This is a genomic window from Sphingopyxis sp. QXT-31, assembly GCF_001984035.1.
Lineage (GTDB): Bacteria > Pseudomonadota > Alphaproteobacteria > Sphingomonadales > Sphingomonadaceae > Sphingopyxis.
The window spans coordinates 3,787,501-4,009,590 of sequence record NZ_CP019449.1; the positions used below are offsets into that span (position 1 = coordinate 3,787,501).

Here is a 222,090-nt window from a genome sequence, read left to right on the forward strand (position 1 = left end):
CCCGTATGCGAAAGTGATGTCGAAGGATTTGAGTAGGGCGGGGCACGTGAAACCCTGTCTGAACGTAGGGGGACCACCCTCTAAGCCTAAGTACTCCTGCATGACCGATAGTGAACTAGTACCGTGAGGGAAAGGTGAAAAGCACCCCGATGAGGGGAGTGAAACAGTACCTGAAACCGAACGCCTACAAGCAGTAGGAGGGCCCTTGAGGCCTGACTGCGTACCTCTTGCATAATGGGTCAGTGACTTAGTGTAACAAGCAAGCTTAAGCCGTTAGGTGTAGGCGCAGCGAAAGCGAGTCTGAATAGGGCGACTGAGTTTGTTGCATTAGACCCGAAACCCGGTGATCTAGGCATGACCAGGCTGAAGGTGCGGTAACACGCACTGGAGGGCCGAACCGTTCAATGTTGAAAAATTGTCGGATGAGTTGTGTTTAGGGGTGAAAGGCCAATCAAACCGGGAAATAGCTGGTTCTCCGCGAAATCTATTGAGGTAGAGCGTCGGATGAATACCATGGGGGGTAGAGCACTGGATGGATGCGGGGGTCGCGAGATCTACCAATTCTAACCAAACTCCGAATACCCATGAGTAATATCCGGCAGACAGACGGCGGGTGCTAAGGTCCGTCGTCAAAAGGGAAACAGCCCTGACCTACAGCTAAGGTCCCCAAGTCATCACTAAGTGGTAAAGCATGTGGGAATCCCAAAACAACCAGGAGGTTGGCTTAGAAGCAGCCATCCTTTAAAGAAAGCGTAACAGCTCACTGGTCTAAATAAGGGTTCCTGCGGCGAAAATGTAACGGGGCTAAAGTGATGCACCGAAGCTTAGGGTGTGTAGTTTACTACACGCGGTAGCGGAGCGTTCCGTAGGCTGATGAAGCGATCTGGTAATGGGTCGTGGAGGTATCGGAAGTGCGAATGCTGACATGAGTAGCGATAAAGAGGGTGAGATGCCCTCTCGCCGAAATCCCAAGGGTTCCTGCTTAAAGCTAATCTGAGCAGGGTAAGCCGGCCCCTAAGACGAGCCCGAAGGGGGTAGTCGATGGGAACCACGTTAATATTCGTGGGCCTGGAGGTGTGTGACGGATCTCGTAAATTGTCTGCTCTTATTGGATTGAGCAGGCTTTGAAGAGGTTCCAGGAAATAGCCCCTCCATTATAGACCGTACCCTAAACCGACACAGGTGGGATGGTAGAGTATACCAAGGCGCTTGAGAGAAGTCTCCTGAAGGAACTCGGCAAATTGCCTCCGTACCTTCGGAAGAAGGAGGCCCTCATTCCGGGCAACCGGTTTGAGGGGGCACAGGCCAGGGGGTAGCGACTGTTTAGCAAAAACACAGGGCTCTGCTAAGTCGGCTTCAAGACGACGTATAGGGCCTGACGCCTGCCCGGTGCCTGAAGGTTAAGTGGAGGGGTGCAAGCTCCGAAATGAAGCCCAGGTAAACGGCGGCCGTAACTATAACGGTCCTAAGGTAGCGAAATTCCTTGTCGGGTAAGTTCCGACCTGCACGAATGGCGTAACGACTTCCCCACTGTCTCCAGGAGATGCTCAGCGAAATTGAATTCTCCGTGAAGATGCGGAGTACCCGCGGTTAGACGGAAAGACCCCGTGCACCTTTACTGCAGCTTCAGAGTGGCATTAGGAAAGAACTGTGTAGCATAGGTGGGAGGCTTTGAAGCGACGGCGCCAGCTGTCGTGGAGCCATAGGTGAAATACCACCCTGTTGTTTTCTGATGTCTAACCTCGATCCATGAAACTGGATCAGGGACCCTCTGTGGCGGGTAGTTTGACTGGGGCGGTCGCCTCCTAAAGAGTAACGGAGGCGCGCGATGGTAGGCTCAGGACGGTTGGAAACCGTCTGTTAGAGTGCAATGGCATAAGCCTGCCTGACTGCGAGACTGACGAGTCGAGCAGAGACGAAAGTCGGTCATAGTGATCCGGTGGTCCCGAGTGGAAGGGCCATCGCTCAACGGATAAAAGGTACGCCGGGGATAACAGGCTGATGATTCCCAAGAGCTCATATCGACGGAATCGTTTGGCACCTCGATGTCGGCTCATCACATCCTGGGGCTGGAGCAGGTCCCAAGGGTTTGGCTGTTCGCCAATTAAAGTGGTACGTGAGCTGGGTTCAGAACGTCGTGAGACAGTTTGGTCCCTATCTGCCGTGGGCGTCGAAATTTGAGAGGAGTTGACCCTAGTACGAGAGGACCGGGTTGAACATACCTCTGGTGTACCTGTCGTGGCGCCAGCCGCGCAGCAGGGTAGCTATGTATGGACGGGATAACCGCTGAAAGCATCTAAGCGGGAAGCCTCCCTCAAGATAAGATTTCACAGAGCCGTGGAAGACCACCACGTTGATAGATCGGATGTAGAAGCGCGGTAACGTGTGGAGCTAACCGATACTAATTGCTCTATTCGCACTTAAGAGTCCCGCCATCAACGACAGTCCTGAGAGATTGTCCGCGAGGTGGATGATTGAAGATCAGTCCATATTGCACGGGCATCGATTGAAACCCTTTTTGACCCTACGCCGGCTTCATTGCTTGGTGACCATGGCGTCAGTGACCCACCCGATCCCATCTCGAACTCGGCCGTGAAACCTGACAGCGCCGATGGTACTACCGCTTAAGCGTTGGAAGAGTAGGACGTCGCCAGGCATTGCAGCCGGCGTAAGGTCGAAAAAGCGAAAAACCCATTCACAAAGTTAGAGGCCGGCAGAAATGCCGGCCTTTTGCTGTTTAACGGCCTACGGCCGTACATTGGTGGCGCGGGATGGAGCAGCCCGGTAGCTCGTCAGGCTCATAACCTGAAGGTCGTAGGTTCAAATCCTACTCCCGCAACCAACAAAAAGCCCGCCTTTCGGCGGGCTTTTTTGTGCCCGAAAACCGGACGCTGCGGCCTTCGCCGCTGGATAAGCGGCCGCAAAGGACCTATCTTTCACCCATGAACCTCTATGTCGACCTCACCCCCGCCACGCCGCGCACGCGCACCGGCGCGATCAAGCTGCACGGGCCAGAGGCCTTCGCCGGCATGCGCCGCGCGGGGCGGGTCGCGGCCGAGGCGCTCGACGCGCTCGTGCCGCTGGTCAAGGCCGGGGTCAGCACCGGCGAGCTTGACGATTTTGCCCGCGACGCGATCGTCGCCGCGGGCGCGGTGCCGATCAACATCGGCTACAACGGCTATCGCCACGCGAGCTGCATCTCGGTCAACCATGTCGTGTGCCACGGCATCCCCGGCACCAAGCTCTTGAGCGAAGGCGATATTCTCAACATCGACCTGACCGCGGTGGTCGACGGCTGGCACGGCGACACCAGCCGGATGTTCCTCGTCGGCGACGTACCGATCAAGGCGAAAAGGCTGGTCGACGTCACCTATGAGTGCCTGATGCTCGGCATCGAGGCCGCAGTGCCGGGCAATCGTCTGGGCGACATCGGCCATGCGATCCAGCGCCATGCCGAGAAGCATCGCTATTCGGTCGTCCGCGATTTCGTCGGCCACGGCGTCGGCCTCGTCTATCACGACGAGCCCGATGTGCATCATTATGGCCGCCCGGGAACGGGCCCCGAGCTGCGTCCGGGGATGATTTTCACGGTCGAGCCGATGATCAACATCGGCAAGCCGGGGGTGAAGATTCTCGACGACGACTGGACCGCGGTGACGCGCGACCGGTCGCTGTCGGCGCAGTTCGAACATTCGATCGGCATCACCGAAAGCGGCGCCGAGATCTTCACGCAAAGTCCCAAGGGGCTGCACCGCCCGCCCTATCGCTGATCCGCCCTATTTGGCGAACAGTTGGCCGAGATCGGCAAAAGCCTTGAATTCCAGCGCATTGCCCGACGGGTCGTGGAAGAACATCGTCGACTGTTCGCCGGGCTGGCCGGGAAAGCGCGTGTGCGGCTCGATCACGAACTCGACGCCATGGCCCTGCAACCGCTCGGCGAGCGCTTGCCATTCGGCGGGGGGCAGCACGACGCCGAAATGCGGCACCGGCACCGCATGGCCGTCGACCGGATTATGCCCCGCGACCGCGCCGCGCTTGTCGCCGACGCAGTGCGCGACGATCTGGTGGCCGTAGAGGTTGAAGTCGATCCAGTCGGTGTCGCTACGCCCCTCGGGACAGCCGAGCACCGTGCCATAGAAATGGCGCGCCGCGGCGAGATCGTCGACGGGAAAGGCGAAATGGAAGGGGGCAAGGTCGGACATGTCAGCGCTCCTGCAGGATATCGGCGCGAAGGGCGAGAGGGCGCATGATCGCCCCGGCGCGGAAGCACCACCTCATGGCTCGACCGCCAGCGCGCCGGGGCGGCGCGGGTCGGCGGCGCCGAGGAAGAGGCCGTTCTCGATCATGATCGACTGCGCGCTGCCCATCGTCTCGTCGCTGGTCACCGGATGGCCCATCGCCTCCAGCGCCGCAACGGTGTCGGGGCTGAAATTGGGCTCGACGCGCAGCGTGTCGACACTGCCCTGGTAGATGCGCGGCTGGTGGGTGGCTTCGGCGACGTTCAGGCCGTGGTCGATCGTGTTGACGATCACCTGCACGACCGAGGTGATGATCGTGCTGCCGCCCGGCGTGCCGGTGACCAGCCAGGGCTTGCCGTCCTTCATCACGATCGTCGGCATCATCGTGGAAAGCATACGTTTTCCGGGCGCAAGGGCGTTCGAGGGCGGCGGCGTGCCGTCGCGCTGCGCCTCCCACGCCTGTTCGTGGCTGTAATTGTTCATCTGGTTGTTGAGCAACACGCCGGTCCCCGCGGCCATCACCCCCGAGCCGAAATCGGATCCGAGCGTGTAGGTGGTCGAGACGACATTGCCGTCCTTGTCGGCAACCGAGAAATGCGTCGTCGAGGGACTTTCATAGGCGAGCGGGTCGCCGACGGGCATCTCGCGCATCGGCTTGGCCTTCTTCGGGTCGATCAATTTCACGCGCTCGGCGGCATAGGGTTTCGAGGTGAAGCCCTTCACCGGCGCGGTGACGAAGCCGGGGTCGCCGAGCGCGCGGTAGCGGTCGGCGTAACCGAGCTTCATCGCCTCGGCCATGATGTGCAGCGACGCGGCGCTGTTCGGCCCCATCGCCTTGAGGTCGAAATGCTCGAGCTGGTTCAGGATGTTGAGCAGGGTCGCGCCGCCTGCGCTCGCAGGGGGCATGGTGTAGATCGTGTGGCCGCGATAGCTGCCGACGAGCGGTGCGCGCTCGATCGCCTTGTACGCCGCGAGGTCGGCCTCGGTGATCAGCCCGCCATGCGCCCTCATGTCGGCGGCGATGCGCTTCGCGACCGCGCCCTTATAGAAGCCGTCGGCGCGGTGCTTCGCAATCTCGCCGAGCGTCCAGGCGAGGTCGGGCTGCTTCAACAGTTCGTCCTTGGCGTAGAGCGTGCCGCCAGGCTTGTAGAAGACCGCCTGTCCGCTCTTGCTCTTCGACAGCCGTTCCTTGCCCCAGCTGAACACGAAGGCTTCGTCGGCGGTCAATTTGACGCCCTCGCCCGCGAGCTTGATCGCCGGCGCGACGAGCCGTTCCCACGGCAGCTTGCCCCATTTCCGGTGCGCCATGTCGAGCCCCGCGACGGTGCCAGGGACCGAGGGCGCGAGATAGCCATAGCTCGCCTCGGCGCGTTCCTTGCCCTTGTTATCGACGAACATCGCGGGGGTCGCCGCGGCGGGCGCTACGCCGCGGAAATCGAGCGTGTGGACCTGCCCCGATTTCGCGTCATAGACTGTCATGAAGCCGTCGCCGCCGAGATTGCCCGCGCGGGGCAGCGTCACCGCGAGCGCGAAGCCCATCGCGATCGCCGCATCGACCGCATTCCCGCCGTCGCGCAAGACCTGCGCCCCGACCTCGCTGGCGATCGCATTCTGGCTGACCACCATGCCGCGCGTGCCGACGGTCGGCGAATGGATCGACGGATATTCGAGCAGGTGGCGGCTCTGCGCCGCCAGCGGCGCGGGCAGCAGCAGCGCGAGCGACAGCGTCGCGGCGACGAAACGGCGGAAGATCATAGGCGAGAGATCATATTGGGAGGCCTCATATATCCTTGACGGACTTATAAACATCGACGTTCATCTCGCCCTCCCAGCGCGCGACCGCGGTCGCGATGGCGAGGTCGCAGGTGACGTTGGGGACGGTGCGGATCATGTCGAGGATGCGGTCGAAAGGCAGGATGAAGCCGACGATGATCGCCGTCTGCGCGGGCGTGATGCCGATCGCATTCAGCACCGCGGCGAGCACGAAGAGCGAGCCCGACGGCACCGGTGCGACCCCCATGGCGACGGTCGTCGTCGTCCCCGCGATCACCAGATAGTCGGCGAAGCTGAGCTCGACGCCGAAGGCCTGCGCCGCGAACAAGGTGAGCATCGCGACATACATCGCCGCGCCGTCCATGCCGATCGTCGCGCCCAGCGGCAGCACGGTCGAGGCAACGGGCGAGGAAACGCCGAGGTTGCGCTCGGCGACGCGGATCGCGACGGGCAAGGTCGCGCTCGACGAGGAGGTCGAGAAACCGACCATGATCGCATCGGCGATACCGCGGAAGAAGGGCAAGGGCGGCAGCCAAGCGAGCAGCCGCACGACGATCAGCCCGTGGATCACCAGCGTGACGAAGGTCGCCCCCGCGAGCACGCAGATCGCGAGCTTGAGCACCGCGAGGAAGCTTGCCGGACCGCTGGTACCCATCACCACCGCGATCAGCGCAAAGACGCCGAAGGGAGCGGTTTCCATCACGAAGCCGACGATGCGCAGCATGATCTCGGAGCCGCTGGCGAGCAGGCGGCGCACCGGCTCGCCCTCCTTGCCCGCTGCGATCACCCCGGCGCCGACCAATATGGCGAAGAAGATCACCGACAGGGTCGCGCCGCTCGCCATCGCGCCGATCGGATTGTCGGGGATGATCTCGATGAACATCCGCGCCGGATCCTTGGGTTCGGCGACCGCGCGCGGCACGGCGTCGGCGAAACTCGCGCCCTCGCCGGGGCCGATCAGCGTCGCGGCGATCAACCCCGTCGTCACCGCGAGCGCGGTGGTGAAGACATACATGGCGAGCGTCTTCACCCCGATGCTGCCGAGCCGTTTCGGATCGGCGAGCGCCGCGACCCCCGATGCGATGGTCAGGAAGACCAAAGGCACGACGAGCATGCGGATGAGCCGCACGAAGATTTCGCCGATCCAGCCGATCGCCGTCGCGCCCTCGCCCCAGAGCAGCCCGACGACCGCGCCGACGACGAGCGCCGCGAGGATGCGTTTCCACAGCGCGATCCCGAACCAGACGCCGAAGGCGCGGCCCACAGGGCCGGGCGCCGAGGTGGCGGGTTCGGGGGCGGCGGGTTTCGGCGCGGCGTCGGTCATAATGTCCTCTCGTGCCGTCGGACGTCAGAAACGCTTGCTGATCGAGGCGTAGAACTGACGGCCGCGGTTGCTGTACAGATCCCCGATATACCCATAGGTCTGATCGGCGAGCGGCGCCAGTTCGTTGAAAAGATTGCGAACCCCGACACGGAAGCGCGTGTCCTCGAGCAGGCCTTCCTCGGCCTCATATTGTACATAGACGCTGTGCGACAGGAAGTCGTCGACGCGGAAGCGCGTGCCGTCGGCGAGCGAGGCCGAGGTGTCGCTGACCGGGCCCACGTAAGAAGCGAACCAGCCCGCGCCCCAGCCCTTGTAGCGCCAGCTGAGGCTCGCCGAACCGCGCCATTTCGGGCGGCCATTCTCCTCGATCAGGTCGGCGGCGCCGGTGACGTTGATCGTCGGATCGATCTCGCCCGAGGCCTGCGCGTCGAGCAGGCTCTGCTGCAATGCGCCCGGCACCTGGAAGAATTCGAGCAGCCGCGCGGCGTTGAGGCGCAGGCTGAAATCGCCGAACCCGGTGTCGCGGACATTGTAATAGAGGCCGAAATCGATCCCGCGGACGTTGCGCGGGCTAAGGTTGGTGTAGTTGTCGATCACCTGGATCACGTCGCCGACCGGGTCGAGCCCGGTGCCGTCGAAGAGCAGGATCTGCTCGGGGGTCGGGTCGGCGCGCTCGACGAACGGGTTCGACGAGCCTTGGAGGCGGAGCAGATAGTCGAGGATCAGCGCGTTCGAATCGCCGAACAGGCCGATAACGTTCTTCTGGCGGATTTCCCAATAGTCGGTGGTGAAGGTCAGCCGCCCCGCCGCGCCCAGGTCGAGCTGGAAGGTCGCGCCGAGCGAGAGATTCTCGGCGGTCTCGGGCTCGAGGTCGCGGCTGCCCGAGCGGTTGCTGACGATGCCCTGGCTGCGCGTGCAGGCGTCGAAATTGGCTATGCGCCCGGCGCGCGCGTCGGCCTCGCAGCGGATCCAGTCGGTGCGCGTGTTCGACCGCTGGATGCCGTTCTCGAACAGCTGCGGCAGGTTCGGGGCGCGGAAGCTCTGCGACCATGAGCCGCGCAGCTGCAGGTTGGGCACCGGATACCAGCTGAGCGCGACCTTGGGCTTCGCAACCGAGCCGAAGCCCTGATAGGATTCGGCGCGCCCCGCGAGCTGCAGGTCGAGCGAGTGGATCAGCGGCACATCCATCTCGGGCGACACCAGCGGTACCGCGAATTCGAGATAGCCCGAAAAGACGTCGCGCGATCCTTGGCTGTCGGGGGTCGGGCTGGCGCCGAGCGTGTCGCTGCCGTTCGACGAGCCGTCGAGCGCGGTGAAGAAGAGCGTGCCGTCGAGCCGGTCGTCGCGATCGTCCCTGAAGGTCTCATGGCGGAACTCGACCCCCGCAGCGAGTCCGACGCGGCCGCCGGGCAGGGTGAAGAGGTCGTTCTTGCTGATCTTGAAATCGGCGAGATAGAGTTCGGTCGAACTGGTGCGGCCGATATCGACCATGAAGCCGTCGATCACGCTCTGCGGATTGGGGGTCGAATCCAGCGTCCCCGGATTGGCCGGATCGCCGCCGTTGAAGGGGTTGTACGCGCTCGAGTCGGTGCGCGACAGCGCCTCCTGGAACAGGGTCAGCGACACGGTGCGCATGCTGTCGGTCGTCTTCGCCTTCGAATAGAGCGCCGCGGTGTCGAAATCGAAGCCGAGCAATTCGCCGCGGAAGCCCGCAAGGAAGCGCGTCGTGTCGTTCTTGACGTCGACGACCAGCGGCCCCGCATCGACCGGGCGATAGTCGATTAGCTCGATCGGCACGCCGCTGGTCGCCACGCCGGTCAGGCCGGGGATGCGGTTGGGGCTGCCGACGGGGCCGAAGGGGTTCCAATAGCCGTTGGCGGGGACGATCAGCCGCTGGCTGGCGAGGTTGGTTTCCTGCTCGCGCACCGAGCGAAACTTGGCGTGGTACCAGCCCGCCTCGGCATAGAATTCGAGCCCCGAGTCGAACTCGTGGTTGAGGAAACCGAACAGGTTGAAGCGGTTGTTGCGCCCGAGCACGGTGCGCGGGTCGTTGATGTCGTATTTCAGATTATTGTCGGTCGACGCGGTCGACAGCGAGCTGTTGTCCCAGCAGGTGCCGGCATATTGGGTCGCCGCGATGCAGCCTTCGTTGGTGTCGGGCTGGATGTGGAAAATGCCGCTGGTGGTCAGCGTCACGCCGTTGATCTGCGCCGCGGTGGTCGAGCGCGCGAAGCTGTTCGTCAGCCGCTGGAACTCGCCCCAGATGCTGTCGACCGATGTGTTGTCGAAATCTGTATCGCCCTCGAACGGGGTGCCGACGACGAGCGGGCGGAGGTCGGCCGAGCGCGAATTGGGCCGCTCGCGCGCGTAGAGCGGGTCGCGGTGGTTGAACGATCCGAACAGCGAGATGTTGGTCTTGCCGTCGTTGAAGCTGTGTCCGGCCTCGAACGACAGCTCATATTCCTGCTGGTCGCTGTCGTCGGTCATGCTGTATTCGCCGCTGACGCGCAGGCCTTTGAAATTATCCTTGAGCACGGTGTTGATCACGCCCGCGACCGCATCCGAGCCATAGATGGCGGCGGCACCGTCGAGCAGCACCTCGACCCGGCGCACCCCGAGCACGGGGATGGCGTTGGTGTTGACGCTCTGCACCGGCACCAGATTCTCGGCCTGCGTGCCCGGATGGAGCACCATGCGGCGGCCGTTCAGCAGCACCAGCGTGTTGCCGGTGCCCAGCGCGCGCAGGTTGATCGACGCGACGTCGCCGCGCGCGTCGTTGATCCCGCCGGCGTCGCGGCTTTCGTTGAAGGCGACGTCGCCCGCCTGCGGGATCGCGCGGAACAATTCGTCGCCGCTGGTCGCGGCGATCGCGTCTATATCCTGCTCGCCGAGCACGGTGACGGGCAGCGAGCCCGCGACGTCGGCGCCCTTGATCTGCGAGCCGATGACGACGATGTCCTCGCCGCCCTGCGTCTCGACCTGCGGTGCTGTTTCCTGCGCCATCGCGGCGCCGGCGCTGGCGATGAGCGAAATGCCGCCCATCAGGCTGGTGAAACGAAAACCCCTTTTCATTACTGCGACCCCTTCCCTGGGTTGAATCGAAACGCGGCGGCGATCGAATCGCCGTTCATCGGCCGATGCCGCGCGCTGGCTGTCGATGTCGATTGCAGCCGCGCCCTCCGCACGGCGCCGCCGAGGCGTCCTGTTGCCCGCATATGTCGACCCGATCCCCTGAGGTCGGAGCCGGCCTTGCGCCGGTATCCGCCTCTTTGCAGGGGAGAATATCGCGCGGACCCCGGACGCGAAGCCCTCATTGCTTGGCCGGCCCATAGGCCATGGTTATGGGATCAGCGAAAATCCTTGGGGTTGATGGCGTGGCGCGCGAGCTTGTCGTAGAGCGTCTTGCGGGGGACGCCGAGCAGCGCCATCGCCGCGGGAATGTCGCCCTTCGCCGCGGCGAGCGTATCGCGCAGGATCGTCGCCTCGAAGCGCGCCATACGCTCGGCGAGGCTCATGTCGGGGGCGAGCGCGCTGCGGCCGGGGTCCGAGGGCAGGTCGAGCACGACGCTGTAGGCGAAATTCTTGAGCTCGCGGACATTGCCCGGCCAATCGTGTTCGACGAGATGGCGGCGCACCGCATCGTCGATGCGGAAACCCTGTGCCCCCATCTTCGCTGCCGCCTCGTCGAGGAAATAGGCGAAGGTCTGCGGAATGTCCGAGCGGCGTTCGCGCAGCGGGGGGATGCGCAGCTTCACGACGTGGAGGCGGTAATAGAGGTCTTCGCGGAAATCGCCCGCGCGCACCGCGTCCATCAGGTCGGTCTTGGTCGCCGCGACGACGCGGAGATCGACGGGCTCGGGCGCCGATGCGCCGACCGGCTGGACCTCGCGCTCCTCGATCACGCGCAGCAGCTTGGCCTGCACCGCGGGGTGCATCGTGTCGATCTCGTCGAGGAACAGCGTGCCGCGATGTGCGCTGCGGATGCGCCCCGCCTGGCCGAGCTTGCCGCTCGTGCGGTCGATCAGGTCGCTGCCGAACAGCTCGGCCTCGCCGAGCTCGTGCGGCAGCGCGGCGCAATTGACCGCGACGAGCGAGGCGGCGCTGCGCCGGCTCTGGCGGTGGAGCATATGCGCGACCAGCTCCTTGCCGGTCCCCGTCTCGCCCTCGACCAGCACGTCGATGTCGGCTTGGGCCAATTGGGCGATCGTCTCGCGCAGCCGCTCCATCGCCGGGCTTTCACCGATCAGCGGGCTGTCGATCGCGGCGGCGGCGGCGCTGAGGCGGCGGTTGTCGAGGATCAGCGCGCGGTGCGCGAGCGCGCGGCGGACGACGCCGACGAGATGGTCGGCGGCGAAGGGCTTGGCGAGGAAGTCGAATGCGCCGTCGTGGAGCGCGCGCACCGCCATCGTCACATCGGCGTGGCCGGTGATCAGCACCACCGGGATGTCGGGATCGATGGCGTGGATCGCGGCGCGCAGCTCGAGCCCGTCCATGCCCGGCATGCGGATGTCGGTGACGACGATGCCGGGGAAGTCGGGCGCGATGCGCGGCAGCACGCTCGCGGCGTCGGCGAAGGCCTCGACCGCCAGCCCCGCGAGGTCGAGCGTCTGGACGTTCGCCGCGCGCAGGCTGGCATCGTCGTCGACGAAGAGGATCGTCTGGCTGTCGGTGAAGAAGCTCATGCCGCGCGCAACGTCAGGCGGAAACCGGCGCCGCCGAGCGGCGACGGGATGAGGGTCAGCGACCCGCCGAATTCGGCCATGATGTCGCTTGCGATCGCGAGGCCGAGCCCGAGCCCGTCGGGTCGGCCGGTGACGAAGGGGGTGAAGAGCTGGGGCACCAGTTCGGCGGCGACGCCGGGGCCGTTGTCGATGACGTCGATGAGGATCGGGCCCTCGCCATGCGCGTGGAGCACGACGCGGGGTTCGGCGGCGCCCTGCACCGCGTCGGCGGCATTTTGCAACAGGTTGACGAGCACCTGTTCGAGCCGGACGCGGTCGGCGTGGACGCTGGCAGCCGGGTTCTCGGCGGTGACGTCGAGCGCGATCCCCGCGGCGCGAAGGCGGTCGCCGATAAGCAGCAGGGTGCCGTCGATCGCCGACTGCAGCGGCACCGGGCCAAGCGGCGCGGGCGCGCGGCGCGCGAAATTGCGGAGCTCGCCGGTGATCGCGCCGACGCGCGCGGTGAGCTCGACGATATGGCCGAGGTTGCCACGCGCCGCGTCGCCCTGTTCGCGGTCGAGATAGGCGAGGGCGTTTTCGGCGAAGCTGCGGATCGCGGCGACCGGCTGGTTGATCTCGTGCGCGACCCCCGCGGTGATCTGGCCGATCGAACCGAGCCGGCTCGCCTGCGCCAGCTCCTCGCGCGCGGCGCGGTAGCGGCGGTCGGCCTCGGCCTGGCGTTCGGACGCCTGCTGGAGCCCGGCATTGGCCTCGCGCAATTCCTGCGTGCGCGCGGCAACCTCATGCTCGAGCGCCTCATGCGCGGCCTGGCGCAGCGCCTGCCGCTCGACGATGCGCAGCAGCATGACGATCGCCGCGCCGACGAGGATCAGCAGGATCAGGAAGATCACGCGCGCGGTCGCATTGGCGCTGCTGCGCGCGGGCGCGGTCGGCTGGAGGATGCGCAGCCGGCTGCCGGGCAGCGACACCGCTTCGCTCGCGCGCGCATAATCGCCGCCGATCGCGAGCGGCGCCAGCGCCGCGTCTCCATAGCTGCGCGTCGCCTGCAGCTCCTTCTGCGTCGCCGGCGAAATCGGGCCGAAGGAACGGAAGCGCAAGCCGGGGCGGCTGGTCATGACGACGATCCCCGCCGGGTCGGTGACGAGCGTGGTCGCGGGCGAGTCGGCCCATTTGGCCTCGAGCTTGTCGAACTCGACCTTGACTACGATCACCCCGAGCGCGCGCCCGCCGGCGTCGACGCGCCGTGCGAGGAAGAGGCCCGGGCGCCCGCTGACGGTGCCGAGCGCGAACAGCTCGGCCTCGCCCTTCGCCATCGCGCCGCGGAAATAGGGCCGGAAGCGATAGTCCTGCCCGACGAAGCTGGTCGCCGCGCGCCAGTTACTCGCGGCGATCGTCCGGCCGCCGGCGTCGATGACATAGATCACCGCGGCGTCGGTGCGCGCCGCAAGCTGTTCGAGTTCGCGGTCGAGCCGCCGCGACGCGGCGTCGCTCTTGTCGGCGAGCCCCGCGCGTACGTCGGGAAATTCGCTGAGCACGCGTGGCAGCAGGCGGAATTTCTGCAGCTCGCTTTCGAGCAGGCTGGCGTGCGCGCGGGCGTTCTGCCGTGCCTCGCCCTCGGCTGCGGTGCCTGCGCTCTGTGCTGCCCAGCCCGACAGGCCGAGCGCCGCGGCGAGCAGGATCAGCGCGCCGACGACACACGCGAGGATCAGCCGCCGCCGGTCCAGCCGGTGCCCTACGGGGCGCGAATCACCATCGTCGGTCATGTGCGGATTATCGCACAAGTTCTTAAGAATGCATGCGGAAAATCGCACAAAATCGGCTAAAAGCGTCACGGTCTTCTGAATTTACCAATCAAAAACAGAAATTTAACTCGTTTATCATCGACGCTTGGCCCGGCAATGGTGCCGGACCTAAACTTGGGAAAGCAACGGCGAAAGGCCGTGCTCGGGAGGAAGTCTAAGTGGCTGTCATTGCAATCGACAGGGCCGAACCGGCGCCGGCGGGGCCGAAGCCCTTCTATGCACAGCTCTATGTCCAGGTGCTCGCCGCGATCCTGCTCGGCGTGATCATCGGCCATGTCTGGCCCGAGACCGGCGAGGCACTGAAGCCGCTCGGCGACGCCTTCATCAAGCTGGTGAAGATGATCATCGCCCCGGTGATCTTCCTGACCTTGGTCACCGGCATTGCGGGCATGACCGAACTCCGGTCGGTCGGCCGCGTCGCGGGCAAGGCCTTCGCCTATTTCCTCTTCTTCTCGACGCTGGCGCTGATCGTCGGGCTGATCGTCGCCAACACGGTCCAGCCGGGCGCGGGAATGAACGTCGATCCCGCCACCCTCGATACGTCGGGGGTCACCGGCTATGTCGAAAAGGCGCAGCACAGCAGCATCGTCGAATTCCTGATGGCGATCATCCCGACGACGATGGTTTCGGCGCTCGCGGGCGACTCGCTGCTCCAGGTGCTGTTCGTCTCGATCCTCTTCGGCATCGCGCTGTCGATGGTCGGCGAGCCCGCCGCGCCGGTGCGCGAACTGCTCGAAAAGGTCGGGCTGGTCGTGTTCCGGCTGGTGGGCATATTGATGCGCGCGGCGCCGGTCGGGGCCTTCGGCGCGATGGCCTTCACCATCGGCAAATATGGCATCGAATCGCTCGCCAATCTCGCGGGGCTGGTCGCGACCTTCTATCTGACCTCGTTGATATTCGTCGTCGTGGTGCTCGGTATCGCCGCGCGGCTCGCGGGCTTCTCGATCTTCAAGCTCATCCGCTACCTCAAGGCCGAACTGCTGCTCGTGCTCGGCACCTCCTCGTCCGAAAGCGCGCTGCCCAGCCTGATGGAGAAGATGGAGCGCGCGGGCTGCGAGAAATCGGTCGTCGGGCTCGTCGTGCCGACGGGCTACAGCTTCAACCTCGACGGCACCAACATCTATATGACCCTCGCCGCGCTGTTCATCGCGCAGGCGTGCAACGTCGACCTGTCGCTCGGCGACCAGATCGCGCTGCTGCTCGTCGCGATGATCAGCTCGAAGGGCGCGGCCGGGGTTACCGGCGCGGGCTTCATCACGCTCGCCGCGACCTTGTCGATCGTGCCGTCGGTGCCGGTCGCGGGCATGGCGCTGATCCTCGGCATCGACCGCTTCATGAGCGAGTGCCGCAGCCTCACCAATTTTATCGGCAACGCGGTCGCGACCGTGGTCGTCGCGCGCTGGGACAATGCGCTCGACCGCGACCGGCTGCGCGCGGCGCTCGACGGCGAGCCGCCGGCCAAGATCGCCGCGTCGCCAGTCGAACAGGACATGGATTAAGGGCCCAAAGGCCCGCGACAAGGGAGAAGGACAATGAGGGGTAGGACATCGGCCATGCTGCTGGCGGGCACGGCGATCAGCCTGTTCGTTTCGGCACCGGCGCTGGCGCAGGACGGCGAGACCGCCGCGCAGGCGGACGCCGCCGAAGAGGGCCAGGCCGAGGACGGCGCTGCCCAGCCCGAGATCGTCGTCGTCGGCACGCGCATCGAGGGTGCGCGCGTCACCGAGGCGCTGCCCGTCGTCGTCGTCGGCCAGGACCGGATCGACGCGATCGGCGCGGTCAGCGGCGACGAGCTGATCCGCAACATCCCGCAAATGGGCGACGTCAGCTTCAACCCCGGCAACAATGCGCAGACCAGCAACGCCGCGCGCGGCGACGTCGGCTCGGTGAACCTCCGCTCGCTCGGCGTCGGCAACACGCTGGTGCTGCTGAACGGCCGCCGCGTCGTCACCCACCCCGCCAGCCAGGGGCTGTCGGACACCGGCACGGTGCCGGTGCTGAGCTATAATTCGAACGCGATCCCGACCACCGGGCTCGAACGGCTCGAAGTGCTGCTCGACGGCGCCGCGGCGCTTTATGGCTCCGACGCGGTCGCGGGCGTGGTCAATACGGTGCTCAAGGACGATTACGACGGCCTCCGCCTCCAGGCGCAATATGGCGGTGCCGAGGGCACGCACCTCACCGAATTCCAGGGCAATATCCTCGCGGGCAAGAGCTTCGAGCGCGGCAATATCACCGTCTCTTTCGAATATACCGACCGCAGCGCGCTGCGCGCCGAGGACCAGGATTTCACCGCCTCGGCGAATCTGCGGCCCTTCTTCGCCGACGATCCCGATTTTGCGAGCTCGCAGGTCCCCGACGCGCGCGCGACGCGCGGGGCGTGGCCGGCGCTGATGGTCCCGGTGACCGGCGGCCGCCCGCGCCGCGGCACCACCAACCTCACCACCGCGGCGGGCGCCTTCACCGTGCGCCCCACGCGGCTCGGCGGCTGCACGCTCGCGCTCACCACCGACCTCTGCCTCGTCAACACCGCGCTCGCGACCAACAATGCGTTCCGCGAACTGCGCTACGACACCGCGGTCGGTACGACGGTGATGCCCAGCGTCAAGCGCTACAACGCCTTCGCCAACGGCCATTACGACCTGACCGACAACCTCACCTTGTTCGGCGAGTTCGGCTATTACCGCTCGGACACGGTGCGCATCCAGCCGCCGGTGATCAACCTCAACCAAATCTGGATCCCCGCGACCAACTATTACAACCCCTTCGGCCCGGTCGGCAGCCCGAACCGCCTGCCGGGGCTGACCAATGTACCGAACGAAGGCCTGCCCGTGCTGCTCACCACCTATCGCTTCGTCGATACCGGGCCGCAGACGGTCAAGGTCAGCAGCGAGCAGATCCGCGGGCTTCTGGGCGTGCGCGGCGAGGCGGCGGGGTTCAAATGGGACAGCGCCTTCGTCTATTCCGAAGCCTCGGCGGTCGATTCGAGCGTCGCGGTGCGCAGCTCGGCGCTGCAGCAGAGCCTCGCGCTCGCGACCCCCGACGCGTATAACCCGTTCAACGGCGGCTGCATCGATACGCTCAGCTTCGGCGACTGTACGCCGAGCTCGCAGGTGGCGATCGACGCGATCACCTTCGATCTCAAGCGCCGGTCGAAGACGACGCTGACGATGGGCGACTTCCGCGCCTCGCGCCCCGACCTGTTCAAGCTGCCCGGCGGCGAGGTCGGTATGGCCTTCGGCGTCGAGGTGCGGCGCGAGACGCAGCGCGACGACCGCGATGCCGCGGTCGACGGGTCGAGCCCCTTCGTCGATGCGGTCACCGGCGCGGTGACGATCAGCGATGCCGCGGCGGTCAGCGACAATCCCGACACCTATGGCAAGCGCACCGTCGCCGCGGCCTATGCCGAACTCGCGGTGCCGGTCGTGTCGGAGGAAATGGGCGTGCCGCTGATGCGCCGCTTCGACGTCCAGCTCGCGGGGCGCTACGAACATTATAGCGACTTCGGCAGCGTCGCGCGGCCCAAGGTCGCCGCCGCATGGGACATGTTCGACGGGCTGCGCCTGCGCGGCTCCTTCTCGCAGGGCTTCCGCGCGCCGAACCTCGAACAGGTGAATGCGGTCGAATATGCCCGCCTCGCGACCAGCCAGGATTTCCTGCGCTGCGAGGTCGACCTCCGCGCCGGGCGCATCGCCAATTTCAACGCCTGCGGCAACAATGTCGGCTATTCGCGCCGCGTGTCGGGCAACCCCGATCTGAAGCCCGAGAAGTCGACCAACTATAACCTCGGCGCGGTGTTCGAGCCGAGCTTCCTGCAGGGCGACCTCGGGCGCGTGACCTTCACCGTCGACTATTGGTCGATTCGGCAAAAGGGCATCGTCGGCATTCTCGGCAACGACACCGCGATCGCGCTCGACTATCTGGCGCGGCTGAACGGCTCGTCGAACCCCAATGTCATCCGCGACGCCGCCAATGCCGACGATATCGCGGCTTTCGCCGGGACCGGCATCGCCCCGGTCGGGCGGATTACCACCGTGCGCGACCAGTTCATCAACCTGCAGCCGCAGACCGTGCGCGGGCTCGACTTCGCTTTCTACTGGCAGTCGCCCAAGACCGGAATCGGCAAGTTCGACCTGGCGATCAACGCCTCGCGCCTGCTCAAATTCTCGCGCGATCCGGGCCCGGCGGTCGATGCGCTGGTCGAGGCGCGCGAGGCGGGCGACATCAACCCCGCGACCCCGCTGCCCGAAACGCAGAATCTGATCGAGGCGAACGGCCGGCCCAAATGGCGCGGCACCGCGTCGCTGACCTGGTCGCTCGGGCAGTTCCAGATCGGCGCCTTTGGCCGCTACACCGGCGCGGTCGACGAGACCGGCTTCGTCGACCTGAACGGAAATCCGTGGCGCGTGAAGTCGCAGTTCACCGCGAACCTCTATGCGCAGGTGCGCATCCGCGACGCGGCCGGGCTCGGCGGCACCATGCGCTGGCGCGTCGGGGTGCGCAATATCGCCGACAAGAAACCGCCGTTGACCTCCGAGGGCTATCTAGGGTCACTCTACAGCCCCTATGGGCGCTACTGGTACACCTCGGTCACCACGGAGTTCTGATATGCGATACGGGCACGGCATCTGGTCGATCATCGGCTCCGCCGCGCTCGTCGTCGCGCCGGCGGCAGCGGCAAAGGAGAGCGCGCCCGCGCCGACCGCCGCCGGCGCGGCGACCCCCGTCGCCGGGAAAAAGGCCGCGCCGCCGCGGATCCTGTTTATCGGCAACAGCTTCACCCAGGGCGCGCATTCGGCGGCGCGCAACTGGCGCGCGGGCAGCGTCACCGACCTCAACAAGGCGGGCTATGGCGGCGTGCCCGCGCTGTTCAAGCTCTTCGCCGAGCAGGCCGGGCTCGATTACGACGTCAGCCTCGAGACGCAGGGCGGCAAGTCGCTGGGGTTCCATTATGACGAGCGGCGCCAGCTGTTCGACCGGCCGTGGGACATCGTCGTGCTGCAGGAGTTCAGCACGCTCAATCGCGAGAAGCCGGGCGATCCCGCCGAGTATATGATGAACGTCGCGCGGCTGACCAAGCTCTTCACCGCGCAGAATCCCGCGGTCGACATCCGCCTCGCCGCGACGTGGAGCCGCGCCGACCAGGCCTATCAGCCCAAGGGGCCGTGGTACGGCAAGCCGGTGGGCGCGATGGCCGAGGATCTGCGCGCCGCCGCCGACCGCGCGCGCGCCGCCAATCCGGCGGTCAAGGGCATCATCCCCGTCGGGCAGGCGTGGAACCGCGCGATGGCGACGGGGGTCGCCGACGCGAACCCCTATGACGGCATCGCCTATGGCCAGCTCGATCTGTGGGCGTACGACCATTATCACGGCAGCGTCGCGGGCTATTATCTCTCGGCGCTGGTGACCTTCGGCGCGATCACCGGGATCGACCCGACGGTGCTGGGGTCGAAGGAGAAGGGCGCCGACGAACTCGGGCTTTCGGACGCGCAGGCCGAGGCGCTGCAGAAGGTGGCAAGCGATACGCTGAAGGCAGCGTAGGGCGGCCGGTTTCGGGCGGAAGCGGACAAACCGCGCTATAAAACCCGTTCGTGTCGAGCGAAGTCGAGACACGTGAAGGCTGGCGCGCCCCAAGCGTGTCTCGACTTCGCTCGACACGAACGGAAATAGAGGACCGCCTGGAAACCACCCCAAACCGAACCTCCACACCCCCCACCCAATCCCCATTGACCTCCGCCGAAAACGATATAAATATGATATCATCTTTATATCGAGTGATTCGGAGGGAAATATGGTCGATACGGGAACGCCCGCACTGAACCGCAGCCGCGAGGGGCGCGCGAGCACGCAGAGCGGTTATCTGATGCTCTTCATCTGGCTGCTGTTGCTTGCGGCCGCGCTCTGGGCGGGGATCAGCAACGGCAATGCCGAGGTCATGGTCGCTTGGAAATGGATCGTCGTCGTAGTCTCGGCGGTCGTCGGCACGCTGATCCTCTGCGGCTTCTATCTCATCAACCCCAATGAGGCGGCGGCGATCCAGCTGTTCGGCGCGTACAAGGGCACCGACCGCGAGGAGGGGCTGCGCTGGGTGTTGCCGTGGCTGACGCGCAAGAAGATCGCGGTGCGCGCGAACAACGTCATCTCGGAGAAGATCAAGGTCAACGATTTGCGCGGCAACCCGATCGAGATGGCGGCACAGGTGGTGTGGCGCGTCACCGATACCGCGCAGGCGCTGTTCGACGTAGACGATTACAAGGAGTTCGTGATGGCGCAGATCGAGGCCGCGGTGCGGTCGATCGGCTCGCGCTATCCCTATGACGACATCGAGCATCAGGAAGTGACGCTGCGCGGAAATCACGACGAGGTCGGGGTCGAGCTGCGCAAGGCGCTGATCGAGCGGCTCGACGTCGCGGGGATCACCGTCGACGAATGCGGCCTCACGCACCTTGCCTATGCGCAGGAGATCGCCGGCGCGATGCTCCGCCGCCAGCAGGCCGAAGCCGTCATCTCGGCGCGCAAGAAGCTGGTCGAGGGCGCGGTGACGATGGTCGAGATGGCGCTCAACCAATTGTCCGAAAAGGGCGTCGTCGAGCTCGACGACGAGCGCAAGGCGGCGATGGTGTCGAACCTTATGGTCGTGCTGTGCGGTGAACGCGACACCCAGCCCGTCGTCAACGCCGGCTCGCTCTACTGAGCCCCGGACCGGAAAACACCGATGCCTGCGTCCGCCAAAAAAGCCTTCGCGCTCCGCCTCGACCCCGCGCTCTATGCCGCGGTCGAGCGGATCGCGGCGGCCGAGCTGCGCAGCGCCAATGCGGAGATCGAGGTGCTGCTGCGCGAGGCGCTGGCGCGGCGCGGGGTGAACATCAAACCGCCGGTGCCCGCGAAACGCGGCCGCCCGCCCAAGGAGAGCTGAGATGCTGCATCTGTTGACGGACAACCGCCCCTGGTTCCGGCCCCGGAGCCGCGGCTACGTCACCGGCCTGCCGATCGCCTGGCAGGGCTGGCTGGTGATCGCGCTGCATATCGCGCTCATAACCGGGGTCGCGGTGCTCCTCGCCGAGCGGCCGCTGCCGATGACGATCTTCGTGATCCTCGCGGGGCTCGCGCCGCTGCCGATCTACCGCGCGCGGACCGAGGGCGGGTGGAAATGGCGGTAAAACACTATCGTCACCCCGGGCTTGACCCGGGGTCCCGCTGTCCAGCATCGACGAAGAAGCGGGACCCCGGATCAAGTCCGGGGTGACGAGTGAAGCGAAACAGGCTTTTCCACCGCTAGCCCCTCACCCCCGCTTGCCCCACCACGGGTAGACGGTTAAGGCCGATCCCCATGTCCGCCGAGCCAGCCCCCGTCCGCATCGCCCCCTCGATCCTCAGCGCAGACTTCGCCAGGCTCGGCGAGGAAGTGCGCGCGATCGAGGCGGCGGGGGCCGACTGGGTGCATATCGACGTGATGGACGGCCATTTTGTGCCGAACCTCACCATAGGCCCGATGGTGGTGAAGGCGCTGCGCCCGCACTCCACGCTGCCGTTCGACGTCCATCTGATGATCAGCCCCGTCGACCATTTCCTCGATGCCTTCGCCGCGGCGGGGGCCGACATCATCACCGTCCATCCCGAGGCGGGGCCGCACATCCACCGCAGCGTCCAGCACATCAAGTCGCTCGGCAAGCAGGCGGGCGTCTCGCTCAACCCCGCGACCCCGGCGAAGATGCTTGATTATCTGATCGACGACATCGACCTGGTGCTGATCATGAGCGTCAACCCCGGCTTCGGCGGTCAGAGCTTCATCTCGAGCCAGCTTCGCAAGATCGAAGCAGTCAGGAAGATGATCGACAAGTCGGGCCGCGACATCCGGCTCGAGGTCGATGGCGGCATCGACGCGGGCACCGCACCGCTCGCGATTTCGGCCGGCGCCGACGTGCTCGTCGCGGGGACGGCGACCTTCAAGGGCGGTCCGCAAGCCTATGCCGACAATATCCGGCGGCTACGCGGCGCCTGATCGGTGAAGGTGCGTCCGATGACCGCCCCGACCGACGCGCCCGACATCGGCACCGACATCGACGACACGATCGAGCCGGGCAAGAGGCTGATCCGCCTGCCCGCCGAAAAGGGCCTGTCGCTCGGCGACCGCATCGCCAACCATTTCACGCGCCTGACTTGGCGCACGCCGCTCCACGCCTTCCGGCTGAAGGGGCGCTTCCCCTTGAAGCTGCTCGGCGTGCCCGACGATCCCGTGCCCGGCGACACGCGCGCGGGCACCGCGATCCGCGCCGGCCATTTCCTTCATCGCGGGTTGAAACTGCCGCTCGGCGAATGCGATTTCGCGGAGCTCAACGTGGCGCCCGCCTTTGCCGATTATCTTCACAGTTTCGCCTGGCTGCGCGACCTTGCATCGACGGGCAGCCGCGCCGACGGCGCGCCGATCGCCGAGGCGATGGTGCGGGGTTGGCTCGCGGCGCATGGCGAGACGGTGAGCGAGCCGGCGTGGCGCGCCGACAATGCCGGCTGGCGCATCCTCTATTGGGCCTTTCACGCGCCGCTGATCCTGTCGTCGAGCGACCTCATCTACCGCTCGGCGGTGCTCAACCATCTCGCGCGCGCGGCGCGCCACCTCGACCGCGTCGCCGACAAGACGCGGCCGGGCGTCGGCCAGCTCGTCGCCTGGACCGGCATCGTCGCCGCATCGCTGCTGATGCCCGGCGGCGAGCCGCGTCAGGTGTTCGGCGAGGCGGGGCTGCGCAAGGTGCTCGAGACCAGTTTCTACGCCGACGGCGGCAATATCGCGCGCTCGCCGCAGGCACAGCTCGACGCGATCATGGCGCTGGCGATGCTCGCGCGCATTTACGACATGCGCCGCATGGAGGTGCCGCCCTTCGTGCAGGAGGTGCTGACGCGCGCGGTGCCCGCGCTGCTGGGCCTCGTCCACGCCGACGGCGGCATGGGCAGCTGGCAGGGCAGCGGCGCGACCTCGGCCGACCAGATTCGCGCGATCGTCACCGCCAGCGGCGTGCGCACCCGCCCGCTCAAGCAGGCGCGCGACTGGGGTTACCAGCGGCTCGTCGCGAACAAGGTCGTGCTGCTCGCCGACGCCGCGCCGCCCCCCATTGCAAGGGTGACCGAGGCGGGCTGCGCCTCGACCTTGGCCTTCGAACTCAGCGACGGTGCCGACCGGATCATCGTCAATTGCGGCGGCGCGGCGCTCTCCGGCGCGACGATCCCCGAGGAGCTGGCGCGCGGCCTGCGCACCACCGCGGCACATTCGACGCTGACCATTGCCGACAGCAATTCGACCGCGATTCTGGCCAGCGGCGCGCTCGGCAAGGGGGTGACCGAGGTCGAGCTCGACCGCCACGAGACGCCGCAGGGCAGCCGGCTCGAGATGAGCCACGACGGCTATGTCCGCCGCCACGGGCTGATCCACCGCCGCCTCTTGATCCTGTCGCCCAACGGCCGCGAACTGCGCGGCGAGGACCAGCTGCTCCCCGCGCCGCGCAGCCGGCGCAAGGGCGACAAGCAATTCGTGCTGCGCTTCCACCTGGGCCCCATGTTGCAGGCGAGCATGACGGCGGACAAATTGGGCGCGCTGCTTCGCATCCAGGGCGGCCCCTTGTGGCAGTTCCGCACCAGCGAAGGCGCGCTCGCGGTCGAAGAGAGCCTGTGGGTCGACGGCGACGGCCGCCCGCACCCCTGCGAGCAGCTTGTCGTCACCGGCACCGCACCCGCGGGCGGGGTGAGCGTGGGGTGGATCTTCAAGCATATCGGCTGATGGCGCTTCCTTCCCCCTCGATGGGGGAAGGATACGCAGCCTTGCCGCTGAAGCGGCTAGGCGAAGTTGGATGGGGGTGATGGTGCGTCCTCAAACCTTCATCTCAGGCCGAGAGCGCACCCCCACCGCTGCGACTAACGAACAAGTTCGTAAGTCTCGCTGCCTCCCCCATCGAGGGGGAGGGGCGTATCCGGCAGCCGGCGCCCCAGGGACTGAACGCCGGTTGCGGAAAACACTTTAGAAGGCGTAGCGTGCCATGATCTGGAATACCGGACCCGCCTTTTCGCTTTCGAGTTCATATTCGTCGAAATCGCGTTCCGCCTGATCGGCCAGATTGTCGAACTTGTTGAACGCTTCGCGCTTGGCGCCGTTCAATAGGTTCGAGCCCACCGCGCGGATCGTGAACTTCTTGCCGAAGCGTTTTTCGACGAAGATTTCGAGGTCGGCGCCATAGCTGGTGCGAATTTCCTCGCCGATTACGCGGTCGAACGCTGCGCCCTGCTTGCGGTGGGTCGCACCGAAAGCGACACCCCATGACGGAATGTCCTGGATGAAGCCGATGTTGTAGACATAGTCCGACTGGCCGTTGAAGCGGCGCTTGCCCGCGAAATCGGTAATCTCGCTGTCGAGCCAGGATATGTTGCCGAAGATGCCGGTGTCGGGCAGGCCCAGGAAGCCGAGGTCGGTCGAAAGGTCGAACTCGACACCATAGACCTTGCCGTCGCCGACATTCTGCGGCTGGTAGATGAAGGTCAGTTCGTCGTCGTCGGGATCGTTCGGATCGCCAAGGTCGGTTTCCGAACCCAGTTCGCCGGTGTTGGTGAGTTCGATCAGATCCTTCACGTCGCGGTAGAAGAAATTGACGCCCACCACGCCGGTCCGGCCGATGCGGCGTTCATATCCCACATCGACGCCCCATGCGGTTTCGGGATCGAGCTGCGGATTGCCGAGGAAGTCGTTGTCGGCAACCTCTTCCTCCAGCAGCGCCGGCGAGACGAAGTTGAAATCGGGGCGACGGTTGGTCCGCGCCACCGATGCGGTGATGCGGTCGCGCGCGGTCAAGTCGAACTTTACCGACGCCGACGGCAGCAGCTTTTCATATTTCTTGTCCTGCGCCAGGATATCGTCGGGATCGCTGAAATCGACGACGTCGAGCTTGGTCGTTTCATAGCGGACGCCGGCTTCCCATGTCAGGCCGCCCGACTTGCCCTGCACCAGCGCAAAGCCGTCGAGGCGCCGTTCCTTGAGCCGGCTGAGCGACACATCTTCGGGGTCGGCCGGAAAGGGTGCCACCAGATCGTCGGGATTGTCGACGAACTGGTCATAATCGTCCTCGAGGCCCGGAAACTCGTCGCCGTCCTCGAACGCTAGGATCGACATGTTGCGCTTCTTGTTCTGATAATAGCCGCCGACGACGAGCTGGATGTCGTTGCCGAGTTCGAACTCATGCTCGAGCTTGGTCGTGAATTCCTTGTCGGTGGCGTCGGTCGCGGTGAACGCCTGTTCGAACTCGGGATCGTCGCCCTCGTCGTTGAATGCGATCTCGTTCTCGGTTTCGCGCTGCTTGTCGTCGAAGCGGGCATAACCGACGCGCAGCGTGGTTTCGCCGAGCGACCAGCGATGCTTGATCCGCGCGTCGAGGCTGTAATTTTCCTGGTCGATATTGTTGATATTGCTGTTGTCGCTTGCCAGCAGGCCGTCCGGCAGCGGGCCGGTTTCCGCGGTTTCGTCTTCATATTCGAAGCTGCGCTCGGTCTCAGTGCGGTCGGTGCGCACATAGAAGCCGCCGATGCGGAAATCGGTGGTGTCGCCCTCGATCTCATAGGTCGCGTTGGCCGAATAATCCTTGCCGTCGCGGGTATCGCTCTGGACTTCGCGATTGTCGAACTCGTCGGCCGCGAAATTCGGGTCGTTCTCGGGCGAGTCGCCATAGCGCAGCGACAATTTCTTCTTGGGGTTGTGGCGTCCCTGAAGGTTGACGCCGACGAGCAGGCGGCCCGGGCCGACCGCGCCGCCATAGACGGCGCCCAGGCTGGGCTCGAGTTCCTCATCGTCGAAATAGAGCGCGCCCGCGCGGACATAGCCGCCATCGAGCTCGTACCCGTCACGCAGCTGGATGTTGATCGTGCCCGCGACGGCGTCGCCGGTGCGGCGCGCCGACGAGGAACGGACGATCTCGACGCGGTCGATCAGTTCGGCGGGGATGCGGTCGAGGAAGAAGCTGCGGTCGTCCTGGCCGCCCGGAACGCGCTCGCCGTCGATCAGGATCTGCGTATAGCCCGGCGGCAGGCCGCGCAGGCGCGCGCCGTCGCTTTCGATGACGTCCGACAGGAAGGTTACCGACGGCACGCGCTTCAGCGCGTCGCCCGCGGTCAGCGGCTCGAAGCGCTGGAAGAATTCGCTGTCGTAGGAGAGCACGGGCTCGGCCTCGTCGCTGCGGTTGCGGTAACCGACGCTGCCGAGGACGACGATCTCTTCCGAGGTGGTGATCGGGCCATCGCCGCGATCATCCTCGGCAACGGGGATCGGTGCGTCCTGCGCGGCGGCGGGCACCGAGATCATCGCGGTCGCGAGCGCGAATACGGCGGCGGATTGCAGGCTGAAGCTACGAATCATGATGGACAGACCCCCTTTGTGGTTGCCGGGCGTCTAGGGGCGGTCTGTGACAGTTTGCGGCGACAAGAATGACGCTTCGATGACCGTTAAATGACGGAAATATTGTGGGATTGACGCCGCGTCGCTTTGCTGGGAGGGCGCGCGGCCAATCGCGGACGGCGCGTCTGGAACGAGGGAAATCGCCATGGTCGCACGGGGCAGGAACAAGCTGTTGATTTCGCTGGCGCTCGGCGCCGCGGCGATGGCCTCGGCGTCCGCCTTCGCCGACGATCCCGCGACCACCGCCTTTCCCATCGTCACGCTCACCGAGGACGCCCAGCCCATCCCGCGTTCGGCGGGGCTGCCCTATGCGCCCCGAAATCTCGCCGACCGCATCGTGCTGACCGCGGGCGCCGACACCGCGCGCGAAATGGCGGTCGCGTTCCGCACCGACACCGCGCAGGCGACGGCGGAGGCCGAGATCGCGCTGTCGGTCGACGGACCGACGCTCGGCGAAAAGGCGAAGCGCGTCACCGGCAAATCGATGCCCGTCGACAGCAGCTATGGCCGCGCGCTCTATCACCAGGTCCGCTTCGAGGGTCTGACCCCCGACACTGTGTACAACTACCGCGTCAAGGGCGCGGCGGGCTGGAGCGAATGGTATCAGTTTCGCACCGCCGCTGCCGAGGACAAGCCCTTCCGATTCCTTTATCTGGGCGATATCCAGAACGGCATTTTGACCTATGCCAGCCGCGTGATCCGCCAGGCTTTCCACGCCAATGGCGACATCCGCCTCGTCGTCCACGCCGGCGACCTCGTCGGCCAGCGCGACGATCTCGACCATGACGATGAATGGGGCGAGTGGAACCAGGCGGGCGGCTATAATTATGCGATCGTCCCGCAGCTGCCCGCGACGGGCAACCACGAATATGTCGACACCCTCAAGCCCGACGGCAGCGAAAGCCGTCGCCTCGGCCCCTATTTTCCCGCACAGTTCGCGCTGCCCAAGAACGGCGTGAAGCCGGTCGAGGCGACCACCTATTATGTCGATTATCAGGGCGTGCGCTTCATCATCCTCGACGGCACCGCCGCGATCGACCTGGGATCGATGCAGGCGCAGACCGACTGGCTCGACAAGACGCTCGCCTCGTCGAAGGCGAACTGGAACGTCGTCCTCTTCCACCAGCCGGTCTTCACCTGCGCGCGCCCGAACGACACGCCCGAGATCAAGGCGGCATGGAAGCCGGTGTTCGAGAAGCGCAAGGTCGACCTGGTGCTGCAGGGCCACGACCATTGCTACAGCCGCCTGACCGCCGAGGCCGGCCGCGAGGCGAGCGCCAAGGCGCGCGCCGACGGCACGATCCAGGGCCCGGTCTATCTGGTGTCGGTGACGGGGTCGAAGATGTACCGCCTCAACGACCGCACGCCGTGGCAGCCCGACAAGGTCGCCGAGGCGACCGAACTCTACCAGATCGTCGACGTCGAGCCGAAGACGATCAGGTTCCGCACCTTCACCGCGTCGGGCAAGCTCTACGACGGTTTCGACCTCACACGCACCGACCAGGGCAATCGCCTGTCCGAACTCGCCGAACCCACACTTGCCACGCGCCGCTGTTCGGGTGAAATCGGCCCCGACGGCGGGGCCTGCGTCGCATCGGGGAAATGACATGACCAAGACCGTGAAACTTTTCGCCGCGCTCGGCCTCGCCACGGCGCTCGCCGGCTGCGCTGCCAAGGAGCCCGTCTTCTTCGGGCTGCCGCCGGTCCCGGTTACCGCGAGCGGCGAGACCGACCCGGTCGGCACCGGCCGCGCCGACGCCGCCGACGATCCGGCGATCTGGGTCGATCCCGCCAATCCGAACCGTGCGCTGATCATCGCGACCGACAAGAAGGCGGGCATCCACGTCTATGACCTCGCCGGCAAGGACATCGCCTTCATCAAGGGCGGGCTCGTCAACAATGTCGACGTCGTCGGCAATATTGTCGCGGCGAGCGACCGCAACGATGGCGTCAACGCGCATATCGCGCTCTTCCGCCTCGACCCCGACAAGCCGTCGCTGACCCCGATCGGCCGCGCCGCGGCGGGGACGGGCGAGGCCTATGGCTTCTGCCTCAAGAAGACCGCGCCGGGCGAGCCGCTGGTCGCGGCGCTGATCATCAAGGACGGCACGGTGCGCGTCGGCCCGCTGACGATCGACGGCGCCGCGCCGACCTTCACCACCGACTGGGAAGCCAAGGTGCCGACGCAGGCCGAAGGCTGCGTCTTCGACGGCGACACGCTGTACGTCGGCGAGGAAGACGCCGGCATCTGGAAACTGCGCCGCGACTATGCCGGACTGGTGGCCAAGGTCGACAACCAGCGCCTCGTCGCCGACGTCGAGGGCCTCGCGACGATCGACCACAAGGGCCAGCGCTACCTGCTCGCCTCGAGCCAGGGCGACAATGCCTATGCGGTCTTCAAGCTGCCCTCGATGGACTATGTCGGCCGCTTCGCGGTGACTGCTGGCGCCTTCGGCGCGACGAGCGAGACCGACGGGATCGAGGCGGTCGCGGGCAATTTCGGTCCGGTCTATCCGGACGGTATCTTCCTCGCGCAGGACGGCGACAACGCGCCCAAGGCGCAGAATTTCAAGCTGGTCCGCTGGGACCAGATCGCGGCGGCGCTGGGGCTGTAGCCTGCTCCCTCCCCCTTGATGGGGGAGGCAGCGAGACTTGGAAGCTTGCTTCCTAGTCGCAGCGGTGGGGGTGCGGTGTCGGTCTGAAACGAGGGGTGCAACGATGCGCCATCACCCCCTTCCAACTTCGCCCATCAAGGGGGAAGGCGAGCACGGCCGTGACCTTGGTTTGGCCGAGCGATGACTTGCCCTGACGTCCCTTGGCGCCTAGGGGGGGCCGCGTCTTTCCCATCCCTGCAAAGGCCGCCCCGTCCCATGACCGACCTGATTCCCGTCCGCCGTGCCCTTTTGTCCGTCAGCGACAAGGCGGGGCTGACCGAGCTTGCCGCTGCGCTCGTCAACCATGGCGTCGAGCTGGTCTCGACCGGTGGCACCGCGAAAGCATTGCGCGAAGCGGGTCACACCGTGCTCGACGTCTCCGACCTCACCGGCTTCCCCGAAATGATGGACGGCCGCGTCAAGACTTTGCACCCCACGGTCCACGGCGGCATTCTCGCGGTGCGCGACGACGCGGCGCATGTCGCCTCGATGGACGAGCATGGCATCGGTCCGATCGACCTCGTCGTCGTCAACCTCTACCCCTTCCTACAGACCGTGATGTCGGGCGCCGACCGCGACACGATCATCGAGAATATCGACATCGGCGGCCCGGCGATGGTGCGCTCCTCGGCGAAGAACCACGCCTTCGTCGGCATCGTCACCGAGCCCGAGGATTATGCCGCGCTGATCGAAGAGCTGGACGCCAATGGCGGCGCCACCACGCTGGCGCTGCGCAAACGCCTCGCCGCGACCGCCTTCGCGCACACCGCGACCTACGACAGCATGATCGCGCAATGGTTCGCCTTCGCCGACCAGGGCAAATTTTTCCCCGACACGCTGCCGCTCACCGCAAAGCTCGCGGCCGAGCTGCGCTATGGCGAGAACCCGCACCAGAAGGCCGCGCTCTACCTGCCCGCCGGCCCCGCCGGCCGCGGCATCGCGCAGGCCGAACAGGTGCAGGGCAAGGAACTCAGCTACAACAATATCAACGACGCCGACGCGGCGCTCGAACTCGTCGCCGAATTCCGCGAGGCGGGGCCGACCTGCGTCATCGTCAAGCACGCCAACCCCTGCGGCGTCGCGAGCGGCGCGACGATCGCCGAAGCCTATGACGCCGCGCTCAAATGCGACGACGTCTCGGCCTTCGGCGGGATCATCGCGGTCAACCGCCCGCTCGACGGTGCGACGGCGGAGCTGATCAGCACCATCTTCACCGAAGTCGTCTGCGCCCCCGACGCCGACGGCGACGCGCGCGCGGTGTTCGCGAAGAAGAAGAACCTCCGCCTGCTGCTCACCGGCGAACTGCCCGATCCGGCGCGCGGCGGGCTCATGCTCAAGACGATCGCCGGCGGCTGGCTCGCGCAGAGCCGCGACAATGGCCGCATCAGCCTCGGCGACCTCAAGGTCGTCACCGACCGCGAGCCGACCGAAGAGGAACTGACCGATGCCCTCTTCGCCTGGACCGTCGCCAAGCATGTGAAGTCGAACGCGATCGTCTATGCCAAGGGCGGCGCGACCGCGGGCATCGGCGCGGGGCAGATGAACCGCCGAGACAGCGCGCGCATCGCCGCGGTCAAGGCGCGCGAGGCCGCCGAGAGCCATGGCTGGGCGAGCCCGCGCACCGTCGGCAGCGCGGTCGCGAGCGACGCCTTCTTCCCCTTCGCCGACGGGCTGCTGGCGGCGGTCGAGGCCGGGGCTACCTGCGTGATCCAACCCGGAGGCTCGATCCGCGACGACGAGGTGATCGCGGCGGCGAACGAGGCGGGGCTCGCCATGGTCTTCACCGGGATGCGGCATTTCCGGCACTAAGCGCACCCAGCTCCGTTCGTGTCGAGCGAAGTCGAGACACGCTTGGAACGCGCATGCTTCGTGTGTCTCGACTTCGCTCGACACGAACGGCATAGGGAGGCCGTGGTCATCCTGACCCGGTAACAAGGACCAGCATGACCGCCACCCCGCGCAACAAGTCCATGATCCAGAACCTCTACTACTGGACCATGGAAAAATCGGCGCACCCGCACGCCGAATTCTGGCTGGCGCTTGTGTCCTTCGTCGAGGCGAGCTTCTTCCCGATTCCGCCGCATCCGATGCTCGGGCTGATGTGCCTCGCCAACCCGAAAAAGGCGGTGCGCTACGCGGTCATCTGCACGCTCGCGTCGGTCGCGGGCGGCATCTTCGGCTACGGGATCGGTTTCTTCCTCTACGAGAGCGTCGGGCTGTGGCTGCTCGGGGTGCTCGGGCTCACCGACGCCTTCCCGCCCGCCGCCTGTTACCTCCGCGAGTTCGGCGCGGAGATCATCCTGATCAAAGGCGCGACGCCGATCCCGTTCAAGCTGCTGACGATCACCGCCGGCTTCATCCACATGAACTTCTTCACTTTCCTGTGGGCGAGCCTCGCAAGCCGGGCCTTTTCCTTCCTGCTCGTCGGAATCCTGTTCCGGCTGTTCGGTGCGCCGATCAAGGCGTTCATCGACAAATATCTGGTGTGGGTGACCGGCGCGTTCCTGGTCGCGGTGGTCGCGGGCTTCCTTGTAGTCGGCGCGTTGTCGGGCAACGGCGAGAGCAGGGAAGCTGACAAGTGCAGCGGCGCGACGCTCGAGAGCATCGGGCTCGATCGGACGTAGGCCCGCTCCCCCCAACCCGTTCGTGTCGAGCGAAGTCGAGACACGCCGACTGCATACGCCAAGCCAACGTATCTCGACTTCGCTAGATACGAACGGGGGTTATGGGCTGGCGAGCCTATTCGTTCGCCATCGTGTGCAGCCAGTCCGCATGCCGCGGCGCCTTCTTCGTCTGGCTCCACTCCTCGAGCATCAGCGGCGCGACGCGTTTCAGCTCGGCATATTGCTCGTCGGTGCCGATGTCGCACGCCAGCTCGACGCGATGACCATTGGGATCGAAGAAGTAGATCGACTTGAAGATGCCGTGATGCGTCGGGCCGAGCACATCGACGCCCTCGCCTTCCAGATGCGCTTTCGCCGCGACCAGCTCGTCATAGCTGCCGACCTTGAACGCCAGATGCTGCACCCATTTCGGCGTATTCTCGTCGCGGCCCATGTCGGGCTGGTTGGGCAGCTCGAAGAAGGCGAGGATGTTGCCGTTCCCCGCGTCGAGGAAGACATGCATATAGGGGTCATATTCGCCGGTCGATGGCACATGATCCTCGGCAAAGGCGGTGATGTAGGTCATGCCGAGCATGCGCTCGTACCAGTCGACCGTCTCTTTCGCGTCCTTGCAGCGATAAGCGGCGTGGTGGACGCCGCCCAATTTGATCGGGCTGGTCATTCGGCCGGTTCCTCGACATTGAGCGCGCCGCGGCGGATCTGGTCCATTTCCATCGATTTGAACAGCGCCGTGAAATTGCCTTCGCCGAAGCCCTCGTCCTTCTTGCGCTGGATGAATTCGAAGAAGACCGGGCCGATCACCGTCTGGCCGAAAATCTGGAGCAGCAGGCGCGGGTCGCCTTCGGTGGTCGAGCCGTCGAGCAGGATGCCGCGCGACTGGAGGCCCTCGACCGATTCGCCATGCCCCGGCAGCCGATCTTCGAGCATCTCGTAATAGGTCGCGGGCGGTGCGGGCGCGAAGGGGTTGCCGAGCGCCTTGAGCTTGTCCCAAGCGGCGTAGAGATCGTCGCAGCTGAAGGCGATATGCTGGATGCCCTCGCCATTATAGGCGCGCAGATATTCCTCGATCTGGCCCTTGCCGCCCGCGCCTTCCTCGTTGAGCGGGATGCGGATCTTGCCGTCGGGGGCGGTCATCGCCTTCGAGGTCAGGCCGGTATATTCGCCCTTGATGTCGAAATAGCGGATCTCGCGGAAGCCCGCGATGCGCTCATAGAACGCCGCCCAATGTGCCATGCGGCCGCCGTAAACATTGTGGGTGAGGTGATCGATGAGTTGCATCCCCGCGCCCACCGGGTGGCGATCGACGCCTTCCTCGTAAATGAAGTCTATGTCGTAGATCGACAGGTCGTCGCCATAACGGTCGATCAGATAGATGATCGAGCCGCCGATGCCGCGGATCGCGGGCAGGCGGAGTTCCATCGGCCCCGGGGTGACCTCGACCGGCTCGGCGCCCCGTTCGATGGCTTCGCTATAGGCCTTGGCCGCATCGCGCACGCGCCAGCCCATGCCGCAGGCCGAGGGGCCGTGCTCGGCGGCGAAATAGGCCGCGGGCGATTTGGGCTCGTAATTGGCGATCAGGTTGATTCCGCCCTGGCGCCACAATTGCACGTCCTTCGACCGGTGGCGCGCGATGCGGGTGAAGCCCATGCGTTCGAACACCGGTTCGAGCATGCCCTTTTCGGGCGCCGAAAATTCGACGAATTCGAACCCGTCGAGGCCCAGCGGATTGTCGAACAGGTCGGCCATGATCATCTTCCCAATTGGTTTCAATTGAAACTATTATCGCGGGTGCGCGCCGCGCTGTCAAGCCGGACTCGGCGGCGGAGCGCAAGGGTATCACGGCTTCGCCCTGTGGTTCAAATCACTGGAGGCAGGATGCCGCGGCGCTATGATGGGATGATCGAAGGCATAGGGGGAAAAAGGGGGACAGGGGCATGCCGCAAACATCATCGCTGCGTTTCTGGCTCGCGCTCGGCTGGATGGCGCTCGTCGCGGGCTGGGCGTGGTGGGAATATAGCCATTACAGCGGCCTCTACCGCTGGCTCGCCGAATGGCAGATCGCACAGTGGGGCAGCTATGAGCAGGTCTGGACCGCGCTCGTGCCCGCCTTCGTCCTCGCGATTCCGTCGCTGCGCGTACTGCGCGAGCGCGAGCTCCTCAACCAGGCGTCGCTGATCGCCGGCGACGATCCGGTGCCGATCCTGAGCCGCGTGCGCACTGGCATGCTGGTCTGCGGCGTCATCCTGACGCTCGTCGCGGGCGGAGCCTATCTCTGGTCGCAGGCCTTGCCCGATCCGTCCGACCCGCCGGTGACGGTAGATATCGCCATGCTCGGCACCGCCGCGCCGCCGACGGGTTCGGCGATCTTCGCCGGCGCCGTGCCCGACACCGACCGCGCGCTGCAGATGGACGAGGCCTTTCGCTCGCGCTCGGCCGATATCGACCATCAAACTATCTATGTCCCGGTCGTCGCGAAGGGTGCGGCGAAGGACGCAGCCGTGCGCTTCCTCATCGATCGCGCGAGTTATGCCTTCATCGACAGCGGCGAGGCGCCGCGCACCAACATCTTCCTCGCCGACCATATGCAGGGCGTGCTGGTCGAGAACGGCCTGCCCGCCGAGGTCGTCGCGGCATTCGAAAAACAGGGGGTCAAAATCGCGTCGCCGCATTATCTGATGACGACCAATTCGGTCGGCGGACGGCAGGCCTATTATGTCGTCGCGGCGCTCGGCGGCTTTATCGCGGCGATCCTGTTCCTGATGGCGGCGATCCAGAGCGTGTCGATCGCCCGCGCGCGGCGGCGGGCCGCCTAGGCGGTTTCGCGCTCCAGCGCTTCGAGCGCCTCGCCCGCCTCGATCCAGCGCGCCTCGGCGGTCTCCTGCGCCGCGACGATCTTGCCGCGCCGCTGCGACAATTCGCTCATCGTCAGGCCCTTATATTCGTTCGCCGCCCCCGCAGGGTCGAACATGGCGCGATCGATCGCGGTCAGCACGACCTGATATTTTGCGAGATCGGCCTCGGCATCCGAAACCGCCTTCTTCGCCTTCGCCACGGCATCGCGCGCCGCGGCGGCGGCCTTGCGATCGCCCTTGCGGTCGGCCTTCGACGGCGCGCGTTCTTTCTCGGACGATTTGCCGAGGATGAAGGCGACATAATCGTCCATGCTGCCGTCGAAATCGCGCGCGGTGCCATTGTCGACCAGCACCAGCCGGTCGGCGGTGAGTTCAAGCATGTGGCGGTCGTGGCTGACCAGGATCACCGCGCCGTCGAAGCCGTTCAGCGCCTGCACCAGCGCTTCGCGCGCATCGACGTCGAGGTGGTTGGTCGGTTCGTCGAGGATCAGCAGATGCGGCGCCTCTCGCGTGATCAGCGCCAGCGCGAGCCGTGCGCGCTCGCCGCCCGACAGCTTCGCCACCTGCGTCGTCGCCTTATTGCCCGAAAAGCCGAAGCGCCCGAGTTGCGCGCGCACCGCGGCCGGTGTCTTGCCCGCCATGATCCGCGTCATATGCTCGAGCGGGGTGTCCTTTCCGTCGAGTTCCTCGACCTGATATTGGGTGAAATAGCCGACGCGCATCTTGCCCGTCGCCGCCATCGCGCCGTCCATCGGGGTCAGCTGTGCTGCGAGCAGCCGCGCGAGCGTCGTCTTGCCATTGCCGTTGCGCCCCAGCAGCGCGATGCGGTCGTCGGGGTCGATGCGCAGGTTGAGCCGCGACAGGATCGGCTGGCCCGGCGTGTAGCCGACACTCGCCAGGTCGAGCGTGATCAGCGGCGGGCGCAATTCGTCGGGGCTCGGGAAATCGAACGCCAGGCTCGGATCCTCCGCGAGCGCGGCGATCGGCTGCATCTTGGCGAGCTGCTTGGCGCGCGACTGTGCCTGTTTCGCGGTCGAGGCGCGCGCGCTGTTGCGCGCGACATAATCCTGCAGCTTGGCGCGCTGGGCATCCTGCGCGGCCTTGGCGGCAGCGAGCTGCGCCGCGCGTTCGGCGCGCTGGCGCTCGAAATCGTCGTAGCCGCCCGGATAGAGCGTCACCTTGCCGCCCTCGAGGTGCAGGATATGGTCGACGACATTGTTGAGCAGGTCGCGCTCGTGGCTGATCACGACGAGCTGGCCCGGATAGGATTTGAGGAAGCTTTCGAGCCACATCGTCGCTTCGAGGTCGAGGTGGTTCGAGGGCTCGTCGAGCAGCAGCAGGTCGGGGTTCGAGAACAAAAGCGACGCGAGCGCGACGCGCATCTTCCACCCGCCCGAGAAGCTGTCGAGCGGCTGGCCCTGCATATCCTCGTCGAAGCCGAGCCCGATCAGGATACGCGCGGCGCGCGCGGGGGCGGTATAGGCGTCGATCGCGATCAGCCGCTCGTGGATATCGCCCAGCCGGTCGGGGTCGGTCACCGTCTCCGACTGGTGCAGCAGCTCGGCGCGCTCGGTGTCGGCGGCGAGCACGGTCTCGAACGGCGTCGCGGTGCCGCTCGGCGCGTCCTGCGCGATATAGCCGATGCGCGTCTTGCGCGGCATTTCGATGCCGCCCTCGTCGGCCTCGAGGCTGCCGATCATCACCTTCATCAGCGTCGACTTGCCCGCACCATTGCGCCCGATCAGCCCCGTCCGGCTCTTGCCGGGCAGGCTCGCGGTCGCGCGGTCGAGGATGGTGCGCCCGCCGAGGCGCACGGTAAGGCCATTGATCGTCAGCATGGCGCGGGCCCCTAGCATGGCGGACGGCGAAGCCCAAGGGGGTTGGAGGCTGCTCCTTAAGATCCTCCCCATCGCGAAGCGTTGGGGAGGGGGACCGCCGCCGCAGGCTGTGGTGGAGGGGTTTAGACGGTAGTGATATTACCCCTCCGTCAGCGGCTAAAGCCGCTGCCACCTCCCCATGGCTGCGCCAAGGGGAGGATCTTTGCGGCTGCCCCGCTCAGCTCAGCGCCTTATACAACCCGAAGGTGCTCGTCGCGATCAGCACGACGCCGACCATCACCAGCATCACCTTGGGCGAGAAGCGCTTGGCCATCATCGCGCCCAGCGGCGCCGCGGCGACGCCGCCGATGATCAGGCCCAGCGTCGGGCCGAGGATTTCCTCGAAGCCGAGGTTGGCGATGAAGGCGATCGACACCGACACCGCGAGGAAGAATTCGACGCTGTTCACCGTGCCGACGACCTTGCGCGGCTCGCCGCCCTGGACGAGCAGGTTCGAGGTCACGACCGGGCCCCAGCCGCCGCCGCCCGCGGCGTCGAGGAAGCCGCCGACCACCGCGAGCGGCGCGACGACCTTGGGCTTCTCGAACTTGGGCGGATAGAGCAGGCCGCGGATCAGCAGCCACACGCCGATCAGCACCAGATAGCCGAGCACGAAGGGCTTCACGACATCGGCGTGCAGCGACGTCAGCACATAGGCACCGAGCACCCCGCCGATCACCCCGGGGATCAGCAGGCGCCAGAACAGGGGCCAGTCGATGTTGCGGTGGAAGAGGTGGCTGAGGCCCGAGGCGCCCGTGGTGAACATCTCGACGACGTGGATGCGCGCCGATGCGGTCGCGGGCGGCACGCCGAGCACCGCGACGAGCAGTGTGTTGCAGATCACGCCGAACGCCATGCCGAGCGCGCCGTCGACCAGCTGCGCGGCGAAGCCGATCAGGATGAACGGCAGCAACGCTGCGAAGTCGATGGACGCCAGATCGATCATAAATGTATCCCAACCCCTTTAGTTGACAACCCGCTGCCGCGTTTCGCGGCGAATCGCGAGTCCAATTTTTCTGCGCGCGATGAAGGGATTTGTTTGCGCGCCAGGGCGAGGGGTGTGTGCACGCGGTCAGCCAGTCACATCGTCGGGCAGATAGTCGCGCACATAATCGATGAAAGCGCGCAATTTGGGCATCACCTGCTTGCGGCTGGGATAATAGAGGAACAGGCCGGAGGTCGAGCAGGCATAGTCGCCGAGCACCAGTTCGAGCTGGCCCGCGGCGACCTGCGCCTTGACCACCGGCTCGGCGGTCATGCCCATCGCGACGCCGGCGTGGACCGCGACCATCATCGCGGTGAAGTCGTTGACGATCACCGGGCCGGTCACGCCGACTTCGAACTCGCGATTCCCTTTCTCGAAGGTCCAGGGCATCAGCGCGCCGCTGCCAAGGCGCATCCGCACGCAGCGATGGTCGCGCAGTTCGTCGGGGGTCTCCGGCCGGCCATGTTTGTCCAGATAGGCGGGAGCGGCGACCGCGACGAAGCGGAAGGGCCCCGTCAGCCGCACCGCGATGACATCGGCGTCGAGCGATTCGCCCATGCGCACCCCGGCGTCGAAGCCGTTGGCGCTGAGGTCGGTCAGCGCATCCTCGGCATAGATTTCCAGCTCGATCTCGGGATAGGTTTCGCAAAAGCCCGCGATGATCGGTTCGAACAACGGCTGCACCGCGCCGCGCATCAGGTTGATGCGCAGCCTTCCTGCGGGCCGGTTGCCCAGGTTGCGCGCCGCCTCATAGGCATCGCCGAGCCCGGCATAGGCGGGCGCCGCGCGCTCGAAGAACATCTCGCCCGCCTGCGTCAGCCCGACGCTGCGCGTCGTGCGCATGAACAAGGGCGCGCCGACGCGCGCCTCCAGGCTCTTGATCGTCTGGCTGATCGCCGAGGGCGAGACCCCCAGGTCGGCGGCGGCCGCAGAAAAGCTCCGCCGCTCCGCGACACGCAGAAACGCCTCGATCCCGTCGAGGACCCCATGGGGGATTGTTAAATCCTGCTTCAAGGCACTTGCAGATTATAGAGGATTATCTATTTGCGCAATCGCGCCTAAAAAGGTTGCACAACGAAACGAAAGGAACCTCTCCCATGGCCAATCAGCTCTCCAACTTCCGCCGCTTCCCCTCGGCTTTTGCCATCGTCGCCGCTTCGGCCCTGGCCTTCACCGGCCTCGTCGCGACGACCTCGCCGGCCTATGCCCAGTCGGGCGGCGACTATCGCTGCGCCAACCTCGCCGAACAGGCTTCAACCGCCGCCAACGGCGCCGAGGCGGGCAAGCAGGCGAATGCCAAGCGCTTCGTCTCGACCGGCAAGAAGCTCTGCGAAGCCGGCAACGAACGCGCCGCTGCCAAGCAGTTCCGCGCTGCACTCAAGCTCGCCGGGGTGAGCGAAGTGCAGGGCGACGCGCAGGTCGCGGCCGCCAACTAAGACAAGCCAGACGACACCAATCTCCGATCCGCCCTCTCCCTCTCCAAGGCGGATCCACTGACTGGGGCGGTACCTGATACAGGGCCGCCCCGTTTTGTTTGTGTCGGCTTTTCCATCGGCGGGTTTTCGAGACACCTCCTCCCTTCGCGGGGAGGGGGCGGGGTGGGTTGCGGCCGGCGCGTCTTTCCTTTCGTTCCGCGCCGTCCGGGCCCGCCCCCAATTTCCGCCATCGGTCGGGAGCTGTCGGAATAATCCTCCCTGTTGCGCAGCGATGGGGAGGGGGACCATGCGAAGCATGGTGGAGGGGCCGGCGGCCTGACACGATCGCTTGAAGCATCGGCCCCTCCATCGCCTTCGGCGGTCCCCCTCCCCACGGCTTCGCCGCAGGGAGGATTAAGAAGTCCGCTCCCCACCCCAACCCCGTCCCTCCACCGGCCGTCTTGGCCAACAGGGATTGCACCGCCGCGCCGCCCCGCTATGCCGCGATCTTCACTTAGGAGATCCCGATGACCTTGCCCCGCACCCTGTCTTTCCTCGCCGCCTTGGCGCTCGCCGCCCCCGCCGCGGCGCAGGGCGAGCCGCCGGCGCAGCAGGTGACCACCGCCTGGCTCAACCGCCAGTCGGCCGCGCTCGCCGAGCGCCATGCGGGCAATGGCTGGAACGTCATGGCCAGCGGGCTGCGCTGGCGCCGCATCGCGGGTACCGGCGCGGGGCCGCGGCCGGGCGCGGAGGATGCGGTCACCGTCCATTATGTCGGGACCTTCGTCGACGGGTCGGAGTTCGACAGTTCGGTCGCGCGCGGCGAGCCTGCCACCTTTCCGCTGAACCGCGTGATCCAGGGCTGGACCGAGGGCGTCCAATATATGGCGGTCGGCGACAAGGTCGAATTCGCCATCCCCTACGACCTTGGCTATGGCATCGCCGGCCGCGGCCCGATCCCCGGCGGCGCGACCCTGCTCTTCACCGTCGAACTGCTGTCGATCGGGGGGAAATGACGATGGATTTCTCGCGCCTCGACACCTCTAGCAAGATCGGCGACGGCTGGGTCCATCCCGCGACCCCGGCGCTCCGCACCGGTCACCTGCCGGTCGACAGCGACCCCGACCACCGCCTCTATTGGGAGGAATATGGCAATCCCGCGGGCGAGCCAGTGATGTTCCTTCACGGCGGGCCGGGCGGCGCCTGTTCGCCCGAAATGGCGCGCTTCTTCGACCCCGCACGCTACCGCGTGATCCTGTTCGACCAGCGCGGCTGCGGCAAGAGCGAGCCCACCGTCGCCTCGGCGGGTCCCGCGGTCGCGCTCGCCAAGAACACCACCGCCGACCTGATCGGCGATATCGAGAAGGTCCGCGACGCGCTCGGCATCACGGGCAGGATGCACGTCTTCGGCGGGAGCTGGGGCAGCACGCTCGCCATGGCCTATGCCATCGAACATCCGGGCCATTGCGCCAGCCTGATCCTGCGCGGCATCTTCCTCGGCGCGGCCGAGGATCTCGACTATCTCTACCAGGGCAACGCCGCGACCTGGCATCAGGCGCCCTATGCGCTTACCGCGCCCGGCGCGTATATCAGTTACCCCGAGGAATGGGGCGAGTTGCTTGCGGTGCTGACGGTCGAGGAGCGCAGCGACGTCATGGCGGCGTACAAGCGCATCTTCGACATGGTGCCGACGAGCGACGCCGAGCGCGAGAAGCAGCTTCACGCGGCGATCGTCTGGTCCTTGTGGGAAGGCGTGATCTCGAACATGATCCCCGAATCGGCGGCGACGGGCAAGTTCGGCGACGCCGACTTCGCGCTCTGCTTTGCGCAGATCGAGGCGCATTATTTCGCGAACAATCTGTTCATCGAACCCGGCCACCTGCTCGGCAGCGCCGATATCCTCGCGAAAATCCCAGTGCATATCGTCCACGGCCGCTTCGATCAGGTCTGCCCGTTGACGCAGGCCTCGCGGCTGGTCGCCGCGCTGAAGGGTGCTGGCGCCGAGCCCGCCTCTTATGTGGTGACCAACGCCGGGCACAGCGCGATGGAGCGCGAAAATGCCCTCGCGCTGACCGCGATCATGGACGGGCTGCCAAAGCTCACCGGCTGATGGCCGTCCGCTACCAGCACGTCGGCATCGCCGGATCGGGCCGCGTCGCGCGCGCCATGGCGCTGGCGCTCGCGCCGCGTTCGGCCGGGCCGGTGCTGCTGTGGGGGCGGTCGGCCGGCCATATGCAGGACGCCGCGAGCGCCGTCGGCGCCGCGGCTGCCGACTCGATCGAAGGCTTGGTTTCCAGCTGCGACCTCATCGTCATTGCGGTCGCGGATACGGCGCTCGCCGCGGTGGCGGCCCAGCTCGCCGAAGCCCTCGCGCCGGGCACCGAACCCTTCGTCTGCCACGTCAGCGGCGGCAGCGGCGCGGCGATCCTCGCGCCGTTCGCCGACCGCGGCGCTTTGACCGCGGCGGTGCATCCCGGGATGACCTTCACCGGCGATCCCGAACAGGAAGCCCTTCGTATGGCCGGCGCCCGCTTCGCGATCACCGCGCCCGACAGCGAAGCCCTCGCCGAAGCCCGCACCCTCGTCGCCCTCCTCGGCGGCATCGCGGTCGAGATCGCCGAGGATCGCCGCGCGCTCTATCACGCCGCGCTGTCGCACGCCGCGAATCATCTGGTCACGCTGATGAGCGGCGCGTCGCACGCGCTCCGCGCCGCGGGGGCCGACGAGCCAGAAGCCTTGCTCGCCCCGCTCGTCCGCGCGGCGCTCGAAAACAGCCTCGAACATGGCTTCGACGCGCTGTCCGGCCCCCTGCTGCGCGGCGACACCGGCACGATCCGCACCCATCTCGCAGCGATCGCGCACGACTGCCCCGACCTGCTCCCCGCCTATCGCGCGATGGCGCTGGCGACGCTGGACGAATTGGCGCTCGCAGGGAAGAATCCGTCGCCCGACTTGCGGACGATCCTCAACGGCTGAGGCTCAGCGCCGCCGGTAGCGGAAATACCAGACCTCATGCCCCAAGGTGCGCGCCTTGGCTTCGTAGCGCGTCTCGGGCCAGCCCGCGGGGCGGGTCAGGAAGTCCTTCGCCTCTTGCGCCAGCCACTCATACTGGTGCCGGTGGCGCCGCATCACCATCAGCGCATGTTCGAGATAGACCGGATGGTCGGTGCCGAAGCGGAACTCGCCGCCGGGCTTCAGCTTGGCCGCGATCAGGTCGAGCGGCCCGTCGTTCATCATCCGGCGCTTCGCATGGCGCGCCTTGGGCCAGGGGTCGGGATGGAGCAGATAGGCAAAGGAGAGCGCCCCATCTGGAATGCGGCGGAGCACCTCCAGCGCGTCGCCATGATGGATGCGCACATTGCCAAGCGGCAGGCTCGCGCCATGGTCGCCCGCGACACGGACCAGCGCCTGCGCGACGCCGTTGATGAAGGGCTCGGCGCCGATGAAGCCATGGTCGGGCAGCATGTCGGCGCGCCCCGCCATATGCTCGCCGCCGCCGAAGCCGATCTCGAAATGCATCGGCCGCTCCTCGCCGAATAGCCGCGCCGCGGTGACGTCGCCGTCGGCGGGCACCGCGATCTGCGGCAACAGCGTATCGACCAGATCCTGCTGGCCGGCGCGCAGCGGTTTGCCTTTGGAGCGGCCGTAGAGGCGGTTGATCGTTGTCGGATCGCCGGGCTTGTAAGCAGTCATGTCGCGCGCGTTAGCGCGGCGGGGCGGCGTGCGGAAGGCCTTTATGGCCGTCCGGACGCGGTTGCGGGTCGCGGGGGCCAAGTCGCCACCGCCGTGACCATGCGCTTCGCCTCCGCCATGTCGAGCACACGCTGCGGCGAGGGCAGGCGGTTTTGCGCGGGCATGATCGTCGCCTGGTGCGCGGTCAGGAAATTGACCGAATGATAGCGCATACGCCCGCTGCCCTGCGGCTGGACGAGGAAGGCCTTGCCGTTGTCGCCGCTCGCCAGCAGGTAGCGGTCGCGCGCGCCATCGGGGCGATAGACCGCAAAATTGCCGCGCACGACGCGCTCGAGGCACCAGAGCTTGGCCTCGATCCGCGCCGCGGGGCTCTTCACGCCCGCGGTCAGCGCGGCATCGGCGAGCATCGAACCCGCCGCTTCGGGCGCCTTGGCCAGCTTCGGCTTGCAGTCGGCGACCGGCACCGCCGCGGCCGCGCTGCCCTGCGGCAGCGTCAGCTCGGCGATCACGCCCTCCATCCAGTCGGCCATGTCGGGCGGGGTCAGCGTTGCGCTGTTGGCGCGGAGTTTCACATACCAGTCGCCGACCTCGAACAGCGCGACGCCGGTGCTCTTGATGCCCTCGACCTCGGTCGGCGCATAGACCGCCTTCAATCCGCTCGCCGCGCTCTGCCCCGGCGGGGTGAAGGCGCGCGGCGGCACCGCGAGCATCGGATTCTTGAGGTCGGCGCGCAGCAGGATCGCGCGCTGGGCCTGCGCGAACCAAAGGGGTACCGCGCCGTTGGTGTCGCGAAAGATGGAGAGCGTCAGCGACTGGCGCCCGTCCTCCGACGCGAAATTCTGGCTGATCTCGAGCTCGGGCGCGGCGAAGCTCGTCGCGCGCACGCGCGGCAGCTCGTCGAGCGTCGAGGGAACGACGATTCCGCTATGCGTATGCGTCCAGGGCTTGCCCGGCTTCACCGGCAATTTGTCCTGCGCGGCGGCGGGCGACATTGCCGCCACGACCGACGCGAGCAAGAAAATCACAAGATGCCAGCCGCTTGCCATCATGCATCCTTCGACCCGAGCGCTAGCTGTCAGATCGGTGCCGCGATGGCAAGCGCTGCCAAAAGCTTCAGGCCAGCGCGGCCTTGAGCTTGTCGACCAGGTCGGTGCGCTCCCAGGGGAAGGCGTCGCCGGTGGCCTGGCGGCCGAAATGGCCATAGGCCGCGGTCTGCTTGTAGATCGCCTTGTTAAGGCCGAGGTGGGTGCGGATGCCCTTGGGCGTCAGGCGCACGAGCTGCGGGATCGCGGCTTCGAGCGCCGCCTCGCTCACACCCTCGGCCGCGGTGCCGTGCAGGTCGACATAGATCGACAGCGGCTCGGCGACGCCGATCGCATAGCTGAGCTGGATCGTGCAGCGGCGCGCGAGGCCCGCGGCAACGATGTTCTTCGCGAGATAGCGGGTGATGTACGCCGCCGACCGGTCGACCTTGGTCGGGTCCTTGCCGCTGAACGCGCCGCCGCCGTGCGGGCTGGCGCCGCCATAGGTGTCGACGATGATCTTGCGGCCGGTGACGCCCGCGTCGCCGTCGGGCCCGCCGATCTCGAAGCGGCCCGTGGGATTGATGTGATAGACTGTGTTCGCGGTCAGCAGCTCGGCGGGCAGCACGTCGGCGATCACGCCGAGGACGTACTTGCGCAGCTCCTGATACTTGGCTTCGTCGCCTTCGCCATTGTGCCAATAATAGCCAGGCGCATGCTGGGTCGACACGACGATCGCGGTCGCCTCGACCGGGCGCTCGTTGGCGTAGCGCAGCGTGACCTGGCTCTTGGTGTCGGGCTCGAGGAAGGGCGCGGTGCCCGCCTTGCGGTCGGCGGCCATGCGCTCGAGGATCTTGTGGCTGTAGTCGAGCGTCGCGGGCATCAGGTCGGGGGTCTCGTCCGACGCATAGCCGAACATGATGCCCTGGTCGCCCGCGCCCTCGTCCTTGTCGCCGCTCTCGTCGACGCCCTGCGCGATATGCGCCGACTGCGCGTGGAGGTTGTTCTCGAAGCGGAAGGTCTCCCAGTGGAAACCGTCCTGCTCGTAACCGATCTCGCGCACCGTGTTGCGGACGGTGGTTTCGATTTCCTCGAGCGCGCCCGGCGCCCACTCGTCATTCTCGAACACGCCCTTGCAGCGGATTTCGCCCGCGAGCACGACGAGCTGGGTCGTGGTCAGCGTTTCGCACGCGACGCGCGCCTCGGGATCCTTCGACAGGAACAGGTCGACGATCGAATCGCTGATCTGGTCCGCGACCTTGTCGGGATGGCCTTCGGACACGCTTTCGGAGGTGAAGAGGAAGCTGTTGCGCATGGGAGCCTTCTTGGAACGAATATAAAGGAAGCTTTATGTGTGGCGGGTGCTGTTAACGCCCGCGCCGCCGAAAGGCAATGGCCGCCGCGAGCAGCAGCAGCGCAAAACCGACGGGCAGCACATTGCCATGGCGCGCGAAGAGCGTTGGCGCGTGCGCGGGCGGCACGACGGTGTCGATCCGTCCCGGCTGGTGCATCGGAACCGAATCGAGGATGCGCCCGTCGGCGTCGATCACCGCGCTGATCCCGGTGGGGGTCGAACGGATCACCGGCAACCCCTCCTCGATCGCGCGCAGCCGCGCCTGCGCCAGATGCTGCGGCGGTCCCCACGACCCGAACCAGGCGTCGTTCGACGGGTTGAAGATGAAATCGGGGCGATGCGCGCGGTCGACGACCTGCCCCGAAAAGATGATCTCGTAACAGACCTGCAGCCCCGCCTTGCCGAAACGGCCGAGGTCGAGCGTCTTCGGCCCCGGTCCGGGCCAGAAATCGATGTCGCCTGGGGCAAGGCGCGAAAGTCCGATCGCCGACAATATCGGCCGCATCGGCAGATATTCGCCATAAGGGACGAGGTGCGCCTTGTCGTAACGCGGGCCGAGGCTGCCGTCGGCGTGCACCGTCAGCACCGCGTTGCGCGCGCCGATGGCGTCGCCGGTCTTGTCGAACTCGAGCTTCAGCCCGCCGAGCAGCATCAGGTCGCCCGGGTTCATCAGCGCCACAAGCCGCGCGCGCGCCTCCGCGGGCGAGCGGTCGTAATAGACGAAGGGATAGCCGGTCTCGAGATAGTCCGGGATCGCCGCCTCGGGCCACAGGATCAGCCGCGGGGTGGCGTCCTTGGCCGCGGTCAGCCGCGCGAGCTTGGCGAAATTGGCGTCGGCCTTGGCGCCGACCCATTTGTCCTGCTGGCCGACATTGGGCTGGACGACGGTGATGGGGACGGGTGGGGCTGTTTGGATAACCGTTTTGGTTGCCATCTCCAAAAGCGACTGCGGTGTAAGCCAAAGCGCCATCGCAAATGACCAAGTCAATACCGTAGCAATATTACTGCTGTTGAACTTTGGATGCGAAGACTGTCTCACGTAAATCCAAAGCCGGAATGCGACGCCAAGGTTGAGCAGCAAAAGTCCCGACGCCCCGTATGTTCCGATCCATCGGATCAAAGCGGGCCCGTGAAAGTCCCGCAATATGATGACCGTCAACGGATTCCACGCAAACCCCGTGAACACCCAGCTGCGCAGCCATTCGGTCAGCGTCCACAGCGCGGCGAAGGCGAGGATGAAGGAGAGCGAAATCCTCCCCGGAACGGGGACGGGGACCGGCGAAGCCGGTGGAGGGGGCTCGCGGCTTTCCGCAGCGTCGGCCGAAGGACGCGGGTCCCCTCCGTTAGCGCTGCGCGCTGCCACCTCCCCGTTCCGGGGAGGATTTTTCTGAACGAACCACCACCCCCCCCACGCCGCCAGCGCCGGATAGACCGCCAGGTACAGCGCCAGCAGCACCACCGCGATCCACCCGAGCCACGCGGGCATCGCCGCCTGATAGGTGAAGGCGGTCGCGATCCAGTTCAGCCCGATCGTGAAATGCCCGACCCCGAAGGCCCAGCCGATGCCGAGCGCGCGCCAGCCCTTCGGAGCGCGCGCCACCAGCGCCATCCACGCCGCGAGCGCGACCAGCGTCAGCGGCCACAGGTGGAGCGGCGCAAAACCCGTCGCCGACACGGCGCCGAGCAGCAGGGCGAGAAGCTTGGGCCAGCGGTCGGCGAAAGCGGCGATGCGGGAGGAGAGCGCGGTCACGCGCGCTCTATTAGCCGCACGGCTGCGCGCCCACTAGAGCATATATTTCATCCGGATCGCCTGCTCACTGTCGCCCGTCACCGCAAAGCTCGCCGATTTGAAGCTCGGCGCGCCCACCGTGATCGTCGGGTTGCGCGAGAAGCCGAAGCCTTCGCGGGGCAGGAAGATCGCGAGGTCCATCTTGTTGTTGCTGTTCTCGTCGTGGACGACCGCGATCGCATAGGTGCCGTTCGCGGGCGCCGCGACCCTGAAATGCGCGGCGTCGACCGCCTTCACCGCCATCTTCACCGACGCCTTGTCCTTGCTGCAGTCGGGAAAGGCCTTGGCATTGGTCGTCAGGCAGACGAGCACCTGGCCATTCATGTTGCGCAGCCCGGAGATGCTGACGTCGATGCTAGGCCTGCCGGATTCAGGAGGGGGGGCGCTCGCCGCGGTCAGCGACAGCAAAGCTGCCAAGCCCCAGATCGGTGCCGCACGCCTTGTCCCAGAAACGGAAATAAAGCCCATAATTCCCCCGATAGGCGGCGTGATGCTGCTGATGGTGCGTCGCGGTTATCAGCCAGCGCCCTGCCGGTCCATGAACAAGCGCGCGCGGGAACATCTCCCACCCCATATGATTTCCGACCCCCATCACCGTCATGATCGTCAGCACCAGCCCGAGCACCGCGACATGGATCGGGATCAGAAACACCAGCGCCGGGATCACCACCGCGCCGGTGATCGCCTCGACCGGGTGGAAGCTCATCGCCGCCCAGGCCGTCGGCGGGCGGCTGTCGTGATGCACCGCATGCGCGATGCGGAACCACTTCGGCCGGTGCATCCACCGATGCGTCCAGTAGAACCATGTGTCGTGGATCAGCAGGTAGGCGAGCAGGCTCACCGGCAGATACCAGCGCGGAAAGGCGCCGACATCGGCGTAGATTCGCGTCCAGCCATGCGCCTGCCACCCCCAGGCGACGACGCCCGCGGGGATGCCGTAGATCGCCGCGCTCGCCAGGCTCCAGCCGATCTCGCGCTTCATCTGCGGCTCCAGCCCGCGATAGAGGCCGGGATGCTTGATCCGCGTTGCGAGCGCGAAGCCGCCGCTGCTGATCAGATAGCGCACCCCGACGATCGCGGTCATCGCCAGCGCCGACAGCAGGATTGCGAGCGTCGTCGTCATGCCGGCGCACTCGCCATGCCGTCACCCAGACTGCGCTGCATATAGACGGTGTCGAGCCAGCGCCCGTGCTTCCATCCCATGCCCGCAAGCCGCCCGGCGTGGGTAAAGCCGCACGCGGCGTGAAGCGCGACCGAGGCGGGCTCGGCGCCGCCGATCACCGCGACCATCGTGCGAAAACCGCTCGCTTCGGCGGCGACCAGCAGCGCGCCCAGCAACGCGCGCCCGACCCCGCGCCCCTGCGCGGCGGGTGCGACATAGATGCTGTCCTCGCACGCCCAGGCATAGGCGGCGCGCGGGCGGAACTGGCTGGCATAGGCATAGCCGAGCAGCGCGCCATCGGCATCGCGCGCCGCGAGGAAGGGCCAGCCCCTGGCAATATAATCGGCGATCATCGCCTCGGTCGCGGCGATGCTGCGCGGCTCGGTGTCGTAGCTCGCGGTGCCGTGCGCGACATGATGCGCATAGATCGCGGCGATCGCGGCCGCGTCGTCGGTCGTGGCGGGCTGGATGCGCGGGTCGGCCATGGATTCGCGATAGCGCGTACACGCCATGGCGCAATCGCTTTGCGCCCGGCAGCAAGCGCGGCTAGGGCGGGAGGATGACCAGCCGCTCCTCCTCGTGCGACATCGCCATCGTCGGCGGCGGACTCGCGGGCGGGCTCGCGGCGCTGGCGCTCGCGACGAAGCGGCCCGACCTCGACATACGGCTGGTCGAGCCCGAGGCGATCGGCGGCAATCATATCTGGTCCTTCTTCGACAGCGACATCGCCGCGCAGGACCGTTGGCTCGTCGCGCCGCTCGTCCGCCACCATTGGCACGGCTACGACGTGCGCTTCCCGCACCACGCGCGCACCCTGCGCATGGGCTACAAGAGCATCACCGGCGAGGCACTGGCCGAGGCGGTGGCCGCGGCGCTGCCCAAGGGGCGCATCGTCGCCGACCGCGCCAAGCACGTCGCGGCGGACCATATCCTATTCGGCCGCGGCGGGCGGCTCGATGCGAAGCATGTCATCGACGCGCGCGGGGCGGGCAATCTGTCGGCGCTCACCTGCGGCTGGCAGAAATTCGTCGGCCAGGCGCTGACCGTGAAGGGCGGCCACGGGCTCGCGCACCCGGTGGTGATGGACGCGCGCGTCGCACAGCTCGACGGCTATCGTTTCATCTATCTGCTGCCGCTCGACGAAGCGACGATCTTCGTCGAGGACACCTATTACAGCGACAGTCCCGATCTCGACGCCGACCTGGTCCGCGAACGCATCGGCGCCTATGCCGCGTGGCGCGAGTGGGAGGTCACCGGCGTGTCGCGCGAGGAAACGGGGGTGCTGCCGGTTGTGATCGCGGGCGACTTCGACCGTTTCTGGCCCGCGGGCGACAAGGTCGGACGGATCGGCACGCGCGCCGGCGCCTTCCACGCGACCACCGGCTATTCCTTGCCCGATGCGGTGCGCACCGCGGTCGCGCTGCCCGGGCTGGTCGATCGCGCCGATCTGCCCGCAAAGCTGCGCGCTCGCGCGGCGCGTGGCTGGCGGCGCCAGCGTTTCTACCGCCTGCTCGACACGATGCTGTTTCGCGCCGCCGAGCCCGCCGAGCGCGTGCGCATCTTCGAGCGTTTCTATCGCCTGTCGCCGCGGCTGATCGCGCGCTTCTACGCCGGGCAGTCGACAAGCGGCGACAAGCTCCGTCTCCTGTCGGGCAAGCCGCCCGTTCCCATCGGGCGCGCGCTGGGCGCGGTGCGAAATCTGGACTGGAAATAATGAAAAAAGCCATCGTCATCGGCGCCGGTTTCGGCGGCCTCGCGCTCGCGATCCGGCTGCAGTCGGCGGGGGTCGCGACGACGATCGTCGAGGCGCGCGACAAGCCCGGCGGGCGCGCCTATCATTGGAAACAGGACGGCTTCACCTTCGACGCCGGGCCGACCGTGATCACCGATCCGCCGTGCCTGCACGAGCTGTGGGCCTTGAGCGGGCACGACATGGCGGCCGACGTCGATCTGATGCCGGTCATGCCATTCTATCGCCTGAACTGGCCCGACGGCACGAATTTCGACTATTCGAACGACGCGGCCGCGCTCGCCGCCGAGATCGCCAGGCTCAACCCCGCCGACGTTGCGGGATATGAGAAATTCCTGACCTATTCGAAGGGCGTCTACGAACAGGGCTATGTAAAACTCGGTTCGGTGGCCTTCCTCGACTTCGCCTCGATGATCAAGGCGGCCCCGGCGCTGATGAAATATCAGGCGTGGCGCAGCGTATATTCGATCGTTTGCTCTTATGTGCAGGACGAAAGGCTACGGCAGGCCTTGTCCTTCCATACGCTGCTGGTGGGCGGCAATCCGATGACGACCAGCAGCATCTATGCGCTGATCCACACGATCGAGAAGGACGGCGGTGTGTGGTTCGCGCGCGGCGGCACCAATGCGCTGGTCGCCGGCATGGTGCGGTTGTTCGAGCGGCTCGGCGGCACGCTACGGCTCGGCGACCCGGTGACGAAAATCGAAACGCAGGGCGACCGCGCGACCGGCGTGACGACCGCGAGCGGCTGGCACGCCGCCGCCGATATGGTCGCGTGCAACGGCGACCTGATGCACAGCTACCGCGACCTGCTCGGTCACAAGCGCGGGCCCAAGGTCGCGAAGAGCCTCGCGCGCAAGCGCTGGTCGCCGTCGCTGTTCGTCGTGCATTTAGGGGTCAAAGGCGACTATCCCGATATCGCGCACCACAGCATCCTCTTCGGTCCCCGCTACAAGGGCTTGCTCGACGACATCTACAAGAACGGCGTCGTGCCGGGCGACTTCTCGCTCTATCTTCACCATCCCAGCATCACCGACCCGGGTATGGCGCCACCCGGCCATGCCAGCTTCTACGCGCTCGCCCCGGTCGCGCATCTCGGCAAGGCACAGGCCGACTGGGACGGAGATTTCGGACGCCAGTTCGCCGACGCGATCCTCGACGAGGTCGAGGCGCGCGTTTTGCCCGGTCTCCGCGACAATCTCGTCACCAGCTTCCACTACACTCCGGCCGATTTCGGCCGCGACCTGTCGGCGCATCTGGGCAGCGCGTTCAGCCTCGAACCCGTGCTCTGGCAAAGCGCATATTTCCGCGCCCACAACCGCGATGATGTTATCGACAATCTCTATTTTGTGGGAGCGGGCACGCATCCGGGCGCAGGCATCCCGGGCGTTGTCGGAAGCGCGAAAGCGACGGCTGCGCTTATGCTCGAATCCCAAACCCGTTCGCCCTGAGCTTGTCGAAGGGCCGTTCTTCCTTCAAAGCCGCAGGAAGAAGTACAGGGCTTCGACAAGCTCAGCCCGAACGGAATTTTTGAAAGCACCCACGCGATGAAACGCCTCGCCGTCTATTGTGGCTCCGCCACCCCCGCCGACCCGATCTACATCGACACCGCGCGCCATGTCGGGCGCACCCTCGCCGAAAAGGGCATCGGCGTCGTCTACGGCGGCGGGCGGCTCGGGCTGATGGGCGCGGTCGCCGACAGCGCGCTCGAAGCCGGCGGCGAAGTCATTGGCGTGATCCCCGACGCGCTCGTCGGCAGCGAGGTCGCGCACCGCGGCTGCACCGAACTCCACGTCGTGTCGGGCATGCACGAGCGCAAGCGCATGTTCACCGACCTCAGCGACGGCTTCCTCACCATCCCCGGCGGCGTCGGCACGATGGACGAACTCTGGGAAGCGATCAGCTGGGCGCAGCTCGGCTATCACGCCAAGCCCGTCGGGCTGCTCAACGCCGCGGGTTTCTACAACGACCTGATCGCCTTCAACCAGCATATGATTTCGGTCGGCTTCATCCGTCCCGCGCACGCCGGGATCATGGTCGTCGATGCCAGCCTCGAGCCCTTGCTCGGCAAGATGGCGGCGTATCAGCCGCACGCGCCGATCTTCGCGATGAAGGCCGACGACCTCTAGATGGAGCGCGCGGGGGGCTATGACGCGCACGACCTGCACGGCTTCGCGCACGACAGCATCGCGCAGGGCTCGAAAAGCTTCGCACTCGCCAGCCGGTTGTTCGACCGCGAAACGCGCGAGCGCGTGTGGCTGCTCTACGCCTGGTGCCGCGCCGCCGACGATCTGACCGATGGGCAGGATCATGGCGGCGCGATGACCGCGGGCCATGACGCCAGGGCCGCGGTCGCGCGCATCCGCGAGCTCACCGACCGGGCCTATAAGGGCGAGCCGACGGGCGAGTCCGCCTTCGACGCCTTGGGTTACCTGCTCACCGAAGTCGCCATCCCGCGCGCGGTGATCGACGACATCGTCGCGGGTTTCGAGCTCGACGCTGCCGACTGGCGTCCGCGCAGCGAGGCCGACCTGCTGCGCTATTGCTATCATGTCGCGGGCGCGGTCGGGGTGGCGATGGCGCTGGTGATGGGCATCGACCCCAAGGACGAGACGACGCTCGACCGCGCCTGCGACCTCGGCATCGCCTTCCAGCTTGCCAATATCGCGCGCGACGTGGCCGAGGATGCCGCCGCCGACCGCTGTTACCTGCCCGTCGAATGGATGGTCGAACTCGACATCCCGCCCGGCCAGCACATGCACCCCGCCTTTCGCCCGCGGCTTTCGATCATGGCCAAATGGCTCTCCGAAATGGCCGAGGAATATGAGGCGTCGGCGCGCTGGGGCGCACGCAAATTGCCCCCGCGCAGCCGCTGGGCGGTACTCGCCGCCGCGGGCATCTATGGCGACATCGCGCGCGAGGTGCGGGCGCGCGGCGACCATGCGTGGGACCACCGCGCGGGCACCTCGCTCGTCGCCAAGCTCGGCTGGGTCGCGCGCGCCGGCTGGTCGGTGCTGCGCCGCCCGCCGCAGCGGCGGATCGACCGCGACGGCCTGTGGACGCGGCCGCGGAGCGGCACCGCGGCATGAGCGAATGGGAATGGGTGGCGGTCGTGCTCGGCCTGCTCAACGTAGCGCTCGTCGTCGCGCGCAGCGTCTGGAACTATCCCTTCGGGCTCGCAATGGTCTGCATCTACGCGCTGATCTTCTATGAGACGCGGCTCTACAGCGACGCGCTGCTCCAGCTCTTTTTCTTCGTCGTGCAGATCTACGGCTGGATCGCGTGGCGCGCGGCGAGCGCGGCGGCGCAAGTGCCGGTGCGTTGGATGGCGCCCAAAAGCCGCGCCCTCTGGGCCGCGGGGATCGTCGCGGCGTGGCTGGTGTGGAGCGCGGGCATGGCGCGCTTTACCGACGCCGCCGCGCCGTGGGTCGACGGCGCCATAGCGATGATGAGCGTCGCGGCGCAAATATTGATGGCGCGCCGGATGGTCGAAAATTGGTGGCTGTGGATCGGGGTCGACCTGCTCGCCATCCCGCTTTTCGCCTCGCGCGGGCTGGTGCTGACAGCGGGGCTCTATGCCCTGTTTCTGCTGATGTCGCTCGTCGGCCTGATCCAGTGGCGCCGGGCGGCAGCGGATGGAAAGGCGGCGGCATGACCACGGGTTTCCTGCTGGGAAAATTCCTGCCGCTTCACGCCGGGCACCAGCTGCTCATCGAAACCGCGCGCGCGATGGTCGACCGGCTGACGATCCTCGTCTGCTGGTTGCCCAATGACCCGATCCCGGGCGAAAAGCGGCTCGCTTGGGTCCGGGCGCTTTATCCCGACTGCGAGGTGATCGGCCACGGCGCGGTGGTGCCGCAGGAGCCCGCCGAGGATCCCGGTTTCTGGGCGATCTGGACCGATATCGTGCGCGTGGCGCACCCCGCACCGATCGACCTCGTCTTCGCTTCCGAGCCCTATGGCGAGGAACTCGCCGCGCGGGTCGGTGCGCGCTTCGTACCCGTCGATATCGACCGCACCGCCATCCCCGTCTCGGGCACCGGGGTGCGGGGCGATCCCGCCACCGAATGGCGCTGGCTCGCCGAGCCGGTGCGCGCCCACTTCCGCCGCCGTATCGTACTCCACGGCCCCGAAAGCGTCGGCAAATCGACGCTCGGCACGCGGCTCGCGCGCCATTTCGATACCGTGCTGATGCCCGAATATGGCCGCACCTATTGCGAGGTCTTCGGTACCGCGCTCGACGCCGAGGATTTGCTGCGCATCTTCGTGGGCCATGTCGCGATGGACGCCGCGCTGCGCCGCCACGCCGGGCTGCTGATGATCGCCGATACCGACCCGCTGATGACGCAGGCGTGGGCGATCATGCTGCTCGGCGCGCGCCTGCCCGAAATCGACGCGTGGGACGATCTCGCCGATCTTTACCTCGTCCCCGCGCTCGACCTGCCGTGGTGCGACGACGGCACGCGGCTGTTCGGCAGCGACCTTGCGCGGCGCCAGTTCATGGACGCCGCCATCACCGAGCTCGACCGGCGCGGCGCACGCTGGGCGTGGGTCGAGGGCGAAGGCGAGGCGCGCGTCCAGAGCGCGCTCGCAACGATTCAGGCGGCGGGGCTCGGCGCGTAACGGTCGCGCAGCTCGCGCTTCAGCACCTTGCCGATCGGACTGCGCGGCAGTTCGTCCACCACCGTGACCGCGCTCAGCCGCTGGGTCTTGCCGACCTTCGCGTTGCAGTCGGCCCGCACGCTCTCCGCATCGGCGCCATCTTTCAGCACCACGAAGGCGACCGGCGTCTCGCCCCATTCCTCGCTCGGCATGCCGACCACCGCCGCCTCGACGACGCGGTCGTCGGCGAGCAAAATGCCTTCGAGGTCGCTCGGAAAGATGTTGAACCCGCCCGAGATGATCATGTCCTTCGCGCGGTCCATCAGCGTCAGGAAGCCGTCCTCGTCGATCCGCCCGATGTCGCCGTGGCGATAGAAAAGGCGGCCGTCGGCGTCGTACCAGTGCATCGCCTTGGTCGCGTCGGGGCGGTTGTTGTATCCGGTCATCATTGCGGGGCTGCTGCCGACGACTTCGCCGACCGATCCCTGCGGCAGCTCGTTGCCCTCTTCGTCGATCACCTTCGCGATATGGCCCGGCGCCGGGCGGCCGACGGTGTGGAGCTTGTCGGGGAATTGATGCGCCTCGAGGATGAACGCTGCACCGCCCTCGGTCATGCCATAGATTTCGACGAGCCCGCCCGGCCAGCGGTTGAGCACGTCGGCTTTGAGCGACGCGGCGAAAGGCGCCGAGGTGCAATATTTCATGACGAAGCTTGTGAGGTCGAAGCTGTCGAAATCCTTGAGCGCCATGATCCGCCGATATTGCACCGGCACCAGCATCGTGTTGGTCGCGCGCTCGCGCTCGGCGAGCTCCAGGAATCCGCGCGCGTCGAATTTCTTCATCAGCACGACCTGCCCGCCCGACCCCACGGTCGGCATGAAGCTCGCCATCGTCGTGTTCGAATAGAGCGGGGTCGAGAGGATCGTCACCGCATTCGGGCCATAGGCGGGCGCGCCGCGGACGATATGCTGCCAGCGCATCGCATGGCTGTGGACGATGCCCTTGGGCGTGCCCGTCGTCCCCGACGAATAGATGATGTTGAAGCCGTCGCCGGGCAGGATATCGACCGGCGCCGGCTTCGCGCCCGCCAGCGACAGCCAGGCATCGAGCGGGGTGCCGACGTCGCTGCCGTCCATCGCGATGCGGTCGCTCGCGGTGACGATCTGCCCCTCCAGGCTCGCCGACGCCGCGGCGTCGAGGAACAAATGCCGCGCGCCGGTGTCGGCGATCATCGCCGCCATCTGCTCGCCCGTCGCGCTGTTGGTGATCAGCCCCGCGACCCCGCCCGCGCGCAGCGTGCCGAGGATGGTCGCCATCTGCTCGACGCTGTTGAGCCCCGCGATCGCGGTGCTGTCGCCCTTGGCAAAACCGTCCTGCTGCAACCGCGCGGCGATGCGATCGACCAATGCGTCCAGTTCGGACCAGCTCAGCCGCCGCGCGGGATCGGCCGCGGCTATGGCGTCGGGACGCTCGGCGGCGTGGGTGCGGATCAGGTCGGGCAGGGTGGCGAAGTCGCCGGCTAGCAGGTCGGAAGCGGTCATGGACGATTCGTTAGCACAGCGGGCGTAGCGTGCAACGCATCGAAGGGACCGGCCGCAAAGGAGTGGGGCAAAGGGTGCGTTGAGTGGGTAGGGCGATGGAGCCAATCGACGCCCGTGCCGCGACCGGGGCCCTGCCGCTCGTCGGCATCAGACACGCGCTGGCGGAGCGGAGCATCCGTCTGGCCGACGCGCTCGCCGCCGCTGGCTTCCGCACCGTCGAGCTGCCGCCGATCGCAGGCGCGGCGCGGCTGTGGCGCGAGACCGGCTTCGACCTGTTCGCGATCGATCCCTTTCACGACGGCTCCGACCCCGCCGCGATCGTCACGCTGGCACGCGGGATTGCCGAGCGGCGGCCGCTGCTGGTGCTGACCGATCGTGACCGCCGCGCCGACCGCCTGCTCGCGCTCGCGGCGGGGGCCGACGATGCGGTCGGCTGGGCCGCCGACCCGGCGGAGGTCGTCGCGCGGATCGCGGCGCTGCTGCGGCGCAGCCGCATGGCGAAGGGGCAACTCGGGGAGGGCGAGCTGCGCATCGACCTGATCGACCGCCGTGTCGAGCGCGCGGGGCAGCTCATCGCGATGCCGCTGCGCGAATTCGACCTGCTCGCCAACCTCGCACGCATCCCCGACCGCCCGGTGTCGCGCGCCGCTTTGCTCAAGGCGGTGTGGCGGATCGACTTCGACCCCGGCACCAACCGCGTCGAGGTGCATATGTCGCGGCTGCGCGCCAAGGTCGACCGCGGTTTCGCCTGGCCGATGCTACGCACGGTCAAGGGGCAGGGCTATGCGCTGCGCTCGCGGCCGGAGGGCGCGGGGTGAGGGGGAAGGCGGCGGTTTTGGGGTGAGCTGCCCTTAAGATCCTCCCCTTGGCGCAGCCATGGGGAGGGGGACCGCCGCGAAGCGGTGGTGGAGGGGTCTGGCCTTGCGCTGACCTTTGACGGCGTCGAACCCCTCCGTCAGCCCTGCGGGCTGCCACCTCCCCATCGCTGCGCGTGGGGAGGATCTGAGCGCCCGTGCCCTCCCCCAATCTTGCCCCGCCATTTCACATATCCTGCCCTTCTCCCGCCCTCGCTTGACCAAAAGTTTCAGCTTGCTACTGACTTCGGACATAAAGAAACCAATGACCCCTGTTGGAGAGAAGCCCCGATGCATCCGTCCGTCCACGCGCGCACCCATCCCGACAAGCCCGCGATCATCGTCGCCGAAACGGGGGAGGCGATCAGCTATGGCGATCTCGACGCCGCATCGAATCAGGTCGCACAGCTGTTCCGCGCGCACGGGCTTGGCCATGACGATGTCGTCGCCTTCATGCTCGACAACACCCCGCATTATTACGGCCTCACCTGGGGCGCACAGCGCGCGGGGCTGCGCTATGTGTGCATCTCGTCGCGGCTGACGCAGGACGAGACCGACTATATTCTCGAAAATTCGGGCGCGACGCTGCTCGTCGTCTCGGCGAGCCTCGCCGACGCCGCGCAGGCGCTGACCACGACGATCGAACGCTTCGCGATGGGCGGCACCATCGCGGGCTATGGCAATTGGGAGGATGTCGTCGCCGCGATGCCCGCCACCCCGGTCGCCGACGAGCGCGCAGGGGTCGACATGCTCTATTCGTCGGGCACCACCGGGCGGCCCAAGGGGGTGCGCGTCCCGCTGCCCGAGGATCCGGCGATCGACGCGACCAACAGCCTCGTGATGCTCGCCTCGGCGGTCTTCCAGATCGACGCGAACAGCGTCTATCTCTCGCCCGCGCCGCTCTATCACGCCGCGCCTTTGCGCTGGTCGATGACGATCCACCGCCTCGGCGGCACCGTCGTGCTGATGAAGAAATTCGATCCCGAGGCCGCGCTCGCGCATATCGAAAAGTATCGCGTGAATTCCAGCCAGTGGGTGCCGACGCATTTCGTGCGCATGCTCAAGCTGCCCGAAGACGTCCGCGCGCGCTACGACGTCTCGTCGATGAAGGTCGCGATCCACGCCGCCGCGCCGTGCCCGGTCCCGGTCAAGCAGGCGATGATCGACTGGTGGGGGCCGGTGCTCTTCGAATATTATGCCGGCTCCGAAGGCAATGGCATGACTTTCATCTCCAGCGCCGACTGGCTGACCCACAAGGGCAGCGTCGGCCGCCCGATCCTCGGCACCGTGCACATCATGGGCGAGGACAACGAGACCGAGCTCGGGCCGAATGAGGAAGGCACGGTCTTTTTCGAAAGCGAGAATGTCTTCGAATATCATGGCGACGACGAAAAGACCGCGTCGAGCCGCAATTCGAAGGGCTGGTCGACATTGGGCGACGTCGGCAAGCTCGACGATGAGGGTTTCCTCTATCTCACCGACCGCAAGAGCTTCATGATCATCACCGGCGGGGTGAACGTCTATCCGCAGGAGATCGAGAATCATCTCGTCACCCACCCCGCGGTCGCCGACGTCGCGGTCGTCGGCGGCCCGCACGACGATTTCGGCGAGGAAGTGATCGCGGTGATCCAGCCCGCGAACATGGCCGATGCCGGCGACGCGCTGCGCGACGAACTCATTGCTTATGCGCGCGAAAAACTGTCGGGCGTAAAAATCCCCCGCCGCATCGATTTCATGGAAGCGCTGCCGCGCCACGACACCGGCAAGCTATACAAGCGCCTGCTCCGCGACCAATATTGGGCGCGGACGAATTGACCGCGCGAGTCGGCGGCGGACCGACGAACCGCCGCCCCAAATTGGAGGCAGGCATATGAACAAGGCGATGATGACGGCGGCGATCGCGCTGGCCGTGGGACTGGCGGGCTGCGGCAAAAAGGAAACGCCGCCGCCCACCGAAACCGCCGCCGCCGATACGGCCGCGACCCCGGGCACGCCCGCTCCGGCTGCTGCTCCGGCGCAGACGCCGATCCCGATCGATCCGGCGAAACCCAACGCCTGCGACAAGCTGACCGACGTCAAGCTGGCGGCGACCATCGATACGGCGACCAAGACGCTCAAGATCAGCGGCACCGCCAACGCCCCGGTCGCGGGCTATGCGACCGCGCTGCAGGCCGGGCCGCTCGACAGGATGAACCCGCCGAACCAGGTCGTGCTGCTGCGCGCCAACGCCCCCGACGGCGCGACGCCGCAGGTGGTGACGCCGGTGACGCTCAGCCTCGACATTCCGAACGCGCTGCCTGCGTACAAGTCGGTGCGCATCGCCTGTCCGAACGCGCCCGACATCGAACTCAAGGTCGGCTGATCAGGGAGGTCCGGGGTGAACGACCGCGTCGAATTTTTCTTTGACCTGTCCTCGCCCTGGACCTGTCTCGCTTTCCACAATCTGCCCGCGGTGCTGGAACAGGCCGGGGCAAGCGCGCGCTACCGCCCGATCCTCGTCGGCGGGGTGTTCAACGCGGTCAATCCCGCGGTCTATGCAGCGCGCGAACAGGCCGACAACCGGCGGCTGCTGCACAGCTGGAAGGTGCTCAAGGACTGGGCGGCGCTCGCGGGCGTGCCGATGAACTTCCCGTCGCAGTGGCATCCGGCGAAGAGCATCGCCGCGATGCGCTTCTGCTGCGCGCTCGAGGACGACCAGGCGGCGCTCGTCAGTTTTGCGCGCGGCGCCTTCGCCAGCTATTTCGACCGGCAGGAAAATCTCGACGATCCCGCGGTGCTGGCGGCGGTCGCCGATGCGGAGGGGCTCGACGGCGCCGCGCTCGCGGTCGCCGCGGGCAGCGACCCGGTCAAGGCGCGGCTGCGCGCCAATACCGAGGAGTTTATCGCGCGCGGCGGCTACGGATCTCCGTCCATTTTCGTCGACCGCGACGACATGTATTTCGGAAACGACCAACTGCCGCTCGTCGCAGCGGCGCTCGCAAGGAACGCTGCATGAAAGACCGCATCTCCATCACCATGCTGGAAAACGGCATCGCCGACGTCCGGCTGATCCGCACCGACAAGATGAACGCGCTCGACGCGGCGATGTGGGCGGCGCTGGCGGAGGCGATCGACCAATTGAAAGCCACTGCGGGGCTGCGCGTAGTCGTGCTGTCGGGCGAGGGGCGCGCCTTCTGCGCCGGGCTCGACCTGTCGAGCCTCAGCGCCGACCGCGACCCGGGCGCGAGCAGCGCGGGCGGCACCCTCTCCGACCGCACGCGCGGGGTGTCGAACAACGCCCAATATGCGGCGTGGGGCTGGCGCGAGCTGCCGGTGCCGGTGATCGCGGCGGTGCACGGCGTCGCCTTCGGCGCGGGCAGCCAGATCATGGCGGCCGCCGACATCCGTATCGTCCACCCCGACACGCGCATCGCGATCATGGAGATGCGCTGGGGCCTCGTTCCCGATGTCGCGGGCATGGCGCTGTGGCGCACGCAGGTCGCCGACGACGTGCTGCGCGAGATGATCTATACCAACCGCGAATTCAATGGCTCGGAGGCGAAGCTGCTCGGCTTCGCGACGCATGTCTCGGACGATCCGCTGGCCCGCGCGATGGAACTCGCCGAGACGATCGCGAACAAGAACCCCCACGCGATCCGCGGCGCCAAGCGCCTCTGCAACATGCTCACCGACGCGAGCGATGCCGAAATCCTGCAGGCCGAGAGCGACGAGCAGGTCAAGGTGATCCGCACCCCCAACCAGATCGAGGCGGTGATGGCGGGGATGGAAAAGCGCGCGCCGAAGTTCGTGGACTAAAGATCCTCCCCATCGCGAAGCGTTGGGGAGGGGGACCGCCGCGAAGCGGTGGTGGAGGGGTTTAGACGGCAGTGATACTACCCCTCCGTCAGCGCTTCGCGCTGCCACCTCCCCATCGCTTCGCGTGGGGAGGATCTGGTCAGAGCAACCCCAGAAACCGCACCGCATTGTCCCAGTCGGCCTGCTTCTTCTCGCGCGCCGTAATCGCCAGATCGTCGGCACCCCAGCGGCGCTCCTGATAGAGCTCGTCGAGGCTCACCGCCTGCCACAAAGCACCGGCGTCATGCGCGCCCTCGATCAGCGCCAGCCCCGCGACCAGCGACCCGCCGATCGTCGTCAGCGGCGTCAGCGCGGTCAGCCGCCACGCGTCGAGCGTCAGCACTGCGCCGCGCAAGGCCGCGACGGTCGCGGGCGGCTGGTCGATCGGCAGAATCCCCTGCGTAATCGCAAATTCGACCCCGTAACGCGCCTCGGCCCACGCCAGCAGCGGGTTCCACAGCGCCGCCTGCTCGCCCATCAGCACGGCGTCGCGATCCTCGCGATAACAGAAGAGCTCGCTCGTCGCATAAGCCGCCACCGGTTCGGCAAAAGCCGCAAGGTCGGGCGCCGCAATATCGATCGCGGCATTGCTCAACCCCGTCATCGGCATCGCCGCAGGGTCGATCTTCTCACCGACCGCGGCCCATTCACCCGCGATCGCTTCGGCCAGCGCGGGGCTCGCCACCGCCAGCGGCGCTCGCTGCGGCGTGCGCACGGGGCGCCCGTCGAGCGCGATGCCCCACCCGCCGTCCTCGGGGACGACGGCGACCTCAGTCCAGAAACGCTTCATAAATCGCGCGGCGAACGCCAGCGCCGCGCGAGCAGCATCGGGAAGACCGCGAAGTCGAAGGCCCCGATCAGCACCAGCCCGACGCCGATATAACGGTCGGTCGGCTGCCCCGCGAGCTCCCAGCGCCCGGCGATCAGGATGAAACCCGCCATCAGGAAGGCGATCCCCATCACGCGCATCAGGTTGATCGCAAAAAAGCGCTTCCTCGCCAGCGCCTCGTTGGTCGGGTTCATCCTCTGCCTCCCAATTGCTCCATCAGATGCGCGAGCGCGCCATGGCCCTGCGCCTTCAGCCCCTCGATCACCCGCGCGCGTTCGTCCGCGGGTTTGTTCTGCGACAATTTCAGCGTCGGGCGCCACGCGCTGATCGCCAGTTCGAACCCGATGATCGCATCGGCCATCTTGCCGAAGATCGCCGCGCTCATCTTGGCGCGTGTCCACGGCGGATCGATGCCCGCGCGCGTTTCATGGCTTTCCGACAGCGCGTCGAGCTGTCCGACGAGTTCCTCGCGGTCGAGCTTGCGGACACGGCCTTCCATCTCGACCGCGACATAATTCCACGTCGGCACCTGGTCGGCCGCCGTGTACCAGCTCGCGCTGACATAGGCGTCGGGGCCCTGCACCACCGCGATCGCCTGCGCGCCGCCCAGATGCTTCGTCAGCCCGTTGCCGCGCGACAGGTGGAATTGCAGCGTGCGCGCGTCCGCGCCGAGCACCACCGGCGCGTGCGCGACGCGCGGCCCGTCGGGGGTGCTCGCGAAGATCGCCGCAAAACCGATCTCGCGCACCAGCAGCGCGGCGAGGTCGGCATCCTTGGGCCGAAAGGACGGATCGGGGTGCATCAGCGCGGCTTGGCGGGCCGCGCCGGATGTTTTTTCGCGGACGGCTTCCTGCCCGCCGGCTTGGCCGGCGCCGGCTTGCCGGGCTTGCCCGCCTTGGGCTTGGGTTTCGGCTTGCCGACGAAGTCGGTCGGCTTGCTGTCGGCCGTGCGTCCGCGCCGCTCGCCGCGCCGCGCCTTGCGGATCTGCTTGCTGTGCGCCTTCGCCTGCGCCTTCAGCGCCGATTTCGGCGGCGGACCCTTTTCCTGCCCATCGGTCCCGACCTCGCCGAGCAGCGGGTCGAACCCCAGCGCGTCGAGGCTCGCGGCAAAATGCTCGGGCACGTCGGCGCTGATATCGATCGCGCCGCCGTCGGGGTGGTCGATGCGCAAGCGGCGGCTGTGCAGATGCATCTTGCGGCTGATCGTCCCGGTCAGGAACGCGCCCTTGCCGCCATATTTGCCGTCGCCGACGATCGGATGGCCGATCGCCGCCATATGCACGCGCAGCTGGTGCGTGCGCCCGGTCAGCGGCTGCAGCTCGACCCACGCCGCGCTGTTGCCCGCGCGCTCGATCACGCGGTAGCGCGTCTTCGACGGCAGGCCCTTGTCGTCGACATGCATCTTCTCGCCGCCCGATCCGGGCTGTTTGGCGAGCGGCAGGTCGATCTCGCCCTGCTGGATGTCGGGCACGCCGACGATCAGCGCCCAATAGGTCTTCTTGGCGCTGCGGTTCGAAAAGCTTTTGGCGAAATAGGCCGCGGCGCGCGGGGTGCGCGCGATCAGCAGCGCGCCCGACGTGTCCTTGTCGAGCCGGTGGACGAGCTTGGGCCGCACCGGCCCGTCGAATTTCAGCGCGTCAAGCAGCCCGTCGACGTGGCTCTCGGTCTTGGTCCCGCCTTGGGTGGCGAGCCCCGGCAGCTTGTTGAGCACGATCGCGCTGGCGTCGCGGTGGATCACCATCCCCGTCGCGAGCGCGACATCGGCGTCGGTCAGCGGCCGCCCCTTGCGCGCCGGCCGCGCCTCGGCCTCGACCGGCGGGGTCGGCATCACGAGCTTCTGCCCCGTCGCGATGCGGTCGGAGACATCGGCCTTCTTGCCGTCGAGCGTCAGCTGCCCCGACCGCGCCCAGCGCGCGAGCAGCGCATGCGGCGTGCCCTCGCGGTGGCGCTTGAACCAGCGGTCGAGCCTGATGCCATCATCCTCCTCGGCGATCGTCGCCCCATCCATTTTGGCAGCGTCCATTTTCGCTTTCTCGCTCATGCCGGCACCTGCCGCATCAAAAGCAGGCCGATGCCGCAGGCGGCGATTGCGCCGGCCACGGACGCCGCGACATAAACAAAGGCCTGCGCCGACTGCCCGCGCTCGAACAAAGTCCAGAATTCCATGCTAAACGCCGAAAAGGTGGTGAAACCGCCGAGCACGCCGACCCCGAAAAACAGCCGCGCCGCCTCGCCGCCGCCGCTGCGCGCGAGCCAGCCGACCAGCAGGCCCATCGCCAGGCTACCCACGATATTGATCGACAGCGTCCACCAGGGGAAGCCGGGGCCGAGCCGCGCGAGCATCGCGCCGCCGACGAGGTGCCGCGCGCCGGCGCCGAGCGCGCCGCCGATCATCACAGGGAAAAGGCCGTTCATCCGCCCGCCCTAGCCGCAAATGCGCGGCGCGAAAAGCAAGAGCGGTCGAAAACCGCTCTAATGGTCAGCGAGGACCGCCGCCGAACGGACATGCGCCGCGCGCCAGTCGGCGGGGCGCGCGAAATCGCCCGCCCAGATCCCGCGCCGCGCGCGCTCGGCTTCGCCCTCTTCGGACAGCAGCGCATCGTCGGTCGCGACCGCCCAGCCCAGCCGGACCATCTCGCCCGCCAGGTCGACGCCTTCGGGTTCGGCCCGCGTGCGGCACGCCGCGAGCGTGCGGCCATATTTGTCCTTCGCCGCGAAGCTGCAGAAGAGCGGCCCGTGCTCCGCGAGCCCCACCAGCGCCGTCCGCGCCGCCTGCCCGCACGCCCAGCCGCTGCCGTCGGGGCGCGTGCAGCGCTGACGATATTCGACCGCGTCGAGGCCGCTCAGCCGGATCTTGCGCACTGCGCCGCCCTGTCGCACCGACAGGCTGTCGCCGTCGATCACCTGCACCAGCGGCACCGCCTCGGCCGGCGCCGGCCGCGCCAGCCACAGTGCCGCGGCCATCGCCGCGAGCAGCAGCAGCGCCCCGAGCGAGCGGAGCCGCCGCCGCCAGCGCAGCCGGGTCGACAGGGAAGGGCGCGGCGCCATGGCGCCGACCATCGGCGGGCGGCGTCAGGCTGGCAAGCGCGAAAGGGGATTGACGGCGAGAACAAACCATGTCCAAAATGGAGGCAAATTCCATCCCTACCGTCCGGTCGAACGTTGGCCTCTTGGCATCAATGTCCGGATCGGCGGCAGTTTGGAACGAACAAAACGTGAATATCGCCATTCTGACGGCATAAAGACGCCAGGGTGGCGCGGCGGCGAGGAAAGGGCGGCACGATGGACCAGTTGATCGATACGAACCTGCGGACCGGAGCTTTACCGACGCCGCGCTTCGATGCAGCCGCGCCGTGGCAGGCCGCCACGGGTGCCGGCGAACGCACGGCGTCGGTCCTGTTCACGGGCCCGCGCGCGATCGGTGCCGAGCTGGCGCGCGCCGGCCGTGCCCGCGTGATCGACCAGGTCGCGCCGGCGCGCGTCGCGGCGCATCTGCGCAACATGACGCTGCCCGACATCGTCTGGCTGTTCGACGCCGAAACGATCGAGGAGGCGAGCTTCGCCGACATCTGCGACGCGGTCGCCGCGATGGAATGCGGCCTTGTCTGCGAAACCTCGCTCGGCGCGCTTGACCGCGTCGCCGCTTTGGTTCCCGAGACGATCCGCACCGAATGGCTGGTCGACCCCGATCCCGCCGACCGCATCGTCGCGCTCGCGTCGGCATCGTGCGCGCTGGGGCATGTCGTCCACGACGCCGCGCGCGACGAGACGATGGAGCGCATCGACCGGCTGCAGGACGAGGTCGCGCGCATCTCGCGGCTGCTCGGCGATCTCGCGGGCCAGCGCGCGCTGCCGGGGACGCCGACCGCCTATGCGCCGCCGGGCGAGAGCGGCGTCGATGGCATGGGCCAGGTCCGCTCGCCGATCCGCGATTTTTCGTCGGCGCCGCGCAGTTTCGAGCCCGAGGAACGCACGATCCAGCGCCTGCGTGCCAAGGCGGTGCGGCGGATGCTGCGCCAGCGGCGGATGCGCGAACAATATTTCCCCGCCGACCTCTTCGCCGATCCCGCATGGGACATGCTGCTCGATCTTTATGCCGCGCGGCTCGAACGCCAGCCGGTTTCGGTCTCCAGCCTGTGCATCGCCGCCGCGGTCCCCGCGACGACGGCGCTGCGCTGGATCAAGACGATGACCGATGCCGGGCTTTTCCTGCGCGAGGCCGACCCGCACGACGGCCGCCGCATCTTCATCGGCCTCGCCGAATCGGCGCACGACGCGATGGGCCGCTATTTCGAGGCGCTCGAGGAATAGGCGCCGAGGGTCCTGCGACCCGAAAGCTTGCCCCCGCCACGAAGCTGTGGCAGGGGCGCGCTTCTCCGCATATGGCGACATCGCGGAGGGCGCTTAGCTCAGTTGGTAGAGCATCTCGTTTACACCGAGAGGGTCGGCGGTTCGAGCCCGTCAGCGCCCACCAGAGACCACCGGCCTCAGTCGCCGCCGGCCATGGCGGCGGGATCCATCCACACCGCTTCCCACACATGCCCGTCGGGATCGGCGAGGTTGCGGTTGTATAGGAAGCCCAGATCCTGCTTCGGGTTGATGTCGGCCGTGCCGCCGTGCGCTGCCGCGGCCTCGTTCATCCGGTCGACCTCTTCGCGGCTGTCGCACGACAGCGCGATCATCATCTCGCTCGCCGTCGCGGGCGGGATCGGGCGATCGGTGAAACCGCGCCACTTGGCGTGGGTCAGCAGCATCACATGGATCGTCTCGCTGACCACCATGCACGCGGTGCCGTCGTCGCTGAACTGCGGGTTGTTGGTAAAGCCCAGCGCCTCGTAAAAGCTCGTGGCGCGCGCCAGTTCGGTCACGGGCAGGTTCACGAAAATCATCTTCGACATCGTCGGTCTCCTCTAATCGGAAGCCCCGCCATGACCGTCACGGCGGCTGCTTGCCCGCTGAGTAGAGGGAGCGGTCCGCCGACGAATTGATATTTGGTAGGAAATCGCCTCAGCGCTGGTCGGGCCGGGTCATCGCGATCGTTCGCCTGAGGCGGCTCAGGCTTTCGGGGGTGATGCCGAGCCAGGCGGCGATGTGATGCTGCTTCAGCCTCTTGTGCAGTTCGGGCTCGGCGCGGATGAAGTCGACATAGCGCTGCATCGCGTCGTCGTGGCGGAAGGCGACCTCGCTCGGCTCTTTTTCGATGATCCAGTGCCGTTCCATATAGGCGATATAGATCGCGGCGAGGTCCGGAAAGCGGCCGACGAGCGCCTTGAACGCCGGAAAATCATATTCGAGGACATGGCTCTTCTCGATCGCGGTGATAGAAAAAGCGCTCGGCGTCCCCGTCAAGGTCGCGCTCACCGACGCCGCGATGCGGTTCTCGGGGAAAAAATGCTTGGCGATCAGGTCGCCCTCGGGACCGATATAATGCTGGTAGAACAGCCCTTCGACGACGAAGGCATAATGCGTCGGCACATCTCCCGCGCGGATGAAGGGCTCGTCCCTGGCATAATGGCGCGGCCGCAACAGCGCCGCCCACGCCCGCTCGCCCTCGGCCGACAGGTCGCCATAGTTCCGGATCTTCGTAAAAAATTCCGCCGTGTCCATGGGGGTGATTCGCCTGTCGCCGGTGGTTCCCGTTCATCCCGGCTTCGGCGCCTTGGGGCAACCGGTACGCGTTCGCGGAAAAAAAAATGCCGGCGGCCCAAGGGGAAAGCCGCCGGCATTATTGTAAAGCGCGCAAACGCGCTCTCGGGTCGGGCTAGAGCGTGCGTCGCCCGCGGCCGAACACAAAGGCCACGACGAACAGGATCACGCCGATGACCAGCAGGATCTTGGCGAAATCGGCCGATAGGCCGGCGACCCCACCAAAGCCGAGCAGCGCGGCGATCAGCGCGATGACGGCGAAGATGATGGCATATCTGAACATGGTCTTCTCCTTCCCGAACGCACGACCCCGTACGCTCCCGCACGCGCCATGCGCCGGGCCAGTCTCGCTTCGTCATGCATCGATGAGCCGTTAACGCCCTCTTGCGGATAAAGGTTCCGGCCTCCGCAATCGGTGCCCCGGCGCGGGTCGAAGCCCTAGGGCAAGGCCTCGCGCGCGACCTGCCGCGCGCGCCACACGCTCCACAGGGTGAACAGCCCCATCGCCGCCCAGATCACGTTGAGCACCGCCGATGGCAGCGCGCCATTATAGCCCGAATTGATCACGAAGCCGCCCGCGCCGATCACGTTCATCCACTGATAGGCATAGCCGCGCGCCTCGAGCTTGCCGAGCGAGAGCAATATATAAGCCGCGAGGATGAGCACCGCCGCCGTCCAGCCGGTGGCTTCGATCGCGATGGTGAAAGCGTCCATATCCGTCCCTTCGCACGGGGAGCACCCCCATTGCCGCGACGGCGGCTCAGCGCATCGCGTCTTCCATCGCCTCGACTGCATCCTTCGCCTCGGCGAGGCCGAGCCCGGTCTTCTGGCGCATCAGCTTGATTGCGTCGATCTTGCGGTTCTGGCGGATGAGCTCGCGGATTTCCTCGTCGTCGATCCGCTCGTCGCCGACGCGCCGCAGCGGCGGGCGCGCGGGCGGCGGCGCGGTGAGGTCGCGCCGCCCGCCGCCGCCGCGTAGGAACCGCGCAAGCAGCAACCCGATCAGCAGGCCGACGGCGAGGAAGAGCAATTTGCCGATCATCGCCGCCGCCTCTTGGTGCTTACGCCGCCAGCTTGCGCAGCACGTAGTGCAGGATGCCGCCGTTCATATAATATTCGACCTCGTTCGCGGTATCGATGCGGCAGAGCGTGTCGAAGCTGAAGGTCGAACCATCCGGCCGTGTGACGTTCACGGTGACCGTCTGGCGCGGCTTCAGCTCCGCGACGCCGGTGATGGTGAACTGGTCGTCGCCGGTCAGCCCCAGCGTCTCGCGCGTGTCGCCGCCCTGGAACTGCAGCGGCAGCACGCCCATGCCGACGAGGTTCGAGCGGTGGATACGCTCAAAGCTCTCGACGATCACCGCGCGCACGCCGAGCAGATTGGTGCCCTTCGCCGCCCAGTCGCGCGACGAGCCGGTGCCATATTCCTTGCCCGCGATCACGACCAGCGGCGTGCCGTCGGCCTTGTGGCGCATCGCCGCGTCATAGATCGGCATGACCTCGGCGCCATAGCGCGACATGCCGCCTTCGATGCCGGGGACCATCTCGTTCTTGATGCGGATGTTGGCAAAGGTGCCGCGCATCATCACCTCGTGGTGGCCGCGGCGCGCGCCATAGCTGTTGAAGTCGGCCTTACTGACCTGATGCTCCATCAGCCACTTGCCGGCAGGGCTATCCGCCTTGATCGAGCCCGCGGGGCTGATGTGGTCGGTCGTGATCGAGTCGCCCAGGATCGCGAGCGGCTTCGCGTTCACGATGTCCGACACCGGCGCCGGGGTCATCGACATGCCCTCGAAATAGGGCGGGTTCGCGACATAGGTCGAGCCCGCGCGCCACTGATAGGTGTCGCTGCCCTCGACCTCGATCTTCTGCCAATGCTCGTCGCCCTTGTAGACATGGGCGTAGCGCGCGACGAACATCTCGCGGTCGACCGCGCCCGCCACCGCCTCGGCGACTTCCAGATTGGTCGGCCAGATGTCGGCAAGGAACACGTCGCTGCCGTCCTGCGCCTGCCCGATCGGCGTGGTGGTGAAATCCTCGATCACCGTGCCCTTCAGCGCATAGGCGACCACCAGCGGCGGCGAGGCGAGGAAGTTCGCGCGCACGTCGGGCGACACGCGGCCTTCGAAGTTGCGGTTGCCCGAGATCACCGCCGCGGCGACCAGCCCATTCTCGTTGATCGCCTTCGAAATCGGCTCGGCGAGCGGCCCCGAATTGCCGATGCAGGTGGTGCAGCCATAGCCGACGAGGTTGAAGCCGATATTGTCGAGATGCTTCTGCAAGCCCGCCTTGACCAGATAGTCGGTCACCACCTGCGACCCCGGGGCGAGCGACGTCTTGACCCACGGCTTCGGCTTCAGCCCGAAGGCGTCGGCCTTTTTCGCGACGAGACCCGCGGCGACGAGCACCCCGGGGTTCGAGGTGTTGGTGCAGCTGGTGATCGCGGCGATGGTGACGTCGCCGTCGCCGATGTCGAAATCCTTGCCCTCGACCGGCACGCGCGTCTGTGCCTTTTTATAGGTGTTCGCCATGTCGGCGTTGAACACATCGTCGACGTCGGGAAGCGAGACGCGGTCCTGCGGACGCTTCGGCCCCGCGAGCGACGGCACGACGGTGCCGAGGTCGAGTTCGAGCGTATCGGTGAAAATCGGGTCCGCGGCGCCCTCGACGATCCACAGCCCCTGCGCCTTGGCATAGGCCTCGACCAGCGCGATAGTCTCGTCGCTGCGCCCGGTCAGGCGCATATAATCGAGCGTCTTGTCGTCGACGCCGAAGAAGCCGCACGTGGCGCCATATTCGGGCGCCATATTGGCGAGCGTCGCGCGGTCGGCGAGCGACAGCGAGGCGAGGCCGGGGCCGAAATATTCGACGAAGCGGCCGACGACGCCCTTGGCGCGCAGCATCTGCGTCGCGGTGAGCACCAGGTCGGTCGCGGTCACGCCTTCCTTCAGCGCGCCGGTGAATTTGAAGCCGACGACTTCGGGGATCAGCATCGACACCGGCTGGCCCAGCATCGCGGCTTCCGCCTCGATCCCGCCGACGCCCCAGCCGAGCACGCCCAGCCCGTTGATCATCGTCGTGTGGCTGTCGGTGCCGACGCAGGTGTCGGGATAGGCGACGGTCGCGCCGTCCGCATCGACGCTCGACCACACCGCCTGCGCGATATGCTCCAGATTGACCTGGTGGCAAATGCCCGTGCCCGGGGGCACCGCCTTGAAATTGTCGAGGCTCTTCGATCCCCATTTCAGGAAGTCGTAACGCTCCCCGTTGCGATAATATTCGATCTCGACGTTCTGTTCGAACGCCTTGGGATGGCCGAATTCATCGACCATGACACTGTGGTCGATGACGAGGTGGACGGGGACCAGCGGGTTGATCTTCGACGTGTCGCCGCCCAGCGTCGCGATCGCATCGCGCATCGCGGCGAGGTCGACGACGCAGGGAACGCCGGTGAAATCCTGCAACAGCACGCGCGCCGGGCGATACTGGATTTCCTGGTTCGAATGCGGGTTCTTCTGCCAGTCGACCAGCGCCTTCACATCATCGGTCGACACGGTGAAGCCGCCATCCTCGAAGCGCAGCAGGTTCTCGAGCAGCACCTTCATGCTGAACGGCAGCCGCGACACGTCGCCGAACTTCGCCGCGGCCTTGTCGAGCGAATAGTAAGCGTACTTCTTATCGCCGACGTCGAGCGTCGAGCGGGTTCCCAGCGTGTCGTGGCCGGTGGTGGTCATAGGCTTGCAGTCCCCTGTTTGGGCGCGGCGGGGAAATGACGCCCGAGGCCCGTCCGGGAGAGCGGGGCAAACGGGAGTCGCACGCGCGGTTTTGTTGGGGACGCCTTACGCCGGGGCGGGGGAATTGCAAGGGGGTGGGGGAGGTTGGTTGGCGCAGCGACGCCGTGCGGCCGGCGAGGGCGCGAAGATTTTTTCGCACAAAGCCACGAAGCCACAAAGAGCGACGGCTCTTCCCTTAGTCGTCACCCCGGACTTGATCCGGGGTCCCGCTTTCCAACGTCGCTGAGCGGGACCCCGGATCAAGTCCGGGGTGACGTGGAAGGACAGGCCCGCTTGTTCGCCGCTCCCACAAATGCTATCTTACCGGTATGACCAAGGAAACCAGAGTCTCTGCCAAGGGCCAGGTCGTCATCCCCAAGGACGTCCGCGACCGGCTGCACTGGGACGTCGGCACGGTGCTCGAAGTCGTCGACGGCCCCGCCGGCGTGATGCTGCGCGCCAAGCCCAAGGCCAAACCCGCGCTAAGCTTCGAAGAGGCAATGGCGAAGCTGCGCAAGACGGTGAACTACAAGGGCCCCCGGATCAGCGACGAGGACGCGCACGCCGCGATCGACCGAATGTTCCGCGAGGATAAAAGCTGGGACCCGCCGAATTGAAGGCGGTCGCTACCAACATCCTCGCGCGCTTCATGCTGGACGACGATCCGGTGCAATCGCCGTTGGCGCGCGATCTGGTGAAGGCAGGCGTGTTCGTCCCCCTGACCGTGCTGCTCGAACTCGGATGGCTGCTGCAATCGCGTTACGGTTTGGCACGCGAACATCTCGCGGCTTCCCTGAACGACCTGTTCGACGTCCCAGGAATCGTGCTGGAGGATGATCAGGCTGTGCGCGCGGCGGTGGCGGCGTATGCTAAAGGCGGCGACTTCGCCGACCATCTCCATCTAGTCGCGGCGAAGGGTGTCGAGGCGTTTGTGACATTCGACCGGGGCTTGGTGGCGAATGAAGCAGTCGGGGTGAGGGTCAGGTCGAGCGGATGAACCGCACCATCAAGGAAGCGACCGTTAAACGCTTCCATTACGAGAGCCATGAGCAGCTACGGACACACCTCACCGACTTTATCGCCACCTATACTTCGCCCGTCGGCTCAAGACGCTCAGCGGCCTCACCCCCTACGAATACATCGCCAAGATCTGGACGGCTGAGCCAGAACGGTTCATTGTCAATCCGATCCACCAAATGACCAGACTAAATACTTAGCGCACTAAGCTATATGTTTCCGAATAGAGACGGCATTGAAAAACAGTCCGTTTAATCGCGCGGTGCTGCCGATTACGGCGAGAGATCAAAAAACCAGCTTAGGTCAATTGCAATCGCTGCCAAATTGATGCTTAATGTGGAGGTAACTTGCATCGAAAACAGACATGAACCCTTAGGACGACAGCCGCATGGGGGGATGCGATGCCAATAGAGAAGGACCGCGAGGACGCGGGGGGCGAAGACGACAGCGCGCGACCGAGGGAAGCCGCGCAATTGGCGGCTATTCGCCTTGAGGTCCAACGGCTTGCTGAAATGATGAATGCACTGGTCGGCGACGACCCGAGCAAGGCAAACGAGATCGAGACTGCAAGTCCTATCTCATTCGACCAAGGGCGAGCCGCCGAGGCCGCCCGGATGTATAAAGAGCGCCGTTTGCGCGACCATTTCCTACCATCCGATCTTTTTACCGAGCCAGCTTGGGACATGCTGCTGGACCTTTACAGGGCGCACTATCGAAAAATCGAAGTCGGCATATCGAGCCTATGCCTCGCGGCGTGCGTTCCCATCACAACCGCTCATCGCTGGATTGAAACGATGGAGGAGGCGGGGCTGTTCAAGCGGAGATGCGATCAGAGAGATCGCCGCCGCATCTTTGTAGAGCTAACGGAAAGCGCCCGGCTTGCGATGGACAGATATTTTGACCGGTTGGCGGTGATCAGAAGCCAAGGCGCCTAGGGACTCGTCTCGCCAGTAATAGAAGCATTAGAGCCGATCGCGCCGCGTCCGTCGTTGAGTAGGTCGATAGCGTGACTCAGGGCATTGGCGGCGAGGTTCTGACCAAGGCGATCCAGCACGCGCAGTTCGGATCGCAAGCGATCTCGCACCGCGCGGATATCGTCCGCATTCGTCGAAGCGTTGTCCATGCGACCCGTTCCCCGATGAAGCCTCCGGCCTGATAGGCTCTGTGAGGACGCGGGGACATATCAAACTAGGTTGCGAATTGAAACATCAAACCGCGACCACGGTTGGGATCTATTCGTCCAGAGCTTCGAAGTAGCGCTCCATCCCCTCGAAGGTGGCATCTGCAAGGCCGATGAAGATACGGCGCCCATCCAGCGGATCGGCTTTGCGCAGGCATAGTCCGGCATCGGTCATCGTCTTGATCCAGCGCAGCGCCGTCGTCGCGGGAACCGCTGCGGCGATGCATAGGCTGGAGACTGACACCGGGTGGCGTTCGAGCTGTGCGGCATAGAGGTCGAGCAGCATGTCCCACGCCGGATCGGCGAAGAGGTCGGCGGGGAAATGTTGCTCACGCATCCGCCGCTGGCGCAGCATCCGGCGCACCGCCTTTGCGCGGTGGCGTCGCATGATCCGCTGGTCCAGTTCATAGTCACGCGGACCAACTGAAAAACTGTGCGAAGCGGCGGGAGGCGGCAGTGCGCGTTGTTCTTCGGCTGCTTTGTCTGGAGGATCGAATGGGGCGCGCACCGAACCGCCTTGCCTCATCAGATCGGCCAACATGCGCCCGATTCGCGCGACTTCATCCTGCAAGCGGTCGAGCCGTTCCGCATCGTCCGCCCCGGCGCCAATATGGAAACTGCGTCCATCGATTTCTTGCCCCATTGCTACCCCCTGTTGCAAGGACGTTCGCAATATGATCCAGAACGACACGATATTCACGACAATATCTGTCCGTTTCGGGATCAGATACTGCCAATCTGGTAGGAAGATTACTGTGACAGGTGCAACGATCCCCAAACACACCGCCGATCAGTCCGCCAATCCCAACTCCTGCGCGGCACGGAATATCCGCAACACCTCGACCGCCGCTTCAACCCGATAGGCAATAGCCGTCCGACCCCGAAAGTTCGGCGTGCGGACGCCCGGTGCGATGTCGTCGCGTGGGGTGTCGCGGGAGGGGTCAGTGGCGGGGTCGGCCGTATGGGCTTCGATGGCGCTGGTGCAGGCAAAGGCCGTGTCGGGATCGGCGCGGGCGGCGATCCGGTCGTAGAGGCGGGTGAGGTCGTCGTTGGCGGTCCGGCGCCGGGCGACGCGGACTTTTGTCGTCAAGCGCCTTGGCCCGTCCGTTTCGCATGGCGGGCGGCAAGGCCGCTGCGGACCTCTTCGGCGGGCTGGGCCGGGCGGGGGTCGGCGAGGGCTTCGGCGAGGCGGGCCTTGAGCAGCTCGTCGAGCAAAGCTTCCTCACGATCGAGCGCGCGCAGGCCGGCGCGCACGACCTCGCTGACCGAGGCGGTGCGGCCCGCTTCGACGCGATCCCGCGCAGCGGCGGTGAGCGGGCCGAGCGAGCCGCGCGTCCCGATCGCGGGTGAGGAAAAATGGCTCTTTCCAAAAATATCCAAATAGGTTATAAATGGCGCCGCTTCATTCCAGATGATGCGGGCGGTGGATTATGCGGCCGATGGCGGCGAGGATTTTGCGGGGGAGATCGGCGATCATGTCGGGCGGCGGCGCATACCGGAACGCGCGCTTTCCGAACCCTCGCTTGCCGAGGGGCGCAAGCCGCTCGACCGCACCCGACCAACACATCGACGCTTTGCGTGAAGTTAAAGCAAAAGCGCGTCCCCGGCATCGTCATTGGGCTGAACTTTACTGAACTTTGGCCACGGGAGCCGACGCGGCCCGCGGCATCGCGATGAAACGGACCGCCCCGCATGGCGCGAAGCTTGCGCCCGCGCGCGCCCCCTGTCACCTTTCGCCCCGAGGACACGAAGAGGGGAGATGATCATGCGAAGCCCATATGCCGCGCTGGCCGCCGCCGCGCTGGCCCTGCCGTTCGCGGCGCCCGCCGCGGCGCGTGAAGCGGCCGATGTGATCATGCCGGTCGATCCCAAGGCGCGCGCCTTTCAGGAGGAGGTCGGCTTTGCCGATGCGGTGATCGCGGGCGATACCATCTATCTCTCGGGCGTCGTCGCCGCGCCGCGTGCGGGCGAGACGGGGCTCGAGCCCGCCTTCGAACGCGTCTTCGTTCGCATCGCCGACGTGCTGGCGCGCGCGGGGGTGGGCTGGGACGATGTCGTCGACATGACGACCTTTCACACCGACCTGCCCGCGCAGATCGACGCCTTCGTCGCGGTCAAGAACCGCCATGTGAAGGGTCCGCCGCCGGCGTGGACCGCGATCGGCATCGCGCGCCTCTACGAGCCGACCGCGATCGTCGAGGTCAAGGTGATCGCGCGCAAACCCAAGGGCTGATCGTCCCGAAACGCTTGCGCCGCGCCGCGCGGTCGGCGAAAGTCTGCGCCGAAACGGGGAGGGAAACGCGTGCAGGCGGTCGACGACGACAAGGCGCTGGGGATGAAGGTGATGAAGCTGTCGCGGATGCTGCGGCTGCGCTTCGACCGGCGCGTCGTGCCGCTGGGGCTGACGCGCGCGCAGTGGCAGACGATCGCCTGTATCCGGCGGCGCCCCGGCGCGACGCAGCGCGAGGTCGCGGGGCTGCTCGAGGTCGGCGAGGTCACCGTCGGGCGCTCGATCGACAAGCTCGTCGAGGCGGGCTGGGTCGAGCGGCGCGCCGACCCCGCCGACCGCCGCGCACACCGCATCTGGCTGACCCCCGCGATCGAGCCGCTTATCGACGAACTGACGCGCATCGGCATCGAAGAGGAAGAAGCCGCGCTCGCGGGCTTCGACCCCGCCGAACGCGCCGCGCTCCACGCGATGCTCGCCCGCATCACCACGAATTTGGGCGGTGATACGGCCGAAACTGCGGCGTGCGAGCCGGAGGAGGGCTGAGGGGAGAGCCTGTCCCCCGCCCGGCGCGCGTTCCGGCTATTTCTGCTTGAGCGCTTCGCTCTTCGTCAGCGTGGTGACCAGCTTGCCGTCGACGATGCTGAGCGTGTCGGCAGGGATGCGCACGGTTTCGCGGTTGACGATCGCGAGCACCGCGCCCGACGGCTGGACCTTGTACACCTGGCCGATCTGGCGGCCGCCGGTGTCGCGAAGGACCTCGCCCTGCCGAGGCGCGCGCTCGAGCGCGGGCGCGGCGGCGGTTTCATTGGCGAAAGCGGGCGCCGCGACGAGCAGAGCGGCGGCGAAGGAGAGAGCGAGACGCATAGATGAACCCCTGTAAGACTATATACTAAGCTATATTAGTATAAGCCTGATTAGTGTGCAACGCACAATCGACGTGCCGCGCAATGAGGGATAGTCGCGATGACGATAGGTTGCGCCTCAGAGGCGACGAAGAGATGGGCGCGGGTCTATGCGCTGCCGCGCAGCGCCAGCCGAACCGGAACGCGGGTACCGTCGCGCGCGTGTTCGTCATCCTCGAGCGCCATCGCGACGAGCGCTTCGCCCGCGGCGTCGAGGTCGGGCTCGATCGTGGTGAGCGCGGGGTCGGCGAGGGTGCCGGCGCGGATACCGTCGAAGCCGATCAGCGCGACGTCGCCCGGCACGCTCCGCCCCATCTCCTTCAGCCCCTGCAGCACGCCCAAGGCGAGCATGTCGGTCGCGGCGAAGACCGCATCGACGTCGGGGTGCGCCGCGAGCAGGTCGCGCACGCCCTGAACGCCCTGCGCGTGGCGGTCGGCGGCCGAGACCGCGGGCCAGACGATCGGCGCGATGCCATGATCCGCGAGCGCGGCGGCGAGCCCCTCGCGCCGCTCGTCGAACTGGCGCTGCGCCGAATCGGCAGGGCCGAGGAAGGCGATGCGGCGGCGCCCCTGCGCGACCAGATGTTCGGCGGCGAGCCGGCCGCCCGCGTCATTGTCGCTGCGCATCCAGTGGAAGGGATCGCCCGGGCTGCCCCAGCAGACGAAGTCGAGCCCCGAGGCCTGCGCCTCGGCAAAATAGGCCCAGGCAGGGCGATTGCTGGTGGTGCCGATGACGATCATCGCGTCGGCGAGCCCCGAGGCGACGAAGTCGGCGCGGAAATTGGCCGGGCTTTCCTGGAAGCTGACGAGCAGGTTGAAGCGGCGCGCCGACGTCGCCTCCGCAATGCTGCCGAGCAAGGCGAAGTAGAAGGGATTGATCGCGCTGCGATCCTCGCGGGGGCGGCAGATGGTGACGAGCGCGATCGTCTCGCTGCTCTTCAGCCGCAGCGACGAGGCGTGGCGGTCGACGACATAGCCGAGTTCGCGCGCCGCGGCCGACACGCGCGCGCGCGTCTCGGCATTGACTCCGGGGCTGCCGCGCAGCGCGCGCGAAACGGTCGATTGCGAGACGCCCGCGCGTTCGGCGACGTCGAACGATGTCGGGCGCAGCATTTTTGCGGTCATTCCGGCCTCTTCCCCTCTGTCGCGTCTGTCGCCGCGAGGGGGACGCTTGTCAATCGGCGAGCGGCCAGCGGCGCGCGCGGACCCAGTCGACGAGCGCGACATCCCCGGGCGAGTCGGCGTGGATGCGCGCGCGCAGATCGTCGTCGAGGGCGAGGCGGCGCGCGACCACCTCGCTTTGCGAAGGGTGCGAGGCGGGGAGCGGCGCGGAATCGCCCGCGGCGCGATGATGCTGCCAGTCGGTCGGGATGCCCATCGCGTCGCAGACGAAATCGAGCCCCTCGTTCCAGCGATCGACGGTGGTCACGAACCAGCAGCGGGTCAGCATCTGCCGCGCCATGGCAAGGCGCTGCGCGCCGTCGGCGGGCAGCGCGGTACCGTAGAGCGCCTCGGCGAAAAAGCGGACCATGTAGTTGCGCTGCTCGGCGAGATAATAGTCGCGGTACCAGATGGTGAAATCGTCGGGGGCGTGGCCGCGGCTCCAGCGGAAATTATAGAGCGAGACGCAGCGCTCGGCCGGGTCGCGCAGCACAGTGAAATAGCGCGGATCGCGCGGGCCGGGGACGAGGCGGTCGATGCCGTAATAAGTCTGATGCCCAGAGAGGATTTCGGCGCTGGCGCGCTCCTCCGGCGGGCGGTCGGCGAAATCGGGGCGGCCGTGCGTCTTGCGATAGCTGCGCCCCCAGTGCGAAAATTCGACGAGCTGTTCGTCCATCACGAAATGGCGTTCGAGATGCGCCTTCAGCGTCGTGCCGCCGCATTTGGGGACGTGGAGGAAGATCCACAGCGGGCGCGCGGCGTCGGTCATGCGCCGACCCTGTCGTAGCCGAAACGGGTGAGCAAGGGGCGGTGCGCGGCGAAGACCGTATCGAGGTCGGCGATCTGCTGCGGCGTCAGGCGCGCTATCTGGTCGGCGTTCATGTCGCGCAGCGGCTCGTCGTAGCGGCCCTTGACGGGACGCGCGCGGGCGAGGTCGAGGTCGGCGAGTTCGGGGACGAGCGTCGCGATGCGCGCGGCGACGTCGGTGGGCGCGGCGCACATCTCTTCATAGGTGAAAAAGGCCGCGCGCGAACCGAGCGCGGCGCGGTTCGCCTCCTGCGCCGCGAGCGCGGCGACGATATGGCGCGCGGCGGTGGTGGCGAGGCTGTCGCCGGGAGGGACGGGACCCGCCGCCCCGCCGCGGCGGATGATGCCCTCGGCGATGGCATAGGGATTGCGGACGAGGATCAGGAACGCGGCATCGGGAAACTCCGCTGCCAACTGGTCGGCGATCAGCAGGAAGGGCGGCGAGGCCACGACGAGCGTGTCGGCGCCTGCCTGCGAAGCGCGCGCGTGGAATTCCCACGCGCGGCGGGTGCGCGTCCAGTCGTAGGCGGCGGCCTCGCGAAAGGTTGCGATCGACGCCGGGCCGGCGGCCCAGAGCAGGCGCGTGCCGGTGCCGCGCGAGCTGGGGCCTTGGAAACCCGCGACATGCTGGCCCTCGCGCGGCAGCGACCAGGCGCGGGCGCAATCGGCGAGCGCGGCGGCGAGGAAGGTCGATCCGCTGTTGTTTGGCGCGAGCAGGAAGAGGTGGCGCCGCACCGCGCCCGCGGCGCCGGTGATCATGCCCGGCTCCGGAGCCAGTCGGCGCGCGCCGCCGCCCATAGGCGGAGCGCCTCGGCATAGGCGGGGTCGCGCGCGATGGCGTCGGCGTGGCGGTCGGGGCGCCACGGTTTGGCAGCGCCGTTGAAGTGGAGCACCCGCGCGTCGGCGACCGGCACGGCTTCGTGTGCGAAGCTGGCGGCGCGGTGGCCGATCATCAGGTTGAAGCCGGTGCCGACGAGCGCGACGCGGTCGCGCAGCAGCAGGTTCCACACCGCCTGGTCGGTGTGCTGCGAGGCGATGCGCGACCATCCGGCGGGATCGAGCAAGGGCCAGAGCGCGTCGGCCATCGCAGGGTCGGGGTCGTAGACGAGCAGCCCGGCGTTGAAGCTGGCGCGCGCCTCGCCTTCCGCCGCCACCTCGGCGAGCGTGTCGGCGTCGCGCTGGTTGCCGCGCAGCATCGCGGCGTCGGGGGCAGCGACGAGTGACGCGTCGCTGGCGAACAGCGACGAGATGTCGCCGCGGAAGAGCAGGTCGCTGTCGGCGAAGATGCGCTTGCCGGGGCCGCCCAGAAGCAAAGTCTCGAGGCTGAGGAAGCGGTCACGGCGGCCGCCAAGATACGGGTGCGCGGCGACTAGGGCATCGATCGCGGCGACGAGGCGTCGGCTGGCGGTGCGGCATGAAAGACGCGGGAAGGCGTCGGCGAGCGTGGTCTGGTCGGTTTCGGACAGGCGGCTGTGGAAGACGAGGATGTCGCCGTCGAACCATGGGTTGGTCGCGCGGAAGCTCGCCAGCATGACCTCGGTCCCGATGCGAAAATCGGGCGAAGAGACGGTGACGAGCGTCGGCGCGGTCATGGCGCCGCGTCCGGATCATAGCCGAAGAGCGCGAAGTCGCGCGCGTAACGGGCGCGGATCATGTCGGCGAGTTCGGCGTCGAGGGTGGCGCCCTGGTTTTCGGGCGAGACATTGACCGGCTCGAGCGGGGCGAGCGGCGCGCCGAGCGCGGCCGAGAGGCGGGCCATGTCGGCGGCGAGATTCTCGTGGCGGAGGAGCAGGCTGGTGCGGATTCTGCCGTCGTCGTCGCAGACGAATTCGTGCTGCGGACGGAGCAGGATATGGCCGCGGTCGTCCTTGAGCGCGCGCTTCATCGTGCCGAGCGGGTCGCGTTCCATCGCGTCGCCCTTGCGCCAGGCGAAGCGCGCGAAGGAGAGAAAGCGGTCGAAGGGGGAGCGGACGACCGCGAAGCTGGTCATTGCGTCCCACTGGCTGGGGAGGAGGAAGGGCTGGACGTCGCGGTAGGAGAGGTGGCCGTGACCGATCGCCGCGAGCGGCGCCACGGGGAAATAGCGCCTGTCGAACAGGGTGCATTGTTCCCAGTCGTTCGGCGCGAGCAGTGGGCGGAGCGCGGTGCGCAGCGCATGCCCCGCGGTCTTGGGGATCGCGATAAAGGCGAAGCGGCGGCTGAACGACAGGATCATGGCCGCGCCGCCGGATCGGGAGGGATGTCGAGGAACTGGATCGCGAGGCGTAGCGCCGAATCGCGGCTGATGCCGGTGCGGCGCGCGTCGGCGAGGCGCCGGTGCACTTCGGCCATGTCGAGATAGCGCGCGCGCTTTGGCGGCGTTCCGGCGGCGTCGAGGCGGTCGGCGATGCGGATCATCGCCTCGCCCAGCGCGCGTTCGATCCACGCGACCCGCAGCGGCTCCTTCTTGCTGTTGTTGAGGCGCACGACGTCGGGGAGGAGGCCCGCGCTCGCCTGCTTGATCAGCCAGCGGCGCATCGGACCGCGGCGGAACATGCGCGGCGGCAGCGTATAGATAAATTCGAGCAGGCGGCGGTCGAGTAGCGGGAAACGATAGTCGAGGCCGTGCGCGGCGCCGCTGATCGCCCAGTCCTCTAGCCGCGCGGTGGTCGAGCTGTAGCGCAGCAGATAATGCTGGGTGTGGCGGACGCCGAATTCGCGCAGCCGCGGCACGGGGTAGAGGCGCGCACGGCGGAGGAAGCCGGGGTCGATCAGGCTGTGGCCGGTGCGCGCGCGCCAGCGCAGCGGCACGCGCGGGCGATATTCGCGGCCGAGGCGGCGGCCGGCGTGATAGATGGTGCGCAGCCCTGCGACGAGACCCGGCCGCTGCGCATCGCGGTAGAGTGCCCTCCAGCGGCCGGTCGCGAAGAGTTTCGGATGATGGCCGCGGCCGTTGAACGAGGCGCCCTCGTCGCCGCCCCAGCCCGACAGGATGACCTGGATATCGCGCGCCGCCGCCTCGCGCTGCGTCGCGCCTTCGTGGAGCAGGTTGCGGATGTCGGGACCGCGCGTCCAGTCGCGCGCGAACAACTCGGTCATCTCGTCGGCCGAGAGGGTGGGCGCGAAGAGCTCGAGCCCCAGATGCGCGCGGATCGCCTCGCTCCATCCCGGTTCGCTGTCGGGTTCGGCGTCCGGATCGACGAGGTGCCAGCTGTAGCTCGGCGGGTCGGCCAGGCCGCGGCGGCGGAGCTCGGGCACCGCGAGCGCGGCGATGAGCGAGGAATCGAGCCCGCCGCTCAAATGCACCGCGACGCGCGTCGCGCCGGCAAGGCGATCGATCACCGCTTGTTCGACGAGGAAACGGTAGCGGGCGAGGGTTTCGGCGTCGCCAGCGCGCTCGTCGACGACGATCGCCTCGGGCTGCCACCAGCGGTCGATGTGGACGGTGCCACCCGAAAGATGCAGCCGGTGGCCGGGTTCGAGGCGGCGAACGGCACGCAGGAAGCTGCGGCCGAGCGGCTGGAACTCGCGGTGGACGAGCGTGGTCGCGGCATAATCCTCGTCGAGGTCGTCGGGTACGCCGGGGAGCGCGAGCAGCGCCGCGAGATCGCTGGCGAAAGCGAAGCGCTCCGCATCGAGCGTATAGAAGAAGGGGCGTGCGCCGACATGGTCGCGTGCGGCGAAACTGTCGCCGGTCGCGGCGTCGTGCAGGACGAAGGCATAGTCGCCGTAGAGATGGAGCGGGCAATCGCTGCCCCAGCGGCGCCAGGCGGCGGCGATCAGCGCGGCGGCGGGCGCGCCTTCGGGCGGGGCTAGCGGGCCGAGCGCGGTACGGAGTTCGGCTTGGCCGTCGATGCGCGCATCGGCGACGAGGATCAGGCTGTCTGAAAAGAAAAGCGCATCGCACGAGGGTGCAGGGCGCATCGTGGCGACGGAGCCGAATGCGGCGGCGGCGCGCGTTTCGATGGCGGCTTCGGGGCCGAGCGTGGCGGCGATCGCTGCGCGATCGGCGGGTGCGCCCCGGCGGTGGATGCTACCACAAAATCGATGCATTGCGCTTGATCGATCCGTCCCGATTATGCGTCCGGTCCCGAAGAATCCCCGACCGCGCAGCCGTGCCCGAGCGGCAGACGGGCGTCAAGCGAGGGCGCCCAGGTCCAGGACACAGCAACAACGGCCGCGCGCCGCGCGGCCGTCCAACGGGTCCGAAAAGAAAATGGACGGGCGCCTCTGGGGTGCCCGGTCGCAATCAGGACGCGTCGTAGAAAGTGTCGTCCTGATCGTTGATGTCGCCGCCACCGCCGCGCGTGCGCTCGGCCGGGATCACCGAACGCAGTTCGGGCTTCTGCCAATCCTTGCGCGGCGTGCGAGTTTCTACGGTCTTGGTCATGACTTCCCCCTCTTTACGCTGATGCCGGTAGCATAGCCTTCGGCCCTTGCTACCCCAATGACAAATACCTTCTCATAGTGGGACAGAATGACCCTTGCGTCAAGGCATTAGGCCCATGTCCCAAATACTTAGGACTCCTGCAGCGTTACGAGGCCTTTTTCGGCCAGCTCCTCAATGAATCCAATTGTTTCGGTGCGGCAAACATCCGCGTCGACATCATATTCGGCGACCAGCGATTCGCAGATCACATCGAGCGTCGCGGGGGCGTCGATCAGCGCCCAGATGCGGCCGCCGACCGAATCGATGTCGAAATAATTGCCGCTGTCGATGTCCATCATCATCAGCCCGTCGTCGAAATCGTTGAAGAGTATCGACGGATTGCGTGCGACGACGGTGCTGCCCGAAATTGCGGCTGTCATGCTTTCCCCCAAAATCTCTGCCCCGCCGCGGCGATAGCGAGCGGGTGCGGGCGGCGTCAAGCGATTGAAGGCGGCAGATAATCGAGCGCCGCCATCTGCGCGCGATGGTCGGCGACGATGCGCGCGACCTGGGCTTCGCTCAGCACCGCGGTCCACTCGCCGGCGCGGCCGCTGCGGAAGAAGGCGGGCATGTTGGCGGGCTTTTCGGAAAAGCCCTCGGCCGCCTCGCGCAGCTGGAGGTTTTCGAGGCTGCTCGCGGCGACTGCGGCGGCGACGGCCTCGGGGTTCGTGTCGATGCCCACCGCGTCGGCGACGCGCTTCAGCGCCATGGCGGGGTCGGCGAGCATGTCCTCGTAGCGGAGGAGGCAGACGCGAATCGCCTGCTGCTGCGTCCAGCCGGCGACATGGTCGCTCCAGCGGCCGAGGTGGACGGGCAGGAAGTCGCTGATCCGGTCGGGCCAGACGTTGAGCGTCGCGTGCGGGTCGGCCATGCGCGCGATGGTGGCGTCGAGGTCCTGCTGGCTGTGATGCGCGAAGCTGAGCGCGACGTCGAGCGGGTTGCGCACGATATAGATCGCGGCGCGGCTGGCGTCGGCGGGGAAGAGCGCGGTGCCGTCCGGGCCAATCGCATATTGGTCGTGCGTCTTGACGAAGAAGGGGGCGGTCGCTTCGGCCGCCATCTGGCGGTGGAGCAGCGCGCGATAGGGGAGCAGCTCGGCCGCGGTCATTTCGGCCGAGGAAATGGCGCAGGCATCGTCGAGCGCGTGGCGGTCGCCCCCGGTGATACCGCCCGCCAGCGCATTGACGCTGAAGTCGTCGCCGGGCGCGTGGAGCAGGTTGGTGAGCATCGCGCGCAGCCAGGTGTTCCCCGACTTGGGGTAGGAGGCGAGCCAGACGAGCGAGCCGGGCATCGCGTGCGTCACGCCGCCGGTTCGAGCGCGGGGTCGATGCCGAAATGATCCATCACCGCCGCCGCCATCGACGCGGGGGTTGCGCCGAGCATCGGCCGGCCGATCGCGACCATGTCGACCGACTGGGCGAGACGGACGACCGCGTCGAAACCCCAGCGCTGGAGCCCGAGGCCGCGGAGGAAATTCTTGCGGTGGACGTAACGCGCGAGCGCCTCGACGCGATTCGCCATCGCGACCGGGCGCGAGGTGATGGCGGCGCCATTATGGCCCTGGAGCAGCACGACCGCGCGTACCGGCATCGGGTGGCCGTGGAAGCGGTCGACGCCGACATAATATTTCTCGATATCCTCGCGCACCTGGACTTTGTCGTCGGCGTCCTTGCCGAGCAGCGACAGGCTGTCGGTCCACAGCCGCATCGCCGGGAAGGCGGGGATCGCGGTTGCGCCCGCGTCGCCCACAACCACGCCGGTGACGTCGTCGGCGAGCATCGTGCAGCCTGCCGCCATCAGACCGCCGAGCAGGGTCGACTTGCCCGCGCCCGAGCGCCCGATGACGAGGATCGCGCCCGTGTCGCTGGCGATAGAGCAGGCGTGCATCGGCAGGATGCCGCGCTGCATCAACAGCGCCGAGACCCCGGTGCCAAGGATGATCGAGACCAGCGCGGCGTCGGTCGCGCCGGCTTCGCGCTCGACGGTGATCGACCGGCCGCCGGCGATGAGCAGACGGCAGATACCGAAGGCCTGGAAGAGGATCTCGCCCGGTTCGGCGCGCCAGTTGCGGAAATGCAGCGCCTCGTCCAGCCGGTCGGCGGCGATGGGGGCGAGGCGGATTTCGGCGTCGACCGGCGCGGCGGGATCGCCGGGCAGCAGGTGCGGCAGCGCGAGGTCCGAGCGCAGGTTGAACCCGTAATGCGAATAAAAGGGACCGGCGGTCATTTCGCGGGCGCGGTCTCGGCAGCGGCGGTGTTTTCGGTCGCGGCACGGTCGAAGACTTCGAAGATGAAATGGATACGATCGGCGTCGCCCTCGTTCACTCCGCCGTGCGGCGCGATATTATTGACCTCCCACGCGCGGCCATAGGCGAGATGGTGGCGGTTGGGGCCGCAGAGGAAAAAGGCCCCCGGATTGGTGATCAGCGGGACGTGGATCTTGTGCGTCCGAAGGTTCGATCCCGCGCCATCGCGGTGGAGGTCGATCAGCTGCCCCGCCTCGAGCCGCGCGAGCATCGCTTTCGGAAAGGCGGGGTCGACAAAAGCATAGGGCGCGATGGCAGCGTCCATCACCGGCTGGAGCAGCCCGCGCCAGACGTGCCAGCCGGGATTTTCGTAATGATCCTCTGGGTCGCGATTGCCCGGGGTGAAGCGGAAGACGATATGGCGGGGGTGGTGGAAGACCTCGAAATCATTTTCCTTGAGCGCATCTTCCTGCCCCCAGGTGCGGTCCGAAATCGCGACGACACGGTCGCGCAGCGCCGATGCGTCGACGGGCCCCAAGTCGCGGACATTGGCGGGTTTGGTGACGATCACGGCCATGGGGGGTCTTATTGGCGGGTGCGGGCTGGGGCGGCAAGGGGGAAGTGGGGTGGGGAGTTTGGCAAACCGATCCATAAGTCCCGTTCGTGTCGAGCGAAGTCGAGACACCCCGAAGGCGCGCGCTGCTGATGGGTGTCTCGACTACGCTCGACACCAACGGAAATAGAGCGCGGTTTGGCAGCCTCACCGTACCCCAACACCCCACGCGCATTGAACCGCCGCGCCGCGCTGGCTAAGACGGGGCGGGGCGGTGTTCGCCCCGGGGGAGATGCGCGTGGCGGAGCGGGACCAGGGGCAATTGAGCCGCGAAGCGGCGACGCCGGTGCTGGCCGACCTGGTCGCGCCGCTGCAGGTCGCCGATTTCCTGGCGCAATATTGGAACCGTGCCTTTCACGCCTGGCCGGGGCAGGCGGGGCGTTTTGCCGCGCTGATCGGCTGGGACGAGATCAACCATGTCCTGACCACGCAGCGGCTGGAGCCGCCGCGGCTGATCCTGGTCAAGGGCGGCAAGAATGTCGCGACCGAACGCTTCGTCCATGTCTCGGGCAACAACCGGCGGATCGACGCGGGTGCGGTGACCGCGCAGCTGGCGCAGGGCGCGACTTTGGTGCTGAGCTTCGTCGATGAGATGGTGCCGCGGATCGGGGTGCTCGCCGACCGACTGAGCGGCGAGCTCGGCGCGCGCTGCAACATCAACCTTTACGCCGGGTGGCGCGCCGACAATGGCTTCGACCTGCACTGGGACCGGCACGACGTGTTCATCCTCCAGGTTGCCGGGCGCAAGCATTGGCGCGTCCACCGCCCGACGCGCGATTTCGCGACGCGCGGCGAGGAGGCGCCGCCGCTGCCGAAGGACGACGTGCCGGTGTTCGACGGTATCCTCGAAGAAGGTGCGATCCTCTATATCCCCCGCGGCTGGTGGCACGTCGCAACCCCGGTCGAGGAGCCGAGCCTGCACCTGACGCTCGCGCTCGGACCGCCGTCGGGGCAGGATTATCTGCGCTGGCTGGTCGGCCAGGCGCTGGCCGACCCGCTGTTCCGAACCGACTGGCCGGTCGCCAGGGGCGAGGCGGCGATTACCCAATATTGGCACGAGCTGGGCGCGGCGCTGCAGGCGCTGCACGCGGCGCATCCGCCCGCCGCCTTCCTCGCCGCGCAACAAGCCGAGCGCGTCGCGCGACCGCGCTTCACCCTGCCCGAATTTGCGGCGGGCACGCTGCCGCGGCTCGACGACGAGAGCCGTTTGCGGCTGGCGAGCGCGCGCGGACTGGCGCCGGTGCACGACCCCGCGAGCGGCGGTTTCGGGCTGTGGGTCGGCGAGCGTTTCCAGGCGTGCAGCGAGGCCGTCGGCGCGGTGCTGGGGCGGCTGTCGAGCGGCAACGACATGCGCTTTGCCGCGCTCGCCGACGGGCTGGACGCGGCGGGGCGGCGCGAGCTCGCCGCTACTGTCGTGCGGCTCACCGCGGCGGGTGCGATCTTCGTCGACCTGGACGCATGAGCGGGCGGGACGTATGACCGGGCGGATCGCCCTCGCGCGGCGCAAGCTCACCAGCGCGTGGCGGCTCGGCGGGCCGCGCGTCCTGCTCGTCGCCGAGGCGAGCCTGCTCCTGCTCGCGGCGCGGATCGCGGTGGCGGTGCTGCCGTTCCGGCGCGTCGTGCGCTGGCTGGGGAGGCCGGTGTCGCCCGCGGCGCTGCCGCCGCCCCCGCGGCGCGAGCGCCCCGACGACCGCGCGACGCGGGTGAGCTGGGCGGTGCGCTTTGCAGCAAGGCGCCTTCCGGTCGAGGCGGTGTGCCTGCCGCAGGCGATCGCGGCGCGTATAATGCTGAAGCGGCGCGGGATCGCCGCGACGCTGCACCTCGGCGTGTGGCGCGACCATCGGGCGGCGGTAGAGGCCGACCCCGACACGCCGCCCGCGCATGCCTGGCTCGAGGCGTCGGGGCAGCGGGTCACCGGTTATCCCGTCGATCCAGCTTTGGTCGAGGTCGCGGCCTTTGTCTGAGCCCGCGCTGCCCGTCGAGCCCGTGGCGCTGGTCCGGGCGATGCTGGCGACGGCGGACCGCGGGCGGCTGCTCGCCGTGCTGCTGCTGATGATCGCGGCGGCGCTGACCGAGGGGGTCGGCATCATGATGCTGGTGCCGATGCTGGCGCTGGTCGACGGCGGGGGCGGCGGCGCGGCGGTGCCGGGGCGGCTCGGCGAGCTGCTCGGCGGCATCGCGGGCGGGGTGACGCTGGGGCAGGTCGTGCTGATCTTCCTCGCGCTGCTGATCGTCCGTGCGTGGGTCAAGCATGTGCAGACGATGAAGGCGCTCGAGCTGCAGCATCGCCTGGTCGATCGCATGCGCGAGGCGATATTTGCCGGGCTGGTGTCGGCCGAGTGGCGCTGGCTGGCGAGCCGGCGCGCGTCGGACCATGCGAGCCTGCTGATCACCGACATCGGGCGCATCGGCGGCGCGTTCCAGCAATTGCTGACGCTGGCGGCGACGTCGTTCACCGCCATCGCCTATCTGGCCGCGGCGTATCTGCTGTCGTGGCAGGTCGCGCTGGTCGCGACCTTGGGCGGGGCGCTGATCCTGTTCGGCTTTGCCGGGCACCGCCGCCATGCGGTGCAGCTGGGGCGCGCGCTGAGCGGCGCGAACAAGGCGCTGCAGGCCGAGGTCGCCGAGGGCTTCGACGGGGTGCGGATCACCAAGATGCTGGGCGGCGAGGCGCGACAACGCGCACGATTCGCCGCCGTGCTGCGGTCGCTGCGGACGCGGCAGGTCGACCATGCGGCGAGCGCGAGCCATGGGCGCACGGCGCTGCAGCTGGGCGGCGGGGCGCTGCTCGCTGCGCTGGTCTATGTCGGGCTGGCGGTGCTGGACCTGCCGCTCGCGGCGCTGCTGCCGATCCTACTGGTCTTTGCGCGGCTGGTCCCGATGCTGGGGGTGATGCAGCAGAGCTGGCACAGCTGGCTGCATTCGGCGGCGGCGATGGCCGAGAGCGAGGCGCTGCGGCGCGAGACCGAAGCGGCGACCGAGGCGCCCGCGCCGGAAGGGGCGACGCCGATCCGGCTGGAGCGCGCGGTGGAGCTGCGCGGCGTCGGCTTCACCTATGAGGGGCGCGAGGGCGCGGCGCTCGACGATATCGACCTGGTCCTTCCGGCGCGGACGACGACCGCAATCGTGGGGCCGTCGGGCGCGGGCAAGAGCAGCATTGCCGATATATTGATGGGGCTGCTGTCGCCCGACGCGGGCGAGATGCGCGTCGACGATCTCGTCATCGCCGGCGCGACGCGGCAATTGTGGCGGCGCTCGGTCGCCTATGTCCAGCAGCAGCCCTTCCTGCTCGGCGGCAGCATCCGCGACAATCTGCTGTGGGCCGCGCCCGATGCGGACGAGGCCGCACTATATACCGCGCTGGAGAAGGCGTCGGCCGATTTTGTCTTTGCGCTGCCGCAGGGGCTCGACACCCCGGTGGGCGACCGCGGCCAGCAACTGTCGGGCGGCGAGCGCCAGCGCATCGCGCTCGCTCGCGCGCTGCTGCTGTCGCCCCAACTGCTGGTGCTCGACGAGGCGACGAGCGCGCTCGACCCTGCGAACGAGGCGGCGATCCGGCGCGCGATCGCCGGCCTGCACGGGCAGGTGACGCTCGTGATCATCGGGCACCGCCCGACGATGCTCGACCTCGCCGACCAGCTCGTGCGGATCGAGGACGGGCGGATCGTCCCGCACGCTGAGGCCGCCGAATGACGGTGCGCGGGGCGCTGGCGGGGTTGCTGCTCGACATGCTCGCGGAGGTGCGTTTGGCCGACCGCGCGGCGCTCGCGGCGCTGTCCGAAGCCGAGTGGGACGTCATCGGCGACATGGCGAAGCAATATCGGCTGGCGCCGCTGCTGCACCACCAGCTGCAGGGACGCGGTGCCGACTGGCCGGTGCCCGAAGCGCTGCGGACGCGCTGGGCGCGTGGGTGGCGGGCGGCGAGCGAGCGAGTGCTGGCGGTGCAGCAGGCGCTGATCGCCGTGGCCGCGCTCGCCGACCGCGAGGGGTTGGCCTATGCGGCGCTCAAGGGCGCATGGCTCGCCTGGCATGCCTATCCCAATCCGGCGCTGCGCCCGATGCGCGACATCGACCTGCTGCTGAGCGAAGCCGATGCGCTGCGGCTCCATGCGGCGATGGAGGCCGCAGGCGCGGTGCCGGGGCCGGTGTCGCATACGCCGATCGACTATGCGCTCGTCCACCACAAACATCTGCCGCCGTTGCACTGGGGGCCGCAGAAGATCGCGTTCGAGCTGCACTGGCGGTTGTCGAACCCGGTGGAGGGCGAGGATCGCGGCGCGGCGGTGGCGGCGACCGAAGGGCTGCTCGCGCGGCGCGTGCGTGCGGGGTTGGGGCCGGCGGAGATATCCTATCTCGATCCCACCGATATGCTGCTGCACCTCGTCGTGCACGCGGCCTATGGGCGCCAGCCTTTCGATACGGGGCCGCAGGTGCTGAGCGACCTCGTGCGCGCGATCGACGGCGCGGCGATCGACTGGCCGCGCTTCTGGGGCGAGGCCGAGGCGGTGGGCCGCGCGGGCGGGGCGCGGCTGCTGTTCGCCTTGGTCGCCAAATATATGGGCAAGCGCGAGACCGGCGACCCCGCGACCGCGGCGGTGCCCGCGCGGCTGATCGCGGCGGCCGAGGCGCTGCTGCTGCAGGACGCCGGGCGGCGCGCCGAGCGTGGCTTTGCGACGCGCATGGCCGAGACCGGGCGGCGGCGCGGCAAGCTGGCGCTGGCGCTCACGCGGTTGTTCCCGCCGCGGCATATCGTCGCGCATTATGCCGGGGTGCCGGTGGACAGCTGGCGCGTGTGGCCCGCCTATCCGGCGCGAATGGCTCACCACGGCTGGCGCTGGGTGCGGCAGCGCGGCGATAGCGTGCTCGACGCCGAGGTCGCCGATGCGCGCGCGTTGCGTGCCTGGCTGGGGACCGAAGCCTAGAGCCCGTCGAGCGCGAGCAGCGCGAAGCTCGCGAGCCAATGTTCGCCCATATAGTCGCCGGTCACGTGCGGGAGCGCGGCGGCGAGGTGTCGCTCTGCGGCCGCCTCGGCGACCGGTGCGACGGGGTGCGCGGGACCGAGCGTCGCGGCGATCATGCGCCAGTTCCAGGCGCGGCTGAGGTTCAGGCCGTCGAGATGCGCGATCTTGCCATCGCTGCGGTCGGAGACGGTGGCGGGGGTGAAAAGGGTGACGGGCTGCTCTTTCGCGGCGCGGGGGAGGAAGGCGTCGAACCAGCGGGTGAAGTCGGTGCCGAGGACCGCGGCCATGAGATGCCCCTCGCTGAGCGCCGAGGAGAGGAATTCGTCGCCGCCGGGCTCCCACGCCTGGCAGTCGCGGTCATCGGCGAACCAGCGCCGCGCGCTCGTATCGATCAGCGTGACGAGGGCGGGGTCGCGGGTTTCGGCCCAGTGTCGCGCGAGGAGAAGCGCGAAGGCGATGTTGAAATGGGTTCCGACGCGCAGCGGATAGGTGAGCTTGGGGAGGAAGGCGTGGAAGCGTCCGGCGAAGGCGAGGGCCAGCGGTTCGAGCGCCTTCGCCCAAGGGGCTTCGTGCTCTTCTGCCTCGGCGTGGAGCGCGAGCAGCCAGGCCCACCCATAGGGGCGCTCGAAGGCGGCGGAGTAAGGGCGATCCAAGAAGGCGAGCTCGCCCGCTGCCTTTTCGGGGACGAGCATCGCGTCGGCACGCGCACGGATGTCGGCGCTGATCGGCAGGTCGGGGAAGCGGCGCGCGAGGCGCAATATCTGCCACCAGCCGTGGACGCAGCTGTGCCAGTCGAAGCTGCCGTGGAAGATCGGGTGATGCTCGCGCGGGGGCTGTGCATCCTCGGGGCCGAGGAGGACGAGGTCCATCTTGTACGGATATTCGCGGCCGAGATGCGACAAGGTGGCGGTTGCGAACCGGGCGGCGTGATCGGGGTTGAGGTGCATGGGGTACCTCTAGACGTCACGATCCTCCCTGTCGCGCAGCGATGGGGAGGTGGCAGCGCGGAGCGCTGACGGAGGGGCGATGACGCAACGTCGCTGGCCCCTCCACCACTCGCTTCGCGAGCGGTCCCCCTCCCCATGGCTTCGCCACACGTAGGATTGATTAGAAAGCAAACAGCCAGATGAAGACGATGTTCACCGCGAGCAGCGGGACCGCCGTGCCGATCTGCGCCTTGATCACGCCATAGGGGTTTTTGAGCTCGAGCAGCGCGGCGGGGACGAGGTTGAAATTCGCCGCCATCGGGGTCATCAGCGTGCCGCAGAAGCCCGCCAGCATGCCGATCGCCGCGACCACCGCGGGGTCGCCGCCGTGCTGCTTGATGAGCAAGGGCATGCCGACCGCAGCGAGCATCACCGGAAAGGCGGCGAAGGCGTTGCCCATCACCATGGTGAAGAGCGCCATGCCGAGCCCGAAGGCGAGCACCGCGCCGAACAGGCTGCCCTGCGGGATCGCGGTGCCGATGAGGCCGCCCACCACGTCGCCGACCCCGGCGAGCGCGAAGACCGCGCCGAGGCTGGCGAGCATCTGCGGCAGGATCGCCGCCCAGCCGACCGAGTCGAGCAGGCGGCGGCCCTGTTGCAGCGGGAGCAGCGCGGGCGGTTTGAGCCGCGCCATGCCGACGGCGAGCGCGATCAGCACGCCGATGGCGAGCGAGATGAGCGTCGCCTGCTTGGGGTCGGCGAGGCCGGGAATTTCCTTGAACAGGAAGGTTCCGATCAGCGCGACCGCGGGGATGATCAGCGCGACGAGGAGCAGGAAATTGCCATATCTGGCCGCGCGTTCCGCCTGCACCTCCGCAGGAACCTCGCCGCCGGGCGCGCGGCCGATCTGGCCGGTGCCGGCGATCGCGACGAGCGCGAGGACGAGCAGCCCGTTGCCGAAATCGCCGAGATAATCGCCCGCCATCATCGCGGTTGCGACGAGGCCCCAGAAGGCGGCGTTGCCGAAGCGCTTGGGGTTGCTGCGGTCATAGAGGCCGAGCAGCGCGAAGAGCGCGAAGACGATGCCCGCCAGCAGATAGACATGGCCGAGGGTGATCATGCGCCGCGCTCCCCGGTCGGGCGGATCCGCTTGTCGAGGCGGCGGAGGCGGAAGCCGTGGATCAGGAAGGCCGCGATCGCGGTCGGGATCGCCCAGAGCGAGAGGTGCAGCGGCTCGATGTCGTAACCATAGCCTTCGAGGATGCCGCGCATCAGCAGGATCGAGCCGAAGGCGAGGAAGATATCCTCGCCGAAAAAGACGCCGACATTGTCGGTCGCCGCGGCATAGGCCTTGACCTCTTCGCGCTCGTCGTCGGAGAGCGCGGGGCTCTGCGCCTCGGCGGCGGCTTCGGCCATCGGCGCGACGAGCGGGCGGACGGTCTGCGCGTGGCCCGCGACCGAAGTGAGGCCGACCGCGGCAAAGGCCTGACGCAGGAAGAGATAGCCGGTGAGCAGACGGCCGAGGGTCGCGCCGCGCATGCGGCCGATGATGTTGCGCGCATGCTGTTGCAGGCCATAGGCTTCGAGCAGTCCGATGACGGGGAGGACGATCCAGATGATCGAGACGTAGCGCGTGTCGTTGAACGCCTTGCCGAAGGCGGCGATGATCGCCGCGATGTCGAGCCCGGCGGCGAGACCGGTCGCGAGCGCCGACGCCATGATCACGAGCAAAGGATTGAAGCGGAGCAGGAAGCCCGCGATGATGATGAGAATGCCGATCAGGACGAGCATGGTTATTTCCCTCCCCCTTGATGGGGGAGGCAGCGAGACTTGGCGGCTTGCCGTCTAGTCGCAGCGGTGGGGGTGCGGTTTCGGTCTGTTTCGAAGGTGCAGGGACGTGTCCTCACCCTCATCCAACTCCGCCTAATCGCTTCGCGATAAGGCTTCGTATCCTTCTCCCATCGAGGGAGAAGGAAGATTTGCGCCGCTGCCGTCAATTGTTGTTCCCTTGGGTTTTCCCATAGCCCCCGCCACCCGGCGTTTCGATCACGAAAGCGTCGCCGGCTGCGAGGTCCGCGCTGCCCGTGGCGCCGAGCATCTCGATCGACCCGTCGGCGCGCTCGACCCAGTTGCAGCCGGGGGCGGCGTCGTTGCCGCCCGCCAGACCTGCGGGGGCGATCTTGCGCCGGTTGGCAAGGATGTTCGCGGCCATCGGCTCGCGAAAGCGGATGCGGCGGGTGGCGCCGTCGCCGCCGTGCCAACGGCCCCCGCCGCCCGAGCCTTTGCGGATCGAAAAATCCTCGACGATGACGGGGAAGCGCATTTCCATCACCTCGGGGTCCGTCATGCGGCTGTTGGTCATATGCGTCTGGATGACGCCGGTGCCGTCGAAGCCCGGGCCGGCGCCCGAGCCGCCGGCGATGGTTTCATAATATTGGTGGGCGGTGTTACCGAAGGTGAAATTGTTCATCGTCCCCTGCGAGGGGGCCATCGCGCAAAAGGCGGCGAACAGCGCGTCGGTGATGACCTGGCTGGTCTCGACATTGCCCGCGACGACCGCGGCGGGATAGCGCGGACTGAGCATCGAATCCTCGGGAATGATAAGCGTCACGGGCGCGAGGCAGCCCTCGTTCATGGGGATCGGATCGTCGAGCATCGTGCGCAGGACATAGAGGACAGCGGCGCGCACGACGGGGGCGGGGGCGTTGAAATTGTCGGGGAGCGTGGCCGACGAGCCGGTGAAATCGATGGTGACATGGCGCGCTTTGCGGTCGACTTGCACGGCAACCGCAACCTCGGCGCCATTGTCCATTGCGTAGCGGAACTGGCCATCGTCCAGGCGCGCGATGAGCTGGCGGACCGCGGCTTCGGCTTGGCGCTGGCCATGCGCCATATAGGCGGCGACGGTCTGCACGCCGTGCGTGGCCGAGAGGTCGGCGAGCGCGCTGGCGCCGCGCTGGCAGGCGGCGACCTGTGCCTTGAGGTCCGCGATGTTGAGCGCGGGGTTGCGCGCGGGCCACTCGCTTGAGGTCAGATGCGCGTGGACATTGGCGTCGAGGAAATTCCCGTTGTCGACGATCAGGACATTGTCGAAGAGGATGCCTTCGTCGGCGATGCTCTTGCTGTCGGGCGGCATCGATCCGGGGGCGATGCCGCCGAGGTCGGCGTGGTGGCCGCGCGCGGCGACGAAGAAGCTGGGCGTGTTTCCCTCCACGAACACCGGCATGATGACGGTGATGTCGGGCAAATGCGTGCCGCCATCGTAGGGGGCGTTGAGGGCGTAGGCGTCGCCGCGTTTGATGCCGCGGCCGTCGCGCGTGCGCTGGCGCAGGATGGTCCGCACGCTTTCGCCCATCGAGCCGAGGTGCACCGGCATATGTGGGGCGTTAGCGACGAGGCTGCCGGTGCCGTCGAAGAGCGCGCAGGAGAAGTCGAGCCGCTCGCGGATGTTGATCGACGAGGCGCTGTGCCGGAGCGCGCCGCCCATTTCCTCGGCGATCGCCATGAACAGGCTGTTGAAGATTTCGAGGCGGATGGGGTTGGGGGCGGCGAGGTCTTCGGATGCGGTGGCGTGCGTTGCGGCGGCGCGCGTGCGGGCGAGGAGCAAGGTGCCTTCGTGCTGGACCTCGGCGGTCCAGCCCGGTTCGACCACCGTCGTCGCGAGCGTGTCGATGACGATCGCGGGGCCGGCGATGCTGCGGCCGGGGGCAAGCGCGCGGCGCTGGTGGAGCGGGATGTCGTGCGCTGCGCCGGCGAGCCAGGCGGTGACGGTTTCGGGCGGCGCTTCTTCGGTCGCGGCGGGCGGCGGCAGCGACGCGGTTGCCTCACTCGTCTCGGTCAATTCGACGCGGATGCGGTCGACCACCAGATTGGCGTGCGGGGCGTAGCCGAAGCGTTGGCGGAAGGCGGCGGCGAAGGCCGTAGCGACCTCGGCGGGCGGAGCGAGCGGGAGTTCGATGGCATTGTCGCTGTCGGCGAGGCGGACGAAGAGCAGGGTTTCGCGGGTGGTTCCGACGCCGGGGGCGAGGTCGGTGCGGGCCTGCTCCGACAGTTCAGCTTCCGCGGCGGCGAGGGTCCCGGCGCAATGCGCGTCGAGTTTCAGCGCCAGCGTGCGTTCGCGGATCGACGACGGCTTGGCAAGGCCCATGCCGTAGGCCGAGAGCACCCCGGCAAGCGGGTGGAGCAATATCTCGTCGATCCCGAGCGCGTCGGCGACGAGGCAGACATGCTGGCCCGCGGCGCCGCCGAAGCCGACGAGGCTGTAGCCCTGGGTGAGGTCATGGCCGCGCGCAATGGTGATGCGCTTGATCGCGTTTGCCATCTGCTGGACCGCGATGGCGAGCAGACCCTCGGCGAGGGCTTTGGGGGAGATCCCAACCTCGGCGGCCATCGTTGCGAATTTGCGCACGACCACCTCGCGATCGAGCCGCTGGTCGCCGTTGGGGCCGAAGAGTTTGGGGAAGTGACCCATCTGGATCTTGCCGAGCAGGACGTTGCAGTCGGTGACGGTGAGCGGCCCGCCGCGGCCATAGGCGGCGGGGCCGGGGTTGGCGCCGGCGCTTTCGGGGCCGACGAGCAGGCGTGTCCCGTCCCAGCGGCAGATCGATCCGCCGCCCGCAGCGACGGTATGGATGCGCAGCATCGGCGCGCGGATGCGCGTGCCGGCGACGACGCCCTCGTTATCGCGTTCGAGGCGGCCGGCGTAGTGGCTGACGTCGGTCGAGGTGCCGCCCATGTCGAAGCCGATGAGGCGGGTCTTGCCGAGCGGCGCGGCGCTGCCGACCATGCCGACGATCCCGCCCGCGGGGCCCGAGAGGATCGCGTCGCGACCGTGGAAGGCGCTGGCCGAGGCGAGGCCGCCCGAGCTTTTCATGAATTGCGGGTCGATGCCGTCCCCCAACTGCGCGACGAACTGGTCGACATAATGGCGCAACACCGGCGACAGATAGGCGTCGGCGAGCGTCGTGTCGCCGCGGCCGACGAGCTTGATCAGCGCGCTGACGTCGTGGCTGGTCGAGATTTGCGTGAAGCCGAGTTCGGCGGCGATGGCGGCGAGGCGGCGTTCGTGCTCGGGGTAGCGATAGCCGTGCATCAGCACGATCGCGATGCTGGTGAGACCGCGGTCGCGGGCCGCCTGCAGTGCGGCGCGCGCCGGCGCCTCGTCGAGCGGGGTGAGTAACTCGCCTTCGGGACCGACCCGCTCGGCGATCTCGGCGACCGCGGCGTGCGGCGGGGGCGTGCGGTCGAGCTTGCGTGCAAAAAGCTCGGGGCGGTCCTGATAGCCGATGGTCAGCGCATCGCCGAACCCGCGCGTGATCGCGAGCAAAGTCGGCTCGCCCTTGCGTTCGAGCAGCGCGTTGGTCGCGACGGTCGAGCCCATGCGGATCGCGAGCGGGGGCAGCGCGCCTGCGCCCGCGCCGGTCAGGTCGCGGATCGCATTGACCGCGGCGTCGCCGGGGCGCGCGGGGTCTTCGGAGAGATATTTGGTCGTGACGACGTGACCCTCGGGCGACCGCGCCACGACATCGGTGAAGGTGCCGCCGCGGTCGATCCAGATCTGCCAGCGGGTGTCGTTATGCGCCGACATCGCGATCGGGCCAGCGGATGGTGATGGCGAGGCCGTGGTCGGTCGCGGCGCGCGACCAACTGCCCTTGAGCTGGCGCTCGATCAGCGTGCGGATGAACTGGGTGCCGAAGCTCTCGCCGTCGATCGCCGGGGTTTCGGGAAGGTTGCTCTCGATCCAGCTGAGCTCGATATCGCCCTCGACGCGGCGCCAGCCGACCTTGAGGTCGCCCTTGCCCGCGAGCGCGCCATATTTGATGCTGTTGGTCACGAATTCGTGGAGCGCGAGCGAGAGCGCCTGCGCCGCCTCGTCGTCGAGGCGGACGTCGGGGCCGCTGATGTCGTCGGAACCGCGCCCGGCAAGGTCGAGTTCGCGGCGGACGATCCGGCCGAGGTCGAACAGGTCGACCGCGCCGGTGACCAGCATCTGCTTCGCGTCGGACAGCGCGCGCATGCGGCCATCGAATTTCGCCTCGAACTCCTCGAGGTCGGCGGACTCGCGGATCGTGATCCGCGCGAGCGCGCCGATGCGCGCGAAGGCGTTCTTCATGCGGTGCGCCATCTCGCCGATCATCAGCTCGCGGTCCTCGGCGTGGCGTTTTTGCTCGTCGGCGAGCGCCTGCGCGACGTCGAGGCGGCGGTGCTGCAGGCGATGGATCTGCATCGCGAGCAAGGCGAGCGCGACGCCGAACAGGAAGATGCCGAGCGGGCGGCCGAGCCGGTCGAGGAAACGGCCGTAGGAGATGCGGATCGTCCATTCGCGGTCGGCGACGCGGAGCTTCTGCTCGTGCGCGTCCCAGCCGAGCGTGCCGTGACGGAAGACGAGCGGCGCCGACGGCCCCTCGCCCGCGCGCACCTCGACCCCGTCGAGCGTATCGAGCTGGTCGCCGAGGATCGCGCGCATCATGTCGTCGGTACGGAAGGGGGCGTAGATGAAGGCTTCGACCGGACGCTGTCCCGGCAGCGTCGCGACGACCGGGGCATCGGTCTCGGACGGCGGTCCGCCGGGCGGCAGCATGGGCGCCGCGATCGCGCGCCGCGCGTAGACGGGGATATAGATGAGGAAACCGGGCTGTTTGACCTGGGCGGCGCGTTCCTGCGCGAGCTGGACGATGCCGCTCGCGGCGGGACGGCCGGTCTGCCACGCGCGGCGCATGGCCTCGCGCCGCGTCTTTTCGCTGTACATGTCGAAGCCGAGCGCGGCGTTGCGGCGCGGGGTGTAGGGTTCGACGAGGACGACCGTGAAGCCGACCTTCTGGCTGCTCGTCCGCGGCCAAACCTCGATGTCGCGGCCGTAATTGGCGCGCAGCTGCACCTCGGCGGTCGCGGGGTCGTCGCGGCGCATCGCGGCGGCGATGCCGACCCCTTCCATCCCCGGCGCTTGTTCCTGCGGCCGGAGCGCAGCGAGATAGGCGCGGATGCCGGGGCCGCTCGCCGCGGTGTCGGACTGATACATCGCGCGCACCCCCTCGAGCACGCCGACATGGTCGCGCAGCCGCGTGTTCATCTGCAGCGCGACGCGCGCCGCCTGATCGGCCTCCTGTGCCTGATTGTAGAGGAAGCTGCCCGCCGCCCCGGCGAGCGCGGCGGCGACGATCACGAAGCCGATCACGCGCACCGACAGCGCCATCAGCCGATCTGCCCACATCGAGCCCATGTACTTCATTTTCCTGTGGCTTAATGCTGCGCCGGGCGCCCCTCTGACTGTCACATTCCCATGCGGACGGCCGGCTGGCAAGCGCTATATGGCGCGCGCCATAAGGACTGGCGACGGTTGCGGTTTGCAACCTGAGGCGTAAGACGGGACCGGAGAAATGGGAGCGGTGATATGATCATTTACGGTTCGCTGGTGTCGCCTTTCGTGCGCAAGCTGCTTGCCTATCTGGGCGAGAAGGGGCTCGATTTCGAATTGAAAGGCGTCGGCATCGGCGATCCCGACCCGGGATTCCGCGCGGCCTCGCCGCTGGGCAAGATGCCCGCGATGGACGACGACGGCTTCATGCTCGCCGATTCGAGCGCGATCGTCCAATATCTGGAAGCGAAACATCCCTCGCCCGAACTGATCCCTGCCGACCCGCAGCAACGCGGGAAAGTGATCTGGTGGGAGGAGTTCGGCGACACGGTTTTTGCGGCGTGCAGCGGCAAGATGTTCTTCAACCGCATCGTCGCGCCGAAATTCCTCGGCCGCGAGGGCGATCTGGCCGCCGCGGCGCTGGCCGAGAGCGAGGAATTGCCCAAGCTGCTGGCCTATCTCGAAAGCGCGATCCCCGCGTCGGGTTTCCTCGTCGGCGACCGGATCACGCTCGCCGATCTCGCGGTCGCGTCGCCGCTGATGAATTTCAAGCATTGCGGCGCATGCGTCGACGCGGCGACGCACCCGAAGGTCGCTGCATGGAGCGCAGCGATATTGGCGCGGCCGAGCTTTGCACCCTGGGTCGAAAAAGAAGAGCGGATGATGGCGAAGGTGCTCGCCTGATGCGCGCCTGGGTGCTGGCCGCCGCGCTGTCGATCGCGGTGCCGGCGGCCGCGCAGGCAGACACGGTCGTGGTGACCAAGACGGTCGAGGCCGATGCGACGACGACGATGAAGCACGAGGTGCTGGTCGACGCGAGCCCGGCGGAGGTATGGGCGGCCATCTCGACCGCCGAGGGCTGGATGGGCTGGGCGGTGCCGGTGGCGCGCACCGTCGGCGGCGATCCCGACCTGATCGAAAGCGGCTATGATCCCGCGGCCAAGCCCGGCGGGTCCGACACGATCCAGCAGCGTTTCGGCGCGCGCGTGCCGGGCAGGAGCCTGGCGTTCCGGACGGTCAAGGCGCCGGCGGGCTTCCCGCACTGGGACGAGTATCAAAAGGTGACGAGCGTATTCGAGATCGAGGCGGCGGGAAAGCAGACGCGCGTGCGGCTGACCTCGCGCGGCTATCCCGGCAGCGACGGCGGCCGCGCGCTGGTCGGCTTTTTCGAGGGCGGCAACGCGATGGCGCTGGGCAATTTGCGGCAGCGTTTCGCGACGGGGCCGATCGACTGGGCGGCGATGCGCTGAGGTCGTGCGCACGCGGGCGAGCATCTGCGCGCGGAAGGCGCGCTATGCGAGTTTCGACGAGGCGATGGATGCGGCGCGGGCGAGCGGGCTGGTGCTGCGGGCGTACCGCTGCGAGCGGTGCGGGCGGTATCATCTGACCAGCCGGACGAAGGGGAAGAGGGTGCCGTTTGGGGATGGGTGAGGGCATGTTTCGGGCGGTTGCGGACGTTCGCAGGGCTATGCTCTCTCCCCTTGAGGGGAGAGATACGCAGGCTTGGCAGCTTGCTGCCTAGCCGGAGTTGAGAGGGGTTTTGACCGCCAGCGTCCAAGCACCCCTCTCCAAGCTTCGCTAGCTCCTGACGGAGCAAGCTGCGCTGTCCTCTCCCCTCAAGGGGAGAGGGCTAAACGGCAACTCCCCACCCCAAAGCCGTCGTCCGCCTACAGCCACCCGATATGCTTGAAGCGCCAGAAGACCAGCGCCGAGCCGCCGAAAATCAGCCCGAGCGCATAGGGGTAGCCGAGGTCCCAGCCCAGTTCGGGCATGAAGTCGAAGTTCATCCCGTAGATCCCCGCGATCGCAGTCGGCACCGCGAGGATCGCGGCCCAGGCGGCGAGCTGGCGGGTGATCACGCCCTGGCGCTGCTGTTCAAGCAGCGAGTTGGTCTCGACCACCGAGGCGGTGATTTCGCGGAGCCCCGACAGGCGGAATTCGGCGCGCTGGACATGGTCCCAGATGTCGCGGAAATAGGGACGCACCGCTTCGTCGATCCACGGCAGATCCTCGGCATGGACGAGTCGCCAGGCGACTTCCTTCATCAGCCCGACGATGCGCTGGAAGCGGATGATCTCGTGCCGCTGGGCATAGAGATGGCGGATTTCCTTTGCGTCGAGCGGGGTGTCCATCACGCTTTCCTCGACGAGCAGCAGCCGGTCCTCGATGTCGTCAATCACCGGGAAATATCCGTCGACGATGAAGTCGAGGATCGCATAGAGGACATAATCGGGACCGTGCGACAGTTTGGCGGGCAAGGTTTCGAGCCGCGCGCGAACGTCGGTATGTGCGCGCGCCGAGCCGTGGCGGACGGTGACGATGAAGTGGCGCCCCACGAAGATCGCGGTTTCGCCCGACTGGATCGTATCGCCCTCGCGGTTGCCCGTCGCGGCGATGACGAAGAGCTGGTCGCCATAGACTTCGACCTTGGGCAGTTGCTTCGCTTTGAGCGCGTCTTCCACGGCGAGCGGGTGGAGGCCGAAGCGCTTGGCGATGCCGGCCAGTTCGCCGGCGGTGGGTTCGTAGAGGCCGAGCCAGTAGAAATCGCGGTCGTCGCAATCCTCGGGGATTATCTCGTCGGGGCCGAGATCGCGGACGAGCTTGCCATTGTTATAGTGGCGGGCGGCCATGATCGGCATTGGAGCGCTCCTATTGGCCGGCGGTCGACATCGAATAGGGCCGGGCGGTCGCCGCCTTGCCCCATTCGGCGTTGGGCGTCGACTGCATCGTGAAGCGCAGCGTACCGCCCTTGCGGATTCCGGCGTCGGCGATCCAGCCGCGGGTCAGGGCTTTTCCGTTGAGTTCGACCTTGCCGACGTAAGGATTGGCGTCCGACAGACCGAGCGTCTCGACGGTGAATTTTTTGCCGTCCGGCAGGTTCAAAACCGCGCGGTCGACGAACGGCCGGCCGATGACATATAGGTCGAGGAGCAGATGCGCCTTCTGCCCCGCGGGGAAGGTGTGGCCCTCGGGCCCGATGCCGATCGTCGGGTCCACGTAGGTGAGGACGTCGGGCGCGGGCTCTTCGGCAGAGGTGGGGATCGCGAAGGCGGCGGCGACGAGCGCGGCGGCGAAGGACAGGCGGTTCATGGCCGACCTTGTGCCGCGAAGCGGAGCGCCCGCCAATGGGAATATGGTGGCTGGTATCGGGCGGAAGTGGACGTCGATCTCCCCTCCCTGCAAGGGAGGGGCCGGGGGTGGGTGGCCGCCGAAGGCGGCGCTCTGCCTCTTGCTCGCTTCGCTCGCTACCCACCCCTAACCCCTCCCTAAAGGGGAGGGGAATGGCTTAAACCCACCCCAAAAGCCGCCTTCGCCAAGGCCTTCCGGCGCCCAAGTGTGTTATCCGAATAAAACCCCTTGCCAAGGCTGCGCTACAAATGTAGCACGCTACAAATGTAGCGCATGAGGTGATTCGGAAATGCTGACCAGTTTGCCGCCGCGGGAACGCGAGATCGTCGATATTCTCTATGAGCGCGGCGCCTCGACCGTGACCGAGATCGCCGACGCGCTCGCCGACGAATTGTCGGGCTCGGCGATCCGCGCGATGCTGAAGCGGCTCGAAGGCAAGGGCTTCGTCGCCCGCGAAGCCTCCGACCGCGGCTTCGTCTATGCGCCGAGCGTGCCCGAAAAGGCGGCGAGCAAGTCCGCGCTGAGCCAGGTGGTGCGCGTCTTCTTCAACGGATCGCCGACCAGCGCCGCCGCGGCGCTGCTCGGCATGCAGGGCGAGATGAGCAACAGCGAACTCGACGAGCTCGAGAAACTGATCGCCGATGCGCGCGAGGGGAAAGCGAAATGATGCCGGACATCCATATCACCGCAGACATGCTGCTGGGCCTCGCCTGGAAGTCCTTTGCCATCGCGGGCGTCACCCTGCTGTTGCTGCGCCTCGTCCGGCGGCGCTCGGCGGGCGAGCGCTCGATGGTCGCGCACGCCGGGCTGCTCGCGCTGCTGGCGCTGCCCGCCGCGAGCCTGATGCTGCCCGCATGGAATCCGCTGCCGGCGCACTGGTTCGCCGAAACCATGCCCCCCGCCGCCATTATCGCACACACAGGGGGATCGGCGGTCGATCCGGCCCCCGCCACGGCTTCAGTCCCTGTCGTGGTCGAACAGGCCGGATCGCCGCCGATCGTTTTTGCGGCAGGTGACCTTGCCCCCTTTCTCTATGCGATCCCGCTGGCGCTGCTGTTTGGAGTGATGCTGCTCGCGGTGGTGCGGCTGTTCGCGATGCGGAGCCGCGCCGAGATTCTGACCAATGGCTCGTGGCTGTCGGCGCTGGCCGAGGCGCAGCGGCGCATGGGTTTCAAGCATGGCACCGCGCTGCTGGTCAGCGAGGAATTGCGCTCGCCGATCAGCTGGGGCGTGCTGCGCCCGACGATCGTGCTGAGCCCCAAGGCGGTGAGTGCGACGGGCGAGGCCGAGGCGATCATCGCGCACGAACTGGCGCATGTCGCGCGGCTCGACTGGGCGAAACTGCTCGGCGCGCGCGTCGCCTGCGCGGTCTTCTGGTTCAACCCGCTCGTGTGGATGCTCGCGCGGGAGAGCCATCAACTCCGCGAGGAAGCCGCCGACGACGCGGTGCTGATGGCCGACATCGACGGCCCCGATTATGCGAGCCTGCTCGTCGGCGCGGCGCGCCACGACAACCAGGGCGCGCTGCTCGCGGCGCATGGCGTCGCGCCGGGCAAGTCGAGCCTGAAGCGCCGCATTACCCGCGTGCTCGACAGCGGGCTGAAGCGCGGCCCGGCGAGCGCGAGCTGGATGCTGATGAGCCTGTTGCTGCTCGCCGGGGTCACCGCGCCGCTCGCCGCCTTTTCGGCGACCGCGGACCGGGATGCTGCGGTCGAAATAGCCGTCGCCGAAGTGTCGCAGGCAAAAGAACTGGCCGAATCGCAGTCTGCCGACGCGGCGCGCGCCGTCGCCGAGGCCGACCGCGACGTCGCGGCGGCCGAGGCCAAGGCGCTGACCGCCGACGAGCTGGTGAGCATGCGCGCGGTCGGGGTCACCCCCGAATATGTCGCCGAGATGCGCGAGCAGGGCGGATGGATGGACCCCGACGACATCATCGCGGCCAGGGCGAGCGGGGTCGACATGGCCTATGTCGGCGAGATGCGCCGCCTGTTCCCCGGCGCCGACCTGGGCGAGTTCATCGGCGCTCACGCGGTCGGCATCGACCCGGCCTATGTCCGCGAGATGCGCACCTATTTCCCGCGCGTCGATATCGACGAGTTGACCGGCATGCGGGCGATGGGGGTCGACGGCGCCTATATCCGCGAGATGCGCAAGGCCGGCGTCCGGCTGGAGGCTCCCGACGACGCCATCGCGATGCGCGCCGTGGCCGCCGGACACGGCCCGCGCCTGTCGGTGTCGAAAGGCGGCAAGGGCGGCAAATCGGCGACGGTGCGGATGGGACCCGGGCCCGGTTCGGGGGTGGTCGAGGTCCGCGGTGCCGACGGATCGGTGGCGCGCGTCGAAGTCCCCGAGACCCCCGTGCCCCCGGCGCCGCCGGAATATTGAGCTGACGTCCGGACGTTCGTCCGCACCCACAAGCTACTGATCGAACCTGTTTTGAAAATTGTCGCTGCGGCGGCGAGCGATGGCGCTCGTCCGGCGCACGAAGGGAGGAGTGTTGCCATGAAGACCCTGAATTTCGCCTCGAGCCTGGCTGTGCTGTCGGTGCTCGCCTGCACCACGCCTAGCCAGCCCGCGACCGCCGCGGCGCAGGAGAGCGGTGCGGAGAATGGCGATATGCGCTGGAGCGTGGAGCCCGATGGCGGCAAGGACCGCGCGCCGAAACTGCGTCTCAGCCACCGGAGAACGACCAGCGACCTGTCGCTCGATGCCGATCTGGGCGTCAAGCGCCCCGAATTCGGCGCCGCGCAGAGCGCGCTCGGCGGCAGCGGGCCGGTGCGTTTTTCGGTGCGCCACGAATCGGGCACGCTCGAGTGCAGCGGCACGCTGGCGCAGAGCTACGACGGCGAGGGCCGTTGCAGCTTCACCCCCGACGCGGCGTTCGAGCGCGCGCTCGCGTCGCGGGGGCTGGCTCCCGACAAGCGTGGCGACCTATTCGCGATGCTGATCGTCGATGCGACGATCGAACTCGCCGACGGGCTGACCGCCGAGGGGGTAAAACCGGGCGACTGGGACGATCTGGTCGCCGCCGCGGCGCTCGAGGTGACGCCGGCGTTCGTACGCGGTTTCAAGGGCACGTCGCTGCAACTGAGCGACGTCCGCGACCTCAATGCGGCGGGCTTCGCCAAGCTCGGCATCGACGACGTCACGGGCATGAAGGCGCTCGGCGTCACCGGCGACTATGTCCGCGAGCTGCGCACCGCGGGCTACGACAAATTATCGGCAGAGGATGTGATCGGGATGAAGGCGATGGGGGTGACGGGCGATTATGCCCGGCGGATGAACGGCGCGGCAGGGGGCACCCGGTGAGCCATCGAAAGAGCCTGGGGACGAGCCTTGCCGCGGTCGCCGCGGTGCTGACGTCGGTCCCGGCCGCGGCGCAGGACGCCCCGACCGGCGACACCCCGCCGCCCGCTCCGACCGAGGCGCCGGTCGGCGGCCAGCAAACGCAGGGGCAGGTCTATAGCCCCGCCGACTTTGCGCGCTACGCGCCGAACAACGCGTATGACATGCTGATCCAGGTTCCGGGCTTCTCGATCCGCGACAACGAGAATCTGCGCGGGCTGGGGGTCGCGACGGGCAATGTGCTGTTCAACGGCGAGCGGCCGTCGAACAAGGCCGACGACATGTACACCCAATTGTCGCGTATCCCCGCGGGCAATGTCGAGCGGATCGAGATCGTCGATGGCGCGAGCCTCGACATCCCCGGGCTGTCGGGGCAGGTCGCGAACATCGTCTATCGCGCCGACAATTTCTCGGGGCAGTTTTCGTGGAAGCCGCAGTTTCGCGCGCATTACACCGATCCCCTGTTCACCCGCGGCGACGTGTCGGTGCGCGGGCGCAAGGGCGAGATCGAATATGAGGCGGCGCTCAGCAACGACGATTCGGCGCGCAGCGGGGCGGGCGGGCCGACGATCATCACCGACGGTGCGGGCAACATCATCGAGCGGCGTCGCGATGTCTGGAACACCCATTATGACACGCCCAAATTGTCGGGGCGCATCACCTGGGACCCCGCGGGCGACACGGTCGCGAATTTCGGCGGCCATTATCAGCGCAAATATGACCGCTATTACGAGGATGGCGTGCGCACCGGACCCGGCCTCGTCGACCGCTTCCGCACCGTGCGCGACAAGGCCGACAGCTGGAACTACGAACTCAGCGGCGATTACCAGTTCGGCTTCGGCCCCGGCAAGCTCAAGCTGATCGGGCTGCGGCGCTTCAGCCACGAGCCCTATTCGTCAGAAGTCATCTCCACCCCCGACGACGGCAGCCCCGCGACGGGCGACCGCTTTGCGCAGGTCGGCGACCTCGGCGAGACGATCGCGCGCGGCGAATATCAGTGGAAGATGTGGGGCGGCGACTGGCAATTGTCGGGCGAAGCCGCGTTCAACACGCTCGACAATATTGCCTCGACTGGCGAGCTCCAGCCCGACGGCACCTTCGACAAAACCCCCTTCGTGCCTGGAACGGGCGGGGTCAGCGAAGACCGCTACGAGGGGCTTTTGAGCTTCGGGCGCAAGATCACCGACACTTTTTCGTTCCAGCTCGTCGCGGGCGCCGAACATTCGACCATCGTCCAGGCGGGCCCCGACGGCGTCAGCCGCAGCTTCGCACGGCCGAAGGGCTCGCTGACCTTGTCATGGAAGCCCTCGGACGATTTCGACGCCTCGCTCAAGATCCGGCGGCGCGTGCTCCAGCTTTCCTTCTACGATTTCCTCGGCCGCGCCTTCCTCAACGACGGCAACCAGAACGAGACCAATTTCGACCTCCGTCCGCAGCAGGATTGGAGCTTCGAGGCCGAGATCAACAAGAAGCTGGGCGCCTGGGGGTCGACGAAGATCATCCTGATCCACCGCGACGTCGAGGACCGAGTCGACATCGTCCCCGTCGGCAATGGCGAGGCGGTGGGCAATATCCCCAAGGCGAAGGCGAGCGCGATCGACTGGACCGCGACGATCAACCTCGACCCTGCGGGGATCAAGGGCATGAAGCTCGAGCCGCGGCTGTTGCTCCAGACCAGCTCGCTGCGCGATCCCTTCACGGGCGAGAAGCGCCAGTGGAGCGGCTTCACCGATACCGTTGCCTCGATCGGCCTGCGCCACGACATCCCGGGCAGCGACATCGCCTGGGGCGCGAACGCCGAATATGCGCATTACCAGCCCAATTACCGCCGCAACCAAGTCGACAAGGTCTGGGAGGGGCCGGTGTGGGCGTCGGTCTTCGTCGAGCACAAGGATGTCATGGGACTGACGATCCGCGCGTCGATCAACAATATCGTCAACGCGCGCTCGCGGCGCGACCGTACGGTCTACACCGGGGTGCGCGGCGAAAGCCCGGTCGCCTTCGTCGAGGATCGCAACCGGCTGATCGGCCCGATCTTCTCCTTTTCGGTGCGCGGGACGTTTTGACCAGATCCTCCCCACGCGCAGCGATGGGGAGGTGGCAGCGGCTTTAGCCGCTGACGGAGGGGTCGACGCCGTCAGGCGTCGGTGCAAGGCCAGACCCCTCCACCACCGCCTGCGGCGGCGGTCCCCCTCCCCATCGCTGCGCGTGGGGAGGATCTTTCCGGATCGCGGCGGTGGGCGCTATGCTCGAGCCATGACGACCCGCCGGACCAAAATCTATTTCGACGGCGGCGCGCGGCCCAACCCCGGGGCGATGGAGATCGCCACCGTTTGCCGCGGCGTCGTTCATGTCGAGCGTGATCTCGGCGTCGGGACCAGCCTCGACGCCGAGTGGCTGGCGCTGATCGCGGCGCTGCGGCTGGCGCGCGCGCAGGGGCTGGAGGATGTGCTGCTGCTCGGCGACGCAGCGGCGGTCGTGGCGCAGGCGAACGGTGCCGCGCCCGCGCGCGGTAGAGCGGCGCAGCATTTCGCCGTCTTTCGCGCACTGGTCGGCGAGGGGACCGCGCCGCGAGTCCGCCATGTCGGGCGCGCGCAGAATCTCGCCGGCATTGCGCTCGCGCGGCTGCATCCGCGATAGTCCGCGCCTTCGGCCGGACCTGAGAAACCACCGGCCTGCCACCACGCGCGGCGCGGGCGATTGACGCGCCCCGGTGTCCGCCGCAGGCGAAAGGGAGACCAACCACAGCGCGGGCCCCTATGGCCAGCCGCGCCTCACTCACTCCCAAAGGCCCCCGCTCCATCATGCAGTTTTTCCGCCGCCTGACTTCCTCCGCGCACGACATGGCGATCGACCTCGGCACGGTGAACACCGTCGTCTATGTGCGCGACCGCGGCATCGTCCTCAACGAACCCTCGGTGGTCGCGCTCGAAACGCGCGACGGGGTGCGGCGGGTGAAGGTCGTCGGCAACGAGGCGAAGCTGATGATGGGCAAGACCCCCGACAATATCCAGGCGATCCGCCCGCTGCGCGACGGGGTGATCGCCGATATCGGCGTCGCCGAGCAGATGCTGTCGCATTTCATCGAAAAGGCGCTGGGCGGGCCCAGCCGCTTTCGTCGCCGCAGCCATGTCGTAATCTGCGTGCCCGCGGGATCGACGATGGTCGAGCGCCGCGCTATCCGCGACGCCGCCTCGAACGCCGGCGCGGTGTCGGTGCGGCTGATCGAGGAGTCGCTGGCGGCGGCGATCGGGGCCGGCCTGCCGGTGACCGCGCCGCAGGGCGCGATGGTCGTCGACATCGGCGGCGGCACGACCGAGGTCGCGGTGCTGTCGCTCGGCGGCATCGCCTACAGCACCTCGGTGCGCGTCGGCGGCGACAAGATGGACGAGATGATCGCCTCCTATATCCGCCGCAAGCACAATCTGATGATCGGCGAGATGACCGCCGAGCGCGTCAAGCTCCTGCTCGGCTGCGCGACCCCGCCCGAGGGGACGGGGCTGGTGATGGGGGTCAAGGGGCGCGATCTGGTCAACGGCCGCCCGTCGGAGGTGCAGGTCACCGAAGCCGAAGTCGCCGAGGCGCTGATCGAGCCCGTCGGGCAGATCGTCGGCGCGGTGCGCGCCGCGCTCGAGGCGACTCCCCCCGAATTGTCGGCGGACATCATCGACGGGGGCATCGTGCTGACCGGCGGCGGCGCGCTGCTGCGCCGGATGGACGAAGCGATCGCGAGCGCGACGGGGCTGCACGTCATGGTCGCCGACGACGCGCTGATGTGCGTCGCGATGGGCGCGGGGCGCGCGGCCGAAGACCCCGCCTATGAAGGCGTGCTGATCTCCGCCTGATCCGCGGCCGGTGCCGCCCCCCAGGCGCGGTAGAAGGTATCGACCGCGGCATCGACCTCGGCCGCCATGCGGCTCGTGTCGCGGCCTTCGGGCAGCCCGAGCACGGCATGCTGGTAAAGGCCCGATTGGCAGAGGCCTGCGAAGTGGCGCACCGCCTGCATCGGTTCGCCTTGGCGGAGTTCGCCGCGTTCCATCTTGGCGGCGACCCAGTCGGCGGCGCGTGCCTTGCCGCGGCGCGGGCCGCGGTCGTAGAAGGTTTCGGCGAGATGCGGAAAACGCTCGGCCTCGCCGACGACGAGGCGGAACAGCGAAAGCAGGGGCGTCGAGATCAGCGTCGTCATCAGGACATTGCCAAAGCGCGTGAGCACCTCGGTCACTGGCTGGTCGACGGGCAGGTCGACGTGCAGCGCACTGCCATATTCGCCGACGATGTCGTCGACGACCGCGGCGAACAATTCCTCCTTCGACGGGAAATAGGTCCAAAGCGTGGTCTTCGACCCGCCGACCGTGGCCGCGATGGATGACATGGTGGTGCCGCTATAGCCATTGGCAAAGAACAGGATGCGCGCGGCATCGACGAACGCCTTGCGCCGCGCGGCGGCGGCCTCGTCCAGACTCGCCGTACTGTCTGGTATCATTTCAATTGACAACGCATTCTCCGGGGTTCATTGGCGCATGATACCAGCTAGTATCGTTGGACGCCATGCTCTCCAGATTTTTTCTCTCCACCGCGCTTTTGGGCCTGCTTGCGGGCTGTGTCGGCACCCCCGACGTCGGGCCGAAGCCCGTTCCGGTCGCCGCCGAGTCGCTCGAGTCGCGCACTTCCTTTGCCGATGCGAAAGGCAGCTGGCCCGCCGAGGGCTGGTGGCGGGCGATGGGCGATGCGCAGCTGAGCGCGCTGATCGACGAGGGGCTGGCGGGATCGCCCGACGTGGCGATCGCCGCGGCACGCGTGCGCGCCGCCGATGCGCTGGCGCAGCAGGCGCGCGCCGCGCTCGGCCCGCGCGTCGGCGTCGAGGGCAGCGCGGGCGGGGTCCAGCAGAGCAAGAATCTCGGCATTCCGCCGCAGTTCGTGCCCGACGGCATCCAGGACACCGGACGCCTCGCCGCAACCTTCGGCTTCGATCTGGACCTGTGGGGCCGGAACCGTGCGGCGCTGGCGGCGGCGACCTCGGAGGCCGAGGCGGCGCGCGTCGAGGCGGCGCAGGCGCGGCTGATGCTGACCACCGCAATCGCGGCGGCCTATGTCGATCTCGCAGGCCAATATGCCGCGCTCGATGTGGCGCAGGATGCGGTCCGCGTGCGCGATGCGAGCGCCGCCCTGTCGGCCGAACGCGCCCGGGCGGGGATCGAGAATCGGTCGGCGCAGCGTCAGGGCGAGAGCCGCGCCGCCGCGGCGCGCGGCGACGTCGTCGCGCTCGAGGAAGCGATATCGCTGACCCGCAACCGGCTCGCGGCGCTGGTCGGCGCCGGGCCCGATCGCGGGCTCGCGCTGGAGCGGCCGACGCTGGCCGTGCCCGCCGCGGGTCTTCCCGCCGATGCCGGGATCGCGCTCGTCGGGCGGCGTCCCGATATCGTGGCCGCACGGCTGCGCAGCGAGGCGGCGGCCAAGCGCATCGACGTGGCGAAGGCCGATTTCTATCCGAACATCAGCCTGTCGGCGCTCGTCGGCTTGCAGTCGCTCGGCCTGTCGAACCTGTTCGATACGGGCTCCGAATATGGCAATGGCGGCGTGGCCTTCACGCTGCCGATCTTCGACAGCGGGCGGCTGCAGGGGCGCTATCGCGGCGCGCGTGCGGACTATGACGTCGCGGTCGCCAGCTACGACAAGACTTTGATCGGCGCGTTGCGCGAGGTCGCCGACGTCGTGCGCAGCCGTGAGGCGAATGTGCGCCAACTCACGGAACGCCGCGCCGCGCTGACGGCGGCGGCCGAGGCGTCGAAGCTCGCGACCCTCCGCTACCGCGCCGGCCTTTCGAACCAGATCGTGGCGCTCACCGCCGAGGACAGCGCGGTCGCGCTGGCGCGCGCGGTTGCCGACCTCGAGGCGCGCCAGCTCGCGCTCGACATTTCCCTGATCCGCGCGCTCGGCGGCGGGTACCAGATTTCAACAGGAGAGCGATGATGGCCGACGAAACGGCTGCGACCCCCGCCGAACCCTCCCCCGACTTGGGCGGCAATGGCGCCAAGCGCCGGAAGTTCCTGCGCATCCTCCTCATCGTCGTCGTGGTCGCGGCGCTGATTTGGGCCGCTTGGTATTATCTGACGCAGGCGGGACGCGTGCACACCGACAACGCCTATGTCGGCGCCGATTCCGCCGTGGTCACCGCGCTCGTCGCGGGGCCGGTGCAGGAGGTCCGCGTCGCGGGCACGCAGGCGGTGAAGAAGGGCGACATCCTCGTCATCCTCGACGACGCGGATGCGAAGCTCGCGGTCGCCGACGCGCAGGCGGCGCTGCGCCTCGCGCGTCAGCGCTACGGCCAGGCGGGCGCCAACGCCGATGCGGCGCGCGCGCGCGTCGTCGCGCGCGGCGCCGATGTGAACCAGTCGCGCGCGCGGCTGCGCGATGCCAATGCCGCGGTCGAGAAGGCGCGCGCCGAACTCGCGCGGCGCGAGAGCATCGCGGGCACCGGCGCGGTCTCGGCCGAGGAAATCACCGCCGCGCGGGCTGCGCTCCAGTCGGCGACCGCCGCGCGCGATCTCGCTTCGGCGGGCATCGCTTCGGCGCAGGCGACGCAGGGTTCCGCGAGCGGCGACCTCGGCGCGGCCGAGGCGCTGGTGCGCGGCACGACGATCTACACGGCGCCTGACGTGGCGGCGGCGCAGGCGCGGCTTGAAAAGGCCGAGCTCGACCTCGCGCGCACGGTGATCCGCGCGCCGGTCGACGGCATCGTGACGAACAAGCAGGTGCAGGTGGGACAGCGCATCGCCGCGGGCGCGCCGATCATGACGATCGTCCCGATTGCGACCGCCTATGTCGACGCGAACTACAAGGAAAGCCAGTTCCAGGACATCCGCATCGGCCAGCCGGTCGAGCTGCTGTCGGACTATTATGGCGACGATGTCGTCTTCCACGGCAAGGTCATCGGCATCGCGGGCGGCACCGGCGCGGCTTTCTCCTTGATCCCCGCGCAGAACGCCACCGGCAACTGGGTGAAGGTGGTGCAGCGCCTGCCGGTGCGCATCCAGCTGGACCCGAAGGAGCTGAAGGCGCACCCGCTCCGCGTCGGCCTGTCGATGGAAGCGACGATCGACACGCGCGGCAAGGATTGAGCTTAGCCGATGGCCAGCGCCGCCGCCACGACCATTCCGGACGAACCCGCACCGCTGACCGGGGTGCGACTGTTCGCCGCGGCTTTCGCGCTGGCGCTCGCCAACTTCGTCGTCGTGCTCGACACGACGATCGCCAATGTGTCGGTGCCGCACATCGCGGGCGGTCTCGCGGTGTCGCCGACGCAGGGGACGTGGGTCATCACCAGCTATGCGGTCGCCGACGCAATCAGCGTACCGCTCACCGGCTGGCTCGCGATGCGCTTCGGCACGGTGCGCTGGTTCCTCTATTCGATCGTCGGTTTCGGCATCTTCTCCTTCCTCTGCGGCATTTCGCAGACGCTCGACGGGCTCATCGTCTTCCGCATCCTGCAGGGGCTCTCGGGCGGGCCGCTGATGCCGCTGTCGCAGATCCTGCTGCTGCGCATCTTCCCGCGTGAAAAGGCCGGCATCGGCCTCGCGATCTGGGCGATGACGACTACCACCGCGCCGATCCTCGGTCCTATCCTCGGCGGCCTGATCAGCGACAATTGGAGCTGGCCGTGGATCTTCTTTATCAACCTGCCCGTCGTCGCGTTGTGCTTCTTCGGCGTCATGAGCATGCTCAAGCCATTCGAGACGAAGAAGGCCAAAGCACGGATCGACACCATCGGGCTGATCCTGCTCGTGCTGTCGGTCGGCGCCTTCCAGCTGATGCTCGACACCGGGCGCGAACATGACTGGTTCGAATCGACCTGGATCGTCGGCTTCGCGATCATCGCGGCGATCGCTTTCGCCGCCTTCGTGATCTGGGAACTCACCGACGAAAATCCCGTCGTCGACCTCCGCGTCTTCCGCTTCCGCGGCTTCAGCTTCGCGACGATCGCGATCTCGCTCGGCTTCGGCGCCTTCTTCGCGCAGGTCGTGCTGACGCCTCTGTGGCTGCAACAGGTCGCGGGCTATACCGCGACCGAGACCGGCTATATCGTCGCATGGATCGGGGTGTTCGCGGTGCTGCTCTCCCCCGTCGCCGCCGGACTGATCGGCAAGATCGACATCCGCATCTCGATCAGCGCGGGAATCCTCTGGATGGCCTTCATTTCGGTGCTGCGCGCCAGCTGGAACGCCGACGTCGATTATTGGACGCTCGCGCTGCCGCACCTGCTCCAGGGTATGGGCATGCCCTTCTTCTTCGTCGGGCTCACCGCGCTTGCACTGTCGAGCGTACCGCCTGAGAAACAGACCTCGGCGGCGGGGCTGATGAGCTTCCTCCGCACCTTGTCGGGCGCGATGGGCACCGCGATCGCGACGTCGGCGTGGGACAGCGAAAACCGCGTCGCGCGGTCGGAACTGGTCGGCCATATGAACGGCACCGCCGAGACGATGGACCTGCTCCAGCGCGCGGGGCTCACCCTCGAACAGGCGCGCGCGGCGATCGAGCGGCTGGTCGATGTGCAGGCGGCGACGATCGGCGTGCTTCACCTCTTCCTCGCTGCGGGCGTGGTGTTCGTGATCGCGGCGATTGCCGTATGGTGCGCGCCCTTGCCGAAGCAGGTATCGATGGGCGCCGCGCATTAGCATTGGCGTGCGCGCTCACCACTTGTTAGGGGCCCGGCGCTAGCCAGAGGGGGCGTAGCGGGAAGGGCGCGGCGTTGAAACACAGACATCCCCTGCCGATCCATCACAGCTGGCCGCTGTACGACAGCGCGCGCCATTTCGAGCTGGGGCAATTGCTGGGTTATGATTCGCTCGATGCCGAACCGTTCGCGTCACCACGCTTTCGACATATCGGGCACTGGTCGTGCGACCTCGCCGACAACAGCCTGAACTGGTCGCGCGAAGTCTATGAGATTTTCGGGCTGCCCGAGGGTGCGTCCGTGTCGCGCGGCGAGGCGGTGGCGCTTTATGCCGAGCCGTCGCGCGCGGCGATGGAGAAGCTCCGCGCCTATGCGATCCGCCACCGCCGCGGCTTCACCCTCGATGCCGAGATCAGGCCCGCGACCGGCGCGCCGCGCTGGATGCGGCTGATCGCGGCGCCGGTATGCGTCGGTGATGCAGTGGTCAAATTGCAGGGGCTGAAGTTCCTCGTCCCTCAGCGATAGGCCTTTAGTTCCTCCCCACTTGTGGGGAGGTGGCAGCCGCGTAGCGGCTGACGGAGGGGGGTGGCGTCCGTCCGCGGCGTTGCTGAAGGACGCCACCCCCCCCCTCCACCACCCTTCGGGTGATCCCCCTCTCCCGCCGGGCGGGGTGGATTTGCGGCTCTGGTCAGGCGTAGGCGTCGATCGCGGCGAGGTGCCGCGCCTTGGCGACCTCGTCCAGGAACGACCCGGTGAAGCTGTTCTGTGCGAGCGTGACGAGGTCGTCGCGCGACAGGTCGAGCGCGTCGGCGACCGCCAGATAATTGGCCCCGACATAGCCGCCGAAATAGCTCGGATCGTCGCTGTTCACCGTCGCTTTCAGCCCGGCACCCAGCATCGTCTTGAGCGGATGCGCCGCGAGGTCGCCGACGACGCAGAGCTTGAGGTTCGAGAGTGGACAGACGGTGAGCGTCATTCCCTCGGCGGCGAGCCGCGCGACGAGCGCGGGGTCCTCGAGGCTGCGGTTGCCATGGTCGATGCGGTCGACCTTCAAGAGGTCGAGCGCCTCATGGACATAGGCGGGCGGGCCCTCCTCGCCGGCGTGGGCGACGATCTTGAGCCCGAGGCCTTTCGCGCGCGCGAAGACGCGTTCGAACTTCGACGGCGGGTGGCCGACCTCGCTGCTGTCGAGGCCGACGCCGTCGATTCGGTCGAGCCAGGGCAGCGCCTCGTCGAGCGTCGCCTCGGCGTCGGCCTCGCTGAGGTGGCGCAGGAAACACATGATGAGCTTCGACGTGATGCCGTGCTGCGCCTCGGCCTCGTCCAGCGCACGGGTGATGCCCGCGATCACGGTTTCGAACGCGACCCCGCGCTCGGTGTGCCCCTGCGGGTCGAAGAAGATCTCGACGTGGCGGACATTGTCGGCGTGCGCGCGCGCGAGATAGGCGGCGGTCAGGTCGTAAAAATCCTGTTCGGTGATCAGCACGCCCATGCCTTGATAATAGATGTCGAGGAAATCTTGGAGATTCGAGAAGGCATAGGCGGCGCGCACCTCGTCGACGCTGGCGAAGGGAATCGCGACGCCGTTGCGCTGCGCCAGCTCGAACATCAGCTCGGGTTCGAGGCTGCCTTCGATGTGCAGATGCAACTCGGCCTTGGGCAGGCCCGCGATGAAGGCCGCGCGTTCCTCGCGCGATAAAAAAGCCTCAGGCATCGGGCACCTCCTCCTCGCGCAGGATGATCGCCGCCTCGGGCTTGTGGCGACGGATTTCATCGACCGAGAGCCCGTCGATCTCGTGCGGGAAAATCAGCCACTGATCGGTTTCGTGGATATAATAGTCGGGCTTCAAGTCGGTGACGTTGCGGCGCGGTTTGTACCATACGGTCGCGATGCGGATGTCGCGCGGCATATTGTGGCGACAGCGCGCCTTCAGCTCGGCGATGAAGGCGCGGATGCTGCGCCCGCTGTCGAAGACATCGTCGATGATCAGCAGCCGGTCGGTGGGGTCGAGCGTGTCAATCAGATAGCCCAGCGCGAACACCTTCACCTGCGGGTCCTGCCGGTCGATGCCGTGGTAGGAGGAGGTGCGGATCGCGATATGGTCGCAATGCTGGCCGTGATAATCGAGCAGCTCCTGCACCGCGATGCCGACCGGCGCCCCGCCGCGCCAGATGCCGACGAGATGCGTCGGTTTGAAGCCGCTGTCGATCACCTGCATGCCCAGCCGCAGCGAGTCGGCGAGCAGGTGATTCGCATCGATGAAGATTTTCTCGTCGCCCATGGACCGCACCTAATCCTGCGACCGACGCCCCGCAAGCAGGGGACTCGACATTCGAGCGATCCGCTATTATGTATGGTATTGTGTATGGCTTACTACACGGCATCATGCAGGGTATCGAAGATGAGCGGCGAACGTGAAGGGCGCGAAAAATGGCTCTGGATCTATCGGACGGGGCTGCACGGCCACTGCCCGTGCTGCGGCGAGGGCAAGATGTTCCGCCGCTGGCTCAAGGTCTCGGACCGCTGCGAGGTCTGCGGGCTGGATTATGAGTTCGCGGCGCCCGACGACGGCCCGGCCTTTTTCTCGCTCTGCTTCGTCGCCTTTCCCTTGCTCTTCCTCGTCGTGTGGTTCGAGGTCGCGGTGAACCCGCCCTGGTGGGTGCATCTTTTGACCTCGGTGCCGTTGATGATCCTGCCGTGCCTCGCGGTGCTGCACCCGATCAAGGGCTGGCTCGTCGCGTCGCAATATGTGAACAAGGCGCAGGAAGCGGGCACGGGCGCGCTATGGGCCGAGCTCAACGCGCGCGCCAAGGGGGAGGTTCGGGAGGCGGATGCCTGAAGCGTGGGTTCCCGATCTCAGCCGGATCAGCGGCGCCAAATATCTCGCGATCGCCGATGCGATGCAGGCGGCGGTCGAGAGCGGGCGACTGCGCGCGGGCGACCGGCTGCTGCCACAGCGCGACCTTGCGGCGCGGCTCGGCGTCGATCTGACCACCGTCACCAAGGCCTATGACCAGGCGCGCGGGCGCGGGCTGATCGGCGCGCGCGGGCGCGCGGGCAGCTTCATTCTGCCGCAGGATGTGATCGCCGCGGGGCCGCCGCCGCGCGACACGGGGATGAACATGCCGCCCGAGGTCGCGGACGGCTCGCTGCTCGCGACATGGGAGCGCACCGCGAGTGCGCTGCTCCGCGCCGAGGGCGCAGGCGGGCGGCTGCACTATACGCCCGCGGGTGGACGCGCCGTCGACCGCGAGGCGGGCGCGGCGCTCTTCGGACGATTGGGATTGGCGAGTGAGCCCGACCAGCTGGTCGTCGCGGCGGGCGCGCAAAATGCGCTGCACGCGATCGTGTCGGCGACGCTGAAACCCGGCGATGTCGTGGCGTGCGGGGCGCATGTCTATTCGGTCTTCCTCGCGCTCGCGCGGCGCTTCGGCCTCCGCCTCGCGCCGCTCGCCAGCGTCGATGCCGCCAGCCTCGACGCGCTGTGCCGCACGACCAAGGTCGCCGCCCTCTATCTGGTCCCGACCAACGACAACCCGACCTCGCGCACGCTTGATCTCGCCGAACGCGAGGCGCTCGCCGCGGCGCTGCGCCGCCACGACGTACGACTGATCGAGGACGACGCTTATGGCCAGCTCCCCGATCACCCGCTCGCCCCGGTGACCAGCTTCGTCCCCGACCTCGGTTTCTATGTCGCGAGCGTGTCGAAAATCCTGTCGCCCGCGCTGCGCGTCGCGCACGTCCGCGCGCCTAGCATGCGCGACGCGCTCGCGCTCGCGGCCGAAGTGCATGCTTCGACGGTGATGGCCCCGCCGCTCGACTGCGCGCTGGTGACGCGCTGGATCGAGGACGGCAGCTACGCCCGCCTGACCGCCGAAACGCGGGCCGAAGCGAAGGCGCGGCAGGCGATCGCAGCCTCGGTGTTGCCGCCCGGCAGCTATGCCGCGCACGACTGCGGCTATCATCTGTGGGTGCCGCTGCCGCCGCCGCTCGACCGCGTGCAGGTCGCGGCCGCGCTGCGCGCCGAGGGGCTGACCGCCGTCCCCTCGGACATGTTCGCCGCGGGCGAGAGCAGCGTGTCGGCGCTGCGCGTGTCGCTCGGCGGCGCGATCGACCGTACGGGCCTCGCGCGCGGGCTGACGGCGCTCGAAATGCAACTGTCGGGGAGCGGCCGCGAGGGCGTGATCTAGGCCTCAGGCATACCCCACCCAGCCGCGCCAGGTGAAGGCCGCGTAAAATTGCTCGACCCCGGCGAATCCCGCGGCGCGCAGCACATCCTCGTCGGCTTCGGGGCTCAGCATCGCGACGTGCGTGGCGACCGCCTCGCGGCCTTTGGCGACCTGCTCGGGATCGCCGCCCGAGGCGATGGCGAAGGCGGCGTAGCGGTCGAGCCACCGGTCGCGCTCGTCCGGGCCTTGCGGGAAGCTGCCGTGCGCGGCGACGAAGGGTGCGCCGGGTTTGAGGCGCTTGCGGATCGCGGCGGCGGTGCGGATGCGCTCGTCGCTCGCGAGGAAGTGCAGCGTGAGCAGGCAGATCGCGCCGTCGAAGGGGCCGGCGGGCGCGTCGTCGATATAACCCTCGACCAGATCGGCGCGGTGCGCGTGCGGGCCGAGTGTCTGCGCCGCAAGACGCAGCATCGCGCCCGCGGGATCGACCCCGGTGAAGGCCCAGCCGGGATATGCGTCGGCCAACGCTTTGAGCTCCAGCCCGCCGCCCGCGCCGAGCGCGAGGATATGCGCGTCCGCGGGCACGCGCTCGGCGAGCAGCAGCCCGGTCATGCGGTGGAGCCCGTCGAGCGCGGGGACGAAGCGGCGCGGGCCGTCGGTGTAATGCGCGACGGCTTCGGGGTCCTTGAAGCTGTCGAGGAAATGCCTAGCGCCTTCAGCCATGATGACGATCCTTTGTGTGGGGAGGGCGCGCGGCGAGGCGCGCTTGGAAATCGGCGGCGAGCGCCGCGAGCGTCACGTCGCCGAAGCGCGCCAGCAGCAGCGCCTCGGCCTCGCGAAAACCGGTGTCGAGCGCGGCGTTGACCGCCTGCTCGACGAGGCAGCCCGGCGCCTCGGTGCGGTTGCCCATCGCCATCAGCCGCGGCCGGCCGATCGCGTCATAGACGTCGCGCATCGTGATCTTCGACAGGTCGCGCGCGAGCGTCCAGCCGCCGCCATGGCCCTTTTCGCTGTGCACGAACCCCGCGTCGCGGAGGCCGCCAAGGATGCGGCGGACGACGACGGCGTTGGTCTGCATCGCCTTGGCGAGCTGCTCCGACGTCATCGGCGCATCCGCTTCGGCCATGTGGAGAAGGACGTGGAGCACGCCAGAGAGCCGGCTGTCGCGTTTCATGTAACTTTAAATAGTACGTGAAATACGATCGTCAAGACCCGGGATTGACCGGCGATCGCGGAGCGATTAGCCACACCGGCGATGACCAACGACCGATCCACCCGATTCAAGGCGTATTGGCGCTCCTTTACATAGGAGCGGCATGGCATCACCTGTGACCATCGCCGCCGTGTTCGGACAGGCGAATGGTCATCATCATATCACCCCTCCGGTCCCGGCGTGCGCATCCTGAAAGACGCGACATGACCGATGTTTTGCTTGCCCTATCGACCGACCGCTGCCGCATCGCGCCGCTGCACGCCGACGACGCGTCCGCGCTCGCGGCGATCACCGATGCGTCGGTGACCGACCAGGTCCATTTCCTGCCCGCGCCCTTCACCGAGGCCGATGCGCGCGCGCTGATCGCCGGATCGGGCGGCGGCGATGTGTTCCATGCGGTGCGCGACCGCGGCGATGGGCGGCTGCAGGGGGTGATCGGCGTCCACAGGCGCGACGCGCGCGAGGTCGAGGTCGGTTACTGGTTCGCAGCCTCGGCGCGTGGGCAGGGGCTCGCGACCGAGGCGGTCGATGCGGTGGTGCGCGAGATCGCGGCGTCGCGCCCGGGCGGCGCGATCGTCGCCGAATGCCATCCGGAGAATGACCGCTCGCGCGCGCTGCTGCGGCGGATCGGCTTTCTGGCGACGGGGAAAGTGGGGCGGCGGCCGGGACGGGTGTTGATGAAATGGCGGCCGGGATCGGGGATCGACGTGTGCTGATCGCGGCTTTGGCTCACTACTCCCTGGTCATTGGGCTGCTGATTTTGGCCAAGGATGCAATTCCCATCCTTGTCCCTGTTCGGTCATCGCGGTGAGGAACTTGTCCCAGTAGGGCTCCCAATCCTCGAGATTGTCGTCGATGCACGTCCGTTCGACCGACGCCACCCCCACGCTGGCCCCGGGGCGCCAAGTGACGCGGATCAGCAGGCTGACTTTCGGGCTCTGCAGGCCATAGATGCTGAAGTCATGGCCGACGAGGCTCCAGTCGGTCATGCCGAGCTGGGTTTCGGCGTTCGCGAGGAGCGCCTCGATCGGGCGCGTTCCCCGTTCATCGAACCGCAGACGCGCGGCGGCCTTGATCTCTGCCCGCGCAGGGTCGGAGCAGATCGTTTCGGTGGCACCGGCAAACCCGGCGCCGGGGGGTGCCAGGAGCGCGCCAGCGAAAAGCAGCGCCGCGATGCGGTGCGGCGCCTTCACGCCACCTCTTCCTGCAACGCCTTGACGATCGCCGCCACCGAGGTCGGGGCGTAGGCGAAGCCCATATGGCCGCAGTCGACCTCGACCTGGCGGTCGCTTTCGTGCGGGGCGCCGCGCGCGCTGGTCACCGCGACGACGCCGTCATAGGACGACCAGAGCGCGAAGGTCGGCATTTCGGGGCGCGGCGCCGGGTGGAAGTCGATCGGCGGGTTGTCGACCGGATGGCGCGCGATCAGATGATAGAGGCGCCACGCGCGGTTGGCGCGGCGGCTGCCCGAAAAGGGCGAACCCAAAGTGACGACGCGCGCGACCTTCCCCGGATGATGCTTGGCATATTCGCGGGCGTAGATGCCGCCGAGGCTCCAGCCGACCAGTGCGGGGGCGTGGCCGGTGCGCTCGATGATCCACTGCACGCGGCCGTCGATGCGCTCGATGATGTCAGGCGTCGCGCCGCGGTTGAAGCCGAGGCCCCAGGCGTAGCAGCGAAAGCCCGCGCGGCGCAGGTCGGCGCGCAGCGCCTTGGTCGCCCAGTCGCCCGACAGGAAACCCGGCAGCACCATCACCGGCGGATGGTCGCTGTCGGGATTGGGTTCGGCGGGCATCGGCCGGATGCGGCTCCACAAGGCCCAGAGCAGCCCGGTCACCTCGCGCCACAACAGCCGCAGCGGTGGCGGCGCGTCGGGATCGGGAATGCGCGCCGGCCATTCGGCGCGCCGGGTGAGGAAGCCGCGGATCATCGTGGGGGATATAGTCCTTACCGTTCCCCGGCGAAAGCCGGGGAACAGAAGCATAGCCCGGGTGGTGGTGGATCCCGGCTTTCGCCGGGGAACGGTTATTTCTTCGGGACCAGCTTGAGCAGCTTGCCGCCGCTGCCGTCGGTGAGCAGCCACACCGTGCCGTCCTCGCGCACCTCGACCTCGCGGATGCGGGTGCCGAAATCCCAGCGGTCGGACTTGTGGAGCGTCTCGCCGTCCACGCCCATGCGGATCAGCCCCTCGCCCGACAGCGCGCCCATCAGCAGGCTGTTCTTCCAGCCGGGATAGAGGTCGCCGTCGTACCAGGCGAGCCCGGCGGGCGAGACGGCGGGGTTCCACCACAGTTTCGGTGCGGCGAATTCGGGGCGCGTCGGGTGGTCGGGGATGTCCTTGCCGTCATAATGGTCGCCGTTCGAGACGATCGGATAGCCGTAATTCGCCTTCGCCGCGACGAGATTGACCTCGTCGCCGCCCTTGGGCCCCATTTCCTGGTTCCAGAGCTGGCCCGCGCCGTCGAAGGTCAGGCCGAGGATATTGCGGTGGCCGAGCGACCAGATCTGCGCGGTGACGCCGCCTTCGCCGACGAAGGGGTTGTCGGCGGGCACGCTGCCGTCGGGATTGAGGCGCAATATCTTGCCGAGATTGGCCTTCATGTCCTGCGCGGGGTCGAACTTCTGCCGCTCGCCCGATCCGATGAAGAGATATTTGCCGTCGGGCGAAAAGGCGAGGCGGTGCGAAAAATGGCCGCGGCCGCTGACCTTGGGCGACTGGGTCCAGATCTGCCGCAGCCCCTCGATCCTGGGCGACGCGCCCTGCACCAGCTTCGCTGTGCCGACCACCGCGCCGAAGGTGCCGCCCTCGCCAGGTTCGACCCAACTCAGGTAGATCGTGCCGCTGGTCGCAAAGTCGGGGGCGAGGATGACGTCGCCGAAACCGCCCTGTCCGCCATAAGCCACAGTCGGCGCACCCGCGACATCGAGCGTCGAGCCGCCCTCCTGCCACAATTTGAGCTTGCCCGGTTTCTCGGTGACCAGCGCCTGCTTGCCGCCGGGGAGGAAGGTCATCGCCCAGGGCTCGTTGAAGCTCGCGACGTCCTCGACCGTGAAGGGCGCCGCGCTGAGCGGGGCCGCGGGCTGTTCGCCATTGGCGTCGATGGTCGAGGTATCCGCGGGGGCGGCTTCGCTCTGCGTCGCGCCCGTCGAGCAGGCGCCGACGAGCATCGCCGCGGCGATGGCGAAATTGGGGAGGGTCTTCATGGATGTCACTCGTTTCGCTGGGGGGATCGAAGCTGCAATCTGACGCGCCCTGCCCGCAATGTCGAGAGGGTCTAGCGCTCCCCCGCACCATGCCGCGCGGCGATGGTCTCGACGCTGTCCATGATCGCGTCGATCGCCTCGCTCGCGGGCGCGGCGTCGGCGCGCTTCTGGCTGAAATGCCCGCTGCTCATGATTTCCTCGAGCGCGTGGCGCGCGCGCGACACGCGGCTCTTCATCGTGCCGAGCGCACAGCCGCAGATGCCCGCGGCTTCCTCGTACGACATGCCGCCCGCGCCGACGAGGATCAGCGCCTCGCGCTGGTCCTGCGGCAATTCCATCAGGCCGCGCTGCAGGTCGGCCATCTCGCCCGATTCCTCTTGGCTCGCCGGAGTCGACAGCGTGCGCTCGACCGCGGTCTCGTCATAGTCGCCGACAAACTTGTTGCGGCGCATCTGCGACAGGAAGGTGTTGCGCAGGATGACGAAGGTCCACGCCTTGATCGACGTGCCCGCCTCGAAACGGTCGCGCGAGGCCCACGCCTTGACCATCGTGTCCTGGGTGAGATCGTCGGCGAGGTCGGGATTGCCCGACAGGCTGCGGCCATAGGCGCGAAGATGGGGGATGACCCCCGCGAGCAGAGTCTTGAACTCCCGGTCGGAAAGCTGCCCATCCTCCCGCTGTGAAACGGCGCTTGCCTGGGTCATTCGTGTCCGGGCGCTTTCTGGTCGAGCTGGTGGAGCAGGTCGAGCATATCGTCGGGAAGCGGTTCGGCGACGACATTGCCATAAATCATCTTCAGCTTCGTGCTCACCGGCTCAGGGGCCTGCCGCCCGGTCAGCGCGCGGTGCCACTGGTCACCATTGGTGCCGGGGAAGCTGCCGTTCTGCGCCCGCCGACCGTTGGTCGCGGGGCGCGGCATTTCGCTGCCTTCCATCCTATGATCGCCGTGGGTTGCCATATCCGATGAACGAAAAACCGGCAGGCAAGTTCCCCGGCGGGTTGTTTTTTGCGACGGGTGGAGCAGCCGACCGCCATTTTGTCCCGCATAATCTAGGTTAAGCCGCCGCCGCGGCCGGGCGACTAAGGTCTACGAAAGCCTCCGCGCGTCGCGGCGGGCGGGAGGTCGCGAATGCTTTCGGTCATATATATAAGCGTGGCCGACCCCGGCCTGACGGTCGGCGACGTCGCCGCGCTGGTCGAAAGCGCGCAGCGGTGCAATGTGCGCGACGAATTGACCGGCGCGCTGATCTACAACGGTCAGAATTTCATGCAGCTACTCGAAGGACCTGTAGCGAAGGTCGAGGCGTGTCTCGCGCGCATCCGCGCCGACAGGCGGCACAACGGGCTGATCGAAATCCGGCGGCGACTTGTATCGGAGCGCGAATTTGCCGGCTTCTCGATGCTGTACAGTCCGCTCTTCCGGCATCACGGCGAAGATCTGTCGCGCCTCGCGGCACGGGGCCGTTTCGATCCGCAGGACGAACGGCTGATGACGAATTTCCTCGCGCTCGGCCGGCACGGCGGGGCGGGGTGAGCGGCGCTGCCGCCCATATGGGTTTGCATCGCCCGCCGAACGGGCTAAGCCGTCGGAAGATGATATTAATTTCGATGGAAGCGGCCCGGCGTCCGAAACGGCGCGCGCGATGACCGTGGATATAGCTCAGCCGCTCGACGACGCGACCTTCAAGCGCGAACTGGCCGCGATGCTGCCGCATCTGCGCGCCTTCGGGCGCAGCCTTTGCGGCAACGCCGACCTGGCCGACGACCTGGTCCAGGAAACGATGCTGAAGGCGTGGAAGGCGCGCGAACAATATATTCCCGGCCCGTCGAGCATGAAGAGCTGGGCCTTCGTGATCCTGCGCAATTGTTTCCTGTCGCAGATGCGGCGCAAGAAATTCACCGCCGAATATGACGAACTCGCCGCCGAACGGCTGCTCGTGGCGCCCGACGACCAGGACGACAGCCTGCACCTCGCCGACGTCCAGCGCGGGTTGTTGCTACTGCCCGTCGACCAGCGCGAGGCGCTGGTGCTGATCGGCGCGGGACAGCTGAGCTACGAGGAGGCCGCGGCGATCTGCGGCTGCGCGGTGGGCACGATGAAGAGCCGCGTGTCGCGCGCGCGCACCGCGCTGCACGCGATCCTCGAGGGCGGGCAGATGCCGCTGCGCAGCCACGATATCCTGCCCGCGAGCGAGGCCTTCCGCAGCATCATGGACGATGTCGACAGCCTGACCTCGAATGGCCCGAGCGGGGGATAAGCCCCCTGCTTGTCTGGTTCGATAGGGACTGGTCTCGGGCGCCTTCCGTCATCCCGGCGAAGTCCGGGATCTCACCCTTCGCCGGGATGACGATGCAAAATCGGATGTCTCAAATCCACCCCAAAGCCGAGGGCCGCGGTCACTTGCCGCCATCGTGCCCGGTCGTAATCCCCAGCGCAGCAAAATCGGCGGCGAACTCGGCGAGCGAAAGCATGCCCGCGCAGGCGCGGGCGCCGGGCTCGGGGGCCTGGCCGTCGCGAAAACGGCGCAGCATCGCAAGCGCCGCCAGCGTCGGCACATAAGGTCCGCGATTGCCGTCGGCGCGCAACGTCCAGCGCGCGGTCGTCGCCTTGCCGCCCGCGTCCTGCCCACCGACGCATATGTCCATCGCGCCGACATCGCTGCCGAAGGGGAGCAACAGCCGGGCGATCGCGAGCAAGGGCCGTGCCGCGGGGCGCAGGCTGCGCGGCAATCCCCAGCGCACCGGCAGCGCCAGCAGCGCGAGGCCGAGGTGGAGGATCGACAGCTCCATGCCGGCGAAAAATTCGGCGCTGTCTGCGGGGCGATAGCGCGCGACGAGCAGATCCTGTTCGGGCGTATCGCACACGCTGGCCCAGCGTTTGCCGACGCCCGGCACCGCCCAGCGCTGCGTCATCCCCCAGCCGGGGACCGCGGTCCAGCGCCCTCCGCGCCACACGCGCACCGGATGGCCGACATAGGAGAGGATCGCCTGCACCACCGCCAGCCCGCGCGGCGCGCGGTTGCCGGGAAAGATGCCCATCGCGATCCGGTCGATCCTGCTCCACCCGGCGGTCAGATCGTCGAGCACCGCGTGCGACAGCGCCGGGATCGAGCTGGCGCCGCAGGTGATACTGATCCCCGCCGCCCGCGCCGCGGCGTCGTGCGCGGCGATGCCGGCGACGAAATCGCGGCCATCGGCGAGGTCGATATAGGAGACGCGCGACGCGATCGCGGCCTCGATCACCGTCGGGGCCGAGGCCTGGAACGGCCCCGCGGCATCGACGACGACGTCGAAACCGGCGAGGTCTGCGGCGGCGATATTCGCGCGGTCGAGCGTTCGCACCGGCAGGCCGCCGAGCCGCGCCGCGAGCGCATCGAGCTTCGCCCGGTCGCGCGCGGCGAGGGTGAGCGCGATACCGTCTTCACGCGCGGCCCGTTCGGCGAGGCGGCTGCCGAAGACGCCCGTCGCGCCGATCAGCAGCACGCGAAGCTCAACCATCGCGGAATAGCCCGTGCTGGTTGACCAGTTCGCCGAGCCGCGGATGGGTGACCTTGAGGTCGAAGGCGAAGCGCGCGTGGCCTAGGTGTTGGTGCGTGACGACCGTCTCGCCCGGTGCCAGCCAGGCGGGAAGGCGCAGGCGGACGCCGCCGAGCTGCCAGAAATAATGGTCGGACGCGAAGATCAGCGCGTCGGCCTCCGCGCGCACGGTCAGCGCCATGCCGAAACCGCGGCCGATATGTTCCTCCAGCCCCGTCGGACCCGCGAAGCTCTTGGCGCTGTGGATCGCCTGCGGATGGCCGCGGCGGCGGCCGTAGAGGCGCGTCCAATATTGGCCTCCGCGGCGGCGTTCCTCGCTGACCGCGACCGCCGCGGGGGCGGGGCCGCTGGCCTCGAGCGGGAGCGGCGCGCCGATCAGGCGGCAGAGCTGCGCGAGCAGCCAGCCCGCGCGCGAGAGCCGCGTCCAGACGATCTCGCCGCTATAGGCCGCGACCGCCTGCCCCGTGAGGCGCTTGGAGAAGCGGCGGCGAACGTCCTCGGGCAGCGCATCCCAGTCGGCGCGCGGGACGAGGCGGCGGAAGCGCGTGTCTCCCTCATCCTCCCGTTCGTGTCGAGCGAAGTCGAGACACGCTGGCGCCGGCTTTTGCGTCCCTCGACTTCGCTCGGGACGAACGGATAGGGGGGCGTCGTGGCTTTCGTGCTGGCGCTGTTCCCCCATCGCCTCTCTCCTACTGCTTGCCCTTGCCGGGGCGCCAGTTGATCAGTTTCGTCACTCCGGCGCCGAGCTTGATCAGCCGCATCAGCGCGGGTTTGGGCACGCTCAGCATCTCGTCGTGCCAGCGGCTCATCGTCGTCACGAAATCGAGCATGTCGGCGAGCCGCGCCTTGGCGCCGTCGCTGAGCCCGGGGTCATGCGCCGCACGTGCGACGCAGGCCTTGAGCGCCGCCTCGGCCGGATCGACCTCGCGCGCCTTGCGCCCCGCGGCGATGCGCGTGACCATCTCCCAGATATCGGTCTCGGCGGTGAAATGGTCGCGCCGGTCGCCGAGCAAGGGCACGCGCTCGATCAGCCGCCAGCCCAGCAGTTCCTTGATCGAATTGGAGACGTTCGAGCGCGCGAGCCCGAGCAGGTCGGCGATCTCCTCGGCATGCAGCGGGCGGTCGCTGACGAACAGCAGGGCATGGATTTGCGCGACCGAACGGTTCACGCCCCATTGCCCACCGAGATTGCCCCAATGGAGGATGAACTCGGTCGCCGCGGGGGACAGTTTTGCCTCATGTTCGATAATTTCTGTCATAACAGAAATATCGGACGAAACCGGCGCCATGTCAAGCGAAACCCGCTAATCCAGCCGCCGCACCGCGGGCGCGCTCGCCGCCGTCAGCATCAGCTCGTAAAGCGCCCACACCATCGCATCGGCGCGGTCGGGCGAGGCGCCCGGCCCCTCATAGCCGCCCCCCGCGACCATCCCCGCCAATTGCTCCTCCAGTTCGGGAAAGCCGCCGCCGACGAAAAACGCCCGGCCGTTCTCGAACAGCGCCGCGACCGGCTCGGCGCGCGCCCCCTTGGACTGGGCGGCATAGCGGATCGTCAACGGCAGCAGCGGGTTCGCGGCGCGCAGCACCGAACGGATCATGTCGCCGCCCTGATTGCCCTCGGCGACGATGCGGTCGGCGCCGAAATCGGCCGCCGCGCGCACTACCGTCCGCGCCCAGCCCTCGGGCGACACCCCGCCCACCGACCGGTCGGCGATCACATGCGCGATTCCGCCGCCGCCGCCGCCACCCACCACTCCCGCCACCACGATGCCGCACGTTCCGCGCGCCGAAGCCGGCGGGTCGACCCCGATCGCGACCCGGTCATAATGCGCCGCGCGGGCGGGCAGCCGGCACCGCGCGATCAGCGCCTCGCCCCACAGGCTTCCCTGCACATCGCTCAGCATCACGCCGTCCAGTTCCTGCCGCGCCAGCCGCGTTCCGCCATATTGCGCCGCCATTGCCGCCCGATAGGCTTCGGGCAGATGCGGATTGTCGTGCGTCCCGCCGCCCGAAACCACGGTGCCGGGCGTTGCCAGCACCATCTTCATCGCCCGCGACGGCTGCGGCGTCGTGGTGACCAGGCATTGCGGCGTCTCGCCCGCGCGCAGGCCCAGCTGCAGATTGTGCCACGCCGCCTCGCCCTGCTTCCATTTCGCCAGCTCGTCGCACCACGCAAAATGATGTTCGGGCCCGCGCAGCCCCTCGCCATGCGCGCCGGAAAACAGCTGCGCCCGCGAACCGCCGCGAAAGCGCAGCAGCCCGCGCGCCGCCTGCCAATGCACCGCCTCGCCCGGCTGCTGCACCGCCAGGATGCCGCTCGGCCCGTCGACCATCACCCGCCGCGCCTCGTCGATCGTCGCGCCGACCAGCGCGATGTGCAGCGGTTCGCGCGCCGCGCGGACCAGCGACCAGATCCATTCGGCGCCGACCCGCGTCTTGCCGAACCCGCGCCCCGCCATCAGCACCCAGTTGCGCCACGCACCGCCGGGCACCGCCTGCCCGCCATGGCGATACAGCGTGAAATCCCCGGCCAGAAAGCCGCGCTCGGCCTCCGACAGACGATCGACCAGCCGCGCCCGCCCCGCCGCCCCCGCGCGCATCAGGCGCGCGCGCAGATCGCCGCCGCCCATCCGCCTTTGGCCTTGCGCGGCTTGCGCGCGCGCGCCTTGCCGCCCCCGGCCTTCCGGTCATGCGCCTCGATCACATCCAGCTTGCGCAATATTTCGGCGCGCATCGCCTCGGGATTGACCGGCTTGGTCCGCCAGTCGAACCGCTGCACCGCCCCGCCGCGCACGCCGTAGCGATGCAGCCGCAGCACCTGCAACGCCTCGCGCGCCGTCATCCCGCCAAAGGGCGCGGGCCCGCCGACCGCCGCTGCCGCGCCACCGTCGGCGCCGTCCGCGTCGGTGGCATCGGGCGCAGCGGGCGGCGGCGGCGCCAGCAAATTGGTCGCCGCGCACACCAGCGCCATCTCCAGCCGCGCGTAACCGCTTTCCAGCGCCCCCTCCCACGCCACGCGAAACGCATCGTAAGTCCGCCGCCGCCGCCGACGCCAGGACGTTGCACGTCGCCTCCAACTCGCCCAGAAACACCGCCTCGGCCTTCGCGCTCCACCGATGCCCGACCCGCCGCTCGACCTGCAATTTGCCGCGCTGATCGCGGATGACGGCCTGCTCCGCTTCCGGCACGCAACCATCCCTCCCGCGCTTGCGCGCGGTGCTCGTCCTCTCGCTCATGTGAAAAACCCCTCGTCAGGAAACCGGCGCAACGGCCCAGTTCCGCCGCGAGTACCAAAACAGCGTCACAATGTCAAGAAAATAACCTATTTGGATAAATGGGCAGCGCGCTGTGACAGGGATATTCCGTCTCCTCCCTGGAGGGGAGGGGAATGACCGCTAACGACCAATTGCGGAAGCTCAAGTTGGGCCGTAAGATGGATCATGCCTTACAGATCACCAGAATGGGCGCGCCAAGATATCCGTGAACGCGCAATAGAGGCGCTGAATCAGCTACGTGGTAATAGGCAGATGGCCGGCAAAGTGCCTTATAGCGATTATTTGGACGCGATGAACGAGCGTTTGTCGGATTTTTTGGATTCGGATGGCTATGCTTCTGATGAGCTGAAAGCGATCTCCGAGGTTCGAAACGCCTTGATCCCGCTATTGGATCTACGTTCTAAACATCCCAGCCACGATGCAATAGAAGCACTTCAAACTGTCGCCGACAGAGCGTTCTCATTAGTGGCGGGAGGCGATCGGCTTACGAACGAATGACTGCTTCCCACCCCATTTCGGCCGATCGCCGCCGGGGATGGTCGAATGACGGCAAACGACCGATTGCGGACATTTGGCGTCCGTGCGACGGTTCTGGTTATGAGCTTCTTAGCAACGCTATTTCCGATAATTATCCTGTGGTCGTCGTCGGCTCCTGACGCCTCGGAACGCGCGGGTTTGGTCAGTCCCCAAGCCGCAGCTGAGCAAATCACCCAATGTGGCGCAGGCGCTGTGAATATCCGATATGACGATCTCTTGCGGTCGTATGTCCTTGCCGTTCGTGACGCGACAGAAGCACAACTGCAATGTATCGAAACGGCTGCCGGATATCATAATGTCGAGTTGCCGCCCGAACTTCAAAAAGGATTCGATGAGATAAGGGCGGCCAAATATTCGGCCGTTTATAGAGCGCAAGCCGTTGCTTGGCTGTCTATGCGAGGCCTTCTTGATAAGGTGCCAACGTTTCGAGCCGGGGAAACGAACGAAGCGGCATTCTCCGGAGAACTGGAGGCCATTTGTGGGCCCGCCGCCAAGGGAGCCCTGCAATCAGAATACGGCCCCCGCGCCATCAATCCCGCATGGCTTCAAAAGATCCCGCTGCCACCAAGGGCTGAGGACGACGACGCGGTATCATGCTTGATGGCAGCGGCGTCCGTAGCGGGTTTTGAGCTCGGTTTTATCGGGAATGAGGCTGTACCCGAGTAAGTCCGCTTCCCACCCCATTTCCGCCGTTCGCTGTCAACCTGGATCGAATGACCGCTAACGACCGATTGCGGACACTGGCGGACGGCCGCATACACTCCAGATCATGACAATCGAACCTTGGCAAACGAGGGCGCCCGATCTGATCGCCGAGGTGCTCATTTATCCACCCGATGATGGCGGCAGATCAACTGCCATCCAGCCCGGCTATGGTTGTCCCTGCTTCACTGAAAAGCGGACCAGCAAGGGAGGGTGGGATGCCCGACTGCAATTGGCCGATCGCCCGTTAGAGCCGGGAACGAAGCGGCAAGTGGGCTTCGTCTTTCTTTCTTCCGAAGGTGCGGAGACAATGCGTCGAGCGCGTAAATTTTACCTGTGGGAGGGGCGCTTCATTGGGGAAGCGGTAGTCACGGACTGACGTCCGCTTGCCACCCCAAAGCCGACACCGGCCCACAAAAAAAGGGCGGCCATCCTCTTCCGGACGCCGCCCTTGATCTTTATCGCTGGAAGCGCGCTTACGCGGCTTCCATCTCGTCGTCATACTGATCGACCGGACCCGAATCCTGGCCCTTGGCGTCGATGTCGCGGTCGACGAATTCGATGATCGCCATCGGCGCGGCGTCCGAGGCGCGGATGCCGGCCTTGATCACGCGGGTGTAGCCGCCGGCGCGGTCGGCGTAGCGTGCCGCGATGGCGTCGAACAGCTTCTTCAGCTGGGTTTCGTCGAGCAGGCGGCTCTGCGCGAGACGGCGATTGGCAAGGCCGCCGCGCTTGGCGAGCGTGACCAGCTTTTCGACGTAAGGACGCAGTTCCTTCGCCTTGGCGACGGTGGTCGTGATCTGCTCATGCTTGATGAGCGAGGCCGACATGTTGCGGAACATCGCGGTACGATGCGCGCTGGTGCGCTGCAGCTTCCGGCCACCCGATTTATGACGCATAATCCATTCCTTCGTTTGTTAAGGGCCCGTGTGAGGTAGCCCAGACCAGGCCCGCTTGAGGGGGAGCCTTTTCCCGTTTGATCCTCCCCACTTGTGGGGAGGGGGACCGCCGCGAAGCGGTGGTGGAGGGGGGCTTCGGCCTGACACATTGCGTCGTGCCGCGAACCCCCTCCGTCAGCCCTGCGGGCTGCCACCTCCCCGCAAGCGGGGAGGATTTTTAACCCAGCAGCTCCTGTTCGAGCTTCTTGGCCATTTCCTCGATATTCTCCGGCGGCCAGCCGGGGATGTCCATGCCCAGGCGCAGGCCCATCGACGACAGCACTTCCTTGATTTCGTTCAAGGACTTGCGGCCGAAGTTCGGCGTGCGGAGCATTTCGGCTTCGGTCTTCTGAACGAGGTCACCGATGTAGATGATATTGTCGTTCTTCAGGCAGTTGGCCGAGCGGACCGACAGCTCGAGCTCGTCGACCTTCTTGAGCAGGAAGCGGTTGAGCTGGTTGACGTCGCTCTCGTCGGCGGTCGCCGGCGAGGCGGCCATGCCGATCATGCCGCTGTCGTTCATCGCTTCTTCGAAGTGGACGAAGACCTGCAGCTGGTCCTGGAGGATGCGCGCGGCGTAAGCGACGGCGTCTTCCGGGGTCACCGTGCCGTCGGTATCGACGGTCAGCGACAGCTTGTCATAGTCCAGTTCCTGGCCGATGCGGGCATTGTCGACCTTGTAGGCGACCTGGCGCACGGGCGAGAAGAGCGAGTCGACCGGGATCAGGCCGATCGGGGCGTCGGCCGGACGGTTGGCGGTCGCGGGGACATAGCCCTTGCCGGTGTCGGCGACGAGTTCCATGTTCAGCGTCGCGCCCTCGTCGAGGTGGCAGATGACATGGTTCGGGTTCATCACCTTGATGTCGCCCGACACCATGATGTCGCCGGCCTTGACGGTCGCGGGACCGGTGGCCGAAAGCTGGAGCCGCTTCGGGCCTTCGCCTTCCATCTTGAGCGCGATCTGCTTCACGTTGAGGACGATGTCGGTGACGTCCTCGCGCACGCCGGCCAGGCTCGAGAATTCGTGGAGCACGTTCTCGATCTTGATCGACGTGATGGCCGCACCCTGGAGCGACGACAGCAGCACGCGGCGCAGCGCGTTGCCGAGCGTCAGGCCGAAACCGCGCTCGAGCGGCTCGGCGACGAAGGTCGCCTTGCGCTTGCCGTCGCTGCCGGCCTTGATTTCCAGGTTGCTGGGCTTCTTCAATTCCTGCCAGTTCCGGATATTGACAGTCATGGTCTTCCCTTTGCTTTTGGCGGGACGGGGCGGGGGCGGAAACCGACCGGTCCGGCGTTAGGAGGTGGCGGATGCGGCCCCGACCGGGGCGCATCCGAAGCAGGCGTCAGACGCGGCGGCGCTTGGCCGGGCGGACGCCATTGTGCGGGATCGGGGTCACATCGCGGATAGAGGTGATGTGGAAACCGACCGCCTGCAGCGCGCGGAGCGCCGACTCGCGGCCCGCACCCGGGCCCTTGACTTCGACTTCGAGGGTGCGGACGCCGTGTTCGGCGGCCTTCTTGCCGGCGTCTTCGGCGCACACCTGGGCGGCGTACGGGGTCGACTTGCGGCTGCCCTTGAAGCCCATCATGCCGGCGCTCGACCAGGCAATCGCATTGCCCTGCGCGTCGGTGATGGTGATCATCGTGTTGTTGAAGGTCGCGTTGACGTGGGCGACGCCCGACGAAATGTTCTTGCGTTCGCGCCGACGAAGACGCTGCGGTTCACGAGCCATGATATATTCCTAACCTAATCCTGAATGGCCGGTGGCGGGCGGTGGCCGCTGCCCCGGCAGGGGAAAGAAACAAGGAAGCGCGCCCGGATGGACGCGCTCGACCTTATTTCTTCTTGCCGGCGATCGGCTTGGCCTTGCCCTTGCGGGTGCGCGCATTGGTGTGCGTGCGCTGGCCGCGGACCGGCAGGCCCTTGCGATGACGCAGGCCGCGATAGCAGGCGAGGTCCATCAGGCGCTTGATGTTCATCGCCGTGGTGCGGCGAAGATCGCCCTCGACCGTGTGGTCGGCGTCGAGCGTTTCGCGGATCTGCAGGATCTCGGCGTCGCTGAGGTCCTGGACGCGGCGCGTGTGGTCGATGCCCAGCTTGTCGGCGATGTCGACGGCGGTCTTGCGGCCGATGCCGTGGATGTAGGTGAGCGCGATGATCACGCGCTTGTTGGTGGGCAGATTGACGCCCGCGATACGTGCCATTGGGTACTTTCTCCTGCTCCACAGGGCCGCTGGCAAGGGCCCCATCTCAAAGCGTCTGATTTCCAACGCAAAAAACGGACTACGAATGCGCAGCTGCGCTTCGCCGTCCGGTCAGGCTGTCGGAATGGAAGGCGCAAGTAAGGTGAGTCGTGCAGAAAGTCAAGCGAAGCGCAGGGATGTGCGGCGAGCAGAGCCCGCGCACCGATGCGCTTTCGACGCCGGCCCGCTTTAAGGTCTCAAAGGTCACCGGTCGGGCATGCCCGGATTGTGACCTTAGTGCCCTTAGGCTGCTTGCGATGCGGGCGGGCAGGGGAAAAATGGCATGGCGGGGGAGTTTAGGAAAGCGGTTTTTTGGCGGGCTGGATGCAAGAGCGGGTTTCGGGCGGGAGCTGCCGCAGGCTATCATGATATTCGCGCAGAGGCGCAGAGGCCGCAGAGAGGATGGTCTTTCACTCTGCGGCCTCTGCGCCTCTGCGCGCATTATGCATGGAAGAAGCGGTTCGATTGCTTTCGGGCGAGTAGCAGACGAACCGCCTTATAAATCCCGTTCGTCTCGAGCGAAGTCGAGACACTCATCGGAGCGCTTGCCATCGGGGTGTCTCGACTACGCTCGACACGAACGGAAATAGAGGATGGTCTCGAAAACAACCCAAAGCCGACGCGTCGGCCCCGGTCGCCGCCGTCACGGCGCCGCCGTTAGCGCCACCGCGCGATCGTGCAGGCGCGCGACGACGGCCCGGTGGATGCCGGGGGCGCAGGCGATCACGCCGAACGCCTGCGCGCGCGGGGTGTTGAAGCGCAGCGGCTCGCCGAAAGCGTCCGACACCGCCGCGCCCGCCTCGGCCGCGATCAGCGCGGCGGCAGCAACGTCCCATTCGAACCCCCAGCGCAAGGTCGCGACCAGGTCGGCACGGTCGTCGGCGACCAGCGCCATGCGCAAAGCGATGCTGTTCGGCTTGGTGACCATGATCAGGTCGCGGTCGATCTTGGGCAGGCTGTCGGCGGGCACGCGCGACCCGTCGAAGATCATCCGGCGGCTCGCGCGCAGGCTCTCGCCGTTCAAGGTCGCGCCCCGGCCCTTTTGCGCGACCCACAATTCGTCGAGCGCGGGGGCATAGAGCACGCCGAGTTCGGGGGTTCCGTCGATGACCAGCGCGACCGACACGCACCAGCCGGGGCGGCCGCGGATGAAATCGCGCGTGCCGTCGATCGGGTCGACGCACCACATCGCGCGGCACGCCAAGCGGTCTTCGTTGTCGGCGGTCTCTTCGGACAGCCAGCCGGCTTCGGGCACCATCGCGCCCAGCACGGCTTTGAGCCGCGCATCGACCGCGAGGTCGACGTCGCTGACTGGATTGTCGTGCGACTTGTTCCAGACGGCGACCGCCTTGCCCTCGCCCCGCCAGCGCGCCATCGCCATGTCGCCGACCTCGCGGGTGGCGGCGATCACGGCTTCGAGGTTGCGACCCGGCATCGCTTAGCTTGACGCGACGGTCATGCCGTCGATGCGCAGTGTGGGGACGTTGGTCGCGTGACGGAAGGCGAGGTCGTCGGCGGGGATCAGCGCGGCGAACATGTCGATCAGATTGCCGGCGATGGTGAACTCGGCGATCGGCTCGGCGAGCCGGCCGCCGCGGATCGCGAAGCCCGACGCGCCGCGGCTGTAATCGCCGGTGACGGGGTTGACCCCCTGGCCGATCAACTCGGTGACATAGATGCCCTCGGCGACGTCCGCCATCAGCGCGGCCGGGGTGACGCTGCCCGCGGCGAGGTGGACGTTGCTGACCGCGACCCCCGACGCGCCGCCGCCGCGGCTGGCGTGGCCGGTCGGGGTCAGGCCGAGCTGCTTCGCCGAGGCGGTGTCGAGCAGCCAGCCGGTGAGCTTGCCCCCCGCGACAAGGTCGCGCGCCGCGGTCGGCAGGCCTTCGCCGTCGAAGGCGCGGCTGCGCAGGCCGCGCGGGCGGTGCGGTTCGTCGCGGATGAAAATCGCGCTGTCGAAGAGGATTTGCTCCTCCTTGCCGAGCAGGAAGCTGGTGCCGCGCGCGATCGCGGGGCCACTGATCGCGCCGAGCAGATGGCTGACCAGGCTGCTCGAGACGCGCGGGTCGAACAGGATCGGCAGCTTGCCCGTCGGCGCCTTGCCGGGGTTCAGGCGGGCGACCGCGCGCGTTCCCGCGCGCGTGCCGATCTCGGTGATGCCCTCGAGGTCGGCCAGATAATGCGCGCTGTGCCAGCCATAGTCGCGCTGCATGCTCGCGCCTTCGCCCGCGATGACGCTGGCCGAGAGGCTATGCCCGCTCGCGCCATAGCCGCCCGCGAAGCCGTGGCTGGTCGCGAGCGCGATGCGCGTGCGGCTGTGGCTCGCGGTGCCGCCCTCGCTGTTGGTGACCCCGGCGACCGCGCGCGCGGCCTCCTCGACCGCGAGCGCGGCGGCGCGTAGCGCCTGCGGGTCGGCCTCGCTGGCGTCGTCGAGGTCTAGATCGGGGATCGGGCCTTTATAGAGGAGGTCCTGGGGCGCGAGGCCGGCATAGATATCCTCGGGCGCCTCGCGCGCCATCGCGACGCAACGCTCGACCAGCTTGGCGAGTTCGCCCGCGTCCATGTCCGCGGTCGACACGCTCGCGCTGCGCTGGCCGACGAAGACGCGGAGTGCGATGTCCTGCCCTTCGGAGCTCTCGACGTCCTCGAGCGCACCGAGGCGCATCGAGACCGAGGTCGCGGCATTGCAATAATAGAGCGCGTCGGCGGCGTCGGCGCCCGCCTTGGTGGCGGCGTCGCACAGCATCTGCGCACGGTCGAGGGCTTCGGCTACGGTCAGCATGGCCGCGCCTTAGGACGCGGGCGGCGGGCCGTCAAAATCTTATCGGTGGAGAGGCCCGGCGCTGACCACTCTCTTCCGTCATCCCGGCGAAGGCCGGGATCTCACCCTATCGCCATGACGCGACAGCGGGATCCCGGCCTTCGCCGGGATGACGAACGAATGGATAAGCGGCGTCAGCCGCCGATGACCGCGAGGCCGGTGGTCGCGGCCATCGCGCCGCTGACCCAGACGAAGGGCAGCGCGAGCGCGGCGACCCACAGGCGGCGGACGTCACGGCGAAAGCGTGCGTGCAGCCCCCAGCTGGCGAGCGCCTGGCGGCTGAGATGATACCAGCGGCGCTCGGTGGTGCGCGCGATCGGCACCGCGAGGATCAGCAGCAGCGCGAGCGCGACGAAGGTCAGCGCGGTCGGCGCGCCCGCGGCGATCGCGCTCGACACGAGCCAGATCTGCAGCACGGCGAAGACGAGGAGCGCGGCGGCGGCGTGGAAGGTCATTCGGCGGCCCAAATGGCGTGCCGTGGGCACACTGCGGGTCGAGCGCCTGAACAGGCGCGGTCCGAACGTCGATGCCATTTTTTCAGCCCCCTTAGGCCGGCGATTCCCAGAAACCACACGTTTTCAGCCAATAATGACCGAGTCAAGACAGACTGCCCGCGATTCGTTAAATTTGCCTTCGATTCGCCCCCGATTTGCAACGAATCCGCGACGGAAGGCCAAAATGCTGCCAATCCGGCAGCGAATGGCGCGTAAGAACGCTGCTGCGGGGAAGTGGGGGCCGCGACTCGAAGAGGCCGCCGCGCTTCATCGACCGAAGACCGGTTTCCGTCGAAACCTTGCATCCGCCCGCATCGCTGATAGCGTCTAGATTCTGTCCGTTCGGATCCGTTCGAAAACACAGGGGAAATCATCGATGCGTCATCTCGCCCTTCTGGCCGCGCTTGCGCTGCCGCTTGCTCCCGCGCTTGCCCAGGCACCCGCCACACCCGCCACACCGGCGGCGCCCGTCGCGCCCAGGCCCGCGGCACTCGTTGCCGACGGTATGCCCGACGTCCCCGCCGAACTCGCGGCGGCGACGCGGCCCTATATGGAGAATCGCGGCGCGAGCTTCGTCGGCTGGAACCCCGTCGACAAGTCGATGCTGATCGCGACGCGTTTCGGCAACACCAGCCAGATCCACCGCGTCGCGGTGCCGATGGGCGCGCGCAAACAAATGACTTTCGAGGAAGAGCCCGTCGGCGGTGCGGCCTGGTCGCCGAAGACCGGCGACCTGATGCTGCTGCAGAAGGACATCGGCGGCAATGAATTCTACCAGATCTATGCGATGAAGGACGGGCGGCTCGACCTCCTGACCGACGGCAAGAGCCGCAACGGGCTCAATGCGTGGAGCAAGGACGGCCAGCTCGTCGCCTATACCTCGACGCGTCGCAATGGGCGCGACAGCGATATCTATCTCATCGACCCGCGCAATCCCAAGTCCGACCGGCTGGTGGCAGAGGTCGAGGGCGGCGGCTGGGGTTTGCTCGATTTCGCACCCGACAAGAGTTGGGCGCTGGTCGGCAAATATAGTTCGGTGCAGAAATCGGACTTCTTCCGCCTCGACCTCAAGACGGGCGCGATGACCCCGATCGGCGATCACACGAAGACCGTGTCGCGGGGCGGCGGCCAGTTCGCGCCCGACGGTACGATCTGGATCACCAGCGACGAGGGCGCCGAGTTCGAACGGCTCGGTACGCTCGACCCTGCGACTGGCGCCTTCACGCCCCGCGGAGCGGCCGAGAAATGGGAAGTCAGCGGCTTCGACGTGGCCGACGACGGCAGCTTCATCGCCTATACGGTCAACGAGGCGGGCATGTCGAAGCTGCGCCTGCTCGATCCCAAGACCGGCGCGGTGCGTACGGTCGAGGCGCTGCCCCCCGGGATCATCGGCGGGGTCGAGATCGCGCCCTGGGGCGAGATCGGGATCAGCTTCACCTCGGCGCGCGCGGCGGCCGACGCCTATAGCGTCGATCCGAAGACGCTGAAGGTCACGCGCTGGACCGAGAGCGAGACCGGCGGCCTCGACGTCACCAAGAATGTCGAGCCCGAACTGGTCAAGGTGAAGAGCTTCGACGGGCTCGAGGTGTCGGGCTTCCTCTATCGTCCCGACCCCGCGAAATTCCCCGGCAAGCGGCCGATGATCATGAATGTCCATGGCGGGCCCGAGGGCCAGTCGCGGCCGGGCTTCATGGGGCGCACCAATTATCTGCTCAACGAGATGGGGATCGCAGTCTTCTATCCCAACGTCCGCGGCTCGACGGGCTATGGCAAGACCTTCGTCAGCCTCGACAACGGGCCGTTCAAGCGCGAGGACAGCGTCAAGGACATGGGCGCCTTCCTCGACCATTTCGCGAAGGACAAGACGCTCGATCCCGCGCGCTTCGCGCTGACCGGGGGCAGCTATGGCGGCTATATGTGCTATGCCGCGGCGATCCATTATTCGGACAAGCTGCGCGCCAACCTTTGCGTCGTCGCGATCTCGAACTTCGTGACCTTCCTCGAAAATACGCAGGATTACCGCCGCGATCTGCGCCGCGTCGAATATGGCGACGAGCGCGTGCCCGAACAGCGCGCCAAGCTGCTCGAAATCTCGCCGCTGACGCGCGTGGCCGAGATCAAGAAGCCTTTGTTCATCGTCACCGGCGCCAACGACCCGCGCGTGCCTGCGTCGGAGGCCGACCAGATCGTGAAGGCCGTGCGCGCCAACGGCGGTACCGCATGGCACCTAGTCGGCACCAACGAGGGCCATGGCTTCGCGAAGAAGGAAAATGCCGACTATAATTTCTGGGCGTCGCTGGTGTTCTGGAAGCAATATCTGCTGAACTGAGGCGGCTTCGCGCCATTTGACTCTCCGCCCCCTCGCGCCCAGTCTTCGATGACGGGGCGCGGGGCAAAGGGGGCATCATTGCGAAAGCGGCGATAGTCTTGGGTCTGGCGGCGATGCTGGGGCTCGCCGGATGCGCGGCGGGGCCGGCGCCTTCGGGTGGCGCCCGTCCGCTGATCGCGGCGCAGGGCGGGCAGCCGGGCAGCTTCCTCACGCTCTCCGACGTCCATTACGACGGCAACAGCGCTGACATCTGGGGCCAGAATCAGGAAACGAGCGCGATCCTGTGGACGCGCGCGCAGGCCGAGGCGAAGGGGATCGTGGCCGCCGACGATCCGGGCTTCATCCTCTATCTCGGTGACCTGCCGGCGCACGGCCAGAGCGAGGCGGCGCGCGAGACGCAGTTCAAGGCGGTACTCGACGGGCTACAGGGGCTGGTCGCGGGAACGAGCAAGCGGCTGCTCTTCCTGCCGGGCAACAACGACAGCGACGGCGAGGATTATTGCGCCTTCACCACTGGCGGCGCGACGCCCTTCGACGCGGCGAGCGATCCGTCCGCCTGGCCGGTGATCAACGCGCAGCCGGGGGATATCATCGACGCCGGGCAGCTCGCGCGCGGCTTCTATTCGGCCTATCCGCTCGGCAAGTCTGCACCGCTGCGGCTGCTCGCGCTCAACACGGTGATCTTCAATCCCAATTACGGAACCTTCCAGGGCGCGAGCTGCGTCGATGCCACGACGAGGCAGGCCGACGCCAATGCGCAGATCGAATGGCTCTACGCGCAGCTGACCGACGCGGCGCTGAAAAAGGAGAAAGTGATCGTCGCGATGCACGTGCCGCCGGGGATCGACGGCTATGGCGGTGCGCCGAACTGGGATCCGGGGCGGGCCTACACGGGAAGTGCGCCGGGGCTGACGCGCTATACTGGGCGGCCGGTGCAGGGCGTCTATCTGGCGCTGGTAGCGGCTTTCTCGAAGCAGATCGTCGGGACGCTGAGCAGCCACACGCATCTGAACGACCTGCGCCGCCTGCGCGATTGCGACGGAAACGTCACCGAACTCGACCTGTCGATCCCCGCGGTGACCACCGACCATGGCAGCAACCCCGCCATGAAGCTGCTGCGCCATGACGCGCGCTACGAATGGCTGGCGGCCGAGACGCGCTACGCCAGCGAGACGACGGGCAAGGACTGGGTGCCGGCGAACCGCTTCAGCTTCGCCGACAACTACCCATGCTCGAACTGCGACGGCAGCGAGACGCTGGCCGAGCGCATCGCGAAGGTCGCCGAACAGGATTTGCTCGGCGACATGCTCGCCTATCTCATGGTCAAGCGTTCGGTCCCGTCGAACCCGCGGCATTACAAGGCGTCGATGGATGTGACCTGCGGGGGGTGAAGGGCTCGAATGTCGGCTTTGGGGTGGAAACAAGGCGATCCTCCCCACCTGTGGGGAGGTGGCAGCGCGGAGCGCTGACGGAGGGGGCTCTCGGCCTGCAGCGGCATCTTAGGCCTAGAGCCCCCTCCACCACCGCCTGCGGCGGCGGTCCCCCCCCCCGCAAGCGGGGAGGATTAAGAACGTCCGCTCCCGCCCGAAAGCAGCCAACCGGCGGCTCTAAGACGACACGTCACCTCTGCGGCGGAACCGGCAGTTCGCTCGCTTCGGGGTCGGCCTGCTCGCGCATCGGCGCGTTGCCACTGGCCTGCGCCTCGAGTTCTTCGGCCGCTTTCTGGCGCTCGGCCATCGCACGTTCCTCGGCGACCACCGCGGCCTCGACCTCGTCCGATGCGGCGTCGATGCCCGCGATACGCTTGGCGCGCTCGTCGGCGATCATCGCCTGCCAGTCGGTCTTGTCGGCGGCCTGTTCCTCGGCCCGGGCGCCCGCGACGAGCGCCTGAGTGCAGCCGGTGAAGCCGCCGAGTCCGACCGGCGAGCAGCTGTCGGTGCCGAAGCGGCCGACGCGTTCCATGGAGGTCACGCGGTTGAGCCACGCCTGGTTGCGCGGGTCAAGCGGGTCGCCGCCGCGGAACAGCTGCGGCACGCGGTAGCGGTCCTGTTCGGGCAGGCGGTTACACACGACGATCTCGTCGGCGGCGCTCGGTGCGCATTGGTCGTTGCCATAGACGATGACCTGGTTGATCTTCTCGGCGGCGCTCGTGTCGGCCTCCTGCGCGGCGGCTGGGAGCGCAAACAGGCTGGTTGCCAGGAACAGCGCGGCGAGGGGGAGGCGGGTCATCGGATCATCCTTCGTCGTTTGAAGCGGCATGGCACCGCGTCCCTGCACCCGTCATGAATGGGCAGGGCTATTGCTTATCAGATACGCTTCGACAGCGCGATGGCTGCACGGCAGCCGGCGCGGATCGCAAAGCTCAGGAGCGGATAGCCCGGCGCGCTTTCGGCGCCCGCGGCGAGCGCGGCGTCCTTGTGCTCGAGCTCCTCGGCGCGGAAATCGGCGACCGCGGCGCTGAGCTCGGGATCGCTGTCGCCGAGTTCCTCGAGCTGATGCTGGTAGTGGCGGTCGATCTCGGTCTCGACCGCGGCGGTGCACGCCATCGCGGCGCGCGGGCCTAACGCCGCGGTGACCGCGCCCAATGCGAAGCCCGCGACGTTCCACACCGGCTGCAACGCGGTCGGGCGCACGCCGCGCTTCGCGACCATCGCGTCGAAGAATTTGCGGTGGCGCTCTTCCTGCTCGGCCATATGCGCGATCTCGCGCGCCATCGGGTGGCGATCTCCCATCACCGCGAGCTGGCCGGCGTAGATGCGCGTCGCGCCATATTCGCCCGCCTGGTCGACGCGGATCATCGACGCATTTTTGTCGCTGCTGCTCATGCCGATGCTGTGGACCGGCGGCGCAGCAAGATCAAGACGAGCAGCGCGCCGCCGAAGGAGAAGATCGCGTTATACCCCGCCAGCGAAATGCCGCCGAGCGTCCATTGCGCGACGTCGCAGCGCACGATCGGCGCGGCCATGATGCTTTCGAGCGTCACCGGCCCGCCGCCGGTGGTGCTGCAGGTGGTGAGGCCTTCCCAGAAGCCATATTCGACCCCGGCGTGGAAGACGCCGATCGCGCCGCTGACCGCAATCGCGATCGCGGCGAGCAGCGTGAAGGCGCGCATCGCGCGATCATTCTTGTTCAGCAGCAGCGCGAGCAGCGCCAGCACGATCGCCGCCTGATGCGGCCAGCGCTGCCAATAGCACATCTCGCACGGGTGCAGCCCGAAGCCGAGCTGCGACACCAGCGCGCCGCCGTAGAGCAGCAGGGGCGCCGCGAGCGCGACAAGCGGCGCGGCGATACGCGAATTGAGCATCAAACCTACCTATATAGATCGTCATCCCGGCAAAGGCCGGGATCTCGCCGGTGCGATGCGACGCCAGGTCGAGATCGTGTAGAGAGTCACGTGCCTCTCAACACCCTTTGCCGGGATGACGGAGGCGAGAAAATCAGTTGCGGCGCACCGGCTTGCTGGCGGGCTTGGCGGGCGGCTTGGTCGATTGTGCCATGCGCGCCGCGGGGTTGATCCGGCCGATCGTCTGCAGCGCATAGTTCAGCTGAAAATCGTCGATTCCCTTGGCCTTCAGCTCCTCGGCGGTCGCGGTGAAGCGCGGATCGTCCTTCTCGTCCTTTTCGAGCAGGCTGTTATCGACCTTCTTCTCGTTGACGAGGTGGCGGCGCAGATCGCTCTCGCGGAAGCGCGGTCGATCCTTGTAATCTGGGTCCGACAGCTGCGGCACGCGGATGTCGGGCTCGATCCCGCCCTCCTGCACGCTGCGCCCCGACGGCGTATAATAGCGCGCGGTGGTCAGCCGCAGCGCGGTGGTGTCGGTCAGCGGCAGCACCGTCTGCACCGATCCCTTGCCGAAGCTGCGCTCGCCCATCACGACCGCGCGGTGCTGGTCTTGCAGCGCGCCCGCGACGATTTCGGAGGCAGAGGCCGACCCCGCGTCGATCAGCACGATCACCGGCGCACCGCCGGCGAGATCGCCGGGTTCGGCGAAATAGCGTTCGATGTCGCCCTTGCGGCGGCCGCGCTGCGAGACGATCTCGCCGCGTTCGAGGAACAGGTCGCTGATCCCGACGGCTTCGTCGAGCAGCCCGCCGGGGTTCGAGCGGAGATCGAGCACCCAGCCGCGCGGCTTCTTGCCCATCGATTTTTCGACCGCCAGCATCGCGGCGCGCAAATCGGTGGTCGCGTCGGCCGAGAAGCTGCTGACGGTCAGCACGCCGACGTCGCCCTTCGCTTCCCATTTGACGGGCTTGAGGTCGATGATCTCGCGCGTCAGCGACAATTCCATCGGCTTGCTCTGGCCTTCGCGCACGACGGTGATGTCGACTTTGGTGCCTGGGCGTCCCTTCATCTGTTCGACCGCCTCGTCGAGCGTCAGGCCGAAGATCAGTTCCTTGTTGATGTGGGTGATATAGTCGCCCGCCTTGATGCCCGCGCGGTCGCCGGGCGTATCGGACATCGGCGCGATGACCTTCACGACGCCGTCCTCCATCGTCACCGAGAGGCCGAGCCCGCCATATTCGCCGTCGGTCTGGGTGCGCAGGTTCGAAAAGCCGCGCGCGTCGAGATAGCCCGAATGCGGGTCGAGGCTGGCGAGCATGCCGTTGATCGCGCCCTCGATCAGTTTCGAATCGTCAACCGGCTCGACATAGTTGGAGCGGACTTCGAGGAAGACGTCCATGAAGCGCGAAATCTCGTCGGTCGTCGCGGTGTCGACGGTCGCCATCGCCCCGGTCGCGAGCGGCACCAGCGCCAGCGTGCTGAGCGCGGCGGCGCCCTGCCACAGCGCGAAACGGCGCTTGGTCGACACGGGCTTCTTGGTCGTTTCGGTCATGATCGTCTTTCAGCCATTGGCGCAAGTTTCGCCTTATATCCCCGGCGAGCCATAATCCTATGCATTGTCCGGGGCGTCAAGCGGCGCTTCCCGATAGGGGACAGCAGCGAAACGGGGGATTAACGGGCCGGGTTCAGCCCAGCATCGAGGCGATATCGACCGGGCGTCCGGCGCGGCGCAGCTCGACGGTGATGAAGGCGTCGTCGGCGCCCGCGCGGCCGATCGGCGCGCCGGCATCGACGCTGTCACCGACGCTTGCCGACAGGGCGATCATCCCGGTCAGGAGCGAGGTCCAGCCGCCGCCATGGTCGATGATGACGATCTTGCCATAGCCGCGATAGTCGCCGGCAAAGCTGACGCGGCCGGGCGCGGGGGCGACGACCTGCCCGCCGGGACGCGCGGCGATGGTGATCCCGCGCGAGCGTACCCCGCTGTCGTCGACCTCGCCCAGCCCCGCGACGATGCGCCCGACGACGGGCAGGCGATAGGCGCCTTCGGTCAACTGGGCTTCGGCGGTGGGCGGGGGAGCGGCGGCGGGGCTGCCGCTCGCCGGGCTGCGCGGGCGTGCGACCGGCCCCGCGAGTCCGGCGAGTTCGGCGCGCACCGCGCCATCGGCCTCGAGCGTGTCCATCAGCTCGACGATGTCGCGCGCCTTTTCGCCCAGCCCGAGCGCGCGGTCGGCCTCGAGCCGCGCGCTGCTCATCAGGTCGCGCGAGCGGAGGCGCCCTTCGTTTTCGAGCCGCGTCAGATCGTCTCGGCGCGTCGCGAGCTGCTTCTTACTCGCCGCGAGCGCTGCCAGCGCGACCGATTGCTGCCGCCGCGTCTCGCGCAGCGCGGCGAGTTCGCGGCGTACCCCCGCGGTACGGCGTTCGATCACCGGCATCACCGCGTCGAGCACCGCGCGCGCGTGCACCATGTCGGTCAGCGAGCCCGGCTGCGCGAGCACGCTCACCGGCGGCTGGCGCGACAATTGCTGGAGCGAGGCGGTCAGTTCGAGCAACGGCGCTTCCTGCTCGGCGAGCGCCGCGCGCTGCGCCGCGAGCCGGCGTCCGACCAGCGCGACGCGCGCCTCGCCCGCGCTGATATCGGCCTCGGCCGACTGGATGCGCGCGGCGAGCGCGGCGCTGCGTTTCCTCAGGCGGTCGGCGGCGTCGGTCGCGGCCTGCGCCTGGCGTTCGAGCGCGGCGCTGCGTTTCATCGCGGCGGCCGACTGCGCCTTGGCGGTGAGGAGTTGCTGGCGCTCGGCGGCGGCAATCGCCGCGGGGTCGAAGACGTCGCTCTGCGCGACGGCGAGCGCGCCGCCGGCGAGCGCGAGCAGCAGCACGGGCAGGGCATAGGCCAGCCTCATTGCTGCCCCTCACGGTGATAGGGGTGGCCCGCGATGATGCTGGTCGCGCGCCACAATTGTTCGGCGAGCATCGCGCGCGCCATCAGATGCGGCCAGGTCGCGCGGCCGAAGGCGATCGCCTTGTCGGCATTTTTGCGTTCGTCGGGGGTGAAGCCGTCGGCGGCGCCGAGGCAGAAGCGCGCCTCGCGGACCCCGTCGTCGCGCCAGCGTTCGAGAAGTTTGGCGAGGTCGAGCGAGGTGATCTGCTCGCCCGTTTCGTCGAGGAGGATGGTGCGGCTGCCGGGCGCCGCGGCGGGGACCTTGCCCCCGGTGTCTGGCAATTCGGTGATCTTCTGCGGCCAGGTCACGCGCTTCATATAGCGGCCGACGAGGTCGGCCTCGGGGGACCGCCCGATGCGTCCCCGCGCGATGATGTGCAGCAGCATGGACGCCGCCTAACCGCTAAGCGGTGGCGGCGTCAATTTACGGCGGTGACGGGCGGCGCGTCGCCGAACGACCACATGCGCTCGAGGTTGTAGAAGCTGCGCACCTCGGGGCGGAACAGGTGGACGATGACGTCGCCGGCATCGATCAGCACCCAGTCGGCGTTGGGCAAGCCCTCGACGCGCACGAGGCGGCCGGCTTCCTGCTTGATCCGCTGCGCCAGCTTGTCGGCGATCGCCGAGACGTGGCGCGTCGACCGGCCGCTCGCAATGACCATGTGGTCGGCGATGCTGCTCTTGCCGGCAAGCGGGATGGAGATGGTTTCCTGGGCCTGATCCTCGTCCAGCTGGTGGAGGATCAGCGCGTGGAGGGCGTCCACGCTGTCATTCGGTGCGGCGCCGGGCGCGGCATCCTTACTGGCGGCTATCAAGCTTTTTCATTCCTTTCATGCGCTGCCAGGCGCGAATGCGTCAGCGGGTCGCGCATCGCGCGGCCAGCATGGCTCTCGAACCAGCGGGGGTTGGCCTGCCGTATTGCAGTTGCGGATCGCACATCGGGCGAAAATCGCAGGAACACGAGGGCAGGCGGTCTCCAGTCCGTCCAGTGAAGTTTCTGGTCGCCGGGCCGGACGAAGCGCCGAAGCCAACCCATCGCCTCTGCAGCATGGGTGCGGCCATTGTAGCCCGGACGCGCGACGACCGCAATCGGCATGAGTCGTGCGATCCCCCGCCAGTCGCGCCAGCGGGGCAATTGGGCGAGATTGTCGGCGCCCATGATCCAGACGAAACGGCGATTGGGATATTTGCGCACCAGCTTTTTGAGCGTGTGGACGGTGTAGCGCGTGCCGAGCTCGGCCTCGATCGCGGTGGCGCGAATCGGCGAGCGGCGTGCGACGCGCTGGGCAGAACCGAGGCGGGCGGGCAGCGGCGCCATACCTTTGGCGGGCTTGAGCGGATTGCCGGGCGAGACGAGCCACCATAGCTCGTCGGGCCCCAGCGCGTCGATGGCGTTGAGGCTGATCGCGCGATGCCCGCCGTGCGCAGGGTTGAAGCTGCCGCCGAGGAGGCCGGTGGTGATCACAGGAGGCTCTGCCAGTCGCTGCGGTTGTGGACGAGCCGGAGAATTATGAGTCGATGATCGACCAGCTCATAAAGGAGTACAAACGGCTGTCCCTTGATCAGCAGCTTGCGTGTGCCTGCATGAACGGGCGATCCGACAGCCGGGAATCGGTCAAGACGGGACACCTGATCGCGAATGGCTCGAATGGATTCGGCGGCTTCCAGCGGTCGCCGATATTTTGTCAGCCAATCATTCAGCGCGACGAGATCAGCAATGGCCTTTTCCGACCAGATTATTCCGAGCATCGGGCCTCGTGACGGGCGATCATATCGTTCATCATTTTCACGACTTCGGCATGATCCGTAACTCGGCCGGCGGCCACATCATCCCGGCCTTCTTGGACGAACGCAGCGAAGCGCGCTTCCTGTTCGGCGGCGTGGCGAACGGCCTGCGCGACGAACCAGGCCCGGCTTCGCCCCTGTTCTGCGACGATCTTGTCCACCAGTTCGAGTGTTTCGGCGTCGATACGGGCGGAGATGACGGCGTGCTTGGTCATGGGCCCCGTGTATCATTTGTATACAAATGATTCAAGGGCGTGTCTGGCCACTCCCGCGCACCAGCCATTTGTACGTCGTCAGCCCCTCGAGCGCCACCGGCCCCCGCGCGTGCAGGCGCCCCGTCGCGATGCCGATCTCGGCGCCCAAGCCGAATTCGCCGCCGTCGGCGAACTGGGTCGAGGCGTTGTGCATCACGATCGCGCTGTCGACCTCGGTGAGGAAGCGTTCGGCGACGCGCTCGTCCTCGGTGACGATCGCGTCGGTGTGCCGGCTCGAATGCGCGTCGATGTGCGCGAGCGCACCTTTGAGCCCGCCGACCATCGCGACCGAGACGATCGCGTCGAGATATTCGCAGTCCCAGTCGTTGGCGCTCGCGGGGGTGACGTGCGGGCTCAGCGCGGCGACCTCCTTGTCGCCGCGCACCTCGCAGCCGGCCTTGATCAGCGCGTCTACGATGGCGAGCGGCGCCGGATAGGCGCGGTCGATCAGGATGGTCTCGGTCGCGCCGCAGACGCCGGTGCGCCGCATCTTGGCGTTGACCGCCAGCGCCGCGGCCTTCGCCGGATCGGCGGCGCCGTCGATATAGAGATGGTTGATCCCGTCGAGATGCGCGAGCACGGGCACGCGCGCCTCGTCCTGCACGCGCGCGACGAGGCTCTTGCCGCCGCGCGGGATGATGATGTCGACCAGCCCCTGCGCGCGGAGCAGCGCGCCGACCGCGGCGCGATCCTGCGTCGGGACCAGTTGCACCGCATCGGCGGCCAGGCCCACCGAAGCGAGCCCGGCTGCCAACGCGGCATGGATCGCGCGATTGCTCTGCACCGCTTCGCTGCCGCCGCGCAGGATCACCGCATTGCCCGACATCAGCCCCAAAGCAGCGGCGTCGGCGGTGACGTTGGGCCGGCTTTCGTAGATGATACCGACGACGCCGAGCGGCACGCGCACGCGGCTCAGCACCATGCCGTTGGGGCGCACCGCGCGGTCGATTTCCATGCCGACGGGGTCGGGCAGCGCCGCGACCGCCTCGACCGCGTCGGCGATGCCGCCGAGCCGCGCATCGTCGAGCCGCAGCCGGTCGAGCATCGCCGCCGACAGCCCCGCGCTCTTGCCCGCCGCCATGTCGCGCCGGTTCGCGTCGAGGATCGAGTCGGCGCGCAGCCGCAGTTGCGCCGCGGCGGCGCGGAGGCCCGCGGCCTTGTCGGCAGTCGGCACCACCGCCAGCTTTTTCGCCGCGGCGCGCGCCCGCGCGCCCATGTCGGCGATCAGTGCATCGGCGTCGGGAACGGCGGACTGATGGGCTTTGGCGGTCATGCGCGGCCCCTATCATGCTTTGCGCCGGCGGTGAAAGTCCCCGTTGCGCCTGCGGCCTGCGCTGCTACCTAGGCGGCATGACAGGGGACATCGAAGGCATCGGCGCGGCGGTGACCGCGGGGCTGGCGGCGCGCGCGGTCGAGCCGGGGCATGGGCAGGCGGCGGCGCACGAGGGCCTCCGCTGCCTCAATTGCGGCACCAGCCTGCAGGGCTCGCACTGCCACCATTGCGGCCAGCGCGCCGACGTCCACCGCAGCTTCGGTGCGATCGGGCACGATCTGGTCCATGCGATCTTCCATTTCGAGGGCAAGATCTGGAACACCTTGCCCTTGCTCACGTGGCGGCCCGGCGATCTCACGCGCCGCTATATTCACGGCGAGCGGGCGCGTTTCGTATCGCCGCTCGCGCTGTTCCTTTTCGCGGTGTTCCTGACCTATGCGGTGCTCGCGATGGTCGGCAGCGGCGGCGGGCTCGGCGAGGGAATCGCCAAGGCGGCCGACGCGCAGACGCGATCGAACGCGCTCGAGGCGAGCTTCGACGAGGAGGTCGCGCGCGTCGATGCGCGGCTCGCGGCGAAAGACGTCACCGCCGAAGAGAAGAAAAAGCTGATCGAGGAGCGCGAGACGCTGGAAAAGGGCGCCGCCTATCTGGGCGTCGAGCCCGCGATGACCGACGCCGAGCGCGCCAAGGGCCCGCCGGTGCTGGAGGATCCCAAGCAGCAGGTGATGAGCAGCGCCGATTTCCTGTCGCGGCTGAAGGTCGACACGGGGGTGCCCGCGATCGACAAGGGACTGACCAAGGCCTTCGCCAATCCGGCGCTGATCTTCTACAAGCTCCAGGCCAACGCCTATAAATTCGCCTGGGCGCTGATCCCGCTGTCGCTGCCCTTCATGTGGCTGCTCTATCCGTTCAGCCGACGCTTCCACACCTACGACCATTTCGTCTTCGTCACTTATTCGATCTCGTTCATGCTGCTCTTGTTCGTCGTCGTGCGGCTGCTCAACCTGACCGTCGTCGGCGACGTCGCGACCTTTTTGGCGATGCTCTATGTGCCCTTCCACATGTATCGCCAACTGCGCGGTGCCTATCGTTCGTCGCGCTTCGGATCGCTGGTGCGCGCGAGCCTGCTGCTCTTTTTCAGCCTGTGGGCGGTGATCACCTTCATGCTGCTGCTGCTCGCCCTGGGCACGATGGGGTAGCACCGAAACGTCACAAAGACCGGGCAGAGGACCGGCGCGTGTCAAAGGGAGAATCGCGATGCACGAGCTTTGGGGCCAGATCGACCGCCGCCTGCTGATCAAGCTCGGCACCGCAGGGCTCGGCGCGCTGGCGCTGCCCGGCGCGGCGCATGCGATGATGGCGCAGGGCTTCACCCATGGCGTCGCGAGCGGCGAGCCGGGGGCGAACAGCGTGCTCCTCTGGACGCGCTACGCCGCAGCCTCCGATGCGCGCCTGACCGCCGAGGTCGCCGAGACCCCCGATTTCACGAAAATCGTCGCGGGCGGCGCGGTGACCGCCAGCGGCGAGCGCGACCATACCGCGAAGCTCACGGTCGACGGGCTTTTGCCCGGCCGCTGGTATTTCTACCGTTTCGTCGCGCCCGACGGGAGCAAGTCGGTCACCGGGCGCACGCGCACCTTGCCGCAGGGGCCGACGGGCGCCTTCACCCTCGCGCTCTTTTCCTGTTCGAACCTGCCTTTCGGCTGGTTCAACGCCTATGCGCATGCCAATGCGCGCGGCGACATCGATCTCGTCGCGCATGTCGGCGACTATCTCTACGAATATCCGGTCGGCAATTACCCCTCGCGCGGGCAGCTCTTGCCCGGGCGCGAGATTCAGCCGGCGCACGAGATCGTCGCGCTCGCCGACTATCGCCTGCGCTACGCCGCCTATCGCGCCGACCCCGACCTCCAGCGGCTGCATCAGCTGTTCCCGATGATCGCGCAATGGGACGATCATGAGTTCACCAACGACGCGTGGAAGGGCGGCGCCGAAAACCACAATGAAGGCGAAGGCAACTGGACCGACCGTATGGCCGCCGCCGAGCGCGCCTACCGTGAATGGATGCCCGTCGCCGAGACGCGCTGGCGCGACTATCAGGTCGGCGACCTCGCGACGATCTTCCTCCCCGAAACGCGGATCACCGGCCGCGACCGCCCGTTCGAATTCGACGAGATCGTCGCGGGCGGCGGCGATGCGACCGCGAAGCTCAAGACCTTCGCCGAGACCGCCTATCGCGACCCCGCGCGCCAGATGATGGGCGCCGATCAGGAGAAATGGCTGTTCGACGGCTTCGCCGCCTCCACGAAAGCGGGCACGCGCTGGCAGGTCTGCGCGCAGCAGGTGGTGATGGGCAGCGTCTTCACCCCGCCCGAATCGGCGAACTGGTTCGGCACCGACCTGTCGGAGAATATCCGCCGCCGCGTCGCGACCGCGCAGGCGGCGGCGAAGGCGGGGCTTCCCCTCAACATGGACGCGTGGGACGGTTATCCCGCCGCGCGCGGACGGCTGCTCGCCGCGGCGCAAAAGGCCGACGCCGACCTCGTCACGCTGACCGGCGATACCCACAATGCCTGGGCCTATGACCTCAGCGAGGACGGGCGCCCCGCGGGGATCGAGATCGCGGGGCAGAGCGTCACCTCGCCGGGCTATGAAAGCTATACGCGCGGCATTTCGGACAAGACGCGCGTGCGCGCGATCCGCGGCGCCTCGCCGCAGCTCAAATGGGCGAACACGCAGGACCGCGGCTATGTCACCGTCGCGCTGACGCCCGACAAGGTCATCGCGAGCTGGCATATGCTGGAGACGATCCGCGAGCACAGGCCGACGATGAAGGCCAGCCACAGCATGACCGCGATGCGCGGCAAACGGATGTTCGAAGCGGTCTAAACTTTCTTCAATTACCGTTCGTGTCGAGCGAAGTCGAGACACGCCGAAGTGTTGCGCGTCCCAAGCGTGTCTCGACTACGCTCGACAGGAACGGATCAAATCAGGGTCGCGTCAGCCGTAGGGCGGCGCGTCTTCCCATTCGCCGAACACGGGATAGTCGTTCGCGACGCTCGCGGTGAAATTGGGCGGACGCTTTTCGAGGAAGCTCGTGACGCCTTCCATGGCGTCGGGGCTGCGCCCGCGCGCAAAGATCACGCGGCTGTCCCAGCGGTGCGCGCTCATCGGGTGCGGCGCGCCGAGCATGCGCCACATCATGTGGCGGGTGAGGGCAACCGACACCGGCGCGCTGTCGCCGGTCAGTTCGCGCGCCTTGGCGATCGCGGCATCGACCAGTTCGCCGGGGGCATGGACCGACTGGACGAGGCCCTTCTCATGCGCTTCGGCGGCGGGGATCAGCCGGCCCGAATAGCACCAGTCGAGCGCGGTCTGGATGCCGACGAGGCGCGGCAGGAACCAGCTCGACGCCGCTTCGGGTACGATGCCGCGGCGCGCGAAGACGAAGCCGTAGCGCGCGGTGTCGCTCGCCAGGCGGGCGTCCATCGACAGCGTCATCGTCGCGCCGATGCCGACCGCGGCGCCGTTGATCGCGCCGAGCACCGGCTTCTTGCTCTCGAAGATGCGCATCGACACGCGCCCGCCGCCGTCGCGGATCAGCGGGTGCGACCAGTCGATCGTGCCGTCCTCGGCGACCGGGCTGGGCGAGGTGCCGTCGGGCAGCAGCGCGGCCTTGTCGGTGCGCTTGTCATAGTCGAAGGTCGATCCGCCCGCGCTGAGGTCCGCCCCCGCGCAATAGGCGCGCTCGCCGTCGCCGGTGAACACCACCGCGCGCACGCCGTCGTCGGCGTCGCATTCGTCGAGCGCGGCGACGATCTCGGTCATCATCTGCGTGGTGAAGGCGTTCATCTTGCCGGGCCGGTACAGGGTCAGCAGCGCGATGCCCTCGTGCCGGTCGAGGCGAATCTCTTCGAAGCTCATGGCTCTCTCCTTGTCGTGGCGGCCATGGTTGCAAGCGATGCGGCGGAAGGCAAGGTCTAGTTTACGTAAGCGTAAAGGTGTAAGTGCAATTGCGCGAGGGATGCCGTATTTTTCTCTCGTCATGCTGAACTTGTTTCAGCATCCATGGCCTGCGCTCTCGTTCGACGCTGCGTAGATGGCGAGACCGGGCCATGGACCCTGAAACAAGTTCAGGGTGACAAAGGATGGGAGGCACGGCTGTCCTGTTCTGCGTTCCGAAACCCCGGGGATGACGCGCCCCCCCTTTGCCGCTATAGGCCCCCGGAACCGCCCCGGCGCCGCGTCTCGCTTGAGTCGTATTCGCCGGGGCCAGTCATTTTGACGCATAGAAAGTACGCAGCCATGGCCCGTCGCCGCCAGATCTACGAAGGCAAAGCCAAGATCCTCTACGAAGGCCCCGAACCGGGCACGCTGATCCAGTATTTCAAGGACGATGCGACCGCGTTCAACGCCCAGAAAAAGGGCACGATCAGCGGCAAGGGCGTGCTCAACAATCGGATTTCGGAGCATGTCTTCACGCTGCTCGGCAATATAGGCGTGCCGACGCACTTCATCCGCCGCCTCAACATGCGCGAGCAGCTGATCCGCCAGGTCGAGATCGTGCCGATCGAGGTGATCGTGCGCAACGTCGCCGCGGGCACGCTGTCGAAGCGGCTCGGCATCGAGGAGGGGACGCAGCTGCCCCGCACGCTGATCGAATATTGCTACAAGGACGATGCGCTCGGCGATCCGCTCGTCGCCGAGGAGCATATCGCCTGCTTCAACTGGTGCAGCCAGGACGAGCTCCACGACATCCAGGACATGGCGATCCGCATCAACGACTTCATGTCGGGGATGTTCGCGGCGGTCGGCATCCGCCTGATCGACTTCAAGCTCGAGTTCGGCCGCCTCTACGAGGGCGATTTCAGCCGCATCATCCTCGCCGACGAGATCAGCCCCGACGGCTGCCGCCTGTGGGACATGACCACCAACGAAAAGCTCGACAAGGACCGCTTCCGCCGCGACCTCGGCGGCGAAGTCGAAGCCTATCAGGAAGTCGCGCGGCGGCTGGGCCTGCTCCCCGAGGGCGGCGACCATGCGGTGCTGGACCTAGAGAGCCACCGGAAGAAGAAGGGCAGCTGAGGCTGCTCCCATAATCGTCATCCCGGCGAAGGCCGGGATCTCGCCCTCGTGTCATGTCGCACCGGCGAGATCCCGGCCTCCGCCAGGATGACGGATTATTCTCTTGGGCGCACCCTCAGATATTGATGCTCGTCGGGATCAGGCTCGGCTGCAGATAGGTGTACGGCTGCATCCGCTCGGCGTTGCGCGCGACGATCTCGGCCTCGACCGATACCAGCGCCGCCTGGAAGTTCGGCAGCGGGCCGCCTGCGGCGGTGATCGCCGGATCCTGGAACCATGCCGGATAGGGAAAGGCGTTGCTGTAATATTGGCCGAGCGGCCGGTAATAGAGCGAGCCCAGCAGCTCGAGCGTGTTGAGCTGTTCGAGCGCAAGCGCCATCGGCGGCATCGTCGCGAGCCACTCGGTCTTCGTCTGACCGGCCTGCGCCGTCGGCGCCGGCTGCCACGCCGCGCCGGTCACCGCCGGCGCGAAGGCCATGATGCTCTTTTGCGGGAAATTGACCGCGGCGTGCTGCGCGCTCGCGGTGAACATCAGCATGGTGCAGATATCGACAAGCTGCGCGCGCGTCGTGATCGCGCGGAAGCCCCGGATCTTCGCCTCGCCCGCCAGCGTCGTCGTCCACGCGGTCAGCTCGGTGTCGCCGGTCACATCGGCGTCGCTGGTGTAATAATGCTCGACATAGGCCTTGGCCCAGCCGTGGATCGCGCCCCAGACGAGCAGCGCATCGTCGCGGTACGGATAGTCGGTGAGCGTCGAGCTCTGGTCGACCCCGCGCGCGGCAAGGTCGGCGGGCAGCATCTTGCCATAGAAATCGAAGGCCAGCCGGTCGTCGACCGCGGCGAGCTGGCTCGTGGTGATGGTCCCTGCGAAAATATGGTCGATCGGGCCTCCTGCCGCGATCAGCGACGTCGCCGCCTGATTGTTGATGAACAGCGTGCCCTCGAAATGCGGGACGAGCAGCGCCCATAGCGGATGCACCTCGGCCAAGTGGCGGTGCGTCGCGACGGCGAAGGCCTCCATGACCAGATGCGTGCGCGCGAGGTGGGTGAAGAGCTCGTGGTAATTGCCATCGGCGACCTGCACGACCAGCTTCGCCATCTGCCAGCCCCATTGCTCGTCGGCGGCCACCGACGGCGTGAAGATCGGATTGCTTGCCGATTCCTGCCCGCACTGGATCGCGACGGGCACGAGCGACGCGCCGCCCGGCGGCACGGCGAACAGCGCCATCGGCAACGCGACATATTTCTGCTCGGTGCCATCGGTGCCCGGCGTCAGCACCGACAATTCCTGATAGTCGAGCATGAACAGCCGCCCGTCGGCCAGTGCACCCCCCAAAGTGTCGCCGTTCACCACCGCGGCATATTGCGCGTCGGTGATCGGGAAATTGGCGGGGATCGTGGTAATCGCAGCGATCAGCATATTGTTCGGCCCCGCGACGCGCAGCCGCGCGAACTCGTCATCATCCTGGAAGGTGTAGGCGATGCCCGGCACGGGCAGCGTGTCGAACAGCGCGCGATAGGCGTCGATCGTGCGCGGCGTATTGCTGCCGAGCCCGGCGGCTTCGTGGTCGCTGACCGCGATCATGTCCTTGAGCGCTTCCTTATACCCCTTGAGCAGCGCGACATGTATGTCGTGCTCGGCGGCTTCGACCGCGGCCTCGACGTCGCCGATGACGCGCTCGAAAATATTGCCGCCATTGTGCACGTCATGCTGCGCAGCAATTTTGGCGGTCGAGGCCTCGATCGCGTCGCACTGCGCGATCGCGGCTTCATAAGTTACGCGCGGCGTATCGAGCTCGCCCTTGTCGACGCCGCCGATTTTTACCGCCAGCGCGTTGCGCGCGATGCCGAGCAGGATGCCGATCAGCGTGATCCCCCAGGGGATCGTCGGCTCGTTGCTCGGCGGAACCGTCGCGGCGAGCGGCACGCCGGGCAAGGTCGCGATGTCGGTGGACCAGTTATAGACGGCCTGCGTCGCGGTCAGCTGCGCGGCGCGCGCGGCCTTCTGCGTCGAGCTGTCGTTCTGCGGCAGCGAAGGGCTGGCGGACGGCATGGCGTGGAGTGCGGTGGGCGTCGATGCGCCTACGTTCGGCGCGGATTCGAAAGACATGGTGGGGCTCCCCCTTGAACGGGTACGGCAGGACAGGGGGCCGGGCTCGCATAACATGGTTAATATTTTGCACTTCCAGGCGTTCTGACTTATCCCTATCGCAATGAAAAATCGCGTTTCTGTTCCTTAACCGTTGTTTTACTTGACCTTGCTACCCAGCGGTCATGACGGGGGTCCATCATTGGCTGCGGACGCGGGTGTTCCCGCCGGTTCCGGACGCAATTCGCGACGATGTCGCGCTGCTCCGCGCGCACCGCGTCGAGACCCTGACCCCGATGCTGTTCCTGACCCTCGCGGCGACGACGCCGACCGCCATTTATGGCGGGGTCGAGACCGTGCATCCCTTCATCCGCATCGGTTTCCCGGTGATCCTCGCGGTGGTCAGCCTGCCCGGTTTCCTGATCCTGTGGCGCAACCGCGGCCGGCGGATGAGCGTGCGCCGCGCGCGACGCGTGATCGTGGAATCGACCTGGCTGTCGGGCACGATGGGGGCGATGTGCAGCAGCTGGACGGTGATCAACTGGCTGGCCGCGCCGCCCGAGGCGCAGAGCTATTATGCGATGATCATGGCGATGGGATCGCTTGCGACGGCATACTGCCTGTCGGCGATCCGCTTCGCGACCTTCGTCAATCTCGGCATCGGGCTGGTCCCGATCATGCTGCTGATGCTAACCTCGGGTAACCCGCCCGAGATCGCGGCGGGGACCAGCCTGTTCGTCGCCACCGCCTTCCTGCTGCGCATGATCGTCCAGCAGCACGACAAGCTCATTAATCTGCTCCAGCTGCAGCAACAGATGCGCGACCTCGCGCACACCGACGCGCTGACGGGCTTGTGGAACCGCCGCGAGCTCGACGCGCGGCTCGACCAGGAGATCGCCGCGGCAAAGCCGGGCACCCATTTCGCGATCGCGCTGCTCGACCTCGACGGGTTCAAGCCGGTCAACGACCGCTACGGCCATGGCGTCGGCGATGCGCTGCTGTGCGAAGTCGCCGCGCGCCTGCGCCACGCCTGCGGCGTGCATGCGATGGTGGCGCGGCAGGGCGGCGACGAATTTGCGATCCTCGTACCCGCGGGCTCGCCTTTGCTCGAAACCGCGCTGGCCGACCATCTGCTCGCCGAGCTCGCCGCGCCCTATCGCATCGACGGCGCGGTGATCCATGTCGGCGCCAGCGTCGGCGTCGCGCGCCGGCCCGACGACGGCGGCAGCGCCAAGAAATTGTTCGAGGTCGCCGACCGCGCGGTCTATGCCGCCAAGGCCGCCGACCGCGCCTCCATGTCGTCCGTCGAAAGCGTCGTGCAATTGGGTTGAGCGCGGCTTGACCCCTTGGCGGGGCAGGGCCACACATCGACCATGACTTTTCGTCCCTTGCTGCGCGCGTCATCCGCGCTGTCGCCCCTCGCCCTCGCCGCCGCTCTAGCCCTCGCCGGGCCCGCGCCACTCGCCGCGCGCGAGCCCGCGACTGCGCCTGCTGCGGCTACGACCAACCCGCAGACCCCAAATCCTCAAACAGACGCCGCCAAGGCGTGGAACTTCGCCGCCAGCGATGTCCCGGTCGATCCGAATATCGTCTTCGGCGTGCTTCCCAACGGTATGAAATATGCGCTGCTCAAAAACAGCACGCCCAGGGACAGCGTATCGCTGCGCATGCGCTTCGACGTCGGCAGCTTCGCCGAGGCCGACGATCAGCGCGGGCTTGCACATTTCCTCGAACATATGGCGTTCAACGGGTCGAAGGGAGTGCCAGAGGGCGAGATGATCAAATTGCTCGAGCGCAAGGGGCTGGCCTTCGGCGCCGACACCAACGCCTCGACCGGTTTCGACGCGACCGTCTACCAGCTCGATCTGCCGAATGCTTCGGACGATCTGATCGACACCGGCCTCATGTTGATGCGCGAGACCGCGAGCGAGCTCACCATCAACCCCGCCGCGGTCGACCGCGAGCGTGGAATCATCCTGTCCGAGCGCCGCGCGCGCGACACCTATCAGCTGCGCAGCCTGATCGACCAGCTCGATTTCCAGATGAAGGGGATGATCGCGCCGAACCGCATCCCGGTCGGCACGGTCGAGGTGATCCAGGCGGCGCCCGCGGCGCGCATCCGCGACCTTTACGACCGCTATTACCGTCCCGAGCGCGCGACGCTCGTGATGGTGGGCGACTTCGATCCCGCCGCGGTCGAGGCGAAGATCAAGGCGCGCTTCGCCGACTGGCAGGGCCGCGGCCCTGCAGGTGCCGACCCCGACATCGGCACGATCGACTATGGCCGCGCGTCGGCCGCCGACGACTTCGTCGATCCGGCCATCGCCGACGGCGTGACGATCACGGCCTTCAAGCCCTGGGTCAAATTGCCCGACACTCAGGCGAAGCGTGCCAAGGATCTGGCGGAGGGCATTGGCGAGGCGATCATCTCGCGCCGCCTCGCTAAGCTCGCGCTCGCCGAGGATTCGCCGATCCTGAACGGCTATTTCGGCGACAGCAACGGCTGGGACGTGTTCGACCAGGTGACGATCGGGGCGACCGCCAAGGAAGGCGCGTGGCGCGAGGCGCAGGCGCTGATCGAGCAGGAATGGCGCCGCGCCGTCGAGCATGGCTTCACCCAGGCCGAGGTCGACGAGCAGCTCGCCAACCGCCGCACCGCGCTCAAGAACGCCGTCGCCGGCGTCGACACGCGGCGCAGCGAAAATCTGGCGAACACGCTGGTCGAGGCGGCGAAGGGCGACTTCGTCGTCAACCGCCCCGAAACCGCGCAGGCGCAGTTTGACGCTGTGGCGCCCTCGCTGAACGCCGCGAGCGTCAGCGCCGCGTTCAAGGCGCGCATGCAGGGCTATGGCGCGCCGCTGGTGCGCGTGACGTCGAAGACGCCCATCGAGGGCGGCACCGGAGCGATCCTCGCGGCGCTCCAGACCTCGCAGCAGGTCGCGGTCGCCGCGCCCGCCGAGGCGGCGAGCACCGCCTTCGCCTACACTGACTTCGGCGCGCCCGGCAAAATCGTCAGCGACACGCGGATCGAGGATCTCGGCATCCGCCGCATCCGATTCGCCAACAACGTCATGCTCAACATCAAGCAGACCGATTTCCAGAAGGACACGGTCTATCTGTCGCTGCGCATCGACGGCGGCAGCCTGCTCGCCACCAAGGAGGATCCGACGCGCGTCGCGCTCGCGGGCTCGATCAGCCTCGGCGGCCTCGAAGCGCATAGCCGCGACGAGCTCAGCACGATCCTCGCGGGGCGCACCGTCGGCAGCAGCGTCGGCAGCGCGACCGACAGCTTCGGCGGCACCGCGCGCACCTCGCCCGAGGATTTCCAGCTACAGGCGCAGTTGATGGCGGCCTATCTGACCCACCCCGGCTACCGCGCCGACGGGCTGGCGCTGATCCGCCGCTTCCTGCCGCAGCAATATGCCGCGAACGACGCGACCCCCGCCGCGGTGATCGCGCGCGACGCTGGCGGCATCCTCGCCAACAACGACCCGCGAGCGACCACGCCGCCGCTCGCCACGATGCTGAAGCTCGACTGGGCGGGGCTGAAGCCCGCGGTCGCGGACAGCTTCGCGCATGGCGCGATCGAGGTCGGCGTCGTCGGCGACATCGACGAGGCGGCGGCGATCGCGGCGATCCAGTCGACCTTCGGCGCGCTGCCCGCGCGCCGTCCGGCCTTCGACCCGCGGCCCGAGGCGCGCATCCGCGAATATGCCAAGGACCGCAGCGAACGCACTTTGATCCACAAGGGGCCCGCCGAGCAGGCGGAACTGCGCGTCTACTGGCCCGCGCGCGACGACAGCGACCTGGGCGAAGCGATGCGGCTGCAGCTGCTGTCGCGGGTGATGCAGCTGATGCTGACTGAGGAACTGCGCGAGAAGCTCGGCGAAAGCTACAGCCCCGGCGCGGGTGCCAGCCTGTCCGACGACTTCCCCGGCTACGGCCATCTCTTCGCGGCGAGCAACATCGATTACAAGGACCTCGCGACGACGCGCGGCGCGATCCTGGGGATCGCGAAGGCGCTGCGCGACGCGCCGGTCGACGCCGACCTGCTCGACCGCGCGCGCAAGCCGATGCTCGAGGCGATGACCAAGGCGCGGCGCGAGAATAGCTATTGGCTGCCCTATGTGGGCGCCGCGACGAGCAAGGAAGCGCGCCTCGACCGCAGCCGCAAGAGCCTGGGCGAGGTGGAGGCCGCCACCCCGGCCGAACTTCAGGCGCTCGCCAAGCGCTACCTCACCGACGACAAGGCGCTGGTGATCAGGGCGGTGAGCGACAAGGCGGGGGGCGGGGCGGGAAGCTAGAGGCGTCGATCCGACCGTTCGGAGGCCCGCGCCTTGCGGCGCTTCTAGGTATCGCGGAAACGAGCGCCGGATTGCGCCTGCCGGTTAGCGGTAGCGGTCAGCGCGGCGCGGGCTCCCCGCGCCCGTCGTTTATGAGCATGGCCACCGACCAGCCGCGATTATTGAGCTCGGTCGTTTCCTCGCCTCGCTCCGGATGACGGATATGGACGAGCCCCAGGCCGCTCAGCTCGTCATCGCCTTCCTCCCATGGCAAGGCCTGCCGGCTGCCGAACAGCGAGCCGAGACGCGTTCGCTGGGAAGGATGTAGAACCTCGAGAATTTCCTGAGTATTTTTCATTATTTAGCTAGTATCATGCCCGCTACCCGGGGGCCATTGAATACGTGTTGAGCCGATTTTGCGGGGCCATCGTCAATTCGACCCCAAGTGCGAGCTAGACACGCCCCGGCACCCGCGCGCGCAGGAAATTCTCGAGCGCGACGAAGATCATCTCGCGCGCGTCGCTGCCCAGCATTTCGCTCGTCAGCCAGTCGAAGCGCGCGCGGTCGCGGCATGCGGCGGCGCCGACCATCGCGGCAAGCAGGCTTTCGTCGAAACTCGCGCGCGGGCAGCACGGCGGGGGACCGCGAAGGGGTCGGGCCAGCTATGGCCGATCGCCTCGACGACGAGGCGATAGCGCCGCGCGGCGAGGATATTGCCCCAGCGGCGTTCGAGTTCGGGCATCGGGTCGCGCTCGCTCCGGCGACAGAGGATACAGTAGCGCAGCGCCAGTACCGCCTGCGCGGCATCGACGGGCAGGTCGCGGACCAGCGGCTGCTCGGTCAGTTGTCGGACAAGGCTGCTGGTCGATTCCATGGGTGCGTCCCTTTCCCGTGCGGCCTGGCCGATTGGCGCAGTCCCAGGCCGGGTCCGAAAAAGCCGCCGGCCGCTGCATGGTGCAGAGGCCGGCAGGAGGGGACTGCCCAACCTTGCTATTGAGAATTATTCGCAAATACAAGCGAAAAGATCAGATCGGTGTTTCTTTTGTGAAGACGAGCGGGAAATGGCGGTTTTCGGGCGGAGCGGACATCTTAATCCTCTCCGCTTGCCGGGAGGGGGACCGCGCTCGAAGGGCGTGGTGGAGGGGGTTCGCGGCCTGACGCGTCGCTCAAGGCCGTCCCCCCCCCCCGTCAGCGCTTCGCGCTGCCACCTCCCCACAAGTGGGGAGGATCGGCTTGTCTCCACCCAAGAACTGCCGTTGGCACACGGATCTGCAATCGACAGAATCACAAAAAAAGAGGCGCCCGAAGGCGCCTCCCGATATTCGTCTGTTTGGGGCGGCCTTGCAGGGCCCCGCAACGCTCAATCGTCGCCAACCGACTTTGACTGCAGCTGGATGTAATTTTCGATTCCCATGCGCTCGATCATCTCGAACTGCTTCTCGAGTTCGTCGACATGATGCTCTTCGCTTTCGAGGATGTCGGCAAACAAGTCGCGGCTGACATAGTCGCGCACGCTTTCCGAATGCGCGATCGCATCCTTGAGCAGCGGGATCGCTTCTTCCTCGAGCGCGAGGTCGGCCTTCAGTATCTCCTCGACGGTCTCGCCGACGCGCAGGCGGCCGAGCATCTGGAAATTGGGCAGGCCGCCCAGGAAAAGGATGCGGTCCGCCAGCTTGTCCGCGTGCTTCATCTCGTCGATCGATTCCTCGCGCTCGAAATGCGCGAGCTTCGCGACGCCCCAATTGTCGAGCATGCGATAGTGCAGCCAGTACTGGTTGATCGCGGTCAGCTCGTTCTTGAGCGCCTCGTTGAGGAAATCGATGACCTTTTCGTCGCCCTTCATGGTTCTTCCTGTCATTTTGTCTTGGGAGTGGGATGGGCGCATTATAGGCGCCCCGGCCCGCTCAGGCCAAGGTCAAAAATGGCGGAAAACCAAGAAAAATCAGGCGGTCGCGGCGACGTCGCTGATGATATTGCGAGCGAAAGGCAGGCACTGGCCGCACTTGGGTTTGCGACCCAATTGCGCATAGGCCGCCTTGGCGCACCGCACGTCGCCATTCCGCGCGACGTCGCGCAGCTGGCTTTCCCTTATTGCGTTGCAGACACAGACGACCATGTGCGAATCCCTCTCAACAAGCCCCAGATAGGGATAGTGCGAGAGATTCGCAACAGCAAAGATGCGACTGGTTCGCATTTCGAAAAGCGAGATTTTCTTGGGCGCCGGCCCTTGCTCGGAAAGTGATTCGCGGGCATAGGCGCGCGCATCTTCCCGCCCCCAACAACCAAAGGCGCACCCCATGAAAGTCCAGGTCTATGTGACGCTCAAGCCCGGGGTGCTCGACCCGCAGGGCAAGGCGATCCATCACGCGTTGGAAGGCCTCGGCTTCGGCGGCGTCAGCGACGTGCGCGCAGGCCGCTTCATCGAGCTCGAGGTCGCCGACGACACCAGCGACGCCGATCTCGACGCGATGTGCGCGAAGCTGCTCGCGAACACGGTGATCGAAAACTACCGCATCCAGCGCGCCTGAAGGGGAGCAGAGCCATGAAGACCGCCGTCATCGTCTTTCCCGGCTCCAACTGCGACCGCGACATGGCGGTCGCGCTCGAAACGGTCACCGGCAATGCGCCCGCGATGGTGTGGCACCGCGAGACCGCGCTGCCGGACGGCATCGACTTCATCGCGCTGCCCGGCGGCTTTTCCTATGGCGATTATCTGCGCTCGGGCGCGATGGCGGCGCGCTCGCCGATTCTCGCGGCGGTTACCGAGGCCGCGGGTCGCGGCGTTCCCGTGCTTGGCGTGTGTAACGGCTTCCAGGTTCTGACCGAGGCGCAGTTGCTGCCCGGCGCGCTGATGCGCAACGCGGGGCTCAACTTCGTCTGCCGCACCGTGCCGCTGACGGTCGAGAACAGCCAGTCGCTGTTCACCGCGGGGTACAAGGCGGGCGAGGCGATCGACATCCCCGTCGCGCACCACGACGGCAATTATTTCGCCGACGCGGAGACGCTCGACCGGCTCGAGGGCGAGGGCCGCGTCGCCTTCCGCTACGCCGACAGCGTCAACGGCTCGGCCCGCAATATCGCGGGCGTGCTCAACGATACGGGCAATGTGCTCGGCATGATGCCGCACCCCGAGCGCGCGATCGACCGCGCGCATGGCGGCACCGACGGGCTACGCCTGTTCGAGGCCGCGCTCGGCGTCCTCGCCTGACGGCGAGGGATTGGCCGCAGTCCGCTGTGGCCACCAGCGTTCGACGACCACCAGCACGCTCGGCCACAGGCAGGTGTTCCAGATATCGTGCCAGTGCGCGGTATCGGGCGCGAGCCGCCCGCGCAGATATTCGCCCTCGATATCGAGCCATTCGCCGACCAGCGCCGCTGCGACGACCGCCAGCCATGCCATCCAGGCGGGGCGCCGGAGGCCGAGCCGCACGAGCAGATAGACGGCCATGCCGGCATAGATGTGCAGCGCATCCTTGCTCAGCCCGCTGCCGTCGATCAGCACCAGCTTGAACTGCTGATAGAGGAACGTCGCTTCGTCGGTCACTGCGCTCAGACCTTGGCCTTGAAGGGGGTGAAGTCGGTGACTTCGTCATAGACGTCGACGCCTTCGCGGCGTTTCAGCCAGACGACGATGGCAACGGTCACGGGCAGCAGGATGATTTCCCATCCCGTCTTGATCGCCCATTGCGACAGCACGGTCTTCATCAACTCGCCCGTGGGCCAGCCTTCGAGACCGTAAAAGGCGATGGGGTAGAAGATCAGGCTGTCGAGCCCCTGGCCGACGAAGGTGCTGGCGACGAAGCGCAGCGCCATCCGACGGCCGTTGTCGGCGACCTTCATCTTGGCGACGACGAAGCTGTTCGCGAACTCGCCCGCCCAGAAGGCCAGCATCGATGCGATCACGATCCGCCAGCTGTTCGCGAACACCGCTTCATAGGCCGCCTGATGCGGCCAGCCCGGCGCGGGTGGCAGCGACACCACGACCCACGCCATGAACGCCATGAAGGCGAGCGCGGCGAAACCGGTCCAGATCACGCGCCTTGCGCGCGCATAGCCATAGACCTCGGTCAGCATGTCGCCGATGACATAGCTCAGCGGAAAGAACATCACGCCCGCCCCGAACGGCCATTCGCCGATGAAGGGCAGGTCGACCACCGACCGTTTCGATGCGCCGATGATATTGCTCAGCAGCAGGATCGCGACGAATGCCGCCATCACGAAATCGTAATAGCGGAAATGCGGCACGGCGGCGGCGCTGGTGCGGGCCGGGGTGCTGGCAGGCGTGCGGGCGTGCGGCGCGGCGGGGTCGGTCATCGGACGCCTGCTTATCTTGCTTTGCGCCCCGCGCAAACCACGCTATTCGCGCGATCCACAGCCTCGTGCACGCGCCCGTAGCTCAGCTGGATAGAGCACCCGCCTTCTAAGCGGGTGGCCGCAGGTTCGAATCCTGCCGGGCGCACCATTTTTTCTGACAGATTTCGACAATCCGGCACCGACGATCATTTATTTTCGATCGCCCAACCAGTCGGCCGCGATCTTTCCCCTATGCCCCTCCGGCGCCAGCGCGGCGCGCAGGGCTTCCAGTAGCGGCGGCAGCGCTTGGGTGAAGGCGTAGGGCGGGTTGACGATAAAAAGGCCCGCGCCGTTATAGATGTCGGGCTGATCGCGATCGTATAGCCAATGCTCCACCACCAGAAACTTCGGGATGCCGAGCTTGCGGAGCTGCGCCTTCCACCGCACATGCGTGGCGCGGTCCTTCAGCGGATACCAGATCACCGTCATGCCATGCGCCCATTTGCGGTGGGCGGCTGCGAGGGTGGCAGTGATACGGGCGCGTTCGTCGGTCTGCTCGTACGGCGGGTCGACCACCACCACGCCGCGAGGCGTTCGGGGCGGCAGCATCGCCAGCCAGAATTCATAGGCGTCGCGCTGGTGCACGGCGGCGGATGTATCGCGCATCGCGCCGCGCAGGGCATAAGCGTCGTCGGGATGTTTCTCGTTCAGGATCAGAAAATCCTGCGGACGCAGAAGCTGCGCCATAAATCGCGGCGATCCGGGGTAGAGGCGCGGCTCGGCACCGGCATTCACCGCCCGCACGGCGGCGCGATAGTCGTCCAGCAAGGAGTTCGTGTCGGCAAAGGCGCGCAGCACGCCGTGTGTGGACTCGCCGGTACGCTGGGCCTCTTCGCCGCCGAGGTCGTACAGCCCGCAACCGGCATGGGTGTCGATCAGGGTCAGCGCGCCCTCTTTGAGCTGCAATGCTCGCACCAAGGCGATCAGCAGGCTGTGCTTTACGACATCGGCGCTGTTGCCGGCATGAAAGCTGTGGCGATAATTCATCGTAATCCAGAATCCCGGCTATCTGCCTTCATGCGAACGGCCGGGCTCGAAAGCCGGGCGCAAGGCGATGGAAGCAAGTAATCTGGTGCCCGTATAGAGTCGGGCGGAAAGCTTCAAACCATTCCACGCGAGGGACCGGCGGGCCCCGTTCGGGAAGCGCCGCCGGCCTGCTGGTCAGCCGAGCAACACCTCGGCGATCTGGACCGCGTTGAGCGCCGCGCCCTTGCGCAGATTGTCGCCGACGACGAACAGCGCCAGCCCGTGATCGACCGTCGGGTCGCGGCGGACGCGGCCGACGAAGACCGGGTCCTGCCCCGTCGCCTCAATCGGATTGGGTACCTCGCTGATCGCCACGCCGGGCGCGGCGGCCAGCAGTTCGAGCGCACGCTCGGGGCCGAGCGGGCGTTCGAACTCGGCGTTGATCGACAGCGAGTGGCCGGTGAAGACGGGGACGCGAACGCAGGTGCCCGACACGGGGAGGCCCGGGATCTCCAGGATCTTGCGGCTCTCGTCGCGCAGCTTGATCTCCTCCTCGGTATAGCCGTCTTCGGCATAGACATAGTTCAGCGGCACGACGTTATGCGCCATCGGCACCGCCCATTTTTCGGCCGCGGGCAGCAGGTCCTCGCTGCCGCCGGTCGCGAGCCGGTGCGCTTCGGACCCAACGTGCGCGAGCTGGCGGTCGAGCACGTCGATGCCCGCGAGCCCGCCGCCCGACACCGCCTGATAGGTCGATACGGTCAGCCGCTTGAGCCCCGCTTCGTCGTGCAGCGGGCGCAGCGCGGGCATCGCCGCCATGGTGGTGCAATTGGGATTGGCGACGATCCCCTTGGGCAGCTCGGCCAGCGCGTGCGGATTGACCTCGGCGACGACGAGCGGAACCTCCGGATCGGCGCGCCAAGCCGAACTGTTGTCGATGACGATCGCGCCCGCCGCGGCGGCCCTCGGCGCGAGCAATTTCGAGGTCGAGCCCCCGGCCGAGAAGAGGACGATGTCCAGACCCGCGAAATCGGCTTCGGCGGCGTCCTCGACGGTGAGGCCGTCAATCTCTTGCCCCGCCGAGCGCGCCGAGGCGAAGAGGCGGAGCGAGGCGAGCGGGAAATTCCGCTCGGCCAAGATCTGGCGGATCATCGTGCCGACGAGGCCGGTCGCGCCGACGATGCCGACATTCAGCTTTTGACCGGGCGAAAATTTCTGAACCATGCGTGCGTCTCTTGTCTCGGGAGCAGCGCGGGGTTCTTTTCCTGTCGAAATCCCCGCCTGCCGAGTGCGGGGTCGATGTCCGGGCTGTGCCTAGAGGATGCACACCGCCGACACCGGCCGCACGAAAGCGGTCGGTTTGGTGGTGGTAATCATCGTCGGCGCTTTGGACATGGCGGCGCGCTTAGCCGCATCGGATGCGCATGTAAATTATGAAAGTGGCGGTCAGTGCGAATGGAAATGTCGGCGCCCGCCGGTCAGGCGCCCACCGACAGGAACGCCGTCACCGTGAGCCGCCCTTCGCGCGGGTCGCCGGAGAGCGCGGCGCCGGGCGCGATCGCGCCGCTGTGGAGGTTGCTGCTGCGATAGAGCAAGGCGCGGTTGAAGCGCGCCTCGGCGACGCGGATGCATTCGAACAAGGGCGTGTCGCCCGCGACGTAGCCGGGTGCGGGCGGGCCGGTGTAGCGCATTTCGGTGTCGAGCTGGCGGAAATAGAGGTCGCGGCGCGCCTCGTCGACCGTCTCGAACCCTGTCGAGCGATGGCGGAAGAAGGCGGTGCCGTCGTGGCCCGGCGACAGATAATGGACCAGCGCGATGCGGTCGGGGGTGAAGGCATCGACATGCGGCAGCCGCTGCGGCACCGACAGCGCCTCCGCGGGGGTGCAGACGATCGAGAAGCTCGCGTCGATCACCTCGACCGGCCCGCGGCGCCCGAACGATTTGGCGACCGCCGCGGCGATCGGCGGCAGCTGGGTTGCGAGGTAGTCGCCCGGCAGTTCGGCGCGAACGCCCGGATAATGGTTGCGCGCCTCCCCGACCCGCGCTGCCGCCGCAAAATCGCGCAGCGCCTCGGGATCGGGCGCGAAATCGTCGAGGATGCAGAGCGGCTGCGCCTCGGCGCCGATGCTTTCGATGGCCAGCGGCATCGACGTGTCTTGCCATGCAGGCGGGGGCGCCGCAAGGGCGGGTAGTGGCCGGGTTTCGGGCGGGATCGGACGTTCCAAATCCTCCCCGCTTGCGGGGAGGGGGACCGCCGCCGCAGGCGGTGGTGGAGGGGGCTCTCGGCCTAAGACGCCGCGGCAGGCCGAGAGCCCCGAGGATCGTCTTGTTTCCACCCCACAACCGCCCATCCAATAATCGAAAATTCCGATCACGCCGCCTCAACATTCCAATTGTCGCACTGCAACATGACTGGCTAGGGGGATGCTCCAACAACAACGAAAGGCTCTCCATGTCCGTGCTCAACACCACCCTCAAGCCCTTCAATGCGACCGCCTTTAAGGACGGCAAGTTCGTCGACATCAGCGACGCCGACGTGAAGGGCAAATGGGCGGTATTCTTCTTCTATCCGGCCGACTTCACCTTCGTCTGCCCGACCGAGCTCGAAGACCTCGCCGACATCTATCCGACGCTCCAGAAGATGGATGTCGAGGTCTATGCCGTGTCAACCGACACGCATTTCTGCCACAAGGCCTGGCACGACACCTCGCCGGCGATCGGCAAGATCGACTATTTCATGGTCGGCGACCAGAACCACAATCTGTCGAAGAATTTCGAGGTTCTGCGTGAGGGCGTCGGCCTCGCCGACCGCGGCACCTTCGTGCTCGACCCCAATGGCGAGATCCAGCTGCTCGAAATCACCCCCGAGGGTGTGGGCCGCAACGCCGCCGAACTGCTCCGCAAGATCAAGGCGCTGCAGTATTGGGTCAGCCACCCGGGCGAAGTCTGCCCCGCGAAGTGGGAAGAGGGCGCCGAGACGCTCGCCCCCTCGCTCGACCTCGTCGGCAAGATCTAAGATTCGGAACGGAAAGGCGTCGCTCGATCGCGCCGCCTGTCCTCACCCTTCCGGCGCTTCGCGCCTCCCTCCCTCTCCCGCCGGGAGAGGGAAGGGGCCCGTCGGCAAAGGCGGTGGGAAGGGTGAGGGTGGCGGCTTCGGCATCAAGCCATTCCGTTCAATCTTGAACGCCTAAGGCCGGAGGGGCGGCGGCGCGACCGCCGCCCCCCGGTTCCTCTCCCCCTCTCGCAGGAGCTCTCCCCATGCTCGACGCCAATCTGAAGCAGCAGCTTCAAGGCCTCCTCACGAATCTTCGTGAACCGATCGAACTCGTCTCGTCGCTCGGCGACGATGCCAAATCGGCCGAGCTGGCGACCCTGCTCGACGACATTGCCGCGCTCTCGGACCTCGTCGGCGTGACGCAGGCCGACGACGACGCGCGCCGCCCCAGCTTCCTGATCCGCCGCGCCAGCGACGCGCAGGTCGCCGTCCGTTTCGCGGGCATCCCGATGGGGCATGAATTCACCTCGCTCGTCCTCGCGCTGCTCCAGGTCGGCGGCCACCCGCCGAAGGTCGCGCCCGAGGTGCTGGAGCAGGTCGCCGCGCTCGACGGCGACTATCATTTCGAAACCTATTTTTCGCTGTCGTGCCAGAATTGCCCCGACATCGTGCAGGCGCTCAACCTGATGAGCGTCGTCAATCCGCGCATCACCCACACCGCGATCGACGGCGGGCTGTTCCAGGCCGAGGTCGAGGATCGCAAGATCATGGCCGTGCCGACGATCTTCCTGAACGGCGAGACGTTCGGCCAGGGCCGCATGGAGCTCGAACAGATCGTCGCCAGGCTCGACAGCGGCGCCGAAGCCAAGGCGGCCGAGAAGATCGCCGCCAAGGACGCGTTCGACGTGCTCGTCGTCGGCGGCGGTCCTGCGGGCGCTGCGGCCGCCATCTATGCCGCGCGCAAGGGCATCCGCACCGGCATCGCCGCCGAACGCTTCGGCGGGCAGGTGCTCGACACGATGGGAATCGAGAATTTCATCTCGGTCCAGCACACCGAAGGGCCCAAGCTCGTCGCGCAGCTCGAGAGCCACGTCAAAGACTATGACGTCGACATCATGAACCTCCAGCGCGCCGAGAAACTGATCCCGGCGAAGGTCGAAGGCGGCCTGCACGAAGTCAAGCTCGCAAGCGGCGCGTCGCTCAAGGCACGCACGGTGATCCTCTCGACCGGCGCGCGCTGGCGCCAGCTCGGCGTGCCGGGCGAGGACAAGTATCGCAACAAGGGCGTGGCCTATTGCCCGCACTGCGACGGCCCGCTCTACAAGGGCAAGCGCGTCGCGGTGATCGGCGGCGGCAACAGCGGCGTCGAGGCCGCGATCGACCTCGCGGGCCTCGTCGCGCACGTTACGCTGATCGAATATGACAGCGAACTGCGTGCCGACGCGGTGCTCCAGCGGAAACTGGCGAGCCTGCCCAACGTCAAGATCGTCACCTCGGCGCTGACCACCGAAGTGCTCGGCGACGGCGAAAAGGTGACGGGCCTGTCGTACAAGGACCGCAACAAGGACGAACTGCACCAGATCGAACTCGAAGGCGTGTTCGTGCAGATCGGCCTCGTCCCCAACACCGAATGGCTGAAGGAAGCGGTCGCCTTGTCGCGCCACGGCGAGATCGAGGTCGACCATCGCGGCGAGACGAGCCAGGCGGGCATCTTCGCCGCCGGCGACTGCACGACGGTGCCGTACAAGCAGATCGTCATCGCCATGGGCGAAGGTTCGAAAGCCGCGCTGTCGGCGTTCGATTACATGATCCGCCTGCCCGCCGAGGTGGAAGCCGAGGCGGCGTAATCGAATCCCATTCCCGCGAAGACCGCGGTTCGCGTCGCATCGCGCAGCCGCGGTCCACGACCCGACCGGCGAGCCGCTTCCCCGCAGGTGAGGGCACGCTCGCCGCCTGCCGCATCGGTCAGCCGTTCACACGCCCCTCGAAATATTCGGGATCGGCGAGCCGCGCTTCGGCGACGAGGCGCTCGACATGTTCGGCGAGGGCAGCGCTCTCCCCCGGGGTGAAATGCAGCCCCAGCTTGCTTCGCCGCCACAAGACATCGTCGGTGGTCCGCACCCATTCGTGCGTTACCATCCAGCGCAGTTCAGCGAGGCTCAGCCCGTGCGCGATCTCGCCGCCGAGCGCGTCCCAGCCCTGCGCCGCGCCGAGCCAGGCGCGCGCGTCCGTGCCATAGGCCCTGACGATGCGGTCGACGGTCGCGGCGGGCAGGAAAGGGTGCGCGAGCTTGATCTCGGCCTTCAGCGCCGCGGCGCCGTCGGTCGGGAAATCGCCGCCGGGCAGGGGTTTTTTTCCGGTCCAGGGCTTGCCCGTCAGCGCAGCGATCTCGCCCGCCAGCGCATCGACCGCCGCCTCGGCAACATGGCGATAGCTGGTGATCTTGCCGCCATAGATGGTGAGCAGCGGCGCACCCTCGTCGCGGTCGAGGTCGATGCGATAGCCGCGCGTCGCCGCCTCGGGCCGTCCCGATCCGTCCTCGATCAGCGGGCGCACCCCCGAATAGGTCCACACGACATCGGCGGGCACGACCGGCTCGCGGAAATAGAGGCTCGCCCCCTCGCAGAGATATTCGATCTCTTCGTCGCTTGCCTTCACCTCGCCCAGCGGCCCGTCATGGTCGAGGTCGGTTGTGCCGATCAGCGTGAAGTCGCGCTCATAGGGGATCGCAAAGAAGATGCGCCCGTCGGGGAGCTGGAAAAAATACGCATAGTCATGATCGAATTTCTTGCGCACGACGATGTGCGAGCCGCGCACCAGCCGCATCCTGTGGTCGGGCTCGGCATCGGCGCGGCGCAGCAGGTCGAGCACCGCCGGCCCCGCGGCGTTGACGACGCTGCGCCCGGTGAAGCGGTAACGGTGGCCGTTGTCGCAGCTCGCCTCGACGACCCACAGCCCATCCTCGCAGCGTAATTGCTCGGCGCGCGTGCCGGTGCGGACCTTCGCGCCATGCTCTGCGGCGCCCCGCGCATTGAGCATCACCAGCCGCGCATCGTCGACCCAGCCGTCCGAATATTCGAAGCCGCGGACATATTGCGGCTGCAGCGGCGCGCCCGCCTCATGTTTGCGCAAATCGATCGAGCGCGTCGCGGGCAGCTTCTTGCGCCCGCCGATATGGTCGTAGAGGAACAGTCCCAGCCGCAGCAGCCAGCGCGGCCGCAGCCCCGGCCGGTGCGGCAGCACGAAGCGCAGCGGCCAGATGATATGCGGCGCGATGCCCCACAGGGTTTCGCGTTCCTTCAGCGCCTCGCGCACCAAGCCGAACTCATAATGTTCGAGATAGCGCAGCCCGCCGTGGATCAGCTTGGTCGAGGCCGAGGAGGTGCCCTGCGCCAGGTCGCCGGCCTCGATCAGCAGCACCCGCGCGCCGCGCCCCGCGGCATCGCGCGCGACCCCGGCACCGTTCACGCCGCCGCCGATCACGATGACATCATAGGGGGGCGGCGCGTCGCTCATCGCGCGCTTCCCTAAGCGAGTGCGCGGGGCTTTGCCAACCCGCTACGTGGCGCGCGTCATGCCTTGGCTACGAATTCCAGCAGCGTCTTGTTGAGCCGCGCGACATGCGTCAGCGGCAGCCCGTGCGGCGCGTCCTCGAAAATCTCGAGCTGCGTGTGCGGGATCAGCGCAGCCGTCGCCTCTGCGGTCAGCGGCAGCGGCGCCGAGGCGTCCTTGTCGCCATGCACCAGCAAAGTCGGCACGGCGATCCGGCGCATATCGGCGCGAAAGTCGGTCTCGGCATTGGCGCGCGCCATCGCCATCGCGGCGAGCAGCGAGGTCTGGAGCATCAGCTCCTTGCCCCATTCGATCATTGCGGCCGAGGTCTCGGGCACGAAGAAGGGTCTGGCATTGGCGGCGATCCAGCCGGGGAAATCGGTCGCCAGCGGCGCGCGCAATGCGGCGAGCATCGCGGGGTCGATGCCATAGGGATTGTCGGCGGCCTTCATCAGGAAGGGCGTGATCGTCCCCACGAGCACCACCTTCGCGACGCCGCCGCCGTGCCGCGCGAAATAGCGCGCGACCTCGGTCCCGCCCATCGAATGCGCGACGAGCGTCACATCCTCGAGCCCCAGAGCCGCGATGACGCGCGCGAGATCGTCGGCGAGCGTGTCATGGCCGTAGTTCCGCCCCGGATCGGACGAGCGCCCATGCCCGCGCCGGTCATAGGCGACCGCACGCATCCCGGCCTCGGCGATCGCCGCCATCTGATAGCCCCAGAAATCCGAAGGGAGCGTCCAGCCGGCGAGGAACAGCACGGGCTTGCCGCTGCCCCAGTCGCGCACGAACAGCCGCGTGCCGTCGGCGGCGGTGACGTGGTCGGCCTTGCCCTTGGGCGCAGCCGCCGCGCTGCTGGTGCCGCCCATCGTCAGCCCGAGCGCACCCGCGCCGACGACCAGTTTGAAGGCTTCGCGTCTGTGCATGGGGTCCTCCTCGGCTTCGTCTCGCCGAGCGGACTACGCCCCCTGCTGAACCATTGCGATTACCCGCCAGGTAATGATCTTGCGTCGCGTGGTGGTACGCGCCGCGCGTACGTATGCGCGTTGCAATCGGACCGCCCGTCCTCCATTCCCATCATGGATATCCAAGGGGACGATCGTGAGCGTCAAAGTCGAGACATTGATCCTGTTCGGGGCGACGGGCGACCTTGCGCAGCGCATGCTCTTTCCCTCGCTCTACAATCTGCACCTCGACGGGCTGCTCGCCGATGAGCTGACCATAGTCGCCTCGGGCCGCTCGAAGATGGAACGCGATGCCGCGCACAAGCTGGTGCGCGCGGCGCTCTCCGACCATCTGCCCGCCGACCGCCTCGACGATGCCGCCGTCGCCGCCTTCCTCGATCGCATCGACTATTGCTCCATCGATGCCGGTGCGGGCACGGGTTATGACGATCTTGCGGCGCAGCTCGGCGACCGGCTCGGCCGCCCGATCGGCGCCTATCTCTCGACCCCGCCCTCGATGTTCGGGCCTATCGCGCAGGGTCTGAAAAGCGCGGGCATCGCCTGCACCGAATGCCGCATCGCGATGGAAAAACCGATCGGCCACGACCTCGCCTCGTCGCGCGATGTGAATGCCGAGGTCGGCGATGCCTTTGCCGAAGACCATGTGTTCCGCATCGACCATTATCTGGGCAAGGAAACCGTCCAGAACCTGCTCGCGCTGCGCTTCGCCAATATGCTCTTCGAGCCGCTGTGGAACGCGCAGGCGATCGACCATGTCCAGATCACCGTCGCCGAGACCGTCGGGCTGGAAGGTCGCGTCTCCTATTATGACGGTGTCGGCGCACTCAAGGACATGGTCCAGAACCATATGCTGCAGCTGCTCGCGATCATCGCGATGGAGCCGCCCGCCAGCGTCACCTCGACCGCAGTGCGCGACGAAAAGGTCAAATTGCTGCGCAGCCTTCGCCGCATGAAGGCTGAGGATGTGAAGACACACAGCGTGAAGGGCCAATATACCAGCGGCGCCGTCGGCGGCGCGGCGGTGACCGGCTATGCCGACGAGCTCGGCCAGCCGGCGAACACCGAGACGTTCGTGGCGATCAAGGCCTTCATCGACAATTGGCGCTGGAAGGGCGTGCCCTTTTACCTCCGCACCGGCAAGCGCATGCCCGAGCGCAAGTCCGAGGTGCTGATCCAGTTCAAGCCGGTGCCGCACAATATCTTCGCGCGCGTCGGCGCGCCGAAGCTCGACGCGAACAGCATGATCATCAACCTGCAGCCCGAGGAGAATATCCGGGTCAAGGTGATGGCGAAGCAGCCCGGGCTCGACCGCGACGGGGTGAAGCTCAAGGAAGTGACGATGGACGTCTCGCTCTCGCACAGCTTCGCCGGCGAGCGCCGCCGCATCGCCTATGAAAGGCTGCTGCTCGACTTCATCGAGGGCGACCAGACCCTGTTCGTGCGCCGCGATGAAGTGGAAGCGCAATGGCAGTGGATCGATTCGATCCGCGACGCCTGGGCCGCGGTCGACCTGACGCCGCAGAGCTACACCGCGGGCAGCTGGGGGCCGAGCGCATCGATCGCGCTGATCGAGCGCGACGGGGCGAGCTGGCATGATTGATCACGTATCGCGTTCCAAAACTCCGTTCGCCCTGAGCTTGTCGAAGGGCCGTCCTTTTTCCGTGGGCGTCGCAAGGAAGAACGGTCCTTCGACAAGCTCAGGACAAACGGTTTTGAGTTATGACTGATCTCCACCCCACCATCGCCGCCGTCACCGACCGGATCATCGCCCGCAGCGCACGGCGCCGCGCTGGCTATCTCGACCTAATGGACCGCCAGCGCGAGGCCGGCACCAACCGCGGCAATCTGTCGTGCGGCAATCTCGCGCACGGTTTCGCCGCGGCGGGCGACGACAAGCCCGCAATCCGTACCGGCGGCGCGATGAACATCGGCATCGTCACCAGCTACAACGACATGCTCTCGGCGCATCAGCCCTACGGCCGCTACCCCGAGCAGATCAAACTCTTCGCGCGCGAGGTGGGCGTCACGGCGCAGGTCGCGGGCGGCGTTCCGGCCATGTGCGATGGGGTGACGCAGGGGCAGGCGGGCATGGACCTGTCGCTGTTCAGCCGCGACAATATCGCGCAGGGCACGGTGATCGCGCTCAGCCACGCGATGTTCGAGAGCGCCTTGCTCCTCGGCATCTGCGACAAGATCGTCCCGGGCCTGCTGATCGGTGCGCTGCGCTTCGGCCATCTGCCGCAAATCCTGATCCCCGCCGGACCGATGCCCTCGGGCCTCGCGAACAAGGAAAAGCAGCGCATCCGCCAGCTCTATGCCGAGGGCAAGGCGACCCGCGACGAACTGCTCGAGGCCGAAGCGGCGAGCTATCACGGCGCGGGCACCTGCACCTTCTACGGCACCGCGAACTCGAACCAGATGATGATGGAGCTGATGGGGCTGCACATCCCCGGCAGCGCCTTCACCAACCCGGGCACCAAGCTGCGGCAGGAACTGACGCGTGCCGCGACACACCGGATCGCCGAAATCGGCTGGGACGGCGATGACTATCGCCCGCTCGCGCGCTGCATCGACGAAAAGGCGATCGTCAACGCCGCGATCGGCCTGCTCGCGACGGGCGGCTCGACCAATCATGCGATCCACCTGCCCGCGATCGCGCGCGCCGCGGGGATCGTCATCGACTGGCAGGATTTCGACGAGCTCAGCCACGCGGTGCCTTTGCTCGCGCGCGTCTATCCGAATGGTGCGGGCGACGTGAACAATTTCCATGCCGCGGGCGGGATCGGCTTTGTCGTCCGCGAACTGCTCGATGCGGGATTGCTCCACGGCGACGTGCTGACGGTCGGCGGCACGATGGCGGATTATGCCGCCGAACCCGTGCTGGTGGACGACGAACTCCATTGGCAAGCCGCTCCCGAGGAAAGCCGCGACGACACGATGCTGCGCCCCGTCGCCACCCCCTTCTCGCCCGACGGCGGCATGCGCCTGCTCGCGGGCAATCTCGGCCGCGCGATCATCAAGACGAGCGCGGTCGCCGAGGATCGCTGGACGATCGAGGCGCCGTGCCGGATCTTCGACGACCAGAACCAGGTGCTGACCGCATTCAAGGCGGGCGAACTCGACCGTGACGTCGTCGTCGTCGTGCGCTTCCAGGGCCCGCGTGCCAACGGCATGCCCGAACTGCACAAGCTGACCCCGGCATTGGGCGTGCTGCAGGACAAGGGCTTCCGCGTCGCCTTGCTCACCGACGGCCGCATGTCGGGCGCCAGCGGCAAGGTGCCCGCGGTGATCCACCTCTCGCCCGAAGCCTTGCCCGGTCCCAACGGCGTCAGCGGCCCGCTCGCCTATTTGCAGGATGGCGACATCGTTCGCGTCTGCGCGCGCAACGGCGAGGCGATTGCGCTCGTCGACGAAGCCATATGGGCGGCGCGCCCGCCTGCCGTCGCGCCGCCGCCCGCACTCGGTGTCGGCCGCGAACTGTTCGCGCTGTTCCGCCACCATGCCGACGAAGCCGAAAAGGGCGGCTCGGCGATCCTGGCGGCGATGGAAAGCGTCATCTAATTTCCGTCATCCCGGCGAAGGCCGGGATCTCGACGGTGCGTCGTAACGATAGCGTGAGATCCCGGCCTTCGCCGGGATGACGAAGGAAAAAGACTGAGACTATGACCGACAACAGCATCGACCAGATCATGGCGCTCGCGCCCGTCATCCCGGTGATCGTGATCGACCGCGTCGAGGATGCGGTGCCGATGGCCGAGGCGCTCGTCGCGGGCGGCCTGCCGGTGCTCGAGGTCACGCTGCGCACCCCCGCCGCGCTCGATGCGCTCACCGCCATGAAGGCGGTCAAGGGTGCCGTCGTCGGCGCGGGCACCGTGCTCAACCCCGCGATGCTCGGCGCGGCGATCCATGCCGGCGCCGAATTCATCGTCTCGCCCGGCCTCACCGACAATCTCGGCAAGGCCGCTGTCGCGAGCGGCATTCCCTTCCTGCCCGGCACCGCCAACGCCGGCGACATCATGCGCGGCATGGACCTGGGCCTCGATCGCTTCAAATTCTTCCCCGCGATGACCAGCGGCGGCATCCCAGCCTTGAAGGCGCTCGCGGGACCCTTTGGACAGGCGCGCTTCTGCCCGACCGGCGGCATCACGCTGGCGAGTGCGCCCGAGTGGCTCGCGCTCGACGCGGTGCTCTGCGTCGGCGGCAGCTGGGTGGTCCCCTCGGGCCCGCTCGACCCGGCCCGGATCGAGACATTGGCGCGCGAGGCGGCGGGGCTTTCGCGCCATTGATTAACCCCATTTTACCTGCCATCGTGCAGGGATAAGCGGCAATATAGCCGTCGGTGGGGAGATCGCTGTGCCACGACCGCAGCCGCATCTGGAAGAAGTTCTCGCGTCCGAACCCGGACCGCATATCGCCGCGCTCTTCGATTTCGACGGCACGATCATTTCGGGTTATTCCGCCACCGCGATGCTGCGCGAGAAATTCCAGCGCCGCGAAATGTCGGTCGAGGAAATCGCCGAGACCGCGCAGGTCGTCGCGCAGCACAGCCTGGGCACGATCGGCTTTTCGGGGCTGATGTCGGGCGCCGCCAAATTCATGAAGGGCGTCGAGGAGCAAAGCTTCATCGAATTCGGCGAGGAGCTCTACAAAAAGCATATCGCGCGCAAGATTTATCCCGAAACCCGCGCGATCATCGAGGCGCATCAGGCGAAGGGCCACCGCGTCGCGATCATCTCGTCGGCGACGATCTACCAGATCGAACCCACCGCCCGCGACCTCGGCATCAGCGACATCAAATGCTCCGCCTATGAAATCGAGGATGGCGTCTTCACCGGCGACATCATTCGCCCCTTGTGCTTCGGCGAGGGCAAGGTGCTGGCAGCGGAGGAACTTGCCGCCGAGTACGGCCTCGATCTCGACCAGAGCTTTTTCTACTCGGACAGCGACGACGATATCGAGTTGCTCGAACGCGTCGGCAAGCCGCGCCCGCTCAACCCCAATATGAAGCTCAAGGGCATCGCCGACGAGCGGGGCTGGCCGGTGCAGCGTTTCGCGAGCCGCGGCACGCCGTCATGGGTCGACTATACGCGCACCATTTACGCGACCGGCTCGCTCGTCGGCGCCTTTGCCGCGGGGCTGCCGATCTGGGCGCTGACGCGTTCGCAGCGCGAAGCGGCGAATTTTTCGATCGGGCTGTTCGGCGATTTCGCGACCGCGATCACCGGGGTAGAGCTGGAGGTCGAGGGCGAGAAGCATCTCTGGTCGTCGCGCCCGTGCGTCTTCATCTTCAACCATCAGAGCAAGGCCGACGTGATGATCCTCGCCAAGCTCATCCGCCGCGACATGGGCGGGGTGGGCAAGAAGGAGATCAAGGACATCCCCATCCTGGGAAAGCTGATGGAATGGGGCGGCACCGTCTTCGTCGACCGCGCCGACGGCAAGAGCGCGATCAAGGCGATGGAGCCGCTGGTCGATGCGATCAGGCAAGAGGGCAAGTCGATCTGCATCTCGCCCGAGGGTACGCGCAGCCTGACGCCAAAGCTGGAGCCGTTCAAGAAAGGCGCGTTCCACCTCGCGATGCAGGCGGGGGTGCCGATCGTCCCGATCGTGATCCACAACGCCACCGACGTCGCGCCCAAGAACGAGTTCGTGATGCGCCCCGCGACGGTGCGCGTCACCGTCCTGCCGCCGGTCGACACATCGGGGTGGTCGCCGCGGACGATCAACAATCATGTCCGCGACGTGCGCAACAGCTTCCTGCGCACGCTCGGCCAGCCCGAGGAGAGCGTGGCGGAGGCGGTCGCCACCGAACCCACACCCGAGGCGAAACCCGAAGCAGCGCCGAAGAAGGCTGCGCCCAAGAAATCCGCTGCCAAGAAAAAGCCGCCTGCGAAGAAGCCCGCGGCCCGCAAGGGAAAGACCAGCTAGACGGTGGCCGACGGTACGCCCCGCACCCCAATTGTGGCGGAGGACGCGGCCGAGCGGCTTTACATCATCGACGCGCGCCACAGTGTCGAGCGGCAGCTGCTTCTCGACTGGATCCACGCCACAGCGGGCGACGATACGCCGCAATGGGCGAGCCTCGCGATCGAGGACGACGACCATGCTTTGCCGGTCGAGATGCTGCGCGCGCGGCTCGCCGGGGCGCCGTCGCGGCAGGTCGTGCCGCTGCGCGTCGCGTGGCGCATCCCGGGCTTCGAACGCGACCGCGCGCTCAAATTCCGCCACCTGATCTTCGGCGACCCGCGCCACCCCGGCCCGCTCCGCTCGCGGCTGATCCTGCTCCGCGACCGCCGCCGCGCGCAGATCCTCGTCGGCGAGGCGGCCTCGCTCGATTCGCTGCGCGAGCGCTATTGCGCGCAGACCGGCGGCGGTGACGGCGAGGGGAGCGACAGCCCCGAATTCGCCGGCTTCGTCGCGCGACAGGCGGCGCTCGCGCTCGACGTCGCCGAACGCGGCATCCGCGGGACGCGCTACAAGGTGCCGCGCTTCGTCGCCGACGGCCTGCGCACCAGTCCGAAATTCCGCGCCGCGCTCGCCGACCTCGCCGAAGCGACGGGCCGCCCCGTCGCCGATTTGTTCCGCGAAGCGCGCCCGTTGATGAAAGAGGTCATCGCGCGCCCCTCGGCGCTCTTCCTCGATCTCCGCGCCCGGCTCGACCGCATGATGTTCGGCGGTTACGCGCCTGAAATGGAGGTCGACGCCGCCGAACTCGCGCGGCTGCGCGCGATCCTGCGCGAGCATCCGACCGCGATCCTGTTTACGCACAAGACCTATATCGACGGGGCGACCCCAAGCCGCCTGACCTATGAGAACGACATGCCGATGCTGCACAGCTTCGGCGGCGCCAATCTCGATTTCGCGGTCATGGGCGAGTTCTTCCGCCGCTCGGGGATGATCTTCATCCGCCGCAGTTTCCAGGACCAGCCGGTCTATAAACTGGTGCTGCGCCATTATATCGCCTGGCTGCTCGCCAAACGCTTTCCCTTGAGCTGGGCGTTCGAGGGGACGCGCTCGCGCCTCGGCAAGCTGATGCCGCCCAAATATGGCCTGATGAAATATGTCCTCGACGCCGCGCATGCGACGGGGACCAAGGGCGTGCATTTCGTGCCCTTCGTCACCAGCTTCGACCTGATCCTCGATGTCGAGGAATATGCCGCCGAACAGACCGGTCGCGTGAAAAAGGCCGAAAGCCTCGGCTGGTTCGTCGGCTATATGCGCAACCTCAAGAAGCCGTCGGGGCGCATACGGCTCGACATCGGCAAGCCGGTGGTGATCGAGGATGCGCCGGGCCCCGAGGACAAGCGCGCGCTCGAAAAGATCGCCTTCTCGGTCGCGGTCGAGGCCAATCGCGTCACGCCTTTGACCGTGTCGTCGGTGATGTGCCTGATCCTGCTCGGCACCGCGCCACGCGGCGCCACCGCCGCCGAACTGCTGATGACGATCGGTGCGCTCAAGGAGTGGGCGCGGGCGCGCGGCATCCGCCTCAGCAAGGAACTCGAAAGCGGCGACGATGCCGCCTTGTCCGTGACCGTCGATACGCTCGTCGAGAGCGGCCTGCTCACCCGCTACGAAGCGGGCAGCGAGAATGTCTATTCGATCGAGCCCGCGCGTCACCCGATGGCGAGCTATTATCGCAACATCATCGTCCATCACTTCCTCGACCGGGCGATGATCGAGATCGCGTTGTTCCAGCTGCGCGATGCCGACAGCGGCGATGCGACCGCCGCCTTCTGGGCGCATGTCGATCGCCTCCGAGATCTGTTCAAATTCGAATTTTTCTACCCGCCGCGCGACGAACATCATGAAGCGATCGCGGCCGAACTCGCGCGCATCGACCCGGCCTGGGAAAAGCGGCTCGCGAGCGGCGACCGCGGCGTCGCGCAGCTCATCCGCCGCTGCCAGCCGCTCGTCGGCCATGCGGTGCTGCTCTCCTTTGCCGAGGCCTATTCGGTGGTCGCCGACCTATTGTCGCGCGCGCGGCCGGGCGAGGCGGTCGACGAAAAGGCGCTCGAGGCCGCCGCGCTGGTCGAGGGCAAGCAGGCCTATCTGCTGCGCCGGATCAGCAGCGAGGCGGCGATCGGCAAATTGCTCTTTGCCAACGGCCTGTCGCTGATGCGCCATATGGGCCTCGCCGAGCCCGCGACTCCTGACATCCTCGCCGCGCGCCGCGCGCTGCTGATGGAACTGCGCGGCCTCGCCAACGTCATGGAATCGATGCGCCTGTCGACATTGGCGCTCGCGGACCGATTGCCGCCACCGGGAGAGTGACATGCTTAAACAGCTCAGCGCGCAGGACGCCCAGTTCCTCTACACCCAGACCGCGAACAATCTGACGCATATCATGGGGGTCTATATCTACGATCCCTCGACCGCGCCGGGCGGCTTCGTGCGCTTCAAGGACATCATTCGCCACGTCGAGAGCCGGGTCGACACCTCGCCTTTGTTCAAGCGCCGCCTCCACCGCCTGCCTTTCGACATGGACCATCCCTATTGGGTCGAGGACGAGCATTTCGATATCGAGGCGCATATGAGCCATGCGCGGCTGCCGGAGCCCGGCGACTGGCGGCAGTTCTGCATCGCGGTCGCGCGCTATTTCTCGAAGCCGATGGATATGAACCGCCCGCTGTGGGACATCTATATCATCGAGGGGCTCGACCGCATTCCGGGGATTCCCAAGGGCAGCTTCGCGATGCTCCACCGCGTCCACCACGCCGCGGTCGACGGCGCCTCGGGCGCGCACGCCTTCATCGCGATGAGCGACATCGATGCGCAGGGCACGCCTGCGATCCCCGAGCCGCCGCCGTCCGAAGACCTCGGTCGCGCGCCGTCGAGCGCCGAGACGTTGACCCGCGCCTGGTCGGCGTCGATGCAGTCGCCGGTGAAATTCGTCAACGCGCTGCTCAAGGTCTCGCCCGCGATCGTCGCCTCGGCGCGCAAGTCGATGGCCGAGGGCGGGATGACCGCCGGCGTCCCCGAAACGCGCTTCAACGCGCCCGTCGGCCCGCACAAGATGTTCGACGCGACGACGGTCGCGCTCGCCGACGTCGCCGCGATCCGTAAGAAGGTGGCAGGCGCGACGGTCAACGACGTCGTGCTGACCACCGTCGGCGGCGCGCTGCGCAAATATCTGGAGAAACACAAGGAGCTGCCGAAGGAGAGCCTGGTCGCGGTCGCGCCGATCAACCTCCGCGGCAAAGAGAAAGGCGCGGGCAAGGCGAGTACGCCGGGCAACCAGGTGTCGGCGATGAGCGTGCCGATCCGCACCGACATCGCCGATCCGCTCGACCGGCTCGCGGCGATCCGCGACTATACGGTCGAGGCGAAGGAGGCCAAGGCGGGCGTCAGCGCGCGGATCATGACCGACCTGTCGCAGCATATCCCGGGCGCGACGATGGCCGCGGTCGCGCGCATCCTGACCAGCGAGCGTTTCGCGGTGCGCGGCACCAATCTCTTCATCTCCAACGTGCCGGGGGCGCAAGTGCCGCTCTATCTCGCGGGGGCGCAGTTGGTGCAGCAGCACGGCATGGCGCCGCTCGCGAACAATATGGGGCTGTTCATCGCGACGCCGAGCTATAACGGCCGCATCGCCTTCTCGATCATCGGCGAGCGCGCGATCATGCCCGACATCGCCTTTTTCCGCGAGTGTATCGACGAAAGTTTCGCCGACCTGATGGCCGCCGAGCCCAAGCCCGAAAAGCTCGCACCCAAGCCCAAAGCCGCTACGGCAAAGCCGAAAACCGCCGCGAAGCCGAAGCCTGCGGCGATGGCTCCGGCCAAAAGCGGGACGGCGCCGGCGAGCAAAACCAAACGGAAACCGGTTGCCAAAGGCAACGCAACCCGCAAGACTCAGAAAAAATAAACCATGTCTTGCAGGACGACCGCATGCTCTTCACCCCGACGCTCAGCGCCGACCGCGATCTCGTGACCGCGTCCGATTACGCCGCCTGGTCGAAGGCCGCGCGCGAGCATGACCGGAAATCGGGGATGCAGGCGTGGCGCGACGCCGACGAGAGCAAGCATTTCGATTATAAGGCGATCCGCGCCCGGCTGGAGCGGCTGCGCGCGCTGTCGGCGGCGGGCGACGTCAAGGGGCTGCTCTTCGTGCTCAACGAGGGCATCCACGGCAACATCGACGGCATGGGGCACGAGCGCCTCTATGCGAAGGCGCGCTTCGGCACCAAGACGCTGATCGAGGATTATGTCGCCGAGGTGGTGGCGGCGCTCGACAGGATCGCGACGTCGCGCAGCATCGGCCGCGAGGAAAAGCGCGACTTCTTCCGCCGCGCCCAGCATTGCTACGGCCGCTCGGCGCTGCTGCTCTCGGGCTCGGGCAGCTTCCTTTTCTTCCACATCGGCGTCGTAAAAGCCTTGTGGGAAGAGGGCGTCCTGCCCGCGATCATGTCGGGCGCCAGCGGCGGATCGATCGTCGCCGCGGTGGTGTGCACGCGCAAGAATGCCGACATCGGCGCCTTCCTTGCCAGCGACCGCCTCGCCAACCCGGCGCGCAGCCCCGACACGCGGCGCCTCGCCCCCGACGAAGTGCGCGACCGGCTCGCCGACCTGATCCCCGACCTGACCTTCCAGGAGGCCTATGAGGTCAGCGGCCGCCATCTGAACGTCTCGGTCGCGCCCGCCGAAAAGCATCAGAACGGTCGGCTGCTCAATGCGATCACCGCGCCCAATGTGCTGATCCGCGAGGCGGTGCTCGCCTCCTGCGCGGTGCCCGGGGTCTTCCCGCCGGTCATGCTGATGGCGCGCGACGACAGCGGCGCGCGCGTGCCCTACCAGCCCGACCGGCGCTGGGTCGACGGGTCGGTGACGCACGATATCCCGACCAAAAGGCTCGAACGCCTGTACGGCGTCAACCACCATATCGTCAGCCAGGCGAACCCGATCGCGCTGCCCTTCGCGAGCGACACGCGCAAGCAGATGGCACCGATCGAGGCCATTCAACACGCGTCCATGGCGACCTTCAAGGCGTGGCTCAACGCCAATATGGTCATCTTCCAGAAGCCGCTCGAATGGGTTCCCCCGATCAACAGCATTGCCAATCTGGCGCGCTCGGTGATCAACCAGGAATATACCGGCGACATCAACATCATCCGCCCGCCCAAATTCTGGTCGCCGACCAAGATATTGTCGGACCTGGCGCAGGAAGATATCGACGAGCTGATCGACACCGGCCAGCGCACCGCCTGGCCCAGGGTCGAGATGGTGCGCACCCAGACCGCGATCAGCCGCGCGCTCGAAGGCATATTGGCGAAGCTCGACAAGGCCGGCGACGACGGCCCGGGGCATCGCAGCGCCGCGCTCAAAAAGGCGGTGCGCTGACGATGGCGACCGGCGTGCTCGTGCTGCCGCAGGGTTCGGCGGCGGCGGGCGCCGCGCTACACGTGACGCATTGGCTGCCCGAAGGACTGCCCAAGGCGGTCGTCCTGCTCGCCCACGGCTATGCCGAACATGCCGGGCGCTACACCCATGTCGCCAAACGGCTGACCGACGCGGGCTATGCCGTCTATGCGATCGACCATTGGGGGCATGGCAGGTCCGACGGCACGCCGGGTTTCGTGCCGCGCTTTACCGCCTTCACCGACGGCCTGGCCGAGCTCTTGACGCTCGTCGAGGTCAATCATGGCGACACCCCGCGGCTGCTGCTTGGGCACAGCATGGGCGGGCTGATTTCGACTTTGTTCCTGATCGAGCGCCAGTCGGCCTTCGTTGCCGCGGCGATGTCGGGCCCCGCGATCGTACCCGGCGCTCCGCCCTCGCGCTTCACAATCTGGATCAGTCGCTTCCTCTCGCGCTTCTTCCCGCGCCTCGGCGTGCTCGCGCTCGACGCCAACGGGGTGAGCCGCGATCCCGCGGTGGTCGCCGCCTATCTCGCCGACCCGCTCGTCTACACCGGCAAGATCGGCGCGCGGCTCGGCAAGGAGTTCATGGACGCCATGGCCGCCGCGCAGGCGGGCGCCCCGCGGATCACGCTGCCGATCCTGCTCCAGCACGGCGAAAAGGACAGCCTCGCTGCGGTCGCGGGGTCGCAATATCTGTTCGACCATGTCGGATCGGCCGACAAGATTCTCAAAATCTATCCCGGCCTGTTCCACGAAATATACAACGAGCCCGAACAGGATGCGGTGCTGGGCGATCTGGTCGCCTGGTTTGACGCGCATGTCGGGCGGTGAGCCCACCCCAAATCCCGTTCGTGTCGAGCGGATTGAGAGGACAGTCTTAAACTCATGCGTATCCTCCTCGTCCTGATCTTTGCGCCGCTAATCTCGCTGGCGCTGCTCTATTTCCTCTTCCCCGGCCGCCTCGTCGCGCTGGGCCGCTGGATGCTGCGCAAGCGCGGCGGCACCGTGCAGAAAAGCGTCACCGTCGACGGCCGCGACTGGCCCTACCTCGAGGGCGGCGATCCTTCGAAACCCTTGCTGCTGCTTGTCCACGGCTTTGCGGGCGACAAGGATAATTGGTCGATGATCGCGCCCTATCTCACGCGCGACTATCATGTCATCGCGCCCGACCTGCCGGGCTTCGGGCAGAACGAGCGCAACCCCGAGCTCGCCTATGACATCGCGGCGCAGACCGCGCGGCTCAAGCAGTTCGCCGACGCGCTAAGGCTGGAACGCCCGCACGTCGCGGGCAATTCGATGGGCGGCTGGATCGCGCTGCGCTACGCGCTCGACTATCCCGATGCGCTCGCCAGCCTGACCCTGCTCAACAACGCCGGGGTCAATGGCGCGAACGAGAGCGACCTCCAGAAGCAGGCCGCGAACGAGGATTATAATCCGTTGGTGCTGGCGAACCTCGAGGATGCCGACCGGCTGGTCGCGATGGTCGTGCACAAGCCGCCCTATCTGCCCAAGCGGCTGAAGCCCGTCTTTTACGCCGATGCGCTCAAATATCGCGACCAGCTCGACGCCATCTTCTGGATCATCGCGAACGAAGGCCGCGATCATCCGCTCAACGACCGGTTGGGTGAGGTCAAGGCGCCGACCCTGATCATCTGGGGCCGCCACGACCGGTTGCTCGACGTCAGCTGCGTCCCCGTGCTCGAAGCCGGCATCGCGGGGAGCCAGAGCCATATCTTCGAACATGTCGGCCACGTCCCGATGATCGAGGACCCCAAGGCGACCGCCGCGGTGATGAAGGGCTTTCTTGCCAAGCACTAAATCCTCCCTGTCGCGTAGCGATGGGGGGGGGGACCGCCCGAAGGGTGGCGGAGGGGCCAGCGACGTTGCGGCATAGCCCCTCCGTCAGCCCTGCGGGCTGCCACCTCCCCATGGCTTCGCCACAGGGAGGATCGTAAACTTGCCAAGCACTGATTGTGCCGCCACTCTCCCCCAAAACACGGGAGAGGTTCATGCGTCTGAAGGTCGGCCTGCTCGGCGGGGGCAGCTGGGGTACGACGGTGGCGGCGGTGGTGTCGCGCAACGCGCCGATCACCCTGTGGGCGCGCGATGCCGAGACCGTCGAGGGCATCAACGGCGCGCGCGAGAACAAGAAATATCTCCCCGGCATCACATTGCCGTCGGCGCTGCGCGCCACCAACGACATGGCCGCGGTCGTCGCCGGCGCCGACGTCCTCGTCATGGGCGTCCCCTCGCACAGCTTCCGCGGCGTGCTCGAGGAGGCGAAGGCGCATCTCCGCCCCTGGGTCCCCGTCATCAGCCTGACCAAGGGCCTCGAACTTTCCTCGGGCAAGCGCATGACCGAGCTGATCGAGGAAGTGCTGCCCGGCCATCCCGTCGGCGTGCTCACCGGCCCGAACTTGGCGCGCGAGATCATGACGGGGCAGGCGGCGGCGAGCGTGCTGTCGATGGAGGACGAGATCGTCGTCCGCGCGCTCCAGCCGGTGTTCCACTCCGGCCTGTTCCGCGTCTACACCAACACCGACCTGCTCGGCTGCGAACTCGGCGGCGTGCTCAAGAATATCATCGCGATCGCGGTCGGCATGGGCGACGGGCTCGGCGCGGGCGACAACACCCGCTCGGCGCTGATGACGCGCGGGCTCGCCGAAATCACGCGGCTTGGGGTGGCCATGGGCGGGCGCGCCGAGACCTTCGCGGGGCTCACCGGCATGGGCGACCTCATCGCGACCTGCACCAGTCCGCTCTCGCGCAACCGCCACGTCGGGGTCGAACTCGGCAAGGGGCGCAAGATCGACGACATCATCGCGGGCATGAACATGGTCGCCGAGGGGGTGAAGAGCGCGCCGACGGTGATCGCGCTCGCCGAAAAACACGGGCTAGCGATGCCGATCGCGCAGGACGTCTATGACGTGACGCAAGGCAAGCGCGACGCGCAGGAAGTGTTCCGCGGGCTGCTCCGCTCGTCGGTCGGGGACGAAGCGCACCCCGGTTGAGGCGATTCCGCCGCCAGACGTTCCGAATCTCCGTCGAACCGGGAAGAAATCGGTCCGCTGGCTCGTTCTTCCCTGCGACCCGCATCATCCGGGCGTGTTTATCAGGAGATGGACGATGAAAAAGTGGACCATCCTGGCAGTCTGCCTGGCTCTCCCCGCCAGCGCCCTTGCCGCAGTTCCTTATGGTTCGATGCCGCCGGGCTTCGACGCGCCGCCTGTCCGCGCCAAGCCGATCGCGGGCGTCTACAACCAATATTGGTATAATTATAAAACCGACATTCTGGAGGCCGAGAAGGAGCTGATCAGTGACCTTCGCCACGCGACCGACCGCGAAGACCGCTGGGACGCGTGGGACGAATGGACCGTCGAGGTCGTCGACGCCGACAAGGATTATGTGAAGGAAATGCGCAAGAAGGGCTACCGCAGCGGCCGCGTGACGGTCGGCGGCTGAGCCGTTCCACAAGTTCCCCGGAGGACACTTCCGGGTCGCAAGGGAAGGGCGGGTGTCACATGGGGCGCCCGCCCTTTCTCGTTGTGTCAATAACTCCGCGGCATGCCCAGCACATGCTCCGCCACGTAGGAGAGGATCATGTTCGTGCTGATCGGCGCGACCTGATAGAGGCGCGTTTCGCGGAATTTGCGTTCGATGTCGTACTCGGCGGCGAAGCCGAAACCGCCGTGCGTCTGGATGCACGCCTCGCCCGCGGCCCAGCTCGCCTCGGCGGCGAGCATCTTCGCCATATTGGCCTCGGCTCCCGCATTGTCGCCCGCTTCATATTTGGCGATTCCGTCATGGACGAGCAATTCGGCCGCACGCATCTGGGCATAAGCGCGCGCGATCGGGAATTGCACGCCTTGGTTCTGCCCGATGGGGCGCCCGAACAGCACGCGTTCCTTGGCGTATGCACTCGCCTTCTCGATGAACCACTTGGCATCGCCGATGCATTCGGCGGCGATCAGCAGCCGTTCGGCGTTCATGCCCGACAAAATGTAGCGGAAACCCTTGCCCTCCTCGCCTATCAAATTCGCGGCGGGGATGCGCATATTGTCGAAGAAGATTTCGGTCGTCGCATGGTTCATCATCGTGTCGATCGGCCGGATCGACAGCGTGCCCGCGGCGAGCGCTTCCTTCATGTCGACGAGGAAGACCGACAGGCCCTCGGTGCGGCTCGCCGCCTGCTCGCGCGGCGTGGTGCGCGCGAGCAGGATCATCAGGTCGCTATGCTCGGCGCGGCTGGTCCACAGCTTCTGGCCGTTGACGACATATTCGTCGCCGTCCATTTTCGCGACGGTCTTCAGGCTCAGCGTATCGGTCCCGCTCGTCGGTTCGGTGACCCCGAAGGCCTGCAGCCGCAGCTCGCCGGTCGCGACGCGCGGCAGGTAGCGCGCCTTCTGCTCCTCCGAGCCGTGGCGCAGCACCGTGCCCATCACATACATTTGTGCGTGCACCGCGCCGCCGTTGCAGCCCTGGCGCTGGATTTCCTCAAGGATCGCGGCGGCGGCCGAGAGGGGCAGGCCGGCGCCGCCATATTCCTCGGGGATCAAGGCGGCGAGATAGCCCGCCTCGCCGAGTGCGGCGACGAACTCGCTCGGATATTCGCGCGCCCGGTCCTTGGCCTGCCAATAGGGGCCCGGAAACTGCGTGCAGAGCTTGGCGACTTCTTCGCGGATGGCGGTATAATCCTGGGTCATGCCTGGTGAACTAGTCCCTTGTCGATGAGCGCGGCGATCGCACCGCTGGAAAGCCCCAGCCGCTCGGCGAGCACCGCCTCGCTATGCGCGCCGTTGCGCGGGGCGGGGGCGGGCGGCTGGCGGTCGGCCTGCGGGATGGTCGCAAAGGCGCCCGCGGCGGGATAGGCGAAGCCGCTGGGGTTATCCGCCGCGCCAAAGATCGGGTTGTCCGCGACCAGCGCGGGGTCGTTCGCGGCGTCGAGCATCGTGCGATAGGGCGAATGGACGATTCCGCCCGCGTCGAAGGCGGCGGCAAGGTCGGCATGATCGCGCGCGGCGATCGCCTTCTCGAACAACGGATAGAGCGCGTCGCGATGATCGAAACGCAGCCCGTCGTCCTTGGCGAAGGACACGCCGCGCGCCGCCTCGATCGTGGCGACTGCCTGACCAAGGTCCAATGCGGTAATGAGGTTCGCCCATTGGCGCGGCGTGACCACGACGATCATCGTGCGTTCCCCGTCGCGCGTCACGAAGTCGCGCCCGAACAGGCCATAGACGGCGTTGCCCAGCCGCGGGCGGTTCGCTCCGCCGTACATCACCTCGGCGATGCCGCCCAGATTGGCGACGGTGCCGATCGCGATGTCGGACAGCGGCAGGCGTATCTCGCCGCCTTCGCCGGTCGCGGCGCGGCGCTGGATCGCCGCCATCAGCGCGAAGGCGGCATAGGCCCCGGTCAGCAGGTCCCAGGCGGGCAGGACATGGTTGACCGGCTCGGGGCCATTGCCGGTGAGCATCGGATAACCGACCGCATTGTTCACCGTATAATCGAGCGCGGGCGAGCCGTCGGCCCAGCCCATCACGCGTATGGTGACCAGGTCGGGGCGACCCTCCGCGAGCACCTCATGCGACAGGAAGCCGCCGACGGGGAAGTTGGTGACGAACTGGCCCGTCGCGCGCACCAGCGCCTGCAGCAGTTCGCGCCCCTCGGGTCGGCCGAGGTCGAGCGCGACCGACTTTTTCGCGCGGTTGAGATTTTCCCAATAGAGGGAATCATTGTTGTCGGTCACCGGCCAGCGCCGGAAATCGGGACCACCGCCGATCTGGTCGACGCGGATCACCTCCGCCCCCATCTGCGCGAGATAAAGCCCCGCGGTCGGCGACGCGACGAACGAAGAGGCCTCTATGACCGACAGATCGGGGAGGAGGTTATACATCAGGCATCCGCGCGGCCGATGATCGCGATCGACGAGACATTCTGGTTCGGCATGCCGCCCAGATTGTGGCTGAGCGCGAACACCGGATTGTCCTGCCGCTGGCGCTCGCCCGCACGGCCCAAAATCTGGAGATAATTTTCGTAAATCATGCGCAGCCCCGACGCGCCGATCGGGTGGCCGAAACATTTGAGCCCGCCGTCGATCTGGCACGGGATCGCCCCGTCGCTATCGTAGAAGCCGTCGAGCACGTCGCGCCAGCCCTCGCCTTCCTTCGAGATATGGAGATCCTCCATCGTCACCAGTTCGGTGACCGAGAAGCAATCATGCACCTCGATCAGGCTCAGTTGCGCGCGCGGATCGGTAATCCCCGCTTCGTCATAGGCCTTGGTCGCGGCGACACGCGTTGTGTGGAAATAGCTGCCATTCCACCCCTGCGCTTGCATTTCCCAGCCGTTCGAGGTCGCGAGTTGCAGCGCTTTGACCGTCACGATGTCGGTCTTGCCCAATGCGCGGGCGATTTCGGGCGTGGTGACGATCGCGCAGGCGGCGCCGTCGCTGACCCCGCAGCAATCGAACAGCCCGAGCGGCTCGGCGATCATCGGCGCGTTCAGCACCTGATCCATCGTCACCGCTTTCTGCAGATGCGCCTTGGGGTTCTTCGCGCCATTGGCGTGGCTCTTGACCGAGACATGCGCCATCGCGCGTTTCAGGTCGTCCTTTCCGACGCCGTGCACGCCACGATAGGCGCTGGCGAGCTGGGCGAAATTGCCCGGCGCCGACCCGGTGATCCCGACCATGTCGTGCGTCGTGCCGCGCGTGCGGACGGGCAGGCCGCCATAGCCGGTGTCCTTGAGCTTCTCCGCCCCCATCGCGAGCGCGATGTCGCAGGCGCCCGAGGCGACGGCATAGACCGCGCCGCGAAAGCTTTCGGTGCCGCTGGCGCAATAATTTTCGACCTTGGTGACGCCGATGTCGGGCAGCCGCAGCGCGACCGCGAGCGGGATGCCGCTCGGCCCGATATTCTGCGCGTCGAACGCGGCGCCGAGCCAGGCGGCGTCGATCTGGCTCGCCTCGATCCCGGCGTCGGCCATCGCCTCCTCATAGGCCTCGAGCATCAGCTGGTCCTCGTCCTTGTCCCAGCGTTCGCCGAACTTGGCGCAGCCCATGCCCAAAATGGCGACCTTGTCGCGGATACCCTTGGCCATCTTTACCTCCATTCCTCCCTTCTCCCCTTGCGGGAGAAGGATACGGAGCCTTGCGCCGAAGGCGCTAGGCGCAGTTGGATGAGGGGGCCTGCGAGCCCTTGGCTCGCGCGGTCGCGTGCGACCGCAACCCCTCACCCAGCTTCGACTAGGCAGCAAGCTGCCAAGCCTTCGCAACCCTCTCCCGCAAGGGGAGAGGGGTATATTAGAAAGCCGGCGCGGCTTTCCAGAAATAGCGCCGAAACCCGCGATTCTCGTCAAACGCCTTGATCCGGAACATCATCCGCAAATCGGCGCCGACGTCGAGCGCGTCGCCCGCGAAATCGGTGAATTCGGCCATCATCCGCCCGCCGCCGACAAAGTCGATATTGCCATAATAGCTCGGCGGGTCGGGCGAGTAGGTGAGCGCGTCGGCGGTCCAGGTCATCACCTTCGCCGGCACCTCGGCGAGCGGATGATCCTCCTGCGTGCCGACCGCATGGTCGTTGGCGTTGACGCTGACCTCGCTCTTCGGAAATTGCACCGTGCCGGTCTTGGTGCAGCGCCCGCCGACGAGGCCGAGCACCGCCTTGCGGTTGCGCCACAGCGCGGTCAGCGCGGTCTTGCTGTCATGCTCGGCGCGCGCGCCGCGGTCGAGCTCGAGCAGCCCGCGGTGGAAGAGATATTTGGCGTAATTGCTCGATTCGATCCGCCGCGCGAGCCAGCCCGAGACGCCGAGCCGAGGTTTCACCGACCCGATCGCGCCGGTGACCTCGAACAGCAGCAGGTCGCAGCCCTGGCCGAAGCTCGCGAGCAGGATGCGCTCGCCCGCCTTCGCCTTTTCGAGCGCCGCGGCGAGCATCACCAGCGCATGCGCCGCACCCGCATGGCCGAGACTCGCACCCAGCGTGTCGGCAACCGCGCCCTCGCCGATCCCCGCCTTTTTCGCGAGCATCTCGGGCACGCCCTTGACCGCGACGGGGACGAGCAAATGGTCGATCGCGCCGCCCTCGATGCCCGCCTTCTTGAGCAGCTCCGCGATCGCGGGGTTCATGATGCGCGCGAAGCCCTCGTCGCGCACCCAGCGAGCTTCCCAGTCATAGTCGTGCGCTTCGCCCGCCTCGCGGAAATGGTCGACGAAATCGAGCGTGACGCTGTGGCTGGCGACGAGCGTCGCGATCGGTGTGCCGGTGCCGACCAGGATCGCTGCGGCGGCATCGCCGCTCGTCATCTCGCGTTCGGATGCGGGCTTGGGCGTGGTGATTTCCGTCGCCGTGACCAGCGTCGTCTCGTTTCCGCCCAGCGCGGCGAGCAGTGCCGAGGTCGCGGCGCGTTGCGATCCCGCCACATCGAGCGCGCCGACCGCATCGGGCAGGTTCAGCGCCTCCTTGACGATGCCGGCATTCTGGCGGTCGGCGAAGGGCAGCGTGGTCGAGGCGATGGCGACGCGCTGCACGCGCGTGCGGTCGATGCCGTCGAGCGCATCGCGCGCGGCTTCGAGCGCCATGGTGACGCTGTCCTCGTCCCAATTGGCGACCGCCTTCTCGCCCTTGGCGAGCCCGCGCAGGCCGCCCGCGAACCAGCCGTTCGTCGCATGGATGGCGCTGCGCTGCAGCCGGGTGATCGGCACATAGGCGCCAAAGGACAGGATTCCGAACTCGCTCATGCCGTCTCCGCATAGCCGTTGGTAAAGACAATCTTGTCGCGCTCGACGACGCGGGCGCGGAAGGCGAGCTTGCCACCTTCCTCATCCCAGATCGAGGTCTCGATCGTTTCGCCGGGATAGACCGGCGACGAAAAGCGGCCGTCGATGCGCTTCAACCGCGCGGGCTCATTGCCGCAGCGCGCCGCGAGCAGCGCGCGGCCGATCACGCCATAGGTCGCGAGCCCGTGCAGGATCGGCGCCTCGAAGCCTCCCGTCCTGGCGACATCGGGGTCGATGTGCAGCGGGTTGAGGTCGCCCGACAGGCGGTAAATCTGCGCCTGATTCGTCGCCGTCTCCAGCGTCACCACCGTATCGGGGGCGCGGTCGGGGACGGCGTGGGGAACCGGTGCGCCCTCGGCCGGGCCGCCGAAGCCGCCGTCGCCGCGCAGGAAGGTCATCGAGCGCGAGGTGGCGAGATGCGTGCCCGCACCGTCGTGGATATCGCGCGTGACCATCGCGAGCGCGCCCTTGTCGGCGCCTTTGTCGTAAAGCGCCTCGATTACCGTCGACCCGACGATCTCGCCCTCGACCGGCAGCGGGGCGTGGAGGATCGTCGACTGTTCGCCGTGGAGCACTTTCTGCCAATTGGCGCCGAGCGCCGGATCGCGCCAGATGAAGCCAGGATAGCCCAGCGTCACCGCCATGGTCGGCAGCGCCTTCAGCCGCTCCTCGAACAGGAACTCGAGCTCGCTCGCCCCGATGCCGAGCGCGTAGAGAATCGTATCGCGGCGGGTGAGCGTCTGCCGCGTGACGATCGGCGGCATGGAGAGGAGTTTAGCCGCGTCGATCGCCATCAAATCCTCCCCGCTTGCGGGGAGGGGGACCGCCGCGAAGCGGTGGTGGGGGGGGGCTGCGTCCTTGAGCGACGTTGGCGGGCCACGACAGCCCCCTCCGTCAGCCGCTTCGCGTCTGCCACCTCCCCGCAAGCGGGGAGGATTTTCTCAAATCGGATCATAACCGAACACATCCCCCGACCGTTCGGCCGGATCGGCAAAGCTCCCCCGAAATGCCGGCAGCATCTCCTCGGCGATCGCCTGCGCAGTCCAGCCTTCGCTCTTCTGCATCGACCGGATCGGCCGCGGCTTGGAAAACAGGAAAATCTCGTTCTTGCGCACCCCGAACACCTGGTTCGACACTTCCTGCGACGCGTCGCTCGCAAGGAAGGCCACCAAAGGCGCAATCTTGTCGGCGGTCATCGTCTTCATGCGCTCGATGCGCAGCGCTTCGGCCTCGTTGGTCGCGGGGATCGTCGCGATCAGGCGGCTCCATGCGAAGGGCGCGATGCAGTTCGAGCGCACCCCGGCGCGCGCCATGTCGAGCGCGATCGACTGCGACAGCCCGACGATGCCCAGCTTCGCCGCCGAATAATTGGCCTGCCCGAAATTGCCGATCAGCCCGCTGGTCGAGGTGAAATGGATGAAGCTGCCCGACTGCTGGTCGCGAAAATAGGGCGTCGCCGCCTTCGACACGTTGAAGCAGCCGTTGAGGTGCACGTCGATCACCGCGTTCCAATCCTCGTGGCTCATCTTGTGCCAGATGCGGTCGCGCAGGATGCCGGCGTTGTTAACCACCGCGTCGATGCGGCCGAAGCTCTGCACCGCATCCTCGATGATGCTCGCCGCGCCCTTGGGGTCCGAGACGCTGGCGCCGTTCGCCAGCGCCTTGCCGCCGGCGGCCTTGATGTCGTTCACGGTTTCCTGTGCGGGGCTGAGATCGGCGCCTTCGCCCTCGGCGCTGCCGCCCAGATCGTTGACGACGACCGCCGCGCCTTCCCTGGCGCAGAGCAATGCGATTTCGCGCCCGACGCCGCGTCCCGCGCCCGTCACCGCGACCACCTTGCCGTCCAGCATGCCCATGCGACTCTCCCTCGGATGAATTGCGATCCGGCTAGTTGAGCTTTTCGCGATATTCAATATAAAGAATATCGTTTTTATATTTGTGAAAAGGTCGCGCATGGCGGGGGAAGTGAGATCGGTATCGCAGGCCTTTGCGGTGCTGCGCCTGCTCGCCGAGCGCGACCCGATGAGCTTGTCCGACATCGGCCGCGCGCTCGGGCTCGGCGCCTCCTCATGCTTCAACCTGCTCGGCACGCTCGTCGCCGAGGGCGCGGTGGTGCGCGAGGCGCCGGGCAAGCGTTACCGCCTCGCCGACGGCTGGGCGCGCTCGGGGCTGCTGCGCGACGGCGATGCGCGGCGGATGATCGACCGGCTGCGTCCGCTGATGACGCGCTTTGCGCAGGAGCATGGCGTGACCGCGGGGCTGTGGCAGGTCGCTGCGAAGGACCGGCTGCAACTCGTCGCGCACGCCGAGAGCAATGCGGTGCTGCGCATCCACCTCGCGCAGGGGCAGCGCCAGCCGCTCGGCGGAGGCGCGGTCGGGCGCGCGATCGCCGCGGCGCAGACAGTGGACGAGGCGGAGATAGCGCGACGCTTTGCCGGCGTGCGCTGGGAGAAGCCGGTCAGCTTCGCCGATTATGCCGCGCAGGTTGGGCTCGCCGCGCAGGCGGGCTATGCGCTCGACGAGGGGCATACCCATATCGGCATCTGGACGCTCGCCGCGGTGGTGCCGGGCCGCGGCGCCGAATATTGCGCCTCGGCGAGCTTCTTCGCGGGATCGCGCGGCGCCGCCGAGGTCGCGGCACTCGGCCGGGCGCTCGTCGAGCTGGCGGCGTCGGTCGAGGGTTAGAACCCCGCTTCGCCCAGCAGCGCCTTCGCTTCCGCGCCCTCCCAGTCGATCGCGCCGATCACGCGCCACACTTCGCGCCCTTCGGCGTCGTAGAGGATGCTCGTCGGCAGCGCGCTGTTATAGACGTCGAGCAGGTGGTTGTCGGGATCGAGATAGGGCTCGAGCGCCGCGAGCTTCGCCTTGGCGAACCACGGATCGACCACCGCCGCGCCCTGCAAATCCTGCGCGACCGCGACCACCGCCAGTCTGTCCTTCTGCGCCGCAGCCAGCTTGTCGAGCGTCGGCATCTCGGCGACGCACGGCGCGCACCAGGTCGCCCACAGATTGACCAGCAACGCCTTGCCGCGAAACGCCGCCAGCGTCACCGGCGCATCGTCGGGTCCAGTGAAGCTTGCCGTGGGCACGGGCTTGCCCGCTTCGGTGCGGATCACCTGATGCTTGAAGGTCTCGACCCCCGCCTTGGCTTCGGAAGCCGAAATATTTGCTTGGCCGGCCCCGGGTTGCTCCCCGCCAGCCTTTTGCCTATCGCAGCCCGCGATCGATCCGGCCAGCAGCAGCGCCGGAATCAACGAATAGAGGCTTGGGACGCGGCGGATGGCGGATTCTCCGAACAGCAACAGCATGTGGGGCGGCCGCTTCGGTGCCGGTCCCGCGGCGATCATGCAAGAGATAAACGCGTCGATCCCGGTCGATAAGCGCCTGTGGGAAGAAGATATCGCCGCGAGCCGCGCGCATGCCGCGATGATCGGCGCCGCGGGGATCATCTCCGCCGACGACGCCGCGAAGATCGACGCCGGCCTCGCGCAGATCGCCGAGGAGTTCGCGGCGAACGGCGTGCCGGTCGACCTCGCGCTCGAAGACATCCACATGACCGTCGAATCGCGGCTCAAGGAGATCATCGGCGAGCCTGCCGGGCGGCTCCACACCGCGCGCTCGCGCAACGACCAGGTCGCGACCGATTTCCGCCTGTGGGTGCGCACCGCCTGCACCCGCATCGACGGGGGGCTGAAGGCGATCCAGACCGCCTTGCTCGCGCGCGCCGAGGAGCATGCGGACAGCATCATGCCCGGCTTCACGCATCTCCAGGTCGCGCAGCCGGTGACGCTCGGGCATCACCTACTCGCCTATGTCGAGATGTTCGCGCGCGACCGCGGCCGCTTTGCCGATGCGGCGAAGCGCCTCAACGAATCGCCGCTCGGCGCCGCGGCGCTCGCGGGAACCAGCTTCCCGCTCGACCGCGCCGCCACCGCCGCGGCGCTGGGTTTCGACCGCCCGATGGCGAACAGCATCGACGCGGTGTCGGACCGCGACTTCGCGCTCGAATTTTGTGCCTCGGCGTCGATCGCCGCGATCCACCTGTCGCGCCTCGCCGAGGAAGTGGTGATCTGGGCCAGCCAGCCCTTCGGCTTCGTGCAATTGCCCGACGCCTGGTCGACCGGCAGCTCGATCATGCCGCAAAAGCGCAACCCCGACGCCGCCGAACTGGTGCGCGGGCGCGCGGGTCTGCTGCTCGGCGCCTTCCAGCGCCTCGCCGTGATCGTGAAGGGCCTGCCGCTTACTTACTCGAAGGATCTGCAGGACGACAAGGAAACGGTCTTCGGCGCCTTCGACGCGCTCGCGCTATCGCTCGCCGCGATGACCGGCATGGTCGAAACTTTGGTCTTCCGCACCGACCGCATGCGCGCGCTCGCCGCCTCGGGCTTCTCGACCGCGACCGACCTCGCCGACTGGCTGGTGCGCGAGGCGGGGGTGCCGTTCCGCGACGCGCATCATATCGTCGGCGCCTGCGTGAAACGATCCGAAGAGCTCGGCGTTGAGCTGTCGGCGCTGCCGCCGGCGGAAGCCGCCGCGATCCACGCCGCGGTGACCCCCGCGGCGCTCGCTGCGCTGACCGTCGAGGCATCGGTCGCCAGCCGAACAAGCTATGGCGGCACCGCGCCCGAACGGGTAAGGCAGGCCATTGCCGCGGCCCGCGCCGCGCTGGAGGAACGATGAACGCGACGCGCCACCTTGTCCTGATCGCCCTCGGCGGCGCGCTGCTCACCGGCGCGCTCGGCGCGTGCGGCAAGAAGGAAGATTTGAAGCCGATCGCGGGCGACCCGCCCGCGCCATTGCCCCTCGGCGCCAAGCGCGCGCCGACCACGGAGGAGCTTACGACGCCTGACGCGCAGGCCAAGCCAGCGCGCAGCGACGAACTTCTCAAACGCTCCGAGCAACGCGAACCCGACGACTTCGACCTGCCGCCTCCGGGCTGATCGGGCTCGAAGCGGCCCCTCTTTTCCGTTCGTGCTGAGCTTGTCGAAGCACCGTTCTTCTTGAACCGGCAAAAGGAAAGGGCGGCCCTTCGACAGGCTCAGGGCGAACGGCTTTAAAGAGACTAGGATTTGATTGTGAATCATTTCGACATTCGTGACGGCGTCATGCACGCCGAAGATATTCCGCTGCCCCGTATCGCCGAGGACATCGGCACCCCCGTCTATGTCTATTCGCGCAGGGCGCTCGAGCGCCATGCGCAGGCGTTCCGCGACGGGCTGAAGGATGTGCCGAAGAAGCACCTCGCCTTCGCGATCAAGTGCAACCCCAATCTCGGCGTGCTGCGCGTGCTCGCGCGGCAGGGCTATGGCGCCGACGTCGTCTCGGGTGGCGAGCTCGAACGCGCGCTCGCCGCGGGCATGGCGGCCGAGGACGTCGTCTTTTCGGGGGTCGGCAAGACGCGCGCCGAACTCGCGCAGGGGCTCGACCGCGGCATCGGCCAGTTCAACATCGAGCATGAGCCCGAGGGCGTCGCGCTCGCCGAAATCGCGCTGCGCAAGGAAATGACCGCGCCTGCGGTGCTGCGCGTCAATCCCGACGTCGATGCGGGCACTCACGCCAAGATTTCGACCGGCAAGGCCGAGAACAAGTTCGGCGTCGGCATCGACGTCGCACCCGAAATCTTCGGCCGCCTTGCGGCGCTGCCGGGTCTCAACATGCGCGGCATCGCGGTGCACATCGGCAGCCAGCTCACCAGCCTCGATCCGCTCGAGGCGGCGTTCGAGCGCGTAGGCCAGCTTGTCGCCGACCTGCGCGCGGCGGGGCACAGCATCACCCATGTCGATCTCGGCGGCGGGCTCGGCGTGCCGTACAAGGCCGAGGACAATCCGCCGTCGCCCGCCGAATATGGCGCGATGGTGGCGCGGGTCACCAAGGAGTGGGACGTCACCTTGATGTTCGAGCCCGGCCGCGTGATCGCGGGCAACACCGGCGTGCTCCTGACCGAGGTGCTGTGGGTCAAGCCCGGCGCGGCCAACCCCTTCGTGATCGTCGATGCCGCGATGAACGACCTCGCGCGCCCGGCGCTCTACGATGCGTACCACGACTTTGTGTCGGTGACCCCGACGGGCGAGACGATGACCGCGTCGATCGTCGGCCCGGTGTGCGAGACCGGCGATACCTTCGCGCGCGACCGGGTGACCGACAAGGTCATGCCCGGCGACCTCGCGGTGTTCCGCACCGCGGGCGCCTATGGCGCGACGATGGCGTCGACCTACAACAGCCGCAGCCTGGTCCCCGAGGTGCTCGTCGACGGCGACCGCTATGCCGTCGTCGCCGACCGCATCGCCGCGGGCACGATCATGGCCGCCGAGCGTGTGCCCGACTGGATCGACTGACGATGGAGCAGCTTCCCATCTTCCTGAACCTCGCCGGCCGCACGGTCGTGCTGGTCGGGGAGGGGGAAGCCGCCGAGGCCAAGGCGCGGCTGATCGAACGCGCAGGCGGGCGCATCGTCCCCGTATGGGAGGAAGGCGCGAGCCTCGCCTTCGTCGCGCTCGATGACGGCGCCGAGGCGGCGGCCGCCGACCTTCGCGCCCGCGGCCTGCTCGTCAACGTCGTCGACCGCCCCGACCTCTGCGATTTCACCACCCCGGCGATCGTCGACCGCGCGCCGGTCACCATCGCGATCGGCACCGGCGGCGCGTCGGCGGGGCTCGCCAAGGCGGTGCGCCAGCGCATCGAGGCGCTGCTCCCCGCGCGGCTCGGCGCGCTGGCGTCGGCGCTCTACGCGGCGCGCGCGGCGATGAAGGCGCGCTGGCCCGCGGCCGCCGACCGCCGCCGCGCGATCGATGCCGCGCTGGCCTTCGGGGGCACGCTCGACCCGCTCGACGACGGCGCGCCCGATCGCGTGAGCGACTGGCTCGCCGCCGATGCCGCGACCCGGCCCTCGCGCCTCGAAACGATCGCGCTGGCGAGCTTCGACCCCGACGATCTCACCCTCCGCGCCGCGCGGCTGCTAGGCGAGGCCGACCACGTCTTCCACCCGGCGTCGATCCCCGCGGCGATCCTCGACCGCGCGCGCGCCGACGCCATGCGCCACCGCGCCGACGCGCCGCCCGCCGATCCGCCGCCGGGCCTGTCGCTCTGGCTCGCACCGCCCGCGGCATGACCCGGGTCCATCCCATCTACGCGGCGATGGCGCCGACGATCTTCGAGCATATGTCGGGGCTCGCCCGCGCGCATGGCGCGATCAACCTCGGGCAGGGCTTCCCCGACGGCCCGCCGCACCCCGACATGGTCGCGGCCGCCACGCGCGCGCTCGCCGAAAAGTCGCACCAATATCCGCCGGCTCTCGGCCTGCCCGAACTGCGCGATGCCATCGCCGGCTTCTATGCGCGGCGGCAGGGGCTGGTCCTGACGCGCGAGCAGGTGGTGGTCACCTCGGGCGCGACCGAGGCACTCGCCGCGGCGATCCTCGCGCTCGTCCATCCGGGCGACGAGGTGCCCCTCTTCCAGCCCGCCTACGACAGCTACGCCCCGATGATACGCCGCGCCGGCGGGGTCCCGGTCTCGGTACCGCTGAGCCCGCCCGGCTGGCGCTACGACGCCGACCGGATCGCCGCCGCGATCACCCCGCGCACGCGGCTGCTGATGCTCAACGACCCGCTCAACCCCGCGGGCACGGTGGCGAGCGAGACCGAACTGGCGATGCTCGCCGACCTCTGCCAGCGCCACGACCTCATCGCGATCTGCGACGAGGTGTGGGAGGATGTCCGCTTCGACGGCGTGGCGCATCGCTCGCTGCTCGCGATGCCCGGCATGGAACGCCGCACAGTCAAGATCGGCTCGGCGGGCAAGATCTTCGGCCTCTCCGGCTGGAAGGTCGGCTGGTTCGCCGCCGCGCCCGACATGGCACAGGCGCTCGGTCGCGCGCACCAGTTCCTGACCTTCACCACGCCCCCCGCGCTGCAATGGGCGGTCGCCGAAGGCCTCGCCAAACCCGACGCCTGGTTCGCCGACCAGCGCGCGGGCTGGGCCGCGGCACGCCAGCACCTCGCCCAGGCGCTCGAACGCGCCGGCTTCGTCGTGCTTCCGAACGCCGCGACCTGGTTCCTCTGCATCGATCTCGCTGCCTCGGGGATTACGCTCGCCGACCGCGACTTCGCTGAGCGTGCGGTGCGCGAGGCCGGGGTCGCGTCGATCCCGGTGTCGGCGCTGTTCGAAGGCGACGCCCCGCGCCACATCCTGCGCCTCTGCTTCGCCAAGGACCACGCAACCCTCGACGAAGCCGTCGCGCGTCTCGCCGCCTTTCGCGATACGCTCTAGGGCGCGATCGCCAGCCCGTCGCCATTCTTGCCCGCGGGCAGGCGGCGCAGCACCCTGCCGCTCGCGACGTCGATCTCGGCGACCTTGTCGTGCCCCGTCTCGGCGGCATAGAGAAGCTTCGAATCGGCGCTGAACAACAGGGTCACCTGTCCCTTCGCCTGCTCGCCCGAGACGGTGATCGTCTTCAGCGGCGCGCGCGTCTCGGCGTTGAACAGGCCGATCGTCCCCGCCGCGATATTGCTCGCCGCGATCAGCTTGCCGTCGGGGCTCGCGAGCACGCGGATCGCCACGGGGTCGACGGCATGTTCTGCTAGCTTCTCGCCGCTCGCGGTGTCCCACACCGACACGCGCGGCGCCGCGAGGTCGCCGACCCACAATTCGCGCCCGCCCTTCGCCAGCGCCAGCCCCTCGGGCTTGCCGCCGATAGTGATGTCACGCAGCTTCTTCGCGTCTTTCAGGTCGAGCACGCTCACCGTGCCCGATCCGATATTGGCGGTGTAGGCGGTGCGGTTGTCGGGCGCGACGACGACCATATGCGTGCCCTGCTGCCCCGTCGCGATCGAGGTCACCGCGCCGCCCGGCGCGATCACCGCGACCGACTGGCTGCCCTCGGCGGTCGCGACCAGCCGCCCGTCGCTGAGCCAGAGCAACCCGTGCGGCCGCTGGTTGGGGCTGATGTCGATCGTCTTCAGCTTGGTCTTGGCCGCCACATCGAACACGTCGATCGTCGTCCCGCCATAAGCGACTACCGCGGCCTGCCTGCCGTCGGGCGACACCGCGATCTCGTGCGGCATCTTGCCCGTCGGCAGCCGCGCGACCTCGGCGCCGGTGTCGAGCGCGACCAGGCTCAGCGTATCCTCGCCCTTGTTGCCGATCAGCAAGGTCTCGGCCGCGACCGGCGGCACGGCGAGCAGCAGGATCGACAGGAAGGTGGCGGCGCGGTTCATGATCGTCTCCTGGGAACAGGCGCGCAGTTTATGGGACGCCCTCGCCAGGGCAACCGCCGTTCGACGAGCGACATGGCAAGATTACGATAAGTTCATTGGTATCGGCGCCCCGCGCTCCGCACGCTCTCCCCGCGGCCGATGCGCGCCGCGCTACCCTGGGGAGGGAAACATGAATTTGCCGTCCATCGACCTCGACGCCTTGCCCTTGCTCGACACGGCAGTCGGGCTGTTCGGCTCGCTCGTCGCGCCCAGCGCGACGCAGGGCCCCTCGATCTTCGAGATATCGGTCACCGTCATTCTGATCATCAACGACTGATCCGCCGCGCGGGTGCGGCCCGGCGCCGTGCCCGCGCCGCGCGCCAGCGATGCGATCCCGGCACGACCATTATCCGCGCACCGACGCCGCGCGCTGCCGTGCGATGCGCGCCGCCGAGGCCGGCCTCGCGGCGCGCTGGCGCAGCGAGGATAAGCGCCCCGCGGGCCTCGCCGCCGCAATGGCCGCCGCCGATGCGATCGCCGCCGTCGATCCCGCCCACGCGATCGCGCATCTGCGCTCCTGGCTCGCCGACACGCGCTGGCTCGATGCGCGCCTCGCCGCCGCGCTCGCCTTGCTCGCCGCCGACCCCTTCGCGCGCCCGCCGCTGCCCCTCGTCGGCAGCGGCGGAGCACCCGGCGGGCTGATCCTCGCCGAGCGCGGCACAGTCCGCCTCTCGCTTCAGCTCTGGCCCTTCGAGGTCGCAGGCGCGCCGCCGACGACCGCGCTCTTCGTCCCCGGCCGCGCCGCGATCCGCGTCCTCGCCGCCGGCAGCGCCAGCTTCGCGCTTCACCATGTCGCGCTCTCGGACGCCGAGGAAGCTGGCGCCTTCACCGCGGCCGGCGCCGCACCTTGCACCAGCGACCCGCCGCGCCCGCTGCGTGACCGCGAGCTCCTCGACCTCGACACCACGCGCACCGCCTTCACCCTCTCTCGCGCGCGCGGCGACGTCCTGCTCCTCGACCTTTCGGTCCGCCCGCCGTCGCCGCTGCCGGTGCGCGCGCACGATATCGCGAGCGGGCGCCTGATCCATGTCGCCGCGTCGCGCCGCGACAGCAGCTTTCGCCAGATGGCGCTCGCGCTGCTCGCCGCGATGGAGCGCCGCACCGCCGCGCCGCTCTTCCTCACCGCCACGCATGGCGAGGATTTCGCCGCCCGCTGGGCCGCGATGCGCGACCTCATCGCGCTCGACCCCGCCGCTGCGCACCCGCGCCTCGTCCGGATGGCGGCGCACGACCCGCACCCCGAGGTCCGCGCCGCCGCCGCCGCGACGCTGGCGCTCTTCGCCGCGCCGAAGGCCGAGCCATGCCCCGCCTGATCGACCCGCCCCCCGGGCCCGCGCTCGACCTCGAGGAAGTCATCGCGCGCCTCGACGAAAGCGCCGTCGACCTCTCCGACGAAGCCAGCCTCGCCCACGCTGCCGCGCTCCTCGCCGGGCTCGCGCAGAACCGCGACTTCCTCGCCGACCATATCGTCGCCGAACTCAAGGCCAGCTTCGCCAACCAGCTCGTCCTCAGCCGCTATTCGGCACAGGTATTCCTCCTCCACGGCAGCCCGCGCGGCCATTTCCTTCGCGCCAACCTCTGGCCCGCCGCCACTGACGCGTCCTATATGGCCAGCGGCGGCGCGGCCTTCGCCTACGGCCTGCCGCACGATCATAATTTCAGCTTCCTCACCACCGGCTATTGGGGTCCGGGCTATGTCAGCGACTATTACGACTATGACCCCGAAGCCGTCGACGGCCGCGTCGAAGAGTCGTTAAATCTGAAATTCGTCGAGCGCAGCCAGCTCGGCGAAGGCAAGACGATGCTCTACCGCGCCCACCGCGACATCCACAGCCAGCGCCCGCCGGAAAGCCTCTCGGTCAGCCTCAACATCATGGACGAGGGCGAGCACCTCCCTTGGCGCGACCAATATATCGTCGACCTGGACAGCGGCACGATCGCCCGCCGCCCGACGATCACCCCGACCGAAATGCTCCTCCGCTGCGCCGTCCACCTGACCGAAGAGGGCAAGGACGTCGCCGACCATTTCGCGAAGGCCCACCCGGTCCCCCGCGTCCGCGCCAACGCGATTGCGGCGCTGGCGGCGGTGGAACAGGGCGCGGGCCGGGCGGCGGTGCTGGAACGCGGGCTATGCGATAGCGATGCGCGGGTCAGGGATGATTGCGGGAGGTGGCTGGCGATTTAGCGGTGCCCCCCTGTTGCACCCCGCCGCGGCATCCGCCAAGGATGCGGACCATGTCGCGGGAGGAGTGAAGCGTGCCCACGCTTGATTTCAAGGGTAAGCCATTTGTCTATTCGCACCATCTATCGGTGCCCTTCCGCGAGCTAGTCGTCGATGCGGGCAAGAGCGTGGCGGCGGACGGACAGGCGCCGGGCCTCGACGGCAACCTGATCATCCACGGCGACAATCTGGAGGCGCTGAAGGCGCTGCTCCCGCGTTACGCGGGCAAGGTCGACGTCATCTATATAGACCCGCCGTACAACACCGGCAACGAAGGCTGGGCCTATAACGACAATGTAAACGCGCCACAGCTCAAAGCGTGGCTCGGCAAGACCGTCGACGCCGATGATATGGAACGCCACGACAAATGGCTGTGCATGATGTGGCCGCGGTTGCAGTTGTTACGGGAGTTGTTGAGCACAGGCGGCATGATTTTTGTCAGCATTGATGACAAAGAAGTCCACAGATTGCGATGCATTGCGGAGGAGATAGGATTCCACCTTGTTGTAGAGCTCGTTTGGAAAAGTAGGAAGTTTGTCGATGCACGCGCCAAATCGGGTGTGTCGAACGACCACGAGTATATTCTGGTGTTTGGATCGGCAGACGTTGCCGAACTGCGGGGAGTCGAACGGGATGAGACTAAATTCTCAAATCCGGACCGTGATCCTCGTGGTGCTTGGATGAGCCGAAGTTTGCTCGGACTTGCTACACCTGAACAGCGGCCCAATCTTCATTTCGATATTCGCGACCCCGCCACAGGTAATGCCTTCAGTCCGCCTATACAAACTGGTTGGCGTTACAATTCAGAACGCATGGCTCAAATGATCGTGGAAGGTCGTGTTCTGTTTCCGTCAACCCCCGAAGGGCGACCGCGCGAAAAGAAGTTTCGAAACGAAATGAGCAGGGAATTCTCGACGTTTCCGTCAATTATTGATAGCATCTTTACCTCGGACGGGACCGCGGAATCGAGACTGATTATTCCAGATCGTTCGTTCGATTTTCCTAAACCCAGCCGGCTGGTAGCAACGCTGCTAGAGCAGGCGGGAAGCAAACAATCTGTGGTTCTCGACTCATTCGCGGGCTCTGGCACCACCGCGCACGCTGTCCTAGCGCTCAACAAGGCTGATGGTGGCACCCGCAAATTCATTCTCGTCGAGACCGAGGATTATGCCGACACGCTGACCGCCGAGCGCGTCCGCCGCGTGATCAGGGGCGTGCCCGGCGCGAAGGATAACGCGCTCAAGGAAGGGCTGGGCGGCAGTTTCACTTATTGCGAGCTAGGCGAGCCGATGGACATGGAACGCTTCTTTGCCGAGGACGGCAAGGCGCCGTCGTGGGACCAGGTCGCGCGCTATGTCGCCTACACCGCGACCGGCGAAACGCTTGCACGTGCCGCCGATGCGGGCGGAGAGGGGGGCGACGGTTTTGCTGGCCATGCCGGCCCCTACCGCCTCCACCTCCTCTATCGCGCCGATCCCAAATGGATGCGCTCGAACGACGCGATGCTCGACCTCACCACCGCCGAACATATCGCGGAAGCCGCAAAGGCGGACGGGGACAGGCCCGTGCTGGTCTTCGCTGCGGGCAAGCTGATGGGTCAGCGCGCGCTGACCGATCTCGGCATCACCTTCTGCCAATTGCCCTATTCGGTGCATCGCATATTGGGCGACGGGACCGAGGGCGTGGCGGGCGTCGATGCGGCTTAAGGCGTATCAGCTCGAAACGCTGGGCAAGCTCGACGCCTTCGTCGCGCTGCTTGCGGCCGAGCGCGCTGAAGATGCCGCCACGCGCGCCTTCATCGCCAACGCGCCGGAGGCGCTGCGCGAGAAGCTGATGGAGGGACAGGTCGACCCCGCCGTGTCGGCATGGAAAAAGGCGCAGGAACAGAATGTCGCCGTCTCGCCCGACCCATGGCGCGACCTGCCCGACGGGCACGGCGCGCAGGTGCCGCACGTCTGTCTCAATCTGCCCACCGGGTCGGGCAAGACGCTGATCGCCGGCCACGCTGTCGGCCGCATCCTGTCAAGGCTTGACGGGGCGATGACCGGCTTCGTCCTCTGGGTCATGCCGTCCGACGCGATCTACAAACAGACGCGCGCGCAGCTCCGCGACCGCGGCAGCGCGGTGCGGCAGGCGCTCGAGGTCGCGAGCGGCGGACGGGTCAAGCTCGCCGAAAAGGCGAACGACTTCACCCGTGCCGACGTCGAACATGGCCTTGTCGTCATGACGCTGATGCTCCAGTCGGCGGGCCGCCGTGACAAGGAAACGCTGAAGGTGTTCCGTGACAGCGGCAATTATGCGACCTTCTATCCCGACGCCGACGATCTGACTGCGACGCAGGTCTTGCTTGCGCGCATTCCCAATCTCGAAACCAACGACCTTGCCGACGGAACGCCCGGTTCGATCAAACAGAGCCTCGGCAATACGCTCCGTCTGGTGCGTCCGCTGATCGTCCTCGACGAAGGCCACCGGGCCTATAGCGAGACGGCGCGCCGGACGCTCGGCGGCATGAACCCGCGCTTTCTGCTCGAACTCACCGCGACGCCCGACCGCGAACAGTCGAACATTCTCGTCAAGGTCGGTGGACGGCGGCTGCGCGACGCCGAAATGATCAAGCTGCCGATCCAGCTTGTCTCCGACGAAAAGGCGCAGTGGAAGGACACGCTCAAGGCCGCGCTCGACAAGCGCGCAGAACTGGAGGCAGAGGCGCGCGAGCATCACGACCGCACCGACCGCTTCATTCGCCCGATCCTGCTCATCCGTGTCGAACGCACCGGCAAGGACCAGCGCGACGGCGTCCATATCCACACCGAGGATGTGCGGCAGGAACTGCTCGGCCTGCCCGGTGTACAGGCCGACTGGATCAAGGTTCAGACCGCGAGCGAAAAGGAACTCGACGACACGCTGATGGACGAAACCAGTCAGGTGCGCGTCATCATCACCAAGGATGCGCTGCGCGAAGGCTGGGACTGTCCCTTTGCCTATGTGCTCGCGCTCTTGTCGAAGACGCAGGCGAAAACCGCGCTCACCCAGATGATCGGGCGCGTCTTGCGCCAGCCGGGCGCGAAGCGCACCGGGGTCGACGATCTCGACAGCGCGTGGGTCTTCTGTTCCGACCTGTCGGTGAAGGATGCCGTCGAGGGCGTGCGCAAGGGCCTCGACGAAGAGGGCATGGGCGATATCAAATCCTCCGTCCGCGCAGGCGACGAGGTGGTGGCCGAAATCCGCCGCGCCGACCGGCGCGATGCCTTCAGGGACGACCGCATCCTGATCCCGAGCGTCACGCACGACGACGGCAAGGGCGGACGCCGGGCGCTCGATTTCGACGCCGATATTCTCGGTGCGCTGGATTGGGATGCCCTGCATTACGACGGCGGTGCGGCGCTCGACCTCGACGCCGCCGGCTCGCGGCGCGCGCACGCGAGCTTCGATTATGGCACCGCCGAAACGATCGAACGGCACGGCGCCGTCGTGCGCGAAGAGCTTGCGAACACGATCGACCGGCCCGACCTCGCGCGGCGTCTTCTCGGTCTCGTTCCCAATCCGTGGATCGGTATTCGCCTCCTGGATGAGGGGCTCGCAGCATTGCGGGCGCGCGGTATCGAAGAGGGCGAGATTGCCAAGGGCCGGCTCGACCTGCTCGATTCGATGCGCACCGAACTCGAAGCCAAGATCGATGGCCTGGCGCGCACTGCGTTCGAAGCGAAACTGGCTGACGGCACGATCGCGTTCAAGTTGACGGGTAGCAAGGCCGACTGGGATATGCCGTCGTGGGTGGATGTCGAGTTCCGGCGAGGCAAGGATTTATACGAGGTCGATGACGACGGCCACATTCTTGGCCGGACGCTCTATCTAGACGGCATTAAGCAGGGCGAACTCAACGGTTTTGAACGCGACGTCGCGCTCTACCTCGACGGCAGCGACGCGATTGCCTGGTGGTGGCGTCTTGCCTCGCGCGGCGCATGGGGCGTGCAGGGGTGGCGCCGGCACAAAGTCTATCCCGATTTCCTTCTCCGGCTCGATGGGGACCGGCAACGACTGATGGTATTGGAAACCAAGGGCAAGCAACTCGATAATCTCGACACGGCGTTCAAGCGCGACTTGATGGCCTTGCTCGAAGATGCCTATGTGAAGCCCGCGCCGGGCGAAGTCGATCTGCTCGACGATGCGGCGGACAGCATTCGCTTCCGCATGCTGATGCAGGAGGCCGACTGGAGAACGAAATTGGGGCAGGCGATGGCCTGAACAGCGCAAAAACCCCTTTCCTAATAAGTTCTGCTATGCCATGTTCCTCTTTCGTTCTTTGAGTCTGTCGATCCCGCCCTCCGTCCCGCCATCGCGGGGCCGACCATTGCTGACCGTCGCCGCCGACAAAACCCGCCCCTCAACCGACCGACACGGAAAAAGCACCGCAAATAACAGGCGTCACAAGGCTGAACTTTCCTGAACTTTGGCTCGCTAAAGCCACAAAGCCTGTCCTGAGCTGGTCGAAGGGGACACAAATCCGGCACGCGCATGCGGGGCTTTTGAGGCTTTAAGAGCCTTGCTGACAGCGTGGCTTTCGGCTGCTAACGCGCCCCGCATGACAACGCCTCTCTCGCATATCCGTAACTTCTCCATCATCGCGCACATCGATCACGGGAAATCCACGCTCGCCGACCGGCTGATCCAGTTCACCGGCGGCCTCACCGCGCGCGAGATGTCGGCGCAGGTGCTCGATAACATGGACATCGAGAAGGAGCGCGGGATCACCATCAAGGCGCAGACCGTGCGCCTCTCCTACAAGGCGCATGACGGCGAGACCTATCAGCTCAACCTGATGGACACGCCCGGGCATGTCGACTTCGCCTATGAAGTGTCGCGGTCGCTCGCGGCGTGCGAGGGCGCGCTGCTCGTCGTCGACGCGGCGCAGGGGGTCGAGGCGCAGACGCTCGCCAACGTCTATCAGTCGATCGAGCACGACCATGAGATCGTGCCGGTGATCAACAAGATCGACCTGCCCGCGGCCGACGTCGACAAGGTGAAGGCCGAGATCGAGGACATCATCGGCCTGCCCGCCGACGACGCGGTGCTCGCATCGGCGAAGGCCGGCATCGGGATCGAGGAAGCGCTCGAGGCGATCGTCACGCGCATCCCGCCGCCGAAGGGCGACGCGACCGCGCCGCTCGTCGCAATGCTCGTCGACAGTTGGTACGACCCCTATCTCGGTGTCGTCATCCTGATCCGCGTCGTCGACGGCACGCTGAAAAAGGGCCAGCAGATCAAGTTCATGCAGGCGGGCACCACCCATCTGATCGACCGCGTCGGCTGTTTCACGCCGAAGCGCGAAGAATTGACCGAGCTCGGCGCGGGCGAGATCGGCTTCATCACCGCGCAGATCAAGGACGTCGCGCAGGCGCGCGTCGGCGACACCGTCACCGACGCCAAGAAACCCGCCGCGGCGGCGCTGCCCGGGTTCAAGGAGGTCCAGCCGGTCGTCTTCTGCGGCCTTTTCCCGACCGACGCCAATGACTTCGAGAAGCTCCGTGAGAGCATCCAGAAGCTGCGGCTCAACGACGCGAGCTTCAGCTTCGAGATGGAGAGCAGCGCGGCGCTCGGTTTCGGCTTCCGCTGCGGCTTCCTCGGCCTCTTGCACCTCGAGATCATCCAAGAGCGGCTCTCCCGCGAGTACGACCTCGACCTGATCACCACCGCACCGTCGGTGGTGTATAAGCTCAAGCTCGGCCACACCAAGAATGAAGCGGCGAAGGAGATCGAGCTCCACAACCCCGCCGACATGCCCGACCCCAACCGCATCGACGAGATCCAGGAGCCGTGGATCGAGGCGGTGATTTATGTGCCCGACGATTATCTCGGCCCGATCCTGAAGCTGTGCCAGGACCGCCGCGGCATCCAGAAGAACCTGACCTATGTGGGCGGCCGCGCGCAGATCACCTATGAACTGCCGCTCAACGAGGTGGTGTTCGATTTCTACGACCGGTTGAAGAGCATCAGCCGCGGTTATGCGAGCTTCGATTATCACCAGATCGGCCACCGCCCCGGCGACCTCGTCAAGATGAGCATCCTCGTCAACAACGAGCCGGTCGACGCGCTGAGCATGATCGTCCACCGCGGCACCGCCGAAACCCGCGGCCGCGGCATGTGCGAGCGGCTGAAGGACCTGATCCCGCGCCACATGTTCAAGATCCCGATCCAGGCCGCGATCGGCGGCAAGGTGATCGCCCGCGAAACCATCGCGGCGCTGCGCAAGGACGTGACCGCCAAATGCTACGGCGGCGACGCGACCCGCAAGAAGAAGCTCCTCGAAAAGCAGAAAGAGGGCAAGAAGCGGATGCGCGAATATGGCAATGTGAACATCCCGCAGGAGGCGTTCATCGCGGCGCTGCGGATGGGGGATGATGCCTGACGCGCGCAGACGCCGCCCGCGCCACGTGGTTTAGAAATAGAGCGAGGTTTCTCCCTTCGAACTGCCTTGGATGAGGTCGGGATCGGGTGGCCACGCATTTTGGTCGAGCGGGAGCGGTGCGAGCGGATTCGTGATCGCATCCAGCATTTTCGAGCTCGAGTCGAGGTGGTCGGCCAACGAGGCCGAAGCCGCGAGAATGAAATCGCCCGCGCGCAATTGTCCTGAGGACACGCCCAGCAAGATGATCAGATCGCCTCTGCCGAGATCAATCGCAAGATCATTGCCATGCTGATGCATAGCGGCCTGCACACCGGAAAATGTCGTGAAGCCCAGGCTGCTGAGATCGATCCGGTCGGTGCCCACAAGGAAATCGCCAATTACGTCCCCGCCGGTTCCTTGTTCGAATATGAAGACGTCCCGGCCAGCTTCTCCAAATAGTACGTCATTGCCCTGTCTGCCGTTGATGATGTCGTCTCCCGCGCCGCCCAGCAGCCAATTGGGGGCCGCGTTCCCGGTCATGCGGTTGCCGAGACCGTTGCCAACGCCGAAGCTGGTCGAGCCCAGCAGGACGAGATTTTCGATATTGGCGTAGAGATAGACGCCATTGTTCGCACCTGCCACGTCCGCATAGACGGTGTCGTTGCCCCCTCCAGGCTGCTCGAAGGTCAGATCGTCCCCGGTATCGACGTAGAAGGCGTCGTCTCCGGCGTCGCCATAAAGATGATCATAGTCGCCCAGCCCGCTGTCACCCCGAAGAATGTCGTTGCCGTCACCGCCGACCAGCCGGTCGAACACAAAATCGGAACCGCCAATCAGGTGGTCGTCCCCGGCTTCGCCGTACAGACTATCTCCCCCTGCGCCGCCGTCGAGCATGTCATTACCCGCGCCGCCGGCAAGAAAGTCGTTGTCTGCATCGCCAAACAGCTGGTCGTCGCCCATTTCGCCATAAAGGATATCGATGCCAGCGCCGCCCCGAATGCTGTCGTCCCCTTTGCCCCCCAGCAAAAGATTGGCGCCTTCATTGCCGGTCATGACATTGGCGAGCTCGTTGCCGACGCCGAAGATGTCGCCGGACCTGCTTGCGAGACTTAGATTTTCGACATTGGCGTAAAGGTAAAATCCTGACGAGGAGATGATTGTATCGACCCCTTCGCCGGGCTTTTCAAAAACGAGATCGGCTTGGCCATCGATCACATAGCGGTCATCGCCAAGACCGCCGAGCATATGATCTGCACCGGCTCTTCCGTTAATGACGTCACCCCCATCGGTGCCGAAGAGGCGGTCAGCCAAGGGCGTCCCGTTGATTTCCGTTCCGGCGGCGACGGCATTTCCGTTCCCGTCGAAAATGCGCACATAATGACCCGATGGCAATCCACTCCCTGCACCGTGAATGCCACCGAGTATTTGGTGACCCCACCCGATCGCGAAACCTCCGTTCGCCAAAGCCGCGATCGTAGGACCCGCCTGCGAGCCATCCACATTATGGTTGACGACGAACTCGCTGCCGATCGCGACACCGCTTGCGGAATAGAGGCGTGCCACGATATCGTAATTATAGTCGTACATATCCCCGCCGGGATTGTCGCCGATATAAGTTGCCTGCGTCCATGCGACCACGACGGTGCTATCCGCTAGAACGGCGATGGCGGGCGGGGGCGAAAAGACCCAGTTGATACTGCCAGTGCTGGCTATTTTCGTATCACCTATCGGAGTTCCGTCGGCGCCGAACCATCCAATGCGGATTCCCGTTCCATTGGATCCCGATCCGGCGTTCGTGTCGAGCCAAGCGACGACGAAACCGGTCGAAGTGGCGGCGGTCACGGGGTTAGAAGCAGGGCCTGAGGGCTGGGAATTCAGCTGGAACCACCCCCCGTTCGATTGTCCGTTCGGTCTGAAAATCTGTCCAAAAACTGCGGCGTCACCCCAAGTGGCAAGAATATTGCCATTGGACAGCGCCGTCAGCGAAATTGCGTCGCGGCTGTTGTTGATCGTCTGCGTGGCGCCGAGTGTGTCTGTTGTGGGGTCGTATGTCCGCAGATAGCCGGTAGTGTCCCCCATCGCCCGCGTTGCAATGAAGATAAGCCCATCCGATGACTGCGCAACACCGGGAGGGATAGCATAATAGCCCGTTCCGATCTGCTGCGCCTGCCCTATCGGGCTGCCGTCCGCTGCGACATGCTGGCCCATCAGCGCCCAGCTGGCGTTCACGATATCTTGCCAAACAACATAAACGGTGCCGTCGGCCATCGCCAGGGCGCTGGGCACGATTTGAATGATGGAGCCGATCTGCGGAATGCGGATCGTCGGCGAATCCGCCAGACCGTTGGGACCGAAATGCATGATATAGGCGGCACCTGCCGCGTCGGCGGCAAAACCGAAGCCGCCGCCAGGAGTGGCGAACAATCGGCCATAATAGGGCGTGAAATCGGAGGCGTCGAGACGTGTGTCCGGACGCGCAAGCAATGGCCCGGTGCCCAGCGAAAGGCCGAACATGCCATCTTGGAAACGTTCGATCCGGACCCGGCCATCGATTGTCAGCGCGCCGTCGGCGCCGAGGCTCAATTGCATCGAGCCCAGATTGTAAATGCCGCGACCGGTCACGGCATCGACAGCTCTTCCGGTAATGGCAAGGCCGTCGATCGTGAGCGTGTCTTGCGCGTCAACGCCCGCAATTGTGATCGCGGTGCTCCGCGGTCCAGTCACGATGAAATGATCGGCTGACGCCCCGCCGACCAGTCTTTCTATCTGGTAACCGGTTGAATTGCGGCCCGGGTCAAATTGTTGGGTAACCGTGATCCTGTCTGTGTCGATCCCGAACGTCAACCCGGACGAGGTCGTATCATAATCCCACGTGTCGAAGCCTGCGCCCCCGTAGACCACGTCGCCGTCCGTGGCGCCGCGAATGAGGTCATCCCCACCGGCACCGTCGATCCGGTCCGCGCCGGCGCCGCCATGGATTTGGTCACGATGCCGGCTGCCCAGAAGGATGTCCGCGTAATTTCCGCCGAACAGGAAGCTTTCCACATCGTTGGCGACGATTACATTAGCCTTGTTTTCAAAACCGGTGATTATCGAATCCGACAGGCTGGTGATCAGCACCGTCTCTCCGCTGGGCATCCCCGGCATGTTGCCCCCGGGCAGGTCGCCGCGGCCGAAATAACGATGCCTGCCCTGTGAATCGACATCATAGGCATTGTCGATTCGGACCGTAATCCGGTTGTCGCCGAACGGGACCGCAATATTCCAGGTCAACGACGCATCGACATCCTGAAACAGATAGTGCCGCGGCTCCGCCGTTCCGACGCCGTTGACCGTGACGAGGCGCAATTCTTTGTCGCCGTTAAGCGCGCTCATTTGGGCGACCGTCGATCCCGTCAGGTTCAGGAAATGCTCGAACCGGTCGAGGTTGTAGATATCATAGGCGGCGCGATCAGGAATAAGCGTGTAGACGCTTCCGATCACGATCCGATTGCCGTTTAACCACCCCGATTCGAATCCATTGGCGAGTGATGCCTGACGGAGAAAGAACGATATGATGTTCGCGTCGGTCTCGCGGCTTCCGTCAGGAACATACACCCCAAAATCCGTTGGCTCGCCGTCGCGGTAGAAGACAGCCCGGCGGGGCTCGTCCAACAGCAGGCTGAATTCCTGCGCAACGAGCGTGTTCCCGACGACTAGAAAGCCGACTGCGAAAGCCGTTATCGCGATCGCGGCGGGAATAAATTCGATGACGGCGAAGCTCGCGCCGATAGCCGGAAACAATGCCACGACGCGAGGCAGCAGCAGCGCCGCCATCAATGCATCGGCGAAATTTTCATTTGCAACATCGACAAATCTGTCGACCAGCGTCACGCTGGAATTGTTGACCGTGAGCGTGGCGCTTCGGCTGCCGTCGGGATTGAATTCCAGCTGAACGCGTGCTCGCGATGCCGGGGTGTCAGGCAAGCCTTCGACAACGATATCGAATATTTTCTGCGCACCGCTATTGTCCAGCTCGATCTTGCTGATCAGCCCTTTCAGAAGTCCCGCGATCGTTGCGAATGACGGGGTTCCCGGAAGAATATATCCAGCCGGAACAAACGAACCCGAGTCGACAAACAGCATCTGCGGAACCCCACTTTCCAAAGACAGCCCAGTTCATTGCACAGTTAAGGTAATCGGCAAAGTGACCACATCGGGCGCGATGATCGTCGGTGGTTTCGGCAAAGGCCGCGAGTCAAACCAAGGTGTAAATCGGTCCGGTTCGGGGCGACGCCCGCCCAGGCGGTGCAGCGCCGGGGTCGCCGTCGCTGCTCCCGTCGCTCCAAACCCCTTCGCTCACGCTTCCGCTACGGCCGCCGCTCAAGCGTCCTCCTCGCCACCAGCCTCTCCCCCCTTCCACGCCGCCCAGCTTTCCTCGCTGTAGGCGGCGGCATATTCGCGTTCGAGGCGTTCGATGTCGCGCTCGGCTCGGCGGCGGGTGCGGTCGCGTTCGGTGAGGGTGGGGCCGCCCCACATATGGACGTCGCGGGGCAGGCCGCAGGGGCGGTCGAGGACCGGCGGGCGCGCCTGCTGCCAGGCCTCGGCGCGGTCGCGCAGCGTCTTGGCGGCGAGGCGGGCGTCGCCGTGGGTGATCGCCTCGCCGTCGGGGTCGCTCTCGCCTAGCTCGCCCTCGACGATATGATCGGCGTAGCGGGCGAACCAGATTTCGTCGCTGTCGCCGCGGCTGCCGTCGGGGTCGTCCGCGGGCGGGTGCCATTCGGCGTGCGTCAGGTCGCCGCCTCCCTCGTCCTCGATATCGATCAGGCCCGCGCCGGCGGCGAGCGGGATGACGATGTCGGGGTGGTACATATGCCATTCGTGCTTCTGCGGGTTCCGATAGGCGTCGGCGGCGCGGACCGCGTCCCAGTCGGTGCCGGGGCCGGTGAGCAGGTCCCAGGCGGCGCGCTTGACGGGGTCGTGCGAAATCGCGCGCTGGTAGAAGGTGCGGATGTTGCGAAGATTGTCGTCGGCCTCGGTCGCCTGCGCCGCTTCCTTGCGGTTGTATTCGAGGCGGCGCTCGGGCTCCTCGGCCTGGCGTTCGGCTTCCCATTCCTTGCGCCAGCGGTCCTTGAGCCGGCGCACGCCGTGCGGGACGGCGGTCGACGGCACGCCGTCGGCAAGCGTGCCGGCGAGGCTTTCGGGCAGATGCGCGCCGACGATATGCTGCATCGCGCGGAGATGCGGGCGCCGCCGTTCCATGGTGGCGCGGCCCTGGCTCGACCAGGTTTCGGGGACGCCGTAGATGGCATATTCCATGAGCAGGTCGGCGACGCGGCGCGCGCCCGCCTCGACCGCCTTGTCCCACGCCGCGGCGAAGCTGGCGGCGCCGGCGCGCTTGCGCAGCTGGTAAAAGGCCGAGGTCGTGTGGCCCGCGGCCTTTGCCGCCATGCTCACCGCGCCGGTGCCGAGCAGATGCGCGATGAACAGCCGCTGCTTGTGCGCCGAAATGCCCGACCAGCGCTTGGTAAGCTGTTCGACGGGGGTGAATTCGAGCTCTTCGGGGAGGTTGTCGGGGTCGATCGCGGGATCGTCGATGGGCTCGTTTGCCGGGGGTGCAGGGAGGGGCGGGAGGATTTCCTGCTTCATAAAGGCTCCTTTGGTTCATCGAGTCGTTGCAGCGAACCATATTGGAATATTTTAGGAAAGCGTTTTTCCGTAGCGGTGGGTGCGGCGGGGCGCGTGGGCGCGATTGCCAGCGCGGTTGCGGCGCCCTATCCTGCGGGCGAAGGCGCGGCAGGAGAGGCGGCGATGGTGGAGCGAGGGCAGCGCGCGCTCGGCGATATTGCCGTGCACAGCCGGCTGGCCGACGGCACCGCGGTGTGCCTGCGCACGATCACGCCGGGCGATGCGCCGCTGCTGCGGCAGGGGATCGCGACCTTGTCGGCCGAGGCGCGCTACCTGCGCTTTTTCTCGCCCGCGCCGGCGCTGCCCGAGCCGGTGATCGCGCGGCTGGTCGATGTCGACGGGCACGACCATATCGCGTGGGGGGCGCTGTGCACCGAATGCGAGGGGACGCCGGCGATCGGCGCGGTGCATGCGGTGCGCGCGCGTCCCGACGGGCCGGTGGGCGAATATTCGGTCGCGGTGCTCGACGATTTCCAGGGGCTGGGGCTGGCGCGGATGATGACCGCGGCGCTGCTGATCCAGTGCCGCGCCGAGGGGCTGGGCACGCTGGAGGTGCATATGCTGACCGAGAATGCCGCGGCGAAGCGACTGGTCAAGGCGCTGGGCGCGGAATGGACAGGGGCGAGCGCGGGGGTGGCGGATTACCGGATCGACGTGGCGGCGGCGCTGGCGGCGCTGCGCGCGGATACGGAGGCGCAAGGGGTGCAGGATGTGTTCGCGGCGCTTGGGGGCGGAACGGGGGGCTAGACGGCCTGCCGCCGCGCGGCTGGGTCGCGTACCGCGCCGCGTCAGGCCGTGACGCATGGTCGCGCTGTCGCCCCACCCTGTGTCGCGAGTCGTCATACGCCTTTTCGGGGTGAATTGGAATTGAAAGCGTGTCAGCTTTTGGAAGCGCGAGGAGGATGAGGATGCGATATCTGGCCTGGGCGGTGTTGGCGCTCGCCGCCTGCGCCTCGCCCGCGGGAACGAAGGAGAACGCGGTGCCGCAAAAGCCGATCATGCAGTGGGGCGACCTGTTAGGGCGGGCGCAGCCGAAGCCCGATGCGACGCTGCGCTATGGCGCGGACGCGTTGCAGCTGGTCGATGTCTGGAAACCGAAGGGGGAAGGGCCGTTTCCGGCGGTGATCATGATCCACGGCGGCTGCTGGCAGACCGCGATCGCCGAGCGCGATATCATGAACTGGATCGCCGACGACCTGCGGTCGCACGGCGTGGGCGTGTGGAACATCGAATATCGCGGGGTCGACCGCGGCGGCGGTTATCCGGGAACCTATGAAGATGTCGGCGCGGCGGCCGATCTGTTCGTCGCCGAGGGCGCAAAACATGGTTTCAGGACCGACGCGCCGCGTGTCGCGATCGGGCACAGCGCGGGCGGGCATCTGGCGCTGTGGCTGGCACGGCGGCCGGGGCTGGCGGCGGGCGATGCGCTGCGCGGGATGGATCCGGTGCGGATCGACCTCGCGATCAGCCAAGGTGGGCTGCCCGATCTGCGCGTGGGCGCGGCAAGCAAAGGCCATGCCTGCGGCAGTGCGGCGCCCGCGGCGATGGCGGGGGGCGCGTTCGCGCGAACCGCGCCGCCCGAAATGCCGCTGGGCGATGCGACCGAGATGCAGTTCAACAACGCGCTCGACCGGGTGACGCCGCCCGCGACGGGCGAGGCTTATAGCGCGGCGATGGCGAAGCGTGGGCGTGCGGTGACCCTGGCGGTGACGCCGGGCGAGGGTCATGTCGAACTGATCGCGCCGGACAGCGTGAGCTGGGCGAAACAGCGCGCAGCGATCCTGACGACGTTCGGAATATCGCCGAAATGACGACGCTCGCCGATGCGCAGGCGCGCGACGCCGCCGATCCGCTGGCCGATTACCGCGCGCTTTTCGTGCGGCCCGAAGGCGTGATCTATCTCGACGGCAATTCGCTGGGCATGCTGCCGCAGACGAGCGTCGCGGCGGCGGCCGACATGGTGGGCCGGCAATGGGGCGAGCGGCTGGTGCGCGGCTGGAACGAGGGGTGGATCGACGCCCCGGCGCGTATCGGCGGGCTGATCGCGCCGCTGGTGGGGGCCGCGCCCGACGAGGTGATTGCCTGCGATTCGACCAGCGTGAACCTCTTCAAGCTGATCGTCGCCGGTTTGCGCGAAGCCGGGCGACGCGATGCCGCGCGGCGCGTGGTGCTGAGCGAGGCGGGCAATTTCCCGACCGACCTGCATATCGCATCGGGCGCGGTCTGCTGCGTGGCGGGGGCCGAGCTGCGCGTCGTGCCGCGCGAGGCGCTCGCGGAGGCTTTGACGGACGATGTCGCGCTGCTGCTGCTGACGCATGTCCACTACAAGAGCGGCGCGCGTTTCGACATGGCGGGCTGGACCGCGCGGGCGCAGGCGGGGGGGGCGCTGATGCTGTGGGACCTCAGCCATAGCGCGGGGGCCGTAGCGGTCGACCTGAAGGGTGCGAATGCCGATCTGGCGGTCGGCTGCGGCTATAAATATCTGAACGGCGGGCCGGGGGCGCCGGCTTTTCTGTATGTCGCGAAGCGCTGGCAGGCGGCGCTTGCCAATCCGCTGTCGGGGTGGATGGGGCATGAAGCGCCCTTCGGTTTCGCCGACGATTATGCGCCCGCGGCGGGCATGAAGCGCTGGCTGACGGGCACACCGGCGATGCTGGCGATGGATGCGCTCGAGGCCGGGCTGGCGCTGTGGCAGGGCATCGACATGGCGGCGGTCGAGGCGAAGGCGGCGGCGCTGTTCGATATCATGGCGGCGGCGGGCGCGCGCGCGGGGCTCACATGCGTGACGCCGCGCGATCCCCCGCTGCGCGGCAGCCATATAAGCTTTCGCCATGCCGAGGCCTATGGGCTGGTGCAGGCGCTGATCGGCGCGGGGGTGATCGGCGATTTCCGCGATCCCGACATCGCGCGCTTCGGGCTGACGCCGCTGACGCTCAGCCATGAGGATGTCTGGCACGCTGGCGAAGCGCTGGTCGCAGCGGTCGCGGCGCGGGCGTGGGAGCGGCCCGGCTATCGGGTGCGGGCGGCGGTCACTTAGGCCTGTCGGCGAGCGCTAGTCCCTCCCGCCGCCGTGGGTCGCAGACGGCGACGGGAGGGTGGAGCGTGGCCGGACCGGCAGAGCCCCCGTCCACGGAAACCCGATTAGCCGCGCAGCGAGGCTGGCACCGTGACAGGCATCACAGGCGCGAAGATATTGCGCGCACGATAAAGGGCGCCGGAATCGACCGGCGCCCTTCACCCTGCCCTTTAGGGGAGGCAGCCCAGTTACTTCTTCTGGGTGTCGCCGACGCCGGTTTCCGACGGAGCGATCTCGCCATTGTCGTCCATGGCGTTGGCCTTTTCTTCGCCCTGCTCCTCGACGACGTCGGCCTTCTGCTCCATGGCTTCCTTCGCCGCGCCTTCGGGCATCGCGTCGGCCTGCTCGTCGATCGCTTCGGCCTGCGCCTCGGCCTGATCCTCGACCTTGTCGGCCGCGGGGCTCTGGCAGGCGCCGAGGGCGAGGGCCGAGGTGGCGGCGAGGGTGATGAACAATTTACGCATAATCAGTGACTCCCAAGGTTGACTGGGGGCTTAACGCCGGGTGAACGCTTGGGTTGCAAAGAAAATGTCAAATGGCGGAAAACGTCAGGATCTCTGCAAGTTGGTCGAGGCTGGGCCTTGGAACGACGGCGGCAAGCGGGCGGGAGCGGCCGTTCTTAATCCTCCCCGCTTGCGGGGAGGGGGACCGCCGTCGCAGGCGGTGGTGGAGGGGGCCCTCGGTCTAAGACGCCGCTTCAGGCCGAGAGCCCCCTCCGTCAGCGCTTCGCGCTGCCACCTCCCCACAGGTGGGGAGGATCGTCTTGTTTCCACCCCACAGCAGACGTTCGACTCAGCCCCTCTCCCCGCCCTTCGTCGCGCGCACCAGATTGTCGCGCAGGCGGACTACCGATTGCTGGACGGCGCGGAAGTCGTCGCCGAGGCCGGTGGCGTCGAATAGCGCGGCGCCGGGGTCTCGGTCGATCAGCGCGCGCCCGGCGGGGGTGAGGCTCAGGCGGACCTGGCGTTCGTCGGCGGGGTCGCGGCGGCGGAGGATGTAGCCCGCCGATTCGAGCTTCTTGAGCAAGGGCGTCAGCGTGTTCGATTCGAGGAACAGCTTCTCGCCCAATTCGCCGACGGTCTGTTCGTCGCCGTCGCCGAGCGCGACGAGCGCGATATATTGGGTGTAGGTCAGCCCGAGTTCGTCGAGGATCGGCTTGTAGGCGCGGCCGAAGGCAAGGTTCGCCGAATAGACGGCGAAGCAGATGAAATCGGCGAGCCCCGGCTTTTTGGCGGGGTATGGGGCGGTGGCGATCATGGCGGTCTCCATGGAGGTTGGCCCCTATATAGATCGCATACGATTAAATCGGAAGGGGGTTGACATCGAAAAGCGTTTCGCTATTTACATCGCATCCGATTGAATCGGACACGATACAAATGACCCAGACCTCTTCGAAAGGAAAAGACCATGACCGACAAGATCCTGTTCAGCGGCTCGACCCACACTGTCGCCGGCGCCGAAGGCTATGCGCGCAGCGCCGACGGCAATTTCGCGATCGAGCTGCCCGAACCGCACCCCGCCGCCGAAAATCTGTTCGCCGCCGCCTGGTCGGCGTGCTTCCTCGGCGCGCTCGGGCTCGTCGCCGGCCAGCGCAAGATCGTGCTGCCCGAAACCCCTTCGATCGACGCGACGATCGACCTCTTGCACCGCGGCGGTGGTTTTGAACTGCGCGCGCGGCTGGACGTCGCCGTCCCGGGGATCGACCGCGAGTTGGCGCAGGAGCTGATCGAAGCCGCGCACAAGGTGTGCCCCTATTCGAAGGCGATCGCGGGCAACATCGAGGTCGAGCTCAACCTCGCCTGAGGTCCACCACGATCCGTCGACCTCAAAAAAAGGGCGCCCGCGGGCGCCCTTTTTCCCTTTTTTGCCGCTCCCGCGATCAGAAGCGCTGCTGGCGCTCGTAGAGGTCGCGGTAATGCTGGATGCGCGTGACGCGCAGCCCCGGCATGCCGCTGCGATCGATCGACCGCTGCCAGCTCGCGAATTCCTCGAGCGTCAGCGAATAGCGTTCGCACACCTCATCGACGGTCAGCAGGCCGCCGTTAACCGCCGCGACGACCTCGGCCTTGCGGCGAACGACCCAGCGCGTGGTGTTCGGCGGCGGCAGCGAGTCGAGCGTCAGGGGCTCCCCGAGGGGGCCAATGACCTGAGCCGGACGGATTTTCTGATTTTCGATCATTGTCATTCCACTTTTTCGCCGTCGGACAGGGGGGCATCCGACGGGAGAAGGTCTACGGTGGAGGAGTTCAACATCGGCTGAAATCCTCTGGTAAACAGGCTGTTCATAGTTTCGGGCAGGCCGGTCACTTCTTCCGACAAGTCGAAAAAGCGCGTCGGCCGGGGGCCGAACCCGGCGTCGCCCGCGATGGTTCCGCACAGCATCGCACGGCGCTGCGACGCGGGGTCGCTCCGCGACTCATGGGCGTCCAGCGTCTGCAGCAGACCGGCGGTCGGCAACATCGCCTGGCGCGCGCCCGACACCGCCAGGATGATGTCGAAGCCGGGCTTCGACAGGCTGGTGGCACCGGCAAGGCGCGGAAGATCGGACGGGTCGAGGTTCATGGCTAGCGGTCTACCCAAGACCGACTAAGGTCCAGTAAATGCCCATTTCATGGCTCGTTAGC

Annotated in this window: 215 protein-coding genes, 3 tRNA genes, 2 rRNA genes and 1 pseudogene (1 of these 221 only partly in view); 105 read left to right on the plus strand and 116 right to left on the minus strand. The window is 67.1% G+C overall.

The features are described from left to right. From BWQ93_RS18135 to map, 4 genes are all read left to right on the plus strand, one after another. Positions 1–2,424 (plus strand): 23S ribosomal RNA (locus BWQ93_RS18135); it begins 369 nt to the left of the window's first position. A gap of 117 nt (positions 2,425–2,541) precedes the next feature. Continuing rightward, positions 2,542–2,656 (plus strand): 5S ribosomal RNA (gene rrf, locus BWQ93_RS18140). A 109-nt stretch (positions 2,657–2,765) separates the two neighbouring features. Beyond that, positions 2,766–2,842, plus strand: a tRNA-Met gene (locus BWQ93_RS18145). Between the two features lie 100 nt (positions 2,843–2,942). Continuing rightward, the gene (map, locus tag BWQ93_RS18150; protein WP_077031713.1) at positions 2,943–3,770 is read left to right on the plus strand and encodes a type I methionyl aminopeptidase; all 828 of its coding nucleotides are present in this window, start codon (positions 2,943–2,945) and stop codon (positions 3,768–3,770) included. Between the two features lie 6 nt (positions 3,771–3,776). Here map and BWQ93_RS18155 read toward each other — a convergent pair whose 3' ends face one another. The 6 genes from BWQ93_RS18155 to BWQ93_RS18180 all read right to left on the minus strand — a co-directional run bounded on the left by BWQ93_RS18155 (position 3,777) and on the right by BWQ93_RS18180 (position 13,780). Further along, positions 3,777–4,202, minus strand: coding sequence for a VOC family protein (locus BWQ93_RS18155; protein WP_077031714.1), 426 nt, complete (start codon positions 4,200–4,202; stop codon positions 3,777–3,779). Between the two features lie 72 nt (positions 4,203–4,274). Then, positions 4,275–5,993 (minus strand): gamma-glutamyltransferase, encoded by a 1,719-nt coding sequence (ggt, locus tag BWQ93_RS18160; protein WP_077031715.1) that lies wholly within the window; start codon positions 5,991–5,993, stop codon positions 4,275–4,277. A gap of 25 nt (positions 5,994–6,018) precedes the next feature. Next, entirely contained in the window at positions 6,019–7,335 is a 1,317-nt protein-coding gene (locus tag BWQ93_RS18165) for a dicarboxylate/amino acid:cation symporter (protein ID WP_083721028.1), read from the minus strand. Between the two features lie 24 nt (positions 7,336–7,359). Continuing rightward, positions 7,360–10,407: a TonB-dependent receptor domain-containing protein gene (locus BWQ93_RS18170; protein ID WP_077031716.1), complete on the minus strand. Its 3,048-nt coding sequence runs from the start codon at positions 10,405–10,407 to the stop codon at positions 7,360–7,362. Between the two features lie 275 nt (positions 10,408–10,682). Next, the gene (locus BWQ93_RS18175; RefSeq protein WP_077031717.1) at positions 10,683–12,017 is read right to left on the minus strand and encodes a sigma-54-dependent transcriptional regulator; all 1,335 of its coding nucleotides are present in this window, start codon (positions 12,015–12,017) and stop codon (positions 10,683–10,685) included. Next, entirely contained in the window at positions 12,014–13,780 is a 1,767-nt protein-coding gene (locus BWQ93_RS18180) for a sensor histidine kinase (protein ID WP_077031718.1), read from the minus strand. The genes BWQ93_RS18175 and BWQ93_RS18180 overlap by 4 nt, the downstream gene beginning before the upstream one ends. A 206-nt stretch (positions 13,781–13,986) precedes the next feature. Here BWQ93_RS18180 and BWQ93_RS18185 point away from each other — a divergent pair, with 206 nt between their 5' ends. From BWQ93_RS18185 to BWQ93_RS18220, 8 genes are all read left to right on the plus strand, one after another. Next, positions 13,987–15,318: a dicarboxylate/amino acid:cation symporter gene (locus tag BWQ93_RS18185; protein ID WP_077032526.1), complete on the plus strand. Its 1,332-nt coding sequence runs from the start codon at positions 13,987–13,989 to the stop codon at positions 15,316–15,318. 33 nt (positions 15,319–15,351) lie between these two features. Further along, a complete protein-coding gene (locus tag BWQ93_RS18190; RefSeq protein ID WP_077031719.1) occupies positions 15,352–18,426 on the plus strand; it encodes a TonB-dependent receptor plug domain-containing protein in 3,075 nt (1,024 codons plus the stop codon). 1 nt (position 18,427) lies between these two features. Next, on the plus strand, positions 18,428–19,360 hold the full coding sequence (locus BWQ93_RS18195; RefSeq protein WP_077031720.1) for a DUF4886 domain-containing protein: 933 nt from the start codon (positions 18,428–18,430) through the stop codon (positions 19,358–19,360). Positions 19,361–19,610: 250 nt separating this feature from the next. Then, a complete protein-coding gene (locus tag BWQ93_RS18200) occupies positions 19,611–20,513 on the plus strand; it encodes an SPFH domain-containing protein (protein ID WP_077031721.1) in 903 nt (300 codons plus the stop codon). 21 nt (positions 20,514–20,534) lie between these two features. Continuing rightward, a complete protein-coding gene (locus BWQ93_RS18205) occupies positions 20,535–20,735 on the plus strand; it encodes a hypothetical protein (protein WP_077031722.1) in 201 nt (66 codons plus the stop codon). A 1-nt stretch (position 20,736) separates the two neighbouring features. Then, the gene (locus BWQ93_RS18210) at positions 20,737–20,979 is read left to right on the plus strand and encodes a hypothetical protein (protein ID WP_077031723.1); all 243 of its coding nucleotides are present in this window, start codon (positions 20,737–20,739) and stop codon (positions 20,977–20,979) included. A 170-nt stretch (positions 20,980–21,149) separates the two neighbouring features. Further along, entirely contained in the window at positions 21,150–21,821 is a 672-nt protein-coding gene (gene rpe, locus BWQ93_RS18215) for a ribulose-phosphate 3-epimerase (protein WP_077031724.1), read from the plus strand. An 18-nt stretch (positions 21,822–21,839) separates the two neighbouring features. Beyond that, positions 21,840–23,588: a heparinase II/III family protein gene (locus BWQ93_RS18220; protein WP_077032527.1), complete on the plus strand. Its 1,749-nt coding sequence runs from the start codon at positions 21,840–21,842 to the stop codon at positions 23,586–23,588. A gap of 237 nt (positions 23,589–23,825) precedes the next feature. Here BWQ93_RS18220 and BWQ93_RS18225 read toward each other — a convergent pair whose 3' ends face one another. After that, a complete protein-coding gene (locus BWQ93_RS18225) occupies positions 23,826–26,204 on the minus strand; it encodes a TonB-dependent receptor plug domain-containing protein (protein WP_083721032.1) in 2,379 nt (792 codons plus the stop codon). 184 nt (positions 26,205–26,388) lie between these two features. Between BWQ93_RS18225 and BWQ93_RS18230 the strand changes: the two genes are divergently transcribed. The 4 genes from BWQ93_RS18230 (at position 26,389) to BWQ93_RS18245 (ending at position 31,521) form a co-directional block, all read left to right on the plus strand. Continuing rightward, positions 26,389–27,849, plus strand: coding sequence for a purple acid phosphatase family protein (locus BWQ93_RS18230; RefSeq protein WP_232314660.1), 1,461 nt, complete (start codon positions 26,389–26,391; stop codon positions 27,847–27,849). Position 27,850: 1 nt separating this feature from the next. After that, the gene (locus tag BWQ93_RS18235) at positions 27,851–28,858 is read left to right on the plus strand and encodes a phytase (protein WP_077031725.1); all 1,008 of its coding nucleotides are present in this window, start codon (positions 27,851–27,853) and stop codon (positions 28,856–28,858) included. A gap of 255 nt (positions 28,859–29,113) precedes the next feature. Beyond that, entirely contained in the window at positions 29,114–30,706 is a 1,593-nt protein-coding gene (purH, locus tag BWQ93_RS18240; RefSeq protein WP_077031726.1) for a bifunctional phosphoribosylaminoimidazolecarboxamide formyltransferase/IMP cyclohydrolase, read from the plus strand. Between the two features lie 161 nt (positions 30,707–30,867). Beyond that, positions 30,868–31,521, plus strand: coding sequence for a YqaA family protein (locus BWQ93_RS18245; RefSeq protein WP_077032530.1), 654 nt, complete (start codon positions 30,868–30,870; stop codon positions 31,519–31,521). Positions 31,522–31,636: 115 nt separating this feature from the next. On the opposite strand, the gene BWQ93_RS18250 is transcribed toward BWQ93_RS18245, so the two are convergent. After that, a complete protein-coding gene (locus BWQ93_RS18250; RefSeq protein WP_077031727.1) occupies positions 31,637–32,182 on the minus strand; it encodes a VOC family protein in 546 nt (181 codons plus the stop codon). After that, the gene (gene hppD, locus BWQ93_RS18255) at positions 32,179–33,267 is read right to left on the minus strand and encodes a 4-hydroxyphenylpyruvate dioxygenase (RefSeq protein WP_077032531.1); all 1,089 of its coding nucleotides are present in this window, start codon (positions 33,265–33,267) and stop codon (positions 32,179–32,181) included. Before hppD ends, BWQ93_RS18250 begins: the two co-directional genes overlap by 4 nt. Before the next feature lie 188 nt (positions 33,268–33,455). Between hppD and BWQ93_RS18260 the strand changes: the two genes are divergently transcribed. Further along, positions 33,456–34,334, plus strand: a complete 879-nt coding sequence (locus BWQ93_RS18260) for a hypothetical protein (RefSeq protein WP_077031728.1) — start codon at positions 33,456–33,458, stop codon at positions 34,332–34,334. Here the strand turns inward: BWQ93_RS18260 and BWQ93_RS18265 are convergent. The 3 genes from BWQ93_RS18265 to BWQ93_RS18275 all read right to left on the minus strand — a co-directional run bounded on the left by BWQ93_RS18265 (position 34,331) and on the right by BWQ93_RS18275 (position 38,249). Next, positions 34,331–36,211, minus strand: coding sequence for an ABC-F family ATP-binding cassette domain-containing protein (locus tag BWQ93_RS18265; RefSeq protein ID WP_077031729.1), 1,881 nt, complete (start codon positions 36,209–36,211; stop codon positions 34,331–34,333). The two genes, BWQ93_RS18260 and BWQ93_RS18265, sit on opposite strands and share 4 nt — an antisense overlap. 217 nt (positions 36,212–36,428) lie before the next feature. Then, the gene (locus BWQ93_RS18270) at positions 36,429–37,196 is read right to left on the minus strand and encodes a sulfite exporter TauE/SafE family protein (protein ID WP_077031730.1); all 768 of its coding nucleotides are present in this window, start codon (positions 37,194–37,196) and stop codon (positions 36,429–36,431) included. Between the two features lie 126 nt (positions 37,197–37,322). Continuing rightward, complete coding sequence (locus tag BWQ93_RS18275; RefSeq protein WP_077031731.1) at positions 37,323–38,249, minus strand: LysR family transcriptional regulator; 927 nt, start codon at positions 38,247–38,249, stop codon at positions 37,323–37,325. 83 nt (positions 38,250–38,332) lie between these two features. Here BWQ93_RS18275 and BWQ93_RS18280 point away from each other — a divergent pair, with 83 nt between their 5' ends. The 4 genes from BWQ93_RS18280 to BWQ93_RS18295 all read left to right on the plus strand — a co-directional run bounded on the left by BWQ93_RS18280 (position 38,333) and on the right by BWQ93_RS18295 (position 41,626). Further along, on the plus strand, positions 38,333–38,671 hold the full coding sequence (locus BWQ93_RS18280; RefSeq protein ID WP_077031732.1) for a hypothetical protein: 339 nt from the start codon (positions 38,333–38,335) through the stop codon (positions 38,669–38,671). 506 nt (positions 38,672–39,177) lie between these two features. Then, positions 39,178–39,666 (plus strand): FKBP-type peptidyl-prolyl cis-trans isomerase, encoded by a 489-nt coding sequence (locus BWQ93_RS18285; protein ID WP_077031733.1) that lies wholly within the window; start codon positions 39,178–39,180, stop codon positions 39,664–39,666. Continuing rightward, positions 39,663–40,760 carry a prolyl aminopeptidase gene (gene pip / locus BWQ93_RS18290; RefSeq protein WP_232314661.1) on the plus strand — a complete coding sequence of 366 codons (1,098 nt, stop codon included), beginning with the start codon at positions 39,663–39,665 and terminating at the stop codon, positions 40,758–40,760. The genes BWQ93_RS18285 and pip overlap by 4 nt, the downstream gene beginning before the upstream one ends. Next, on the plus strand, positions 40,760–41,626 hold the full coding sequence (locus tag BWQ93_RS18295) for a Rossmann-like and DUF2520 domain-containing protein (RefSeq protein WP_077031735.1): 867 nt from the start codon (positions 40,760–40,762) through the stop codon (positions 41,624–41,626). Before pip ends, BWQ93_RS18295 begins: the two co-directional genes overlap by 1 nt. Before the next feature lie 3 nt (positions 41,627–41,629). On the opposite strand, the gene trmB is transcribed toward BWQ93_RS18295, so the two are convergent. From trmB to BWQ93_RS18330, 7 genes are all read right to left on the minus strand, one after another. Further along, positions 41,630–42,343: a tRNA (guanine(46)-N(7))-methyltransferase TrmB gene (trmB, locus tag BWQ93_RS18300; RefSeq protein WP_077031736.1), complete on the minus strand. Its 714-nt coding sequence runs from the start codon at positions 42,341–42,343 to the stop codon at positions 41,630–41,632. A 41-nt stretch (positions 42,344–42,384) separates the two neighbouring features. Then, entirely contained in the window at positions 42,385–43,368 is a 984-nt protein-coding gene (locus BWQ93_RS18305) for a hypothetical protein (RefSeq protein ID WP_156878288.1), read from the minus strand. An 88-nt stretch (positions 43,369–43,456) separates the two neighbouring features. Then, positions 43,457–44,680, minus strand: coding sequence for a methionine adenosyltransferase (gene metK, locus BWQ93_RS18310; protein WP_077031738.1), 1,224 nt, complete (start codon positions 44,678–44,680; stop codon positions 43,457–43,459). Positions 44,681–44,732: 52 nt separating this feature from the next. Then, on the minus strand, positions 44,733–46,469 hold the full coding sequence (gene lnt / locus BWQ93_RS18315; RefSeq protein ID WP_077031739.1) for an apolipoprotein N-acyltransferase: 1,737 nt from the start codon (positions 46,467–46,469) through the stop codon (positions 44,733–44,735). A gap of 33 nt (positions 46,470–46,502) precedes the next feature. Beyond that, a complete protein-coding gene (locus tag BWQ93_RS18320) occupies positions 46,503–46,925 on the minus strand; it encodes a DUF2141 domain-containing protein (RefSeq protein WP_232314662.1) in 423 nt (140 codons plus the stop codon). After that, positions 46,879–47,631 carry a sterol desaturase family protein gene (locus tag BWQ93_RS18325; RefSeq protein WP_077031741.1) on the minus strand — a complete coding sequence of 251 codons (753 nt, stop codon included), beginning with the start codon at positions 47,629–47,631 and terminating at the stop codon, positions 46,879–46,881. The genes BWQ93_RS18320 and BWQ93_RS18325 overlap by 47 nt, the downstream gene beginning before the upstream one ends. Next, positions 47,628–48,155, minus strand: coding sequence for a GNAT family N-acetyltransferase (locus tag BWQ93_RS18330; RefSeq protein WP_077031742.1), 528 nt, complete (start codon positions 48,153–48,155; stop codon positions 47,628–47,630). The genes BWQ93_RS18325 and BWQ93_RS18330 overlap by 4 nt, the downstream gene beginning before the upstream one ends. Positions 48,156–48,229: 74 nt before the next feature. Between BWQ93_RS18330 and crtY the strand changes: the two genes are divergently transcribed. The 6 genes from crtY (at position 48,230) to BWQ93_RS18360 (ending at position 54,043) form a co-directional block, all read left to right on the plus strand. Next, complete coding sequence (gene crtY, locus BWQ93_RS18335; RefSeq protein WP_077031743.1) at positions 48,230–49,384, plus strand: lycopene beta-cyclase CrtY; 1,155 nt, start codon at positions 48,230–48,232, stop codon at positions 49,382–49,384. After that, positions 49,381–50,871, plus strand: coding sequence for a phytoene desaturase (locus BWQ93_RS18340; protein ID WP_077032532.1), 1,491 nt, complete (start codon positions 49,381–49,383; stop codon positions 50,869–50,871). The genes crtY and BWQ93_RS18340 overlap by 4 nt, the downstream gene beginning before the upstream one ends. Positions 50,872–50,967: 96 nt before the next feature. Then, positions 50,968–51,549 carry a TIGR00730 family Rossman fold protein gene (locus tag BWQ93_RS18345; protein ID WP_077031744.1) on the plus strand — a complete coding sequence of 194 codons (582 nt, stop codon included), beginning with the start codon at positions 50,968–50,970 and terminating at the stop codon, positions 51,547–51,549. Then, positions 51,550–52,509, plus strand: coding sequence for a phytoene/squalene synthase family protein (locus BWQ93_RS18350; RefSeq protein WP_077031745.1), 960 nt, complete (start codon positions 51,550–51,552; stop codon positions 52,507–52,509). After that, positions 52,506–53,075: a nicotinamide riboside transporter PnuC gene (gene pnuC / locus BWQ93_RS18355; RefSeq protein WP_077032533.1), complete on the plus strand. Its 570-nt coding sequence runs from the start codon at positions 52,506–52,508 to the stop codon at positions 53,073–53,075. The genes BWQ93_RS18350 and pnuC overlap by 4 nt, the downstream gene beginning before the upstream one ends. After that, positions 53,072–54,043 carry an AAA family ATPase gene (locus BWQ93_RS18360; protein WP_077032534.1) on the plus strand — a complete coding sequence of 324 codons (972 nt, stop codon included), beginning with the start codon at positions 53,072–53,074 and terminating at the stop codon, positions 54,041–54,043. Before pnuC ends, BWQ93_RS18360 begins: the two co-directional genes overlap by 4 nt. On the opposite strand, the gene BWQ93_RS18365 is transcribed toward BWQ93_RS18360, so the two are convergent. Beyond that, on the minus strand, positions 54,019–55,563 hold the full coding sequence (locus tag BWQ93_RS18365) for a class I adenylate-forming enzyme family protein (protein ID WP_077031746.1): 1,545 nt from the start codon (positions 55,561–55,563) through the stop codon (positions 54,019–54,021). The genes BWQ93_RS18360 and BWQ93_RS18365 overlap by 25 nt on opposite strands. A gap of 95 nt (positions 55,564–55,658) precedes the next feature. Here BWQ93_RS18365 and BWQ93_RS18370 point away from each other — a divergent pair, with 95 nt between their 5' ends. From BWQ93_RS18370 to BWQ93_RS18390, 5 genes are all read left to right on the plus strand, one after another. Beyond that, a complete protein-coding gene (locus tag BWQ93_RS18370; protein WP_083721034.1) occupies positions 55,659–56,381 on the plus strand; it encodes a winged helix-turn-helix domain-containing protein in 723 nt (240 codons plus the stop codon). A 327-nt stretch (positions 56,382–56,708) separates the two neighbouring features. Further along, entirely contained in the window at positions 56,709–58,232 is a 1,524-nt protein-coding gene (locus tag BWQ93_RS18375) for an acyl-CoA synthetase (protein ID WP_077031747.1), read from the plus strand. 55 nt (positions 58,233–58,287) lie between these two features. Beyond that, the gene (locus BWQ93_RS18380; protein ID WP_077031748.1) at positions 58,288–58,779 is read left to right on the plus strand and encodes a hypothetical protein; all 492 of its coding nucleotides are present in this window, start codon (positions 58,288–58,290) and stop codon (positions 58,777–58,779) included. Positions 58,780–58,794: 15 nt separating this feature from the next. After that, positions 58,795–59,412: a 2-hydroxychromene-2-carboxylate isomerase gene (locus BWQ93_RS18385; protein ID WP_077031749.1), complete on the plus strand. Its 618-nt coding sequence runs from the start codon at positions 58,795–58,797 to the stop codon at positions 59,410–59,412. Continuing rightward, on the plus strand, positions 59,409–60,212 hold the full coding sequence (locus BWQ93_RS18390; protein WP_077031750.1) for a crotonase/enoyl-CoA hydratase family protein: 804 nt from the start codon (positions 59,409–59,411) through the stop codon (positions 60,210–60,212). The genes BWQ93_RS18385 and BWQ93_RS18390 overlap by 4 nt, the downstream gene beginning before the upstream one ends. A gap of 139 nt (positions 60,213–60,351) precedes the next feature. Here BWQ93_RS18390 and BWQ93_RS18395 read toward each other — a convergent pair whose 3' ends face one another. The 6 genes from BWQ93_RS18395 to BWQ93_RS18420 are packed head-to-tail and all read right to left on the minus strand — an operon-like array spanning position 60,352 to position 64,127. Next, entirely contained in the window at positions 60,352–61,041 is a 690-nt protein-coding gene (locus BWQ93_RS18395; RefSeq protein WP_077031751.1) for an ATP12 family chaperone protein, read from the minus strand. Further along, positions 61,038–61,274: a hypothetical protein gene (locus BWQ93_RS18400; protein WP_077031752.1), complete on the minus strand. Its 237-nt coding sequence runs from the start codon at positions 61,272–61,274 to the stop codon at positions 61,038–61,040. Before BWQ93_RS18400 ends, BWQ93_RS18395 begins: the two co-directional genes overlap by 4 nt. Next, entirely contained in the window at positions 61,271–61,882 is a 612-nt protein-coding gene (locus BWQ93_RS18405; protein ID WP_077031753.1) for an FMN-binding negative transcriptional regulator, read from the minus strand. Before BWQ93_RS18405 ends, BWQ93_RS18400 begins: the two co-directional genes overlap by 4 nt. Continuing rightward, entirely contained in the window at positions 61,882–63,102 is a 1,221-nt protein-coding gene (locus tag BWQ93_RS18410) for an RluA family pseudouridine synthase (RefSeq protein ID WP_077032536.1), read from the minus strand. The genes BWQ93_RS18405 and BWQ93_RS18410 overlap by 1 nt, the downstream gene beginning before the upstream one ends. Positions 63,103–63,116: 14 nt before the next feature. After that, positions 63,117–63,494: a CrcB family protein gene (locus BWQ93_RS18415; RefSeq protein WP_077031754.1), complete on the minus strand. Its 378-nt coding sequence runs from the start codon at positions 63,492–63,494 to the stop codon at positions 63,117–63,119. A gap of 57 nt (positions 63,495–63,551) precedes the next feature. Continuing rightward, complete coding sequence (locus tag BWQ93_RS18420; RefSeq protein ID WP_198040421.1) at positions 63,552–64,127, minus strand: thermonuclease family protein; 576 nt, start codon at positions 64,125–64,127, stop codon at positions 63,552–63,554. Here BWQ93_RS18420 and BWQ93_RS20950 point away from each other — a divergent pair. The 3 genes from BWQ93_RS20950 (at position 64,126) to BWQ93_RS18430 (ending at position 65,553) form a co-directional block, all read left to right on the plus strand. Continuing rightward, positions 64,126–64,374, plus strand: a complete 249-nt coding sequence (locus BWQ93_RS20950; RefSeq protein ID WP_156878289.1) for a hypothetical protein — start codon at positions 64,126–64,128, stop codon at positions 64,372–64,374. The genes BWQ93_RS18420 and BWQ93_RS20950 overlap by 2 nt on opposite strands. Further along, positions 64,362–65,390 carry a MarR family transcriptional regulator gene (locus BWQ93_RS18425; RefSeq protein WP_198040422.1) on the plus strand — a complete coding sequence of 343 codons (1,029 nt, stop codon included), beginning with the start codon at positions 64,362–64,364 and terminating at the stop codon, positions 65,388–65,390. Before BWQ93_RS20950 ends, BWQ93_RS18425 begins: the two co-directional genes overlap by 13 nt. 87 nt (positions 65,391–65,477) lie before the next feature. Beyond that, positions 65,478–65,553, plus strand: a tRNA-Val gene (locus tag BWQ93_RS18430). A 13-nt stretch (positions 65,554–65,566) separates the two neighbouring features. Here the strand turns inward: BWQ93_RS18430 and BWQ93_RS18435 are convergent. From BWQ93_RS18435 to acnA, 6 genes are all read right to left on the minus strand, one after another. Continuing rightward, the gene (locus BWQ93_RS18435) at positions 65,567–65,977 is read right to left on the minus strand and encodes a VOC family protein (RefSeq protein ID WP_077031756.1); all 411 of its coding nucleotides are present in this window, start codon (positions 65,975–65,977) and stop codon (positions 65,567–65,569) included. A 109-nt stretch (positions 65,978–66,086) separates the two neighbouring features. Further along, positions 66,087–66,686: a Crp/Fnr family transcriptional regulator gene (locus tag BWQ93_RS18440; RefSeq protein ID WP_077031757.1), complete on the minus strand. Its 600-nt coding sequence runs from the start codon at positions 66,684–66,686 to the stop codon at positions 66,087–66,089. Between the two features lie 154 nt (positions 66,687–66,840). Next, complete coding sequence (locus BWQ93_RS18445) at positions 66,841–67,008, minus strand: DUF1328 domain-containing protein (protein WP_077031758.1); 168 nt, start codon at positions 67,006–67,008, stop codon at positions 66,841–66,843. A gap of 155 nt (positions 67,009–67,163) precedes the next feature. Next, on the minus strand, positions 67,164–67,439 hold the full coding sequence (locus BWQ93_RS18450) for a CBU_0592 family membrane protein (protein ID WP_077031759.1): 276 nt from the start codon (positions 67,437–67,439) through the stop codon (positions 67,164–67,166). A gap of 46 nt (positions 67,440–67,485) precedes the next feature. Beyond that, positions 67,486–67,767: a ribosomal protein L7/L12 gene (locus BWQ93_RS18455; RefSeq protein ID WP_077031760.1), complete on the minus strand. Its 282-nt coding sequence runs from the start codon at positions 67,765–67,767 to the stop codon at positions 67,486–67,488. A gap of 19 nt (positions 67,768–67,786) precedes the next feature. Continuing rightward, positions 67,787–70,459 carry an aconitate hydratase AcnA gene (gene acnA, locus BWQ93_RS18460; protein WP_077031761.1) on the minus strand — a complete coding sequence of 891 codons (2,673 nt, stop codon included), beginning with the start codon at positions 70,457–70,459 and terminating at the stop codon, positions 67,787–67,789. Between the two features lie 368 nt (positions 70,460–70,827). On the opposite strand from acnA, the gene BWQ93_RS18465 reads away from it, so the two are divergent. The 4 genes and pseudogenes from BWQ93_RS18465 (at position 70,828) to BWQ93_RS18480 (ending at position 72,450) form a co-directional block, all read left to right on the plus strand. Next, positions 70,828–71,115 carry an AbrB/MazE/SpoVT family DNA-binding domain-containing protein gene (locus BWQ93_RS18465; protein WP_077031762.1) on the plus strand — a complete coding sequence of 96 codons (288 nt, stop codon included), beginning with the start codon at positions 70,828–70,830 and terminating at the stop codon, positions 71,113–71,115. After that, positions 71,112–71,495, plus strand: coding sequence for a type II toxin-antitoxin system VapC family toxin (locus tag BWQ93_RS18470; protein ID WP_077031763.1), 384 nt, complete (start codon positions 71,112–71,114; stop codon positions 71,493–71,495). Before BWQ93_RS18465 ends, BWQ93_RS18470 begins: the two co-directional genes overlap by 4 nt. Continuing rightward, positions 71,477–71,715 (plus strand): annotated as a pseudogene (locus BWQ93_RS18475) (IS3 family transposase); the annotation flags it as partial. The gene BWQ93_RS18470 and the pseudogene BWQ93_RS18475, both read left to right, overlap by 19 nt. A 201-nt stretch (positions 71,716–71,916) precedes the next feature. Further along, positions 71,917–72,450 (plus strand): hypothetical protein, encoded by a 534-nt coding sequence (locus BWQ93_RS18480; RefSeq protein WP_077031764.1) that lies wholly within the window; start codon positions 71,917–71,919, stop codon positions 72,448–72,450. Here the strand turns inward: BWQ93_RS18480 and BWQ93_RS18485 are convergent. From BWQ93_RS18485 to BWQ93_RS18500, 4 genes are all read right to left on the minus strand, one after another. Then, a complete protein-coding gene (locus tag BWQ93_RS18485) occupies positions 72,447–72,638 on the minus strand; it encodes a hypothetical protein (RefSeq protein WP_077031765.1) in 192 nt (63 codons plus the stop codon). The two genes, BWQ93_RS18480 and BWQ93_RS18485, sit on opposite strands and share 4 nt — an antisense overlap. A 109-nt stretch (positions 72,639–72,747) precedes the next feature. Further along, positions 72,748–73,395: a hypothetical protein gene (locus BWQ93_RS18490; protein WP_198040423.1), complete on the minus strand. Its 648-nt coding sequence runs from the start codon at positions 73,393–73,395 to the stop codon at positions 72,748–72,750. 90 nt (positions 73,396–73,485) lie between these two features. Then, entirely contained in the window at positions 73,486–73,785 is a 300-nt protein-coding gene (locus BWQ93_RS18495; RefSeq protein WP_077031767.1) for a type II toxin-antitoxin system RelE/ParE family toxin, read from the minus strand. Beyond that, positions 73,782–74,075 carry a ribbon-helix-helix domain-containing protein gene (locus tag BWQ93_RS18500; protein ID WP_232314663.1) on the minus strand — a complete coding sequence of 98 codons (294 nt, stop codon included), beginning with the start codon at positions 74,073–74,075 and terminating at the stop codon, positions 73,782–73,784. Before BWQ93_RS18500 ends, BWQ93_RS18495 begins: the two co-directional genes overlap by 4 nt. A gap of 31 nt (positions 74,076–74,106) precedes the next feature. Here BWQ93_RS18500 and BWQ93_RS20955 point away from each other — a divergent pair, with 31 nt between their 5' ends. The 3 genes from BWQ93_RS20955 to BWQ93_RS18510 all read left to right on the plus strand — a co-directional run bounded on the left by BWQ93_RS20955 (position 74,107) and on the right by BWQ93_RS18510 (position 75,468). After that, positions 74,107–74,277, plus strand: a complete 171-nt coding sequence (locus tag BWQ93_RS20955) for a hypothetical protein (RefSeq protein ID WP_156878291.1) — start codon at positions 74,107–74,109, stop codon at positions 74,275–74,277. Positions 74,278–74,460: 183 nt separating this feature from the next. After that, positions 74,461–74,928 (plus strand): Rid family hydrolase, encoded by a 468-nt coding sequence (locus BWQ93_RS18505; protein WP_198040424.1) that lies wholly within the window; start codon positions 74,461–74,463, stop codon positions 74,926–74,928. A 69-nt stretch (positions 74,929–74,997) separates the two neighbouring features. Then, positions 74,998–75,468: a MarR family winged helix-turn-helix transcriptional regulator gene (locus BWQ93_RS18510; protein ID WP_083721042.1), complete on the plus strand. Its 471-nt coding sequence runs from the start codon at positions 74,998–75,000 to the stop codon at positions 75,466–75,468. A 36-nt stretch (positions 75,469–75,504) separates the two neighbouring features. On the opposite strand, the gene BWQ93_RS18515 is transcribed toward BWQ93_RS18510, so the two are convergent. The 12 genes from BWQ93_RS18515 to BWQ93_RS18565 all read right to left on the minus strand — a co-directional run bounded on the left by BWQ93_RS18515 (position 75,505) and on the right by BWQ93_RS18565 (position 85,025). After that, positions 75,505–75,789: a hypothetical protein gene (locus BWQ93_RS18515; RefSeq protein WP_077031768.1), complete on the minus strand. Its 285-nt coding sequence runs from the start codon at positions 75,787–75,789 to the stop codon at positions 75,505–75,507. A 146-nt stretch (positions 75,790–75,935) separates the two neighbouring features. Continuing rightward, complete coding sequence (locus BWQ93_RS18520) at positions 75,936–76,952, minus strand: LacI family DNA-binding transcriptional regulator (RefSeq protein WP_077031769.1); 1,017 nt, start codon at positions 76,950–76,952, stop codon at positions 75,936–75,938. Between the two features lie 49 nt (positions 76,953–77,001). After that, a complete protein-coding gene (locus tag BWQ93_RS18525; RefSeq protein ID WP_077031770.1) occupies positions 77,002–77,757 on the minus strand; it encodes a sulfotransferase family 2 domain-containing protein in 756 nt (251 codons plus the stop codon). Then, positions 77,754–78,554: a sulfotransferase gene (locus BWQ93_RS18530; protein ID WP_198040425.1), complete on the minus strand. Its 801-nt coding sequence runs from the start codon at positions 78,552–78,554 to the stop codon at positions 77,754–77,756. The genes BWQ93_RS18525 and BWQ93_RS18530 overlap by 4 nt, the downstream gene beginning before the upstream one ends. Beyond that, positions 78,551–79,387: a glycosyltransferase gene (locus BWQ93_RS18535; RefSeq protein WP_077031772.1), complete on the minus strand. Its 837-nt coding sequence runs from the start codon at positions 79,385–79,387 to the stop codon at positions 78,551–78,553. The genes BWQ93_RS18530 and BWQ93_RS18535 overlap by 4 nt, the downstream gene beginning before the upstream one ends. After that, on the minus strand, positions 79,384–80,010 hold the full coding sequence (locus BWQ93_RS18540; protein WP_077031773.1) for a sulfotransferase family 2 domain-containing protein: 627 nt from the start codon (positions 80,008–80,010) through the stop codon (positions 79,384–79,386). Before BWQ93_RS18540 ends, BWQ93_RS18535 begins: the two co-directional genes overlap by 4 nt. Beyond that, the gene (locus BWQ93_RS18545) at positions 80,007–81,827 is read right to left on the minus strand and encodes an asparagine synthetase B family protein (protein WP_077031774.1); all 1,821 of its coding nucleotides are present in this window, start codon (positions 81,825–81,827) and stop codon (positions 80,007–80,009) included. Before BWQ93_RS18545 ends, BWQ93_RS18540 begins: the two co-directional genes overlap by 4 nt. Before the next feature lie 196 nt (positions 81,828–82,023). After that, positions 82,024–82,164, minus strand: coding sequence for a hypothetical protein (locus BWQ93_RS20960; RefSeq protein ID WP_156878292.1), 141 nt, complete (start codon positions 82,162–82,164; stop codon positions 82,024–82,026). 128 nt (positions 82,165–82,292) lie between these two features. Next, complete coding sequence (locus BWQ93_RS18550; RefSeq protein ID WP_077031775.1) at positions 82,293–82,583, minus strand: PqqD family peptide modification chaperone; 291 nt, start codon at positions 82,581–82,583, stop codon at positions 82,293–82,295. A 56-nt stretch (positions 82,584–82,639) separates the two neighbouring features. Beyond that, entirely contained in the window at positions 82,640–83,506 is an 867-nt protein-coding gene (locus BWQ93_RS18555; RefSeq protein WP_083721044.1) for a sulfotransferase domain-containing protein, read from the minus strand. After that, positions 83,503–84,429 (minus strand): hypothetical protein, encoded by a 927-nt coding sequence (locus tag BWQ93_RS18560; protein ID WP_077031776.1) that lies wholly within the window; start codon positions 84,427–84,429, stop codon positions 83,503–83,505. Before BWQ93_RS18560 ends, BWQ93_RS18555 begins: the two co-directional genes overlap by 4 nt. Then, positions 84,426–85,025, minus strand: coding sequence for an aspartyl/asparaginyl beta-hydroxylase domain-containing protein (locus tag BWQ93_RS18565; protein ID WP_077031777.1), 600 nt, complete (start codon positions 85,023–85,025; stop codon positions 84,426–84,428). Before BWQ93_RS18565 ends, BWQ93_RS18560 begins: the two co-directional genes overlap by 4 nt. Positions 85,026–85,299: 274 nt before the next feature. On the opposite strand from BWQ93_RS18565, the gene BWQ93_RS18570 reads away from it, so the two are divergent. Genes BWQ93_RS18570 through BWQ93_RS18585 form a run of 4 tightly spaced genes read left to right on the plus strand, consistent with a single transcriptional unit; the run spans position 85,300 to position 89,983 of the window. Further along, a complete protein-coding gene (locus tag BWQ93_RS18570; protein WP_198040426.1) occupies positions 85,300–86,523 on the plus strand; it encodes a cupin domain-containing protein in 1,224 nt (407 codons plus the stop codon). A gap of 13 nt (positions 86,524–86,536) precedes the next feature. Continuing rightward, positions 86,537–87,025 carry a lasso peptide biosynthesis B2 protein gene (locus BWQ93_RS18575; RefSeq protein ID WP_077031779.1) on the plus strand — a complete coding sequence of 163 codons (489 nt, stop codon included), beginning with the start codon at positions 86,537–86,539 and terminating at the stop codon, positions 87,023–87,025. Continuing rightward, positions 87,018–88,754: an ABC transporter ATP-binding protein gene (locus BWQ93_RS18580; protein WP_156878294.1), complete on the plus strand. Its 1,737-nt coding sequence runs from the start codon at positions 87,018–87,020 to the stop codon at positions 88,752–88,754. Before BWQ93_RS18575 ends, BWQ93_RS18580 begins: the two co-directional genes overlap by 8 nt. Continuing rightward, positions 88,751–89,983, plus strand: coding sequence for a nucleotidyltransferase domain-containing protein (locus tag BWQ93_RS18585; protein WP_077031780.1), 1,233 nt, complete (start codon positions 88,751–88,753; stop codon positions 89,981–89,983). Before BWQ93_RS18580 ends, BWQ93_RS18585 begins: the two co-directional genes overlap by 4 nt. On the opposite strand, the gene BWQ93_RS18590 is transcribed toward BWQ93_RS18585, so the two are convergent. The 5 genes from BWQ93_RS18590 to BWQ93_RS18610 all read right to left on the minus strand — a co-directional run bounded on the left by BWQ93_RS18590 (position 89,980) and on the right by BWQ93_RS18610 (position 98,177). Next, complete coding sequence (locus tag BWQ93_RS18590; RefSeq protein WP_077031781.1) at positions 89,980–90,969, minus strand: DUF2891 domain-containing protein; 990 nt, start codon at positions 90,967–90,969, stop codon at positions 89,980–89,982. The two genes, BWQ93_RS18585 and BWQ93_RS18590, sit on opposite strands and share 4 nt — an antisense overlap. Before the next feature lie 160 nt (positions 90,970–91,129). Continuing rightward, entirely contained in the window at positions 91,130–92,068 is a 939-nt protein-coding gene (locus BWQ93_RS18595) for a DUF979 domain-containing protein (RefSeq protein WP_077031782.1), read from the minus strand. Next, entirely contained in the window at positions 92,065–92,739 is a 675-nt protein-coding gene (locus BWQ93_RS18600) for a DUF969 domain-containing protein (protein ID WP_077031783.1), read from the minus strand. The genes BWQ93_RS18595 and BWQ93_RS18600 overlap by 4 nt, the downstream gene beginning before the upstream one ends. 202 nt (positions 92,740–92,941) lie before the next feature. Then, positions 92,942–96,535: a hydantoinase B/oxoprolinase family protein gene (locus tag BWQ93_RS18605; RefSeq protein ID WP_077031784.1), complete on the minus strand. Its 3,594-nt coding sequence runs from the start codon at positions 96,533–96,535 to the stop codon at positions 92,942–92,944. After that, positions 96,522–98,177: a CHASE domain-containing protein gene (locus BWQ93_RS18610; RefSeq protein ID WP_232314664.1), complete on the minus strand. Its 1,656-nt coding sequence runs from the start codon at positions 98,175–98,177 to the stop codon at positions 96,522–96,524. Before BWQ93_RS18610 ends, BWQ93_RS18605 begins: the two co-directional genes overlap by 14 nt. 162 nt (positions 98,178–98,339) lie before the next feature. Here BWQ93_RS18610 and BWQ93_RS18615 point away from each other — a divergent pair, with 162 nt between their 5' ends. Together BWQ93_RS18615 and BWQ93_RS18620 are read left to right on the plus strand one after the other, a co-directional pair. Next, entirely contained in the window at positions 98,340–98,987 is a 648-nt protein-coding gene (locus BWQ93_RS18615; RefSeq protein ID WP_077031786.1) for a glutathione S-transferase family protein, read from the plus strand. After that, positions 98,987–99,553, plus strand: coding sequence for an SRPBCC family protein (locus tag BWQ93_RS18620; RefSeq protein ID WP_077031787.1), 567 nt, complete (start codon positions 98,987–98,989; stop codon positions 99,551–99,553). The genes BWQ93_RS18615 and BWQ93_RS18620 overlap by 1 nt, the downstream gene beginning before the upstream one ends. A gap of 417 nt (positions 99,554–99,970) precedes the next feature. Here BWQ93_RS18620 and BWQ93_RS18625 read toward each other — a convergent pair whose 3' ends face one another. Then, positions 99,971–100,942, minus strand: a complete 972-nt coding sequence (locus BWQ93_RS18625; protein WP_077031788.1) for a magnesium and cobalt transport protein CorA — start codon at positions 100,940–100,942, stop codon at positions 99,971–99,973. A gap of 10 nt (positions 100,943–100,952) precedes the next feature. Further along, on the minus strand, positions 100,953–101,393 hold the full coding sequence (locus BWQ93_RS18630) for a glycoside hydrolase domain-containing protein (protein WP_077031789.1): 441 nt from the start codon (positions 101,391–101,393) through the stop codon (positions 100,953–100,955). A gap of 328 nt (positions 101,394–101,721) precedes the next feature. Between BWQ93_RS18630 and BWQ93_RS18635 the strand changes: the two genes are divergently transcribed. The 6 genes from BWQ93_RS18635 to BWQ93_RS18660 all read left to right on the plus strand — a co-directional run bounded on the left by BWQ93_RS18635 (position 101,722) and on the right by BWQ93_RS18660 (position 108,622). After that, complete coding sequence (locus BWQ93_RS18635; RefSeq protein ID WP_058810692.1) at positions 101,722–102,099, plus strand: BlaI/MecI/CopY family transcriptional regulator; 378 nt, start codon at positions 101,722–101,724, stop codon at positions 102,097–102,099. Further along, a complete protein-coding gene (locus BWQ93_RS18640; protein ID WP_083721052.1) occupies positions 102,096–103,817 on the plus strand; it encodes a M56 family metallopeptidase in 1,722 nt (573 codons plus the stop codon). Before BWQ93_RS18635 ends, BWQ93_RS18640 begins: the two co-directional genes overlap by 4 nt. 117 nt (positions 103,818–103,934) lie before the next feature. Further along, positions 103,935–104,741, plus strand: a complete 807-nt coding sequence (locus BWQ93_RS18645; RefSeq protein WP_077031791.1) for a hypothetical protein — start codon at positions 103,935–103,937, stop codon at positions 104,739–104,741. Continuing rightward, a complete protein-coding gene (locus tag BWQ93_RS18650) occupies positions 104,738–106,843 on the plus strand; it encodes a TonB-dependent receptor plug domain-containing protein (RefSeq protein WP_232314665.1) in 2,106 nt (701 codons plus the stop codon). Before BWQ93_RS18645 ends, BWQ93_RS18650 begins: the two co-directional genes overlap by 4 nt. A 190-nt stretch (positions 106,844–107,033) precedes the next feature. Next, complete coding sequence (locus BWQ93_RS18655; protein WP_077031792.1) at positions 107,034–107,417, plus strand: reverse transcriptase-like protein; 384 nt, start codon at positions 107,034–107,036, stop codon at positions 107,415–107,417. A 164-nt stretch (positions 107,418–107,581) separates the two neighbouring features. Continuing rightward, positions 107,582–108,622, plus strand: coding sequence for a rod shape-determining protein (locus BWQ93_RS18660; RefSeq protein ID WP_077031793.1), 1,041 nt, complete (start codon positions 107,582–107,584; stop codon positions 108,620–108,622). On the opposite strand, the gene BWQ93_RS18665 is transcribed toward BWQ93_RS18660, so the two are convergent. Continuing rightward, positions 108,595–109,260 (minus strand): TetR/AcrR family transcriptional regulator, encoded by a 666-nt coding sequence (locus tag BWQ93_RS18665; RefSeq protein WP_077031794.1) that lies wholly within the window; start codon positions 109,258–109,260, stop codon positions 108,595–108,597. The two genes, BWQ93_RS18660 and BWQ93_RS18665, sit on opposite strands and share 28 nt — an antisense overlap. Before the next feature lie 65 nt (positions 109,261–109,325). On the opposite strand from BWQ93_RS18665, the gene BWQ93_RS18670 reads away from it, so the two are divergent. The 4 genes from BWQ93_RS18670 to BWQ93_RS18685 all read left to right on the plus strand — a co-directional run bounded on the left by BWQ93_RS18670 (position 109,326) and on the right by BWQ93_RS18685 (position 113,973). Then, complete coding sequence (locus BWQ93_RS18670; RefSeq protein WP_077031795.1) at positions 109,326–110,747, plus strand: efflux transporter outer membrane subunit; 1,422 nt, start codon at positions 109,326–109,328, stop codon at positions 110,745–110,747. Beyond that, positions 110,744–111,895, plus strand: a complete 1,152-nt coding sequence (locus BWQ93_RS18675; protein ID WP_443029351.1) for an HlyD family secretion protein — start codon at positions 110,744–110,746, stop codon at positions 111,893–111,895. Before BWQ93_RS18670 ends, BWQ93_RS18675 begins: the two co-directional genes overlap by 4 nt. A 9-nt stretch (positions 111,896–111,904) precedes the next feature. Next, complete coding sequence (locus BWQ93_RS18680) at positions 111,905–113,449, plus strand: DHA2 family efflux MFS transporter permease subunit (RefSeq protein WP_077031797.1); 1,545 nt, start codon at positions 111,905–111,907, stop codon at positions 113,447–113,449. Between the two features lie 74 nt (positions 113,450–113,523). Then, positions 113,524–113,973 (plus strand): hypothetical protein, encoded by a 450-nt coding sequence (locus BWQ93_RS18685; protein WP_077031798.1) that lies wholly within the window; start codon positions 113,524–113,526, stop codon positions 113,971–113,973. Between the two features lie 163 nt (positions 113,974–114,136). On the opposite strand, the gene BWQ93_RS18690 is transcribed toward BWQ93_RS18685, so the two are convergent. Both BWQ93_RS18690 and BWQ93_RS18695 read right to left on the minus strand, forming a co-directional pair. After that, entirely contained in the window at positions 114,137–115,162 is a 1,026-nt protein-coding gene (locus BWQ93_RS18690; RefSeq protein ID WP_077031799.1) for an adenosine deaminase, read from the minus strand. Next, positions 115,155–115,730, minus strand: a complete 576-nt coding sequence (locus tag BWQ93_RS18695; RefSeq protein WP_077031800.1) for a phosphoribosyltransferase — start codon at positions 115,728–115,730, stop codon at positions 115,155–115,157. The genes BWQ93_RS18690 and BWQ93_RS18695 overlap by 8 nt, the downstream gene beginning before the upstream one ends. 120 nt (positions 115,731–115,850) lie before the next feature. Here BWQ93_RS18695 and BWQ93_RS18700 point away from each other — a divergent pair, with 120 nt between their 5' ends. Next, a complete protein-coding gene (locus tag BWQ93_RS18700) occupies positions 115,851–116,288 on the plus strand; it encodes a DUF983 domain-containing protein (RefSeq protein WP_077031801.1) in 438 nt (145 codons plus the stop codon). Continuing rightward, the gene (locus tag BWQ93_RS18705) at positions 116,281–117,639 is read left to right on the plus strand and encodes an aminotransferase-like domain-containing protein (RefSeq protein ID WP_077031802.1); all 1,359 of its coding nucleotides are present in this window, start codon (positions 116,281–116,283) and stop codon (positions 117,637–117,639) included. The genes BWQ93_RS18700 and BWQ93_RS18705 overlap by 8 nt, the downstream gene beginning before the upstream one ends. A gap of 3 nt (positions 117,640–117,642) precedes the next feature. Here BWQ93_RS18705 and BWQ93_RS18710 read toward each other — a convergent pair whose 3' ends face one another. Both BWQ93_RS18710 and BWQ93_RS18715 read right to left on the minus strand, forming a co-directional pair. Next, positions 117,643–118,338 carry a class I SAM-dependent methyltransferase gene (locus BWQ93_RS18710; protein WP_077031803.1) on the minus strand — a complete coding sequence of 232 codons (696 nt, stop codon included), beginning with the start codon at positions 118,336–118,338 and terminating at the stop codon, positions 117,643–117,645. Then, the gene (locus BWQ93_RS18715; RefSeq protein WP_077031804.1) at positions 118,331–118,789 is read right to left on the minus strand and encodes an RrF2 family transcriptional regulator; all 459 of its coding nucleotides are present in this window, start codon (positions 118,787–118,789) and stop codon (positions 118,331–118,333) included. The genes BWQ93_RS18710 and BWQ93_RS18715 overlap by 8 nt, the downstream gene beginning before the upstream one ends. A 242-nt stretch (positions 118,790–119,031) precedes the next feature. Here BWQ93_RS18715 and BWQ93_RS18720 point away from each other — a divergent pair, with 242 nt between their 5' ends. Continuing rightward, positions 119,032–119,544, plus strand: coding sequence for a GNAT family N-acetyltransferase (locus tag BWQ93_RS18720; RefSeq protein WP_083721057.1), 513 nt, complete (start codon positions 119,032–119,034; stop codon positions 119,542–119,544). A 27-nt stretch (positions 119,545–119,571) separates the two neighbouring features. On the opposite strand, the gene BWQ93_RS18725 is transcribed toward BWQ93_RS18720, so the two are convergent. From BWQ93_RS18725 to BWQ93_RS18745, 5 genes are all read right to left on the minus strand, one after another. After that, complete coding sequence (locus tag BWQ93_RS18725) at positions 119,572–120,021, minus strand: hypothetical protein (RefSeq protein WP_077031806.1); 450 nt, start codon at positions 120,019–120,021, stop codon at positions 119,572–119,574. Next, complete coding sequence (locus BWQ93_RS18730; RefSeq protein WP_077031807.1) at positions 120,018–120,758, minus strand: esterase/lipase family protein; 741 nt, start codon at positions 120,756–120,758, stop codon at positions 120,018–120,020. The genes BWQ93_RS18725 and BWQ93_RS18730 overlap by 4 nt, the downstream gene beginning before the upstream one ends. A gap of 95 nt (positions 120,759–120,853) precedes the next feature. Beyond that, positions 120,854–122,032: a PQQ-dependent sugar dehydrogenase gene (locus tag BWQ93_RS18735; protein ID WP_083721059.1), complete on the minus strand. Its 1,179-nt coding sequence runs from the start codon at positions 122,030–122,032 to the stop codon at positions 120,854–120,856. Between the two features lie 71 nt (positions 122,033–122,103). Next, positions 122,104–122,736, minus strand: coding sequence for a sigma-70 family RNA polymerase sigma factor (locus BWQ93_RS18740; protein ID WP_077031808.1), 633 nt, complete (start codon positions 122,734–122,736; stop codon positions 122,104–122,106). Further along, positions 122,733–122,966, minus strand: a complete 234-nt coding sequence (locus tag BWQ93_RS18745) for a NepR family anti-sigma factor (protein ID WP_077031809.1) — start codon at positions 122,964–122,966, stop codon at positions 122,733–122,735. The genes BWQ93_RS18740 and BWQ93_RS18745 overlap by 4 nt, the downstream gene beginning before the upstream one ends. Positions 122,967–123,161: 195 nt before the next feature. Here BWQ93_RS18745 and BWQ93_RS18750 point away from each other — a divergent pair, with 195 nt between their 5' ends. Together BWQ93_RS18750 and BWQ93_RS18755 are read left to right on the plus strand one after the other, a co-directional pair. After that, positions 123,162–123,566: a BLUF domain-containing protein gene (locus BWQ93_RS18750; RefSeq protein WP_077031810.1), complete on the plus strand. Its 405-nt coding sequence runs from the start codon at positions 123,162–123,164 to the stop codon at positions 123,564–123,566. Positions 123,567–123,675: 109 nt separating this feature from the next. Next, complete coding sequence (locus tag BWQ93_RS18755; protein WP_077031811.1) at positions 123,676–124,290, plus strand: sigma-70 family RNA polymerase sigma factor; 615 nt, start codon at positions 123,676–123,678, stop codon at positions 124,288–124,290. Positions 124,291–124,429: 139 nt separating this feature from the next. On the opposite strand, the gene BWQ93_RS18760 is transcribed toward BWQ93_RS18755, so the two are convergent. Genes BWQ93_RS18760 through BWQ93_RS18780 form a run of 5 tightly spaced genes read right to left on the minus strand, consistent with a single transcriptional unit; the run spans position 124,430 to position 128,585 of the window. After that, a complete protein-coding gene (locus tag BWQ93_RS18760; RefSeq protein ID WP_077031812.1) occupies positions 124,430–125,530 on the minus strand; it encodes a saccharopine dehydrogenase family protein in 1,101 nt (366 codons plus the stop codon). Beyond that, on the minus strand, positions 125,523–126,248 hold the full coding sequence (locus BWQ93_RS18765; RefSeq protein ID WP_083721061.1) for a DUF4166 domain-containing protein: 726 nt from the start codon (positions 126,246–126,248) through the stop codon (positions 125,523–125,525). Before BWQ93_RS18765 ends, BWQ93_RS18760 begins: the two co-directional genes overlap by 8 nt. Before the next feature lie 10 nt (positions 126,249–126,258). Beyond that, positions 126,259–126,828: a GbsR/MarR family transcriptional regulator gene (locus tag BWQ93_RS18770; RefSeq protein ID WP_077031813.1), complete on the minus strand. Its 570-nt coding sequence runs from the start codon at positions 126,826–126,828 to the stop codon at positions 126,259–126,261. A gap of 45 nt (positions 126,829–126,873) precedes the next feature. Continuing rightward, the gene (locus BWQ93_RS18775) at positions 126,874–128,199 is read right to left on the minus strand and encodes a terminase large subunit domain-containing protein (RefSeq protein WP_077031814.1); all 1,326 of its coding nucleotides are present in this window, start codon (positions 128,197–128,199) and stop codon (positions 126,874–126,876) included. Continuing rightward, the gene (locus BWQ93_RS18780; RefSeq protein ID WP_077031815.1) at positions 128,169–128,585 is read right to left on the minus strand and encodes a hypothetical protein; all 417 of its coding nucleotides are present in this window, start codon (positions 128,583–128,585) and stop codon (positions 128,169–128,171) included. The genes BWQ93_RS18775 and BWQ93_RS18780 overlap by 31 nt, the downstream gene beginning before the upstream one ends. Before the next feature lie 424 nt (positions 128,586–129,009). On the opposite strand from BWQ93_RS18780, the gene BWQ93_RS20965 reads away from it, so the two are divergent. The 3 genes from BWQ93_RS20965 (at position 129,010) to BWQ93_RS18785 (ending at position 130,462) form a co-directional block, all read left to right on the plus strand. After that, a complete protein-coding gene (locus BWQ93_RS20965; protein WP_156878203.1) occupies positions 129,010–129,342 on the plus strand; it encodes a hypothetical protein in 333 nt (110 codons plus the stop codon). 45 nt (positions 129,343–129,387) lie between these two features. Continuing rightward, positions 129,388–130,047: a hypothetical protein gene (locus tag BWQ93_RS20970; RefSeq protein ID WP_156878296.1), complete on the plus strand. Its 660-nt coding sequence runs from the start codon at positions 129,388–129,390 to the stop codon at positions 130,045–130,047. 103 nt (positions 130,048–130,150) lie between these two features. Further along, on the plus strand, positions 130,151–130,462 hold the full coding sequence (locus BWQ93_RS18785) for a hypothetical protein (RefSeq protein ID WP_077030098.1): 312 nt from the start codon (positions 130,151–130,153) through the stop codon (positions 130,460–130,462). A 97-nt stretch (positions 130,463–130,559) separates the two neighbouring features. On the opposite strand, the gene rplQ is transcribed toward BWQ93_RS18785, so the two are convergent. The 7 genes from rplQ to BWQ93_RS18820 all read right to left on the minus strand — a co-directional run bounded on the left by rplQ (position 130,560) and on the right by BWQ93_RS18820 (position 136,541). Then, positions 130,560–130,982: a 50S ribosomal protein L17 gene (gene rplQ, locus BWQ93_RS18790; RefSeq protein WP_077031816.1), complete on the minus strand. Its 423-nt coding sequence runs from the start codon at positions 130,980–130,982 to the stop codon at positions 130,560–130,562. A 217-nt stretch (positions 130,983–131,199) separates the two neighbouring features. Beyond that, a complete protein-coding gene (locus BWQ93_RS18795) occupies positions 131,200–132,258 on the minus strand; it encodes a DNA-directed RNA polymerase subunit alpha (RefSeq protein WP_077031817.1) in 1,059 nt (352 codons plus the stop codon). Positions 132,259–132,364: 106 nt separating this feature from the next. Beyond that, positions 132,365–132,754 (minus strand): 30S ribosomal protein S11, encoded by a 390-nt coding sequence (gene rpsK, locus BWQ93_RS18800; protein WP_003040416.1) that lies wholly within the window; start codon positions 132,752–132,754, stop codon positions 132,365–132,367. A gap of 103 nt (positions 132,755–132,857) precedes the next feature. Beyond that, entirely contained in the window at positions 132,858–133,226 is a 369-nt protein-coding gene (rpsM, locus tag BWQ93_RS18805) for a 30S ribosomal protein S13 (RefSeq protein ID WP_077031818.1), read from the minus strand. 682 nt (positions 133,227–133,908) lie between these two features. Next, a complete protein-coding gene (locus BWQ93_RS18810; protein ID WP_077031819.1) occupies positions 133,909–134,700 on the minus strand; it encodes an inositol monophosphatase family protein in 792 nt (263 codons plus the stop codon). A 3-nt stretch (positions 134,701–134,703) separates the two neighbouring features. Next, positions 134,704–136,047, minus strand: a complete 1,344-nt coding sequence (locus BWQ93_RS18815; RefSeq protein WP_077031820.1) for a TldD/PmbA family protein — start codon at positions 136,045–136,047, stop codon at positions 134,704–134,706. A 173-nt stretch (positions 136,048–136,220) separates the two neighbouring features. Then, positions 136,221–136,541: a hypothetical protein gene (locus BWQ93_RS18820; protein WP_232314667.1), complete on the minus strand. Its 321-nt coding sequence runs from the start codon at positions 136,539–136,541 to the stop codon at positions 136,221–136,223. Between the two features lie 415 nt (positions 136,542–136,956). Between BWQ93_RS18820 and BWQ93_RS18825 the strand changes: the two genes are divergently transcribed. Both BWQ93_RS18825 and BWQ93_RS18830 read left to right on the plus strand, forming a co-directional pair. Then, positions 136,957–138,909 carry a S9 family peptidase gene (locus BWQ93_RS18825; protein ID WP_077031822.1) on the plus strand — a complete coding sequence of 651 codons (1,953 nt, stop codon included), beginning with the start codon at positions 136,957–136,959 and terminating at the stop codon, positions 138,907–138,909. A gap of 98 nt (positions 138,910–139,007) precedes the next feature. Further along, positions 139,008–140,300: a metallophosphoesterase gene (locus BWQ93_RS18830; protein WP_156878297.1), complete on the plus strand. Its 1,293-nt coding sequence runs from the start codon at positions 139,008–139,010 to the stop codon at positions 140,298–140,300. A gap of 229 nt (positions 140,301–140,529) precedes the next feature. Here BWQ93_RS18830 and BWQ93_RS18835 read toward each other — a convergent pair whose 3' ends face one another. The 11 genes from BWQ93_RS18835 to BWQ93_RS18885 all read right to left on the minus strand — a co-directional run bounded on the left by BWQ93_RS18835 (position 140,530) and on the right by BWQ93_RS18885 (position 148,442). Beyond that, positions 140,530–141,138, minus strand: a complete 609-nt coding sequence (locus tag BWQ93_RS18835; RefSeq protein WP_077032546.1) for a hypothetical protein — start codon at positions 141,136–141,138, stop codon at positions 140,530–140,532. A gap of 77 nt (positions 141,139–141,215) precedes the next feature. Beyond that, positions 141,216–141,734, minus strand: coding sequence for a demethoxyubiquinone hydroxylase family protein (locus tag BWQ93_RS18840; RefSeq protein WP_077031824.1), 519 nt, complete (start codon positions 141,732–141,734; stop codon positions 141,216–141,218). Further along, a complete protein-coding gene (locus BWQ93_RS18845) occupies positions 141,731–142,213 on the minus strand; it encodes a disulfide bond formation protein B (RefSeq protein WP_077031825.1) in 483 nt (160 codons plus the stop codon). The genes BWQ93_RS18840 and BWQ93_RS18845 overlap by 4 nt, the downstream gene beginning before the upstream one ends. 133 nt (positions 142,214–142,346) lie before the next feature. Further along, positions 142,347–143,744 (minus strand): S41 family peptidase, encoded by a 1,398-nt coding sequence (locus BWQ93_RS18850; RefSeq protein ID WP_077031826.1) that lies wholly within the window; start codon positions 143,742–143,744, stop codon positions 142,347–142,349. 133 nt (positions 143,745–143,877) lie between these two features. Further along, positions 143,878–145,092 carry a murein hydrolase activator EnvC family protein gene (locus BWQ93_RS18855; RefSeq protein WP_077031827.1) on the minus strand — a complete coding sequence of 405 codons (1,215 nt, stop codon included), beginning with the start codon at positions 145,090–145,092 and terminating at the stop codon, positions 143,878–143,880. Beyond that, positions 145,089–145,517, minus strand: a complete 429-nt coding sequence (locus tag BWQ93_RS18860) for a 23S rRNA (pseudouridine(1915)-N(3))-methyltransferase RlmH (protein WP_077031828.1) — start codon at positions 145,515–145,517, stop codon at positions 145,089–145,091. The genes BWQ93_RS18855 and BWQ93_RS18860 overlap by 4 nt, the downstream gene beginning before the upstream one ends. Positions 145,518–145,549: 32 nt before the next feature. Then, positions 145,550–145,945: a ribosome silencing factor gene (gene rsfS / locus BWQ93_RS18865; protein ID WP_171008759.1), complete on the minus strand. Its 396-nt coding sequence runs from the start codon at positions 145,943–145,945 to the stop codon at positions 145,550–145,552. After that, entirely contained in the window at positions 145,942–146,595 is a 654-nt protein-coding gene (locus BWQ93_RS18870) for a nicotinate-nucleotide adenylyltransferase (protein ID WP_077031829.1), read from the minus strand. Before BWQ93_RS18870 ends, rsfS begins: the two co-directional genes overlap by 4 nt. Further along, positions 146,592–146,879 (minus strand): type II toxin-antitoxin system RelE/ParE family toxin, encoded by a 288-nt coding sequence (locus tag BWQ93_RS21535; RefSeq protein WP_077031830.1) that lies wholly within the window; start codon positions 146,877–146,879, stop codon positions 146,592–146,594. Before BWQ93_RS21535 ends, BWQ93_RS18870 begins: the two co-directional genes overlap by 4 nt. Then, the gene (locus tag BWQ93_RS18880) at positions 146,867–147,130 is read right to left on the minus strand and encodes a CopG family ribbon-helix-helix protein (RefSeq protein ID WP_077031831.1); all 264 of its coding nucleotides are present in this window, start codon (positions 147,128–147,130) and stop codon (positions 146,867–146,869) included. Before BWQ93_RS18880 ends, BWQ93_RS21535 begins: the two co-directional genes overlap by 13 nt. A gap of 31 nt (positions 147,131–147,161) precedes the next feature. Then, positions 147,162–148,442 carry a glutamate-5-semialdehyde dehydrogenase gene (locus tag BWQ93_RS18885; RefSeq protein ID WP_077031832.1) on the minus strand — a complete coding sequence of 427 codons (1,281 nt, stop codon included), beginning with the start codon at positions 148,440–148,442 and terminating at the stop codon, positions 147,162–147,164. 77 nt (positions 148,443–148,519) lie between these two features. Here BWQ93_RS18885 and BWQ93_RS18890 point away from each other — a divergent pair, with 77 nt between their 5' ends. Next, positions 148,520–149,641 carry a DUF3667 domain-containing protein gene (locus BWQ93_RS18890; protein ID WP_077031833.1) on the plus strand — a complete coding sequence of 374 codons (1,122 nt, stop codon included), beginning with the start codon at positions 148,520–148,522 and terminating at the stop codon, positions 149,639–149,641. 58 nt (positions 149,642–149,699) lie between these two features. Then, positions 149,700–151,331, plus strand: a complete 1,632-nt coding sequence (locus BWQ93_RS18895) for an alkaline phosphatase D family protein (RefSeq protein WP_077031834.1) — start codon at positions 149,700–149,702, stop codon at positions 151,329–151,331. 111 nt (positions 151,332–151,442) lie between these two features. Here BWQ93_RS18895 and BWQ93_RS18900 read toward each other — a convergent pair whose 3' ends face one another. Next, positions 151,443–152,366 (minus strand): crotonase/enoyl-CoA hydratase family protein, encoded by a 924-nt coding sequence (locus BWQ93_RS18900; protein WP_077031835.1) that lies wholly within the window; start codon positions 152,364–152,366, stop codon positions 151,443–151,445. 381 nt (positions 152,367–152,747) lie between these two features. On the opposite strand from BWQ93_RS18900, the gene purC reads away from it, so the two are divergent. Then, positions 152,748–153,527 carry a phosphoribosylaminoimidazolesuccinocarboxamide synthase gene (gene purC, locus BWQ93_RS18905; protein ID WP_058808781.1) on the plus strand — a complete coding sequence of 260 codons (780 nt, stop codon included), beginning with the start codon at positions 152,748–152,750 and terminating at the stop codon, positions 153,525–153,527. 115 nt (positions 153,528–153,642) lie between these two features. On the opposite strand, the gene BWQ93_RS18910 is transcribed toward purC, so the two are convergent. Continuing rightward, positions 153,643–155,637 (minus strand): lipoxygenase family protein, encoded by a 1,995-nt coding sequence (locus tag BWQ93_RS18910; protein WP_077031836.1) that lies wholly within the window; start codon positions 155,635–155,637, stop codon positions 153,643–153,645. Between the two features lie 164 nt (positions 155,638–155,801). On the opposite strand from BWQ93_RS18910, the gene BWQ93_RS18915 reads away from it, so the two are divergent. Further along, positions 155,802–156,947 (plus strand): GGDEF domain-containing protein, encoded by a 1,146-nt coding sequence (locus tag BWQ93_RS18915; RefSeq protein WP_232314669.1) that lies wholly within the window; start codon positions 155,802–155,804, stop codon positions 156,945–156,947. A 42-nt stretch (positions 156,948–156,989) separates the two neighbouring features. Beyond that, a complete protein-coding gene (locus tag BWQ93_RS18920) occupies positions 156,990–159,920 on the plus strand; it encodes a M16 family metallopeptidase (protein ID WP_077031837.1) in 2,931 nt (976 codons plus the stop codon). 97 nt (positions 159,921–160,017) lie between these two features. Here the strand turns inward: BWQ93_RS18920 and BWQ93_RS20975 are convergent, their stop codons facing one another. The 5 genes from BWQ93_RS20975 to BWQ93_RS18935 form a co-directional block, all read right to left on the minus strand. Next, entirely contained in the window at positions 160,018–160,257 is a 240-nt protein-coding gene (locus BWQ93_RS20975) for a hypothetical protein (protein WP_156878298.1), read from the minus strand. A 94-nt stretch (positions 160,258–160,351) separates the two neighbouring features. Next, positions 160,352–160,489: a hypothetical protein gene (locus BWQ93_RS21330; RefSeq protein ID WP_232314670.1), complete on the minus strand. Its 138-nt coding sequence runs from the start codon at positions 160,487–160,489 to the stop codon at positions 160,352–160,354. Next, positions 160,441–160,773 (minus strand): hypothetical protein, encoded by a 333-nt coding sequence (locus tag BWQ93_RS18925; protein ID WP_232314671.1) that lies wholly within the window; start codon positions 160,771–160,773, stop codon positions 160,441–160,443. The genes BWQ93_RS21330 and BWQ93_RS18925 overlap by 49 nt, the downstream gene beginning before the upstream one ends. Before the next feature lie 486 nt (positions 160,774–161,259). After that, complete coding sequence (gene bfr, locus BWQ93_RS18930; protein WP_077031838.1) at positions 161,260–161,742, minus strand: bacterioferritin; 483 nt, start codon at positions 161,740–161,742, stop codon at positions 161,260–161,262. 99 nt (positions 161,743–161,841) lie between these two features. Next, positions 161,842–162,015 (minus strand): (2Fe-2S)-binding protein, encoded by a 174-nt coding sequence (locus BWQ93_RS18935; RefSeq protein WP_077031839.1) that lies wholly within the window; start codon positions 162,013–162,015, stop codon positions 161,842–161,844. Between the two features lie 181 nt (positions 162,016–162,196). Here BWQ93_RS18935 and purS point away from each other — a divergent pair, with 181 nt between their 5' ends. Beyond that, positions 162,197–162,427, plus strand: a complete 231-nt coding sequence (gene purS, locus BWQ93_RS18940) for a phosphoribosylformylglycinamidine synthase subunit PurS (RefSeq protein WP_058807876.1) — start codon at positions 162,197–162,199, stop codon at positions 162,425–162,427. A gap of 14 nt (positions 162,428–162,441) precedes the next feature. Further along, a complete protein-coding gene (purQ, locus tag BWQ93_RS18945) occupies positions 162,442–163,107 on the plus strand; it encodes a phosphoribosylformylglycinamidine synthase subunit PurQ (protein ID WP_077031840.1) in 666 nt (221 codons plus the stop codon). On the opposite strand, the gene BWQ93_RS18950 is transcribed toward purQ, so the two are convergent. Both BWQ93_RS18950 and BWQ93_RS18955 read right to left on the minus strand, forming a co-directional pair. Then, positions 163,069–163,443, minus strand: a complete 375-nt coding sequence (locus tag BWQ93_RS18950) for a hypothetical protein (protein WP_077031841.1) — start codon at positions 163,441–163,443, stop codon at positions 163,069–163,071. The two genes, purQ and BWQ93_RS18950, sit on opposite strands and share 39 nt — an antisense overlap. Positions 163,444–163,448: 5 nt before the next feature. Further along, on the minus strand, positions 163,449–164,213 hold the full coding sequence (locus BWQ93_RS18955) for a queuosine precursor transporter (protein WP_077031842.1): 765 nt from the start codon (positions 164,211–164,213) through the stop codon (positions 163,449–163,451). A gap of 71 nt (positions 164,214–164,284) precedes the next feature. Here BWQ93_RS18955 and BWQ93_RS18960 point away from each other — a divergent pair. Further along, a tRNA-Arg gene (locus tag BWQ93_RS18960) sits at positions 164,285–164,361 on the plus strand. Positions 164,362–164,402: 41 nt separating this feature from the next. Here BWQ93_RS18960 and BWQ93_RS18965 read toward each other — a convergent pair. From BWQ93_RS18965 to BWQ93_RS18975, 3 genes are all read right to left on the minus strand, one after another. After that, positions 164,403–165,239 carry a 23S rRNA (adenine(2030)-N(6))-methyltransferase RlmJ gene (locus BWQ93_RS18965; RefSeq protein ID WP_077031843.1) on the minus strand — a complete coding sequence of 279 codons (837 nt, stop codon included), beginning with the start codon at positions 165,237–165,239 and terminating at the stop codon, positions 164,403–164,405. Between the two features lie 174 nt (positions 165,240–165,413). After that, complete coding sequence (locus BWQ93_RS18970; protein ID WP_077031844.1) at positions 165,414–166,442, minus strand: aspartate-semialdehyde dehydrogenase; 1,029 nt, start codon at positions 166,440–166,442, stop codon at positions 165,414–165,416. 254 nt (positions 166,443–166,696) lie between these two features. After that, positions 166,697–167,365 (minus strand): DUF6445 family protein, encoded by a 669-nt coding sequence (locus BWQ93_RS18975; RefSeq protein ID WP_077031845.1) that lies wholly within the window; start codon positions 167,363–167,365, stop codon positions 166,697–166,699. Between the two features lie 305 nt (positions 167,366–167,670). Between BWQ93_RS18975 and ahpC the strand changes: the two genes are divergently transcribed. Next, positions 167,671–168,234, plus strand: coding sequence for an alkyl hydroperoxide reductase subunit C (ahpC, locus tag BWQ93_RS18980; RefSeq protein ID WP_077031846.1), 564 nt, complete (start codon positions 167,671–167,673; stop codon positions 168,232–168,234). A 242-nt stretch (positions 168,235–168,476) separates the two neighbouring features. Then, positions 168,477–170,060: an alkyl hydroperoxide reductase subunit F gene (gene ahpF / locus BWQ93_RS18985; protein ID WP_077031847.1), complete on the plus strand. Its 1,584-nt coding sequence runs from the start codon at positions 168,477–168,479 to the stop codon at positions 170,058–170,060. 118 nt (positions 170,061–170,178) lie between these two features. Here the strand turns inward: ahpF and glpD are convergent, their stop codons facing one another. Both glpD and BWQ93_RS18995 read right to left on the minus strand, forming a co-directional pair. Next, positions 170,179–171,729 (minus strand): glycerol-3-phosphate dehydrogenase, encoded by a 1,551-nt coding sequence (gene glpD, locus BWQ93_RS18990; RefSeq protein ID WP_077031848.1) that lies wholly within the window; start codon positions 171,727–171,729, stop codon positions 170,179–170,181. A gap of 56 nt (positions 171,730–171,785) precedes the next feature. Next, entirely contained in the window at positions 171,786–172,691 is a 906-nt protein-coding gene (locus tag BWQ93_RS18995; protein ID WP_232314672.1) for an alpha/beta fold hydrolase, read from the minus strand. A 175-nt stretch (positions 172,692–172,866) separates the two neighbouring features. Here BWQ93_RS18995 and zwf point away from each other — a divergent pair, with 175 nt between their 5' ends. The 11 genes from zwf to BWQ93_RS19050 all read left to right on the plus strand — a co-directional run bounded on the left by zwf (position 172,867) and on the right by BWQ93_RS19050 (position 187,546). Then, positions 172,867–174,330 carry a glucose-6-phosphate dehydrogenase gene (gene zwf / locus BWQ93_RS19000; RefSeq protein WP_077031849.1) on the plus strand — a complete coding sequence of 488 codons (1,464 nt, stop codon included), beginning with the start codon at positions 172,867–172,869 and terminating at the stop codon, positions 174,328–174,330. A gap of 119 nt (positions 174,331–174,449) precedes the next feature. Next, entirely contained in the window at positions 174,450–176,291 is a 1,842-nt protein-coding gene (edd, locus tag BWQ93_RS19005) for a phosphogluconate dehydratase (protein ID WP_077031850.1), read from the plus strand. Between the two features lie 101 nt (positions 176,292–176,392). Beyond that, entirely contained in the window at positions 176,393–177,016 is a 624-nt protein-coding gene (eda, locus tag BWQ93_RS19010; RefSeq protein WP_077031851.1) for a bifunctional 4-hydroxy-2-oxoglutarate aldolase/2-dehydro-3-deoxy-phosphogluconate aldolase, read from the plus strand. A gap of 67 nt (positions 177,017–177,083) precedes the next feature. After that, positions 177,084–178,658 carry an HAD-IB family hydrolase gene (locus tag BWQ93_RS19015; protein ID WP_232314673.1) on the plus strand — a complete coding sequence of 525 codons (1,575 nt, stop codon included), beginning with the start codon at positions 177,084–177,086 and terminating at the stop codon, positions 178,656–178,658. A gap of 3 nt (positions 178,659–178,661) precedes the next feature. Beyond that, positions 178,662–181,001, plus strand: coding sequence for a glycerol-3-phosphate 1-O-acyltransferase (locus BWQ93_RS19020; protein WP_077031853.1), 2,340 nt, complete (start codon positions 178,662–178,664; stop codon positions 180,999–181,001). 1 nt (position 181,002) lies between these two features. Then, the gene (locus BWQ93_RS19025; RefSeq protein ID WP_077031854.1) at positions 181,003–182,592 is read left to right on the plus strand and encodes a wax ester/triacylglycerol synthase family O-acyltransferase; all 1,590 of its coding nucleotides are present in this window, start codon (positions 181,003–181,005) and stop codon (positions 182,590–182,592) included. Between the two features lie 8 nt (positions 182,593–182,600). Further along, entirely contained in the window at positions 182,601–184,064 is a 1,464-nt protein-coding gene (locus tag BWQ93_RS19030) for a DUF3336 domain-containing protein (RefSeq protein WP_232314674.1), read from the plus strand. Positions 184,065–184,066: 2 nt separating this feature from the next. Then, positions 184,067–184,915 (plus strand): alpha/beta hydrolase, encoded by an 849-nt coding sequence (locus BWQ93_RS19035; protein ID WP_077031855.1) that lies wholly within the window; start codon positions 184,067–184,069, stop codon positions 184,913–184,915. Positions 184,916–184,969: 54 nt separating this feature from the next. Continuing rightward, the gene (locus BWQ93_RS19040) at positions 184,970–185,902 is read left to right on the plus strand and encodes an alpha/beta fold hydrolase (RefSeq protein ID WP_077031856.1); all 933 of its coding nucleotides are present in this window, start codon (positions 184,970–184,972) and stop codon (positions 185,900–185,902) included. 191 nt (positions 185,903–186,093) lie between these two features. After that, positions 186,094–187,095, plus strand: a complete 1,002-nt coding sequence (locus BWQ93_RS19045; protein ID WP_077031857.1) for an NAD(P)H-dependent glycerol-3-phosphate dehydrogenase — start codon at positions 186,094–186,096, stop codon at positions 187,093–187,095. A gap of 115 nt (positions 187,096–187,210) precedes the next feature. Continuing rightward, on the plus strand, positions 187,211–187,546 hold the full coding sequence (locus BWQ93_RS19050) for a hypothetical protein (RefSeq protein ID WP_077031858.1): 336 nt from the start codon (positions 187,211–187,213) through the stop codon (positions 187,544–187,546). Positions 187,547–187,632: 86 nt separating this feature from the next. Here BWQ93_RS19050 and BWQ93_RS19055 read toward each other — a convergent pair whose 3' ends face one another. The 6 genes from BWQ93_RS19055 to BWQ93_RS19080 all read right to left on the minus strand — a co-directional run bounded on the left by BWQ93_RS19055 (position 187,633) and on the right by BWQ93_RS19080 (position 194,722). Next, positions 187,633–188,787 carry an acyl-CoA dehydrogenase family protein gene (locus BWQ93_RS19055; RefSeq protein WP_077031859.1) on the minus strand — a complete coding sequence of 385 codons (1,155 nt, stop codon included), beginning with the start codon at positions 188,785–188,787 and terminating at the stop codon, positions 187,633–187,635. Next, entirely contained in the window at positions 188,784–189,980 is a 1,197-nt protein-coding gene (locus tag BWQ93_RS19060; RefSeq protein ID WP_077031860.1) for a CoA transferase, read from the minus strand. Before BWQ93_RS19060 ends, BWQ93_RS19055 begins: the two co-directional genes overlap by 4 nt. Then, positions 189,980–191,185 (minus strand): acetyl-CoA acetyltransferase, encoded by a 1,206-nt coding sequence (locus BWQ93_RS19065; RefSeq protein WP_077032551.1) that lies wholly within the window; start codon positions 191,183–191,185, stop codon positions 189,980–189,982. Before BWQ93_RS19065 ends, BWQ93_RS19060 begins: the two co-directional genes overlap by 1 nt. A 202-nt stretch (positions 191,186–191,387) precedes the next feature. After that, positions 191,388–192,827 carry a 3-oxoacyl-[acyl-carrier-protein] synthase III C-terminal domain-containing protein gene (locus BWQ93_RS19070; protein ID WP_077031861.1) on the minus strand — a complete coding sequence of 480 codons (1,440 nt, stop codon included), beginning with the start codon at positions 192,825–192,827 and terminating at the stop codon, positions 191,388–191,390. Then, positions 192,824–193,660: a MaoC family dehydratase gene (locus tag BWQ93_RS19075; RefSeq protein WP_077031862.1), complete on the minus strand. Its 837-nt coding sequence runs from the start codon at positions 193,658–193,660 to the stop codon at positions 192,824–192,826. The genes BWQ93_RS19070 and BWQ93_RS19075 overlap by 4 nt, the downstream gene beginning before the upstream one ends. Positions 193,661–193,807: 147 nt before the next feature. Further along, on the minus strand, positions 193,808–194,722 hold the full coding sequence (locus BWQ93_RS19080) for an SDR family NAD(P)-dependent oxidoreductase (RefSeq protein WP_443029352.1): 915 nt from the start codon (positions 194,720–194,722) through the stop codon (positions 193,808–193,810). A 109-nt stretch (positions 194,723–194,831) separates the two neighbouring features. On the opposite strand from BWQ93_RS19080, the gene BWQ93_RS19085 reads away from it, so the two are divergent. Then, positions 194,832–195,551, plus strand: coding sequence for an IclR family transcriptional regulator (locus tag BWQ93_RS19085; protein ID WP_198040427.1), 720 nt, complete (start codon positions 194,832–194,834; stop codon positions 195,549–195,551). Here BWQ93_RS19085 and BWQ93_RS19090 read toward each other — a convergent pair. Beyond that, complete coding sequence (locus BWQ93_RS19090) at positions 195,548–195,982, minus strand: TlpA family protein disulfide reductase (RefSeq protein ID WP_335694113.1); 435 nt, start codon at positions 195,980–195,982, stop codon at positions 195,548–195,550. The genes BWQ93_RS19085 and BWQ93_RS19090 overlap by 4 nt on opposite strands. A 190-nt stretch (positions 195,983–196,172) precedes the next feature. Here BWQ93_RS19090 and argH point away from each other — a divergent pair, with 190 nt between their 5' ends. The 5 genes from argH to BWQ93_RS19115 all read left to right on the plus strand — a co-directional run bounded on the left by argH (position 196,173) and on the right by BWQ93_RS19115 (position 201,131). Beyond that, positions 196,173–197,546, plus strand: a complete 1,374-nt coding sequence (gene argH / locus BWQ93_RS19095) for an argininosuccinate lyase (RefSeq protein ID WP_077031864.1) — start codon at positions 196,173–196,175, stop codon at positions 197,544–197,546. Then, positions 197,543–197,806 carry a hypothetical protein gene (locus BWQ93_RS19100; RefSeq protein WP_077031865.1) on the plus strand — a complete coding sequence of 88 codons (264 nt, stop codon included), beginning with the start codon at positions 197,543–197,545 and terminating at the stop codon, positions 197,804–197,806. The genes argH and BWQ93_RS19100 overlap by 4 nt, the downstream gene beginning before the upstream one ends. Before the next feature lie 135 nt (positions 197,807–197,941). Further along, positions 197,942–199,201: a diaminopimelate decarboxylase gene (gene lysA, locus BWQ93_RS19105; protein ID WP_077031866.1), complete on the plus strand. Its 1,260-nt coding sequence runs from the start codon at positions 197,942–197,944 to the stop codon at positions 199,199–199,201. 2 nt (positions 199,202–199,203) lie between these two features. Further along, entirely contained in the window at positions 199,204–199,974 is a 771-nt protein-coding gene (locus tag BWQ93_RS19110; RefSeq protein ID WP_077031867.1) for a precorrin-2 dehydrogenase/sirohydrochlorin ferrochelatase family protein, read from the plus strand. Then, a complete protein-coding gene (locus BWQ93_RS19115; protein WP_077031868.1) occupies positions 199,971–201,131 on the plus strand; it encodes an aminotransferase in 1,161 nt (386 codons plus the stop codon). Before BWQ93_RS19110 ends, BWQ93_RS19115 begins: the two co-directional genes overlap by 4 nt. On the opposite strand, the gene BWQ93_RS19120 is transcribed toward BWQ93_RS19115, so the two are convergent. Further along, positions 201,128–202,078: a beta-propeller fold lactonase family protein gene (locus BWQ93_RS19120; protein WP_077031869.1), complete on the minus strand. Its 951-nt coding sequence runs from the start codon at positions 202,076–202,078 to the stop codon at positions 201,128–201,130. The two genes, BWQ93_RS19115 and BWQ93_RS19120, sit on opposite strands and share 4 nt — an antisense overlap. A gap of 169 nt (positions 202,079–202,247) precedes the next feature. Here BWQ93_RS19120 and BWQ93_RS20980 point away from each other — a divergent pair, with 169 nt between their 5' ends. From BWQ93_RS20980 to lepA, 6 genes are all read left to right on the plus strand, one after another. Beyond that, the gene (locus BWQ93_RS20980) at positions 202,248–202,394 is read left to right on the plus strand and encodes a hypothetical protein (protein WP_156878299.1); all 147 of its coding nucleotides are present in this window, start codon (positions 202,248–202,250) and stop codon (positions 202,392–202,394) included. 49 nt (positions 202,395–202,443) lie between these two features. Continuing rightward, a complete protein-coding gene (locus tag BWQ93_RS19125) occupies positions 202,444–203,430 on the plus strand; it encodes a HEAT repeat domain-containing protein (RefSeq protein WP_156878300.1) in 987 nt (328 codons plus the stop codon). After that, on the plus strand, positions 203,418–204,302 hold the full coding sequence (locus BWQ93_RS19130) for a hypothetical protein (protein ID WP_077031871.1): 885 nt from the start codon (positions 203,418–203,420) through the stop codon (positions 204,300–204,302). Before BWQ93_RS19125 ends, BWQ93_RS19130 begins: the two co-directional genes overlap by 13 nt. Before the next feature lie 71 nt (positions 204,303–204,373). Further along, positions 204,374–206,044, plus strand: a complete 1,671-nt coding sequence (locus BWQ93_RS19135; protein ID WP_077031872.1) for a site-specific DNA-methyltransferase — start codon at positions 204,374–204,376, stop codon at positions 206,042–206,044. Next, a complete protein-coding gene (locus BWQ93_RS19140) occupies positions 206,034–208,583 on the plus strand; it encodes a DEAD/DEAH box helicase (protein WP_077031873.1) in 2,550 nt (849 codons plus the stop codon). Before BWQ93_RS19135 ends, BWQ93_RS19140 begins: the two co-directional genes overlap by 11 nt. A 337-nt stretch (positions 208,584–208,920) precedes the next feature. Beyond that, a complete protein-coding gene (gene lepA, locus BWQ93_RS19145) occupies positions 208,921–210,744 on the plus strand; it encodes a translation elongation factor 4 (protein ID WP_077031874.1) in 1,824 nt (607 codons plus the stop codon). A gap of 30 nt (positions 210,745–210,774) precedes the next feature. On the opposite strand, the gene BWQ93_RS20985 is transcribed toward lepA, so the two are convergent. Beyond that, positions 210,775–214,848: a calcium-binding protein gene (locus BWQ93_RS20985; protein ID WP_156878301.1), complete on the minus strand. Its 4,074-nt coding sequence runs from the start codon at positions 214,846–214,848 to the stop codon at positions 210,775–210,777. Positions 214,849–215,085: 237 nt separating this feature from the next. After that, positions 215,086–216,351, minus strand: a complete 1,266-nt coding sequence (locus BWQ93_RS19155) for a hypothetical protein (protein ID WP_077031875.1) — start codon at positions 216,349–216,351, stop codon at positions 215,086–215,088. A gap of 93 nt (positions 216,352–216,444) precedes the next feature. Here BWQ93_RS19155 and BWQ93_RS19160 point away from each other — a divergent pair, with 93 nt between their 5' ends. From BWQ93_RS19160 to BWQ93_RS19170, 3 genes are all read left to right on the plus strand, one after another. Beyond that, the gene (locus BWQ93_RS19160) at positions 216,445–217,137 is read left to right on the plus strand and encodes a GNAT family N-acetyltransferase (RefSeq protein WP_232314676.1); all 693 of its coding nucleotides are present in this window, start codon (positions 216,445–216,447) and stop codon (positions 217,135–217,137) included. A 161-nt stretch (positions 217,138–217,298) separates the two neighbouring features. After that, positions 217,299–218,201 carry an alpha/beta hydrolase family protein gene (locus BWQ93_RS19165; RefSeq protein WP_156878302.1) on the plus strand — a complete coding sequence of 301 codons (903 nt, stop codon included), beginning with the start codon at positions 217,299–217,301 and terminating at the stop codon, positions 218,199–218,201. After that, positions 218,198–219,427, plus strand: a complete 1,230-nt coding sequence (locus tag BWQ93_RS19170) for a kynureninase (RefSeq protein ID WP_077031876.1) — start codon at positions 218,198–218,200, stop codon at positions 219,425–219,427. Before BWQ93_RS19165 ends, BWQ93_RS19170 begins: the two co-directional genes overlap by 4 nt. Positions 219,428–219,654: 227 nt before the next feature. On the opposite strand, the gene BWQ93_RS19175 is transcribed toward BWQ93_RS19170, so the two are convergent. Together BWQ93_RS19175 and BWQ93_RS19180 are read right to left on the minus strand one after the other, a co-directional pair. Then, positions 219,655–219,930, minus strand: coding sequence for a hypothetical protein (locus BWQ93_RS19175; RefSeq protein ID WP_077031877.1), 276 nt, complete (start codon positions 219,928–219,930; stop codon positions 219,655–219,657). Positions 219,931–220,258: 328 nt separating this feature from the next. Further along, the gene (locus BWQ93_RS19180) at positions 220,259–220,723 is read right to left on the minus strand and encodes a MarR family winged helix-turn-helix transcriptional regulator (protein WP_198040428.1); all 465 of its coding nucleotides are present in this window, start codon (positions 220,721–220,723) and stop codon (positions 220,259–220,261) included. A 150-nt stretch (positions 220,724–220,873) separates the two neighbouring features. On the opposite strand from BWQ93_RS19180, the gene BWQ93_RS19185 reads away from it, so the two are divergent. After that, positions 220,874–221,269 carry an Ohr family peroxiredoxin gene (locus BWQ93_RS19185; protein WP_077031879.1) on the plus strand — a complete coding sequence of 132 codons (396 nt, stop codon included), beginning with the start codon at positions 220,874–220,876 and terminating at the stop codon, positions 221,267–221,269. Between the two features lie 76 nt (positions 221,270–221,345). Here BWQ93_RS19185 and sciP read toward each other — a convergent pair whose 3' ends face one another. Together sciP and BWQ93_RS19195 are read right to left on the minus strand one after the other, a co-directional pair. Continuing rightward, positions 221,346–221,645, minus strand: a complete 300-nt coding sequence (gene sciP, locus BWQ93_RS19190; protein ID WP_077031880.1) for a CtrA inhibitor SciP — start codon at positions 221,643–221,645, stop codon at positions 221,346–221,348. Positions 221,646–221,647: 2 nt separating this feature from the next. Continuing rightward, positions 221,648–222,028 carry a hypothetical protein gene (locus BWQ93_RS19195; protein ID WP_077031881.1) on the minus strand — a complete coding sequence of 127 codons (381 nt, stop codon included), beginning with the start codon at positions 222,026–222,028 and terminating at the stop codon, positions 221,648–221,650. Positions 222,029–222,090 lie beyond the last annotated feature (62 nt).

Excerpts from the sequence above, each read along its gene's own strand:
- BWQ93_RS20985 (WP_156878301.1), bottom strand. The coding sequence starts at position 214,848 with ATGCTGTTTGTCGACTCGGGTTCGTTTGTTCCGGCTGGATATATTCTT.
- BWQ93_RS19025 (WP_077031854.1), top strand. The coding sequence starts at position 181,003 with ATGCTTAAACAGCTCAGCGCGCAGGACGCCCAGTTCCTCTACACCCAG.
- ahpC (WP_077031846.1), top strand. The coding sequence starts at position 167,671 with ATGTCCGTGCTCAACACCACCCTCAAGCCCTTCAATGCGACCGCCTTT.
- BWQ93_RS19070 (WP_077031861.1), bottom strand. The coding sequence starts at position 192,827 with ATGAGCGAGTTCGGAATCCTGTCCTTTGGCGCCTATGTGCCGATCACC.
- BWQ93_RS18840 (WP_077031824.1), bottom strand. The coding sequence starts at position 141,734 with ATGAGCAGCAGCGACAAAAATGCGTCGATGATCCGCGTCGACCAGGCG.
- BWQ93_RS18420 (WP_198040421.1), bottom strand. The coding sequence starts at position 64,127 with ATGGCGCCGCGCCCTTCCCTGTCGACCCGGCTGCGCTGGCGGCGGCGG.
- purH (WP_077031726.1), top strand. The coding sequence starts at position 29,114 with ATGACCGACCTGATTCCCGTCCGCCGTGCCCTTTTGTCCGTCAGCGAC.
- BWQ93_RS18545 (WP_077031774.1), bottom strand. The coding sequence starts at position 81,827 with ATGCATCGATTTTGTGGTAGCATCCACCGCCGGGGCGCACCCGCCGAT.
- acnA (WP_077031761.1), bottom strand. The coding sequence starts at position 70,459 with ATGACCACCACCGGCCACGACACGCTGGGAACCCGCTCGACGCTCGAC.
- BWQ93_RS18595 (WP_077031782.1), bottom strand. The coding sequence starts at position 92,068 with ATGATCACCCTCGGCCATGTCTATCTGCTGGCGGGCATCGTCTTCGCG.
- lepA (WP_077031874.1), top strand. The coding sequence starts at position 208,921 with ATGACAACGCCTCTCTCGCATATCCGTAACTTCTCCATCATCGCGCAC.
- BWQ93_RS18325 (WP_077031741.1), bottom strand. The coding sequence starts at position 47,631 with ATGACGACGACGCTCGCAATCCTGCTGTCGGCGCTGGCGATGACCGCG.
- BWQ93_RS19170 (WP_077031876.1), top strand. The coding sequence starts at position 218,198 with ATGACGACGCTCGCCGATGCGCAGGCGCGCGACGCCGCCGATCCGCTG.
- BWQ93_RS18835 (WP_077032546.1), bottom strand. The coding sequence starts at position 141,138 with ATGACCCGCCTCCCCCTCGCCGCGCTGTTCCTGGCAACCAGCCTGTTT.
- BWQ93_RS19130 (WP_077031871.1), top strand. The coding sequence starts at position 203,418 with ATGCCCCGCCTGATCGACCCGCCCCCCGGGCCCGCGCTCGACCTCGAG.
- BWQ93_RS19180 (WP_198040428.1), bottom strand. The coding sequence starts at position 220,723 with ATGATCGCCACCGCCCCATACCCCGCCAAAAAGCCGGGGCTCGCCGAT.
- hppD (WP_077032531.1), bottom strand. The coding sequence starts at position 33,267 with ATGGCCGACCTGTTCGACAATCCGCTGGGCCTCGACGGGTTCGAATTC.
- BWQ93_RS18445 (WP_077031758.1), bottom strand. The coding sequence starts at position 67,008 with ATGTTCAGATATGCCATCATCTTCGCCGTCATCGCGCTGATCGCCGCG.
- BWQ93_RS18285 (WP_077031733.1), top strand. The coding sequence starts at position 39,178 with ATGACCTTGCCCCGCACCCTGTCTTTCCTCGCCGCCTTGGCGCTCGCC.
- BWQ93_RS18525 (WP_077031770.1), bottom strand. The coding sequence starts at position 77,757 with ATGACCGACGCCGCGCGCCCGCTGTGGATCTTCCTCCACGTCCCCAAA.
- BWQ93_RS18755 (WP_077031811.1), top strand. The coding sequence starts at position 123,676 with ATGACCGTGGATATAGCTCAGCCGCTCGACGACGCGACCTTCAAGCGC.
- BWQ93_RS18825 (WP_077031822.1), top strand. The coding sequence starts at position 136,957 with ATGCGTCATCTCGCCCTTCTGGCCGCGCTTGCGCTGCCGCTTGCTCCC.
- BWQ93_RS18970 (WP_077031844.1), bottom strand. The coding sequence starts at position 166,442 with ATGGTTCAGAAATTTTCGCCCGGTCAAAAGCTGAATGTCGGCATCGTC.
- BWQ93_RS18180 (WP_077031718.1), bottom strand. The coding sequence starts at position 13,780 with ATGACCGACGATGGTGATTCGCGCCCCGTAGGGCACCGGCTGGACCGG.
- BWQ93_RS19060 (WP_077031860.1), bottom strand. The coding sequence starts at position 189,980 with ATGTATAACCTCCTCCCCGATCTGTCGGTCATAGAGGCCTCTTCGTTC.
- BWQ93_RS18955 (WP_077031842.1), bottom strand. The coding sequence starts at position 164,213 with ATGACCGACCCCGCCGCGCCGCACGCCCGCACGCCTGCCAGCACCCCG.
- BWQ93_RS21535 (WP_077031830.1), bottom strand. The coding sequence starts at position 146,879 with ATGCTCGGAATAATCTGGTCGGAAAAGGCCATTGCTGATCTCGTCGCG.
- BWQ93_RS18845 (WP_077031825.1), bottom strand. The coding sequence starts at position 142,213 with ATGCTCAATTCGCGTATCGCCGCGCCGCTTGTCGCGCTCGCGGCGCCC.
- BWQ93_RS18565 (WP_077031777.1), bottom strand. The coding sequence starts at position 85,025 with ATGGCCGTGATCGTCACCAAACCCGCCAATGTCCGCGACTTGGGGCCC.
- BWQ93_RS18230 (WP_232314660.1), top strand. The coding sequence starts at position 26,389 with ATGGTCGCACGGGGCAGGAACAAGCTGTTGATTTCGCTGGCGCTCGGC.
- BWQ93_RS19125 (WP_156878300.1), top strand. The coding sequence starts at position 202,444 with ATGCGATCCCGGCACGACCATTATCCGCGCACCGACGCCGCGCGCTGC.
- BWQ93_RS18265 (WP_077031729.1), bottom strand. The coding sequence starts at position 36,211 with ATGCTGACGATCAATGGCCTTACCGTGCGCCTCGGCGGGCGCACCATC.
- BWQ93_RS18675 (WP_443029351.1), top strand. The coding sequence starts at position 110,744 with ATGATGGCCGACGAAACGGCTGCGACCCCCGCCGAACCCTCCCCCGAC.
- BWQ93_RS18560 (WP_077031776.1), bottom strand. The coding sequence starts at position 84,429 with ATGACCGCCGGTCCCTTTTATTCGCATTACGGGTTCAACCTGCGCTCG.
- BWQ93_RS18505 (WP_198040424.1), top strand. The coding sequence starts at position 74,461 with ATGCGAAGCCCATATGCCGCGCTGGCCGCCGCCGCGCTGGCCCTGCCG.
- BWQ93_RS20980 (WP_156878299.1), top strand. The coding sequence starts at position 202,248 with ATGAATTTGCCGTCCATCGACCTCGACGCCTTGCCCTTGCTCGACACG.
- BWQ93_RS18365 (WP_077031746.1), bottom strand. The coding sequence starts at position 55,563 with ATGACCGCTTCCGACCTGCTAGCCGGCGACTTCGCCACCCTGCCCGAC.
- BWQ93_RS18395 (WP_077031751.1), bottom strand. The coding sequence starts at position 61,041 with ATGAAGCGTTTCTGGACTGAGGTCGCCGTCGTCCCCGAGGACGGCGGG.
- BWQ93_RS18890 (WP_077031833.1), top strand. The coding sequence starts at position 148,520 with ATGACAGGGGACATCGAAGGCATCGGCGCGGCGGTGACCGCGGGGCTG.
- BWQ93_RS18225 (WP_083721032.1), bottom strand. The coding sequence starts at position 26,204 with ATGATTCGTAGCTTCAGCCTGCAATCCGCCGCCGTATTCGCGCTCGCG.
- BWQ93_RS18585 (WP_077031780.1), top strand. The coding sequence starts at position 88,751 with ATGACGGTGCGCGGGGCGCTGGCGGGGTTGCTGCTCGACATGCTCGCG.
- BWQ93_RS18435 (WP_077031756.1), bottom strand. The coding sequence starts at position 65,977 with ATGTCGAAGATGATTTTCGTGAACCTGCCCGTGACCGAACTGGCGCGC.
- BWQ93_RS18915 (WP_232314669.1), top strand. The coding sequence starts at position 155,802 with ATGACGGGGGTCCATCATTGGCTGCGGACGCGGGTGTTCCCGCCGGTT.
- BWQ93_RS18615 (WP_077031786.1), top strand. The coding sequence starts at position 98,340 with ATGATCATTTACGGTTCGCTGGTGTCGCCTTTCGTGCGCAAGCTGCTT.
- BWQ93_RS18820 (WP_232314667.1), bottom strand. The coding sequence starts at position 136,541 with ATGACCTTCCACGCCGCCGCCGCGCTCCTCGTCTTCGCCGTGCTGCAG.
- BWQ93_RS18280 (WP_077031732.1), top strand. The coding sequence starts at position 38,333 with ATGGCCAATCAGCTCTCCAACTTCCGCCGCTTCCCCTCGGCTTTTGCC.
- BWQ93_RS20965 (WP_156878203.1), top strand. The coding sequence starts at position 129,010 with ATGCCTTACAGATCACCAGAATGGGCGCGCCAAGATATCCGTGAACGC.
- BWQ93_RS19075 (WP_077031862.1), bottom strand. The coding sequence starts at position 193,660 with ATGGCGATCGACGCGGCTAAACTCCTCTCCATGCCGCCGATCGTCACG.
- BWQ93_RS20960 (WP_156878292.1), bottom strand. The coding sequence starts at position 82,164 with ATGACCAAGACCGTAGAAACTCGCACGCCGCGCAAGGATTGGCAGAAG.
- BWQ93_RS20955 (WP_156878291.1), top strand. The coding sequence starts at position 74,107 with ATGATGCGGGCGGTGGATTATGCGGCCGATGGCGGCGAGGATTTTGCG.
- BWQ93_RS18390 (WP_077031750.1), top strand. The coding sequence starts at position 59,409 with ATGAAAGACCGCATCTCCATCACCATGCTGGAAAACGGCATCGCCGAC.
- BWQ93_RS18655 (WP_077031792.1), top strand. The coding sequence starts at position 107,034 with ATGACGACCCGCCGGACCAAAATCTATTTCGACGGCGGCGCGCGGCCC.
- BWQ93_RS18610 (WP_232314664.1), bottom strand. The coding sequence starts at position 98,177 with ATGAAGTACATGGGCTCGATGTGGGCAGATCGGCTGATGGCGCTGTCG.
- BWQ93_RS19195 (WP_077031881.1), bottom strand. The coding sequence starts at position 222,028 with ATGAACCTCGACCCGTCCGATCTTCCGCGCCTTGCCGGTGCCACCAGC.
- BWQ93_RS18575 (WP_077031779.1), top strand. The coding sequence starts at position 86,537 with ATGACCGGGCGGATCGCCCTCGCGCGGCGCAAGCTCACCAGCGCGTGG.
- BWQ93_RS18630 (WP_077031789.1), bottom strand. The coding sequence starts at position 101,393 with ATGAACCGCCTGTCCTTCGCCGCCGCGCTCGTCGCCGCCGCCTTCGCG.
- BWQ93_RS18195 (WP_077031720.1), top strand. The coding sequence starts at position 18,428 with ATGCGATACGGGCACGGCATCTGGTCGATCATCGGCTCCGCCGCGCTC.
- BWQ93_RS19035 (WP_077031855.1), top strand. The coding sequence starts at position 184,067 with ATGGCGACCGGCGTGCTCGTGCTGCCGCAGGGTTCGGCGGCGGCGGGC.
- BWQ93_RS19050 (WP_077031858.1), top strand. The coding sequence starts at position 187,211 with ATGAAAAAGTGGACCATCCTGGCAGTCTGCCTGGCTCTCCCCGCCAGC.
- BWQ93_RS18590 (WP_077031781.1), bottom strand. The coding sequence starts at position 90,969 with ATGCACCTCAACCCCGATCACGCCGCCCGGTTCGCAACCGCCACCTTG.
- map (WP_077031713.1), top strand. The coding sequence starts at position 2,943 with ATGAACCTCTATGTCGACCTCACCCCCGCCACGCCGCGCACGCGCACC.
- BWQ93_RS18480 (WP_077031764.1), top strand. The coding sequence starts at position 71,917 with ATGCCAATAGAGAAGGACCGCGAGGACGCGGGGGGCGAAGACGACAGC.
- BWQ93_RS18515 (WP_077031768.1), bottom strand. The coding sequence starts at position 75,789 with ATGCGTCTCGCTCTCTCCTTCGCCGCCGCTCTGCTCGTCGCGGCGCCC.
- BWQ93_RS19155 (WP_077031875.1), bottom strand. The coding sequence starts at position 216,351 with ATGAAGCAGGAAATCCTCCCGCCCCTCCCTGCACCCCCGGCAAACGAG.
- purC (WP_058808781.1), top strand. The coding sequence starts at position 152,748 with ATGGCCCGTCGCCGCCAGATCTACGAAGGCAAAGCCAAGATCCTCTAC.
- BWQ93_RS18295 (WP_077031735.1), top strand. The coding sequence starts at position 40,760 with ATGGCCGTCCGCTACCAGCACGTCGGCATCGCCGGATCGGGCCGCGTC.
- BWQ93_RS21330 (WP_232314670.1), bottom strand. The coding sequence starts at position 160,489 with ATGGTCGGCGCCGCCGCATGCCGCGACCGCGCGCGCTTCGACTGGCTG.
- BWQ93_RS18250 (WP_077031727.1), bottom strand. The coding sequence starts at position 32,182 with ATGACCAGCCCGATCAAATTGGGCGGCGTCCACCACGCCGCTTATCGC.
- BWQ93_RS19045 (WP_077031857.1), top strand. The coding sequence starts at position 186,094 with ATGCGTCTGAAGGTCGGCCTGCTCGGCGGGGGCAGCTGGGGTACGACG.
- BWQ93_RS20975 (WP_156878298.1), bottom strand. The coding sequence starts at position 160,257 with ATGAAAAATACTCAGGAAATTCTCGAGGTTCTACATCCTTCCCAGCGA.
- BWQ93_RS18155 (WP_077031714.1), bottom strand. The coding sequence starts at position 4,202 with ATGTCCGACCTTGCCCCCTTCCATTTCGCCTTTCCCGTCGACGATCTC.
- BWQ93_RS18350 (WP_077031745.1), top strand. The coding sequence starts at position 51,550 with ATGGAGCGCGCGGGGGGCTATGACGCGCACGACCTGCACGGCTTCGCG.
- BWQ93_RS18935 (WP_077031839.1), bottom strand. The coding sequence starts at position 162,015 with ATGGTCGTCTGTGTCTGCAACGCAATAAGGGAAAGCCAGCTGCGCGAC.
- BWQ93_RS18465 (WP_077031762.1), top strand. The coding sequence starts at position 70,828 with ATGACCAAGGAAACCAGAGTCTCTGCCAAGGGCCAGGTCGTCATCCCC.
- BWQ93_RS18600 (WP_077031783.1), bottom strand. The coding sequence starts at position 92,739 with ATGCTCGTCCTGATCGGCATTCTCATCATCATCGCGGGCTTCCTGCTC.
- BWQ93_RS18450 (WP_077031759.1), bottom strand. The coding sequence starts at position 67,439 with ATGGACGCTTTCACCATCGCGATCGAAGCCACCGGCTGGACGGCGGCG.
- BWQ93_RS18710 (WP_077031803.1), bottom strand. The coding sequence starts at position 118,338 with ATGGCTGAAGGCGCTAGGCATTTCCTCGACAGCTTCAAGGACCCCGAA.
- rpe (WP_077031724.1), top strand. The coding sequence starts at position 21,150 with ATGTCCGCCGAGCCAGCCCCCGTCCGCATCGCCCCCTCGATCCTCAGC.
- BWQ93_RS18740 (WP_077031808.1), bottom strand. The coding sequence starts at position 122,736 with ATGACCCAGGCAAGCGCCGTTTCACAGCGGGAGGATGGGCAGCTTTCC.
- BWQ93_RS18535 (WP_077031772.1), bottom strand. The coding sequence starts at position 79,387 with ATGACCGCGCCGACGCTCGTCACCGTCTCTTCGCCCGATTTTCGCATC.
- BWQ93_RS18885 (WP_077031832.1), bottom strand. The coding sequence starts at position 148,442 with ATGACCGCCAAAGCCCATCAGTCCGCCGTTCCCGACGCCGATGCACTG.
- BWQ93_RS18635 (WP_058810692.1), top strand. The coding sequence starts at position 101,722 with ATGCTGACCAGTTTGCCGCCGCGGGAACGCGAGATCGTCGATATTCTC.
- BWQ93_RS18235 (WP_077031725.1), top strand. The coding sequence starts at position 27,851 with ATGACCAAGACCGTGAAACTTTTCGCCGCGCTCGGCCTCGCCACGGCG.
- BWQ93_RS18785 (WP_077030098.1), top strand. The coding sequence starts at position 130,151 with ATGACAATCGAACCTTGGCAAACGAGGGCGCCCGATCTGATCGCCGAG.
- BWQ93_RS18680 (WP_077031797.1), top strand. The coding sequence starts at position 111,905 with ATGGCCAGCGCCGCCGCCACGACCATTCCGGACGAACCCGCACCGCTG.
- BWQ93_RS18750 (WP_077031810.1), top strand. The coding sequence starts at position 123,162 with ATGCTTTCGGTCATATATATAAGCGTGGCCGACCCCGGCCTGACGGTC.
- BWQ93_RS18895 (WP_077031834.1), top strand. The coding sequence starts at position 149,700 with ATGCACGAGCTTTGGGGCCAGATCGACCGCCGCCTGCTGATCAAGCTC.
- BWQ93_RS18965 (WP_077031843.1), bottom strand. The coding sequence starts at position 165,239 with ATGAATTATCGCCACAGCTTTCATGCCGGCAACAGCGCCGATGTCGTA.
- BWQ93_RS18810 (WP_077031819.1), bottom strand. The coding sequence starts at position 134,700 with ATGCCGGGTCGCAACCTCGAAGCCGTGATCGCCGCCACCCGCGAGGTC.
- BWQ93_RS19040 (WP_077031856.1), top strand. The coding sequence starts at position 184,970 with ATGCGTATCCTCCTCGTCCTGATCTTTGCGCCGCTAATCTCGCTGGCG.
- BWQ93_RS18210 (WP_077031723.1), top strand. The coding sequence starts at position 20,737 with ATGCTGCATCTGTTGACGGACAACCGCCCCTGGTTCCGGCCCCGGAGC.
- BWQ93_RS18910 (WP_077031836.1), bottom strand. The coding sequence starts at position 155,637 with ATGTCTTTCGAATCCGCGCCGAACGTAGGCGCATCGACGCCCACCGCA.
- BWQ93_RS18690 (WP_077031799.1), bottom strand. The coding sequence starts at position 115,162 with ATGCCTGAGGCTTTTTTATCGCGCGAGGAACGCGCGGCCTTCATCGCG.
- BWQ93_RS18705 (WP_077031802.1), top strand. The coding sequence starts at position 116,281 with ATGCCTGAAGCGTGGGTTCCCGATCTCAGCCGGATCAGCGGCGCCAAA.
- BWQ93_RS18645 (WP_077031791.1), top strand. The coding sequence starts at position 103,935 with ATGAAGACCCTGAATTTCGCCTCGAGCCTGGCTGTGCTGTCGGTGCTC.
- BWQ93_RS18700 (WP_077031801.1), top strand. The coding sequence starts at position 115,851 with ATGAGCGGCGAACGTGAAGGGCGCGAAAAATGGCTCTGGATCTATCGG.
- BWQ93_RS18625 (WP_077031788.1), bottom strand. The coding sequence starts at position 100,942 with ATGCCGATCATGGCCGCCCGCCACTATAACAATGGCAAGCTCGTCCGC.
- BWQ93_RS18855 (WP_077031827.1), bottom strand. The coding sequence starts at position 145,092 with ATGAGGCTGGCCTATGCCCTGCCCGTGCTGCTGCTCGCGCTCGCCGGC.
- BWQ93_RS18380 (WP_077031748.1), top strand. The coding sequence starts at position 58,288 with ATGAACAAGGCGATGATGACGGCGGCGATCGCGCTGGCCGTGGGACTG.
- BWQ93_RS18770 (WP_077031813.1), bottom strand. The coding sequence starts at position 126,828 with ATGACAGAAATTATCGAACATGAGGCAAAACTGTCCCCCGCGGCGACC.
- BWQ93_RS18730 (WP_077031807.1), bottom strand. The coding sequence starts at position 120,758 with ATGATCCGCGGCTTCCTCACCCGGCGCGCCGAATGGCCGGCGCGCATT.
- BWQ93_RS18540 (WP_077031773.1), bottom strand. The coding sequence starts at position 80,010 with ATGATCCTGTCGTTCAGCCGCCGCTTCGCCTTTATCGCGATCCCCAAG.
- BWQ93_RS19110 (WP_077031867.1), top strand. The coding sequence starts at position 199,204 with ATGGAGCAGCTTCCCATCTTCCTGAACCTCGCCGGCCGCACGGTCGTG.
- purQ (WP_077031840.1), top strand. The coding sequence starts at position 162,442 with ATGAAGACCGCCGTCATCGTCTTTCCCGGCTCCAACTGCGACCGCGAC.
- BWQ93_RS18415 (WP_077031754.1), bottom strand. The coding sequence starts at position 63,494 with ATGAACGGCCTTTTCCCTGTGATGATCGGCGGCGCGCTCGGCGCCGGC.
- purS (WP_058807876.1), top strand. The coding sequence starts at position 162,197 with ATGAAAGTCCAGGTCTATGTGACGCTCAAGCCCGGGGTGCTCGACCCG.
- BWQ93_RS18925 (WP_232314671.1), bottom strand. The coding sequence starts at position 160,773 with ATGGAATCGACCAGCAGCCTTGTCCGACAACTGACCGAGCAGCCGCTG.
- BWQ93_RS18245 (WP_077032530.1), top strand. The coding sequence starts at position 30,868 with ATGATCCAGAACCTCTACTACTGGACCATGGAAAAATCGGCGCACCCG.
- BWQ93_RS18455 (WP_077031760.1), bottom strand. The coding sequence starts at position 67,767 with ATGATCGGCAAATTGCTCTTCCTCGCCGTCGGCCTGCTGATCGGGTTG.
- BWQ93_RS18745 (WP_077031809.1), bottom strand. The coding sequence starts at position 122,966 with ATGGAAGGCAGCGAAATGCCGCGCCCCGCGACCAACGGTCGGCGGGCG.
- BWQ93_RS18900 (WP_077031835.1), bottom strand. The coding sequence starts at position 152,366 with ATGAGCTTCGAAGAGATTCGCCTCGACCGGCACGAGGGCATCGCGCTG.
- rplQ (WP_077031816.1), bottom strand. The coding sequence starts at position 130,982 with ATGCGTCATAAATCGGGTGGCCGGAAGCTGCAGCGCACCAGCGCGCAT.
- BWQ93_RS19165 (WP_156878302.1), top strand. The coding sequence starts at position 217,299 with ATGCGATATCTGGCCTGGGCGGTGTTGGCGCTCGCCGCCTGCGCCTCG.
- BWQ93_RS18605 (WP_077031784.1), bottom strand. The coding sequence starts at position 96,535 with ATGTCGGCGCATAACGACACCCGCTGGCAGATCTGGATCGACCGCGGC.
- BWQ93_RS18765 (WP_083721061.1), bottom strand. The coding sequence starts at position 126,248 with ATGGGGGAACAGCGCCAGCACGAAAGCCACGACGCCCCCCTATCCGTT.
- BWQ93_RS19120 (WP_077031869.1), bottom strand. The coding sequence starts at position 202,078 with ATGAACCGCGCCGCCACCTTCCTGTCGATCCTGCTGCTCGCCGTGCCG.
- BWQ93_RS18425 (WP_198040422.1), top strand. The coding sequence starts at position 64,362 with ATGGACCAGTTGATCGATACGAACCTGCGGACCGGAGCTTTACCGACG.
- BWQ93_RS18375 (WP_077031747.1), top strand. The coding sequence starts at position 56,709 with ATGCATCCGTCCGTCCACGCGCGCACCCATCCCGACAAGCCCGCGATC.
- BWQ93_RS19055 (WP_077031859.1), bottom strand. The coding sequence starts at position 188,787 with ATGACCCAGGATTATACCGCCATCCGCGAAGAAGTCGCCAAGCTCTGC.
- BWQ93_RS18995 (WP_232314672.1), bottom strand. The coding sequence starts at position 172,691 with ATGCACAGACGCGAAGCCTTCAAACTGGTCGTCGGCGCGGGTGCGCTC.
- BWQ93_RS18530 (WP_198040425.1), bottom strand. The coding sequence starts at position 78,554 with ATGATCACCGGCGCCGCGGGCGCGGTGCGGCGCCACCTCTTCCTGCTC.
- BWQ93_RS18815 (WP_077031820.1), bottom strand. The coding sequence starts at position 136,047 with ATGCTGACCGTAGCCGAAGCCCTCGACCGTGCGCAGATGCTGTGCGAC.
- BWQ93_RS18620 (WP_077031787.1), top strand. The coding sequence starts at position 98,987 with ATGCGCGCCTGGGTGCTGGCCGCCGCGCTGTCGATCGCGGTGCCGGCG.
- trmB (WP_077031736.1), bottom strand. The coding sequence starts at position 42,343 with ATGACTGCTTACAAGCCCGGCGATCCGACAACGATCAACCGCCTCTAC.
- BWQ93_RS19080 (WP_443029352.1), bottom strand. The coding sequence starts at position 194,722 with ATGGGCATGCTGGACGGCAAGGTGGTCGCGGTGACGGGCGCGGGACGC.
- BWQ93_RS18775 (WP_077031814.1), bottom strand. The coding sequence starts at position 128,199 with ATGGGCGGCGGCGATCTGCGCGCGCGCCTGATGCGCGCGGGGGCGGCG.
- BWQ93_RS18200 (WP_077031721.1), top strand. The coding sequence starts at position 19,611 with ATGGTCGATACGGGAACGCCCGCACTGAACCGCAGCCGCGAGGGGCGC.
- BWQ93_RS19185 (WP_077031879.1), top strand. The coding sequence starts at position 220,874 with ATGACCGACAAGATCCTGTTCAGCGGCTCGACCCACACTGTCGCCGGC.
- BWQ93_RS18270 (WP_077031730.1), bottom strand. The coding sequence starts at position 37,196 with ATGATCGATCTGGCGTCCATCGACTTCGCAGCGTTGCTGCCGTTCATC.
- ahpF (WP_077031847.1), top strand. The coding sequence starts at position 168,477 with ATGCTCGACGCCAATCTGAAGCAGCAGCTTCAAGGCCTCCTCACGAAT.
- crtY (WP_077031743.1), top strand. The coding sequence starts at position 48,230 with ATGACCAGCCGCTCCTCCTCGTGCGACATCGCCATCGTCGGCGGCGGA.
- BWQ93_RS18735 (WP_083721059.1), bottom strand. The coding sequence starts at position 122,032 with ATGAAGACCCTCCCCAATTTCGCCATCGCCGCGGCGATGCTCGTCGGC.
- BWQ93_RS18975 (WP_077031845.1), bottom strand. The coding sequence starts at position 167,365 with ATGCCGCTGGCCATCGAAAGCATCGGCGCCGAGGCGCAGCCGCTCTGC.
- BWQ93_RS18485 (WP_077031765.1), bottom strand. The coding sequence starts at position 72,638 with ATGGACAACGCTTCGACGAATGCGGACGATATCCGCGCGGTGCGAGAT.
- BWQ93_RS19175 (WP_077031877.1), bottom strand. The coding sequence starts at position 219,930 with ATGCGTAAATTGTTCATCACCCTCGCCGCCACCTCGGCCCTCGCCCTC.
- BWQ93_RS18175 (WP_077031717.1), bottom strand. The coding sequence starts at position 12,017 with ATGAGCTTCTTCACCGACAGCCAGACGATCCTCTTCGTCGACGACGAT.
- BWQ93_RS18660 (WP_077031793.1), top strand. The coding sequence starts at position 107,582 with ATGCAGTTTTTCCGCCGCCTGACTTCCTCCGCGCACGACATGGCGATC.
- metK (WP_077031738.1), bottom strand. The coding sequence starts at position 44,680 with ATGCGCAACAGCTTCCTCTTCACCTCCGAAAGCGTGTCCGAAGGCCAT.
- BWQ93_RS20970 (WP_156878296.1), top strand. The coding sequence starts at position 129,388 with ATGACGGCAAACGACCGATTGCGGACATTTGGCGTCCGTGCGACGGTT.
- BWQ93_RS18760 (WP_077031812.1), bottom strand. The coding sequence starts at position 125,530 with ATGGTTGAGCTTCGCGTGCTGCTGATCGGCGCGACGGGCGTCTTCGGC.
- sciP (WP_077031880.1), bottom strand. The coding sequence starts at position 221,645 with ATGATCGAAAATCAGAAAATCCGTCCGGCTCAGGTCATTGGCCCCCTC.
- ggt (WP_077031715.1), bottom strand. The coding sequence starts at position 5,993 with ATGATCTTCCGCCGTTTCGTCGCCGCGACGCTGTCGCTCGCGCTGCTG.
- BWQ93_RS18880 (WP_077031831.1), bottom strand. The coding sequence starts at position 147,130 with ATGACCAAGCACGCCGTCATCTCCGCCCGTATCGACGCCGAAACACTC.
- BWQ93_RS18170 (WP_077031716.1), bottom strand. The coding sequence starts at position 10,407 with ATGAAAAGGGGTTTTCGTTTCACCAGCCTGATGGGCGGCATTTCGCTC.
- pnuC (WP_077032533.1), top strand. The coding sequence starts at position 52,506 with ATGAGCGAATGGGAATGGGTGGCGGTCGTGCTCGGCCTGCTCAACGTA.
- BWQ93_RS18400 (WP_077031752.1), bottom strand. The coding sequence starts at position 61,274 with ATGAACCCGACCAACGAGGCGCTGGCGAGGAAGCGCTTTTTTGCGATC.
- BWQ93_RS18205 (WP_077031722.1), top strand. The coding sequence starts at position 20,535 with ATGCCTGCGTCCGCCAAAAAAGCCTTCGCGCTCCGCCTCGACCCCGCG.
- BWQ93_RS19065 (WP_077032551.1), bottom strand. The coding sequence starts at position 191,185 with ATGGCCAAGGGTATCCGCGACAAGGTCGCCATTTTGGGCATGGGCTGC.
- BWQ93_RS18260 (WP_077031728.1), top strand. The coding sequence starts at position 33,456 with ATGCCGCAAACATCATCGCTGCGTTTCTGGCTCGCGCTCGGCTGGATG.
- BWQ93_RS18715 (WP_077031804.1), bottom strand. The coding sequence starts at position 118,789 with ATGAAACGCGACAGCCGGCTCTCTGGCGTGCTCCACGTCCTTCTCCAC.
- BWQ93_RS18330 (WP_077031742.1), bottom strand. The coding sequence starts at position 48,155 with ATGGCCGACCCGCGCATCCAGCCCGCCACGACCGACGACGCGGCCGCG.
- BWQ93_RS18550 (WP_077031775.1), bottom strand. The coding sequence starts at position 82,583 with ATGACAGCCGCAATTTCGGGCAGCACCGTCGTCGCACGCAATCCGTCG.
- edd (WP_077031850.1), top strand. The coding sequence starts at position 174,450 with ATGACTGATCTCCACCCCACCATCGCCGCCGTCACCGACCGGATCATC.
- BWQ93_RS18695 (WP_077031800.1), bottom strand. The coding sequence starts at position 115,730 with ATGGGCGACGAGAAAATCTTCATCGATGCGAATCACCTGCTCGCCGAC.
- BWQ93_RS19140 (WP_077031873.1), top strand. The coding sequence starts at position 206,034 with ATGCGGCTTAAGGCGTATCAGCTCGAAACGCTGGGCAAGCTCGACGCC.
- BWQ93_RS18345 (WP_077031744.1), top strand. The coding sequence starts at position 50,968 with ATGAAACGCCTCGCCGTCTATTGTGGCTCCGCCACCCCCGCCGACCCG.
- eda (WP_077031851.1), top strand. The coding sequence starts at position 176,393 with ATGACCGACAACAGCATCGACCAGATCATGGCGCTCGCGCCCGTCATC.
- BWQ93_RS18670 (WP_077031795.1), top strand. The coding sequence starts at position 109,326 with ATGCTCTCCAGATTTTTTCTCTCCACCGCGCTTTTGGGCCTGCTTGCG.
- BWQ93_RS18920 (WP_077031837.1), top strand. The coding sequence starts at position 156,990 with ATGACTTTTCGTCCCTTGCTGCGCGCGTCATCCGCGCTGTCGCCCCTC.
- pip (WP_232314661.1), top strand. The coding sequence starts at position 39,663 with ATGACGATGGATTTCTCGCGCCTCGACACCTCTAGCAAGATCGGCGAC.
- BWQ93_RS18360 (WP_077032534.1), top strand. The coding sequence starts at position 53,072 with ATGACCACGGGTTTCCTGCTGGGAAAATTCCTGCCGCTTCACGCCGGG.
- argH (WP_077031864.1), top strand. The coding sequence starts at position 196,173 with ATGTGGGGCGGCCGCTTCGGTGCCGGTCCCGCGGCGATCATGCAAGAG.
- BWQ93_RS18720 (WP_083721057.1), top strand. The coding sequence starts at position 119,032 with ATGACCGATGTTTTGCTTGCCCTATCGACCGACCGCTGCCGCATCGCG.
- BWQ93_RS18410 (WP_077032536.1), bottom strand. The coding sequence starts at position 63,102 with ATGGACGCTGCCAAAATGGATGGGGCGACGATCGCCGAGGAGGATGAT.
- BWQ93_RS18440 (WP_077031757.1), bottom strand. The coding sequence starts at position 66,686 with ATGGACACGGCGGAATTTTTTACGAAGATCCGGAACTATGGCGACCTG.
- BWQ93_RS18795 (WP_077031817.1), bottom strand. The coding sequence starts at position 132,258 with ATGACTGTCAATATCCGGAACTGGCAGGAATTGAAGAAGCCCAGCAAC.
- glpD (WP_077031848.1), bottom strand. The coding sequence starts at position 171,729 with ATGAGCGACGCGCCGCCCCCCTATGATGTCATCGTGATCGGCGGCGGC.
- BWQ93_RS18520 (WP_077031769.1), bottom strand. The coding sequence starts at position 76,952 with ATGACCGCAAAAATGCTGCGCCCGACATCGTTCGACGTCGCCGAACGC.
- BWQ93_RS18220 (WP_077032527.1), top strand. The coding sequence starts at position 21,840 with ATGACCGCCCCGACCGACGCGCCCGACATCGGCACCGACATCGACGAC.
- BWQ93_RS20950 (WP_156878289.1), top strand. The coding sequence starts at position 64,126 with ATGGCGCCGACCATCGGCGGGCGGCGTCAGGCTGGCAAGCGCGAAAGG.
- BWQ93_RS18665 (WP_077031794.1), bottom strand. The coding sequence starts at position 109,260 with ATGATACCAGACAGTACGGCGAGTCTGGACGAGGCCGCCGCCGCGCGG.
- bfr (WP_077031838.1), bottom strand. The coding sequence starts at position 161,742 with ATGAAGGGCGACGAAAAGGTCATCGATTTCCTCAACGAGGCGCTCAAG.
- BWQ93_RS18860 (WP_077031828.1), bottom strand. The coding sequence starts at position 145,517 with ATGCTGCTGCACATCATCGCGCGGGGACGCATCGGGCGGTCCCCCGAG.
- rpsK (WP_003040416.1), bottom strand. The coding sequence starts at position 132,754 with ATGGCTCGTGAACCGCAGCGTCTTCGTCGGCGCGAACGCAAGAACATT.
- BWQ93_RS18165 (WP_083721028.1), bottom strand. The coding sequence starts at position 7,335 with ATGACCGACGCCGCGCCGAAACCCGCCGCCCCCGAACCCGCCACCTCG.
- BWQ93_RS18850 (WP_077031826.1), bottom strand. The coding sequence starts at position 143,744 with ATGACCGAAACGACCAAGAAGCCCGTGTCGACCAAGCGCCGTTTCGCG.
- BWQ93_RS18370 (WP_083721034.1), top strand. The coding sequence starts at position 55,659 with ATGGAGCCAATCGACGCCCGTGCCGCGACCGGGGCCCTGCCGCTCGTC.
- BWQ93_RS19115 (WP_077031868.1), top strand. The coding sequence starts at position 199,971 with ATGACCCGGGTCCATCCCATCTACGCGGCGATGGCGCCGACGATCTTC.
- BWQ93_RS18640 (WP_083721052.1), top strand. The coding sequence starts at position 102,096 with ATGATGCCGGACATCCATATCACCGCAGACATGCTGCTGGGCCTCGCC.
- BWQ93_RS18405 (WP_077031753.1), bottom strand. The coding sequence starts at position 61,882 with ATGCACCCCGATCCGTCCTTTCGGCCCAAGGATGCCGACCTCGCCGCG.
- BWQ93_RS19100 (WP_077031865.1), top strand. The coding sequence starts at position 197,543 with ATGAACGCGACGCGCCACCTTGTCCTGATCGCCCTCGGCGGCGCGCTG.
- BWQ93_RS18190 (WP_077031719.1), top strand. The coding sequence starts at position 15,352 with ATGAGGGGTAGGACATCGGCCATGCTGCTGGCGGGCACGGCGATCAGC.
- rpsM (WP_077031818.1), bottom strand. The coding sequence starts at position 133,226 with ATGGCACGTATCGCGGGCGTCAATCTGCCCACCAACAAGCGCGTGATC.